Raw genomic sequence first — 230,686 nt, 5'->3', positions numbered from 1 at the left:
CGGTCTGAGCAGGAAGGGAAAAGGCCAAGAAAAACGCACGACAGGCACCTTTAGCCGACACTGATGAAAGGCCCTTAAAGCACCGACACCCTGTTTTGGCAGAGGCTGACTTTAGGTGAATGCAGAAAAAAGCGGCTGCCAGGTTGGTCAATCTGGCAGCCGCTTTAGGTTCAATCCAAGGCCCCTGGTCGGGGTGTAAAGAGCTTAGCGATAAAGCAGGTCCGGCAGGAACATGGAAATCTGAACCACGAACACGATCAGCGCCAGACGTACTATATCGGCACACCAGAAGGGCGTAACCCCTTTAAAGATCGTACCGGTCTTCACGTCGCGCAGTACCGCACTGAGTACGAAGACGTTCATGCCCACCGGCGGAGTGATCAAACTGATCTCCGTCACCACTACGACAACGATACCGAACCAGACCAGGTCGAAGCCCATGCTGGCCACCAGCGGATAGAACACCGGCACCGTCAGCAGCATCATCGACAGGCTCTCGAACACCATCCCCAGCACGATGTAGATCGCCAGGATCACCAGAATCACCACGATGGGCGCCACATCCAGACTGGTCACTATCCCCAGCAGCGCATCGGGCAGACCGGCACGGTTGATGAAGTCGGAGAAAATCAGTGCACCGATCACGACACCAAACAGCATCGCCGAAGTACGGGCGGTATCGCTCAGCGTTTCGAACAGGATCGCCAGCGACAGACGGCGTCGCGCCAGGGCGATCAGAAACGCACCGCCCGCGCCGATACCGGCCGCTTCTGTCGGTGTAAAGACACCCAGGTAGATGCCGCCCATGACGATCACGAACAGCAGCAATACACCCCAGATACCTTTCAGCGCCTCCAGACGCTCCGGCCAGGACATCCGCTCTCCTGCCGGTCCCTGTGACGGATCACGCCACACCACATACTTCACTGCAGCGAGGTAAAGCAGGATACCGAGCATGCCGGGAATAAAACCGGCGGCAAAGAGTTCACGGATACTGGATTCTGTCAGCAGGCCGTAGATCACCAGTATGACACTGGGCGGAATCAGGATGCCCAGGGTACCACCGGCCGCGATCGAGGCGGTCGCCAGCGCATCCGAGTAGCCATATTTACGCATCGGCGGCATCGCCACCCTCGCCATGGTGGCCGAGGTTGCCAGGCTTGAACCGCAGATCGCGGAGAAACCGCCACAGGCCACCACCGTGGCCATGGACAGACCACCCTTACGGTGCCCCAGAAAGGCGTTGGAAACATGGTAAAGCTCCTGCGACAGGCCGGAGCGGGTGACCAGGTTCCCCATCAGGATAAATAGAGGGATCACCGACAGGCTGTACTCCTGCACCGTATCGATCACCCGGTAGGAGGCCATGGACAGCACACCGTTCCAGCGGAAATCGAACAGGTTGTTGAATTCCAGCCCCATCAGCGCGGCGAAACCGAAAAAGCCAACCAGCCCCATGGCAAAGGCGATCGGCATTCTGACGACCAGGATCAGCAGTAGCAGGACAGCAAATCCGAGCAGTACAACAGACATAGACACTACCCTTCAGGCTTTATTTTGTTTGCGAGGTCAGAATGCGGTAGATACCGTAACTGATCATCCCGAATGCCGTGAACCAGCTCATCACCGCGATATATTCAACGATATAGCCGGTCGGTATACCGAGATATTCGGTCTCGACCCCACGCCGCAGAGAGCGCTCAGCCAACTCAAAGATGCGCACACCCAGGAAATACATCGACGTGGAGATCACCAGCGCAGCCAGAAGCCCCAGCGCCTTAACCAGCTTGCTACCCAGGACACGGTCAAGAATATCGACAACGATATGCCCCCCGCGCCAGGTAACCACCGGCATTTCGGCGAAAATCATGATCGCCAGACCGATTTCCGTCAGCTCGGTGGCACCATCCACGGAATTACTGAACAGGTAGCGCCCGGCCACATCCACGCAGGTCAGCGCCATCAGAAAAAAGAGTACTGCTGCAGCCACTACTTCCAAGGCGAAGGCCAGCCAGCGGACCGGCCCCCGCTCGTCGTAGTGGGCATTAACCCATGCGACAATAGACATTTGAAGTACCTGTTACTGCTGCTCGCTGGCGTAGGTGTGGGCGATGCTCTGCAGGTCATCGATCGCTGCCTGGGCATCCACCCCGCGATCCTCGACACTCTTGACCCAGGCGTCGTTCATACCTTCGATCAGGGTGTTGAACTCGACCGCCATCGGATCGCCTTCTTTCACGTTGATAACGTTAACGCCGGTCTCCTGAGCTACTTTCAGGCCCTCTTCATCAAACGCATCCCAGGCCTTGCCGGCCATCTGCGACAGCTTTTCGCCGGAGACGCTGAGAATCGCCTCGCGGTCTTTCGGGTCAAGGTCGTCAAGGAAATCAGGATTCATAAAGATGGAGAAGCTGCCCAGGTACATGCCGCCCGGTAATACGGTCACGTTGGGTGCGACCTCGTGCAGGCGCAGCGCCTTCTGTTCACCCATCGGCAGGAATACGCCGTCAATAACACCCTGCTGCAACATCTCGTACACCTTGGGTGCCGGAGCCGCTACCGGGGTAATGCCCATGCGCTCACCAAGGTCGGTCTGGACGCCGCCGCCGATGCGGATTTTCTGTCCCTTGATCTGATCCCAGGAGGTGATCGGCTGTTTCGAGTGGATATAGCCGGGGCCATGGGTGAACATACCGATTACTTCCAGGCCAACAAACTCGTCACTGTCCTTGAAGTACTGGTCGTACACGCGCCATAGCGCCACAGAACCCGCTTCGGCCGTTACACCGAGACCCGGCTGCTCTACCACCTGCGGCAGCTTGAACCGGCCAGGCACATAGCCGTGATAGCTGAAGCTGGCGTCAACGATGCCGTCCTCGACCATCTGGAACAGGGTTTTCGGATGTCCCAGACCATCCTGGATTTCGACACGAACCCGCCCTTCCGTTGCCTCTTCAACCCACTTGGACCAGGTCGGCCAGACTACGGCATTCATCGGATTGGTCGGCGGCAACCAGGTACCCACATGGAGTACTGTTTCCGCGAAGGCGCTGCCCGACAGGGTCAGTGCGCCTACTGCAACGGTGGCTTTTATTTTTGAAATCAATTTATAGCCAGTCATTTTTACCTTTCCTCAGCTTGGTTTTATAGTTATTAATATATTAAGTTATTATTTTCATTCTTATTACCGCGCCGACTAACAGCGGCACGTACAAGCGAACAACCTGCCTCGCCTCAGGACTTGGCGAATAACGGGTGTATGTTGTTTTTGTTGAATTTCAACACCGGATCAAGCTCTGTCATCTCGAATGAGATCTGGCAGTATCCGTTATCGGTGATCGGCTTCATCCAGTCACACAGAATCTCGAACACCCGGGCGGCGACCTCTTTCTTCAACTCCATGTCACGGCCATGACCAATCTTCAGATTGAGGTTCAGGAACGCGAAATCCTCCCGCCCGTCTGCCACACGAAAGTCATTGCAACGGATGGCGCGGCTGCGCACCCCACCGATCGGGAAAGCGCCGGTTGAGACGACATACTCATGCAACGCTTTGAACAGTGGCTGAAAGTCCAGCTTGTCATGCAGGTTGCCCGAATATTCAACTATAAAGTGGGGCATTACGTCGTTTCCTGTTGTTATCAGTAGTTATCGGTATCTCAGATGCGCCTTACAGCCCACAGGCGGCAGGGACGCCGTCAGGGTTAGAAGCTAATTAACATATTAACTTTTGTCAATCAGAAGAAGGTTGATACCACTGAAGATGAACATCGATGGTTGACTTACTTAAGATGTTAACTAAAATGAGCTCATACCATTTGCAAACGAAGCCGCTCGGCTCCAGGCATATAGTTAATACGTTAATAATAAAGCAATGATCGCTCACCCGCGGCTAGAGCCAAGCAGAGGCCCGGCATGCAACGCAGCAATCATCAAGTTATCCGACAGAGATAAAGGTTAGGTCACAACATGTTGAGTAACGAGCAGATCCAAGCAGCAGCCAACCGGCTCTACCAGGCCGAAGTCGATCGTAAGCAGATTCCTGCGCTTACGCTGGAACACCCCGATATGACCATGGCCGATGCCTATGCCGTACAGAAGGCCTGGGTCGATCAGAAGATCGAAGCTGGTCGCTCCGTTATCGGCTACAAGGTAGGCCTGACCTCACGCGCCATGCAGATGGCGGTCAATATCGATCAGCCTGATTACGGTGTCCTGCTTAACGACATGCTGTTTGAAGACGGCGCCACACTGAAAGCGTCCGACTTTCTCGACCCCCGCATTGAGGTTGAACTTGCATTCGTACTCAAGGAACCGCTGTTCGGCGAAAACGTCAGCATCTTCGACGTCTACAATGCAACTGACTATGTTATCCCCTCTCTGGAGCTGATCGCGGCACGCTGCATGCGTACCGATCCGGAAACCGGCTACACCCGCAAGGTGTATGACACCATCGCCGATAACGCCGCCAACGCCGGCATCATCCTCGGCGGTCGTCCGATCAAACCCACCGAGATGGATCTGCGCTGGGCCGGTGCCGCGCTCTACCTGAACGGTCAGATCGAAGAGACCGGACTGGCCTCCGGCGTGCTGGGTCATCCGGCCAAGGGCATCAGCTGGGTCTGCAAGCGATTCGCACCCCACGGGGTGGGCCTGGAACCGGGTCAGATTATCCTCGCCGGCTCCTTCACCCGTCCGGTACCGGTCAAAGCCGGCGATACCATCCACGCGGACTTCGGTCCCCTGGGCGGTATCGGGCTGCGCTTCGAATAACAGGTACAGGAGAGATCTCTGATGGAGATGCCGAAAAACCGTTTCAAGCAGGGTCAGGCAAGCGGCCAGCCGCAGTACGGCCTCTGGCTGGGCCTGCCGGATAACAGCGCGGCGGAAATTGCCGCCCTGGCCGGTTTCGACTGGCTGCTGATTGATGGCGAACACGCACCGTTTGATCTGCGCACCATCATGAGCCATCTGCAGGCCGTGGCCCCCTATGACGTGGCGCCGATCGTGCGCTGCGTCGAGGGCGACACCGCGCTGATCAAGCAGCTGCTCGATATCGGCGTAGAAACCTTGCTGGTCCCGATGGTCGAAGATGCCGAACAGGCCAAACAGCTGGTGCGCGCCGTGCGCTACCCGCCGGAAGGCATCCGTGGCTTGGGCACCTCACTGGCCCGCGCCGCGCGCTGGAACCAGATTCCGGGTTACCTGAAAAAAGCCAACGACGAGATCTGCCTGATTGTGCAGGTGGAAACCGCCAGCGCCATGGAGAACCTGGATGAGATTCTCGCCGTCAATGGCGTCGATGGCGTGTTTATCGGGCCGTCCGACCTGTCCGCCTCCATGGGGTATATCGGCGATGCCGGCAACCCGGTGGTGGTCGAAGCGATCAATACCGGCCTGAACAAGATACGTGAAGCCGGCAAATACGCCGGTCTGCTCTGCCTCGACCCGTCACTGGCCGAGCAATACATCAGCCAGGGTGCCAGTTTCGTCGGCGTTGGTGTCGACACCATGATCCTGGCCCAGGCAACGCGCAAACTGGCTCAGCAGTTCAAGAGCGGCAAGCCGGTCGAAGATGAGAAGCCCCAGGCGGGCTACTGATCCGAGCTGACAGTTAAGAGACATAGGTTGAATATGACAACAAATACACTGGTTAACAGCAAACTGGTCTGCGTCGCACTGAACGACAAGGCCCAGCTGGCTGCACTCGAGAGCAGCTTTAACGAAGCGCCCTACAAAAAGCCCCCTACCCAGCCGGTTCTGTACTACAAGCCGCGTAACACCTGGAGCACCGATGGTGCCGAAGTCGAGTGGGCAAAAGACTTTGACGGTGTCGACGTGCCGGCCATGGCAGTGGGCGCCAGCCTGGGTGTAGTTATCGGCAAGGAGACCTGCCGTGTATCCGCTGACGAAGCGCTGGACTATGTCGGTGGCTACACCATCGTCAGCGACTTTTCCCTGCCGGAAGAGAGCTACTACCGCCCCGACATCAAGGGCAAGTGCCTGGATGGTTCAGCCCCTGTCGGTCCGGAGATCATTCCCGCTGACAAGATCGCCAACCCGGATGCGCTGCGCGTAACCCTCAGCGTCAACGGCCACCTGAAAAGTAATTTCGAACTGGCTGATATGCAGCGCAGTGTTGCCGAGTTGATCAGCATTATTTCACGCATCATGACCCTGCAGCCGGGCGAAATCATTGCCGTAGGCTTCGCCGGTGACCGCGTTGCCGTTGCCAAGGGCGAAAAAGTAGATGCACAGATCGAGGGTGTAGGCACCCTGACAAACACACTGGGAGGTGCCTGAGCCATGAGACACGCACGTATTGTTTTTGACGGCCGCGAACTGGATATCGACATCTCTGCCGACGACCGCATCACCACCACCGAGGGTGAAGTGCTGGACGTGGCACTGGACTCCGACCAGATCACCTGGCTGCCGCCGGTGAAACAGCCGGGCACCATCTTCGCGCTGGGTATCAACTATGCCGATCACGCCAGCGAACTGGCATTTGAGCCGCCGAAAGAGCCGCTCATCTTCGTCAAGCACGCCAACACGCTGACCGGCCATAAACAGGTCAGCTACCGTCCCGACAACATCGACTATCAGCACTACGAGTGCGAGCTGGTCGCCGTGATCGGCAAGACAGGTAAGAACATCAAGCGTGAAGATGCACTGGATTACGTCGCCGGCTACACCGTCTGCAACGACTTTGCGATCCGCGATTACCTGGAAAACTACTACCGCCCCAACCTGCGCGTAAAAAGCCGCGATTCGCTGCTGCCGATGGGTCCCTGGATCGTTGATACCGCGGATATCCCTGATGCCAACGCGCTGAAGCTGACCACTACGGTCAACGGCAAGCTGACTCAGGACGGTACCACCAAAGATATGATCTTTGATGTGCCTTTCGTTATCGAATACCTCAGCAAGATCATGACCCTGAACCCGGGCGACATGATCTGCACCGGTACACCCCACGGTATCGTTGACTGCCAGCCGGGCGACACCGTCGTTTGCACCATCGAAGATATCTGCTCACTCGAGACCCGCATGGTCAGCGAGCAGGAATACTACGGCGACAAATACTAAGAATAAAACCCGTCCCGGGCGCCGAGCAAAGGTGCCGGCACCGGGATCAGACTGACCGGGAGACAAACAATGAGCGATACACTGGATACCAACCTGTCACGCGCCCAGCAATACCTGGAGCGTTTCAAGAACAACACCACCGGCCATTACATCAACGGTGAATTCACCCTGGGTAACGGCGGCAGCGAGTACGACAACTACACCCCGACCGACAACAGCTCTATCGGTAAGGTCATGGCCGGTTCTGTCGCTGACATGGATGCTGCCTGCGAAGCGGCCGAGAACGCCTTCGAAGAATGGTCTTCCATGCCGGGCGCAGAGCGCAAGCGCCTGCTGAACAAGTTCGCCGACCGTCTGGTTGAGCGCGCCGACGAGATCGCACTGGTTGAGTCCATGGACTGTGGTCAGGCGATCCGCTTCATGAAGCAGGCTGCCGTACGTGGCGCCGCCAACTTCCGCTTCTTCGCCGACAAGGCACCGGAAGCACAGAACGGCCTGGCGCTGCATCAGGACGAGCACACCAACTACACCGTGCGTAAAGCGATCGGTCCGGTCGGCATCATCACGCCGTGGAACACGCCGTTCATGCTCTCCACCTGGAAGATCGCTCCGGCACTGGCCGCTGGCTGTACCGTGGTACACAAGCCGGCCGAGCTGACCCCGCTGAGCGCCTACATCCTGGCGGAAATCGCTGACGAAGTACTGCCCAAGGGCGTATGGAACATGGTTAACGGCTTCGGCGAGACTGCCGGCAAGCGCATGACCGAGCACCCGGCGATCAAAGCCGTTGCCCTGGTCGGCGAATCCGCTACCGGTTCCCACATCATGCGTCAGGGTGCTGACACCCTGAAGCGCATGCACTTCGAACTGGGCGGCAAGAACCCGGTAATCGTATTCGACGATGCCGACTTCGAACGTGCTCTGGACGCTGTCGTGTTCATGATTTACAGCCTCAACGGCCAGCGTTGCACCTCCTCCAGCCGTCTGCTGATCCAAAGCGGTATCCGTGACAAGTTCATGGCAGCCCTGGAGCAGCGTGTACGCAACCTGAAGGTTGGTCACTCTCTGGACCCGAACACCGAAGTCGGCCCGCTGGTTGCTACCGAGCATTACAAGAAAGTACTGAGCTACTTCGATATCGCTAAAGAAGACGGTGCCAACATCGCTGTCGGCGGCAAGCGCATCGATGAAGCACGTGGCAACATCGACCCGGCCGGTAACTACCTGGAGCCGACCCTGTTCACCGGTGCCAACAACAAGATGCGCATCGCCCAGGAAGAGATCTTTGGCCCGGTACTGACCGCTATCTCCTTCGATACCGAAGAGGAAGCGATCGCCATCGCCAACGATACCGAGTACGGTCTGTCCGGTTACATCTGGACCGAGAACACCGGCCGCGCCATGCGTATGGCCAAGCATGTCGAAGCTGGCATGCTGTGGGTGAACTCCGAGAACAACCGTAACCTGCCGTCTCCGTTCGGTGGTATCAAGATGTCCGGTATCGGTCGCGACGGTGGTGACTGGAGCTTCGACTTCTACATGGAAACCAAGAACGTCTGCATCGCACACGGCACCCACCGCGTACCCCAGCTCGGTAAAGGCTGATCTGCTAGCAGAGTGTTAGACTGATTGCGTATCGGGCGGGCCTCACCCTGGCGCCCGATACGCCTTTTCGGCTGACGAGATAGCACGTGAACGACTCCCGCCACGATGAATGGATTCCCAACCTGATCCTGGGACAGGATTACGATCAACGCTACGTTGATGCGCCGATCCACTACGATGTGCTGGAAAACCTGGCTGACTTTTTTGGCCGCGATATGCCGGTGCACCGACACGCCCAGTATATGCAGATCCACTATATCGACCGTGGTGAAATCAGCTTTCATATCGACGACAAGATCTACCACGTAACAGGCCCCGCCTGTTTTCTGACGCCACCCTCCGTCCCCCACTCCTTTCTTTCAGAACCCGATGCCAAGGGGCATGTGCTGACCATTCACCAGTCCATTGTCTGGCAACTGATGAAAGACGGACTGGAGCAGGAGATCGAGAACAGCCTCAGTGAAGGGATCTGTCTGGAACGCGCCAGTCTGAAGGATGAGCAGCGCGGTCATTGGATAAGAGTGGCGCAGAACCTGCGCAACATAAGCGTCGAATGGACTCAGGATCTAGTTGCCAAGAATCTGGCCCTGGATTCCCTGGTACGCCTGTTGATCATTCGCATTGCACGACTGGCCCACAAGCGCGCCGAAAGCACCACCGTGAACAACGACGATCTGCGGCTGTTTCACGGCTTTTCCGACCTGATAGAGGAACACTACCGGGATCACTGGCAACTGCCCAGGTACACGGAAACCCTCGGCATCTCTGAAAGCAGGCTAAACCAACTGTGCCAGCGCATCTCCAACCGCTCGCCCAAAAAGCTGATCCACGATCGCATCATCCGGGAAGCGAAAAGGCTGTTAACCTTCAGCAACCTGACCAGCAACGAGATCTGCTATGAACTCGGCTTTGCCGATCCGGCCTACTTCTCGCGTTTTTTCAAAAAACACACCGGCGTCACATCCCAGGCGTACCGCAAGCAGCCTTGATCGCAGCCTGAAAAGCGGCTGCAACCGCTTTAGCCTTACGGCAAAATGCTGTCGTGGCATTACGTACACCACGACAGCCCCGCATTAACCGGCCGCTTAGAAAGGTACGACCAGACGCAGTGTGGCACCATCCACGGCAATACCGTTATCGACACTCAGGTCACGGGTATATTCAGCCTGAACCTGGAGCGATTTACCCAGCCAGCGCGTATAACCGATACTGGCGGTATCGGTATCCATTTCAGAATTCGCAAGGGTTATACCATTGAGCGACTCTTCACCGCCGATCTGTTTCGCATAACGCCCCCAGACATAGCTTGCCGGGCTCAAGTCATAAGAGAGCATCGCTGACAGACGATAGGCTTCATCTTTCGACAGCGTATTACTGCCGAGGAAATCGTCATTGTCACCGTACCACTGTACCTCGCCGACAATATCCAGATAGAGATTGTCGGTCAGTCCTTTCACATAGCCCGACTGCAGCACGAAACTGTAACGGTTCGCGCCCACATTGACCGCCTGGTTATCGTCATACTCACCGGTCGGCAGGTAAACAAACGGCGTCAGACCGAACCACTCCCGGTTCTGCTGGTCGGCTACCGGCCAAAACGTGGAACCGATAAAAATATCACCGAGACCGCTGCTGTCCTGCCCCTGGATACCCACATCCAGGTCGACCACGGGAATAATGATCTGCGGATCCGCCGGCATACCGAACAGTTCGGTGAAATGGATCAGACGTTCAATGACAGCGTTGGCTTCGAGATCGCCATTTTTCGCAACTTTATCGCCGTCTGCGTACACATCATCACCGGAGCGGTGGTCGAAATAGGTCACAGACAGATTGACCCCGGCCGGGGCCGGAATGTAGTCGCGCGGGTGGACCGTTTCAGCAATAGCGAAAGCCTGTTGGCTCAACAGTACTGAGCCTAGCGTTGCCACAGCAGGAAATAGCTTTTTAGCGAGAAATTTCATCTTATTATAAACCCGTTCTGATTATTATGGACCTTCGCACTTTTTTAAATCTGATAACACGCCATTTTATACTCTGTGTTTCAGCACTACGCCGAGTATCCACAGAGTTAAACTAGGGTGTATTCGCAGATTCTTTGCAAAGCAAACCGGCGATAGAAATAAAAATCAGAAAAATAGAAGTCTTTATAACCCCCGATGCCGCCCAGGGTTAAAGCGTTTCATTATTATCTCTAACCTGATATTCCTGTGCCGATAATGCTGAGCGCTACATATGCATGGCTAGCGTACGTTGACTGGGAATGACCCGCTTGACCGGCTTTGCCAACGAGTTGACTGAGAGCAGCAATTTGGCTTGAAATGACAACAGTTAGATAAGGGGATGTGTTGACCTGTCCATTGTATTTGAAGACATTTTCGGCATCGGAACAGGCAAACCGGTCGATCCGGCTCTAAAGACACCAGGAGTACCCTGGGGAAGGGATTCAAAGCCGCAGGCGGCGACTCAAGACTTGATATCTATGTGAAAAACCCGAGGTACCACACACCTTTTCGCAGCACCCCGATTATAATTTTAGTCTTATCAGCTTAGCTGCTGTAAAGACCTGCGCGTTTCAACAGGGCTCTCGCCATATTGTGACTTGTAACGCCTACTGAAGTGAGACGCGTCGTTAAAACCCCATTTAAACGCGATTTCACTGATACTGCGGTTCGACAGTGAGGGGGTGAGTATCTCCTTTCTACACCGCTCCAAACGCTGCTCCCATATATAGTTCTGAACGCTGAATCCGTTTTCCGCGAACGTACGCTGGAGTTTACGGGTCGAGCTGTTTAACTCTTTTGCCAGCTGCGCTGTCGTTAATAATTCATCCTGCAGATGCTGCTCGATATAGCGGCGACAAAGACGCCATAAATCCAGGTCGGGGTTAGCGGAACAGATGTTGGAGATCAGTGCGCCGACCTGCTCAAGCAGATCGCTGGCTCTTGAGGCCTGCTGGTTCGCATTGCCGCTCTGATCCATGATTGCGCCGAGCTGCTGAAAGAGCGCCTCGTTACTGGTATCGGAAAAGCGGGTATCCCGGTGCAGATGCAATAAATTTCCGCGTTTCCAGTCTCGCAGATACTGCTTGGCAACCGGCTCGGGCAGGTCCATGACCACCATTTCCATATCAGCCGGAAATCCCTGGCCATAGGGCATCAGCGTATCGTAGAGAATGATGTCGCCCGGTGCGTGTTGAGCGCAGCGCGTACCCTGATAAGAGAACCCCTCCCCCGCCAGCATGAAACAGAGAAAAACGGAATGGCGGTCATCACTCTGAATATCGGCCTGACTGCGTTGTACCGAGTGGGTGTTGGCGCGGATTTGATTGAGCCGCATCCTGTCCAGGTCGAGGTGACGCAGGGACGCTTCGATTCCCTCATTGACGGCCGCCGGGCAGTCGACCCTGATAACCCGCTTGCTGACATGGTTAAGCCAGAAACCGCGCCGTTCGCCAAGAGGAATGTCATTGGTTGATATCCAGCCTCCACCAGACCCCGCTAGCCCCAAGTTCTCCATGCTGACCTCTTGTTTCTTGTTATGTGAGGATCGGCGCAACAACTGATCAGATTGCGCACATTGTTTAGTGAATATATTAAATAGATTATTGCTTATGTAAACAGTCACGCCATCTCGTTCGTCCGGCGCGACCTGTCTGCACCTGTCATAAGGTTTCAGCGAGACAACTCCGAGGCACTGTCAGTCAAGCGATGAAATTCCCCCCTTTGTAGTCTCCCAGGTCAATCGGAGAGGCCCGATTACTGTCGATCCGTTATTAACAAGAACAAAGAGAAAAGGTTATGAATCAACCAGACTATGTTGTGGTCGGGGGAGGATCCTCCGGGTGCGTAATGGCTCACCGCCTCGCCATGGCGGGTAAGCAGGTGCTGCTGCTTGAAGATGGGCCTGCTGACAATTCACTCTACATCCACATGCCCGCTACCTTCGTGAAGGTGATCGGTACCAAGCGCACCGTAATCTACGAAAGCGACCCCCAGCCCGGGGTTAACGGGCGTATCTCCTACGTGCCACAGGGGCGCACCCTGGGGGGCGGCAGCTCTGTTAATGCGATGCTCTACATCCGCGGCCAGCGACAGGATTACGATGGATGGGAAGCACTGGGATGCGACGGATGGGGCTGGGACAAGGTCCTGCCCGCCTTCCGCAAGGCGGAAAATAACATGCGCCTCAGTGACGAATACCATGGCACCAATGGCCCGCTGCGCGTCAGCGATACCCGTTTCCGTCACCCGCTGAGCCTGGCCTTTGTAAAAGCAGCCCAGCAGTGCGGTTTGAAGTACAACGATGACTTCAACGGTGAAGACCAGGCCGGCGTCGGTTTTTACCATACCACTACCTTCAATGGTCAGCGCGGCAGTACCGCTGCAACCTACCTGGCAGCCGTGAAGGACAAGCCCAACCTGGAAATACAGACCGGCTGCTACGTACGCAAGCTGATCTTCAATGAAGACAAGCGGGTGACCGGCGTTGAATACAAGGATGGTAAAGGCGAAATCCGCAGCGTGAATGTGCGTGAAGAGGTGGTGCTCTGCGCCGGCGCGCTGTCAACGCCGAAGATTCTGATGCTGTCCGGCATAGGTCCGACCGCCGAGTTGAGCAAACACGGCATCAAGCCGCTGGTGACTCGTGAGCAGGTGGGCCAGAACTTTCAGGATCATCTCGAAGTCGGCGTCTACGGACGTACACGCAACCCGGTCAGCCTCTATGGCAACGACCAGGGAATCAAGGCGCTTAAGCACGGACTGCAGTGGACCCTGTTCCGCACCGGTATGCTGACCTCGAATGTGGTTGAGTCCGGACTGTTCGCGGATACCGGCGGCGAAGGACGCCCGGACATTCAGTTCCATGTGGTGCCCACCCTGATGGGGGATGTGGATCGTGAACCGATCGAGGGCCATGGTCTGACGCTCAGCCCCTGCTTCCTGCGACCAAAATCCCGCGGCTCGGTACGCCTGCGCAGCGCCAATCCGGAAGATTCAATGCAGTTCGACAGCGGCGCCCTGTCTGAACAGAGCGACGTGGATGCCCTGGTCAGAGGGGTACGCCTTGCCCGCAAGATCCTGCGTGCTCCGGAACTGGCCAAGGTCATCGAGCATGAGCTCAAGCCATCCGCAGAGGAGGAGATCTCCGATGCAGAGCTCGAGGCCCATGTTCGCAGCCACGCCAAAACGGTCTACCACCCGGCGGGTACCTGCCGTATGGGCTCTGACAGCGACGCTGTCGTGTCTCCCACCCTTGAGGTCAATGGCGTGAAAGGTGTTCGCATCGCCGATGCGTCGATCATGCCGACCCTGGTATCCGGCAATACCAACGCTCCGGTCATCATGATTGCCGAGCGCTGTGCCGATTTTATTCTGAATCAGACTGAGTCCCAGAGCGGCGGGAGAGCTGTAGCATGAAGATCAATACCTATGAAAACCGGCTGCTGCTGGTGATGTTTATCTGCTTTGGCTTCGTGTTCTTCGATCGCCTGGCACTGTCGTTCCTGTTTCCGTTTATTTCGGAAGAGTTGAACCTGAACAACTCTCATCTGGGCATGCTGTCTTCCACTCTCGCCTTGATGTGGGCCATTTCCGGGGCAACCCTGGGCCACTACGCCGACAGAAAAGAATCCAAGAAACTGATACTGATTATCTCGGTTATCGCCTTCACGCTCTTCTCTGCCCTGTCCGGCATGGTGACTTCGTTTATTACCCTGCTGATATTCCGCGCCTTCATGGGCGTCGCTGAAGGCCCGGTTCTGCCCATCTCCCAGAGCCTGCTCGCCTCAGCGTCTACCCCCAAACGCCGTGGCCTGAATATGGGCCTGGTCAACGCCTCGGCACCGGGTTTGATCGGCGCTGTTATCGCGCCTCCCGTCCTGATCTGGATAGCCACCGAATATGGCTGGCGCAGCGCGTTCTACGCCACCATTATTCCCGGCCTGGTTATCGCACTGCTGATCGCCCTGTTCGTACGCAACAAACATGCGCACGAGGATATGCCGCAAGCTCCTGAAGGTACGCCGCGTCCGAGTTACATGAGCCTTCTGAAAAACCGCAACATCGTGCTCTGCGTACTGATCTCCTGCTTCTATATTTCCTGGTTTATCACCCTGATCAGCTTTACCCCGACCTTCCTGATGCAGGTGAAAGGGTTCAGCCCCGAAACCATGGGCGGAATAATGGGCAGTCTGGGTGTTGCCTGGATGGTCTGGGGCTTCGTGATTTCAGCGCTGTCAGATCGGTTTGGCCGCAAGCCGATGCTGATCCTGTTTTCGTTGCTGGCAACCGCCTGCCCGATGGTCCTGCTCTACGTTGACTCCGCTGCCACGATGCTGCCCCTGGTCTTCCTGACCTACACGGGTCTTGGCTGTTTCACGCTGTTTATGGCGACCATCCCCGCCGAGACCGTATCGCCGACCCAGGTTGCCACGGCGCTGGGCCTGATCATGGGCGTGGGTGAACTGTTCGGAGGGTTTGTCACCCCGACCATCGCCGGCTTCGCCGCTGACTCTTACGGGCTCGGGATCGTCATGTGGATCGCCGCCGCTGGCTCCCTCATGGCGACACTGCTTGCGTTCTTCCTGACCGAAACAGCACCGGCGAAGCGACGCGAGGATAGTGAAGCCAGCCTGGCATTGATGAGCTGAACAGAGTCAGCGCCACGCAACGCCAATTAATTCAGGAGCACTCAATGGATTTTTCTGCCTGTAATCTCTTTATCGATGGTGCCAAGGTAGCCGGCCTAGGCGACGCCTTTGATGTCATCAACCCGGCCACGGAACAGCCCCTGGCCAGCGGTAATACGGCATCGGTCGAACAGCTGAACCAGGCCGTAGACGCAGCTCGCCGCGCCTTTCAAACCTGGCGTCAAACAACGGATGCAGACCGCACCACCCTGCTGCACAAAATCGCGGATGCGATCGAAGCGAACGCCGATGAACTGGCTCGCATTGTGGTCCAGGAACAGGGCAAGCCCCTGTTCCTGGCGCAGGGCGAAGTCGGCGGCGCCGTCGCCTGGACCCGTTACAATGCCGACCTGGCAATACCGGTCAAGGTGATCGAGGACAGCGAACACAAACGCATCGAAGCACAGCGTAAACCCCTGGGGGTCGTCGCCTCCATCACTCCCTGGAACTGGCCGTTGATGATCGCCATCTGGCATATCATTCCGGCCCTGCGTAGCGGTAATACCGTCGTCTGCAAACCCTCCGGCCTCACCCCGCTGAGCACTTTGCGTCTGATCGAGCTGATCAACGACGTACTGCCGGCCGGAGTGGTGAATATGGTCACCGGTGAGCGCGAAATCGGCGAAGCCATCAGCCTTCATCCCGGTATCGACAAGGTGATCTTCACCGGATCCACGCCGACCGGCCAAAATATCATGGCCAACGCGGCGAGCAACCTGAAACGCCTGACCCTGGAGCTGGGCGGCAACGATGCGGCCATCGTGCTGCCCGGTACCGACGTGGACGCCGTAGCGGAAGGTATATTCCAGACCTCGTTCCTGAACATGGGACAGACCTGTGCTGCCCTGAAACGCCTCTATGTGCATGAAAGCCTGCACGACGCACTCTGTGAAAGGCTGGCAAGCCTGGCCAAAGAGCAGGTACTGGACAACGGATTGAATGAAGGGGTCACCTTCGGCCCGGTGCAGAACGCCAGGCAGCTTCAGGTGGTCAGTGAACTGGTCGAAGACGCCAAAGCGCAGGGCGCCCGCATTCTCAGTGGCGGTGAGCCACTGCAGCGCGAAGGTTACTTCTACCCGCCCACCATCGTCACTGAAGTCAGCAACGGCGTGCGCCTGGTAGACGAAGAACAGTTCGGGCCTGCCCTGCCGGTGATCCGTTACCGTGATCTGGACGATGCGGTGCAGATGGCCAACGACTGCAGCTATGGACTCGGCGGTTCAGTCTGGGGGCCGGACCCGGCAGCAGCCGAGGCTGTCGCGCGCCGACTGGAGTGTGGCACGGTCTGGATCAATGGCCATGCCGAAGTACTGCCCCACGCCCCGTTTGGCGGTTGCAAGTTATCCGGTTTGGGTGTCGAGTTCGGCGTCGAAGGTCTACTGGAGTATACCCAGTTACAGATCATCAACTCTAACCGGTAGATAGCAGGTTCAACCTCAGCTTGCTTCATGGCGACCTACCCTGGTACGTCATTCTTATGCCCCCTCGGGGGCATTTTTTGTTGTCGCTCCCTGACAGCGAGTCCATGTGAAAGTTGTCCCTTAATCGCGACCCTGTCAGCGGCTGATCCCAGCCTAATACTGATCATGGTCAATAGATAAGCCGTTAACCGCTCGCCTGCAGAAAAGTACATTGACGCTAAAACCCGGAATTTATACTTTAGTTAATATATTAATTACCAACAAAATACTGTGCCCTTCAATCCAGTAGCCAATTATAAAAAAGAGGAAACCGATCATGGGTAAACTCGTCTTCGCTGCAAAAGTCACCCACGTCCCCACCATGCTGTTATCGGAAAAACCGGGGCCTCTCGAAGGCTGCCGACAGAGTGCTATCGACGGTCATCGCGAGATCGGCGACCGCATGCGTGAACTGGGCGTGGATACCGTTATCGTTCTCGACACGCACTGGTTGGTCAATGCTGGTTTTCATATCAACAGTAACGCTCATTTCAAGGGCGTCTATACCAGCCACGAGTTCCCCCATTTTATCCAGAACCTGGAATATGAATATCAGGGCAACCCGGCGCTGGGTGATGCGATTGCCGCGATCGCCAGTGAAAAAGGGGTCTTCACCCTGTCTCACCAGGTTGAAACTCTGGACCTGGAATATGGCACCCTGGTTCCCATGCATTACATGGATCCGGAGGCCCGCATGAAAGTGGTCTCGGTCGCCGCCTGGTGTACTGTCCATAGCCTGAATGATTCCCGCGTACTGGGCGAAGCGATCGCCGAGGCGGTCAAGCAGTGCGAAGGTAAGGTCGCACTGATCGCGTCGGGTTCACTGTCCCACAAAATCTGGGAAAATGAGCTGTACGAAGCGAACAACGGCTCCTTTACCATCTCCCGCGAGTTTAACCGCCAGGTCGATCTTCGTGTTCTGGAACTGTGGCAAAACGGTGAGATCGACACCTTCCTGAAAATGCTGCCGGAATACGCGCAGTTCTGCTGTGGCGAAGGTGGCATGCACGACACGGCGATGCTTTTCGGCGCACTGGGGTGGGATCAGTATCAGGGTAAAGGCGAGCTGCTTGGCGAGTACTTCCCAAGCTCAGGTACAGGCCAGGCCAATGTAGTTTTCCCGGTTTGACCTTAAGGATTCTATAGATCACTTCAGCCATTCCGGTTGGTTCTTTCCACCCGGAGTGGCATTTTATGGCTGTTTGTTTTTTATTATTTATATAGAAGCTCAGCGGTTTATTTTCTACTCCGATAAATGGCCGAACTGGTGATCCACAGCCTTTTCTGGTTAATCCCCTCTTAGGTTACAGAAACCCTTTAAAAACAATAACCAAGTAGATAAAAAGCCGGTGAATCATTAGAAGAAAAAACGCTCAAACCTTTCAACCCGCATTTTTACCAGGTATGCACCCCGCTAATGCCTGCAAATCCGGATGGTTGTAGGGTGCTGAGCAGCAATCTCCGTCAAGCGCAGTCTTTGCTGACCAGAAACCTTGCCGATTAAACGCCTGCCTAATTTGCCTACCGGTCATACTGAACAGGTTGTTACATTCAGAATGGCAGTCGCCCCTCAACGATCAGTGCGAACAGCTGGTTCTGAGTGCCTATACCCACTTTTTCATACAGGTTGCGCCGGTGTGTCAGCACCGTGTTGACGCTGATTCCCAGATCCAGTGCGATCGCCTCGGAGTTGTAACCGAGCACAATCCTCGCCCCCACATCCATCTCCCGTGCGGTAAGCAGTTCACCGCAGGCCCCCTGCAGACGTGACATCACCCAGGGCAGGTCGAACTGCACCTGCTGCTGGCCGGCGAAGGTAATATGCCGTTCCAGGATAGACGCCAGCACCGCACCACCCTGCTCTAGGGCTTGCGCATTCAGCGCGCGTCGTGACTGGTCGTGCAGTTTGTAAAGGTTGAGGCAGAACGGCTGGCCGTTACTCACCCCCATGAAGGCGATCTTCTCGCGTATACCGCAGCGTTCCATCAACTGCTGGCGGTATTCCGGGTCGTGCAGTTCTTCAACCTGCTGCTGGCGAATCTGCAGACCGATTTTACGCTCGCGCCCCTGCAGACAGGCCAGATTGGGATCACGCTCGTAATACACCTCGTCGTAGAGACGGCGGCATTCGTGTGCCAGTCCACTGCCGATGGAGCCGGTCGTAAACAGGGTATAGGGATTTTTCTTGAAGGATGGATAGGACACGAGAACGCAGTGATCCGCGCCTGTCAGGCGGTGCATGCTCTGGCTCAGCGTTTGATCGAAGCGGCGCTGACCGACGCTGGCGATCAGGTGTTCAAGTGGCCACTGGTCAAGTGTTGGGGTCATCTGACGGCCTATTCTGCTGTCGTTATTGTTATACGCGCCGCGTTTTTCGCGGCCGGGACCGATGGCTGCAGTATTGCATGCGGCGACTTGAATATCGAGCCTCACAAGATCTTGTGAGTGCCGCCAACAAGCTCCTCCGTTAGGTTGGTCACACAGGCTAGGCAATAACAAGAATCCAGGAGAGCCGCATGTCACTGACAAGAGCCCAACGCGCCGCACAGAAAGCCGGACGCACCATGGCCAACCGCCACACCCCCTTTATCTATAACGAATGGTACGTCGTCGCACTGAGCCGCGAAGTGAGCCGGGAGCTGACACCGCGTACAGTGCTCGGCCGCCAGTTGGTACTTTTCCGCAAGGAGGACGGCACCCCGGTCGCCCTCGATAATCGCTGCGGTCACCGCTCCTTTCCGCTGTCACGCAGCAGCCTTGAGGGTGATACCGTCGTCTGCGGCTATCACGGCCTGCGCTACAACGACGAGGGCGTCTGTGTCGAGGTACCCTCACAGTGCAACTGCCCCAGCATCTCGATCCGCAGCTACCCGCTGCACCAGCAGGGACCGGTAATCTGGATCTGGATGGGCGAAGCCGAAGAGGCGGATGTGAGCAAGATACCGGCGATGCCGATGCTCGAAGAGGGGTGGGTAACATCGGAAGATTACATGCCGCTCAAGGCGAGCTACGTTTACCTGCACGAAAACCTGCTCGATCTCACCCACCTGAGTTTTCTGCATGCAAAAACCTTTGGTACGCCCGACTATGCCCGTGCCGAGTTCGACACCGACATCGGCGAGGACCGCTTTATTCTCAAGCGCTATGTAGTACCCACCCGTCTTCCCCCGGTCTGGGCAAAACCGACCGGACTCGAAGGCAAGGATGCTGCACGTATCACCACGTCGGACTTCGTCTCCCCGGCTCTGCATATCGTTCATGGCGAGTTCTACGATATCGCCCTGAGTGAAGCCGAAAGACCCGACCAGCGCATCAAGACCGCGCATATCCCGACACCGGAAACGGCAACCTCAACCCATTATTTCGTTGTCCACGGCCGCAACTTCGCGCTGGAGGAAAACGATGTGACCGAGTTCATGCACGAACAGCTGATGGCGGCCTTTGACGAGGATGTGGTCGGCCTGGAAGCGATGGAAGAACTGCTTGCATCGCGCAGTGACGATGACGATTTTTTCGAAATTTCGCTGAAAGCCGATTCCGCCAGCGTCTCCATGCGCCGCTACTTGAAACGCCGGGCCGAAGCGGAGGCTGCGCAGCGAGAATCAGAACAGGAGCCCGCAGTCGCCCGCAAGGTACAGGTGGTTTCCGCCTGACGCTATCGAAAACAGGGTGGAGAGCCAGCCGTGATCGCAGCAAAACGCTCGCAGTAAAACAAGGCGCCCTCTCCGCTGAAAACCTCCGCAAGCTAACCAATAACAATAAGTAAGGTAATCGCTATGCTGAAAAGAAACGCCCTCGCAACCGCACTCGCCACACTCACACTGACAGGCAGCCTGAGCGCCTACGCCGATGAGCCGATTGTCATGCACGTGGCGACCGCCGGCCCTCCGGGACACGTACAGAACAGCGTCGTGTTTCCGACCTGGGGCAAATGGATCGAGGAAGCGACTGAAGGTCGCGTCAAAATGAAACTCGAATACGGTCTGGGAGACCAGAGCTCCTATTTCACCCTGGTTGAAGATGGCGTCGCCGATGCGGCCTGGAGCTTCCACGGCTATGTGCCTGGACGCTTTCGTCTGACCCAGATGGTGGAACTGCCGAACGCCGGCGTAAATGCCGAAGCCGCCTCCGCAGCCTACTGGGACGTTTATCAGCAATACTTCGCTGACGCGAACGAACATGCCGGCGTTGAGCTGATGGGCTTGTTCACCCACGGACCTGGCCAGATTTTCAGTAGCGAGCCGGTGGAATCCCTGGCTGACCTCAAGGGGCAGAAGATACGTCTGGGGGGCGGCATCCAGAAGGAGATTGGCGAACGTCTTGAGGTCACCGCGGTTGGAGCACCGGGACCGAAGGTCTACGAAATGATGCAGCAGGGCATCGTCGATGGTGTCTTTATGCCGACGGCAAGCGAGAAAGACTTCCGCCTGGCGGAAGTGGCACCGCACCTGACCCTGATGCCGGGTGGTCTTTACATGGGCAGCTTTGCGATCGTGGCCAGTGAAGATTTTCTTGACCAGCTGACACCAGAGGACCGCCAGGCGATCCTGGACGTTTCCGGCGCGCGTCTATCCACACTGGCGGGCCGCGCCTGGGACCAGTCAGACGAGAACGGTCTCGCCGAAGCCGAGAAATATAATGTCAGCATCAAGCGCGTCTCTGCAGATTCGCCCCTGGCCAGAGAGTTCACCGAACTGACAGCGGGTCTCGATCAGGAGTGGATCGACAGTGTCAGCGATCTCGATGTCAATGCGGAAGCCGCCCTCAAGGCGTTCCGCCAGGCCGCCCAGTCATACCCGGTCACAAACAGCGCTACCGCAGCGCGCTGATACCCTTGCCGTTAAAGCCTCCGCTCTGACGCGGAGGCCTCTCCACCCTGCCTGCCATCTACCTGTCGAAAGCCGTACGTACTTTCGTAGAACTAGACATTACTTAATATATTAATAACAATAGCATCGAAAATAACACTCTGAATTATCCAGGGTCCGCTGGCGGACCTGGCCACCGGCACGGTATGCATCTATGCGTAAATTCGACGATTCCATTCCTCTGAAACTGCTTAAAGCGCGTGAAGTAACCATGGGCTTCTTCCGCCCTATACTTCAGGAAATTCCGATGACCGAACAGCAATGGCGAGTCATCCGTGCCCTGAATGAACATGAGGAGATGGAGTCCAAGCAACTTGCGGATCTTTGCTGCATCCTGAGCCCCAGTCTTACCGGCATTATCAACCGTCTTGAGCAACAGGGTTACATCAACCGGCGCAAGTCACCGGAAGATCAGCGCCGCACGCTGATCAGCCTGACCGATAAAGCCAAGCGCATGTTTGCGGAGCTTAGCCCCCGGCTGGAACAGCGTTATCGTGACTTGGCTGATGAACTCACTCCCGAAGACCTGGCAATGCTGCATAAACTGCTGACCAAAGTCTGCAACATAAAACCCTAAACCCCTCACCCGCTAACCCTGCATCTTCATGTTGACATTAGTTAACATGTTATCTAAAGTCTTTAGTTAACATGTTAACTATAAAAGTCTTTAGGTGGCCTTTGGAAAACACCTGCTTACTCCCGATGAGCAAGACAGGTTCAGCGTTTTCCATTACACCTCCTGCGACAACTTGCGGAGACCCCAGATGCTGAAAGCGACGTACCCCTACTACCTGGCCAACGAAGCCCAGGCCCCCAATCAGGATCTTGCCATCTATGACAAATACTCCGGTGAGGTCGCAACCCGTGTTGCCCTCGCCGACGCGAATGCTATCGATGCGGCCATAGCCGCTGCCGATGCAGCCGCCGAGCCGATGAGCAAACTGCCCGCCTACAAGCGCCAGGATATTCTGAACCACTGCGTCAAGCGTTTCGAAGAGCGTTTCGAGGAACTGGCGGAAGCCTTGTGCATCGAAGCCGGCAAACCGATCAAGGATGCCCGCGGCGAAGTGACCCGCCTCATCGACACCTTCCGTATCGCCGCTGAAGAAGCGGTACGTATCGGCGGTGAGGTGATTCCGATGGATATCACCCCCCGCGCCGAGGGTTACACCGGCATGTGGAAGCGCGTCCCGATCGGCCCCTGCTCCTTTATTTCGCCGTTCAACTTCCCGCTTAACCTGGCCGCTCATAAAGTGGCACCGGCTATCGCGGCGGGCTGCCCGTTCGTTCTCAAACCAGCAAGTCTGACGCCGATCGGCGCACTGATCATCGGTGAAGTGCTGGCGGAAACGGACCTGCCGAAAGGAGCTTTCTCGATCCTCCCCTGCCGCCGTGACGGTGCTGACCTGTTCACCACTGACGACCGTCTGAAGCTGCTCAGCTTCACCGGTTCCCCGGAAGTGGGTTGGGACCTGAAAGCCCGTGCCGGCAAGAAGCCCGTGGTTCTGGAACTGGGCGGTAACGCAGCCTGCATCGTTGACGAGGGAACCGATATTGACGACGCGATCAGCCGCATCGTTTTCGGTGCCTACTACCAGTCCGGCCAGAGCTGCATCAGCGTGCAGCGCATCATGGTTCACGAGGCACACTATGATGAAGTCCGCGAGAAGCTGTCAGCGGCGGTTCAGGGCCTGGTCCACGGCGACCCGAAAGATGAAAACACCTTTATCGGCCCGATGATCTCCGAGAAGGAAGCCACCCGTCTGCACGATTGGGTAGTGGAAGCGAGAGAGTCCGGAGCGAGCGTACTGGCCGGCGGCGAGCGTGACGGCGCCATGCTGCAGGCGACACTGCTGGCTGACGTGGATCCTTCCCAGTCTGTCTGCACCCAGGAAGCCTTCGGCCCGGTGGCTATTCTGTCCAGCTTCAACGATTTTGATGCGGCACTTGAAGAGGTCAACAACTCCGACTTCGGCCTGCAGGCGGGCATTTTCACCCGCGATATCTACAAGATCCAGAAAGCCTGGAACGAACTGGAAGTCGGCGGCGTGGTTATCGGCGACGTGCCCTCATGGCGCGTGGATCACATGCCTTATGGCGGCGTAAAGGATAGCGGTCTCGGCCGTGAAGGTGTGCGCTATGCCATCGAGGATATGACCGAGCTGCGTCTGCTGGTGATCCGCGAACCCAAGTGATACCAGGATCGATATGACTACCCGCGCCACTCATACACCATCGGTCGCACTGCTGACACTGATCGCCATGGCCAGCCCCCTGGCGCTGAACCTGTTCGTGCCAGCGATGCCCGATGCGGCGCGGGAGTTCGGCACCGATGTTAGCGTGATCCAGCTGAGCTTTACCGCTTACCTGTTCACGCTGGCTTTCGGTCAGCTGCTTTCCGGGCCGCTGGCCGATCATTACGGTCGGCGCCCGATACTGCTGCTGGGTCTGGCCCTGCATACCGGCGGCAGTCTGCTGGCAGCCTTCGCCGGCGACGTCAGCCACCTGATAGCCGGACGTGTGCTTCAGGCCCTCGGCGGTGCCGCCGCGATGGTGCTGGCGCGCACCATCATTCTTGATATCCATGGACGTGAAGGCGCTGCGGCCCGCATGGGCTACATCGTTATGGCGATCGCCATTGCACAGTCGATCGCACCGGCACTGGGGGGCTATCTGAACCTCTGGGTTGGCTGGAACGCCATCTTCTATGTATCCATCGTCATGGGTGCATTCGCCTGGATCGCTATCCTGCTGCGGTTACCGGAAACCTGCCGCGAAAAAAGCGACAGTCTGCAACTCAAGCCGGTGGTGCAACGTTATCTGGGCGTTTTCAAATCGTCCGGCTATATTGGGTACGCACTTTCGACCACGTTTATCGCTGCGGCGTTTTACATGTTCGTCGGCACGGCACCCTATATTGTTGACAGCCTGGGCGGCAACTCGGCGCTGTTTGGCACCTGGTTTCTGGCCGTTTCGTTCGCATTTATGGCCGGTAGTTTCCTGTCCACCCGAATCGCAAAACGGGTGAGCGTCGACCAGGCGGTCCTGCTCGGCAACTCGGTATCGCTGGCCGGTGCAATCCTGCTGCTGGCATTCACTCTGCTGGGCCCGCTGAGTTTTGCCACCCTGTTTCTGCCAGTGGCGCTGGTCACCTTTGGCCGTGGGCTGAGCCAGCCCAATGCCCAGGCTGCCGCTATCGGCTGCTCCCCGACCTCGGCCGCAACCGCGTCCGGGCTGATGGGGTTTATTCAACTGCTGACCGGCGCAGTCATCGCACAGCTTATGCCCCTGCTGATTGGTGAGGGGGTGCTGCCGATCGCGCTTTGTATTCTGCTGGCTCCTGTGGCCGCTCTGCTGTCTCACCGATACGCCGTAACAAAAAATCGCACCGCCTCGCCATCATCCGAAGCCGTTTGATCGAGCCGGTATACTCGAAGATAGAATTATAAAGATAGAGGAAAGCATCATGGGTAAACTGGCCCTCGTCGCAAAAATCACCCACGTACCTTCCATGTACCTGTCCGAGCTGGACGGTCCGCAGAAAGGTTTCCGCCAGGCGGCCATCGATGGTCATATCGAGATCGGCAAACGCTGCCGCGAACTCGGCGTCGATACCATCGTTGTTTTCGATACCCATTGGCTGGTCAACGCGGGTTACCACATCAACTGCGCGCCGCACTGGGAAGGTAACTACACCAGTAACGAGCTGCCGCACTTCATCTCCAACATGGAGTTTGAAATGGACGGTAACCCGGAACTGGGCCGTATCCTCGGCGAAGAGTGTAACCGCCAGGGCGTGGAAACACTGGCGCACGACAGCACCACCCTGGCGCCGGAATATGGCACCCTGGTACCGATGCGGTACATGAACCAGGATCGCCACTTCAAGGTGATCTGTGTATCCGCCCTGTGTACCGTTCATTACCTGAATGATTCCGCCCGCCTGGGCTGGGCCATGCGCGAAGCGATCGAGAAGCACTACGACGGTACCGTAGCCATCTTCGCCAGTGGTTCTCTGTCACACCGCTTCGCCCAGAACGGTCTGGCACCGGAATTCGCCAACAAAATCTGGAGCCCCTTCCTCGAAACCCTGGATCACGAAGTGGTCGAGATGTGGAAACGGGGCGACTGGAAAACCTTCTGCGAGATGCTGCCCGAGTACGCCGCCAAAGGTCACGGCGAAGGCTTCATGCACGACACAGCCATGATGCTGGGCGCGCTCGGCTGGTCCGACTACGAAGGCCAGGCGGAGATCCTGACCCCCTACTTCGGCAGCTCCGGCACCGGTCAGATCAACTGCGTATTCCCGGTCACTCCGCAAACCGGCGATGCCGTACCCGGCCCCCAGGCATCGGTTGAAAGCGGATTCGCGCCGGGCGCCAGCCGACTGTAAAACAGCGGTTGAAGATTCACTCTGGTACACACCGGCTTTAACGGTGTTTAGGACCCGCTGCTGCGGGTCTCTTTATTTGAGGAAGAGTATGTCTACTCTTGAACGGCCACACCGGCTGATTGTCCTGCTGGCAGCGCTGCAGGCTTTTGGCCCACTATCGATCGATATGTATCTGCCGGGGCTGCCACAGATCGCCGAAGAGCTGGGCGGTGCCGAATCCAGCGTGCAGATGACCATCAGCTTTTTCCTGATCGGCCTGTTTATCGGCATGCTGCTCTACGGTCCATTGTCGGACAAGTATGGTCGACGTCGCCTCCTTCTCGGCGGCATGACTCTCTATGTTATTGCCAGCCTGGGTTGCGCCCTGAGTTCCGGCATCGAACAGCTGGTGGCGCTACGCTTTGTCCAGGCGCTTGGCGGCGCAGCCGCTTCAGTCCTTGGGCGCACCATTGTGCGTGACCTCTTTCCTCTCGACGAATCAGCCCGGGTGCTGTCACTGATGCACCTGGTCACCATGCTGGCGACCCTGGCAGCGCCACTGTTCGGCGGTTACATGTTGCTGTTGGCGGGGTGGCGCTCACTGTTTATCGTACTGATGCTATTTGCCACGATAACCCTGTTTTTTACCGCCTGGAAAATACCGGAGACCCACCGGGGCGCCTCGCGCAACGCCAGTATTCTGGCCGTGTTTACCGCCTACCTGCGGATCGCGCGACACCCGCATGCGATCGGTTACGCGCTCTGCATGGGACTGGGTTTTGCCGGCATGTTCGCCTTTATAACCGCCTCCCCCTTCGTCTATATCAATTATTTCGGCGTTGAACCCACCCACTACGCCTGGCTGTTCACGCTGAATATTCTGGGCGTCATTGTATGCGTGACGCTCAATGCACGCTTCGTTAAGCGCCTGGGCACCCAGGCCATGTTGCGGCTCGGCAGTGGCCTGGCAGCACTGTCCGGCGCCGCCTTGCTGTTTACCGGCTTGACCGGTTTCGGCGGATTAACCGCGATTGTGATCGCAATACTGGGGTTCATGTCGGTGACCGGCGTACTCGGTGCAAACTGCATGGCCAGCCTGCTTGCACGTTACCCGGAGCAGGCAGGCGCAGCGGCGGGACTTGCCGTGGCGGCACAGTTCGGTCTGGGTGCAATAGCGAGTTCGCTGGCCAGTGGCCTGCACGACGGTACACCACTGCCAATGACAATGATCGTAGGGCTCTGCGGTATCGGCTCACTGCTGGCGCTGCTGCTGACCCGGTCAAGGGCCAATAGTAAAGAAGGAGTTAAAGAAGCGCCTTGAAGAAGGGAGTCAAACAAGGGTACGGCCAGGAAAGCCGTACCCTGAAGGGAAGGTAGGACTACTCGGCAACCAGCTCCCTGAACCGCTGCAACGCCGCGCGGGCATCGACATCCATATCCGCTACCGATTCGATCCAGGTCTCATCGATGCCTTTGATCACCTCGTTAAACTCGGTCAGCATCGGATCGCCCTCTTTCAGCGTCACGATCTTCTTGCCGGCATCAACTGCCACCTGGTAACCGGCTTGATCCGCCTCTCCCCAGGCCTTGCCGGCCAGGCGCGACAGCTTCTCGCCGGACACACTCATGATCGCCTTCTGATCCTCTTCGCTGAGGCTGTCAAACACGTCCGGGTTCATGAAGATTGTGAATGCCGTGGTATACATCCCCTTCGGGAACAGCGTGATCTGGTTTGTCACTTCACTGAGGCGCAGGAACTTCTGCTCCTGTACCGGCAGAAACACACCTTCTACGATCCCCTGCTGCATCATCTCGTACACCTTGGTCGCCGGTGCCGCTACCGGGGTCACCTGCAGGCGCTCGGCAAGATCGGTAACGACCCCGCCGCCGATCCTGATCTTGCGATTTTTCAGGTCATCGAGGGAGTTCACGTCAAACTGCGTCTGCAGCTGCCCAGGGCCGTGTACAAACATCCCCAGTACCTGCAAACCGGCATACTCGTCTGCCGGTTCGAAGTACTCTTTATACACCTTCCAAAGCGCTACCGAGCCGCGCTCCGCGTCGCCGCTCTCACCGGGAATCTCTGCAACGCCCGGCAATTTGAAACGTCCGGGTAAATAAGCGTTAACGCTGAAACTGACGTCCGTCACACCATCCTCAACCAGGTTGAACAGGGTTTTCGGGTGTCCCGAGCCATACTCAAGCTCGACCTTGACACGTCCCTCGGTGGCCTCCTCCACCCATTTACTCCAGGTCGGCCAGACCACTTCGTTTTGTGGATTGGTCGGCGGCAGCCAGGTGGTCACGCGCAGGGTCGTTGCCGCCAGTGCCGAGGTGCACAGCAGGGTGCCAGCGAGAGTACAGGCGAGTGTCGATGCTATTTTTATTTTTTTCATACGTCCTCTATTTCTGCCTTGCTTGTTAGATGTGGGTTGTTACTGATGAGCTGTTAAACATAACCTCATACATAATTAGTTGTTTTTGCGTGCGTTGTCATCCAGCAGCCTAATCAGCCCATAAAGTGCGGCGATATCCGGCACATCCCGCCCCAGCTTCCCGGCTATCTCATAGACAGCCCCCACCAGCGCTTCATATTCCAGCGCACGGCCCGCCTCGACATCCTGCAGCATGGAGGTTTTGAAGGGGCCCAGCTTGCGGGTGGAGCGATTACGCTCTTCCACCGTCTGATCAACATCACAGCCGATCGCATCACCAATCGCTGCCGCCTCGGCCATGACCCGGCAGCAAAACAGGTTCACCAGCGGGTCATCGAGCATGGCGTCAGTGGTCGCGCGGGTCAATGCAGAGACCGGGTTCATGGTCATATTGCCCCAGAGCTTGAACCAGATATCACGCTGTATCCTGTTGGATAGTTCAACCGCAAAACCGCTGCCCTGGAGCAGCTCTGCAACGGTGCGGGTCGCTGCATCGAGACCGCCGTAGGGCTCACCGATAATCAAACGGTCACCACCATTTAACTGTGTCACCCCCGGTTCCGGCGTCGCCGCTGCCACATGGACCACACAACCGATCACCTGCCGGGTGGGCAGATAGTGTCGCAGCTCCCCGTCCGGATCCACGCAGCGCAGCGTTCGGTCTGCCGGTGCATCCGCCAGGCCATCGAGGAACCACCAGGGCACGCCATTCATCGCAAGCAGTACCCGGGTATCTTCATTCACCAGGGGACCGATCTGCTTCAGGACAGCGTTCAGCGACGGCTGCTTCACCGCGATCACGATCAGATCCTGTACCCCAAGCTGCTGCGCGAAGGGTGCCTCACTATCCACCGCCTGCACCGGGTAGAAACGGGTGTCACCCCCTTCTGCCAGACCGATACCTCTCTGCTGCAGCGCATTGAGAGTTTCACCCCGGGCAAGCACCGAAACCGGTTTGCCGGTCTGACTAAGCCGCGCCGCGATCAATCCACCGATTGCGCCAGCGCCATATACACATATTTTCATCGCGCTCCCTCTGATCAGTGCTTGAATGATGGATCCTGTTTCTCGACGATCCGTTTCATCGCCGCAAACACATCGGCGCCAGCGCCATATTTGGGATCAAAGTTCAGTGAATCAGCGACACAGCTGTGCAGAATTTTTTCCGGAATCTGGCGCACCGCGCCCATGGACTGGGAGGCGAGCTGTACCTCGCAGGCCCGGTTCACCAGCCACATCAGCGATAACGCCTGGGCCAGGTTGGAACCGATCACCACGGGACCGTGGTTGCGCAACATCAACACCGGTTTGTCGCCGGCGCTGGCCAGAATCCGCTCCCCCTCATCCATACGCAGGGTGATCCCCTCAAAATCATGGTAGGCGATCTTGCCGTACAACTGGGCGGAGTAGAAGTTGCTGTAGGAAAGCCCGTCCTCAAGGCAGCATACCGCCAGTGTCGGCGTGGTATGCACATGCATGACGCAATGGCCATCAGGTACCTGGGCGTGAATCGCACTGTGGAAGGTGAAACCGGCGGGATTAATCGGCCAGTCGGAGTGGCCGATTATATTGCCGTCATGGTCGATCTTGACCAGGTTGGAGGCGGTCACTTCGCTGTAGTGCAGGCCGAAAGGGTTGATCAGGAAATGCTCGGGCTCGCCCGGAACACGCAATGAGATGTGGTTGTAGATCGATTCATCCCATTTCAGGTGGGCAAAGATCCGATACATTGCGGCCAGATCGACCCTGGCTTTCCATTCTTCTTCACTGAAACGGGAGGGGCGTTCGAAATAGCGGTTTGTCGGTTCCATGGGGTCCTCATCGACGGCTCATATTATTTACTTAATAAATTAACAACACGAATGCTCCATAAAAACCAAAATGAATATTGTTCCGCTCAATATTTTTCCGATACCCTCTGCGGATGAACTCCAAACAGATCACCTACTTTCTTAAGGCCGCCGAACTGCAAAGCATTGCCGCCGCGGCCCGCGAACTGAAAGTGGCGCAACCGAGCATCAGCCTGCAGCTGGATAATCTGGAGCATGAGCTGGGCAGCCAACTGTTTCAGCGTGACTACCGCGGCGTGCAGCTCACTGAAAGCGGGCAACGTTTTCGTGCCCATGCCGAATCGATCCTGCGCCAGATGGAACAGGCCAGGCAGGATATCCGGCAGATTGAACAGGAGCCCAGTGGGCGTCTGGTGATCGGTATGACCCAGCCCATCGGCAATGTGATATCGGTGCCACTGCTGGCGCAGGTGGAGAAGCGCTACCCCAAAATTCAGCTGGACCTGTTCGCCGGCCTCTCTTACAACCTGTCACAACAGTTGCTGGCCGGTGAAATAGACCTGGCGATCTCCTCACCCGATGGCAGTGATATGACGCGCCTGAAGCGCCAGAAACTGTTTCGTGAAAGGCTCTATCTGGCGATGGGATCCTCGCCCCAGGTGGCCGCCCAACAGCCCCTGCGATCACGTGTCAGTCTTAGCTTCGCCGAAATGGCCGAGCACGAAGTGATAGTTACCGGCCGGCAGGATTCGCTGGGTTACCTGCTGCACCAGTATGAAACCCGGACCGGAGTACAGGTGCGCCAGAAATCCGCGTTCGGTCAGTTGATGACGACCCTGCGCTACGTGGCCGAAGGCCACGGCCTGCTGTTAAGCCCCTCCTCTGCGTTTTTCCACCTGGAGGAAGCCGGACAGATCCATGCCCTGGAGATTAACGATCCGCCTCTGTGGCGCGATGTCTATATCACCAGCGCCGCCGATCGCCCGGCGACAACACTGATGAAAGCGGTGATCCCGATGATCCAGCAGGTCGCCCGCGAGGAGCACCAGGCCGGGCACTGGCGCGGCGAGCTGGCCGTTAGCGACGATTAGGTAACCCTCTGTCAATTGCTACTCCAATCTCGGCCGTCTTGATTTAGTTAACATATTAAGTATATTATAGAACGACTTTATCCCTCTCCGCTCGGCTGGATCACTATCAAGCCTGAAATATCCAACGTAAGTAGGCCCGCTATGCTCGCGCGAACCCTAAATAACGCTGTCGACCTTTCTGCCAGACTCTCAGGTGTGCTGATCTTCAGCGCCATGCTGCTCGCCCTGGCCGACACCTTTCAGCTGATCGAAGCCACGCACATCGCCACCATCCTGGCCTGGACCTTTGTCGCGCTGGAACTGAAGAATCTGTCAGCCAAGCAGCGTCGCCTGATCCTGATTCTCAGTGGCGCCGGTTTGCTCTTTGCCGGCTGGGCCTGGCTTCAGGGTGGAGATCTCTCGTTGCTTGATATCCTCAGCGAGCATATCAAGCTGGCGATGCTTCTTGCCGCGGTCAACTTCATCCGCCTGGTCTCCAGGCTTGAACCGGCACCTGACCGTAAGGGCGTACGCAGTTTTCTGACCACCCTGGGAGGGATGCACTTTTTCTCCTCGGTGGCTAACTTTTCATCGGTGCTGATGGTCGGTGAACAGCTGTACCGCTCCGAACGGCTCACAGCACTGTCGCAGATCATCCTGGCCCGCGGCTTCAGCCTGGCGGTACTCTGGTCGCCCTTCCTCAGCATTCTGCCGATGACTCTCGACAAGGTGCCGGGCAGCAATATTTATGCGGTCTACCCGTTTACGATTACCCTGGCCTGCCTCGGCCTGCTGCTGACACTGGTGGAATCCAGACTGGTACGTAATGAAGAGCTGTCCTGCTACGCCGGCTACCCGATCAAGTCATCAACCCTGCTATTGCCTGCGGTGCTGATCTCCAGCGTGCTGTTGACCGCCTGGCTTTACCCCTCGCTGCCGACCCTGGGTGTCGTCGCTCTGTTAGCTCTGTTAGCCCCCTTCGCCCTGCTGAGTCTGCGCAATGGCGTAGGTGATGCCACCCGTCGCGCCGGGCGGCACATTATCGAGCGCCTGCCCGACGCACGCGGCGAAATTGCCCTGTTCCTGACCGCCGGTCTGCTCGCCGCCGGTGTAAAGGCCTGTATCGCCACCGGCCTGCTCGAGCTGCCATTTGCCGAAACCAGCGCCAACACCGCCGCCTTCGTGCTCCTTGCCGTGGTCATTCTCGGCTACGCCGGTATCCACCAGTTCGCCGTGGTGGCGATCTGCATGGGCTTTTTCGCCGATATCACCACCACCCCAACCCTGATGGCGATCGCTTACATCATGGGCACCTCGCTGGCCATGTCCGGCAGTATCTTCAGTGGACTCAATTTTATTCTGCAGGCCCGCTTCCGCTGCTCAACGCGGGAGATACTGGCACATAACAGCGTTTATACCCTGATAATGCTGATCAGTACCCTGGTGCTGCTCTACCTGCTGGAATATCTGGGCGTGCGCTAACAGCACGCCCGGCAAATAAGGGCTGACACCCAGGATAAAAACAGAAAAGTACAATAACGAGACAGGAAGTTACATTTTTCAATTCGGTCCGGGCTGTAATACTTCTCTCATCTTTCGAACTCAGGCTGCTCCCACCTGCCGGTGCCCCAGGAGCAGCCTTCTAATAACGACAACTAGAGAAGTCCGTAATGAAAGCAGCCAACCCTATGCTGGAAAAACTTCAAGCCATCCTGCCGGATATCCGCGCCAACGCCCACAAGGCCGAAGAGCAGCGCATGGTGCCCCAGGAAAACATCGACATGCTCCATGGCATTCAGATGAACCGTGCATTTCTTCCCAAAGCCTACGGCGGCCTGGAGATCTCTCTGCCGGAGTTCACCGAGTGCATCGCGGCGCTGGCCGGCGCCTGCTGTTCCACTGCCTGGGCCTACAGCCTTCTGTGCACCCACAATCACCAGATGGCGATGTTCAGCAAGCAAGCGCAGGACGAGTTCTGGGGCGAAAACCCGGACACCGTCGCTTCCAGCTCTATCGCGCCGTTCGGCAAGTATGAAGAAACCGAGGGTGGCATCATCTTCACCGGCGATATGAAATGGAGCTCCGGTGTCGATCACGCGGACTGGATTCTGGTCGGTCTGAACCGCATGGTGAACGACGAGAAGGTGTACAGCTTTGCCGCTATTCCGAAGCGTGATTTCCACATCATCGACGACTGGTACGCCGTTGGCATGCAGGGTTCAGGTACCAAGACCGCGCGTATCGAAGGCGTGTTCGTACCCGAGCATCGCATCCAGGCGGCCAAGGATATGATGGAAGGACGCCATGCCGGTCGTTCGCTGTACCCGGACAGCAAAATCTATCACACCCCGTACCGCCCCTACTTCGCCTGCGGCTTTGCGGCGATGAGCCTGGGTGTAGCCGAGCGCATGATCGAGGTGTACAAGGAGCTGACCAAAAACCGCGTCCGCGCTTACACCGGCGCCAAGGTGGGGGGTTCTGTACCGCCGATCCTGCGTGTCGCCGAGTCCTACCAGCAGGTCTGCGCCGCCCGTGCCTACCTGGAGAAAACCTGGCAGGAGCACAAGGAGTACGGTGAACGTCACGAATACCCGGATCGTTGCACCCTGGCTCACTGGCGCACCAACCAGGCCTACGCCATCAAGATGTGTGTCGAAGCGGTCAACCGTCTGTGGGCGGTGATGGGCGGCTCCAACTGGTACCAGGACCGTGAAGGCCAGCGCCTGTGGCGCGAGTGCAACATGACCGCGGCCCACGCCTACACCGACTACGATGTCTGCGCCCAGATTATCGGTCGTGAACTGCTCGGCCTGGAGCCGGATCCTACCCTGCTCTAATCACAGCACCCGCTGCGGGGGGGAGCCTCCCCCTGCCGGGGCTTCCCCGGCATACCATTCCTGGCTTCCCCGTCACCCGCCATTTTCAGAATAATATTTGGTATAAGCATCATGACTACTGCATTTGATCCCAAGGCTTTCCGTCGCGCGCTGGGTAACTTCGCCACCGGCGTAACCGTCATCACAGCAACCACCCCTGACGGTGAGCAAACCGGTGTCACGGCGAACAGCTTCAACTCCGTATCCCTGGACCCTGCGCTGGTGCTCTGGAGCATCATGAAAACATCCGGCAGTGTCGATATCTTCGACAAAGCCAGCCACTTTGCCGTCAACGTACTGGCTGCAGACCAGATTCCGCTGTCGAATCACTTCGCACGCCCCTCGGACGACAAGTTTTCCGGTATCGATTATGAAAAGGGCTTTGGCGATGCCCCCCTGTTGCCGGAATGCGCTGCCCGCTTCCAGTGCGAAACCTACCAGAAAGTCGACGGTGGCGATCACTGGATTCTGATCGGTAAAGTGGTTGCATTTGACGACTGCGGCCGCTCGCCCCTGCTGTACCACGGTGGCGCCTACTCCGCCGTGATTCCCCATGCCGGTATTAAGCCCAAGGAATCCGAAGTTTCCGATGGCGCCGAGCAGAAAAACGAAAAGCGCCTGGCCAACAACCTGTATTACCAGATGCTGGAAGCGGTTAAACGTTACCAGGCGGGCTATCAGCCGCTGCAGCTGGCCACCGGCCTGCGTACCATTGAAGCGCGTATGATCCTGACCCTGAATGATTTCGGCTCACTCAGTGCCGCCGAACTGGAACAGCGTATTTCTATGCCGGACCAGGATCTGACAGCTGCCGTGGAAATCCTCAAACGCAAGGAGTGGCTGGCCCTGTCCGACGACAAGCTGAGCCTGACCGCTGCCGGTGTAGAACAGGCAGAAACCCTGTGGAAGATCGCCAACGATCGCCAGCAGCAGGTATTCAGCCAGTTCAGCGACGACGAGATCGCCACCTTCCGCAAGGTCCTCAACGCGATCCACTAACATCGCATCCCGGTGAGGGCAGCTCTCTGTACGCTGCCCTCACCCTCGCTCCTTTTTGCTACATCCCTTACCTACGCCGACGCACTCGCCTCTTGGCCCACCCGCCTGACTGCCTCCTTTTCCCTACGTGTAATCACCTCAGGTTCAGCAACAGCTACGAAGTCCTGAGCGGGCAGATTAACAGCAGATCCGATTGAACGATTCAAAGATTGACCGGCGCCTGGCCTGACCGCTGTGCCCGGCGCTATTCCAGCCTGGGCCCTGTTGCCTGCGATGGCTGTGTTAGACCGCACTCGCCGGACTGTTCATCACAGGGTCCCGGTGACGACATCAAGGCATTACGATGCAATTGGGGAGAGCGCTATCGCAGCTCTCGTCGGCCGCACAAAACGAGTGTGTGAAACACAATTGCACTGGGACGGTATCTCAGGACTTTTATATCAGGGGGGCGTCTATTCGGAAAACGGTGTGGGTAAGCGAGAGAATGGCGCTCTGGTCGGCAGAGCTAATCAGTAAACCGGGGGTTAAAAAAAGTCGACCCAACCAAAAACTTGGATGTGAATGATCACTTGGGTCGACAAAGTGCTGAGGTCCAACTCAACTAACTACAGGTGCTGCGTAGTAAAGGGGATTACATCAACTCATAGAGCTGAAGCTCCACCGCATCGGGCTTACGGATTCCGGTACCCACGAACATGCGTTCGCAGATCCAGGCCAGTGCCGGGGAGGAGGTTTCAAAGGTCGGGCAGCAGCGAAAATAGATCTCTTTCGGATCCACCGGCTCGCCCTTGATCAGACGCTCGGTGGCCTCAGGCGAGGCCACTCGAATGGCGTGGTTTTGCACATAAATAGTGTCGCCAGCGTCGGTTTCGATCACATAACGCGCATCCAGCTCTGCCATTCGCGGCGTGAGGATCAGCTGAAAATCAGCGCCACCCGGCAGTATCCGGCCGGACCAGTCGCGGCCCACGGCCGTACCGCCGAGGATCGGGATCAAGCGACGCTGCCCGTGCTGGGCATGACCCACTTCCTGCGGAGCATCCACTTGAATCTTCAGTTCGGCAAAATGTTTCAATTCCGGTTGCATGCAATACTCCTTAACGCTGCGGCATATCGGCCGTTGTGTAGCATAGGCTTACGGTGGCATCTTCAGGGATCGGCGGCATCGTCTCATTCCAGTCCAGCCAACTCTGACGCATCTCCTCAAGCCGCTGCGGCTGCAACTTCGACTGGTTGGCGCGTTCACGGGCATCGTTGGTGATGTTGAACAGGTATTCGTGCTCATCGACCTTCAGGTATTTCCAGTCACCCATGCGCAGGGCACGCTGTCCGCGGTGCTTCATACGCCAGTAGAGCGGACGCTCGAAGCCGTCGCTGTCGCCGTTCAGGATCGACATCAGCGAGACACCATCCACCGGGTAATCCGGATCCACCTCACCGTTACCGGCTTCCAGCAGCGTCCGTGACCAGTCCATGGTCATACAGTGCTGCATGCTGACACTGCCCGGCTTGACCACTTTCGGCCAACGCACGATCCAGGGCACCCGGATCCCGCCTTCGGTCAGGTCCATCTTGCCTCCCACCAGCGGCCAGCTGTCGGAGAAGCGTTCGCCACCGTTGTCGCTGGTGAACACGATCAGCGTATCCTCGGTGAGGCCATGCTCCTCAAGCGCCGCCATGATGCGGCCGATGCCCTCATCCATGTGATGGATCATGCGACGATAGGTATGGATGTTACCGCCATCCAGGTGGTACAGATGGGTCAGCTTCTCCGCCTCTTCGGCATCGTCACGGGTTTCCCAGGGCCAGTGTGGCGCGGTGTAATGCAGGCTCAGGAAGAACGGCTTCTCGTCGGCACTGTCGGCACGACGGTGCACGAACTCAACCGCACGATCAGACAGCAGGTCGGTCAGGTAACCGATCTCCTGGTGCTCCTCTTCATTGATCCAGAGGTCGTTGTCGCCGCGGCCGCTCTTGTGGGTGAAGTAATCCACACCACCGGCCATGATGCCGTAAAACTCATCATAACCTGAGGCACGCGGACCGAAATGCGGCGGGTATCCCAGATGCCACTTGCCGATCAGTCCGGTGTGGTAACCGGCCTTTTGCAGCTGCGATGGCAGGGTCGGGATATGCGGCGGCAACCCCAGCGTAGTGCTGCCTTTGCTGCGCGTATTGATCGGCTCTTCCAGCGCGCCACGCAGGCGATACTGGTAAGCCATGGTCATCAGCGCAAAACGGGTTGGCGAGCAGACCGGCGAGTTGGCGTAGCCTTCCAGAAACAGCATCCCCTCTTCGGCGAGCTGGTCGATATTGGGCGATACCTGCCCGAACTGGGCCTCGCGGCCGCCATAACAACCCAGGTCTGCGTAACCCAGGTCATCGGCAACGATATAAATAATATTGGTCATTAGTCTGCTACCTTGAGACGAAACACTTTGCAGTCGGCGCGACGGTGCCAAACCAAAGCTACTACAGTCAGCGCCACACCTATCGGATCCATGAACATACCCGGTGCGAGCAGGAAGCATGCAGCGGCCAGACGTACCAGGATTTCAACCAGATTAAGCTTTCGCTTATCAAACCCGGTCAGCGCCGTAGCCACCAGCAGGATGCCAACCACCAGTTTGACCAGCAGCCAGAGCCAGGCGACCAGTGAAAACTCCACGCCGGCACTATCAACGGTCAACAACAGCGGGTTGAAGGCGAAAGCAAAAGGTATAGCGAAAATCATCACACCAACTTTCGATGCCTGCACCGACGTGCCTACCGGTCCGCCACCCGAGATACTTGCGGCAGCAAAAGCGGCAAGCGCTACCGGCGGCGTGATCGCCGAAGCCACGGCGATGAAGAACACAAACATGTGCGCAGTCAGCGGCTCCAGGCCCAGCTGCAGCATAGCCGGAATCGCAATAGTCGCCACAGTTACATAGGCAGGCAGCGTCGGCATACCCATGCCCAGAATGATGCAGCAGAAAGCAGCAATCACTAGAGACAACAGCAGCGAGTCGGAGACCAGGCTGCCCAGCAGGATACCGAACTTCAGCGGCACGCCGGTCACGGACAGCGCCGAGATCACAATGCTGACTGCAGCAATGGCCATCAGCAACTGGGAGAAGGTACGACCGCCACCGCATAGCGCCTGAATCAACTTGATCGGTTTCTCACGTACCGCCGGGTTGATAAAGCTCAGCGGGAACAGCAGCGCCAGCGCCGAGATGGAAGCCCCGGACGGAGACAGGCCCATGATCAGCAGCACCACAATCAGGCCCAGGGGCGCAAAAATAAGCAGCAGGTTCAGGTAATCCTGACGGGTCGGCTGTCCGACGCCGTTATCTTCATTCGCGTCGACTTTAATCCCCAGGCGGCGGGACTCAAAAACGATCATCGCAAACAGGCTGCCGTAGTAGGCGATAGCCGGTACCAATACCGCGATGATAATGGTGAGGTAGCTGACACCGACAAAATCGGCCATAACCAGCGCCGCAGCGCCCATGATCGGCGGCATAATCTGACCACCGGTGGATGCAGCCGCTTCCACTGCGCCGGCAAAATTGGGGGTGAAGCCGCGGCGTTTGATCATCGGAATCGTCACCACACCGGTGCCGACCACGTTACCGACGGCACTGCCCGATACGGTGCCAAACAGGCCTGATGACAGCACCGCCGCATGGGCGGGACCACCAGCGGTATGACGCATGCAGGAGAACGCGATGCGGATCATGGAATCACCGGCACCGACACCCTCGAGAACCGCGCCAAGAATAATGAACGGGAACACCGTGGTGATCACAATAGAAAAGGTACTGCCTAGGATCCCTGAATCGAGGCTGTACAGCAGGTTCTGCGCCAGCGTCTCGGCCATATCCATTTCTACGGTCTGCAGAATACCGGGCCAATGGTGTCCGGTTGCCATGTAGAGGATACCGAAGATACCCAGCAGCGCCACCGGCACACCCCAGATACGCCAGCAGAAGAACAGCGATCCGCCGGCAGCAATCAGTGCGAGCCACATCTCGGCGGGCCCGAACAGAAACATCGCCTCATCGAGCTTGCTGCTGATCTGGTAAAACGACCAGCTGGACCAGAGCAACCCGAGTGTACAGATCACGGCGACAAGTGAAATCAGGCGGTGCTGGAAGCTGCCGTCAGAGCGGCCCAGCACAGAGAGCATCACCACGACAGCGCAGAGAGCAAAGAAAGAGCCACGGAAAAACACCATATCGAAAGGCCCGATACGGAAGTCGCCGATAGCCGGCATCACGTTAGCAAGACCATACAGGGTCACGACCAGGCTCAGGAGCGCCAGCGGCCAGGCAATAATACGATTGGACATCAGGTTATCTCCCTCGTGCCGGGGGCGCTGAGCCCCCCGGACAATTCAGAGGCAATATGCCGTTATTCGGTCGGCGGCAGGAGATCGGCGGGAACAGTGATCCCCGCTTCCTGGTAATAGCGCACGGCGCCGGGGTGCAGCGGGGCATTCATCCCGGCAAAGGGAGAGGTCTTCGGTATCAGGGACAGCAGCGGACTGGTACTAGCCACTTCCTCACGCTTTTCCATGTATGTTTTGGTCAGCTGATAGGCCACATCATCAGACAGGTCCTTGTTGGCCGCTATCATCATCAGGGTGCCCCAGGTAGTAATCGCCTTTTCGTTGGTCTGACCGGCATAGGTACCCGGCTCAATCACCACCCTGGTCAAACCCCAGCCTTCGGGGGGAACGGTATCTTCCGGCAGCGAAAGCAGGTAGATATCACGTGACAGGCTCAGCTCGGTCAGTGACTGTGAGCCCAGGCCAAAGGCACCGAGAAAGACATCATACTGCCCATCCTGAAATCCCTGGCTGCCCGTGCCCCAGGGTGCCTTGATCGGCATAAACTCGCCCTCTTCAACGCCACCTTCCTTCAACAGCGCCGTCAACTGGCGGTTAGCCGCACCGGCAGGCGGACCGATGTAGACGCGCTTGGTCTTAACATCGTCCCAGGTCTTGATGCCGGAATCGGCCCAGACGATCGGGTGGAATGGGCTGCCGGGAATGGCAAACAGTGCACGAACATTTTTCGACGCTTCAACCGCCTTATCACCCAGGCCAGCGTAAGGGCCGGTGCCGGTCGAAAGCGCGCTGACTGCTAACGGAGGAACCACGGCTGTATCAAGTTTGCCCTGGCTGATTTTCAACAGAGATTTGGTCAGTGTCTGGTTCAGAATCAGCTGCAGCTCAACACCGTCCTCGGCCCAGTGGGGAGCCATCGCCTGGGTAATTACCGAGAGAACACTGGCTGAACCGGTGGTTTCCATCGCTACCTGTTCTGCCTGGGCTACATTGGCAGCAACAGCGGCGACGACAGCGCAAACACCATTGCGCATCCATTTGGAAGGGATCTTCATACTGTCTCCAGTCTATATTTGTTTTTATTGATGAAAATCACTCTAACCCAGGCGTCACACCCATGTATAATAAAGTTTTGGCGATCCAAACAAACAAATCCGAATACTAAAAAGACCCCTTACCGATGGAATCCAAGCACCTGGTTTACCTGGCCACCATTTTGGAAAAAGGCTCGATCAGTGCCGCTGCGGAACAGTTGCTGATAGCCCAGCCCACCCTGACGCGGGCCATGGCCACTCTGGAAATGCAGGTTGGTACCCAGCTATTCGGCCGCAGTCGATTCGGCGTCACGCCCACACCCATTGGCGAGGCACTGGCGCGGGAGGGGAAAGCGATCATTCGTACCATGGAGATCGCCAGAGAGCAGGTATCGCAATATCAGCTGGGGCTGCACAAGGAGCTACGTATAAGTGCCGGCCCGCTGATCGGTCTGGCATTGATCCCTGACATCATCGAACGCATCATCGACGAGGCTCCGAATACCGCGGTGATCCTGCGCAGTGAGCGCGGTACCGTGGTGCTGGATGAACTGCTGGATGACCAGCACGATGTGGTTATCAGTCCGGCCCCCCACGACCGCCCTATCAATGGCATACTCCGCGAGAAAATCGCCGAAGACATAATCGGCGTCTATTGCAGTCGTCACCATCCGCTCGCACACAAGGAAAACCTGAGTATCAAGGACTTTGAATCCGCCGATTGGCTTAGCCTTGGCCTGGCCAGCCCTTTCGAGGCGCAGGTACTGGAACTGCTGCGTTCAGGAGGGATTGAACAGGCGCGCACCAAGGTGGTGTTCAAGAACGATGCGGCGTTGCTGATCACGCTGCTCGCCCGCGGCCGCCATCTGGCAGTATTGCCAAGCCTGCCGATGGCGGCGATCGCGGCGGATTATGACCTGGTGCCACTGAAAGTGGACCTGGGCACCGTTGTTCGTCGCGACCTTTATCTATGGACCCGCGAAGAGGTGGCTGATCAGCCGGCCTATCAGATCTTTGTCAAGTTCCTCCATGCCGTGATCAGCGACCTGCGGGCAAACATGGCCTGATCCGTCTCACAGACGCTCAGGCCCCGTGCGTTAAAGTGAGTTAAAGCTTCATCCAGACGGTTTTCAAATCCATATACTTGTCAAACGCGTGCAGTGACTTATCGACCCCGTTACCGGACTGTTTCATCCCGCCCAGCGGGACCGAGCAATCAGCGCCACCATAGGTGTTCACATGCACCAGCCCGGAGCGAACCCCGTTGCTGACCCTATGCGCGGTGCTCAGGTTGGATGTCCAAACCGCACCGGACAGACCGTAGCGGGTGCCATTGGCAATCCGTAACGCATCGTCGACATCCTTGAAGCGGGTCACACCCAGCACCGGGCCAAACACCTCTTCCTGCGCCAGGCGATGTTCCGGCAGTACCTGATCGATCACGGTGGGCTCCATGTAGAAACCGCCGCTTTCTGTGAAGCGGCGCTGGCCGCCACAGCGCACAACACCGCCCTGCTCGCGGGCGTCCTGGACGAATTTCAGGTTGCTGTTGAGCTGCACCTCGGAGTGCACGGTGCCCATATCGGTGCCCAGGCTCAGCGGATCGCCGGCCTTGATGGTCTGGGTAATCTCGACCACGCGATTGACGAAGGCGTCATAGACCTCATCCTGCACCAGCAGGCGCGACGGTGCGACACACACCTGTCCCGAGTTGCGGAAGAACATCCGCGCCGATACCTGTGCGGCTTGTTCGAAGTCGGGCATGTCGGCAAAAACGATGTTGGCGGATTTGCCGCCCAGTTCCAGATAGCAGCGTTTCAGGTTGGAGCGCGATGCGTATTCAAGCAGCCGGCTGCCGGTTGCGCCGGAGCCGGTGAACGCCAGCACATCGATATCCTGTGACAGCCCCATGGGCTCGCCGACATTCAAGCCTGTTCCTGTGACGACGTTCAGCACACCGTCGGGCAGACCCGCTTCCAGCGCCAGCTCAGCCAGGCGCAGCAGGGACAGCGACGCGGTTTCCGCCGGTTTCAGCACCACGGAATTACCGGCGGCGATGGCCGGCGCAAGTTTCCAGGTGCCTATCATCAACGGGAAGTTCCAGGGCACGATGGCACCGACGACACCGATCGGCTCTTTGCGCACCAGCGCCAGGGTATCCTCGTCCGAGGGCACGATTTCACCACAGACCTTATCGATAGCCTCGGCGTAATAGCGCAGCGTCGCCGCCGCGGAACCGGGTTCGGCATTGATCGCCATACAGATCTCGGTACCGTTTTCGCGTACCCCCAGTACTGCCAGTTCGACTGCATGCTGCTCCACCAGGTCGGCAAAGCGATGCATGATCTTTTTGCGTGCCGCGGGCGCCATTTTGCGCCAGCGGCCATCCTCAAAAGCGTGCCGGGCTGATTGTACGGCCGCGTCAACATCCACCGCGGTGGCGCTGCTGATACTGGTAAAGGCCTTGCCATCGATAGGCGAGATCACCTCACGTCGCTGCCCTTCTGCCGCCTCACGCCATTGGCCATCGATCAACAGGGATTGTGCGGGAATCACCTGGTTTCTGTATTTATCGATTTCGCTCTGTGTCGTCATTTTTGTTCTGCCCTAGATATCGACTATAAATTCAGCGGCGTTACTGCGTGAACCCAAGATCCTGCTGGATCATATCCGCTGCTTTTTCAGCGATCATAATGATCGGCGCGTTGGTATTGCCGGAGACAATAATCGGCATGATCGAGCCATCAACCACCCGCAGTGACTCCACGCCGCGTACCCGTAAACGCTCATCGACAACGGCCTCCGGGTTGTCGTCAGTCCCCATGGCGCAGGTACCGACCGGGTGGAAAATGCTGGCGGCGCGGTTGCGGATCCACTCCAGAATTTCAGCATCGGATTGGGCTGCCTGGCCCGGCTCATATTCCGACTCCAGCAGCTCCGCCAACGGCCCGCTGGTGGCGATCTCACGCATTTTCCTGACCATGGCAATGGCCAGATCGATATCGCGCTGATCCTGCAGGTAACCGTGTTCGATCTTTGGCGGCATCTCGGGGTCAGTACTCTGAATCTCCAACGAGCCGCGACTGTAAGGCCGCAAAATACAGGCGGACAGCGTCACGCCCGGAAAGGGGTGCGGCGGCTGATGCGGGCGATCGAAACTCACCAGACCGAAATGAATCTGCACATCCGGCCAGGCCACGTCTGCGCTGGACTTGTAGAAAGCCCCTGCGCGGTAAACGCCGTTACGCAGGTCGCCCTGTCGCAGCAACAGGTACTTGAGGAACTCCCGCGCGCCCTTGACGGTACTGTTGGCCACATCGTTGAGTGTCTCCACCCCTGCCTTGCAGCGATAGGCGGGACGCACCTGCAGGTGATCGGCCAGATTTCTGCCGACACCGGGCAACTCGGAAACGACGGGAATGCCGAACCTGGTCAGCAGCGAAGCCGGGCCAACGCCGGACAGCTGCAGCAACTGCGGAGACTGCAGCGCACCTGCACACAGAATCACCTCTGTGGCGGCGTGAATGGTCTTCTCGCCCTCCTTGCTGGTAAACACGACGCCACTGGCGCGCTTACCTTCAAACAGAATGCGGGTCGCCTGCCAGCCGGTGATTACCGTCAGATTGGAACGCCCCATCACCGGTTTGATAAACGCCCGGCCAGTGCTCATGCGACGACCATCTTTGATGGTCATCTGCAGGTAGCCGGCACCCTCGTTATCACCGGTATTGAAATCATCGGTGCGCGGAATACCCGCCTGCTCGGCACTGGCGATAAAGGCATCGGATAGTTTGTCCCTGGGCAGTTCGGAGACGGTCAGCGGCCCCTCTTGCCCGATGGTGTCACCGGAAACCGCGGGGCGGTTCTGGGATTTTTTGAAATAGGGCAGCACGCTGTCCCAGTCCCAGCCCTTAAGGCCCAGGCTGGACCACTGATCGTAATCCTCTTTGTGACCACGCAGGTAGAGCATACCGTTTATCAGGCTGGAGCCACCCAGCCCCCTGCCGCGGGGCCAGGGCAGTTTACGGTTGCCCATGGACGCATCGGCTTCGGTTTCGAATCCCCAGTCAAAGCGCGGGTTGCCGACCGTCTTGAAATAACCGATCGGTATCTGCAGCCAGGGATACAAGCTCTGCTTTCCCGCTTCGACCAGGGTCACCTTTAATTGCGGATTTTCGCTTAAACGCCCTGCCAGGGTTGCACCAGCTGACCCACCGCCGACAATGAGGATGTCTGTTTTTTGCATAAAAGCTCCCCGGTCAACTGACAGCGCCAGCTGACTGAATCTTGAATAGTGTTATCGCCAGGAGTTAAATCAGAACCAGCTCAGGGGGTAGGTCACCACCTGCGGGAACAGCACGATCAGTGCAACTATGACCAGGTTCGCTATCAGGAAAGGAGTCACACCCATAAAGATCTTGTTAATGGGTATATCACGCACTACCGAGTTAACCGTCAGCACATTCATCCCCACCGGCGGAGTCAACTGACCCAGTTCTACCATCAGGATCAGGAAAATACCGAACCAGATCGGATCGACGCCAAAGCTGACAACGATAGGCAGGAAGATCGGCACGGTTAACAGCATCAGACCCAGGGTCTCGAGAACACAGCCCAGCACCACATAGATTGCGGCAATCACCAGCAGCAGTACGACAGTATCCAGCCCCAGGCTCCTCACCCACTCGCCCAGGTTATAGGCAAAGCCGCTGAGGTTGATGAAGTTGGTAAACATCATGGCACCAAAGATGATCATGAACAGCATGCAGGTGGTCTTGCCCGCATCCACCGTGCAGGCGATCAGGCCTTTCATGCCTAGACGGCCTCTGAACAGCGCGATGAAAAACGCGCCAGTACAGCCGATACCCGCCGCTTCAGTAGTCGTAAACACGCCGCCGTACATACCGCCAATAACGACGGCAAACAGCACCAGCGTGGAGATCACACCCTTCAACGACGCCAGCTTCTCCATCAGGGAGCGCTTGGTACCACCGGCCGGCATACTCTCCGGGCGGATCAGCGAGTAGCACAGGATGGTGGCGATAAATGACAGCGCCACCAGCACACCCGGGATGGTCACGGCGATAAACAGTTTGCGGATATCCTGATCAGCGATCAGGCCGTAGATCATCAGCGGCACACTGGGGGGGATCAGCATCCCCAGCACACCGGCGGCCGCAACACTGCCGCTCGCCAGGCTTTCAGAGTAACCGCGCTGACGCATCTGCGGGATAGCCACCTTGGACATGGTGGCAGCCGCCGCCAGGGAACTGCCCGAAATCATGCCGAAAAGGGCGCAGGCCGCCACCGTAGCGTAGGTCAGGCCGCCTTTATACTCACCAAGCCAGGTCTGTGCAGTATCGTACAGCTCCTCAGAGACACCGGCGCGATGGATAAATACCCCCATCAGGATAAACAGGGGGATCACCGACAAACCGAAGGTAAACGATGAATCCACCAGCGTCTGCGGCAGAATCGCCAGGGTCGGATCCAGGCCGCGAAGAAATGCAAAGCCGCCAACGCCCACGGCCAGCATGGCGAAGCCCAGCGGTACGCCCAGAAAGGCCAACGCCAGCACCACTACAAAGCCAATAATCGCCACAGTCATTTGGCAGCCTCCGATACTGTCACTGCACGCAGAAATCTGCTCAGATGGGTCAGTGCCATCAGCACACCCGTTACTGCACAGATATAAACAAAGGGTGCCTTCGGCAGCCCGATAATCAGCGACGCTTCGTTGTACGCCGCATATTCAGAGGCGATGGAATACAGACTCCAGGCGATCAACAGCGAGATTGCGCAACAGATCAGCTCAATCAACGCGCGCTGAATACGCGCCAGCACACCACCGCTGGCCCTGAATATGGTCACGCTGATGTGCTCTCCATCCCTGGAGAGCAGCGGCAGAAACCAGAAGGCACAGAGCGCCATCAGTGCCTCGATAATATCGAAGGCACCCTTGACCGGGCTGTTGAGAAAATAACGCCCGATCACATCAACAAACATCAGCCCCGAAATAGACAGGAGAAAAATCGCACCAAAGGTCTCATAGGTCTGTTCGATGGCACGAAACAGTTTGCTTGTTGAGGCATTCATTACTGATCCCTTTTCTGAATCTCGGCATCGATACGCTGAGCTTCAGCGACGTAGTAATCCAGCGCCGCCTGGCCATCTACACCAAGCTCGGCCGCGGTTGCCAGCCAGGCATCGATAGTGGGTTGTGCAGAGCGCTTGAGATCTTCCACCAGGGCCTCAGGTGCGTCATGGAACTCGACGCCCTCGGCCGCCAGACGGACACGGGACTCGCGCATGCCAACATCGTAGGCACCCATCAGCTTGGCCAGGGGTTCCCGCGCCAGTTTGGTGATGATTTCCTGATCTTCCGGCGAGATTTTGTTCCAGACACGTTTATTAATAAAAATGCTGAATACCGGTGCCTGGGTACCGCCGGGAATCTTGGTCACGTGCTTGGCATACTGGGCAGCCTTGAACATCTCGAAGTCAAAGGCATTCAGGCTGGCAAAGACATCCACCGTGCCGGATGAGATAAGTTCATAACTTCTGACAGCGGGAGCAGAAACTACTGTTGCCCCGGCGTCTTCCAGCATTTTTGCGGTCACACCTGGCAATGAGTAGGCTTTAGTCCCTTCAAGATCAGCAGATGAGAGAATAGGATCACCGGCACTCAGTATTTCACCGCCCATGCCGACAAAAAAGCCGAGCAGATGAACATCTTTGAATTCATCAGCCTGCGCAAAATATTTATCGTAGGTATTCCAGAGTGCCTGGGAGTTGGCCTCGACTGAAACCTGGGTAAACGGCAACAAACCAATGGAGGGCAGTTTAATGCGGTTTTCAACGAAAACATTAGCGACATAAGCCGCATCAAAAATCCCTTTAACGACCGAATCATACTGAGCCTGGGGCGGTGCAAGTGAAGTCGGCGGTACATCGAAGGTGACCCGACCATCTGTGGCTTCAGTTATTTCATCAAGCCAGGGGTGGAGTACGCTCTGATTCCAGAGGTGGCCCGAAGGAATAAAGGAGTTAAACAGGATTTTGGTTTCGGATTGTGCAGGGAGGCTGGCGGCACAAAGCAAAGATGCGGACAGAACTGCGCTGAGCATTTTTTTCATGATGTTCACCTTATTAGAGTTTTTATAGTCCGCAAATCATCGTCGAAGCCCGCGGCAAAGACAATTCAAAAAGTTAACATCATAATTAACCTTAATGTTAATAATCATGTTAGGATTCCGGTGTCTGGTAATCAGGAATAGAACCAGCGCCAGCGCTGCCAAACCACGCAAGCTCTGAACAGCGTCCCTGTAAAACGACGGCTGCCGAGGGCGCCCTTGCAGAGCAGGTATCAGTGCTTTCACCAGGAAACCAGGGCAAAACAGGTCAAACGATGCCTACCGATCTCGATCGCAAGCTGACGATCAAACAGCTAAAACTAATCAGTGTATTAGGACAGGCGCTCAGCATGAGTAGAGCCGCCGAGCTGCTTCATGTCAGCCCACCGGCCCTGTCGCGCTCGCTCACCCAGATGGAACAGGCACTGGGACTGGTGCTGTTTGAACGGACTACCCGTTCAATGAAACTCACGCCCGCCGGCCAGAGCCTGCTGCGCTATGCCAACCTGATATTGGGCCAGCTTGATCAGGCGCAGGAGGAACTGGAAGGTCTCCGATACGGTAGCAGCGGCAAAATTTCGATCGGGGTGATCCCTGCTTTTTCTCCCACCCTGGTGGGAAAAGCCGTGCGCAAGTTGCAGTCGTCCATGCCCGGCGTGAAGATCGATATCCAAACGGAAGAAGCGAACCCGCTGTCGCAGTGCCTGGCGGATGGAACCATCGATATTATGCTTTCGCACGCGGAGTTCAGTGCCGACATGGATGCGCTGGAGATTCATGAACTCTACCAGGAAGAGAGCAGCATCATTTGTGACCCGAACCACCCATTAACCAAAAAGGCAAAAGTCACCATCAACGATGTGGTATCCAGCCCCTGGATTCTGCCCCGAACCGAGACTCCGTTACGGAAAGTGCTGAACCGCACCATTTTTGTCGACCGCCCCCAGGTCACCGGCAGCCTGAGTGATATAGAGACCGACAGATACCTGCAGTCGCTGGCCCTTTTGCACGATAGTTCCATGCTGACAGTGATACCAAGAAGCCAAGCGATTACCTACGAAAAACTGGGTATCATCAAGCGCTTACACGCGCCTGTTAAACTACTGAAAGGTCCGATGTGCAGTATAACTTTAAAAAAACTACAGCTTTCCGAGCCCACTCATCGGCTGCTTGAATTATTGCAGACGTTCTCTAAAGAGATGGAATAAAGCGCGTTAAGGCCTGCGACAACCCCCGCACCCTTCGCTCATAATTTTTTATTTCCGCTTTTCGCCAATTGATCCAGGTTATCGCCAGCCCTTGATTACCGGGCACTTCCGGTCGTTTTACCAGGTGAAACGCACTGAAATTAATTGATAAATGCGGTGTTACCTTCTGCTCACCCGGTTAAACCTAATTAAAATAACGAGACCAACAATGCAGAAATATATTCAATCCTCCGCTCTGGCACTTGGTATTTTCATGGCAAGTGGCGCCTATGCATCTGATGCACTGGAACTTCCCAAGCCGGAGTTTCACGGCTTCTTCAGCATGGGGGCACTGAAGGCCGAAAATAAGGACTTCGACCCGGAAGCTTTCGAACTGGAAGCGGGTATTCATGGCCTGGTGGGCTACCAGGACTTCAAGATGAAGTATGAATTTACCGTCGACATGGCACAGGCGGCGAACCGCGACGACGCCAATGGTGACGACGACGAAATTCGCGTCAAGGAAGCCAAGGCCTTCTTCCCGACACCCTACGGTACTTTCCTGCTGGCACCGCGCACTACCAGCGGCACCTACCGCAACCTGTACGACAACATCAACATTTTCGAGTACAACGAAACCCACAACGGCAGAGAAACCTCAACCGGTAACCCGATTTTCAGCCAGGCCGATGAAGGTCAGGACGTCATTGCCTACATCACGCCTCGCTGGCACAACACCTTTATCGTCGCCGCCATGCTGGCTATCCAGGAAGACAATGATGTCGATTCCGACGTCAAGGCTATCCGTGTCGTCCATAAGGGTGAGCAGCTGTCGCTGGGTGCCAGTTACATCCTGATTGACGAGAACGTACCGCCCGCCGCAGCAGGTGCGACTGACGATGCCAAACGTATCGCCTTCACCGCCGGTTACGATTTCGACAACCTGCACCTGGGTGCGACCTACGAGATCAACAAGGACACCTTCAACGGCAACGACTTTGACTCCTACGGCGTAGCGGGCCGCTACTCCTTCGGCAACGGTCTGTCTGCTGCTCTGGGCTACTACGACAAGGATGCCGACATCGACGCCACCGACAACTACGGCGTTGTATTCCAGGTCAAAAAACAGCTGCACCCGCAGATCGCTCTCTGGGCCGAAACCGGGCAGTATGACACCACCGACAACAATGTCGCGGTGGGCGTGAACCTGAAGTTCTAAGGTTTATCGCTGGAGACGCCGCCTACCCCCCTTCAGGCGGCGTTTCTTTCTGCCAAATCCGGGCTTACAATTCCTCGCTTTCCTCCCCCGCACCAGCACCTCCCTCAACAGATAATTGCGCAGAAAATCACCTGAATTGATCCGCCATCCGGCTGATCTCGGTTCGCCACTCCCAGCGTCAACCAGGGTCTATAAATGACCGACATAACAACAAGAGTCAGCGGTCGATAAAGGCACCGCATGCGATTCATTCAATTCGCTTATTTGCTAGTATTGATAGAAAAAAGGAATCATCATGACTCTGCAGCAACTTGAATTGATTCTGGCGATCGCCGATTCAGGCTCGATCCATTCCGCCTGCAATGTGCTCGGCAAAACCCAGCCCACCCTCACCAAGGCGCTGAAATCATTGGAAGAGGAGCTTGGCGTACCGCTGTTTTCCCGCTCCTCCCGCGGCATGACACCCACCGAACTGGGCAAACGCACCATTGCCCGCGCCCGCATCATTTGTGCCGAAACCAACACGCTGAAAGCGGAAATGGCGCAATTGCTCGGTGCTTCCAAAGGCCAGGTCGCTGCCTGCGCCTCGCCACTGGTGGCCTATGCGATAATGCCCTCGGTAATCATGGATTTTCGCAAGCAATGGCCCGATATCGAGATCAATATCACTGAAGCGGTTTACCCCGAAGCACTCAACCGCCTGCGAGAGGGCTTCATCGATTTCAACGTTGGACCCAGCCCCGAAGAGAGCAGCGTTGAATTCAATGAGGAGATTCTCTTCCAAAGCCAACTTGTCGCCGTGGCCAAATCTGGCTCGGCGTTTCATAAGGCACGCCGGGTCGAGGAACTGGCGGATGCTCCGTGGGTGGTCATGAGCAGCCAGAAAGGCCCCGGTAAACTGTACAACGATATGTTCACTTTCAACGGTATTTCCGCGCCCAAACGGGTTATTTGGCTAAACTCACTGACCATGGTTTTGGAGGTTGTAAAGAAATCAGACTGCTGCTGCCTGTTCCCGGAGCAGTTGCTGCACGCTAGCCCACAGGAGATGGGGCTGAAGAAAATCGATCTGTTCCAGAAATCACCGAGCGTTCCGATCTCGCTGTTTACGCGGCATGACTCCCCTCTAACGCCCGCCGCCGAGGCGCTGGCACGCCTGGTCCGTTTGCACTGCACCAACTTTATTCGCTAGGGACAGACAGCATTCAGTGACTGCAAAGGGAAGTATTGGCATTCATCCCCTCTCTCACTCGATCGTGCCAGCGCCCCAACAATCGCTGCTCAGGAATCTGCTGCCGCACCAGTGCCAGCACCGGGCGGATAGCACTTACCCCCAGATGAACCCAGGGACGCCAGCGCTGGACGCGCTCCAGCTCGGCCTGGCGAAATTCTGTGCTTCATCGGCACACCAGTTCTGTTGATTGCTGTTCATGACGCAGCCTCAAGTAAATCGGTACAGCACCAGGTCGATGCAGACCACCTGCCGGTCGCTGTTTAGCAGCTGGCAGGCAGTCAACCCCAGTCGTTCTTGAATCGGTGGTTACACCAGTACACGCCCTTCCAGCTCCGGGCTATCAGCCTGATAGCGGAAGGCACGGAACACACAGTTGACCGGGCGCTTGGCTGTTGGGAAGTAACCTTCGAATACCGGGTTTACATAATCCCACACCACTTCACCGGCGCGGGTGATCTCAAACACCCGACCTGCAGCTGACTGGATCACCAGCAGATTGCCGCTGGGCAGTTCATTGGCACCTGACATCACGTGGCTGTAAAAATGCCAGGGAATCGGCGCCTGATAACGCCAGACCTCGTCCCCGGTTTGCCGATCCAATTCAACCAGATAGGAGAAGTGCGGCTGGGCTTCATCATGAGCGCCGTTACAGAACAGCAGGATATTACCGTTGCGAAGGATCTGCGGATCGTGAGGGTGACCCCAGTGGTGATCCTGCTTCTTCCAGACCATATTGCCGCTGGCCCGCTCGATAATACCGATGGTGTTGGTATTGCGGAAACACACCATCACATGCTCATCATCGATGGGGTTGATGGTGTTGCAGTGGGCAAACTCGCCACGGTCAGTACCGGACGCGATCGGGTAGCTTTCAATTTCCAGCTGGCTGGCACTCCAGTTCCAGACCACCTCTCCCGCCGGGGTGATTTCACGAATGTAATCCTCATGAATAACACCGTTAGGTTCGCTACCCGGTATACCGCCCTGCACCCGCACCTGCTGCTCCTTCTGCATCGGCTGCCAGCCGATATACAGGGTATTACCGTTGGGAAGACGACGGATATCGTGATGCTGCATCGGATCGGTAAATTCCCACACAACCTCGCCATCCCAGTTCAGCTCAATGATGCGACCACCGCGGGCACGGGCGCCGGGGAAACCGCCCTCGACCACGACCGATGCCAGCAGGTTACCGCCAGGCAACAGGCGCGCGTAGGAGCCCAAACGCCCCGGCAGACGCCAGCTGTGTACAACCGAACCAAAATTATCGATCAGGTTGACGGTAAAGCCACGAATACCTCCGACCAGGGTAAAACCAGGAGTGGCACGCTGTTGATCATGATGCAGGACACCGGTTTGCGACAGATACATAGAGACATCCTCTTGAATCACTAGTTTGTTCTTGTTGTTGAAATGAGAATCATAATTCTCTTTTTTCGAGAATATCCAAGTTACCTGTTGAAAACAAGAATGCGAATTCGTATTCTTTTTTCAGGGTCGCGATACGAATCCCGGTTTTAGCTAAGGAAGCGAGTATCCAGGTAGCTATTCCGTCAGGACTCTCAGGCCAGCCATCCGGTAAGCAGACGTTTGGGGTAATCTTGTGCCAGCAAAAAACAAATCGACACAAGGCAAAGTGCAGGAGTTTTTAATGGCCAGTAACGCCAAACCCGCTACCCAGGCGCGCAGTGCAGCCTTACAAGCCGCGTTTCTCGAAGCCGGCTTCAAGCTATTGAACGAAACCACGCTGGACAAGTTAAGCGTGAATGACATCGCGCAGGCAGCTGGCAGCTCTGTCGGCGGTTTTTATTCCCGCTTCAAGAACAAGGAGGCCTTTTATCTGTGTCTGCGCGATGAGCAGGTCAAGCGAGGGGCAGCCTTTGTAGACGACAACCTGCCAGAGGAGTTGTTGCAGCAGGGCGAGATGAGCGAGGTGATCGCGGCGGTGGTTGATACCTATCGGGCCATTTTCACCAGCTCCGGCCGAGGTGTGCTGCGCACCACCTTTATGAAATTGCATGAAGACCCGGATATGTGGGAGCCGATGCGCGCCAGTGGTCGTCATGCATCGGACTATCTGTCCAGCCATCTGGGTCCACGACTGGGACCGGACGGCCCCCAACGTGCCCGCTTTGCGGTGCAGGTATTGATGAGCGTGCTGGTCAACGACCTGGTGAACCCGAATCACCCTTTTAAGGTAGATCAGCCTGAATTTAGAAATTATCTAATTGATTTGCTTACGCCATTTCTGGCATCAGACAACCCGGGTTCCAATTGACGGAAGCATTCCCATTGCGGAACGGCAGTAACGCTGGACCTGGGTGAACTCAACAACGTTATAAAACAACAATAAAACAGGGGTTAGACATGACTTCGAAAATCCAGCCATCCCAGGCCTCAGCCAAAACTGCTGAATACAACCGTGCTTTCGGCGCACGCCTGCCGCTGACTGATCAGCACGACTTCGAAGCTGCCAAACGCGGCCTGATCGCCCAGATTGAAGGGGGTAAAATTCCAACCAACGACGGCACCCGTATGGCGTGGGACAGCTCGCTGTATGAATTCCTTGAAGGAGAGTGCCCGGATAGCGTAAACCCGTCGTTATGGCGTATTGCCCAGCTCAACGCCCAGCATGGCCTGTTCGAGGTGGTTGATGGCGTGTGGCAGATTCGTGGTTACGACTACGCCAACATGACCATCGTGCGCGGTGAAAAAGGCTGGATCATCATCGACCCGTTGATCTGTGAAGAGTCCTCTGCAGCTGGTTTGAAGCTGGTTAATGACACCCTTGGTTACCGCCCGGTTTCGGCGGTACTGGTCACTCACACCCATCCTGACCACTTCGCCGGCCTCAAGGGCGTGGCAACCGAGGAACAGGTTGCCAGTGGTGAGGTAGAGTTGATCGTACCGGACGGCTTTATGAAATATGCCGCCTCCGAAGGCATCATGGCCGGTGTTCATATGGGCCGCCGTGCCCTGTACCAGTTTGGCCTGATGCTGGATCGCAGTGAAACCGGCATCGTTGATGGCGGTATCGGCAAAGACACCGCCCGTGGTCAGCGCACCTTCCTCGAGCCGAACGTTTACATCACCGAAAACGGCGAGCGTCGCAGCGTTGATGGCGTGATGTTCGAGTTCCAGATCGCCTCCGGCAGCGAGGCACCATCAGAATTCACCTTCCTGATCGAAGATTACCGGGTTATGTGTATGGCGGAAGTCTGCAACATGACCATGCACAATATCCTTACCCTGCGTGGCGCCGAAGTCCGTGACCCGCTGCTGTGGGCTCAGGTGATCAACGAAGCCAACGAGATGTTTGGTGAGCGTACCGACGTACTGTGCAACAGTCACAATTGGCCGGTATGGGGCAAGCAGGAAGTCAGCGAATACCTGCTGGAACAACGCGATATCTACAAGTACATCCACGACCAGACTCTGCGTCTGGCCAACCTGGGTCACACCCCTATCGAAATTGCTGAACTGGTGAAAGAACCTGAATGGCTGTCGACCAAATTCCACGCCCGTGGCTACTATGGTTCGATGAACCACAACGTCAAAGCCACCTACCAGCGTTACTATGGCTATTTCGATGGCAACCCAACTAACCTGGATCTGCTGCAACCCACTGATGAAGGCCGCGAGTATGTTGAGGCTCTTGGCGGTGAAGCGCGGGTACTGGAACTGGCACAAAAAGCCATCAGCGATGACAAGCTGCGTTGGGCCGCGACACTGCTGAAACATCTGGTGTTCAGCAATGATAAGAGTGAGACGGGTAAAAACCTGCTGGCGGAAGTCTACGAGCAGCTGGGTTACCGCGCGGAATCCAGCATCTGGCGTAACATCTACCTGTCCGGTGCGCAGGAGCTGCGCAATGGCGTGAAGCCGATCCAGGGGGGGCCGAACCGTAATACTGACCTGGCCAAAACCCTGTCAGCTCAGGACTACTTCAACGCCATGGCAGTGCGTCTCAACCCCGAGCGCGCCATAGGGCTGGACTGCACACTCAATGTATCGATTCCGGATCGTGGCGAGACCCTGTGCACATCCGTTAACCGTCAGACCGAATATCCCATCGCAGGACGTAAGGATGACAATGCCGATGCCAGCATCCGCTTGAAGAAGGCGGATCTGGAAGCGCTGTTTGAAAAGCAGATCACCATCGACCAGCTGCTTGAGGCCGGCAAGCTGGAGATCAGCGGAGACCACGAGAAGGTGGAAGCCTACTTCGATGCCCACGATACCTTTAACCTCTGGTTCAATATCGTAACCCCCTGAGTCATCGCTTCTCACCTCACTCACAGCGCCCTTCCCCGACGGTTGGGCGCTGTTTGCGTTTCACCTGACGAACCCAATCGCAAGATTCCCTTCGCCAGACCATAAAATGAGACTAAAAATCTGGAGATCATCTATGAAATACTGCGATACCCTTGTGATCAACGGCACCACGGTTGCTGGCGAGCAAGGCAGCCAGCCCGTGATAAACCCGGCAACGGAAGAAGTGGTTGCCTCCAGCCCTCAGGCATCGGTCAGCCAGCTTGACCAGGCAGTCGCGGCAGCCCGGGACGCCTTTGCAGACTGGAGTCGCTGCGATGATCAGGTAAGAAAAGACGCCTTGCTGCGTATCGCAGACCGTATCGAAGAACACAGCGACGAACTCGCCCGCATTCTGGTCAGCGAACAGGGCAAGCCGCTGATGATCGCACAGCGCGAAGTTGCCGCGTCCGTGGCCTGGACCCGGTACACCGCCAATCTGGAACTGAAGGTCGACCTGGTGCTCGATTCACCGGAAAAGCGGATCGAAGTTCACCGCAAGCCCCTCGGCGTTGTTGCCTCCATCACGCCCTGGAACTGGCCGCTGATGATCCTGATCTGGCACATCATGCCGGCCATTCGCACCGGTAACACCGTGGTCTGCAAACCTTCGGAATACACCCCCTTCAACGCCCTGCGACTGATCGAGATCATCGCCGACGAACTGCCGGCTGGTGTCGTCAATATCGTCACCGGTGCTGGCGAAATCGGCCAGGCGATCAGCGAACATCCAGGTATTAACAAGGTCGTTTTTACCGGCTCCACCCGTACTGGCAAACAGATCATGCGCGCAGCCGCGGGCAACCTGAAGCGCCTGACACTTGAGCTGGGCGGTAATGACGCCGGTATCGTGCTGCCTGACGCGGATCTCGACAGCATTGCCCAACCGCTGTTTATTGCCGCATTTAAAAACATGGGACAAACCTGTGCAGCATTGAAGCGCCTGTACGTCCATGAGGATATGTACGATGCCCTGTGCGACAAACTGGTGGCAGTAGCCTCCAAACAAAAGGTCGGTAACGGTCTGGATGAGGGCGTGACCTTCGGCCCGGTACAGAACAAGGCTCAGTATGACTACCTGAACGCTTTGCTTGATGATATCCGGGCAACGGGCGGTCGAATTCTCTGCGGCGGTAACTCATCGCTTGAGCGCGGCTACTTTATCGATCCCACGATTGTTGCCGATGTGGATCAACGCTCCCGCATTGTTCAGGAAGAGCAGTTTGGCCCCATCCTGCCGGTGATCCGTTACTCCAACCTGGATGAAGCCTTGGCGATGGCAAACGATACCGATGAAGGCCTGGCTGGTTCAGTCTGGGGCAAGGATATGGAGCTCGCTTCCGATATCGCGCACCGGATGGAGTGTGGCTCAACCTGGATTAACGGCCATGGTGACCTGCATCCCGCCGCACCGTTCGGCGGCTGCAAGCAGTCCGGGATCGGAGTGGAGTTTGGCGAAGAGGGTCTGCATGAGTACACCCGGACCCACACGCACCATATCGTGAAGTAAACGCAAAAACGGGCAGTTTTCACTGCCCGTTTTTATTATCAGCCGGTAGTTAAAAAGATCGAGCTACTTTATATGATCGACCAGTACGGGGCAGTTGGCATGCACCATCACGTAATGTGCGACCGAGTGATGCACCAGGTTGCTTAACCGGTTGCGCGTATGCGTTCCCATCACAATCAGATCGGCGCCTATCTCATCGGCGACCTTCACGATCATCTCGTCCGGCCGGCCGTATACCACCTTGATATCTATATCTTCAATATCCAGCTTCGTTTCGTCACTAACCTCAGTCTCACAGAAAGACCTGATTCTTTGTTCGATATCCGCGTGGACATTGCCTTCATTATCTGAGCCAATTTTATCCAGCTCCTCAAGGGTCAGATAGTTTGACAGGTAAAGCTTGGTATTTTCATCAACCGGTTCGATAACGTTCAGGAAGGTTATCTTTGCGCCGTGCGCTATGCTCTGCTCGACGGCGGTACCAAACACCTTCTTGGCATCATAATTGATCAAGTCGGAAGCATATAGAATTGTTTTTATTTTGCTACTCATAAATCAACCCCATCTTTATGAATGAATACCCGCTACTCTTTTAGTAGTGTAACGGGCGGAATAAAACAACAATACTTTAATATAAATGCCTTTGTATTAACCTTTACAAAGAATTATTCATTTTCATTTAAAATAAATTCAGCCGCGCGTCCCGCGATCATCATCGTCGGCGCATTGGTGTTGCCGGATACCAGCGCAGGCATCACGGAACAGTCAGCGACACGCAACCCTTCGACACCTCGCACCTTCAGGCGCACATCGACAACCGACTCTGCATCGCCACCCATGCGGCAGGTACCTGCCGGATGGTAGATGGTACGCGCCTGCTGACGAATCGCATCATCAAATGCTTCGTTATCTGTATCCGTATCGATATCGGCACCCGGCCAGATCTCCTCGCCCATGAACTCCTTCAGCGGACTCTGCTGATAGATCTTGCGAGCCAGGCGAACGCCCCTGCGCAGCGTGTCCAGATCTTCCTCGGATTCAAGGGCTGAGGCCTCAAGCCGCGGTGGATCTAGCGGATCGGCGGATTTAAGAAACACGCGACCACGGGACGCAGGACGCATAGTCATCGGGTGAATATGGTACCCATGCAGCTCCAGTGGCGGCTCGCCCGGCCGGCCCGGCGCAAAGGGGGCGAAGTTGAACTGCACATCAGGACGCCCATCGCCGTTGGTATCGACACAGGCACCCGCTTCCAGCAGGTTGGAGGTCAGCAGTCCACGCCGGAAAATAAAGTAGTCGATGCCATGTTTCAGCGCCTTGAGACCTTTATTGGAACCGTGGAGCCCAATCGGCTTGGCCAGTTTTCGCGTGACCGGTACACCAACGTGGTCCTGGTAGTTTCCGCCCACAGAAGGGGCATCAACCAGCACATCAATACCGAAGGACTCCAGGTGATCTTTGGGGCCGATGCCGGAGAGCATCAGCAGTTTGGGGCTCTGGAAGCTGCCGGCGGTCAGGACGATCTCCTTGCGGCACTTCAGCTCACCGCTGCGTCCTGCCTTGTCGACCGTCTCGACAGCGACTGCACGCTTGCCGTCAAACCGGATGCGGGTGGCGATCGTTTCGCTCACCAGATGGAAATTTTTCTGCTTCTCGACCGGACGCAGGAAACAGACCGCGGCCGACTTGCGCTTGCCACCCTTGGCCGTTACCTGGTACCAGCCGGCGCCTTCCTGGGTGTCACCGTTAAAGTCATCAGACGGCTTGATCCCCGCCTCGATAGCCGCATCGATACAGGCTTTGTTCAGCGGGTGGCGGTACTCGGGATCGCCGATCACCAGGGGTCCGCGCAGACCATGGTAGCTGTTCTGCAGGCGCGCGTTATTTTCCTGCGCGATATAGGTCGGCAGCACGTCCTTGTAACTCCAGCCCTCGCAACCGTGGATGCTGGCCCATTCGTCATAGTCTTTGGCCTGGCCACGCATATAGAGCATACCGTTGACCGAGGAGCCGCCGCCCAGCACCCGCCCCTGGGGCACCACGAAGCGTTTCATGCCGAGCGAGGAGTCAGGTTCCGAAACGATGGTACTGGCGTCACGAGATTGCAGTGCCAGAAAGAAAGTGGCCGGTATATGGATCCAGGGGTTTACGTCAGAGCGCCCCTCTTCCACCAACGCCACTGAATGCTCGCCTGATTCGGCCAGACGTGCGGCCAATACACACCCGGCGGATCCGCCACCGACGATGATGTAGTCATACTCCTGAGAGTTCGATTTATTCGTTGCCATGCTTTTCCCGGTTTATCTTGTCGTTATGCGTCGAGATTACCTCATCGAGCAATAGCCAAATAGACAAGATTCACACCGGTATATAGATAAAATGAATCACCAGGCAGAAAAGGAAGTGGGGCCGGCAGGGGCGGCGCCCCCTATCCCTGCCGGGGCGCTGGACAGTCGTTGAAAATCCTTTTGCTACAGCTGGCACAACGATCCTGATCAACCTCGGGAATCAGGCTACCGATAGCCAGACGCGGTGTTTCATAAAAGCGTTCAACACCTAACTGCTGCAAGGCACCGGTACGCTTGAGCTCATCCATCACCGTTCCCTTCATGGAGCTGAACAACAGCTGCCCGCCCAGCCTTTCCAGCCGCACTATCTCCTGATGCAGCATCTCGACACCGGCGACATCGATAAAGTTGATTCCCTTGCCTATCAGCAGGATATGTTTGACCCCACTACCGGTCGCCGTCAGCCGGCGGATCTCCTGCTGCACATGGTCCACAGCACCAAAAAACAGCGAACCATCAACACGGATAATCTTGAGGTGAGGGCATTCATCCAGAGCGTAGCGCTGCACATTGCGGATATGACGCCGCTCCCCTTCCTGCAACGGCGCCACCTCTGTGACCCGCGGCTGAGAGGTACGGCGCAGGTAGAGCGCCAGGGACAGCAGCACGCCTATATAGATGGCAAACTCCAGCGCGACCAGCAGCGTCGAAAACAGGGTGACCAGCAGAATCGCCGCTTCTGAGCGGTTGCTGGACAGAATGTGACGGATCGCGCCGAGATCGATCAGGTTCCAGGCGATTAGCAGTATGGAGCCACCCATCACCGCCAGCGGCAGCCGCGCGGTCAGCTGCGGCAGGGTCACCACCACCAGCGCCAGCAGCACAGCTGCAAATACCGCCGCCAAAGGTGTACGGGCCCCGGCATCATAATTGGCACCGGAGCGGGTAAAGGAGGCACTGCTGGCATAGCAGGCAAAGAAGCTGCCGACCACATTGGACAGGCCCTGGCCAATAAACTCCTGGTTGCCATCGATCTGCTGGTGCGAGCGCACCGCGATTGCGCGGGCGATAGACACCGCCTCGATCAACCCCAGCAGGGCCACCGCCAAGGCTCCGGATGCCAGCGACTGCAGGGTTGCAAAGGAGAAATCGGGCAGCACGGGAGTTGGCAGCTGACCGGGCAGCGCGCCGACATAAGCGACCGCATTACCTGCAGGATCCATCAGGTAACAGGTAATACTGCCCGCCGCCATGCCGACCAGAAGATGGGGCAGCTTGCGATTGATCTTGCGTACCAGCACGGCAACCACCAGTGTCACCAGACCGGCCACCAGTGCGGTGGGACTCAGTTCACTGATCCGTTCTGCCAGGTACTCCAGGGTGGCGACAACGGAAAGCCCGCCAGGCAGTTCGATCCCGAGCACATGCTTGAGCTGGCTCACGGCAATCAGGATTGCCGCCCCGGCGGTAAAGCCGACCACCACCGTATGCGATATGAAGTTGACCAGGCTACCCATGCGGAACAGCCCCAGCGCCAACTGAATCAAGCCGGTCAACAGCGTTAGACTGATCATCAGACCGACATACTGTTCGGTTGAGAAATCCCCCAACCCGCTGATCACACTCATAACCACGATCGATAACGCAGCGGTGGGGCCTGATATCACATGCCAGGAGGAACCGAACAAAGACGCGATCACCGCCGATACCATGGCCGTATAGAGGCCATACACTGGGGGCAATCCGGCGATAAACGCATAGGCCACCGCCTGCGGAAGCACTAACACCATGCCGGTCAAACCGGCCATAAAGTCGGCTTTCAGGTTGTCTCGGGTAACCTGGTCGCGCCAGCGCAGAAAAGGAAGAAATCTGTTGTAGGATCGTGCTGCCATGTAACGCCCTTCTCCTCGAGTTTGGGGTTGCCGGGCGGGCAGCTTAGCGGAAAGGGCGTTAGCAACGACAAAATGTTTCGCTCTGCGAAACACATATGCGAAACCTAGCGCTCAAATGGCGGGCAACTGGGCCTGCAATTGTTCTGATAAACGGTCGGCGACACTTCGCAGCAAAGGATAGTAATCCCTGGAAAGTTCAGACTGAGCAATCGCCCCCTTGGGCCAGGACATGGTTACCGTCGCAGCCACCCGTTCGCCATGGAAAACAGGCACCGCCATCGCTTCAACCTGCTCCCCCTCGGTGGTTCCTACGCCGAAATAGGAAGACTCTCTGACCCCGTATCCCTGGCGGCGGGTTTGATCGAGCAGCTTCTGCAACCACAGGGTATCATTGGCCAAACGCCCCTCTTTACCCTTCATGGAGCGAAGCTCAGCAATAATACTGCGCCTCTCTTCATCGGGGCAGAACGCCAAGTAAGCACGACCTATGCCGGAAAACAGAAAAGGCAACCGTAATCCCATAACCTGGCGATTGAGAATAAACACCGACTGCACGCGGGTAGACTCTACGATTTTCATCGTAAGCCCATCACGCATAGCGATATCCACGGGCCAGCGTAAACGACCCTGAAACTCCTGGATAATGGGCGCCGCAAGCTCCGCCAACTGCCCTTCCGGACAGCTATCGGTCACCTTTCGATTCAGCGTAAAAGAGAGCCGGTAACAGGAGTCCCCCACGGCGCGAAACACCCAGCCCGCTTCCTGCAGCGTTTTCAGAATACGCAGCAGCGTCGCCTTATTGATACCGGTTTGCTTGTGCAGGACAGCCAGTGAGGCGGGTGAATGCTGACGAATGGCTTCAATAACCTGCAGACCACGGGCGAGAGATTCGATTGACTTGCCCATCAGGGAGCTCCGCTGGTTAATAAAATGCAGGCACTTCCATGGCGAGATTGTGTTCCTGAAACGTAATTAATTATAAGTATTGCCGCCAAGACTACATCAGCTTGGCAAAACTTTGAATACTGGAGGAGAGTCAACGGCTTAGGGGGATACGAAGCGGCCAGCAACACACGCCGCAATCAGCGCCCCTGAAATGAAAAAGCCGCCTCCCCTGAGAGAAGCGGCTTGTGGGCATTCCGGTATAGATAACTGTCAGCGCTGAACCAGCCCGTGGGTATCCATGATCTCTTCGATCTCGGACAGGCTTGCCGGGTCATCGATGGTGGAGGGTACCGAATACTCCTGACCATCGGCGATCTGGCGCAGCAGTTTGCGCAGGATCTTGCCGGAGCGGGTTTTCGGCAGGCGCTGGACCACAAGCGCACGACGGAAGCAGGCGATGGGGCCGATCTCCTTGCGCACCATGGCAACCAGTTCGGTCTGCAGCTGCTCTTCGTCCTCTTCGACACCATCTTTCAACAGTACCAGGCCGATCGGCTCCTGCCCTTTGAGCGGGTCGTTGATACCGATAACCGCGCATTCGGCCACCGCCGGGTGGGCGGCAACGATCTCTTCCATCTCACCGGTGGAGAGACGGTGACCTGCCACGTTGATCACGTCGTCGGTGCGTCCCATGATAAAGACATAACCGTCTTCATCCTTGTAGCCACCATCACCGGAGGTGTAGTAGCCGGGGAAGTCAGACAGGTAACCGGTGCGGAAACGTTCGAAGTCGCCCCAGATGGTGGGCAGACAGCTCGGCGGCAGCGGCAGCTTGAGAGCAATAGAGCCCTGCTCACCCGGCGGCAGTTCCTGACCATCCATACCAAGAATCTTCACGTTGAAGCCCGGCACCGGCAGCGTGGAGGAACCCGCTTTCGGCTGTTTTGGCTCGATACCCATCAGGTTACCGCAGATCGCCCAACCGGTTTCGGTCTGCCACCAGTGATCGACCACGGGCTTGCCGGTCTTGCCGACGGTCCAGTCGTAGGTCGGCGGGTCCAGACGCTCGCCCGCCATGAAGATGGTCTGCAGGCAGGACAGGTCGTACTTCTTGATCTGCTCCGCTTCCGGATCTTCCTTCTTGATGGCACGGAAGGCGGTTGGTGCGGCAAACAGCGCCTTGGCCTTGTACTCCTCAACCACACGCCAGAAGGCACCACTGTCCGGAGTACGTACCGGCTTGCCTTCGTAAACGATGGTGGTGCAGCCCGCCAGCAGCGGTCCGTACACGATATAGGAGTGACCAACGACCCAGCCCACATCGGATGCGGCCCAGAACACATCGCCCGGCTGCATGTTATAGATCGCTTTCATCGAGTACTTCAGCGCCACGGCGTGGCCGCCGTTATCACGCACCACCCCTTTCGGCTTGCCGGTGGTACCGGAGGTGTACAGGATATAGAGCGGATCCGTGCCTTTGACCGGTACGCAGTCGGCTGGCTCTGCCGTTTCCATCTCCGCGGCCCAGTCCAGGTCACGCCCTGGCGTGAGCTCAGCGGTCGCCTGCTCGCGCTGCAGGATGATGCAGCGGTCCGGCTTATGAGCGGATTGCTCAATCGCCTGATCCAGCATCGGCTTGTACTCGATCACCTTGGAGACTTCGACACCGCAGGAGGCGCTCACCACCACTTTCGGCTCGGCATCATCGATACGCACAGCCAGTTCATGGGGCGCAAAGCCGCCAAACACGACTGAGTGGATCGCACCGAGGCGCGCCACGGCCAGCATCGCTATCAACGCTTCCGGCACCATCGGCATGTAAAGCACGACCCGGTCGCCCTTGGTCACGCCCTGCGCCTTGAGCACACCGGCAAAACGAGCCACCTGATCGCGCATCTCGCTGTAGGTCAGCTTGCTCTTGGTTCCGGTAACGGGTGAATCGTAGATCAGAGCATCCTGGTCACCCCGACCGTTTTCCACATGATAATCCAGCGCCATATAGGCGGTGTTCATCTCACCATCCGCAAACCAGCGGTAGATGCCGTTTTCATCAGTGGAAAGAATCGTTTGGGGTTGGGTGTACCAGGGTAGGTCAGCTGCTTTTTCCGCCCAGAAACCTTCCGGATTGTCGACGGACTTGCTGTATTCGGCTTGGTAGGACATGGCTCAGGTCCCTTTATCTCTATTGTTAGACGCTGAAATTGTCAGGGGTATTATGGTTTATTGTTGACACATCCCCATCGTCGCAGTGCCACTGTATCTAATCGAATCGCCAAAAGAGATACGACAAAAGGCGTAATTTTCTCCCCCAAGCCCTATATTTATTGATGAAAGATAGGAAATCCGGGCGATACGGATGATCTGCCCGTTTTTATCACTCTCCCGAAATAAATTCACAAGTGTCGACAGTTAAGCACCCCGCCCGCGATGCTGTAGAGCTTGTGTCTCCAGCTGACACCACAAAAGATCAATGGTCACCCAGGTCTATCGATTAGCAGCGAAACGTACGTCATTAATAGCGGTCAAATCGCGGGTTGTATTCAACACCAGCTATGCCATTATGCTGGCGTTAATGTATTTGTTTGCAGTGAGCGACATTAAATGATTGTGGGTTGGATATTGGCGCTGGTGTTGCTTGCAGTTCTCGCAAGCCAGCTTGTCGGAAAACGAAACCGCGTCGCTCATCCCTCGATACCGCTGACGGACCACCTCTCCCAGGCCATTCTCAGTATTGAGCCAAATGGAAAGATCAGTTACGCCAACCCCGCCGCCGCCCGCCTGCTCGGTTACGAACCCGGCGCCCTTATCGGGTTGAGCGTCGAAGAGCTGGTGCCGGAGCAGCAACGCCATCACCACGAGCACTGGCGCACCACGTTCTCGAAATCCGGTCGATCACGGGCCATGGGACAGCTGGATACCCTGGCCGCCCGGCACCGCTCTGGCCGCTCCATTCCCGTTCGCATCGAGCTCACCAGCCTGCCCAGCAGTGACCCTGACGGCCACAGCGTTCTCGCCACCCTTTACCCGAGAGATGACAGCGCAGCGGTGATTGAAAAGCTGCAGCGCGATGCCGGCGTCGGCACCTGGGAGTGGGATCCAGAAGAGGACAAGCTGAGCTGGTCGCAAAGCGTATACAGGATGTTTGGCCTGGACCCACGCCAGTTTGAGGCGAGCTATGACGCCTATCTCAACGTAGTACATCCCGATGACCGGGTTCGCGTCGACCTGAGCGTCACCAGCTCGATCGAAAACCGTGAACCCTACGAAATTGAATACCGTATCCTGCGTGACGGCGAGGTCAGGCACCTTCTGGAGCGTAATTATCTGCACCAGGACAATGAGGGTGTGGTGCGCCATATGTGGGGCAGCATCATCGATATAACGGAAACCCGGCGCGCGCAGTTGCGCCTGCAACTGGCCGAGACAGTGTTTAACCACTGCGCCGAGGGCATCCTGGTGTTCGATGAGCATCAGCAGCTGGTCCGCACCAACGCCGCCCTTAAGGAGATGGTGGGTTACGGGGACGCGGACACCGACAGCCTTGATGTGTCGACGCTGCTGCGCATGCCCGACACCAACAAGCCACTCTCGATAGAGGCGCTGATTGGCGAACGCAGCAGCGACGAACTGGAGTGGCGCGGCGAGTTACTGCTGATCCCCCGCGAGGGGCAAGCTATCCCGGTGCTGGCATCGCTGGTGCAGGAACAGGTCAGCGAGGAGACCCCGCCACGACATATTCTGGTCTGCACCGATATACGCCAGCTTAAAGCCCAGCAGGCGCAGCTTCGTTTCCAGGCGATGCACGACGCGCTGACCGGCCTGCCCAACCGGCGCCTGTTTGCCGAGCACCTGGACAAAGCGATCGCGGCAAGCAAACGCAGCAGCGAACGTCTTGCGGTGGTCTATATCGACCTGGATGGTTTCAAGGCGGTCAACGATACCTATGGCCATGAGGCCGGCGATACCCTGTTAAGAGAGATCGTCCGCCGCATCAAGGGGCTGGTGCGCGAGAGCGATACCATCGCCCGCCTGGGCGGCGATGAGTTCGCGATTATTCTCCCTGCCTGCGGTACCGATGCCATGCTGGAGGAGATCCTTGGACGCCTGATCAAAGAAGGCGCCTATACCTACAAGGATCTGGACGTAACACTGAGCCTGGGTGCTGTCTGTTATCCGGATCACAGCGAAGACAGCAAGGAGCTGCTGATCCTCGCTGACCAGACCATGTACCGCGCCAAATACAGTGGCAAGAACCGTTACCTGATCGCCTCGGTACTATAGCCAGAGCTCATAGTGGATGAACTGCCGGTCTGCCTGGTAATTGTTGGCTTCATACAGACGCTGAGCCCCGGCGTTGGTTTTCGCCGTAAACAGCTCGACAACACAGCAGCCCGCGGTATCAGCGGCCCTGCGGGTCGCATCGAGCAATGCCTGCGCCACACCCCAGCGCCTGAAACCAGGGGCAACAAACAGATCACTCAGCAACCAGCTGGGACGGCACTCCAGCGAGGCAAAGCCCGGGTAGCACTGCACAAAACCCACCACGGCCTCCTCACAAAGTGCAACAAAAAGCCGGCTGTCGCCCCGGGTCAGCCGCTCACTGATAAAGTGCTCTGCCAGCTGCAGATCAGCGCCATACTCGTAAAACTGCCGATAGTGATCGAACAGTACGGCCAGCTCCCCGGCATCGGCGGGCACCGCGGGACGCACCTGGATATCGGCGGCACCATTATTCATCATTGCGAGTATTCATCATTGCGGGTTCCTGCAGGCATCAAATACCCGCAGACTTTAGCCCCGGCTCTCTGAGGCGTCCACACCACTTTTGCCTCAGTCCGGCGCAGCTGATAAAACCTAAGCATGTTCAGCAGCAAGATCCGGCCTGGCCCTGAACGCACCAGGGCACAAACGACCGTTAATCAGCAGGGAGAGTCCGATGAACAACCGCATTCTGGAACTGGACGGTATCGATCCGCGTATCAAGGCAACCTTCGGCGCACTGCCGCCCAACACCATGCGCGATTTCGAAAGCCGCGAAGCGCTGATCGGCGCCGCCAACAGCGACAAGGCCAAGGCCACCCGCGCCCTGTTCAACCAGTTTCTCGAAGCCAATGACAACCCGCTCACCTCTCCCGGCACCGGGCTGATAATCAAGGACTACCAGTTCACCTCCTGGCCCGATGGCAATAGCTGCAACCTGCGTTTTATCCGCCCGGACAATAACGCCAGGCTGCCCTGCGTCTATTACATCCATGGGGGTGGCATGCAGTTCATGTCCTGCTATGACGGCAACTACCGCGCCTGGGGCAAGCTGCTCGCCAGCCGTGGCGTTGCCGTCGCAATGGTGGACTTTCGCAACGCTGTGGTCCCTTCATCGGTCCCCGAGATCGCACCTTTCCCGGCCGGGCTGAATGACTGTGTCAGCGGGCTGGAATGGCTCTTGCGTGAACATGAAGCACTGAATATCGACCCGGATCAGGTGGTGGTTTCCGGTGAAAGCGGCGGTGGCAACCTGGCCATCGCCACGACGATGAAACTGAAACAGATGGGACAGGTCGAGCGGCTGAAAGGGCTGTTTGCACTCTGCCCCTATATCGCCGGCGAATGGCCCCAGGAGAAATACCCCTCCTCCTCGACACTCAACGGCGTAATGCTGCAATTAGACAACAACCAGGGGCGGATCGGTTACGGCATCGAGGCGTTCGATAGGAAAGACCCGCTGGCCTGGCCCGGTTTTGCCAGCGAGGAGGATGTGAGCGGCTTCCCGCCGACGATCATCAGCGTTAACGAATTTGATCCCCTGCGCGATGAGGGGATCGAATTTTACCGACTGCTGTTGCGGGCCGGCGTAGCGAACGTACGCTGCCGCGAGGTGATGGGCACCATTCATGGCACCGAGCTGTTCCCGCTGGTCTGTCCGGATATCTCGGCGGACACGGCGGCGAGCCTGGTGGACTTCTGCCGCCGCTAGGTCTTTAACCCATCAGTCAAACAGGTCGCGGCTGAGGGTGCCCGACACCACCAGACTATCCAGCTTCTGGCGGGCAGCGGTTGCATCCATGCCGTAGCGCTCGCCAAGCACCGAGATAAACGCATCATCCGCACTGCGCCCCAGGGTAGATGCCCGGCCGCAGATATACACCCGCGCGCCCCGTTCGATCCAGTCCATCACCTCGGCGCCCTGCTCTTTCAGTCGGTCGGTGATGTAGTGACGATCTTCAGGATCACGCGAGAAGGCGGTATCCAGACGTGTTATGACGCCCGCCTGCTGCCAGGCAGCCACCTCCTGGGCATAGAGGTAATCGCCATCACGGTGACGGTTACCAAACATCAGCCAGATCGGCCCTGCGTTTTCCAGCGCCGCGCGCTGCTCGATAAAACCGATGAACGGCGCGATACCACAACCGGCGGCAATCAGGATGATCGGCGTGGTCACATCCGTCGGCGGATTAAAGCGTTCGTTATGTGCCACCTGAACCTGGCGCTTATCGCCAGGCTGCATAGCCAGACAGAGATCGCTACTGGCACGGCCCAGCACTTCCTGGCCCTGCTCGTTGGTATAACGCAGCAGCGAAACACTGAGCCGGATCAGGCCCGGTGTTACCGAGGAATCGGAACCGATGGAATAACTGCGCGGCCGCTCGCCTTCAGCGGGCTGGTGCATCAGCAGATCGCCGGGCCTGAAGCTCACAGCCTCCGGCACTTTCAGCTCGATGCTGTAGTTTGCCGGGCAGTTCTCGTGCTGGGTCTGATCAAGCTGTCTGCGACCAACCAGTTGCGCCTCGTGGCCGGTCTCGATGCTGCCAATTTCCGCACTTTTCAGCGCCGTATCCAGATCCAGCCTCCAGTCAAACCGCTGTGACAGCTTATTCAGCCATTCGCGCCAGGGCTGCTGCGGTGCCTGGTCGACCTTTACCGGCGCTTCAAGCTCATCAGCCCCGGCTTCCAGCAAGGCGCGGCGCAGCTTCATGCCCCCACCACAGAAATCGCTGTAACGGCTGTCGCCCAGGGCCAGCAGGCTGAACTTAACACCGTCCATCGCTCTGGCGCCCAACCCCTGCGCCCAGGAGCGGACATTTTCAGGCAGCTCACCCTCGCCGGTGGTGGAGGCCAGCACCAGCACCTGGTCGTAGTTTTGCCATGTCGCCGGCGCAAAAGCGGCAAGACCACCGCTATCCACGGCGATATCACGACGGGCAAAACAGTTCGCGGTGGCTTCGGCCAGTTTCTGGGCCGTACCGGTCTGGGAGGCATAAACGATCAACGTTTTCGCACCGGCAGTCAGGCTCACCTTGCGCCCCGCCGCACGGCGACGATACCAGCTGATAAAGCCGGTCACGCTCAGTCCAAGCAGCAGTCCGCCGGCAACAAAGTTCAGCCAGCCGGACCAGGCGCCAGCCCAGGTGCCCTCATGCAGGGTTTTGGACGAGAGTGCCTGGGGTTCCAGCACATGCACGTCGGAGGCTGTCACCAGCAGCGTCTGATCAGTGGTCGAGAGCATCACAGAGCCGAACTTGAAACGGCGGGCACTCTCCAGCTGCGACAGATCAACCTCAGCATCGGCGAGACGCAGCGCCTGAGCCAGCTTTACCGTTTCGTGTTGTCCGGGGCTGATCGGCAACGGCGTCTGCCAGATATGCTGGGTCATCATGACGCCGGTTAACGGCAGCAGCAGCGCCAGCGGAAACAGCCAGGCGCCCAGCTGATGGTGCCAGCCGATCAGGGTTTTACGAAATTTAGGCCAACCGAGAAAGATGCCGACAACCACGATGCCCAGCATCGCCCAGGTGACGATTTCAACGATCAGCCCAAGACCCAGCAGAAGGTCCTTGTGAAAGGATTTGACCAGATCAAAAAACGCACCGGTCTGATCCCCTGTGCCAGCGCGCTGCTCTCCGCTCTGCAGGTCCACCACGCCCAGGGACCCCAGGCTCCACTCGGTTTCCCCGGCCCGGCTGATTGAGCGGACACTCTGATCCGGGTCCATCGACTCCAATGCAGAGGCAAGCACGGTCGCCTCCACCGGGGTTTGGTAAGCAATCTGGCTACCAGACTCCAGCACCGGCTTGAGAGCCAGGATCATGCCACTGAGTATGACCAGCAGAAACAGGGGAAATAACACCAGCCCCATCCAGCGGTGGAGCTGCAACAATAGTGCTTTCATCTTTACTGTCCTTAGTGAAACGCTCATGCCCCTATTTTAAAGTGCCATAAGCCCAAGGAGCGTTAAGCGAAAGTAAAGATGCGTAAAGCTAGCCAACAGGATGAGCGGATACCGGCAAGCCGTGATGATGCCTGCGACTCGGGTTAAGATGGTGCGGAATTCACATTTCGGGACAGGAATTATTGATGCCTTACGCTATTTCCCTGCACATGCTGGCTGCCGTTATCTGGGTCGGCGGCATGTTTTTGGCTTACGTCTGCCTGCGACCTGTTGCGGCAACTCTGCTGGAACCACCCCAGCGCCTGCAGCTCTGGACCGGCGTATTCAAACGTTTCTTTCCCTGGGTATGGGCGGCGGTGATCAGCCTCGTGGGTACCGGGCACCTGATGATCGCCATGATGGGTGGCTTCAAATATGTGGGCCTGCACGTTCACATTATGCTGGCGCTGGGCTACCTGATGGTACTGCTGTTTCTTCATCTCTACTTCGCTCCCTTCAAACGTCTTAAACGCGCAGTCGAGGCAGAGAACTGGCCCGAAGGTGGAAAGGCGCTCAAACAGATCCGCTTAATTGTCGGCATTAATCTGGTACTGGGGATCATTACCGTCGTTAACGCCGCCGGAGGTCGTTTTCTCTATGGCTGATGGCTAAGAGAAGATGGCGATATGACGTTCAGAACCAAGCAAAGGGGCGCACCGGAAGGTCGCCCTTTTGTTATTCAACTGCTCAACATTTACTGCGCGGCACGAAACGGATCAGCCGCTTCAACATACGTGGCCTGGTCAGACGGCAAACCTGTTACTGCGCATTTCCCACCCGGGTCCCAATCCTCACATCTGTTTAACGAGCATATGCGACCTGTGTGAGAGCTTCTCACGACAAAATGAGCCAGGCTCAGGGAGTTAATGACGGTTTTGCAGTACAATATGCACCCTGAGTTTTAACCGGACCTATGGATAGCGACACGTGAGCGACACCAATTTGCAGAACACCCTGCCCTTGCGCGCCTCTCTGGAGAGCACCCTGAAAAACCGCATCATGATTCTGGATGGCGGTATGGGTACACAGATTCAGTCACTGGGGCTTCAGGAAGCCGATTACCGCGGCGAACGCTTTGCCGACTGGCATCTGGATGTAAAGGGCAACAACGACCTGCTGGTGCTCACCCAGCCCAAGCTGATTCGCGATATTCACCGTGAATACCTCGATGCCGGCGCCGATATCATCGAGACCAACACCTTCAACGCCACGCAGATCGCCATGGCAGACTACGAGATGGAGTCGCTGTCCCGCGAGATCAACGTGGTGGCCGCGCGTCTGGCAAAAGAGGCCTGCGCCGAGGTCAGCGCCAAGACAGGTACGCCCCGTTATGTTGCCGGTGTACTGGGCCCGACCAACCGTACCGCTAGCATCTCGCCAGATGTGAACGACCCGGGCTACCGCAACGTTACCTTCGATGCGCTGGTAGAGGCGTACACCGAGTCCGTCGACGGCCTGGTCGAGGGTGGCGCCGATATCATCCTGATCGAAACCATTTTCGATACCCTGAACGCCAAGGCGGCGATCTTCGCGGTCGAGCAGTACTTCGACGATCACGGTATCCGCTTGCCGGTGATGATCTCCGGTACCATCACCGACGCTTCCGGCCGCACCCTGTCCGGCCAGACCACCGAAGCGTTCTGGAACTCCATCCGTCATGCCAACCCGATCAGCGTCGGCCTTAACTGCGCCCTGGGTCCGAAGCAGCTGCGCCAGTATGTCGAAGAGCTGTCACGCGTGGCCGATACCTTTGTTTCCGTGCACCCCAACGCAGGTCTCCCCAACGCCTTCGGTGAGTACGACGAATCACCGGAAGAGATGCGCGACGAGATCCGCGAATGGGCTCAGTCTGGCCTGGTCAACATCGTTGGCGGTTGCTGCGGTACCACCCCGGAGCATATCCGCGTAATCCGCGAAGGCCTGCTGGATCAGGACCCGCGTGAGCTGCCGGAGCTGGCCGTGGAGTGCCGTCTGTCCGGCCTGGAGCCGATGAACATCGGCGCCGACACCCTGTTCGTCAACGTCGGTGAGCGTACCAACGTCACCGGTTCAGCCCGTTTCCGCCGCCTGATCAAGGAAGGCGATTACGAGACTGCCCTGGAAGTCGCCCGCCAGCAGGTGGAGAACGGCGCCCAGGTGATCGACATCAATATGGATGAGGGGATGCTCGACGCCATCGCGGCGATGAACCGTTTCCTCAACCTGATCGCTTCCGAGCCCGATATCTCCCGCGTGCCGGTAATGCTCGATTCCTCCAAATGGGAGGTGATGGAAGAAGGCCTGAAGCGCATTCAGGGCAAGGGCGTGGTCAACTCCATCAGCCTGAAGGAAGGTGAAGAGAAATTTATCGCCCAGGCTCGCAAGATCCGTCTCTACGGCGCGGCGGTGGTGGTTATGGCGTTCGATGAGACCGGCCAGGCCGATACTTATCAGCGCAAGATCGAGATCTGCGAACGCTCCTACCGGGTGCTGGTCGACAAGGTCGGCTTCCCGCCGGAAGATATCATCTTCGACCCCAACATCTTCGCCATCGCCACCGGTATCGAAGAGCACGACAACTACGCCGTGGACTTCATCAACGCCACCGGCTGGATCAAGCAGAACCTGCCCTACGCCAAGGTGTCCGGCGGTGTCTCCAACGTGTCGTTCTCCTTCCGCGGTAACGACAAGGTGCGTGAGGCGATCCACTGCGTATTCCTCTACCACGCCATCCAGAAAGGGATGGACATGGGTATCGTCAACGCCGGCCAGCTGGCGATCTATGACGACCTCCCGCAAGACCTGCGCGAGCACGTTGAAGATATCGTGCTGAACCGTCGTGAAGACGGTACCGAGCGGATGCTGGAGCTGGCCGAGAAATACCGCGGCGGTGCCTCCGAGTCCTCTGTTCAGCAGGACCTGGCGTGGCGCGACTGGCCGGTCAACGAACGACTGTCACACGCGCTGGTCAAAGGCGTGGCCGACTATATCGACGAAGACGTCGAAGAGTGCCGCCACAACTACGAGCGTCCGCTGCAGGTGATCGAAGGCCCGCTGATGGATGGCATGGGCATCGTCGGCGACCTGTTCGGCTCCGGCAAGATGTTCCTGCCCCAGGTGGTCAAGTCCGCCCGCGTTATGAAAAAGGCCGTGGCCTACCTGATGCCTTATATCGAAGAGGAGAAAGCGGGCAACGCCAGCAGCTCCGCCGGTAAGGTGGTCATGGCGACCGTTAAGGGCGATGTGCACGATATAGGCAAAAACATCGTCGGCGTGGTGCTGCAGTGTAACAACTTCGAGATCATCGACCTGGGCGTTATGGTCCCGGCCGAGAAGATCCTGCAGACCGCCCGTGACGAGAACGCCGATATTATCGGTCTCTCCGGCTTGATCACACCGTCACTGGACGAGATGGTCCACGTGGCGAAAGAGATGCAGCGCCAGGGCTTTACCATTCCGCTGATGATCGGCGGTGCGACCACATCCAAGGCGCACACCGCCGTTAAGATCGAACCGAACTACAAGAACAACCAGGTGGTACATGTCACCAACGCCTCCCGTTCTGTGGGTGTTGCCTCTGCCCTGCTGTCGGAAACCCGCCGCGATGCGTTCGTCGCCGAGATCAAGACGGACTACGAGGCGGTGCGTGAGCGTCACGCCGCGCGTCAGAACGACCAGCGCCGTGTCACCATCGAGGCCGCCCGCGACAACTGCTTCAAGATCGACTGGGACAACTACACCCCGCCGAAGCCGATGCAGCCGGGCATCCAGGTGTTCGATGACTACGACCTGGAAGAGCTGAGCCACTACATCGACTGGACCCCGTTCTTCCAGTCCTGGGAGCTGGCCGGCCGCTTCCCGCGCATTCTCGATGACGAGATCGTCGGCGAAGAAGCGCGCAAGCTGTATGAAGACGCCAGACTGATGCTGCGCGATATCATCGACAACAAGAAGCTCAAGGCCCGAGCCGTTATCGGCCTGTTCCCGGCCAACTCTGTCGGCCACGACGATATCGAGCTGTACACCGATGACAGCCGCGAGACCGTGAAGATGCGCCTTCACCAGCTGCGCCAGCAGATGCAGAAGGTGGAAGGCAAGGCCAACATGTGTCTGACCGACTTTGTCGCACCGAAAGAGAGCGGCAAAGAGGATTACGTCGGTGCCTTCGCGGTCACCGCCGGCATCGGTATCGACGCGATCGTCGCCGCCTATGAAGCCGATCACGATGACTACAACTCGATCATGATCAAGGCGCTGGCCGACCGTCTGGCAGAAGCCTTTGCCGAGCGTATGCATGAACGGGTCCGTAAGGAGTTCTGGGGCTACGCCGCCGATGAGAGCTTCGAGAACGATGACCTGATCCGCGAGCGCTATACCGGCATCCGCCCGGCACCCGGTTACCCGGCCTGTCCGGACCACACCGAGAAGGCGCTGCTGTGGGAACTGCTCGATGTGGACCACAACGCCGGCATGACCCTGACCGACAGCTACGCCATGCTGCCTACCGCTGCCGTCAGCGGCTGGTACTTCAGCCATCCCGACTCCACCTACTTCGGTGTCGCCAAGATCAGCGAAGACCAGGTAGAAAGCTATGCCAAGCGTAAAGGCATGAGCATGGAAGAAGCCGAGCGCTGGCTGGCCCCGAACCTGGGCTACGAGCCGGAACAGGGCTGACGCCGAACGGCGTGGGGGCTTATGCCCTCACGCCGCTTTTACCAACACCCGCCTGTTCCGCGTTACGCACTGCCTTCCATTACCTCCCCGTTTTGCCTCCCCGTTTTGCCCCCCCATTTTGCTTCAGCATGGATCGCCGGACACTGCACTCGATGAGGCATGTCGCACTCGATCAGTGCATCCTGGTCGCACCGAGGACCGCGAGCGCTGCGCCAAAACATTCCTTCCCAGCCGTATACGTCTAGAACCAACGTTCTAATCTATTGTTTTAATTGACTTAAAATTATTTTGCCAATTTGCGATAACGCTTTGGTATCTACTTTGCAAATACACTACCGAGCACAAAAAATTCCCCTGAGTATATTTTTTAGGGGCCAGGCAGTCGGTAGAGGTTATCCATGGCAACGACACCCGGTTCACAAAATACCCAGAGCCAGGGCTACAGATACATGCTGGGCAGCCGCACCTATCAGTTCTCCGACCTCAGGGATCTGATGGCAAAAGCCACGCCTGCCCGTTCTGGTGACCGGCTTGCCGGCGTAGCGGCGGAAACGGCGGAACAGAGAGCCGTTGCCCAGCGCCTGCTTGCGGAAGTGCCGCTTAAACAGTTTTTGCAGGAAACGCTGGTCCCCTACGAACAGGATGAAGTCACCCGCCTGATCATCGACGAACACAGCGCCGACGCCTTTGCACCGATCTCTCACCTCACCGTGGGCGATTTCCGTAACTGGCTGCTCAGCGATGACGCGACCAGCGAGATGCTGACCAGCGTACGCGATGGTATTACGCCGGAAATGGCCGCAGCGGTCAGCAAGCTGATGCGCAATCAGGACCTGATCCTGGTGGCGAAAAAGTGCCAGGTCACCAGCGCTTTTCGCAACACTCTCGGCCTGCCCGACCACCTTTCCACCCGCCTGCAACCGAACCACCCCACCGACGACGCCACCGGCATCGCTGCCAGCATTCTGGATGGCCTGCTTTACGGTAACGGCGACGCGGTCATCGGCATCAACCCCGCCACCGATAACGTGGCCCAGGCGGTGAAGCTGATGCAGATGATGGACGCGGTGATTCAGGAATATGAGATTCCCACCCAGTCCTGCGTTCTGACCCATGTCACCAACACCCTTGAGGCGATCGAACAGGGTGCACCGGTGGACCTGGTGTTCCAGTCTATCGGTGGCACGGAAGCGACCAACTCCAGCTTTGGTTTCAATCTCGCCAACCTGGCGGAGACCCGCGAGGCCGCTCTCTCACTTAAGCGCGGCACTGTGGGTGACAACCTGATGTATTTCGAAACCGGCCAGGGCAGCGCCCTGTCGGCGGATGCCAACCACGGGCTGGACCAGCAAACCTGTGAAGCGCGCGCCTATGCCGTGGCCCGCAAGTTCAAACCGCTGCTGGTAAACACCGTGGTTGGTTTTATCGGCCCGGAATACCTGTTCGACGGCAAGGAGATCATCCGCGCCGGCCTGGAAGATCACTTCTGCGCCAAGCTGCTCGGCCTGCCGATGGGCTGTGATATCTGCTACACCAACCACGCCCAGGCGGATCAGAACGATATGGATAACCTGCTGACGCTGCTCGGCGTGGCCGGATGTACCTTCATCATGGGCATCCCCGGCTCCGATGACATCATGCTGAACTACCAGACCACCTCTTTCCACGACGCGCTCTACGCCCGTCGCGCTCTGGGGCTGCGCCCGTCACCGGAATTCGAACACTGGCTGACCCGCATGCAGATTTTCCAGGATGCCGGCCAGTTCACCCTCAATGACAGCTTGCCGGGCGCCTTTGCCAAGCCACTGCAACGCGCCATCGGGAGGGGCCTGTGATGACTCAGTCCAACAACAGCTACGTCACCAGCAACCCCTGGCAATCCCTGCGTGCTTTCACCGATGCCCGTATCGGCCTGGGTCGCGCCGGCGTCAGCCTGCCGACCTCGGAGCTGCTCGATTTTCAGCTCGCCCACGCCCAGGCACAGGATGCGGTGCACCAGCCGCTGGATGTGGCCGCTCTGCTGGAACAGCTGAATCCGCTGATTTACGACTGCGGGCTTGACCCCTGCCACAGCCTGCAGAGCCGGGTACCGGATCGCCCAACCTACCTGCAGCGGCCGGATCTGGGCCGTCGCCTGGATGAGGCCTCCGCCGTGGTATTGCGCCAGTACACCTTAAGCAATCATCGCGCCTATGACCTGGCGATCGCGGTGGTCGATGGTCTCTCCTCCCGCGCCATCGCCGAGAACACCCAGCCGTTTCTTGCCGAGCTCTGCGCAGCACTGAAGAACGACAAAGAGGAGTGGAGCCTCGCCCCGCTCAGCGTCGTGACTCAGGGCCGGGTGGCGATCGGCGATGAAATCGGCGATCTGATCAACGCCCGCGCAGTACTGGTGATGATCGGTGAACGTCCGGGGCTCAGCTCACCCGATAGTCTGGGGCTGTACCTGACCTGGGACCCGCGTGTGGGCCTTAACGATGCCCGCCGAAACTGTATTTCCAACGTCCGCAAGGCGGGCCTGGATTATCCCGATGCGGTACGCAAGCTGATGTACCTGCTGAAGGAATCACGCCGGATGCAGCTATCCGGTGTACAGCTGAAAGAGCGCTCCGAAGAACCGCTGATCGACGGCGCGCAAACAGAAAAAAACTTTTTGATTTCAGATGTAAAACCCTAAAACCGAGGACAGTACTATGGATGAGACTCCAACCCTGCAGTCGTTGCAGGCTGCTCTTGATGCCCAGCAGGCGGTATTCGAGATGCACCAGTCAATGAACGTCGAGGTGTTCTATTGGTGGTGCACCGCGATCATGATCATGATCCACGCGGGCTTCCTGGCTTATGAAATGGGTGCTTCGCGCAGCAAGAACGCGCTGGCCGCCGGTATCAAAAACATTCTCGCCCTTGCGGTGATTATTCCCACCTTCTACCTGTTTGGCTGGTGGATCTACAACGCTATGCCGAACGGCTTTATCCCGATTGACGCCTCTTTCGCCCTGCCCTGGTCGCAGAGCATGGGTCCGGATGTTCAGGACATGGGCAGCGGTATCTTCTGGGCGGCCTTTGCCCTGTTCGGCGCCACCACCGGCTCAATTCTGTCTGGTGCGGTCATCGAACGTATCCGCGTCAGCGCCTTCCTGATTCTCACCATCGTGCTCGGTAGCGGTGCCTGGATCCTGGCCGGTGCCTGGGGCTGGCATCCGGACGGCTGGCTGCTGACCAAGATGGGCTACCACGATCTCGGCGCTTCCGGTGTTGTCCACGCCGTTGCCGGCTTCTTCACTCTGGGTGTGCTGATGAACCTTGGCGCCCGTAAAGGCAAGTTCATCAACGGCGTAGCACAGACTATTGCACCGCACAGCCTGCCGATGACCCTGATCGGCCTGATGATGATCATCTTCGGCTTCTTCGGCTTCCTCGGTGGTTGCATCATCTTCAACGGTGGTGAAACCGGCTGGACTACCATCTACGGTAACCCGACCAACCTGTCCGCCTTCGCCTTCAACACCCTGATGGGCTTCGCCGGCGGTATCATCGGCTGCTACATCGCCACCCGCGATCCGTTCTGGACCATGTCTGGCGGTCTGGTAGGCATCATCTCCGTCGCAGCAGGTCTTGACCTGTACGATCCTGCGCTGGCCTTCATCATCGCTACCTGCATGGGTCTGCTGGCGGTATGGTTCGCCAAGTTCCTGGAAAACCGCGGTATCGATGACGCTGTAGGTGCTGTTGCGGTTCACGGCTTCACCGGTTTCGTAGCTGTTGTACTGGTTGGCGTATTCGCTGGCGGTACTCCGAACGTAGGTGATCTGCCTGCCATCAGCTTCGTCGGTCAGCTGACCGGCGCGGTTGTCATGGTACTGCTGGGCTTCATCCCGGGCTACGCGGTATCCGCTGCCCTGAAAGCCGCCAACATTCTGCGCGTACCGGAGAAATGCGAAGTGATCGGTATCGACGAAGTCGAACTGATCGCCAAGCCTTACCCGGAATCCACCACGCCGGCATCCGTGCCGAGCGAAGTTCCTAACAAACTGGCTAACACCGAGCCGCAAGGAGTCTAATCATGGGTACATCAATTACCAGCTGGGAAAATGTAAGCGCCTATTTCACCTTTGCTGACAACCCGATGGCACTGGCCCTGTTCGTAGTCGGCGTGGTTGGCATCGTTGGCGGCCTGATCGGCTCCATCGTCAAACACGAAAACGAGGCATTCGAAGCACACAAGTGATCGAATAACGCCAGCGTAAATAGTCACAAAGCCGCTGCCCTCGGGTAGCGGTTTTTTTGCGTCAAACCGGTGCCAGGCCGGATACCTGTCAGCCGAGCATCAACATCACACCGAGCACATAAATCGCCACAACACCGACGCTCTCAAAACCGATACCGCCCGGCCCCTGCTCCTGACGCCGGATCTGCCCCATCAGCAGCACACCGGACATCAGCAGCGTCAGCACCAGCCAGACAAGGGTCTCCTGGGGAATCTGGTGGTAGATCGAGCCCGACCGGTAAGCGATATCGGATGCGGCGGTAAACAGGGTATCAAAGGCATTGCCGCCAATGATGCCACCAACGGCCAGTGTCAGCGCCCCACGGCGCACCGCCGCCACGGAAGTGACCAGTTCCGGGATCGACGTACTGATCGCCGTCAGCAACACCCCCACCACCGTTTCACCTATGCCTGTTTTCGCAGCAATGTTCGCGGCCGCTGGCTCCAGCCACCAGCCGGCAAGTCCGAGCACCAGCATCAGGACAAAGAACTCACTCCAAAGCCTTGCCAGGCTCACATGGCGGTTGCGGGTGTCGGGTTTATCGGCACGGGTTTCGCGGGTTCTTGACGGCAGCCACATGGGGCGCTCAAACGCACTTTGAACCAGCCTGATGCCGTAGATGTAAAAAATGAAAAGTATCGGTGTGACCGGGTGGATAGAAAAAAGGGTCAGATCCGGCGTCTTCGGCGCCAGCAGGATCAGCGCCAGCAGCACAATCAGCAGCGCATTCTGCAGCATGTTGGGGGCCGAGGCGGCCGCATGTTCCAGATTGGCACGGCGATAGAAACAGTCCGCCACGGCAAGAAAAAAGGTCTGCACGGCGATACCGCCGATCGCATTGCTCACCGCCAGCGTCGGATGCCCGTTCCAGGCAGCCGTGACCGACAGCACCGACCCCGACAATGAGGTGGCAGCACCAAGAAACAGCGCACCGGCAACGGCTTCGCCCACGCCGGTTCGGTCCGCAAGCTGATCCACCACCCGGGTAATCCGGGTACCGAACAGCGTAATGGCCAGGGCACAGCTGGCGAAGACCAGAATACTGGCCGTGAGTGTTCCATCGTCTGCCACTCAACGCTCCTCGCTCTGGATACTCTCTGCTGCCTTCAGGCTAGCAGAGAGTTCCGCTGCGCTGCGCGCTCAGATAGCGGGATTAACCCTCAATTGAGGGTTTCGACATCCACCCGGTTACGGCCCGCGTGCTTGGCGCGGTACAAGGCCGCATCGGCGCGACCGAGCAGTTCGCGGGGGCTGTCACCCGGCCTGATAGCTGCAACGCCGAAGCTGCAGGTTTTCTCGCCAACCACCGGGAACGCGGCGGTAGCGATCCGGGCGCGCAGGTTTTCCGCCAGTTGCCTGGCACCTTCAAGGCTGGTGTTGGCACATACCACGAGAAACTCTTCACCACCCCAGCGTCCCGCATGATCGCTGCGTCGTGTTGATTGCCCGAGCAGACTGCCGACGCGACGTAACACCTCGTCACCGACCGCATGGCCGCAGGTATCGTTGACCGCCTTGAAATGGTCGACATCCATCATGATAACGGCACAGCAGCTACCGTAACGCTCGAATCGATGTACCTCTTTTTCAAGCAGGTGTTCAATGTTGGCGCGGTTATTCAGTCCGGTCAGCATATCGGTGGTGGAGAGACGGGCGAGCTCGATATTTTTACTTTCCAGCAATTTGCGACTGCGGGTTTCCTCGGTAATATCGCGCAGGGTGCCGATATAGCGCGCCGCAATCCGCTCACCGCCCTGGTAACGCCTTGCAGACAGGGCTACCCAGCGTTCCTCGCCCTGGGGCGTCAGCAAGCGCGCCTTGGCAGACCAGCGCGGCTGGGCAGTAGCAATACAGTTATCCCAGCTTTCCAGGATCCGCTGGCGATCCTCGCCACAAAACGAACTCACCCAGCTCCCATCCGCCAGCTCCCGCAGCTCGCGACCGAATATCTCGCCACAACGCCGGTTGGCGTAGAGAATCCTGCCATCACTGTCCGCCTCGAACAGTCCCTGCGGCAGGTTTTCTGAAAGGGTACGGAAACGGCTCTCACTGAGGCTCAAGGCTTCTTCCGACTCCCGTCGGGCGGTTAAATCGACCATGCTGACAGCGATGGTCTCGACACTGTCGCCGTTTTCGAGCACCGGTTTACCTGTCACCCGACAGAAGCGGCTACCGACACCCGCAAAATCGACCCATTTTTCCTCAACCACAGTGTCACCCCTGGCGACCCGGTCCACAAAGGGTTTGATCTCCTCTTCGAACACCTTGTCGCCATAGATATCTTGCAGCGCCCGGCCTTCGATCCGCCTGCGAGTGACGCCCAGATATTCCTCATGGCGCCGGTTCACCTGCTGATAGGTGTAGTCCACACCGACCATCGCAAGCAGCTCATCGGAGACATTGACGATCTCGCGGTACCTTTTCAAACGCCTTTCCGCATCACGTTTTTCGGTGACGTCGGTACTGATGGAGATATAGCTGGAAATCTGCCCGTCCACATTCTGGACCGGTGCAATCAGCTGTTGTTCGATCCGCTCGCGCCCATCCTTCATGCGGTTAATAAACTCACCTTCCCAGGACAGCCCCTGTGTCAGCGATTGCCAGAGCGATTGCCAGGTAGTGTCAGGGGTTTTTCCCGACGCCAGAATCGAGGGTTTCTGTCCCAGGACTTCGCTCATCCTGTAGCCGGTGCGCTCCAGGAATGAGGCGTTTACAAATATGATACGACTGTTCAGATCGGTCACCAGCACGGACGACGGCATCTGTTCGACGGCCTGGTAAAGACGAAACAGGTCGTTGCTGATCGCGTGCTCGCGCAGGGCACTTTTACGCCAGTAACGCAGAAATGCCAGCGATAGCAGCGCCAGGATCACGAATACAGCCGAGGCCACCGCAGCGCGCCGCGCCCAGGAGTCAAGCACATGGCGGGTATCCAGTGTCGCCACTGCTCTCAATGGTTGTTGGGTCATCTGCCGGATCGCAATTAGATAGCCGTCACGCTCCAGCATCTGGTTGCGCGTACCGAAGCTTTCCAGAGGCAGGCTGCTGACCAGAGCCTGGGGACTGAGCGCCGGTTCCTCCAGGGTTTCCGAAATCAGCTCGGCATGGTTGTCTGCATCAACAAGTAGCAGCCGCTGCTGGGTGTAGAGATCGCCACTTTCGAGCTGAAACAGCACGGCTTCACGGTCCAGACGGGTCACCAGCACACCCACAGGCCCCTCGCCACGGCGCTCGACCAGCACCGCGGCTGCCAGATCTCCGTCCCGGATACTGAGGCGGGACTGGATGCGCCGCTCCAGCATTTCGTTAAGCCAGGCAGTGGTCGCAGAGCTGTCGACTGTTCCTTCACCCACCGATACCAGGACGTCACCCCGGGTATCGTAAAACGAGGTGCTTGTCAGGTAAGAGGATTCAAGCATATGCCTGAACATCATCTGCCTCAGACCCGGCAATGATGCCGCCGGCGCGGTAGAGTTTTCGATTTCGTCGCGCAGCTCGCGCAGCGCGTGATCGGCGCCAACAAACGCCATGTCGAACGCATTGGTAAACGCCCTTACCTGCAGTTGCAGCCGGCTTTCCGCCCGGTCCAGGGTAAGGCGATAATCACGGTACAGACCCCAGCAGAGCGCCAGCGCCATAATCACCAGTAACAGCACCACCAGGCTCATGGCCGAAAGGCCCGGCGCCTTGTTGCGTCGAGGTTTTTGATAGAGATTCGGAAAGCGATTGGTCATTACTGGTCCAGTTCGTTCTCAGCCTCAGTGACGAGTTGCGGATCTATACCGAGCTGACGAACAATCGCGTCCTCTCCCTGCCGGGCAATCAGGCGCCAATGAGTTAGCTCTTCAATAGAGGGCGTGCTGATCTTGATGCCTTGTGCCGTCAAGGTTTCTCGCGCCTGATTCTGCGCCGCCATGGCGTCCTGGCGCTCCTGGTCCACAACCTCATCCCAGGCGCCGTCGATAACCGCTTTAAGGTCATCAGGCAATCCGTCCCAGAAACGTCCGCTGATCAGCGGCACGTATTGCGCGAAGTACTCCATATCCTCAAAGGCGTAGGCGACGCCGGTCTCCCAGAGCCGGGCACTGCGCACGGTTTCATGGGTAGTGAGCATTCCATCCACGCGACTGTCTCGCAGTGCCTGGGGCAGATCGGGCCAGGGAATCACCGTTGGCTGTGCTCCGAAGGCGCCAATCCGGGCCTCATTGGCAAAGCCGCCAGGCACCCTGATACGCAGGCCGTTGAGATCCTGATGTTCACTCACCTGATGCTCGGTGAAATAGAGATGAGCATGCCCCAGATCCAGCCAGCGACCGGGTACATGAACGCCCAGGTCTCGCTCGATACGGCGACCGATTTCGGCACCCAGCTCTCCATCACGTACACGGTGATGCTCCTCGACAGTGCGGCCGTAGAACAGCGGCAGCATGTAGACGCCCATATCCGGGACGAAACGGTCCAGCTGCCAGGTGCCGGGCACGGCCATTTCGATCTTTCCCGCGACCAGTGCGGAGACCACGTTGCGATCCCTGAAAAGTTTGGCACTGTGATAGAACTCAGCATCGATACGGCCATTGCTGGCGGCCTCGACACGTTCGGCAAATTGCGCCAGGGCACGGGTCTGCACATGCGAGGGAGTATTTTCGCTGGATATCCGGAGCAGGTAGGTCTGCTGCGCAGCCCCCTCGGTCGCACAGAATAATGCGAGCGCTAACGCACTGAGCGACGTGAGTTTTGTTTGCAGCATTCAAGCACTCCAGGAGCTATTCCGACCAACCATCTTGTCTATAGGGTCAGATTTTATGGCATCTGGATAGAAGGGTGAATGCTGTAGCCTGGGAGATACAGAAAAGATTGATTTGAGTTCTAACTTCAGTCCGCTCTTGGCAACCGCAGCACTTCCACGTGCTGCACCTGTGGGATCACCGGCGGGCCAAACTGGTTGTAAATCGCCACATCCGCCGCATCCCGACCGTAGCCGATGGCGACATAGCCGCCCCGCAATTCACTCTGGGTCGGATCGAAGGTGTACCAGCGCCCGCCCACATAGGCCTCGAACCAGGCGTGCAGATCCATGGGATAGAGCTCATGCAGGTAGCCCACCACCATGCGCGCCGGGATACTGAGACTGCGGCAAAGCGCAATGCCCAGGTGCGCGAGATCCCGGCAGACACCGGCGCCTCGCTGATTGATCTCAGTGGCTGATGCCGGCACCGCGCTGGTGGCCGGTTCGTAACGGATATGCTGTCTGACCCAGGCCTCGATCGCCGCGGCCTGATCATAGCCAAGGTAACAGCCCGCGGTGATCTCGGTGGCCATATCGCAGAAACGGTCAGACTCGCAGAAGCGACTCGGCAACAGATAGTGCAGTACCGGGTCGGGCAGATTCTGGATCTCGATAAACGGGGCGCCGTACCCGCGATCCATGACATCGGCGGTTTTTACCTTGGAATGAGTCTCGATACAGAACATACCCGGAGGCGCAACAAGGCGTTGGCAGAGATTGCCATAGGCATCGGAGAATTCGAACACGGGAATGCTGGGTTCGATATGATATTCCTCACGCTCAACCCATTGCTGGGCACCACTTCGCGCTCGAAGCATCAGGATAAAAGGGGTTGGAAAGTTGATATCGAATCTCAGCTCACAGCTTGTCTGCAGCCACATGGGTACTCCACTTTGCCGGTTTCAGGCAGGAACAGTGTGGACGATTCAGCCAGGGATTTAAACCGCTGACGATCAGGAAGCGGCGATGCAAGCACGGTCACGCCCGTCACGTTTCGCCTTGTAGAGCGCTTTATCCCCCCGCGCCAAACTTTCCTCCAGCGGCGTATCCAGTGCGATGTCGACCACTCCGACCGATACCGTCATGCGTATCACCGACTGTTCAACAATGAGACTGGCCTCACGCACGGCATCAACCAGCCGCTTTGCCACTACCTCTGCGCCCTTCACCCCGGTCCGCTGCAGCAGCATGTAAAACTCTTCACCGCCGACGCGAAACAGATGATCCTCCTCCCGCAGCAGGCTGGCGCACTGCTGCACCAGGAACTTCAGTGCACGATCACCCACAGCATGACCAAAGCGGTCATTGATAGACTTGAAGTAGTCCACGTCGAGCACCAGCAGGCTCAGTGGCTGCCCAGTGGCGCAATGCTGTTTGATCGCCTCCCGGGCAACCTGATTGAACTCCCGGCGATTGCCAACGCCGGTCAACGGGTCGGTGCGCGAAGAGCGCTCAAGTTGATCAATCAACTGCTTGCGCTCTGTGATATCGAGCATGGCGCCGACCTGCCCTGCCGGGCGTCCGTCACCGTGGTAATATACCGCCTTGTGAAACTCAACATTGTGAAGCTGCCCGTCGGCATAACGCACCGGTGATTCGTAGCGTTGATGTCCACCTGCGGCCAACAGCTCACGATCAGCACGATGGTAACGATCGGCCAGCTCGGCGGGCGCCATATCGTACACCGAGTGGCCAACAATCCGATTCAGCGGACGCCCCATCGCTTCGGAAAAAGCGATATTGCAACCGCGATAGATGTGATGCTCGTCCTTGAAGAAGATCGGTACCGGGATGGCATCGATCACCGTTTGCAACATGGTGTTACCGACACAGGCTGCGACGGAACGCTGCTGCTGGGATTCAAGGGCTATCAGCTCGAGCGCTATGCGCTCGGCATCCCGCTGCTGAATACAGCTCAATGCGCCCTGGGCCAGATAGCCTGTGCAGGTCTCGAAGGCTGCATCATCCGCCAGCACTATCGCCCGACGCGATGCCAATAAGCGCTGCTGAGGCTGATTCAGCTCTGTGTCGTTCAGCAGGACAAGAGCGCCAACAGGCACCTGCCCGATCGAATCACACGGTTCCCAGCGCGGAAATAATCCGGCCTGTTCAACCAGAGCCTGTACGGGCTTCGCGAACTCTTCGGCTCCGTGCGTGTAATAAATAACCAGTGGATCCATTTCTGGTACGATCGCCTGCTGCTTGCCAGTAACAAAATAGACACAGCCGGCCCATCCTGACCGGCTGTTCAGGATGGATACACTAGCTAGATTGCTCGGCTTAAATCAAGAAGATCGTTGATGAATCTTTAAACAGCTGTTTTAAAGGCTCAGCACTGCATCACCGCTTCTGCACCACTGCTCTTGTCGGTGTAGGTGATCCGTGCGGTCTTAAAGTTAAGATCCACGAACAGCCGGCAGAAATTTTCGCCGTGGCGCCAGGCCATGGCCACGCTGGTATCGCTGGAATAATGTAGTTCGAAACGCCCCTCAAAGGCGGGATGGGTATTCCTGAAGCGCATCAGCGCCAGCAGCCGCTTCACCACCGGTTTTGTCATCGCCTCGTCGATCTCTTCAAAGCTGTAGTAGTGCCGGTTGATATCACGCAGCTCACCGGTTTCTTCCATCAGGTCGTAATCGTTGCAACCGGCAAACAGCCCCACGTAGTAAACCTGCGGGATACCCGGTGCAAAGAACTGAATCGCCCGTGCCGCGATATAGGCATCATCATTTTTCATCAGCGCTTCGTAGAAGGTGCAGGTCAACTGGTAGATGGCGCCCACACTGTGGGCGTTTACCGCCGAACGCCTGAGGATCGGGTCGGCGCTGCGGGTATCGACGGTATCGATCAGTCCCTTGATCAGGTCATCGGGCAGCACCCCTTCCACATCGGGAATACAGATACCGTCATGGGTATCGAGCACCGTGACCATGTTACGGGGAGCCATGCGCAGCCAGTGCTTGAGGTAAACGCTGTTGTCGTCGAGAAGCGTATAGAGCATCAGCGGTGGCAGGGCAAAGCCGTAGGGATGCATATCACGCCGGCCGATAGCGTATTGGTAACTGGAGTGGTCATGTACCTCCGGCAGCAGTTCGGTGTTGTGCATGTGCGCAACCTCGTTGAACCAGTCCAGATTGCGGTAGACATCCGGCTCCACCAGGAAGCAGCTGGTGCCTATTGTCTTGGTGGTGTAGCCAAACGCGTCGAGGCGAAACAGTTTGACGCCCTTGTGCGCCAGAAACGCGATGTAGTGCCCCATCAGTTCATGGGTTTTCTCGGACTCGTAGTTCAGATCGATCTGGTGCTCGGTAAAGGTACACCAGACCCGCGTGGTCGAGCCGTCGGCAAATTTCACTTCGCGAAACGGCTCTTTCTCCTTGCGGATATGGATCTTGGCAAGATCGTCATGGGTGATCGGCCCCATCTCATCCACATTGATAAACAGCTCGGCATATTCCGATTCATACCCCTTTTCGACAAAGTCGCGGAACTCCACCGATTCATCCGAGATGTGGTTGAGAATCAGGTCGACACAGAGGTCGTAACGACTGGAGATATGCTCGATGTCGCGCCAGCTGCCAAAGCGGGGATCCACCTCGGTATGGGTCAGCGGTGAAAACCCGGCATCGGCGTTGGAGGGATAAAATGGCAGGATATGCACGCCGCCCACCGCATCGCCCAGATACTTTTCCAGCACCCGATCAAGGTCACCTAGATTTTTCCCCATCCGGTCCGGATAACAGATCAGCTGCACCTGGTTGCGAAGTATCGACATGCCTAGCCTCCTAAAAAACCTGTCCACTAACCATAGAAGCGGTTTTCAGGATGATGCAAATATCTGACCGGATTAATCGGATAAACGGCCTAAGTCAGCTACATATCGCTGCAGGCCGCGGCTTACCGGTTGCTCCTCTCCCCCTCGGGCCTGAGAAAAACGGATCCGGAAAAGCCTGATAAGCAGCGATATGCACGGCGGCCGTGCCTGCGGGCAGTATCGGTGCACATGCACTGATCGTCGCAGCCCCTCGCCCGCCGAATGACGGCGGTTAGCCGTCGAGCAGTGTTATCCAGACACCCACTTTCAGAGCCGAGCCTTCGGGGCCGACGAAAGCCCCTTCCACCGGCGGTACCGTCTCCGGGTTACGCGCCACCGCCACCGGGATATGGGTGGCCCCGGTAATCTCTCCACTGGTGGGATCAAACCCCTTCCAGCCCGCTCCGGGGATATACACCTCGGCCCAGGCGTGGGTAGTACCGAAAAATTCAGGCCCCGGCGGCACAAACAGGTAGCCACTGACAAAGCGTGCCGCAAAGCCCAGGTGGCGCACGGCAGCAATATACAGGTTGGCAAAGTCACGACAGGAACCGGAGCCCAGCGACAGCGTTTCCTCCGGCGCCTGCACCCCGACCTCCTCGCGCACCTTGTACTCAAAGCCGTTTTCGATCGCATCACAGAGCCTGCGCAGCAGGGTGTATGACTGGAGCGCCTCTCCGCCATCCCATATATTGGCGATCCACGCTCTCAGTGCATCCGAGGACTCTGTCATCGCGAAATAGGGCGCCAGAACAACGCGATCCTCATCGAGGTAGTTGAACGGGTAGTCAACGGCGTAATCCTCCACCATGAAATCCAGCGGCTGTTGATCGAAATGCTCCAGCTCCACTTCACTGAGGATTTCCAGCTCGGTGCAGGGCTGGTCGAAATCAACCACCGCCACCGAGTTGTTTTCCACATCCCGGTACCAGCGGACGTTACTGGCCGGAGGCGTCAGTGTCAGCGTTGCCGACAGAATGCGGATGTCGTGATCCACCCGGGGACGTATCCGCAACCAGTGAGGATCCAGCGTCACCTCACCATTGAATCCATACCAGGTGCTGTGCTTGATCCTGTAACGCTTCATTGCCTACTCCTGTTTACTGACTTGTGGCTGGTGCCCCGGGAGTTCTAACACGAACTTCACTATACTCCGCCTGTCCATTGTGGAATGGCTACCTCGACTCAAGGAGTATCGTTATGCAGTTTGGTTCCACCACCCCGGCACTGGTACTGTGCACCCTGTTGGCATTCAGTTCTACCACCGAGGCGGGCTTGAGCGACCTGCTCGATCAGGGCGCTGAACTGCTGCAACAGCAGACCGGCAGCGAACAGGCCTCAAGCGACAGTGTGCCAGAAAACCTGGATACCGATACGCTGACCTCCGGCTTGAAGGACGCACTGGAGGTCGGCACCCGCCGCGCCGTGGAAACCCTTGCTGCTACCGACGGTTACTATGGCAGCAATGATGTGAAAATTCCGTTGCCCTCCTATCTTTACACCACCCGCAGCATGTTTGTGCGTGCCGGGCTGGAATCCCAGGTCGAGGCATTTGAGCTGAGCATGAACCGCGCGGCGGAAGATGCCGTTACAGAAGCCACACCGATCTTCGTGGATGCCGTCGAAGCGATGACCATCGAAGATGCCCGCCAAATCTACAGCGGTGGAGATAGCGCCGCCACCGAATACTTCCGCGAGCACACCTACAGCCAGCTCAAAGAGCGTTTCCGCCCGCGTATCGAGAGCGCCATGGCCAGCAGTGGCGTCACGGCGGCATACCAGACTCTGTTGGATATGGCGGAATCCCAGGTTGCCCTGCTGGGTAACTTCAACCTGGACCTGGCGGACCATGTGACGGAGCAGGCACTGGATGGTCTTTTTCTGCGCCTGGCAGCAGAGGAGCAGCAGATCCGCAAGGAGCCCGTGGCACGCACCACAGACCTTCTTAAACAGGTTTTTGGCAACTGACCTGACACCAAAGTACAGTTGAAGCGGTGTTTCCTACAGGGGACACTGCAGCCAAAGCACACCGGCTTTGAGGAGTGTTATGAACACCATCCCATCAGCATTCAGTTCCGGCCTGGACGCATTGCGCACCGCAAGCGGCCAGGTCGAACAGAGCGCCCAGACTGTTGCGCAGCAGCCGGCCCGGGCCGATGACAGCACCGCCGCGTCGCTGGAACAGGCACTTGTTGATCAGACCCAGGCGGAAACCTATGCCCTGGCCGGCGTCAAGGTCGTGCAGACCGCCGACGCGGTAATAGGCACCCTGCTCGACCTTTCAGTCTGATGGCACATACCTGGAAAAATAATAAAAACAGGGAATTATAACGATGACTTCAGGCCGGATCCTAGCCCTGACCTGTCTGGCGATGCTGGCGTTTGCCGCCAACTCCATCTTCTGTCGCGTGGCGCTTCGCGATACTGACATCGATCCGGCCAGTTTTACCGCCATTCGGCTCTGCTCCGGAGCGCTAACCCTCTGGCTGATCCTGGCGTTGCGTAACCAGGGACAGAAACTGACCGGCAACTGGCCCTCTGCGCTGGCGCTTTTTTGCTACGCGGCACTCTTCTCCTACGCCTATACCAGCCTGGCCGCGGGCACCGGCGCGCTGCTGCTGTTCGGTGCCGTGCAGGTCACGATGATCGGCTATGCACTGGTCCAGGGCGAGCCGTTCACTCCACTGCGCTGGCTCGGACTCGCGGTCGCGCTGGCGGGGCTCATCGGTCTGATGCTGCCGGGCCTGAGCGCACCACCACTGCTGGCGTCGCTGCTGATGGCCGGTGCCGGTGTTGCCTGGGGTGTGTATTCGTTGCGCGGGCGCAGTGGCGGCAGCCCCTCGCTGGCCACCGCCGGTAACTTTATCCGCTCAGCACCGCTAGCCCTGCTGCTGGGGGCAGTCGCATGGCTCGCAGGCACGTTGGAAATCGATCCGGCCGGTGCCTTCTGGGCTATCGCCTCCGGCGCGCTGGCCTCTGCAATCGGCTATCTGATCTGGTACGCGGCCCTGCCGCACATAAGTGCCACCAACGCCGCCACCATTCAACTCAGTGTGCCGGTCATTGCTGCCGTGGCGGGGATCATTCTGCTGGGCGAGGCGTTGACCCTCAGACTGGTGCTGACCTCCATCGCGATCCTCGGTGGTATCGCCCTGGTTATTCGCCAGAAGCCGGCTTCAACCTGAGAATCCGCCCGCTGTCTGTCGACAGATAGATCGCGCCATCCGGTCCCTGCTCCAATGCCCGGATACGCTCATCCATCTCTTCGAGCAGACGCTCCTCTGCCACGGCGTTGCCGCTCTCATCCAGAGACACACGGTTCAGATGTCTCAGCGCCAGCGCGCCGGAAAAGAGGTTATCCCGCCATTGCGGAAAGGCATCACCGGTGTAGTGCAACAGACTGCCCGGTGCGATGGAGGGGATATAAACCTTCACCGGCGACACCATGCCCGGCGCCTCTTCGCCCTCACCCACATCGATCGGCCCCCAGTACTCCTTGCCGTAGGAAAGCTCAGCCCAGCCGTAGTTGGCGCCGCGCTGAATCAGGTTGATCTCGTCGCCACCACGCGGACCGTGCTCGTTCTCCCAAAGCCGGTCATGGCCCGCATCGTAGGCCAGCCCCTGGGGATTACGATGACCGTAACTCCAGATCTCCGGCAACGCGCCGGCCTTGCCGATAAACGGGTTGTCCGGCGGTACCTGGCCATCCAGCGTCAACCGCATGATGGTCCCCGCATGAGTCTGCAGGTTCTGGCCGTTGGGCCGCTCGCCCCGGTCGCCGGTGGAAAAATAGACGTGGCCGTCGCCATCAAAGGCGATGCGGCTGCCGAAATGACGCCCGCTGCCGGTGCCGGAGCGGGTGACCAGCAGGTCCTCCCATCCGGTCAGACGATCGCCCTGCAAACGTGCCCTGGAAAGGATAGTGACACCACGATTTTCCACCGAACCGACCCGGGTAAAGTAGTACCAGCCTGGGGCCTTCTCGGTGCTGGCCACATCGAGCAAACCACCCTGGCCACCCTGGCGGATCGATGGCAGCCCGGTCACCTCGCGCAACGCTCGGCTACCGAGATCCAGGACCTGCACCCGGCCTGCCCGCTCGGTAATCAGTAACTGCTCCTCATCAAGGAACTCCATGCCCCAGGGCACGCCGAGTCCGGTTGCCAGTTCCTCGACAACCACCGGGCCTACTTCGCTGGTTTCTCGATGAACGATATCCGCCTGAGTCACGGGCGTGGCCGCAAGGATCAGCAGCAAAGCCGGGGTAAAGGATCGACGCAGCATCTCGGTTCTCCCTGATTGACACTCTCCCTTTCGACCCCGGCCAGCGCTTCAGGTTCGGGTGGGAACGGAGTCGGTTCGAGTCGCGGGTTTATTCAAGGTTAGCAGTCCACCGGCGAAAACAAGCAGCATGCCAAATATCGTCAGCAGCGCGATACGTTCATCCCAGAGCAACCAGCCGACGCCGGCCGCGAGTACCACCGAGCTGTACGTGAAAGGTCCCAGCTGGGCCGCAGGCACCAGGGTATAGGCGCGGCTCATCGATAGCTGCGCCAGGGTCGAGGTTGCTCCCAGTCCAAGCAGCCAGACCAGCGCTTCGGGGCTCGGTGTCACCCAGTTGAGCGCCGCCGGGATGACGGAAAACAGCGAGCCAAAGAGCGCAAAGTAGAACACGATGCGTTTGGGCGGCTCGGTCAGGTGCATGCGCCGGACGGTGACTTTGGCCAGCGCGCTCAGCGCCGCCCCTGTCAGCGCGATCAACAGACCCAGATTGACCGCTCCCTCCTGCGGATTAAGAATCAGTGCCACCCCGGCAAAGCCGACCAGCAGTGCCACCTTTACCCGCGCGGGTACCCGCTCACCCAGCCACCAGAAAGCGATGACCGGTACGAAAAAAGGCGCCGTCTGCTTCAGCAGAGCGGCCTGCCCCAGCGGCAACGCAGACCAGGAATAGTACAGACAGGACATGGCGGAGATACCCACCACCGCACGCATCAGGTGCAGATGGATGTTTTTCGTCGCCATTGAACGAGACGCGCGGATCAGCAACGGCAGCATCAGTATCAGCCCCATCAGATTGCGCATGAACACGATCATCGGTGTGCTGAGCTCGTCGCTGACCACCCGGATGATGACACCGGCGCAGACCAGCATCGACTCCGAGAGCACGATGAGCAGGGCAGCCTTGAGTAACAGGGGATTCAACTAAAGCAGTCTCCAAAAAAATCGCCCCGAAACGATGTCGGGGCGATATCAGCAAAACAGGATGCAGTGCGGTTAGATTTCGATGCGCTCGAAGAACTCCGGCAGCTCCTCGGCACCCTTGGTGCTGGTCACCACCGCCACGGCCGCACGCTCCGGATTCAGGTATTCAAGCGCTACGCGTTTGAGGTCCTCGACACCCACCGCCAGGATCTGGCGGCGGAAGCGCTGACGCTGCTCCGGCGTGCGTCCAAACAGGCTGGAGTGGTAGGTCTGCTTGGCTTCACCGGCCGGTGAACCGGGCTTGTCGATAGAGCTGACCACACCGAGCACCGCTTCTTCGAGTTTCTGCGGCTCAATGCTGTTTTCGCTGATCCAGCGAGCTGCAGCATCAAAGTCATCCAGGGTACCGCTGATTCGCGGATCACGATAGGAGAAGAAGCGGAACACCGCGTCCCCGCTATCCTGAGACGCGCCGGCGCCGTATGCACCGCCCTTCTCGCGAATAGCACGGTGCAGATAGTTATTGCGCAGGAACTCACCGAGTACAGTCAGGGGCGCCGCATCGGGATGCTCCACGGTCACGGTCGGGAAAGCCTTGGCACAGAAGTTAACCTGGGTGCTGGTCATCCAGACCTGCTTTACCGCTTCGCGGGTTTGCGGCAGGTTGAAACCGCTGAACGCTTCTGCGACGGCCGCAGATGCCCAGCGCTGCTCGATCGACTGAGCCATCGCATCGCGGTGCTCCTCTTCCCCGACGCTGAGGAAACGGCGCGGTGCGCCGGCCACCAGGCGATGAATCTCCGCCAGGCGCTCTGACAACTGATTCAGCTCAGCCGGCTCGCCGAGGGCACGATCCAGCGCCTTGATGCGGCGCACGCCCTCAAGACCACGGGAGTTATGCGCCATCTGCGAGGCCGGAGCAAAACCGGAGCAGGCCGCCAGCATCGCCATGCCGTGCCCCTGGCCAGTGATCGACTGCTCACGGCGGCTGCGCATCTGGGCGACAATTTCGCGCAGGCGCTGGGTCTCGTCAAAGCGGGCTTTTTCCAGTGTCTCGACCATCAGGTCCGCCAGCGCCTCGCGATGAACCGCCAGGGCTTTCCCTGACAGCACCAGATAGGCCGAGATGTCCTGCTCGTCATCCGGCTTACCACGCACGGTGGTATAAGCCGAGAAACCGCCGGTGATCTGGCTCTGGTACGCCTGGTTTTCGCGATAGTCGCGGTCACCACAACCGAGCTCGGTTAAACAGTGGGTATAAAGCGGCAGCAGCGCCTGCTGCTCTTCGCTCATCGCAGGCAGATCCAGCACCACCTGTTCGTAGATCAGACCGTTGGTCCCCGCGGAGTACCAGGTGCTGTCCAGCTTGGCCGGGGAAAGAGGTTCACCCTGCGGCAGCTTCAGCTCGGTGGGTACATCCTCCAGCGTCACCTTCGGCAGAATCGACTCATCGTCCACCTGCATCTGGCGCGCTTCGAGTTTTTCAGCCAGGTAGATCACCTCGGCCTTTTCGGTTTCGCTCATGGCCGCTTTCATGGCCGCGAGATGATCCGCTTCCGCCTGATCGCGAAGTCTGGAGAGCTGGTTATCCGGGCGCAGTGTCAGACGTACCCGGTGCGGGTTATCGAGCAGCCAGCGGCGCACCAGCGACGGTATATAATCGGCATCCTTGATCGCCTCACGCAGTTTCTCCAGCGCCGGATCCACGTTCAGAGAACCCAGAGCATCGCCACGATGAATGCCGGCGGACAGGGCCCCGAGGATCAGCTGCAGGCCGAAGGGATAGCTGTCGCCGGTGATCTCGCGCTGGCTCAGTTCCAGCTGGTGCAGCTGGGCCTCGACCATCTCCTGGGAGACACCTTCGCGGGCCACCTGCTCCAGCGTATCCATAACCAGCTGTTCAAACGCCGCCGCCTTCTCCGGTTCGCTACCCTCGACACCGCACATAAAGCTCATTTCGCGGTTTGAATCCTCCAGACCGCAGAGCGGCGAAGGCGCGGTACCGATATCGCTGGATTCCAGTGCGGCGCGCAGTGGCGAGCTGGAGTTATCAAGCAGTACACGGGAAAGCAGATGCGCCTGCATCAGCTCATCCAGGTCGATCGAGCGCGGCAGCAGCCAACCCAGCACATGATGGGTGTGCGCCGCCAGATCCTCCTGGTCCAGTGCGTAGGCTTCCTCAATCCGAACCGGTGAGAAGTACCGCTTCTCATCCGGCACCGAGATCTCTTCCTCGTTACGCTTGAACTTGTGCAGCGCCAGGGTTTCGAACCGCTCCTGCAATTCCGCGGCATCGATATCACCGAAGGTCATGAACACCGCATTGCTCGGATGGTAGTGGCTGCGATAGAACTCAACCAGCTCCTCGTAGCTGAGGTCAGGGATGCAGCTCGGCTCACCACCGCTGTTGTGATGGTAGGTGGTGGTCGGGAACAGGTAGCGGGTCAATGTCTGCCAGAGCGTCGATACCGGCGAGCTCATCGCGCCTTTCATCTCGTTGAAAACTACGCCCTTGTAGACCAGATCCGATTGCGGATTGCCCGCTTCGGCAAACTCCACCCGATGCCCTTCCTGTGCAAAATCCAGCGGGTCGAGACGGGAGAAGAAGGCCGCATCGAGATAGACATCCAGCAGGTTGAAGTAGTCCTTGCGGTTCTGGCTGGCAAAGGGGTACGCGGTCCAGTCTGAACTGGTAAACGCGTTCATGAAGGTGTTGAGCGAGCGCCGGGTCATCATAAAGAACGGATCCCGCACCGGGTAACGCTCACTGCCGCACAGCGCCGTGTGCTCCAGAATATGTGCAACGCCGGAGGAGTCTTCGGGGACGGTACGGAAGGCTACCAGAAAAACATTTTCATCACGGTCAGCAGCGATGTGGTAGTGGCGGGCTCCGGTGGCGATATGTTCGAACTCCTGCACCTCTACATTGAGAGAATCGATAGTCTGATTACGCAGGAAGCGAAAGCTCTGATGACTTTTAACAGCTTGCATAGATTGGGCTTCACTCCAAAAAACTGGATTTGGGCGCAGTACCTGCGCCGCTGCTTGCCCCCATTGTATCGCTTAATGTCACTCGCGCCAGTACAGCCAGCCCGCTCACCCCCGGGTTTTGCTGTTGCAATGCAACATGAAGATCACAATCCTCGTGTTATAAAGGAAATGAAGCATCTAAAGCGGGTCGAGAATTTTTTTGTGCACTGCACAAAATAGTGTTGACAGCGACCTCATCTGATCATAGAGTGATCATCAATGCTGCAACGCAACATAAAGTTGTTTCCTGATATTCACTGCGAGGTGATAGCTATGTACGAAGATATGAAAGACAAAATGAAGCCGGTCATGGATATGGCTGAGATCAACAAGAAGACTACTGAAGCCCTGATCTCCCTGCAGTCTCAGTACGTTTCCGATTTCGTTAACTCCAGCCTGACTCAGATGAAAGCGCTGACCGAGACCAAGGAGCCGAAAGCGGCTTTCGAAGCTCAGGTCAAATACCTCAAGGACGTTGAGGCCAAGCTGACTGACGTGGCTGAGAAAGAGATGGCTGCTCTGACCACTGCTCGCGAAGAACTGACCAGCATCATCGAGCAGAGCGTCAGCGACATGAGCTCTTCTCCATACTTCGCTGAACTGCAGAAGTTCATGAAGCCGATGGATATGAAGGCCAAGTGATCGGCCTGAAGGTTCCCTGCTCTACCCAGCAGTAAACCCATTATGGCCGCTCCGCGGCCATCTTTTTTGCACCGCCGTTACAGCGGTACGTTAACCAGATGTTGTTGCTGCAGATATCATCCAACCCGATATTTTCAGCAATTGTGCATCTGCACAAAAATAAACTTGACGTAAGGAATAGCGGCGTTTAATGTGCGGTCTTAATGGTGCACCGCACAATGCCTTCCGAGCGTAATTTTATCTGAGGACGCAAACATGTACGACGATATGCTGAAAGAGATGAAAGAAAAGATGGCCCCGGTTGTAGAGATGGCCGAAATCAACAAGAAGACCGCTGAGACCCTGATCTCCCTGCAGTCTGACTACTTCTCTGATTTCGTCAACTCCAGCCTGGCCCAGGTCAAGGCACTGACCGAAGTTAAAGAACCGAAAGAAGCTTTCGACCTGCAGGTTAAGTTCTACAAGGAACTGGAAGGCAAGATCACCGGTACTGCCGAGAAAGAGATGGCAGCCCTGACCAAAGCCAACGAAGAAATCACTGCCATCGTCGAGAAGAGCATGTCCGAAATGGGTGATCTGCCCTACTTCGATATGGACAAGTTCAAGGAGATGGGCAATTTCGATTTCTCCGCTTTTGACATGACTAAATACATGCCGGAAGCTGCTAAACCGAAGGCTGCTCCTAAGACCACTGCTCGCAAGACTACCGCTACTACTGCTTCCTAAGCCGGTAGAGCGAATGCAAAAACGGCTGCCCTCGGGCAGCCGTTTTTTGTTTCAGGAGCGCTCAAGAGCCACCCCCGATGTAAAACCTCCAGCCTTCTAGCGCGCCACCTCCGGAAGATCTCCCTCCAGCCCCATCGCGAACTGCATCACCCGCTCCTTCGCCAGCGGCAGCCTGCCAGCCAGCCCCAACCCCAGGTTACGCACCAGCTTCAAGGGTCCAATGTCGTTGCTGAACACTCGGTAAAAGGCATCCATCGTCTGCATCATCACCAGGTTGTGCTTGCGGCGGCGCGCTTCGTAGCGCTTCAATACTTCTACCGACTCCCAGGCCTCACCGGCAGCCCGGGCTTGCAAAACCTCTTCCGCCAGCACGGCAGAATCAAGCAGCCCGATGTTCACCCCCTGTCCTGCCAGCGGATGAATCATGTGAGCGGCATCACCCGCCAGCGCAACACCCTCAGCGACATAGTGCTGGGCATGTTGACGCTTCAACGGGAAATAACCGCGATCGAGAAGCTCAGGTACAGGCCCCAGACGTTCGGGGAAGGTCTCACGTAACTCCGCCATGAACAGGTTGTCGGGCAACGCCATCAGCCGGCGCACTTCATTCGGCGTGTTGTACCACACCAGTGAGGCACGGGAGCCACTGAGCGGCAGAAACGCCAGCGGGCCGGTGGGTGTGAACTGCTGCCAGGTAATATCCTGCTGCTCGTACCCGGTAGTCACCGATGCCACCAGCGCATACTGGTTGTAGTCCCATTTATGGGTACCTATACCCACCGCCTCACGGACACGGGACTGGCCGCCATCGGCTGCCACCATCAGGCGACCAATAATTTCCCTGCCATCCTCAAGCTGAACGATGGAAGCGCCCGGCGAGTAATCGATGCCGGTAATCCGCGCCGGACAGATCAGATCGATATTTTCGAGCTGCTTAACCCGATCGAGTAGCGCCAGCTGAATGACCCGGTTCTCAACGATATTGCCGAGGTAGGGCTGATCGATTCGGCTGGCGTCAAATTCCGTTGCACCTCGCTTGTCACTGGCCTCCCAGATACGCATGCGGCGATAGGGGCAGAGCCTGCGCGATTCGATACCCTGCCAGGCACCCAGATGACGCAGGATACGCTCGGATGCCAGGCTCAATGCCGACACCCTCAGGTCATGCGGCTGGTCCGGTAAAAATGCCGGCGGATACTGCTGCTCGATCAGTGCGATCGACAGATCGCCTGCGGCAAGCGCGCAGGCAAGCGTGGCACCCACCATACCACCACCGACAATTACGACATCATAGCGCTGGTTCATCCTGGTATCCTTAGAGCTGAATCTGGCTTGCGCAGTATACGCAACAGGCGCCGAGATGCCTTGTGGCAAGTCAACGCTCATAAACAGCAAGGCCCCGTCAAAACGGGGCCTTGTCAGTCAAACGGCCGGAGGTCACCCGATCTGGGTGAGCCCTCCCATGTACGGAAGCAGCGCTTCCGGCACGGTCACGCTACCGTCTTCGTTCTGGTAATTTTCCATGATCGCCACCAGCGTACGACCCACCGCCAGGCCGGAGCCGTTAAGCGTATGCACCAGTTCCGGCTTGCCGGTTTCCGGGTTACGCCAGCGTGCCATCATGCGACGCGCCTGGAAGTCCAGCATATTGGAGCAGGAGGAGATCTCACGGTACTTCTGCTGCCCCGGCAACCAGACTTCAAGGTCGTAGGTCTTGGCAGCACTGAAACCCAGATCGCCACCGCAGAGTGTGATCACGCGGTACGGCAGATTCAGTTTCTGCAGGATCACTTCGGCATGGCCGGTCAGCGCTTCCAGTGCATCCCAGGACTTGGACGGCTCGACCACGTGGACCAGCTCCACCTTTTCAAACTGGTGCTGGCGAATCATGCCGCGGGTATCACGACCGGTAGAACCCGCCTCGGAACGGAAGCAGGGCGTGTGCGCGGTGAACTGCAGCGGCAGCTCGGCCGCATCAACGATTTCGTCACGGACGAAATTGGTCACCGGTACCTCGGCGGTCGGAATCAGGTAGTAGCTGCGATCGCCGAACGGGAGTTTGAACAGGTCTTCCTCGAACTTCGGCAGCTGGCCGGTACCCTCGAGCGATTCCGCATTGACCATGTACGGTACATAGACTTCGCTGTAGCCGTGCTCGCTGGTGTGGGTGTCGAGCATGAACTGAATCAGGGCGCGGTGCAGCCGTGCGATACCGCCCTTCATGACCGCAAAACGTGAACCGGTCAGCTTCGCCGCCATGGCGAAGTCCAGCTCCTTGTTACGCTCACCCAGGTCAACGTGGTCCTGGGGTTCGAAGGCGAACTCGGGAATACTGCCCCAGCGGCGCACTTCTACGTTGTCATCTTCGGTTTCCCCTGCCGGGACCGACTCGTGCGGCAGGTTCGGCACACCCATGAGGATCTTGTCGAGTTCTGCCTGAACCTCGTCCAGCTCAGCCTTGGCCGCGTCCAGGCGGTCACCCAGTGACTTCACCTCATCCAGCAGCGGCTGGATATCCTCACCGGCCGCCTTCGCCTTGCCGATTCCTTTCGAACGGGTGTTGCGCTCGTTCTGCAGCCTCTCGGTATCGATCTGGATCGATTTACGCTTGTTTTCCAGTTCGACAAAACGCGCTACAGGGAACTCAAAGCCCTTGGTTTTCAGCGACTCGGCCACCGCTTCCGGGTTGGCACGGACCAGTTTAGGATCAAGCATGAAGTAAACGTACCTTAATGTTCGCAGTCAGAGTAAAGGTAACAGCGGCCCGGTTTAAAACATCCGGGTCAACGCCAGTCCGGCGTACAGCGCCACCAGACATAAAATGAGGCTCAATAATATATAAATCAGGGCGGACATCATATGCCCCTCCTGCATCATCGCCACCGTCTCCAGTGAAAAGGTGGAAAAGGTGGTGAATGCACCCATGAAACCGGTCATAAGCAGCGGTCGCATCTCGGGCGACAGTTTTGCCCGCTCAAGGATCAGCACGAAACAGACCCCCATCAGAAAGGAGCCGACCACGTTGACCGTCATTGTTCCCAGCGGCAGGCGGTGCTCAGCGTTATTCAGTACACCGCTGACCCAGTAGCGCCCCAGTGCGCCCAGCGCGCCGCCCAGGGCGATCAGTATCCAGTGAATCATCCGCCTTTTCCTTTACGGTTTGGGTAGCGCTGCTTGCGGCTATGCTGATCCAGCACACGCAGCCGCTCCAGTTTTTCGCCGAGCTTGATCTCCAGGCCCCGGTTTTCCGGCTCATAATAGCGCCGTGCCGCGATCTCTTCGGGCAGGTAGACCTCGCCAGCGGCGTAAGCGTCGGGCTCGTCATGGGCATAGCGATATTCGGCGCCGTAACCAATATCTTTCATTAACGACGTGGGCGCGTTGCGCAGATGTTCTGGCACCGCATAGCTGGGGTCGGAGCGCACATCAGCCATGGCCTGGGCAAACGCCTTGTAGACCGCATTGCTTTTCGGGGCCAGCGCGCAGTAAACCGCCGCCTGGGCGATCGCCCTCTCCCCCTCGGCCGGTCCCACCCGCTCAAAGGCATCCCAGGCGGAGAGCGTGACCTGCATCGCACGGGGGTCGGCATTGCCTATATCCTCCGAAGCTATCGCCACCAGGCGCCGGGCTATATAAAGCGGATCACAGCCGCCATCGAGCATGCGGCAATACCAGTAGAGCGCGCCATCCGGCGATGAGCCGCGCACCGACTTGTGAAACGCGGAAATCTGATCATAAAACAGATCCCCGCCCTTGTCGTAGCGCCTACCACCGGCCTGCAACACCTCTTTCAGCACCTCTGCATCGACGCTTTCGCTGTCGCCATCGGGGCGGGACAGGTCGGCCGCTATCTCGAGCAGGTTCAGTGCCCGGCGCGCGTCTCCATCAGCGGCTTCCGCCAGCCGATCGATTACCCCTTCGCCAAAGACCAGTTTACGCCGACCCAGGCCGCGTTCCTGATCATGCAACGCGGTTTCGATGATCTGGCGCAGGGCCGGCGTTTCCAGAGAACGCAGCAGGTACACACGCGCCCGGGAAAGCAGCGCGTTATTCAGCTCGAAGGAGGGATTTTCTGTTGTCGCCCCGACGAAGATGACGGTGCCGTCTTCAACGTAGGGAAGAAACGCATCCTGCTGCGATTTGTTGAAGCGGTGCACCTCGTCGACAAACAGTATGGTCTTGCGGCCGCTCTGGGCCTTCAGCTGCGTCGCCTGCTCCACCGCCTGGCGGATATCCTTTACCCCGGACAGGACCGCCGAAATGGTGACGAAATGAGCATCCACCAGGTGAGCGATCAGCTTGGCCAGTGTGGTCTTGCCCACCCCCGGTGGCCCCCAGAGGACCATCGAATGCACCAACCCCTGCTCCAGCGCCTGACGCAGGGGTTTGCTGCGACCGAAGAGGTGCTCCTGACCGATATACTCATCCAGTGTCCGCGGCCGCATCCTGGCCGCGAGGGGTTCGTATCCAGAAGATTGATCGGAAAACAGGTCCTGCATCAGACCCCCGGATCCAGAATCACGTCGACACCCTCCGGTGGCGTAAAGTCGAACCGGGTTTCGTCCACCTCGGGATCCACCTTGATCTCTTCGAGCAGGATCGAGGTGCGCTGACCGAGGCTGTCTTCAAGCCACAGCTCGGTTAGCAGATCGTTGCTGAACAGCAGCCGGATGCGCACGAAGCCGCTCTCCGGCTGCAACGGAATCAGCTCAAACACCTCCCGGCCCGGCGTATCATCAACCTGGCGAACATCGAAACGCTCATCCAGCACATCGATGCGACCACTGAGGATCAGTGCCGGAGCACTGCCTGCCTGGTCGCCGGCCGGCTTGCGGGTGACCTGCTCGAGGTCCGGATCGTAGATCCAGATATATTCGCCGTCACTGACGATCCTCTGCTCAAAGGGGAGGCGCGTGTGCCAGTCGAAGCGGTCAGGCCGCTCGAGTACAAACTCCCCGCTGGAGTGCTCCTGGCGAGCCCCCTCTTCAGACAGGGTATATTGCTCAAAATCGGCCTGGATCCCCTCGTGGCGCGTCAACAGCTCACCAAGACGATCCACGGCGCTGGCATGCAGTGCCGTGCTGATACTGAACAGCGCGCTGAGCATCGCGCCCTTAAAATAGGTAGGCATGGTTTTAGTCTCTCGGTGGAGGCGGCGCCAGCACTTCACGCTGACCGTTGGAGCCCGCTTCGCTAATGACACCCGCAGCTTCCATTGATTCAATCATGCGCGCCGCCCGGTTATAGCCGATCTTGAGCTTGCGCTGCACCGACGAAATCGATGCTTTGCGCGTTTCGGTCACAAACGCCACGGCCTCATCGTAGAGTGGATCCGCTTCATCATCGAACAGGTTCCCACTGCCGCCACCGCCTTCTGCACCGACGTCGCTGAGGATTTCGTCGATGTAGACCGGCTGGCCCATCGCCTTCCAGGCTTCAACCGTGCGATGTACCTCGTCATCGCTGACAAAGGCGCCATGGACGCGGTTCGGCAGACTGGTACCCGCCGGCAGGTAGAGCATATCGCCGTAGCCAAGCAGGTTTTCCGCGCCGGACTGGTCCAGGATGGTGCGCGAATCGATCTTCGAGGATACCTGGAAGGCGATTCGGGTCGGCACGTTGGCCTTGATCAGGCCGGTGATGACATCCACCGAGGGACGCTGGGTTGCCAGGATCAGGTGGATACCCGCCGCCCTCGCCTTCTGGGCGATACGGGCGATCAGCTCTTCGACCTTCTTGCCCACCATCATCATCATGTCGGCAAATTCGTCGACCACGACAACGATATATGGCAGGGATTCCAGGAAAGGTGCCGGCTCGGACGGATCCAGTCCCTGCTCCTGAGGATTCCACAGCGGATCACGCAGCGGCTCGCCCCGCTCCTGCGCCTTGACCAGTTTTTCGTTGAAACCGGCGATGTTTCGCACACCCATCTTTGCCATCAGGCGGTAACGTCGTTCCATCTCAGCGACACACCAGCGCAGACCGCCGGCCGCCTCTTTCATATCGGTGATAACCGGCGTCAGCAAGTGCGGAATACCATCGTAGATCGACAGTTCCAGCATCTTCGGGTCCACCAGCATCAGCCGCACCTCATCCGGTGTGGCCTTGAACAGCAGACTAAGCAACATCGCATTAACGCCAACTGACTTACCGGAGCCGGTAGTACCGGCTACGAGTAAGTGCGGCATTTTCGCCAGATTCGCCACCACCGGGTTGCCGGCGATATCGTTACCCAGCGCCAGCGTCAGGCGAGAGCTGGCTTCCAGGTAAGGCTTGGCGTTGAGTACCTCGCTCAAACGAACGGTCTGGCGCGTTGAGTTGGGAATCTCGATACCGATCACCGACTTGCCAGGAATCACCTCGACCACACGCACGGCGGCCACGGCCATGGAGCGCGCCAGGTCCCGTGCCAGGTTGGATATCTTGCTGGCCTTCACGCCCGGCGCCGGCTGAATCTCGAAACGGGTAATCACCGGCCCCGGGTTGACCTCAACCACTTCCGCAACGACACCGAAATCTTTCAGCTTGGCCTCAAGCAGGCGGGAGAACTCTTCGAGCTCATCTTCGGTATAGCCGTGATCGCTCTGCAGTTCAGGCGGATCAAGAAGGTCCAGCGACGGCAGCACCGGCGGCGCCTTGCGGCTGGTGGTTCCCGAAGGCTGTTGTCCTGGCGGCTCATCATCAACCAGCGGCTTGTGGGATTCGGACAGAGGAACAATTTTAACCCCTTTGCGGCTGGCGCCCGCTTCCTCCTGTGCCGGTTCACTCCAGGGAGGATCCATCTCTGTCTCTGCAGCAGCTGCTTCCAGTTCAGGCTCAGAAACAGCGGCAGGCGGCACCGATGACTGAATAGCTTCGGGCCCAACCTGAGTCAATGCCGGCTCGTCGACAGGGATTAACTGTTCAGCCGGGGATTCTTCTTTCGCACTCAGCCCTTCCAGCGAGAATGAAGGCTCAACGCGCTGTTCTCGTTCCGGCTCAGACAGGTGCTCGGTGCGCTCGCGGATAGTCGCCTCGGCATCCAACCCCGCCAGGCTGGGTTCAGCGGTTTTTTGCTGCTCGCGCATGAACGGCATCTTCCGTTTTGGCCTGACAGGTGCTGGCTGTTCGGTCATCTCGTCGTCATCGGCTGCCACGTCCTTCGCGCCGCGCCGTTTGAACAGACCAGACAAAGCCTCCCAGGCCGCCAGCATTGCGCCGCCGCATGACTCCAGTGCCGCGCGCCAGGACACATCGGCATAGAGGGTCAAACCAAACAGCATTACAGTCCAGTGAAGGACTGACCCACCCACAATGCTTAGCCAGGCGACAGACAGGTCGGAGATCGACTGACCGATGAGTCCGCCAGCGGTAAATGGATACTCCAGCGTTTCGTTGGAAAGATGCATCGACGCCAGAGAGGAAAAGCCGAGCATCAGCAGAATTGCACCGGTCAGGCGCAGCATTACGAAAGGAATCGCATCCAGCAGCCCCGCCTTGCGACGACGCAGAAACCGCAACGCCGGCCAGGCAAACAGGAAAGGCACGAGATAAGCACCGATGCCCAGCAGCGAGACCGCCACATCGGCGATCCACGCACCGGTAACACCGGCCAGGTTGGCGATCTCTCCCTGATATCCCATGTGCGACCAGCCGGGGTCTTTGGGGTCATAACTCAGTATCGCCAGCAGTAGAAACAGATTACAGCCAATAACCAATACCAGCCCCGCTTCCTTGGCGACCCTGGCCAGCTGCAGCCCCAAAGCTGTCGAACTATCAATACGCTTTTCGTTCAAGCCCTTATCCTTACCGCGTTACCCTGCAATCGAGGGTGAAAAATACCATACTTAGGTGCTTAACGCCGAGTCCATCGCTCAGGTTGGTCGATGGACAACAGCCCTTGGGAACGGTAAATTCCCCGGCATCCGCTTTCCTTGTATTTGCCGGGATACGCCCCAAGATCCTGGCTTAATACACACTCACACTTTTACGGAACCTCTGAAGACCATGAGCGAAGTACAACATCACCGGCTGATCATTCTCGGCTCTGGCCCGGCTGGCTACACTGCCGCCGTCTACGCCGCACGCGCAAACCTCAACCCGGTTGTTATCACCGGTATGCAGGCAGGCGGCCAGCTCACCACTACCACCGACGTCGACAACTGGCCCGGTGACGCGGAAGGCGTGCAGGGCCCCGAGTTGATGCAGCGCATGCAGGCACACGCAGAGCGATTCAATACCGAAGTGATCTTCGATCACATCAACGAAACCGACCTGCAGAACCGCCCCTTCCGCCTCAAGGGCGACATGGGCGAATACACCTGTGACGCCCTGATCATCTCCACCGGCGCCTCCGCCCAGTACCTGGGTCTGGAGTCCGAGGAAGCGTTCAAGGGCAAGGGTGTCAGCGCCTGCGCCACCTGTGACGGATTCTTCTACCGAGGCCAGAAAGTTGCCGTCATCGGGGGTGGTAACACCGCCGTGGAAGAGGCGCTCTACCTGTCCAACCTGGCTGCCGAGGTTACCCTGATACACCGTCGTGACAGCCTGCGCAGCGAAAAGATCCTTCAGGACCAGCTGATGGAACGCGCCGAAAACGGCAACATCAAGCTGCTCTGGAACCATCAGCTGGATGAAGTTCTCGGTGACGAAACCGGCGTAACCGGCATCCGCGTCAAGAGCACCCAGGACGACTCCACGCAGGAACTCGACCTCCAGGGCGTCTTTGTCGCCATCGGCCACCGCCCGAACACCGAGCTGTTCGAAGGCCAGCTGGAGATGAACAACGGCTACCTGAAGATCCGTTCCGGCCTGGAGGGCAATGCCACCCAGACCAACATCGAAGGCGTGTTCGCCGCCGGTGATGTCTGCGATCACATCTATCGCCAGGCCATCACTTCCGCCGGTTTCGGCTGCATGGCAGCGCTCGACGCCGAGCGCTACCTGGATGCGTTGAACAAGTAAGTGCAGGGGGCGCTTCGATGATCCCCTGGCTTCATCCGAAGCGCCACGATTTTCCGCCTGTCGATCAGGCCCTGGAGTCCCCAGACGGACTCCTGGCCGCAGGCGGAGACCTCAGCCCCGGCCGCATCATTGCGGCGTACCGTCAGGGCATCTTTCCCTGGTACAACCCCGACGAGCCGATCCTCTGGTGGAGCCCCAATCCGCGCTGCGTACTCTTTCCGCAAGAGATCCACATCTCCCGCAGCCTGCGTAAAACATTACGTAAAACAGCCTTCAAAATCACCTTCGACCAGCAGTTCGACGCAGTCATCAACGCCTGCGCTGCACCACGCAGCTACGCCAAAGAGACCTGGATCAGCCAGGATATGAAAGCGGCCTACTCAGCTCTTCACCAGCTGGGCGTTGCCCATTCGGTGGAAGTCTGGGAAAACGATACGCTGATCGGCGGACTCTACGGCCTTGCCATGGGGCGGGTATTTTTTGGCGAATCGATGTTCAGCCGACGCACCGATGCCTCGAAAATTGCGTTTGCCAACCTGGTCGAACATTTGGTCGAGTGGGGCTATGATTTGATTGACTGCCAGGTATATAACGACCATCTTGCCAGTCTGGGGGCCCGGGAAATTCCTCGCTCGCTGTTCATAGATCTGCTAGGCAAGCTACTTGTGGATCGGCCCGCGCACGAATGGACCGCCACCCGTCGTTTTCAGAGTTAAGGCCGCGCTCATGAGTGATCTGCAAACATTGCGTTTTTACGCCACCCCGCCACACGATTGCAGCTACCTGCCCGGGCGCAAGGCAAAGACCCTGTTCGTCGATCCCCAGGCCGAGGTCAACGGCACGCTCTACAGCCAGCTCAGCGACCTGGGCTTTCGCCGTAGCGGCTCGCATATTTACCGCCCGCACTGCGACAGCTGTAACGCCTGTGTTTCGGTACGGATACCGGTACGCGAATTCAAACCGTCCAAAACGCAGCGCCGTATCTGGCGCCGTAACGCCGACCTGAAGGTGGTATCGGTCGCCCCCCAGCTGACCATCGAATATTACCGGCTTTACGACCGCTACATCACCGAACGACACACTGACGGCGACATGTTTCCACCCTCGCCCAGTCAGTTCATGAGTTTTCTCGTGGAGGGCGACCAGCCGAGCAGCTTCTACGAGTTCCGGGACCCCGACGATCGCCTCGTTGCTATCGCCGTGACCGATGAACTGGACCAGGGGCTATCGGCACTCTATACCTTCTACGACCCCGATGAGGACGCCCGCAGCCTTGGCACCTACGCCATCCTCTGGCAGATCGAAGCCACCCGTAACGCAGGGCTCGAGTATCTCTACCTGGGCTACTGGGTACGTGACTGCCGGAAAATGAGCTACAAGACCGCTTACAAACCACTGGATATGCTGATAGCGGACCAGTGGATGCGCCTCTGATCGGCCAATTCAACTTAGCTGAATCACCAAATCTCTTTGATATAACAGTGGGATTCGGGCAAAATAATGCGCTTTCCGACCGGCGCGTATCCAGCCGGGTACAAAAAACTGCCCAGAGGTAAAGACTGAATGGCCAAAGAAGACTCAATTGAAATGGAAGGGACTGTGATCGATACCCTGCCCAACACAATGTTCCGTGTTGAGCTGGAAAACGGTCATGTTGTCACCGCACACATTTCAGGCAAGATGCGTAAGAACTACATCCGAATCCTGACGGGTGACAAAGTCAAAGTAGAACTGACTCCTTACGATCTGACCAAAGGCCGCATCGTTTACCGCGCCCGCTAATTTCTCAGCAAGCGCTATAAACGAAACGGTGGACAGCGATTACGCTGCCACCGTGGCCACCTCCAGCTCAATCTCTCCATCCGCACCAACGCGGATATCCACCTCACCGCCACCTTCAGCCAGATCACCAAACAGGATCATTTCAGCCAACGGCTTCTTGATCTTCTCCTGGATCAGACGCTGCATCGGGCGTGCGCCCATCTGCTCATCATAGCCATGTTCGGCAAGCCAGGTCCGCGCCTCTTCATCCACATTGAGCACAACGCGCTTCTCATCAAGCTGAGCCTGCAGCTCGGTAAGGAACTTGTCGACAACGCCCTTGACGATATCGGTGCTCAGCGGCTTGAACTGGATAATGGAATCCAGACGGTTACGAAACTCCGGCGTAAACAGTCGCTTGATCGCTTCCATGCCGTCGGTGCTGTGATCCTGATGCGTGAAACCGATCGACGGCCGACTCATCTGCTCGGCGCCAGCGTTGGTGGTCATCACCAGAATAACGTTGCGGAAATCCGCCTTGCGGCCGTTATTGTCGGTCAGGGTACCGTTATCCATCACCTGCAGCAGCAGGTTAAAGACTTCCGGGTGCGCCTTCTCGATCTCGTCAAGCAGCAGCACACAGTGCGGCGACTTGGTGATCGCCTCGGTCAGCAGACCGCCCTGATCGAAGCCCACGTAACCCGGAGGTGCACCGATCAGGCGTGATACGGTGTGACGCTCCATGTACTCGGACATATCGAAACGAACCAGCTCGATCCCCAGCACCCGCGCCAGCTGCGAGGTAACTTCGGTCTTGCCGACACCGGTGGGACCGGCGAAGAGGAAGGAACCCACGGGCTTGTTGGGCGCCTTGAGGCCCGCACGGGACAGTTTGATCGCCGCAGACAAGGTGCCGATCGCCTCGTCCTGCCCCAGAACCACCATCTTGAGGTTCTGTTCCAGCTTGGCGAGCTGCTCCTTGTCGGAGACGGTGACGCTCTTCGGCGGAATCCGTGCGATCTTGGCGACCACGGTTTCCACCTCGGCCACGTCGACAACGCTCTTGCGCTTGTCTTCCGGCAGCAGGCGCTGATAAGCACCGGCTTCATCGATCACATCGATCGCCTTGTCCGGCATATGCTTGTCGTTGATATAGCGATCGGCAAGTTCCGCGGCCGCCTGCAACGCCTCATCGGTATACTCGAGCTCGTGGTGCTCCTCGAAACGGGATTTGAGACCACGCAGAATCTGGTAGGTGTCCTGCACACTGGGCTCAAGCACATCGACCTTCTGGAAGCGACGCGCCAGCGCACGATCCTTCTCGAAGATACCGCGAAACTCCTGGAAAGTGGTCGAGCCGATGCAACGGATCTCGCCGGAGCTCAGCAGCGGCTTGAGCAGGTTAGACGCATCCATGGAGCCACCGGAGGCGGCACCTGCACCGATAATGGTGTGAATCTCATCGATAAACAGAATCGCGTGCGGCTGCTTCTTGATCTCTGCCAGCAGCCCCTTCAGGCGCTTCTCGAAATCACCCCGGTACTTGGTACCAGCCAGCAGTGCACCGAGGTCCAGCGAGTAGACCACGCTTTTGGAGATAATCTCCGGCACCCGATCCTCGATAATCAGCTTGGCCAGGCCTTCAGCTATGGCCGTTTTACCGACCCCGGCTTCCCCTACCAGCAGCGGGTTGTTCTTGCGACGGCGTGACAGAATCTGCACGACACGCTCGACTTCGGCATCCCGCCCTACCAGCGGATCGATCTGACCCAGGGCAGCCTGCTGATTGAGGTTGACTGCGTACTGGCTGAGCTGACTCTTGCCTGACTCGCCACCCTCTTCACTCTCTGTAGCGGTATCCGCTTCCTGACTCTCCTGCTCACCGACCTTGGAGATGCCGTGGGAGATAAAGTTGACCACGTCGATACGCTCGATGCCCTGCTGCTGCAGTACATAGGCCGCATGGCTCTCCTGTTCGCTGTAGATCGCAACCAGGACATTGGCGCCACTGACTTCCGACTTGCCGGACGACTGGACGTGGAAAACCGCTCGCTGCAGCACGCGTTGAAAACCGAGCGTGGGCTGGGTTTCAAGATTCGGTACATTTTGCGGAAGCAACGGGGTTGTTTCATCGATAAATACAGAAAGTTGCTGACGCAGCCGGTCAAAATCGACCCCACACGCGAGCAGTACTTCTGCCGCTTGACGGTTATCCAGCAGCGCGAGCAGCAGGTGTTCGACCGTCATAAATTCATGATGCTTGTCCCGGGCGGATTTGAACGCCGCACTGAGGGTTTCTTCAAGCTCGCGATTCAACATGGCTGCAGCCTCCTGTCAGACCGACTCTACTTCACAAAGCAACGGATGCTTGTTCTCTCGAGAGTATTGATTCACCTGCGCCGCCTTAGTTTCAGCAACATCCTTGGTAAATACTCCACAAACCCCTTTTCCCTGAGTATGGACCGACAACATAACCTGTGTCGCCTTTTCCTGATTCATATTGAAAAAAATCATCAGAACTTCAACCACAAAATCCATGGGGGTGTAGTCGTCGTTCATCAATACCACCCGGTACATCGGTGGTCGTTTCAGCGCCGGTTTGGCCTGCTCGGTGGCCAGCGAACCGCCGTGATCCTGGTGATCCTCCTGGTCGGAGTCATCTCCCATTCCTTTGATACTGTTCCTGTAAAACGACATAAGCAACTGTTTTCTCTAACCTTCTAACGGGAGTTTGAATTCCTGATTACTGGGTCTAGTGTCGTACCAACCAGATGTTATACTGCCGCAAATGCAGGAGTGTTTCTCCAGTATCTGCAGTCCCTGCAATGATGTAAAGGAGTACCTTCTACACTACAGAGCGTGTAGAGGTTCGCGTTTAGACCCATTTCCAAACCGTGTAAATGGGCCTTAGTTAAGCGAAATCAACGGGAGTTAAACATGCATACAGGGAAAGTGAAGTGGTTCAACAATGCCAAAGGCTATGGTTTTATCCTCTCGGAAGCCTACGATGAGGAATTATTCGCCCACTTCTCTGCGATTCTCGCCGAGGGCTACAAAAGTCTGAAAGCGGGACAAACCGTCCAGTTCGACACTAAATCAGGCCCCAAGGGTATTCACGCGGTCAATATTCGCGCCCTGGATTAATTGCACTCCCGGAATCGGGTCTGGCGGAGATAGCGGGGATACCTCCTGGATGGTATCCCCTGTTTTCTGGCGCGCCGACGCCGGCCCATACGCTCGCCTGTTATAGTTGCAGCAACCGGGACACTTGATACCTGGCGCTTGGCAACTGGCTTTCGAAGCCTGACAAAGGTGCTGCGGCCAACGGCCAGCAAACCTCAGTTTATCGCCTGGCTCCCGCCCAATGACATTACTCCCCCCTTTCGCTGCCAGGTAGCGCTTGCATCGCGGCGTCTCGGCCTTAGACTAGCCGGCCAGAGCCAAGTCACCAGTCTCATCAGAGCGACCTCTTATGTCCCGGATTATTCTTTTCAACAAACCCTTTCAGGTTCTCAGCCAATTCACTGATTCTGAAGGACGCGGGACCCTGGCAGACTATATCGACGACAAAAACTTTTATGCCGCCGGACGGCTCGACTACGACTCAGAAGGACTGCTGCTACTAACGGATGACGGCACGCTGCAGCGCCGAATTGCCGACCCCAGGTTCAAGCTGGAAAAAACCTACTGGGCCCAGGTAGAAGGAGAGATAACTGATGCGGCGCTGCAACAGCTGAGACAGGGCGTCAAACTCAAGGACGGACTCACCCGCCCGGCAAAAGCGGAGCGACTCGAAGCGCCCGACATCTGGCCCAGAAACCCGCCGATACGCCAAAGAGCGAACCAGCCCACCAGCTGGATCGAGATGCGCATCAGCGAAGGCCGCAACCGCCAGGTCAGGCGCATGACCGCGGCCGTCGGTTTTCCGACCCTTCGCCTGATTCGCTACGCGATCGGCAACTGGACGCTGCAAGACCTGGCGCCGGGCCAGTACCGCATGGACGAGGTGCACCTGCCGGTCAGCCCTGCTCCGAATCCCAGGCGTCGGCGGCGCTGATATCGCTCTCTTTCTGCTCGACCCAGTGGCTTTTTCCGGCTACGACTTCTTTTTTCCAGAAAGGCGCGTCACGCTTCAGGTAATCCATCAGGAACTGGCACGCCTCGAACGCCGCCTGGCGATGCGCACTGGCCACACCCACAAACACAATTTCATCACCCGGCGTCATTCTGCCCACGCGATGCAGCAGTATCAGGTTACCCAGATCCCAACGCTGGCGCGCCTCCGCCAGAATTTTTTCAAGACTGCGCTCGGTCATCCCGGGGTAGTGTTCAAGCTCCAGGGCATCCAGGGACTGATCTGAAAAATCACGCACCAGCCCTGAAAATGTAACCACGGCACCATACTGGCTGGCACCTTCACGCAAACGGGTGTTCAGTGCAGCAAGATCAAACTCCTCTTCCTGCACACCTATCTCATTCAGTTGCACGATCATGCCCCCTGACTCTCTAGCGATTGATGAAGCACCTTGTGCCTTTAACTGTTATTATCTGCCATAAGTTGCGGAATCTAAAACGTTCCGACTCGATACATCCTCCATACGTCGACCCTTACCCCAACAACAGAGCTCCAACAATAGACAGGAACATGCGCTGGACACCGCACGCCACCGTTGCCACCATCGTCGAACGTGACGGCCGCTTTCTTCTGGTTGAGGAACTCTCCGCGGACGGGCACCTGGTTATCAATCAACCAGCCGGCCATCTGGAAGAAAATGAAGCGTTCACCGATGCCGCTCGCCGCGAAACACTCGAAGAGACCGGCTGGCAGGTAACCCCAACGCATTTTCTCGGTCTTTATGTGTATCGGGCACCGGCCAACGGCGTGACCTACCACCGCGCCTGCTTTATTGCCGAAGCGGTTTCCCACGATCCGGAACGGGACCTTGACGACGGCATACAGCGCGCCCTCTGGCTCACACGCGACGAGATCGCCGATCGCAGCGAGATGCTGCGCAGCAAACTGGTGCTTGAATGTATCGACGACTATCTTGCCGGAACCCGTTACCCGCTATCGCTGATCCATGAACCCTGAAATGAAAGATGTCCAACCCATGAGTGAACCCAGCGCCACCAAAGTGATCGTCGGCATGTCCGGCGGCGTGGACTCCTCCGTCTCCGCCCTTCTACTGCAGCAACAGGGCTACCAGGTCGAAGGCCTGTTCATGAAGAACTGGGAAGAAGACGACGGCACCGAGTACTGTACCGCCAAGGAGGACCTGGCGGATGCCCAGGCCGTTTGCGACAAACTCGGCATCAAGCTGCACACGGCAAACTTTGCCGCCGAATATTGGGACAACGTGTTCGAACACTTTCTCGAAGAGTACAAGGCCGGGCGCACCCCGAACCCGGATATCCTCTGTAACCGGGAAATTAAGTTCAAGGCCTTTCTCGAATACGCACAGATGCTGGGCGGCGACCTGATCGCCACCGGACATTATGTGCGCCGGGGTGAGCGTGACGGCCGTGCGGTGCTGCTCAAGGGACTGGATGGCAACAAGGATCAGAGCTATTTCCTGCACCAGGTCGGCGAAGCAGAGCTGGCACAGACGCTGTTCCCGGTCGGCGAACTGGAGAAACCCGCGGTACGTGCGCTGGCCGAAGAACACGGCCTGGTCACCCACAGTAAAAAAGACAGCACCGGCATCTGCTTTATAGGCGAGCGCCGCTTCAGCGACTTTCTAAAGCAGTACCTGCCGGCGCAACCGGGCAAGATTGAAACCCCCGATGGCGATGTCATTGGCGATCACCAGGGCCTGATGTACTACACCATCGGCCAGCGCCAGGGGCTGGGTATCGGCGGCCTTACCAACTACCCGGAAGAGCCCTGGTTTGTGGCCGACAAGGATCTCGAGCGTAATGTACTGATCGCGGTCCAGGGCACCAACCACCCGCTGCTGTTTGCAGACTGGCTGACCTGCACCGAGATTTTCTGGATCAGTGGCGAGGAACCCCGGATGCCGCTGCGCTGCAAAGCCAAGGTCCGTTATCGCCAGGCCGACCAGGACTGTGTCGTTCACCGCACCGAAACGGGTTACCGGGTAGAGTTCGACAACCCGCAGCGCGCGGTTACACCGGGCCAGTCGGCCGTGTTTTACCTGGATGAAGTCTGTCTTGGCGGTGGCGTTATCGAAACCACGTCACGCATTAATTCCGAGGAGGTTGCCTGATGGCACGCCAGCACGATGAACAAGCCATCGCGCTAGCCGGACTGTTTCAAGCAGTCAGTCTGGTAGAGCAGATTGCGCGCCGCGGCATGGTGGCACAGAACAGTTTCGAAACCTCCATCGCCAGCCTGTTTGCCTCGAACCCGAAGCTGACCGAGGACGTTTACGGCGGTGCACGTGATCTGCCCTACAACCTGAGCCTGGGTTTGAAGCAGATGCAGGAGCTGGTCGACAAACGCGCCGGCGGCATCAACCCGGATGTGATGCGTTACGCGCTCACACTGATCCAGCTGGAGCGCAAGCTCGCGGCACGTCCTGACATGATGGACGAGATCGGCAAGCGCCTTGATCAGCTTGAGCAGAAAGCCCGCTATTTTGGTGAACAACCCAGTGACGAGTCCACCGCGACCGACACCGCACCGGCCGATCCGTCGATCTATACCCACTCCAACGTCATCGCCGGCATCGCCTCCCTCTACCAGGATACCCTGAGCACCTTTACCATCCGGGTGCAGGTCGGCGGCGATCCACGACACCTTCAAAACAGCGAAAACGCCGCCCGTATCCGCGCCCTGCTGCTGGCCGGTATCCGTGCTGTGATTCTCTGGCGCCAGGTGGGTGGCAAGCGCTGGCACCTGTTTTTCTTCCGCTCCCGGGTGCGCCCATCCCTGCAAAAATTTCATACCGGAGAGCTTTAAGCCCGCCTGTAGCCGCCAGGCCCAGGCATCCGGTCCGGGGGCGCTATCGACTTGTTCGTGGCTTCCCTAACCTTTATCGCGCACATCCGCTATAATGTGCGCCTTTTCCAAGCAACCGCCAATTAGTGAGACTGTTCGACATGGAGCTTTCTGCCCTCACCGCTGTTTCCCCGGTCGATGGACGTTACGGCAGTAAAACTGCCGACCTGCGCAACATATTCAGCGAATACGGATTGATCCGCTTTCGCGTTGAAGTAGAGATCCGCTGGCTCCAGCAGCTTGCCGCACATCCGCAGATCAGCGAAGTCCCTGCCCTGAGCGACAACGCCAACGCACGCCTGAACAGCATTGTCAGCGATTTCGGTATCGAAGATGCCGAACGTATCAAAGAGATCGAGCGCACCACCAACCATGACGTCAAGGCGGTGGAGTACTTCATCAAGCAGGAGATCGCGGAAAACGACGAGCTGGTGGCAATCAGCGAATTCGTTCACTTCGCCTGCACCTCTGAAGACATCAACAACCTGTCTCACGCGCTGATGCTCAAGAACGGCCTGGCGGAACTCAACCAGCCGATGCAGAAAATCGCTGACGAGATCGCCGAACTGGCGCGCAAGCACGCCGATCAGCCGATGTTGTCCCGCACCCACGGCCAGACCGCCTCTCCGTCCACCCTGGGCAAAGAGATGGCCAACGTGGCTTGCCGCCTGCAGCGCCAGCTCAAGCAGCTGGACGCTATCGAGTTCTTCGGCAAGATCAACGGCGCCGTCGGCAACTACAACGCTCACCTGTCCGCTTATCCCGAAGTGGACTGGGAAGCCAACGCCAAGACGTTCGTTGAGTCTCTGGGCCTGGACTGGAACCCGTACACCACCCAGATCGAGCCGCACGACTACATCGCCGAGCTGTTCGACGCCGTCTGCCGCTTCAACACCATCCTGATCGATTTCGACCGCGATGTCTGGGGCTACATCTCCCTGGGTTACTTCAAGCAGAAGACCATAGCCGGCGAAGTGGGCTCCTCGACTATGCCGCACAAGGTCAACCCGATCGATTTCGAAAACTCCGAAGGCAACCTTGGCATCGCCAACGCGGTGATGCAGCACCTGGCTGCCAAACTGCCGATCTCCCGCTGGCAGCGTGACCTGACCGACTCCACCGTGCTGCGCAACATGGGCGTCGGCTTCGGTTACAGCATGATCGCCTACCAGGCCAGCCTCAAGGGTATCAGCAAGCTGGAGATGAACGCCGAGCGCCTGAACACCGACCTGGATAACGCCTGGGAAGTACTGGCCGAGCCGATTCAGACCGTGATGCGCCGCTACGGCATCGAAGCGCCGTACGAGAAGCTCAAGGAGCTGACCCGCGGCAAGGCGATGACCAAAGAGACCCTGATGGAGTTCATCGACAAGCTGGACATCCCGGCCGAACCGAAAGCGGCTCTGAAGGCGATGACGCCGGGCAGCTACACCGGTAACGCAGCGGATCAGGCGCGTCGCATCTGATCCCGCCTGCAACAGCGAAAGAGCCGGCACTGCCGGCTCTTTTACGTTCAGGACGATAAAACCCTCTACCCCGCGGCTTCCGCGCTGGACAGAGATCTCAATCCACCCCGACACATCCATCACCATGCTGAGCAATATTCGAATCGTACTGGTAGAAACCTTTCACCCCGGCAATATCGGCGCAGCGGCCAGGGCGCTGAAAAACATGGGGCTGAGCCAGCTTTACCTGGTAAAACCACGCCTATTTCCCCATGAAGAGGCCGAGTCTCGAGCCGCCGGTGCCAAAGATCTTCTCGACGTCGCGATTGTCGTCGACAGCGTCGAAGAGGCTATCGCCGACTGCCAGCTGGTCATCGGGACCAGTGCCCGGGAGCGCACCTACGACCTGCCCCTGCTCGACGTGGAAAGTGCCGCCGCTCAAGTCATACAGGAGTCAGCCAGCGGCGAGATCGCTATCCTGTTTGGCCGCGAGACCATGGGACTCAATAACGCCGAGATGCTGCTGTGTAACCGCCATCTCTATATTGATGCCAATGAAGAATACCCGGTACTGAATGTGGCCCAGGCGATCCAGCTGGTGTGCTACGAATTGCGTCGCGCCGAAAAACGCAGCGCCCTGACACCCTCTGAGCCAGCCCCCTATCCGCGCCAGCAGGAGATAGCCCTGTTTTATGAACACCTGGAGCGCGTACTGAGAGTGACCAACTTCATCATCCCCCAGCACGAAGGCCGGGTCATGGATAAGCTACGTCGCTACTTTAATCGCTCCCGTCCGGAAAAAGCCGAACTGGGCATGCTGCGCGGCATCCTCGCCTCGGTAGAGGAAACCGTTGCCCGGCTAAGTAAAGACTGACCAGGTAGATTACAACTCTTGTGCACCGCTGCTACAGTTAATCGCAAAAAGCAGAGGGAGAGCCCAATGAGTCAGAGCCTGCACCAGTTAGCCAACCAGGCCGGCGAGCTTCACAAAGCACTGGCCGATGCCGCGGAAAACATGGAACAGTACCAATACAATCTCAGCGGCATTCAGCGCTGCGCCGACCAGATATCCAAATGCCTGCGCATGGTAGGCAACAACCGCACCGCGGCGCTGTCATCGAAAGATACCCGCAAAGTGATGGAAGAGCTGGAGCAGGCGGCAAATGAACTTCAGGAGCTCCTAACCAAGTGATTGATCAATACCCGCTCGGCGAACTCTCTGCCGAGCAGTTTCTCACCGAATACTGGCAGAAAAAACCGCTGCTTATCCGCCAGGCGATCCCCGATTTCGAACCACCGGTGAGCGCTGATGAGCTGGCCGGCCTGGCCTGTGAGGCCGAGGTTGAATCCCGTCTGATCCGTTTCGATCCGGACAAAGACCACTGGTCACTTGAGCAGGGGCCCTTCAAGGAGGAGCATTTTGCAACCCTGCCGGAGTCCCACTGGACCCTGCTGGTACAGGCCGTGGACCACTGGGTACCTGAAGCCGCCGAGCTGATACAGCGCTTCAGTTTTATTCCCAACTGGCGCGTCGATGACCTGATGATCAGCTATGCCGCCAACCTGGGTGGTGTGGGGCCCCATTACGACAATTACGATGTATTCCTGCTCCAGGCAGAAGGCTGCCGACGCTGGGAGCTCGGCGGGTTGTGCGATGAGGATTCACCGCGCCGCGACGACGCACCAGTGATGATTCTGCCAGAGTGGGTCGTCGAGCAGTCCTTTGATCTTGAACCAGGCGACATGCTCTACCTGCCGCCGCAGGTGGCTCATAACGGCTACGCGATCGGTGATGGCTGCATGACCTACTCCATCGGCTTTCGTGCCCCGGCACACAATGAAATCCTGCGCAGCTTCAGCGATTTCATCGGCGAGCAACTGGGCCGTGAGACGCGCTACACAGACGCAGACCTGGAGCTGCAGCAGAATCCGGGAGAGATCAGCAGCGCCGCCATAGACCGTGTCACCGGGATACTGGCAGGCTACCTGCAGGACCGCGAGCAGCTGAGCCGCTGGTTTGGTGAATACATGACCGATCCCAAGTATCCGGAGTTAACCGAAGAAGGAGAGTCGATCACGACCGATGAACTGGTTGAATCGCTTGACGAGGGTTACCTGATCCGCCGCAACGAGGGCGCCCGCCTGGCCTATGTGCGCAGTAGCGACAACAAGACCCGGCTGTTCGCTGATGGTAAAAGCTATTCGGTGACTTCCGGTTCCACCGCGTTACTGGAACAGCTCTGCGGTGAACACAGAAGCATCCGTATTGCTGCCACTGAGCTGTCTGAACAGCAGCTTGACCTGTTATGTCAGCTGATTCACGCCGGCAGCCTCTACCTGAGCGACGAATAAATCACCCCCAGAGGCCGGTCGCAGGATAGCGCTCCGGCCTTTTTATCCTTCCGATGTTCTTAAAAACGCGATCTGATAGAACAAAACACCGGCAGCCCTTCGACTTTCGTCAAACAGCCATCCGACAAACTCTCAAAAATGCAACTGACTACAAATTTTGTAGTCAACTTTTTATAGACTTTAAAGCTATTTATAATATGTTTTTTATTCTATTTAGTTTATGTAAATTACCGCTTTTTACTCCTCGACCAAAGTATTTGCTACCAAAGAAATAGAACCTCAACCCCCTGTTAAATCTGGCGATTTTGCATCGCAGCACAAATTCGGCCGGGTAGTATTACTACACCTCACCCCAAAACCCGCTTGTAGTCCTTGTACATACTTTGCTGCTGTGCACAAAACCGCTTTGACACCCTCCTCGCCAGACCACATCATTCGCCCCATAGCATCGCACTACCCCAATAAATAGCGATGACAAACGTGAAGCTTTTTGATTCACCCAACAGGAAGACTGTCGAGGAAAAGCCATGTCAGATTACAAAAAAGCAATAGACGCAGTAGCCAGCCTCAAAGCGGTAAACGGAGCCCCCTGGGAAGGTATCAACCCGGAGTTCGCAGCTCGCATGAAAGTGCAGAACCGCTTTAAAACAGGCCTCGATATTGCGCGCTACACCGCAAAGATCATGCGTCAGGATATGGCTGAATACGACGCCGACTCTTCTCAGTACACCCAGTCCCTGGGTTGCTGGCACGGCTTCATCGGTCAGCAGAAGCTGATCTCTATCAAGAAGCATTTCGGTACCACCAAGAAGAGCTACCTGTACCTCTCCGGCTGGATGATCGCCGCACTGCGCTCTGAATTCGGTCCGCTGCCTGACCAGTCCATGCACGAGAAAACCTCTGTACCGGCACTGATCGAAGAGCTGTACACCTTCCTGCGCCAGGCTGACGCTCGCGAACTGGGCGGCCTGTTCCGCGCTCTGGACGCCGCTCGCGAAGCTGGCGATAGCGCCAAAGAAACAGAAGTTCAGGACAAGATCGACAACTTCCAGACCCACGTTGTGCCGATCATCGCCGACATCGACGCCGGTTTCGGTAATGAGGAAGCCACCTACCTGCTGGCCAAGAAAATGATCGAAGCCGGTGCCTGCGCGATCCAGATCGAAAACCAGGTGTCTGATGAGAAGCAGTGCGGCCACCAGGACGGTAAAGTCACCGTTCCGCATGCCGACTTCCTCGCCAAGATCCGCGCAGTACGCTACGCCTTCCTGGAACTGGGTGTTGACGACGGTGTCATCGTGGCACGTACCGACTCCCTGGGTGCTGGCCTGACCAAGCAGATCGCTGTCACCAACGAACCGGGCGACCTGGGCGACAAGTACAACGCCTTCCTGGACGGCGACTACGTTGAAAGCGCCGACGACATCGCCAACGGTGACGTGGTTGTCAAGGCCAACGGCAAGCTGCTCAAGCCCAAGCGTCTGGCTTCCGGCCTGTTCCAGTTCAAGAAAGGTTCTGGTGAAGACCGCTGCGTCCTGGACTGCATCACCTCTCTGCAGAACGGTGCCGACCTGCTCTGGATCGAAACCGAGAAGCCGCATGTTGGCCAGATCGGCGGTATGGTAAACCGGATCCGCGAAGTGGTTCCGAATGCCAAGCTGGTTTACAACAACAGCCCGTCCTTCAACTGGACCCTGAACTTCCGCCAGCAGGTATTCGATGCCATGGCTGAAGAGGGCAAGGACGTATCAGCATACGATCGCGCCAACCTGATGAGCGTTGAGTACGACGATACCGAACTCGCTGCCGCTGCCGATGAGAAGATCCGCACCTTCCAGGCCGATGCGTCTCGTGAAGCGGGTATCTTCCACCACCTGATCACGCTGCCGACCTACCACACTGCGGCCCTGTCTACCGACAACCTGGCCAAAGAGTACTTCGGCGAAGCAGGTATGCTGGGCTACGTCGCTAACGTACAGCGCAAGGAGATCCGTCAGAGCATCGCCTGCGTCAAGCACCAGAACATGGCCGGCTCCGACATGGGCGACGACCACAAGGAATACTTCTCCGGCGACGCAGCCCTGAAGGCTTCCGGTAAAGACAACACAATGAACCAGTTCTAAACCGGTTTTATCTCCGCGGTCTGCCGACCTTTCTCCCAGTGGGGTCGGCGCTGCCGGAGAGTCTGACCGGACTCTCCCGGCCCGCTGGTCAAGCCCCGCTATCCGCGGGGCTTTTTTGTTTTGTACAACGCCAGCATCCAAACACTGTTATGCCACCGGGCAACTCGCTAAACTCATGATATCCAATGATTAACGAGTTACCTGCATGCGTCCCTGGCTTGACCATTTTCCCGCGCTGAAAGATATCACCACACCTGGATGGCAGGCTGCCTGCGAGCAGGCCCGCGAAATACAGCTGCCACCCGGGCAGCCAGTCTTTCATACCGGTGACCGCTGTCAGCAGTTTATTCTGGTACTCGAAGGTTCGGTGCGTGTACAGAAGCTCTCCGAATCCGGGCGAGAGATCGTTCTCTACCGCGTGGAATCGGGCCAGTCCTGTATCCTTACAACCGCCTGCCTGCTGGGAAACAGCCCTTATCAGGCGGAGGCCTTCACCGAAACAGAGGTGCGGGCGGTGGCTATTCCTTCCCGGGCGTTTGAACAGGCGCTGGATGACAGCAAACAGCTGCGCGACTTTGTCTTTGCCGGCTACGGCCAGCGTTTGACCGAGCTGCTGATGCTGATCGATGCCATCTCTTTTGGCCGCCTCGACTGCCGCCTGGCTGCACGTCTGCTGAAATCAGATGACACGCCGATCCGTACCACTCACCAACAGCTGGCCAATGAACTCGGCAGCGCCAGAGAAGTGATCAGCCGAACACTGAAAGAGTTCGAGCGCCGAGGCTGGGTCAAACTCGGGCGCGGCAGTATTGAGGTGATCGACGCTGCCCAACTCAATAACCTGAGCCATATGTGATTTAGTCACTGAACAGACGTCCGGCACCACCTAAACTGAATACAGTTGAGCAAGTAAAGGAGAGTCTCAAATGAAAGCGAATGTAGGTGGCATCGACCGCATATTGCGGATCCTGATTGGTGTTGCGCTGATCGCCGCCACCCTGACCGGCGCCTTACCGGTATGGGGATGGATCGGTATTATCCCTCTGGCAACAGGCCTGTTCAGCTTCTGCCCGCTGTATAGCCTTATCGGTGTCTGCACCAAGAAAAACAGCTAAAACAACCGGTACAGGGGCTGCTTTAACCAAGCAGCTCCGGCAACTTTGCAATGGAAGCGATCTGGTAATCAGGCGTAATACCACTGCGCTTTACCAGCTCAGGGCGATATTTGCCCGTCTCCACCAGTACGCCGGTGCATCCCGCCTTTATCGCCCCGCCGATATCCGACTCCACGTCATCACCGACCACGGCGACCTCAGCTGGCTGCAGACCCAGACTTGCACAGGCCGCTTGAAAAAAGGCATTTGCCGGCTTTCCGATCACGACCGCCTCGACCTGCGCCGCATATTCCAGGCCGGCAACAAAGGCACCGATATCCAGCGCCAGGCTATCACCGGTTTTCCAGTAACGATTGCGGTGAATACAGACCAGCCTCGCCCCGTTAACCAGCCACTGAAAGGCGCGATTCAGGCGAGCATAATCCCAGGCTGTGCCTATATCACCGATTACGACCGCCTCCGGCGCCGTCTCGTCGATCTCGAAGGAAGCGGCCAGCGAGCCTCTGACGCTGTCGTTGACGATCACGGCAATGCGGCTGATACCCTGCTCGGCCAGCCAGGTCTGCGTCGCCTGCACGGCACTGAACACCGATTCAGGACCAACCGGCAAACCGAGATCGGCCAGATGGGCCGCCAGTTGTTCCCGGGTTTTGGTTGACGTATTGGTGATATAGCGAAATGGTAAGGATTGACCCTGCAGCCAATCGATAACATCGAGTGTCCCCTCGATAAGCACGTCATCGACGTAGAGCACGCCGTCCAGATCCAACAGCACACCGCGAATATCATCCCTGCGACCTCCTGCGCCCTTAGTCATTCAGTCATTCTGCTCCTTCTCGCAATGGCTACCGTCGCACACAGGCGGTGTCTGTGTGTGTTTGCAGGTACAGAGAAAGACAACATCGTCTTTCTCTGCCTCGAAGACCAGAGGATCCAGCCCGGTCCCCACATGGCTGCCATCGCAAAATGGCTGACTGGCGGATCTACCGCAAGCGCACCAGGCGTATACCTCACCCTGTTTTAACTCGACTTGCACCGGTGCGCTCCCTGCCCGATGAACTGGTGAATGGCTCATAACCCAACCCTCCTGCACTGTCGCTAAAATTAGGCGAAGGCCGGAGACTGGTCAAACTCAGGATTCTTCCTGCTCTTCCTTTGCCTTTTTCGCCTCGTTGATTCGACGGATCTTTTCCGCCAGCGGGCCACCGTGACGGGTACCCTTGCGACCCGCCTCTTCATCACGTTCTACGCGGCTTTGCGTGGCCTGCGCCTTTTCGTACACAGACAGATGCTTCTTGCGGTCACGGATCGCCTTTTTCTTGCGGCTTTCCTTGCTATCCGGATCCGCCAAGCGTTCCTGCTTTCTCGGCTTCTGCTCCAGCACAGGCATGAATTTACCCAGCCTGCGCTCCTTTTTTTTACGTGTCATAGATCTTTCTCCTCATCCGCGGCGACCGCTTCGGCCTGCTCGCGCTCAATGCGTTTTTGCTCCCATTCCTGGGGCGTTTCAAAGGTAACCCTGCCGATTTTCCCTGCGCGCAGCTCGGTCAGCAGGATATCGGACGCCTTGTAACTATCGACGACACCGCCCGGCTTCAGGCACCCGCGCTTGCGGCCAATCTGCTCAATCAGTTTTTCGGCACTATCCGGCGTTTCTTTGAGCTTAAAGCGCTCGGTTACCAGCTCGGGGTATTCGGCGAGAAGGAATCCGGCGGCATAACCTGCAACCAGGTCGTACTCGATGGCGGTGTCCTTGATGGCACCGCTTGCGGCCAGGCGGTATCCGGAATCGGGATCCTCTATCTTGGGCCAGAGAATCCCCGGCGTATCGGAAAGGGCCATGCCATTGTGCACGCTGTACCGCTTCTGCCCCTTGGTGACCGCCGGCTCATTACCAACCTTGGCGATTTTCCGCCCCAGCAGTACGTTGATCAGCGTCGATTTGCCGACATTGGGAATTCCCATGATCATCGCCCTGACAGGGCGCCCCGCGCTGGCCCGGGCCGACGCCGCCTGTTTGCACAGCTCAGGGATCTTCTGCACCAGCTTTTTGTTGGTTGTCGTCAATGCCAGCGCCGTGGTGCCCTCCTGCGCATTGAAGTAGACCAGCCAGTCACGCGTAACCAAAGGATCCGCCAGGTCTTCCTTGTTCAATAGCTTGATGACCGGCTTGCCCCGACGCAGTTGATCGACCAGGGGGTTTTCACTGGACTGAGGCAGGCGCGCATCAAGCACCTCGATGACCACGTCCACCTCGTCCATCACTTCGGCGATCTCTTTTCTCGCCTTGTGCATATGTCCTGGGAACCAGTTGATTCTCGTCATTATTCACTCAGTATATTAATCGACCGCACAGTATACTCTTCTTGCCCGGCTCCAGCAGCCAACCAAGGGTGGCGCGAGGCCTCCCAGCAGGTAAAATACCGCCCAGGACTTTAAGGAAAGGACTATATCTACATGTCACAGCAGGCCGATTCCAGCCAGGCACTGATCGCTCGCCACCCCATCTTCGATAGCCAGCAACGTGTTATCGCTTATGAGCTGAGCTACCACCAAGATACCAGCCTGAACGACATGCTCGCCGGCAGCCCGGAAAGCGATTCGGGCTCCGAAATGATCCTGTCTACTTATACAAGCATATCCGACCAGGGTGAAATCAAGCGCGTACCGGCCTTTCTGCCCATTTCCAGCTCCATGGTCGCCAACATGCCGAACCTGCCCACCAAACAGGTTGTGTTGCTGCTGAAACTGCCGGAAAAGCCGGATAGAGCCTTTGCCGAACTCCTCGTCGGGCTGGCCAAACAGGGCTACCGGGTGACGCTGTCAATTCCTGAATACAAGCCCCAGCTGGACCCGTTCCTGAAACTGGTAAAGATCGTCAAACTGGATATTCAGAACATCCCGGCCGCCGAACTCCAGCAGCAGGCAGCTAGCCTTGGCAAAGTGAAAGTCACCGCCCTGGCAGCCAATATCAAAACGATCGAACAGCTGGAAACCTGTATCGAAGCCGGGTTCAAACTCTTCGAAGGCTCGTTCCTGAGCCGCCCCAAAGTGGTCAAGGGCCGGCGCATAGGAGCCAACCAGGTAGCACTGATGCAGCTTATACAGGAGCTGCAAAAGCCCAACGCAAAGCCGGAAATCCTCGAAGAGATGATCATCCGCGACCCGGTACTGACCTACAAACTGCTCAGGATCGTCAACTCCGCAGCCTACTCACTGGTACGCAAGGTGGAGTCTATCTCTGAAGCCGTCGTCATGCTCGGCATCGATCAGGTACGCAAATGGGCCACCCTGATCTCCATGACCAGCAACCAGGACAAGCCGGAAGAACTTTCCCGCACCCTGCTGATCCGCGGCCGCATGTGCGAACTGATCGCGGACGGAGAAAATCTCCCAAGCCCCGGCTCTTACTTTATGGCCGGCATGATGTCCGGTCTTCACGTGATGCTCGACGTTGATCAGGCAACCATGCTTGAACAGGTCCCGCTCGGCGAAGATATCAAAGTGGCGATCGCCAGCTACGAAGGTGATATCGGCAATGTTCTCAAGCAGGCTATCGCCTACGAAAGCGGCGAATGGGAAAAACTCCCCGCCGACTTTAACATCGCCCTGTTCGAAGCCGCCTATCGCCACAGCCTTGACTGGGCCAAAGAAGCGATGCAGGCAATGTACGAATAATCGCTGCCAGAGAGTACAAAAAAAGCGACCCACGGGTCGCTTTTTTATCGTCTGAACAGCGTCAGTCCTGCGGCGCCGCCTTGGACTGCTCCTGATTCTCGTAAATCAGGATTGGATCCGACGTTCCCTCGATAACACCCTCGTCGATAACCACCTTGGTCACGCCATCCATGGATGGCAGCTCATACATGGTTTCGAGCAGGGTCGCCTCGAGAATCGAGCGCAGACCACGAGCACCGGTTCTGCGATCCAGGGCATGGCGGGCCACCGCCTGAAGCGCTTCCTTACGGAAGTCGACTTCCACCCCTTCCATATCGAACAGCGCCTGGTACTGCTTGACGAGACTGTGCTTCGGCTCGGTCAGGATCTGGATAAGTGCTTCTTCATCCAGTTCGGACAGCGTCGCAACCATCGGCAGACGACCGACGAATTCCGGAATCAGGCCAAACTTGACCAGGTCTTCCGCTTCGACATCGTGCAGAACTTCGGCAAGACGGCTCTCGTCCTTGCTCTTCACGGTGGCATTGAAGCCGATAGAGCTACGTTCGCTACGACCACGGATGATCTTCTCGAGACCCGCAAACGCACCACCGCAGATAAACAGGATATTGGACGTATCCACCTGCAGGAACTCCTGCTGGGGATGCTTGCGTCCACCCTGAGGCGGAACCGATGCAACCGTGCCTTCGATCAGCTTCAGCAGTGCCTGCTGAACACCTTCACCGGACACGTCACGGGTGATCGACGGGTTATCCGACTTGCGGGATACCTTATCGATCTCGTCGATATAGACGATACCGAGCTGCGCCTTTTCGACATCGTAGTCACATTTCTGCAGCAGCTTCTGGATAATATTTTCCACATCCTCGCCCACATAACCCGCTTCTGTCAGCGTGGTCGCGTCAGCGATGGTGAACGGCACGTTAAGCATGCGCGCCAGTGTCTGCGCCAGCAGCGTCTTACCACTACCGGTGGGACCGATCAGCAGGATGTTACTCTTACCGAGCTCTATATCCGCCTTGCCCTTATCCTGGAAACGAAGACGCTTGTAATGGTTGTATACCGCAACCGAAAGCACCTTTTTGGCACGCTCCTGTCCGATCACGTAATCGTCCAGGGTCACCTTTATCTCGGCCGGAGTCGGCAGTTTCTCGCTGGGAGCCTGCTCTTCGGTCTCCTGAATCTCTTCACTGATAATATCATTACAGAGATCGACACATTCATCACAGATAAAGACAGACGGGCCTGCGATCAGCTTTCGCACTTCGTCCTGGCTTTTGCCGCAGAAAGAGCAGAAAAGCTTGCTGCCACTTCCGCCTTTATCGCTGATCTCATCCGACATTCTGATACCTCAAAAAAGCCTTTTATCTCTTTATGCGGTCCCCCAACCCGGATTTCAACCCGGGCGGGAACCAGCAGAGCGATCCTTTACTCTGCCAACGTACGGCGCTCAAGCACCGAGTCGATCAGTCCATACTCCACAGCAGCACTCGGATCCATGAAATTGTCACGGTCGGTATCGCGCGAGATGGTTTCAACATCCTGACCGCAGTGAGACGCCAGTATGCTATTCAGTTTATTACGTATGGTGAGAATTTCACGCGTATGGATCTCGATATCGGTCGCCTGCCCCTGATATCCGCCTAACGGCTGATGGATCATCATGCGTGAATTCGGCAGAGCAAAGCGTTTGCCCGCTGCACCACCTGCCAGCAGCAGTGCGCCCATGGACGCTGCCTGACCGATACACATAGTGCTCACGTCTGGCTTGATGAACTGCATGGTGTCGTAGATAGCGAGGCCGGCTGTCACCGAACCGCCGGGTGAGTTGATGTAAAGATGAATATCTTTATCGGGGTTTTCCGCTTCGAGGAACAGCAACTGCGCCACGATCAGGTTCGCCATGTGGTCTTCGACCTGGCCTACCATGAAGATCACCCGCTCTTTAAGCAGTCGGGAGTAGATATCGTAAGCGCGTTCTCCACGAGAACTCTGTTCTACCACCATCGGCACCAAGCCGCTGTTGGTTATGCCACTGGAACGCCCATTCAAGATGTCCGTCATATTCACTTCTCCTTAAGAGCCTTTGAAAGCAAAAACGACAGCCAGCAAAATTGCCAACTGCCGTTTTCGAGATTTCGGCGCCCCACCGGGGTGGACGTTTGAGCGCTTCTTTCGCGTAAGGCGTTACTCCGCCGCTGCTTCGGCCTCAGCTTCCTGAGCAACCTGCTGCGCCGGCTTAATCGCCTCTTCGTAGCTGACTTCTGTCTCCACGACTTTAGCAGATGCGAGAAGGTGATCAACTACCTGATCTTCAAGAACCATGTTTTTGATCTGATTCAGGATCTGCTCGTTGCCGTTGTAGTATTCGATAACCTGCTGCGGCTCCTGGTAGGTTTCAGCCAGCTCGGCGATGGTTTCCTGAACACGTGCGTCGTCAACTTTCAGTTCGTTGGCCTTAACCACTTCCTGAACCAGCAGACCAACAACTACGCGGCGCTTGGCCTGCTCTTCGAACATTTCCTTGGGCAGGGTGTTCGGGTCGATCTGAGCGTTCGGGCCACCGAACTGCTGAACAGCCTGGCGACGCAGGGTATCGATCTCTTCGTCAACCAGAGCAGACGGCGCATCGATTTCATTCAGCTCAACCAGCTTGTTGAACACCTGCTCTTTCATCTTGGCTTTCAGGGAGTTCTTCAGTTCACGCTCCATGTTCTTGCGAACTTCGGTGCGGAAACCTTCAACTTCGGTCTCTTCGATACCGAACTTCGCGAAGAACTCAGCGTTCAGTTCCGGCAGTTCAGACGCGGAAACAGACTGCACCTTGACCTTGAACTTGGCGGGCTTGCCTTTCAGGTTTTCAGCGTGGTATTCCTCAGGGAAGGTAACGTCCAGTTCCAGCTCATCACCGGCTTTCGCGCCGACCAGACCCGCTTCGAAGCCCGGGATCATGGAGTTGGAGCCCAGCACCAGGTCGTGACCTTCGGCCTTGCCACCTTCGAACGCTTCACCGTCGATGAAACCTTCGAAATCGATCTTGACGCGATCGCCATCTTCGGCAGCACGCTCAACTTCAGCCCATTCAGCCTGCTGCTTGCGCAGGGTGTCGATCATCTGGTCCAGGTCAGCGTCCTGAATCTCAGCGGACTGCTTTTCAACTTCAGCAGCGGAGAAATCAGCCAGCTCAACTTCCGGGTACACTTCGAAAGTTGCAACGAACTGCAGGTCTTCACCTTCTTTGTCGTTTTTGAGATCGATGCTCGGGCCACCGGCCGGCTTCAGCTCTTCCTGCTGGACAGCCTGGTAGAAGCTTTCCTGAACAACGCGGTTCAGGACATCGTAACGGATCGCATCGCCGTACATACGCTTGATAACTTTCGGCGGCACTTTACCCGGGCGGAAACCATCCATGCGGCGAGTCCGGGCCTGCTGCATAACCTGTTTATCCACGTCCTGGTCAATTCGCTCGGCGGGAACCGTTACGGTCATCTGACGCTCAAGGCCGGAAGTCGTTTCGACAGAAACTTGCATGAAATTCCTCACAAATAGATTGCAGCGTTTATAGCGACCTGCGTTGGCGCCTTGAATCCCGCCCCTTTCAACGCATGAAAGCCAGTCGGGATACAGACATCCGATACACAGTGCCTGAAATTATAAAGCGCAAAATTGTCCGGCAATGGGCCTGATTAGTCAAGCAAATCGCCCGCAATTACGGCGCGCACACGAACGGCAAACAGGAAAATCGGCAGCGCCGATATGAAATGATTTACTGGGTAAGAAAGAAAGGAAATGGGGTGGATGATGGGGCTTGAACCCACGACCGCCGGAATCACAATCCGGAGCTCTGCCAACTGAGCTACATCCACCACAACTGTCAGGAAATGGTGCGGGAAGAGAGACTCGAACTCTCACGCCTTTCGGCACTGGTACCTAAAACCAGCGTGTATACCAATTTCACCATTCCCGCGACTGACGCGATGCTAGGTACATCTTGTAAAGAGGAATGGGGTGGATGATGGGGCTTGAACCCACGACCGCCGGAATCACAATCCGGAGCTCTGCCAACTGAGCTACATCCACCATAACCTCTTTTTACTCGCCGGACTGTCGCAAGAGCAATCACAAGTGGCGCGCCCGGCAGGGCTCGAACCTGCAACCTACGGCTTAGAAGGCCGTTGCTCTATCCGGTTGAGCTACGGGCGCCTCTTGCTGCCCGACTCCCGCTGCGTGACTGGTGGGTCCCGCTGCGAAGTGGTGCGTATCCTAAGGGAGCCGACCGGAAGCGTCAATAGCGAGTTGTAACTTTTTTCAGAAAAAACAAAGGGCTGTGTATTTTATACACAACCCCATGATTTTTTTACGCTTTCGGCCAGGCGTTTAACCTTCCCGGTACCAGGTTGTACCTTCCCGGCTGTCTTTCAGAATCACGCCCTGATCGGCCAGCGAATCACGGATTCGATCAGCCTCGGCGAAGTCCCGGTCCTTTTTCGCCTGCTTACGTGCCTCAATCGCAGATTCGATATCTTCAGCGCTCAGTTCACCTTCACGCGCCTCACCCTGCAGGAACGCCTCTGGAGCCTGTTGCAGCAGACCCAGCACACCACCGAGACGCTTAAGCAACGCAGCGAGAGCCCCGGCCTGGGGAGCCTTTTCGCGAGTCGCCTTGTTCAGCTCGGTAACAAGATCAAACAACACCGCCAGCGCCCTGGGGGTGCCGAAATCATCATCCATCGCCTGCTGGAAGCGCTCTTCGTAATCGCTCTCCAACCCCTCTTCGGTGCCGGCCGGCGCATCGCCGAGCGCCTGATAGAAGCGCTCCAGCGCCTGACGGGCCTCGCGCAGACTATCTTCGGAGTAGTCGATAAAACTGCGGTAGTGAACCGAAGAAAGGAAGTAACGCACCACTTCCGGGTTATAGCTTTTCAGCACTTCGCGAATGGTGAAGAAGTTACCCAGGGATTTGGACATCTTCTCCTGATTCACCCGCACAGGTCCGGCATGCATCCAGTAGTTTACGTAGGTGCAGCCGTTGGCAGCTTCAGACTGGGCTATTTCATTCTCATGATGCGGAAACGGCAGATCAGGACCTCCGCCGTGAATATCGAACGTCTCACCGAGGCAGCATTTGGACATGGCAGAGCACTCGATATGCCAACCGGGGCGACCCGGACCCCAGGGAGATTCCCAGCTCACTTCGCCGGGTTTGGCCGCTTTCCAGAGCACGAAATCCACCGGACTCTCTTTCGCATCACCAACCTCGATACGCGCACCGGCCTTGAGTTCATCGATCACCTTGTTGGTGAGTCGACCATAGGGCTCGAATTTTTCGACGCGGTAATACACATCACCGTTACTGGCGGCATAGGCGTATCCCTTGTCCACCAGGGTCTGCACCAGGTCGATGATATCAGCGATATGTGCCGTCGCACGCGGCTCCTGGTCGGGTCGCAGCACACCGAGACGTCCTTCATCTTCATGCATGGCGGCTATCATCCGCTCGGTGAGGGCATCAACCGATTCGCCGTTTTCCGCCGCCCGCTTGATAATCTTGTCATCCACGTCGGTGATGTTACGGACATAGGATACATCCCAACCGCGATAGCGCAGGTAACGCGTGATCAGGTCGAAACACACCATCACCCGGGCATGTCCGATATGACAGTAGTCGTATACCGTCACACCACAGACATACATGCGGATCTTGCCCTTCTCGAGAGGGACAAACGGACCTTTGGAGTTCGTGAGGGTGTTATAAACTTGCAACATGTAAAATTCGCCAATCCATTCCAAATTCAGTGTCGATGGGAGACCGGGTCCAGGCGGACACGCCCCAGACGGGCCTCACCGAGAATGCTTTTTTCCCGGGTCAGTAACAGTTCATTGCCCTGCCAGGCGATACCTTCCCACTGGCCCGAAGGCCAAAGCCGGTGCCGCTGAGCCCCGGACCAGTCCGCCCTGCCCGCTGCTACCGGGACAATCCATATAAAGGTGTCACTGGATAACTGCCCGAGGGTATAACCAAGCAGCACAAGCTCCTGCCTGTCGGAGCTGTAGTCAGCACCGGTCACCAGCCCCGATACAGGCCAGGTCGCAACCGCCGCCAACTGCTGCTCATCCGCGCCAGGGTCAAGCTGATAAAGGCGGGTATCACCGCTCTGCCAGCCCTTGGTGAACAGCCAAAACCGATCTTCCACCCAGGTAACAGCTTCACAGTCGTTATCATGAGCGTGGGTACCCTTACCGGCTTTGGCATCTGCCAGGCGGAACTCGATATAGTCCGACGCCACCGGCGCGTCATCCGCACCATCAAGCAGCTCGCTCCAGGCGATCCGGTAAAGCTGGAGCCACTCCCGCCGACCGGTATTGTTGCCGCAATCGGCGACAAAAAGGTCGCGATGATCGGAGGCCAGCGATTCCCAGTCAATATTGACGGCAGCGCTCACCCGAGTTCGTTCAAGCACCTGCCCCTGCCGATCAAACTCGAACAACCAGGGACCGTTGCCGCTGTCGTTGATCGTCCAGATACGGCCGTCATGGAGTGCCAGCCCGGACGATTCGTTCAGACGCGGATCCAGCGGCGCCAGGGTTTCGATCTCCAGATAGCCGCCAGCACCTGCTGGCGGCAGCAGAGAGCAGCCCGTGAGCGATACCAGCGCCGACAGTAGCAGCCCTCTGAGCAACATGGTTACTTATTCTGCATCTTCGCCCAGGAATCCCTCAGGCCCACAGTGCGGTTAAACACCATCAGGCTCTCACTGGAGTCCGGATCAACACAGAAATACCCCTGACGCTCGAACTGGAAACGGCTTTCGACAGCCGCCGTCTTCAGACCGATCTCCGCCCGCGCCTGCGGATAGACCACCAGCGACTCCGGGTTGATGAAATCGTGGAAGTCCCGCTCTTTATCACCATCGGGGTTGGGCTCGGTAAAGAGCCGGTCATAGGCGCGCACCTCACAGGGGATAGAGTTCTCCGCCGATACCCAGTGAATAACACCCTTGGGCTTGTAATCGGTCGGGTTCGCCCCTTTGGTATCAGGGTCGAAGCTCGCCTTGAGTTCTACGACCTCGCCGTTTTCATCCTTGATCACTTCTTCGCAGCGGATTACGTAAGCACCACGCAGGCGCACCGCTTCACCCGGTGACAGACGTTTCCATTTACGCGGCGGTACTTCGGCAAAATCTTCACGTTCAATCAGCAGGTTGCGCGTGAACGGCACCTTGCGCAGCCCCATGGACTCATCCTTCGGGTGAGCCGGCAGCTCGAACCACTCCTCTTCACCTTCCGGCATATTGGTGATCGTCAGCTTGATCGGCTCGAGCACACACATGGCACGAGGCGCATTCACATCCAGGTCATCACGCACAGCGGATTCCAGCATGCCCATGTCAACCACACCGTTGGAGCGGGTAACACCGATCATTTCGCAGAAGTTACGGATGGATGCCGGGGTATAACCGCGACGACGCAGACCGGAGATGGTCGGCATGCGCGGATCGTTCCAGCCGTTGACCTTGGCTTCGTCGACCAGCAGCTTGAGCTTGCGCTTGCTGGTCACCGTGTAGTTCAGGTTCAGACGGGCAAATTCGTACTGTCGCGGCTTAACCGGTACCGGCAGGTTTTCGACAAACCAGTCGTAGAGCGGGCGGTGATCTTCAAATTCAAGGGTACAGATGGAGTGCGTCACCCCTTCCAGCGCATCGGACTGGCCGTGCGTGAAATCGTACGACGGGTAGATGCACCACTTGTCACCGCTCTGGTGATGATGCGCCTTGCGGATTCGGTAGATGACCGGGTCGCGCAGGTTGATGTTCGGCGCCGACATATCGATCTTGGCACGCAGCACGCATTCGCCTTCCTCGAAGGCACCCTCACGCATCTTCTCGAACAGATCGAGGTTCTCGTCCACACTGCGGCTGCGGTAAGGACTATCCTTACCCGCTTCGGTCAACGTACCCCGGTACTCACGCATTTCGTGAGCGCTGAGACTGTCGACGTACGCCTTGCCTTCACGAATAAGGTGAACAGCCCACTGATACAGGGTATCGAAGTAGTCGGAGCTGTAACGGATATCACCAGACCAGTTGAATCCGAGCCAGCGCACATCCGCGACGATGGAGTCGATGTACTCCTGGCTCTCCTTTTCGGGATTGGTGTCATCAAAGCGGAGATTGCACTCGCCGCCATACTTTTGCGCGGTGCCAAAATTGAGACAAATCGACTTTGCATGCCCGATATGCAGGTAGCCATTAGGCTCCGGCGGGAAACGTGTAACGACTTTGCCTTCGTTAACACCGTTTTTCAGGTCTTCTTCGATAATCTGATGAATAAAATTGGTCGGCTTGGTGCTTTCGTTTTTGGTCATATCCGCGTCTTGTCGCTACTGAATTGACGCAGTCGCTCGATGAAATGAAGCGACTGGAAACTGAGGGCGACATTATAACCGGAGAACGCGGAGCAACGCACTGTCGTGCGAGCCAGAGTCCGTCAATTAGATGCACTCAACTGCGACTTGAGTATAATGTCCGGACACTAATAAGTATGAATTGGATACAGAGACCAGCATCATGATCACCCTGCACACTAATTTTGGCGACATCACGCTTGAACTGAACCACGAAAAGGCTCCGAAGACAGCAGCCAATTTTGAACAGTACGTGCGCGACGGTTTTTACGACGGCGTGATCTTCCACCGGGTCATCGACGGCTTCATGATCCAGGGTGGCGGTTTCGAGCCGGGTATGACCAGCAAGAAAACCCGCGAAGCGATCGACAACGAGGCCGATAACGGGCTTTCCAACCAGGCCGGCAGCATCGCCATGGCCCGCACCATGGACCCCCACTCGGCATCTGCCCAGTTTTTCATCAACATTTCTGACAACCTGTTCCTGGACCACACAGCCAAAACCACCGAAGGCTGGGGTTACGCCGTATTTGGCAAGGTCGTCGATGGCATGGACGTAGTTAACCGCATCAAGTCCGTCCGCACCACCATGCGCGCCGGCCACCAGGATGTACCCGCAGAAGACGTCATTATCGAGCGCGCGGTCATCGAGGAAAAAGCTGACGCCTGATCATGAAACGCTACTTCCTCGCAGATCTCCATCTGCAACCTGAACGCCCGGACATTACCCGGGCGTTTCTCTATTTCCTGGACAGAATCATCAAGCCCGGCGACAGCCTCTATCTGCTGGGGGACATTTTTGAGTATTGGATAGGCGATGATGCACCACTGGCCGGCATGGAGCCTATTTTCAACAGGCTCGATCAGCTCAGCTCCGGTGGATCCGAGATCTACTTCCAGCATGGTAACCGTGATTTTCTGGTAGGCGAGCAGTTTGCTGACCGGATCGGCGCCAAACTTCTGCCCGATGCTCAGGTGATAGAGCTAAACGCCGGCCCGGCCCTGCTGATGCACGGCGACCAGCTCTGCACTGACGACGAACCCTATCAGCAGTTCAGAAGCCAGGTACGCAATCCCCAGTGGCAACAGCAGTTTCTTTCACAATCAATCGATCATAGACGCAGCATTGCCGAGCAGATGCGCGCCCAGAGCAAGGCTCAGGGGGCGATGAAGGCGGAAACGATCATGGATGTTAATGCCGATAAAGTCTGCCGGCAGATGCGCCAGCATGGGGTCGAGCTGCTGATTCATGGCCACACCCACCGCCCGGCCATTCACGAAAACCAGATCACCGCGGGCCGCGGCAAGCGATTTGTGCTGGGGGACTGGGGCAGCAGCGGATGGTATCTGGTCGAGCACGAGGCCACTGCTGACCTCGAGCTGATCCAGTTCACGCCGCCGGACTAGGCGGGTGGGCAGCGCCGGATCACGCCGCCTCAGGCACTCCGCTATGGAAGCGAAACTCCGGATCCGGTGTTACAACGAGCTGCGCCTCCAGCTCCCGGAATTCTGCAATCCGGTCATCGATCGGCGCTCCCGCGTAGGCTTCAGCCAGTCCCAGGTAATCCTGGTAGTGACGCCCTTCAGACTTGAGTAGCGAACGGTAAAACTTGCTCAGCTCCGGGTCCAGGTAGGGCGCCAGCGCCGCAAAGCGCTCGCAGGAACGCGCTTCTATAAACGCGCCGATAATCAGCAGGTCCACCAAGCGCCCGGGCTCACTGGTTCTGACCCGCTCCCGCAGCCCGCCTGCATAGCGGGCTGGCGACATATGCCCGTACTCAATACCCCGCGCTTCCATCAGCGCCAGACACTGCTCGAAGTGAATCAACTCTTCTCGCGCCAGGCGCGACATCTTGTTCAGCAGATCACTGCGATCCACATAGCGAAACATAAGATTCATCGCCGTTGATGCGGCCTTTTTTTCGCAGTGGGCGTGATCGATCAATAGAACCGGCAATGACTCCGGCATAGCGGCAACATCTATCCAGGCCTGCGGTGTCGTGCACCCCAGAAACGCCTGAATCTCATCAAGTGCATCTGTCATGAAAGCTTAATTAATTGCGGTGGGTTAGGGGCGGCAGTATAACGTATCCAGACCACCCCTGACTGCAGGGAAAGGATTAAATCGTAAGCGTATCGATAAGATCGATCATGAACTCGGTCTGTTCCGTAGTCATCGGCTCAAAGCCACGGAGCCCCATACTTTCGAGCACACCAAGCCCTTTCTCATCCTTGTTCATTTCGACAAACAAGGGCTTTAGCTCGGCCATTCGATCCTGCATCCCGGGCCCGACCAGTAGCGCATGGTGCACGACGCTGATCTGACTGCTCACCAGAACCCGCATCTGTTTTTTGATCAGGTCAGACAGCTCGTCAAAACCCTGCTTCAAGAAAAAGCCGACGTCAGCCTCACCTCGCAACAGCGCCTTGGCGATAAGAATATAGGTATCGTATTCCTTCTGCGTGATATTACCCGAATCCAGGTCTGCCGGTTCGAGCATGATCATGCCGATGGTATGCACATCAGGATCATCGGTCGTTGCAAGCCGGGAGCCTTCCTTCAAATCCTCGACTGACTGCGCCGGGCTTTCTGCCGGCACCACCACCACTGCCTCATCTCTCTTGCCGATCGGGCGAGCAACAGCCTGAAACCCCAGCTCGCGCACCAGCATCGATGCGTCATACGGATTGGCGTAGATCAGATCCACCTTACCCGCCTTGATCGCTTCGCGCTGCTCGTCAAAGCTGTCATAGAGTTCCAGATGGATGTCGGTACCGAGCTTTCGCTGCATCCATGTATTGAAGTAAAACCAGCCGGACATATGGTCCGGCGCAAAATCCGGACTTACCGTAAAATTGAATGGCATTCCCTGCTCCTTACTGCAACGTGGCGTACAGTTCTTCGCTCTCACGAATTTTGCTGCGGGAGGGTTTGCGACGCACCGAGGTATACCCAACAAGCTTGCCCTGACGGATATTCGGAATAACGGTCGCCTTTACCCAGTAATACTTGCCGTCCTTACGCAGATTCTTGACGTAGCCCTGCCACTTCTCACCGCTCTCCACCGTATCCCAGAGCCCCTTGAAGGCAACGGCCGGCATATCGGGATGGCGCAGGATGTTATGGTTGGCGCCTACGAGTTCTTCACGCGTGTAAGCCGACATATCGATAAACGCCTGGTTCACATGGGTAATAATACCCTTGGGGTCAGTACGCGAGACGATCAGCTTACCCTCGGGATAAGGCACTTCCTCATCCACTATGTCAGTGAGCCTCTCACTGCCGTCGTAGTATTTGATCAGTACTTCGGCAACCGACCCGGTATCCTTTTCTGACATCTAGCGACTCCTTAAACAGCCAGCAACGGAGATCGCTCATCACCCGCTGCCGGCGACCTGCTATCGGATCAGAGCACCTTACCGATCGCCTCTGCTGCACGCTTGACGTCGAGGAAGATCAAACCAAGACGTGCATTTGGCTTGGCAACGACGGTCAGCACAGATTCGCTGTTTGCGTGGGTCATCAGAATGTAACCATCGACACCTTTTACCAGCACCTGCTCGAGCTCCCCTCGAGCCAGCTCCCGAGCCGTACGCTCGCCCAGCGAGAGAATCGCAGCACTCATGGCGCCAACGCGGTCCTCGTCCATTCCAGCCGGTAACAGAGAATCTATTACCAGGCCATCAGTTGAAATCACGGCACACGCTTCGATCTCGGTAGAGGTGCCATTCAGGTCACGTAAGATTGAACTCAATACTTCCGCGCGCATGAAAATCTCCTTATTCCACTGCAGGTCTTAGTGATCCAGATAGCGCCGGATCAGAACTGATGTTAGGTCGACGAAAGGCTGCCGGTTCAGATACGGCATGCCTTCAATAATTAATAGGAATTTTTCCCGGCCAATGGTCAAAACCCAGAAACCGAGATCACTCTGCCCTACAGCGTTAACCAACGCCCAGGAGCAACCCAGCAGCCCCAGCTGGTTCGCAATCAACGACTCATGACGCTCGTAAAGCATGATGACATCAGCGGCAAGACCGGCAACAGCGTCCTCCTCTTCACGCTCAAACCCCTTCTGGGCCAGCGAGAAACCCTGCTCATCGGCGAGCAAAACCTTCCCCTCACCCAGGGGAGCGATAAGGTCTGGAAGAATGTCCTGCAAAGCCCCGGATACAATTTCGAGTGGCTCAGTCACAAGCTCCAGGAAGTTGCGCCCGCACATATTGGTCAGCAACTTGTCGGCCTCTTCATTATTGAGGCCGGTAAGTTTGCCAAGCAGTGCCGGAATGTAAGGAACCGCCGTGTCAGAACTTAACAGCTGCAGCAGTAAAGCCCGCATATCATCAGGCTCTGCGCTGAAAGTAGCGTAGTAGGCCCCTGCCGGCAGAACTTGAAAGTAAAGCGTCTCATCGCCTTCTTCGAGAGGCCTATTGGATTGAGCGCTCATGCGTAATCTCCTTATTGACGCTCGAACAGACCGGCCGCATCAGCCGCGACCATGAATGAAAAAACATAACGCTGCGGTATTTTCAGCGAATAAGCTATCCCCGTGGCACTCTGTTTCTCGGAGTACCAGGACCGCGCGATCCGTTCTGCGTGAGGCGTTAACAGAAAACGAGAAAGATCCGGCATCTCCTTCAGGATACAGGGAGCCGCTGGATCGAGATAATCAGGAACACGCCCCGCTGCGGTAAACAGCGCAAGCACCCAAAGCAGTTCCTCCCGCGCCGCTGTCGGCCTGTCCGGCGTCTTTTCCGCCAGTTCGACACAGGACAGCTCACCGGGCCCAAAACGGCTGTTGGCCATCTGAACGAGGAGATCCGGGTCCAGGTCGTAACTGAAAAGATCGACTTGCGGGAAGTAGATAAATTCACCGGGAATTCCGGACACCTGAACCGGCACGCCTTTTTCTTTACCCAGGGATACCGCGTGATTCACCTGGTCAAAAAAGCGCCCCTGGGATGCCGTCGAGAAAGAGAGCCGCTTACGGTCTGCCGGGTTGGATAGATCAAGGTCGGGCAAGGTGCCGCAGGCGCTGCGAACGAGCCCCTGCCACTCAGCATCGCTCCAGCGCAAGATCTGGTGTTCCTTGTTGGCGTCGCGCCCCGCATCAAAGATCGCATCCCTTTTCTTGGCCGCTTTGGGTTTTACGCCGGAAGCCTCGATAAGCGCCTTGAACTCTTCAGGGGACATTTTCAGCAGGGACGAAGACTCGCCTGTGCCGGCCGTTGAATCCTTGCTGGAGACGGAGGCGCTGGCAGCAACCTCTTTCGCCACATCCCGCAGTGCTTTTTTCAATGCCGAGAGCGTCATCGGGCGCTGAACCCGGTGCGCTCCACTCAATACGGCCTGATCATCGACAACAGCCACGACCGGACAGTCCGGACGGCCCGCATACCAGCGCTGGAAACGTTCCTTGTCCTCAGACGAGCCGAGATTGACCAACAGGGCATCTGCCGCTGTCGGGTCACTTTCAACAAATCCAGGATTTTCGGAACTGTTAAGAAAAACTTCCAGCTGGTTCCTTTCTCGATCATCAAAACCGATCAGCCCAATAGAACCGGTTTTAGTCATTACATCTTAGCCGTTGATGGCATACCGCCGTTACTAAGCACCGATTCCCCTTGAGGAATCGCACGGAGCCTGTCGATTTGCCCTGTATCGCAGGCCTTTTTCATTATCTGGTGATGCTCAGGTTTCAGCAGGGGACGGGACTGATCGAGCATACGCTCCACCAGATAGCGCGCTTTGCCTTTGAGGATGATCATCAGGTCAATAAGCGCGCCGGTTAAATGCGCGACTTCCCTGCTCTGAATTGCAAGATAAGCCCGTCGAATATGGTTACGTAACTGACTCGGCCGCGCCGCAACTCGACGCTGCAGGTAACGCAGGACGATAACGTTCTCCTGACCCCGATAGATCAGGTGCGGATCTTCCTGAATGCGAAACAGCTCTAACTGCCGCACTATTTGATAATGGTGCGAGGCATCTACGAAAGATGACTCAACCGTTAGTGGCATGGTCACGGAATTACTCCAATAAACCGAACGGGCGTATGACTTCATTTATACCGGTCTTTCAAAGGCCTGCGCAACCCCGGGGACCAATAAGCTTGATACCGGTCAAGGGTATGTCAGCCACCCGAATAGGCCAAAGTCTAACGCCCAAGATTGTCGACAAACTTAACTTTGGCAGACCCTTAAGATAAAATTCGCGTCGCCAAACACTAATCGATACCTAATCGATAACCCACGCAGAAGTATAGACGCCGCGTAACGGGCGTACAGCTGTCTGTATGTGGTGACAACAGATGAGGGCCATGTCGTGCTTGAAGCTTACCGTAAACATGTAGAAGAACGCGCCGCTGAAGGCGTGCCGCCTAAGCCGCTGGAACCGGAACAGGCCGCTGCGCTTGTCGAGCTGCTGAAGAATCCGCCAGCGGGAGAGGAAGAGTTCCTGATGGAACTGCTGACCAACCGCGTACCTGCCGGTGTAGACCAGGCAGCTTACGTCAAGGCCGGTTTCCTGGCTGCAATCGCTAAAGGCGAAGCGTCTTCCCCGCTGATCGACAAGGTCAAAGCGGTTGAACTCCTGGGCACCATGCTCGGTGGTTACAACATCGCACCGCTGGTTGATGCACTGGAAGACGAGTCTCTGGCTCCGACCGCTGCCAAAGCTCTGTCTCACACCCTGCTGATGTTCGACGCCTTCCATGATGTGAAGGAAAAGATGGACGCTGGCAACGCCTATGCCAAGCAGGTGGTAGAGTCCTGGGCAAATGGCGAATGGTTCACCAGCAAGCCGAAGCTGGAAGAGAAAATCACCGTTACCGTCTTCAAAGTACCGGGCGAAACCAACACCGACGACCTGTCACCGGCTCCGGATGCCTGGTCACGCCCTGACATCCCGCTGCACGCCAACGCGATGCTGAAGATGGAACGCGAAGGCATCAACCCGGAAGAACCGGGCGTGAAAGGCCCGCTGGCCCAGATCGAAGAAGTTAAAGCCAAGGGCTTCCCGGTTGCCTACGTCGGCGACGTGGTTGGTACCGGCTCTTCCCGGAAGTCCGCTACCAACTCCGTGCTCTGGTTCTTCGGCGACGACATCCCGCACGTACCGAACAAGCGCGCTGGCGGCTACTGCTTCGGCGGCAAGATCGCTCCGATCTTCTACAACACCATGGAAGACGCCGGCGCTCTGCCGATCGAAATGCCGGTTGACGACCTGCACATGGGCGACGTCATCGACGTTTACCCCTATGCCGGCAAAGTCTGCAAGCACGGTACCGATGAAGTCATCTGCAGCTTCGGTCTGAAGACCAAGGTTCTGCTCGACGAAGTTCGCGCTGGCGGCCGTATCCCGCTGATCATCGGCCGTGGCCTGACCGAGAAAGCCCGCGAAGCACTGGGCCTTGGCGCATCCGACCTGTTCCTCAAGCCTGAGCAGCCGGCCGATACTGGCAAGGGCTACACCCTGGCACAGAAGATGGTCGGTAAAGCCTGCGGCATGGAAGGTGTACGTCCGGGCATGTACTGCGAACCGAAGATGACCACCGTCGGTTCCCAGGACACCACTGGTCCGATGACCCGTGACGAGCTGAAAGACCTGGCCTGCCTCGGCTTCTCCGCCGACCTGACCATGCAGTCATTCTGCCACACCGCGGCCTACCCGAAACCGGTTGACGTTAACACCCACCACACCCTGCCGGACTTCATCATGAACCGTGGCGGTGTATCCCTGCGTCCGGGCGATGGTGTTATCCACTCCTGGCTGAACCGTATGCTGCTGCCGGATACCGTGGGTACCGGTGGTGACTCCCACACCCGCTTCCCGCTGGGCATCTCCTTCCCGGCCGGCTCAGGTCTGGTAGCTTTTGCTGCAGCCACCGGCGTCATGCCGCTGGATATGCCGGAATCGGTTCTGGTTCGCTTCAAGGGCAAGCGCAACCCGGGCATCACCCTGCGTGATCTGGTACACGCCATCCCCTACTACGGTATCAAGCAGGGCCTGCTGACCGTAGAAAAGGCCGGCAAGAAGAACGCATTCTCCGGTCGCGTACTGGAGATCGAAGGTCTGGAAGACCTGACCGTCGAGCAGGCGTTCGAATTGTCTGATGCCTCTGCAGAACGCTCTGCTGCCGGTTGCACCATCACTCTGTCCGAAGAGTCCGTGGCTGAGTACCTGCGTTCCAACATCGTCATGCTGAAGTGGATGATCGCGGAAGGCTACGGCGACGTTCGCACCATCGAACGCCGCATCCAGGGCATGGAAGAGTGGCTGGCGAACCCGAGCCTGATGCGTGCTGACGTTGATGCGGAATACGCCGAAGTGATCGAGATCGACCTGTCTGAAATCGACCAGCCGATCCTGTGTGCACCGAACGACCCGGATGACGCCCGCCTGCTGTCTGACGTGGCTGGTGACAAGATCGACGAAGTGTTCATCGGTTCCTGCATGACCAACATCGGCCACTTCCGTGCAGCCGGTAAGTTGCTGGAGTCTTCCGGCAAGTCTATCCCGACCCGCATGTGGATCGCTCCGCCGACCAAGATGGACCAGGCCCAGCTGTCCGACGAAGGCTACTACAGCATCTTCGGCAAGGCCGGCGCACGCATGGAAATGCCGGGCTGCTCACTGTGCATGGGTAACCAGGCACGTGTGGCTGCCAAGTCCACCGTGGTTTCCACCTCCACCCGTAACTTCCCGAACCGTCTCGGCGACGGCGCCAACGTTTACCTGGCGTCTGCTGAGCTGGCAGCGGTTGCGGCACTGGAAGGCAAACTGCCAACTCCGGCGGAGTACATGGATTACGCCAACAAGATCGACAGCATGTCTGGCGAAATCTACCGCTACCTGAACTTCGATCAGATGGACAACTATGTCGAGAAGGCGTCCAGCGTCATCCCGACCGTCCAGGAAGCCTGATCGCTGAGTTGATCGCTTTCTAGCGTAAAAAACGAAAGCCCCGGCCCTGCGCCGGGGCTTTTTCGTTTAGGGCAATCCCTTCGATGCAGCCGCGATAACCGATACAATAACCACCCCGAAACAACCCGCCATGAGGAGTAACCTATGCGTCGCCCAGAAGTCGATCAAACCCTACCCGAAGACGCCGAAACCAATCAGACCAAAAACGGCTTTCTGGCGCTGGTTTCACGCCTGGTGTTTGACGAGACGCTGCCTGTGCGCTTCATGTACAAAACGGTCCCAGAACATCTGAACGACACCGGATGGCGCATGTTTACGGGCTACGAAACGGAAGAGTTTCTGGAAAACGAACAGGTCAACCTGGTGCCGATGCCGGTGGAAAAAATGGTTGAGATGGATGCCTCACTCAAAGAGCTGGTGAGCTACAACGCAGGTACTGTCTGGGAGCGCACCCCGGAAGCCGAAGGCTGGGAACGCGTGCATGATTTCCAGATCCCGGCGCCTAAAGTCGATGTTGAGATCACCAATGATATCGATATCTTTAAAAAGAACCGCGACGAATAAAGAAAATCTCTGACGCCGGTATTGAAAACCCACAACGCATCCTCATAAAAGTAATCAGGCGGAGGCGCTCAATGGAGGCCCCGCCACCGCCAGGCCTTAGGGCTGGCAGATTTAAACCATATTGCTTTATGAGGATATGCACATGCGCAACTTTGACCTGTCTCCACTTTACCGCTCCGCTATCGGCTTTGACCGCCTGGCGTCCATGCTCGATGCCGCCAACCGCAGCAATGAACAGCAGCCGGGATACCCGCCCTACAACATCGAATTACTGGGTGAGAACGAGTACCGTATCACCATGGCTGTCGCCGGCTTTAACAAAGCTGAAATCGATATCCAGACCGAAAACGGCAACCTGACGATCACCGGCCGTAAAGAACCCGACGAACAGGAACACCAGTACCTGTATCAGGGCATTGCTGCGAGAAATTTTGAACGCCGCTTCCAGCTTGCCGACCATGTCCGCGTGATCAAGGCTTCAATTGAAAACGGACTGCTTCACGTCGACCTGGTGCGGGAAATCCCGGAAGCGATGAAAACGCGCCGCATCGAGATCGAGAACTGATCACGCTCAGTTAGCGACACCTAATCAGATAGCGAAACGGCTGCCAACAGGGCAGCCGTTTCTGTTTGGTATTAAGTCTCTACTTGGCTACCAATGCCGCTTCAGCATGCTGGGTTTCATACCGGTACCAGCGCATCTGATCCGACCAGGCATCCGCCGACAGACCCGCTTTACGTCTCAGGGCCGAAATAAACTCAAGCGGTTCGCCAAGCTGCTCCCACACGCTCGGCAAAAACGTGGCCCGATGCACCCCATCCTCAACGATCAACCCATCCCTGCCCGGCCTAAGCTGTGCCAGCAGCGCCTCTTCCGAATCCGCTGCGATAGGACTGAACGGGGTTAATACAGAGATCTCCAGCTTGATATCCTGCAACTCATTCACGCCCAACGGAGCGAATCTGGGATCGGAAAACGCGGAGCGGCGGGCATTTTCAAACAGATCCCTACCCAGGGCGACACGCGGCTCCAGCGTACCTATACACCCCCTGAGCTGCCCCTTCGATGTCAGGGTCACAAAGCAGGCCCCGGGCTCTGACAGCCAGTCAGGAATATCAGGTTCGTCACAACGGCCAAAAGCGCTTAACAGCGAGTGACGGGCAAGATCGACCATCTCGACCAACTGCTGTTCAGTAAAGGACGTAACTGCCATAACCCACCACCTGATCGCGACTGCCCGCGGTATCTCCCGAATTTCTGAGATCAAGACGCTGGATCTTCAAGCCACGCCGCTGCGCGGCCAGCGTCAGACCGTTCAACGCATAAGCTCCGCAGGCCTGATCGGGACGCACGTCATGATCAAGCCTCAGGATATGGCTATCGGTTTCCGCATCAATTCGCTGAGCCTCTGAATAGCTGTGGTAGTGACTCAGGTCGGAGCTGATCACGACCAGCACATCACCCTGCCCCCAGGCCCAATCAATAATCCTGGCCACCGCTTCCGGTGCTACCTGGCCAACAACCAGCGGTATCAGCGCAACCGCAGGAAGCAGCGTTTTAATAAAAGGTAACTGCACCTCGAGACAGTGCTCAAGCTCGTGGACATCGGGACGCACCTGCACATCAAACTCGCGCTCAAGCTCGACCAACCCCTGCAGATCAACACCCAAGGACCCCAGCGGCGTTGCGAACCGATCGGCGTCAGGGGCTGCGATACCGCGCAGGGGCACACGATGATTAGGCCCCAGCAGCAACACCCGGTGCCAGCGGCGAGCCCCGCCTGCTGATACCAGCGCACTGTAGGCTCGCGCCGCAATCGGACCGGAGTAAACAAGCCCGGCGTGAGGCACGATTAATGCGGCGGGCGTGGGCGAGCTGGCGGGGTTATCGGCCAGAAACCCCTCGACCATCTGCTGTAACACCTGCGGATCACCGGGATAGAAAAGGCCAGCGACCGCGGCGGGACGAATATGACTCATACCAGCCACCTCCCTTTAATTACTGACCTAAAATTATAGACGCTAGTCACCCGATGGAGTCTGATCATGACGAATCAACAAACTGCCGACAGCGTCCCCACCCGCTGGTGGCACCGCATATCGGAGAACAAGATTCAGTGCGATCTGTGCCCACGCTTCTGCCACCTCAGTGACGGCCAGCGCGGCCTCTGTTTTGTACGTGGTGCCGAAGATGGTGAAGTCAGGCTCTACAGCTACGGCCGCTCCAGTGGTTTTTGCATTGATCCGATTGAGAAAAAGCCTCTCAACCACTTTTTGCCCGGCACCCCGGTACTCTCCTTCGGTACCGCAGGCTGCAATCTGGCGTGTAAATTCTGTCAGAACTGGGATATGAGTAAATCCAGGGAGATGGATACCCTGAGCCAGCGCGCAACACCGGAGATGATCGCCCACAGCGCCGCGAATCATCACTGCCGCAGTATCGCATTCACTTACAACGACCCGGTGATCTTTCACGAATATGCAATCGACTGCGCCATCGCTGCCAGAGAGCAGGGAATAAAAAGCGTCGCGGTTTCAGCAGGCTATGTCTGTCCGGAGCCAAGGGCCGAGTTTTACAAGCACATGGATGCCGCAAATATAGATCTGAAAGCGTTTACTGAACGGTTTTACCAGCGCATCTGCGGCGGTTCCCTGGCACCGATACTGGAGACGCTTGAGTACCTGCGAAACGACACCCAGGTCTGGTTCGAGCTCACCACCCTGCTGATCCCCGGTGAAAATGATTCAGACGCGGAGATCAAAGAGATGACCCGCTGGATCCATGACCACCTGGGAAAAGATACACCCCTGCATTTCAGTGCCTTTCACCCCGACTGGAAAATGCGGGACAAACCGCCAACACCACCCGCCACGCTGACGCGGGCACGGAAAATTGCCATGGAGGAAGGATTAGCGTTCGTTTACACCGGAAACGTGCACGACCCCGAGGGCGGCTCTACCTGGTGCCCTGGATGCGGTTCCCTGCTGATCGAACGAGACTGGTACCGCCTCGGACACTGGTCAATAGACTCCGACGGCTGCTGCAACCGGTGCGGTACCCGGATACCCGGCGTTTTCGAAGCGAAACCGGGGAACTGGGGATCGCGCCGCGAACCGATCAGGCTTGTACAACCTCAGTCAGGGGCTTAGCGGATTGCGCCTCAACAAGGAGGGCAAGCAACCGCTGCGGCTCTTTTTCCGTTCGCAGCTGAAGAAACAGCTCACGCGCCTCGGGGAAATGCCAACTCAGCATCTGCAACCACTGCTTGAGGCGGCCATGGATATGACGTACCGACAGGCTGGTCATTACCTCGCGATGAAAGCGCTCCAGCAAAGCCAGCACGGCCTGCCAGGGCTCATCACCCGGGTGTTCCCGCCCCTTTATCTGCAGCGCCAGAAACGGGTTTGCCACCAGACCGCGGCCGATCATCACATCGGCACAGCCGCTAACCTCGCGGCAACGGTGGTAATCCTCAACACTCCAGACCTCACCATTGGCGATCACCGGAAGACACACCGATTCGCGAATACGGGCGATCCATTCCCAATGAGCCGGCGGCTTGTAGCCTTCAACCTTGGTTCTCGCATGCACGACCAGAGAGGCCGCTCCGGCGCCATCGATCGCCTGTGCATTTTCGAGCGCCAGGGACTTATCCCTGAACCCCAGGCGCATCTTGGCACTGACAGGAATTCGATCGGGCACAGCGCGGCGAACCTCGGCCACGATCCGGTGGACCAGCTCGGGTTCATCAAGCAGTACCGCACCGCCCCGGCTCTTGTTCACCGTTTTTGCAGGACAGCCAAAGTTCAAATCGATACCCCGCGCCCCAAGCTCCACCGCACGACAGGCGTTATCAGCCAGGGCCAGGGGATCACTGCCCAGCAACTGCAGCAACACCGGCGTGTCGGAGGCGGTCTTTCCCTGCTGGCGCAACTCGGGAACCAGACGATGAAACACAACCGGTGGCAGCAGCCGGTCGCTGACACGCACAAACTCCGTCACGCATTGATCGATACCGCCCACCTCGGTCAGTAACTTGCGTAACGTATAGTCGACGACGCCCTCCATCGGGGCCAGAATAATCCGCATAGCTTTTAACGTTTAGAGATCCTGAACTAGGCTGTATAAATGACTGAGACCAGAATGAACAGCACACGCCTTTTCCTCGCCATCGACCTCCCGGAGACGCTGGAAGCGTGTATTGCGCGCAGGCAGCAGGAGGTACGCGGGTTACGCTGGAGCGCGCCGGAACAACTGCATCTGACCCTGGCCTTTATCGGCCGACTAGGGCCGGAGAAAATGGTAGCGCTGGACGAAGTGCTCAGCCGGATAACCCTTGATCCCTTCGAGCTCCAGTTCGACCGGGTAGACACCTTCGCGCATCGCACGCTTTGGATGGGATGCGGCCCCAGCGCCCCGATCCAGGCCCTGCATCAACTGCTGAGGGAGAGCCTCGAGTCTGTCGACATCGCCACGGAGAAACAGCCGTTTCGCCCTCACGTGACACTGGCTCGCGCGCAGGAGCCGTTGACCAACGCCCAGATTCGCCAGCTCGAGACAGCTCTGCTGCCGGAGCCACTGTCCATGACCGTCGACCAGTTTGCCCTGAAAAACAGCATACTGACCGGCAAAGCGCCGCTCCACCAGGTGATCAGACTCTATGGCGAGCGACGCGCAGAGGCAGGTTGATCAGATCGCCTGCAAGCCGCGGGAAAGGTCTTTTTTCAGATCCTCGATATCCTCAAGACCCACCGAGAAGCGAATCAGGTTGTCCTTGATGCCGGCACGGGCGCGGTCTTCCGGCGTCATCCGGCCATGAGTGGTCGTGGCCGGGTGAGTAATCGTCGTTTTTACATCGCCCAGGTTGCCGGTGATCGACACCATCTCAGTGGCATCGATAAAGCGCCAGGCGGCGTCTTTATCGCCTTTGACCTCGAAAGAGAGCACGCCGCCAAAACCTTTCTGCTGCCGGCAGGCCAGTTCATACTGCGGATGGCTTTCCAAGCCGGTATAGAAGACACGCTCGACCCCTGGCTGAGCTTCCAGCCACTTTGCAAGCTGCAGGGCCGCATCACTATGTGCGCGCATGCGCAACGGCAGGGTTTCAAGCCCTTTCAGGAACACCCAGGCGTTGAACGGACTCATGCAGGTGCCGCCAGTACGCAGGAAACCGAACACCTGCTCCATCTCCGCCTCGCGCCCCACAACCACGCCACCAAGACAGCGACCCTGACCATCGATATATTTGGTGGCCGAATGCATCACGATGTCGGCACCCAGCTCCAGCGGCTTCTGCAGCACCGGGGTCAGGAAGCAGTTATCGACCACCAGCAGGGCATCATGTTCGCGCGCCACCTTTGAGAGAGCCGCGATATCGCTCATCTCACCAAGCGGATTGGACGGCGTTTCCAGGAACAGCATGCGCGTTTCCGGACGAATTGCCGCTTCCCAGGCCGCCAGGTCGGTGGGATCCACATAAGTGGTTTCGATCCCCGCACGGCTGAGGTATTTATCAAACAGCGACACCGTGGAACCGAACACGCTCTGCGAGCAAACCACATGGTCGCCCTGCTTCATCAATGACAGGCCCAGCGCCAGAATTGCAGCCATACCCGATGAGGTGGCGACAGCACGCTCCCCACCTTCCATTGCGGCAATGCGCTTTTCAAACGCCCGCACCGTCGGGTTGGTAAAGCGGGAGTAGATATTACCCTCCTCTTCGCCACCAAAACGGGCCGCCGCTTCACGCGCTGACGAGAACACAAAGCTTGAGGTCGGGTAGATCGGATCAGAGTGCTCACCCTCTGGGGTACGCTCCTGACCGGCGCGCACCGCCAGGGTGTCGGTGGCGTAATCCTGTACCTCGAACTGTACCCGGTCAGGACGCTCAAAACGGTTTGTCATCGAACCCTTCCTATTACTCAATTTTGCTCAGCAGGTCTGCGGAGGCGTTATCACCCGCCTTGTCACCGTCCTCGCCTGTTTTCGCGCCATCATTGCGACGCTCTTCCAGGCGACGCAGATAACCGGGCGATACAGTGCCAGTCACATACAGACCGTCGAATACGCAGGTATCGAACTCGGTAATCTCCGGGTTGTACTGGCTGACCGAAGCCTTCAGGTCATCGAGATCCTGATACAGCATCCAGTCACAGCCGATGTACTTGCCGATCTCGTCCGCGGTACGACCATGCGCAACCAGCTCGCTGGCCGCAGGCATATCGATGCCGTAAACGTTCGGATAACGCACCTCAGGCGCGGCCGACGCAAAATACACCTTGCGGGCTCCGGCATCCCGTGCCATCTGCACGATCTGCTTGGACGTGGTGCCACGCACGATCGAGTCATCGACCAGCATCACGACCTTGTCCTTGAACTCACCCTGGATAGGGTTCAGCTTCTGGCGCACCGATTTTTTGCGCTGAGTCTGACCAGGCATGATGAAGGTACGGCCGATGTAACGGTTCTTGATGAAGCCTTCACGGAACATCACGCCGAGTTTGTTAGCCATTTCAAGCGCAGCGGTACGGCTGGTGTCCGGAATCGGGATGATCACGTCGATATCGTGTTCCGGCACTTCGCGCATCACCTTTTCCGCCAGTTTTACGCCCATCTCCATCCGCGCCTCATGGACAGAGATGCCATCGATGATCGAATCGGGGCGCGCCAGATAGACGTATTCGAACAGACAGGGAGCCAGCTTGGTTTTTCCCGCACACTCCTGGGTGAACACCTGGCCGTGGGTATCGATAAAGATCGCCTCGCCCGGCGCCAGGTCACGCTCGAGTTCAAAACCGGAACAATCAAGCGCCACACTCTCGGATGCGACCATGTACTCGACGCCATTCACGGTCTCGCGCTTGCCGTATACTAGCGGACGAATACCGCAGGGATCGCGGAATGCAACGATACCGTAGCCGGTGATGATCGCAACAACGGCATAACCGCCCTGACAGCGCTCGTGAACCTTTTTAACCGCCTTGAATATGTCATCCGGCGAAGGACGCAGCTTGCCCATCGCCTGCAGCTCGTGGGCGAAGATGTTCAGCAGCACTTCCGAGTCGGACGTGGTGTTGATGTGGCGAAGGTCGGAGCGGAAGATCTCGTCCGCCAGCTGTTCCGTATTGGTCAGGTTGCCGTTGTGCGCCAGCGCGATGCCGTACGGTGAGTTGACGTAAAACGGCTGCGCCTCGGCGGAACTGGAGCTACCGGCAGTCGGGTAACGTACATGGCCGATACCCATATTGCCTTCCAGGCGCTTCATATGGCGGGTGCGAAACACCTCATTGACCAGGCCATTATCCTTACGCAGAAAAAAGCGGTTCCCTTCGCAGGTGACCATGCCTGCCGCGTCCTGGCCGCGATGCTGCAGCACCGTCAACGCATCAAATATGGTCTGGTTAACATAGGATTTGGCAACGATGCCAACAATACCGCACATTCAGGTCACCTCAGAAGGAATGTCTAGTAGCAGTGGTTGCAAGAAGGCGTGTTACCGCCCGATGTTCCAGATCACCTGGCCCACATCGGATGCGACGGTACGCGTCCAGTCCTCTAGCAAAACGAAATGGGAAATCAGGTTGGACTCCAGCCACCAAGAGTCCTGCACCGCCGGAGTCATGCCCAGCAGCGCGACAATTACGACCACGACCAGCGCTCCGCGCACAGCCCCGAAGCCCATGCCCAGCACTCGATCTGTAGCGCTGAGCCCAGTCGCCGATACCAGCGCACTGATCAACATGCCGACCAGTACACCCACTATCAACGTAATAACAAAGAGAATAGCAAAGGCGGTTAGCAAACGAAGCGAAGGGGTATCGATATAGTCCTGCAGCACCACAGCCAATGATGTCGAGAAAAGACGCGCAACAACAAAAGCCGCCACCCAGGATGCCAGCGAAATAGCCTCACGTACAAAACCACGACGCAGGCTCATTAAACTCGAGATTACGATGATCGCAACGATCACCCAGTCAGCCCAGTTCATCCGATACTACCCTGAAAAACAGCGCGCATTCTAGCAGAGCATAGGGTCGAACCCAATGGTTCCATCACTGGGTTGTAAAACGCACAACAATGCCATCCAGCGCGTACTCCTGCTTCAGTTTCTGCTGTAAGGATTCCAGGCGGGAGCGTTGCATTTCTGGCCCCACAAACACCTTTACCAGCCCTGCCATATGACGGATATAGACTTTATGCCCCGCATCGAGCAGTTCGGAGCGCAACGCCCGGGCATTCGCCTCGTCACGGAAACTGGCCAGCTGCAGCGTCCAGGCGACCGGCACACCCTCCTGATCCAGGCGCGGTGTGTCCTCTGCCGGATCCAGCAGTGGTTCAGCACTGTCGATCTCCCGCTGGACACTCTCGACCGGGACCGCGACGTCGGCCGGCTCTGCAGGCGGTGCCAGATCACTGGTGTCCGGCAGCGCCTGCATTTCAGGCTCGATATCCACCCTGGCAACGGGCTCGGGCGCCACTGGAATCCGATTTTCCAGATGACGCTCACGGTATCCGGCACCATCGAGGAGCAACGGCAGCAGGGCGGCACCGACCACCCCGACAGCACAGGCTCCGATTATGCGTTTTTTGACCTCTGGCTTCATGCGTTAGCCTTCAAGTTTCAAAGCGGCGAGTGCATCACTGACGGTAAAGAACGAACCTGCCACGACCAGACGATCGCCGGCAACCATGGCGGCGCGGGCAGCCGAGAGCGCATCGGCCACGTTATCAAAGCAGTGAGCAGCCGTCCCGGTCTGCGGCGGCAGAAGCTCGCGCAGCTGTGACGACGTTGCCGCCCTGCCGCCCTCGAGCGTTGCCAGATACCACTGCCCCACCTGGGGCGCCAGGGCATTCAGCACGGACTTGATATCCTTATCCGCCAGCATACCGATGACAAAATGGGTCTGCCCCTTCGGCGCGTGATCAGCCAGCCAACCAGCCAGATAGTTCGCGGCCTCCGGATTATGCGCCACATCCATCACGCACTCACAACCGTCCAGTGACAAGCGCTGCATCCGCCCTGTCATGGTTGCCAGCTCAAGCCCTCTGTTGATCTGCTCGCGACCGATCTCAATATCAAGCAGATTGAGAACCTGTAGCACCGTTGCGGCATTGGTCAGCGGCAGCGTCGGCAGCACCAGATTGTCATAACTGACTTCGCTGCCCTGGGAGTCACTCCCCTGCCAGCGCCACTGATCAGCGGACGCCGCATAACTGAACGCTTCGCCTTTCACCAGTAGTTGGGCACCGCCCGCTTCCGCCAGCAACCGAACACTCTCGGGGGGATCCATATCGCCACAAACCAGCGGCTTGCCGGCACGGAGAATGCCTGCTTTCTCACGTCCGATCTGCTCCCGGTCATCGCCCAGCCAGTCTGCGTGATCGATAGCAATACTGGTCACCACCGCCACATCGCTATCGACGATGTTAACGGCATCAAGACGACCACCCAGACCCACTTCCAGCAGAATGAAATCCGGCTGCTCCCAGGCGAAACACTGCAAAGCGGCCAGAGTTCCGTATTCGAAGTAGGTCAGCGACACATCCTCGCGGGCCGCTTCGATCAATTCAAACGCCTGACAGATACGCGCATCCGACGCTTCTTCCCCCCGGATGCGTATACGCTCGTTGTAACGCAGAAAATGGGGCGAGGTATAAACCCCGGTGCTGTGACCCGCCTGGCGCAAGACCGCATCCAGCATAGTCACGGTGGAGCCTTTGCCGTTGGTGCCGGCAACAGTGACGACCTGAGAGCCGGAAAAATCGAGCTCCAGGCGATCGGCCACCTGTTTAATCCGGTCCAGACCCAAATCAATTTCAGAGGGATGGCAGGCCTCGATTCGCGCCAGCCAGGCATCCAGAGTGGATGGAAAATCCGCGTGCATTTTTGTTCCCATTAAAAATGGTCACCCTGGGGTGACCATATCTCGATCAGGCGGCCGGTAGCTGCAACAGCTTGCGCAAAATGGACGCCAGGCGCGGCCTCATCTCACGACGCTCGATAATCATATCGACTTGGCCGTGCTCCAGCAGGAATTCGCTGCGCTGGAACCCTTCCGGCAGTTTTTCACGCACAGTCTGCTCGATAACACGAGGACCGGCAAAACCGACCAGCGCGCGGGGCTCGGCAACGTTCAGATCACCCAGCATCGCCAGACTTGCCGAAACACCGCCATAGACCGGATCGGTGAGCACAGAAATAAACGGTACACCGGCCTTGCGCATACGCTCCAGTGCCGCACTGGTCTTCGCCATCTGCATCAGCGAAATCAGGGCCTCCTGCATGCGCGCACCGCCCGAAGCGGAGAAACAGATCAACGGCATACGCTCCTCAAGCGCCAGAGTGGCCGCCTGAACGAAACGCTCGCCGACAACCGCGCCCATGGAGCCGCCCATAAAGCGAAATTCAAAGGCAACCGCCGCCACGGGGATACCCTCAAGCTCACCGCGCATGGCGATCAGCGCGTCTTTCTCACCGGTATCACGCTGAGCCGCGGCCAGGCGATCCTTGTACTTTTTGGAATCCCGGAATTTCAGGCGATCTACCGGCTCAACATCAGCGGCAATCTCTACACCCGTTCCTTCATCGAGAAAGAGTTCCAGGCGACGGCGCGCCTTGAGGCGCATGTGATGATCGCACTTGGGGCAGACATTCAGATTCTTTTCGAGCTCAGGACGGTAGAGTACCGCCTCACACTTGGGGCATTTGTCCCAGAGCCCTTCGGGAATGTTGCTACGCTTCTTCTCGCTGCGTCCAAGTGAGGGCACGATTTTTTCAAGCCAGTTGCTCATAGTTACCTTTTCCCGGTCTTCTATAATCGGTCTACCGCCCTTGCCGGGCGGCATTAAAATTCTTTAGCTGCCTTGGCTGTCGTCACTGCACTGAACAGCCGCCATAAAACCTTTGATCCGCTCCGGATCCTTTATGCCTTTACCAGCCTCAACACCGCCGCTGACATCAACCGCGTAGGGATGCACGGCGGCGATGGCCCCGGCCACATTCTCCGGTAACAGCCCGCCGGCGAGTATGATCTTCGGAGCAATATCTGCCGGGATAAGTTCCCAATCGAAGGTTTCCCCGGTGCCGCCCGGCACGCCTGGCCGATACGCATCAAGCAAAATAGCACGAGAAGCGCTGAAGCGTCCGCATTCAGCCCGCAGATCCATTCCCGGCTTCATTCTCAGCGCTTTGATCCAGGGGCGTCCGAACGAGGCGCAAAACGCCGGCTCTTCATTGCCATGAAACTGCAGAAGATCGATACCGGTTGTTTCGATAACCCGTTTTACCAGGGCAACGTCAGGATCCACGAAAAGCGCGGTAGTCGTTACAAAGGGCGGCAGCTTTTCGATAATTGCTCTGGCGGCATCAACCTCGATCGCACGCGGGCTTCGCGGATAGAAAACAAAGCCCAGCGCCGACGCACCAGCATCAATAGCGTCACGCGCATCCTCAATTCGGGTGATTCCGCAGATTTTAACTCGCGTTGGCATGATCTCTCCCTTACAGGGCGCAAAATTTTAACAGAGCACGACCTTAGCGTCAGGCCGGTTTCAACTTAAAAAGAAAGGACCCGACTCAGCGCTGGGGAGATCGAACACCTCCGGATAGCCCACATCGACAAAATAAAGTCCCCAGGGAGGTGCAGTTACCCCACCCTGGCGTCTGTCGCGCGCCTCCAGCACCTCTTTTGCCCAGGCCGGTTCAGCCTCTCCCGCACCGATCTTCATCAATACGCCGGCGATATTCCTGACCATATGGTGCAAAAAGGCGTTGGCCCGGATATCGATCACTATGAGGTTACCCGAGTTGTACACGTTCAACTCTTTCACCTCGCGCACCGGGCTGTGGGCCTGGCAGGCCACCGCCCGATAGGAGGTAAAATCGTGCTCACCCACCAGATCTGCCGCAGCCGCGATCATAGGTGCAATATTCAGCCGTTTATGTGTCCAGGTAACACCACGTGCCAGCAGCGCCGGCTTTACCGATGCACTGTAAATCAGATAGCGGTAGCGTCTTTCCTGTGCGGAAAAACGCGCATGAAACTGATCACTGACCGGCTTGACCCAGCGAATCGCCACGTCATCAGGCAGATAGGTATTACTGCCCATGACCCATCCCCTTTCCGGCCGCTGTACGGGCGAGTCGAAATGGATCACCTGGTGCGACGCACTGACGCCGGCATCGGTACGCCCGGCACAGACAACACTCAGCGGATGATTGGCAACCCGCGAGAGCGCTTTTTCAACCTCCAGTTGCACGCAACGCACATTGTCGCCGCTCTGAGCCTGCCAGCCATTATATTTGGCGCCTGCATACTCTACCGCAGCCGCATAACGAAAAAGGGCGACTTCAGTCGCCCTCTGGTCCTGATCTACTTTGTTCATTTATCCGTTCAGGGAATCCAACAGGCGTTGCGCCTCTCGTCGCTGGTAATGGTTACCTTCACCGAGGATCTCGTTGAGAATGTCTTTGGCACCCTCCCGATCTTCCATCTCGATATAGGCACGTGCCAGATCCAGCTTGGTTTCATTTTCATCCGCACCCTCAAGCAGATTCAGAGAGTCAAGCGGATCATCCGCCTGGTCCGAAGACTCGGTCGCATTCTCCTCTTCCAGTGCGATGTCGTCATCGGTGGAGTCAAGCAGCGCATCAAGTTCGGAGTCCAGATCTGCTTCCAGATCATGAGCGATGTTGGCGGTCAGTTCTTCCTCGACCTTCTCGCCCGGCTTCTGTTCGCGCTGAGGCACCTCCTCCTCTTCGGGTTCGAAGTCGGCAAGCAGAGCGTCCAGATCATCCTCATCGACAGACGGTTCGGAATCACCTTCCTCTTCGTCTCCGTATGAGTTGAGCAGCATTTCGTCCAGACCGTCATCCAAAGCGGAGTCATCCGGCTCTTCCAGCGGCTCTACAGTGCCAAGGGTCAGTCTATCGTCGAGCGTTTCAACATCAAGAGGGGCGTCGGTTAACGGCTCAACATCCTCGTCACTGACTTCGCTCAGCGTATCGCCTTTTTCCGGCACGTCCTCATCAAAGAAGCCTTCGAGCAGGAAATCGTCATCGCCGCCAGCACCGCTATCAGCGCCTTCGTCGGCACCGGGTTCGACCGCAAAATCAAGGCCGGCGAGCCCATCATCAGCTTCTGAAGCGCTTTCGTCAGTAGAATCCAGCGGCTGGTTTACATCGAACTCGAGATCATCGGGGAGATCAAGCACATCGTCCTCAGCCTCGCCTTCATCTGCGCCAAACCCCGCGACCGCAAAATCCAGTTCGTCGGAACCGGTTTCAGACGACTCGTTTTCGGCTTCTACCTCAGCTTCCGGCTCTTCAAGCGTATCAAAATCAGCCAGAGCATCATCGGCATCAAAGCCATCCAGCGGCCCCGGCAGCTCGTCATCATCCGCACTGTCTTCAGAGAGCAGGTCGTCGAGACTGGAATCGATCTCGTCCTCAGTTTCAGGTGCGGGCTCTTCAGTCAGATCATCAACACCGAGATCGAACTCGTCATCGTTGATGGTCGCTGGTTGTTCCGCGGTTTCAGTTGATGCGGTCTCATCGAGATCAAGATCCATATCAAGATCCAGGTCACTCAGATCGTCGTCGGCGAGATCTGAAATCTCAGCCTGGCCCTCAGCAACCGGCTCTTCTTCAGCAGCAGTCTCTTTCTCTTCCTCGGCAGCGCTGGCGACAACAGCAGCACCGGCAGCACCGGCAGCACCGGCAGCAGCAGCGATTGCCATATCGGGAATCGCATCCGATTCTGCGTTTTTATCCGCAAAGCCGGTGCCAGTCTGTTCAGGCTTCGAAGCTTCCGCCTTGTCGTCGTTACTTCCCTTGCCACGGCGGGCCAGCATCAGCCCGAGCAGGAAGGCGAGCAAGGCAGCGCCACCCGCTCCGGCAAGGTAAGCAGGGTTGTTAAGCATCTGATCGACGATACCGGCCGCTTCGTCATCCTCGGCGGCCCTCTGATCCATCTGCTGCTGCATCAGGGCCAGCTCACGGTCTTTAAGCTCGATCAGTTTTTGCATTTTATCGAGCTGAGAGGCGACGGAATCGATTTTGTCGTTAAGCTCCGCGTTCTCCAATTCTACCCTGGCGACCGACTCCTGGGTCAGCAGCAGGCGGTTTTCCAGCTCTTCATTGCGCTCGGCTAGCGCCTGGGCAGCAGGCGTGTCTGCACCTTCAGCCGTCTCGCCACCAGCAACACCTTCGTCGCCACCAGCCTGCGACTGTTCGGCATCGCTCTGGGAAACCTGGGAAGCTGTCGCGACACTGGCAGCCTCGCCACCTTCTCCAGCCGCCTCCGGGGTTACCACCTTGAGTTGACTACCGGCTTCCTGCTCATCAGCACCGGCAGCCGCTGTTTCGACGGACTTCTCGCTGCTTTCTGTCGCTTTTTCAGTGGTCTTATCAACCGGTTCTGCGGCTGTATTGCGGGCACTCGCACGTCCTTCCCGCCAAACCTGAGTTTGCCGGCTTGCTTCCTGGCGCGCTTCTGCCGCCGAGAGCGCCTTGATCTCATCCAGGCTAGGCAGGCGCATCACTGTACCGGCCTTGAGGAAGTTAATATTGTTGCTCGGGAATGACTGCGGGTTCTTACGCTGCAACGCCAGCATCATCTGCTCGGGCGTAACGGACCTGTTGGGACGGTGTTCCAGTGCCAACTCCCAAAGCGTATCGCGCACATCCACGTAAACCTCCGTATTGGGGTTCACACGCGTCTGGATATTAGAGCTAGTGCCGGTCCCTGCAGTCGATGCTGAACCCGTCGCCGCAGAGGACGAGGACGAAACTCTCGATACAGGCTGGGAACTTTGAGTCGTGATAGGCGCCGAAGACTGGGCTGGAGTTAGGGTCTGAGAGCCCGGCGCAGGGGTAGGATCGAAAAGCGGCGGATCTAGCAGCAGGGTGTACTCTCGAACCAAGCGCCCACTTGGCCAGTTCACCTCGACAAGGAAGTTAAGGAACGGCTCCTTGATCGGCGTCGACGAGTTCAACCTGATGACACCCGTACCATTGGGGAGCACCTGGACGTCAAACTTAACGTCGCTCAGAAAGCGCGACTTACTGATGCCGGCCAACGAGAATTCGTCGATATCAGCCATCCGCGGCTGGATCTGAAGCGGCGACAGGTCCCGTACCTGCAGCAACTTGATTTCAGCATTAAGGGGTTCATTCAGCGCCGAATTTACCTGGATTGTTCCAAGTCCCAGAGCGTTCGCCTGAGTTGCGCTGAGAGCCCCGGCAACCGCGAGGCTTAAAGCGAGTTTGCGCAGCATCGATTACTTCCTTTATCAGGTGCGGCCTCTCCGACAAATATGCCGCCAAAATCAGAGAGTTGCGTTTCCAGCGTCAGAACCAAGTATTATTGATTAAGTCTCTATCGGTCAAGGCGCCTTTTAAACAGACGTTTGCCCGTGATCAGTTCCCTCTGCAGAACCAGCTGCCCGGGGAAGCTAAAGCGTGACCCTCAGCTTCCCGAGAAACTCATCAGCCATGCAGTTTGTGCCAGTGTTCAGCGATCTGAACCGCATTTAGCGCACTGCCTTTACGCAGATTATCAGTAACCGCACACAACCCGAAGCAGCTGTCACTGTCCGCTTCAAGACGCAAACGACTGACATGCACCTGGTCGCTGCCCACAGCACTGCCCACGGCTGTAACCGGCTTCCGATCTGAGCCGAGTATCACACTGTCTGCTTTAGACAGCAATCGACACCCCTGCTCCAAATCAACAGGGCGTGCAGTTTCCGCCTGCATCATCAGATTCACGCCGTAGAAAGATGGCACCTGAGCGACATGAACAACCACTTCCAGGTCTTCATCGTTGAACAACTCTTTCAACTCGGAAACAAAGCGGCGCTCCGGCTGTGACAGCCCATCCTCACCCAGCTCTCCGCTCTGCGGCAGCACATTGAACGCATACTGCACCGGGAAAAACTTTGCTTCCGCTTCGAGTCCATTCAGAAGACGTGCCGTTTCCGCGGCCAGGGCTTCCACGCCAGCGCGACCGAGCTCCGCCGCGGATTGCATCACGAATGCGTTCAGCTTCAGCAGCTGATATTCCGACTGCAGCGGCGCCAGCGCTAGGGCAGCAACGACCGCTGCCGGAGTCGGGCTGCCAACCACAGCACCAGGCGCAATATCAGCAAGACCGGCCCCGTTGATTTCGGGAACGAAAACGGGAACCGCAGCCTGTCGAGCCGGGTACAGGTCGATCACCAGCGCCGGACAATCCGCCGCCTGTTTGAGCTGAGTTTCGTCAAGTGCAGGATCGCAAAGAAAGATGATATCCAGGTCATCTTCCAGAACCTCCGGCTCAAACACCTTAACGCGCACGGAGCGGCCTTTGTACATCAGCGCACGCCCCGCCTCGTCCGGCTGATCGAACAGCTTCAGGCTGTCGATCTGAAACTCCCGGCCATCGAGAATCTCCAGCAGGTTTTCGCCGGTCAGGGTACTGACACCGATAATCGCTACATTCACAGTCATATAATCCGCAAGCTTTAGAAACGAAAACAGCCCGGCCAGTCAAAAACAGGCCGGGCTGTGATTTTAGCGCAATCGAGGCGTGATCAGCCTTCGATCAGGATACGCAGCATACGACGCAGCGGTTCGGCCGCGCCCCACAGCAGCTGGTCACCCACACTGAATGCGTTCAGGAAATCAGGCCCCATGCGCATCTTGCGCAGGCGGCCCACCGGAACGTTCAGGGTACCGGTGATCTTCGCCGGTGACAGATCAGTCATGGTCGCGTCACGCTCGTTCGGAACCACGCTGGCCCAGTCGTTGGCCTCAGCGATCATCGCTTCGATCTCATCCATCGGCACATCGCGCTTCAGCTTGACGGTGAACGCCTGGCTGTGACAGCGCATGGCACCGATACGTACGCAGGTACCATCGATCGGAACGGGGTTGTCGGAGAGGCCCAGGATTTTGTTAGTCTCAACAAAACCCTTCCACTCTTCCTTGCTCTGACCCATCTCGACCGCTTTGTCGATCCAGGGGATCAGGGAACCGGCCAGCGGCACACCGAAGTTGTCGGTGGCGAACTCGGCAGAGCGCATGGTTTCAGACACCTGACGATCGATATCGAGAATCGCCGATGACGGGTTGGCCAGCATCGCTTCGGAACCGGCGTGGATCTGCCCCATCTGCTTGATCAGCTCACGCATGTTCTGCGCACCAGCGCCAGACGCCGCCTGGTAGGTCATGGAGCTGACCCACTCGACCAGATCCTGCTTGAACAGACCACCCAGACCCATCAGCATCAGGGAGACGGTGCAGTTACCACCGACGTAGTTTTTAATACCCTTGCTCAAGCCATCCTTGATCACATCCAGGTTGACCGGATCCAGTACGATCAGGCTGTCATCGGCCATGCGCAGCGTGGACGCCGCATCGATCCAGTAGCCGTCCCAGCCCGACTCGCGCAGCTTGGCGAACACCTCGGTTGTGTAGTCACCACCCTGGCAGGAAACGATCGCGTCCATCTGCTTGAGCTCATCAATGTCGCGCGCGTCTTTCAGTGCCGGAATATCCTTGCCGATATTCGGACCGGCCGCGCCGACCTGAGAGGTGGTAAAAAACACCGGCTCGGCAATGTGATCGAAGTCCTTCTCTTCCAGCATACGCTGCATCAGGACCGAGCCGACCATGCCACGCCAGCCTACAAAACCTACACGTTTCATTCGTGCCCCCAATAGTATTGAGTTTCTTTTAATAACCTTGCTGTTTCACAACAGCCACCCGCGACCGAAGGCCAGATACAGGAACGGGACAGACCAACCTGTTAAGGTCGGGCCTGCCCCGTACCGGCCTGAGGCGGCGTGAAGGAGATCAGCCGCCCGGCTTTAAGCCAGGGCAGCGACTACCGCATCACCCATTTCGGATGTGCTGACCTCACGCATACCTTCGGACAGAATATCAGGAGTACGTAGCCCCTGATCCAGCACCTTGCTGACAGCCTGCTCAATGGCATCGGCCGCTTCGCCCTGATCCAGCGAGTAACGTAACATCATAGCGGCTGAGAGAATGGTTGCCAACGGGTTGGCCTTGCCCTGACCGGCAATATCCGGCGCGGAACCGTGGCACGGCTCGTACATACCCTTGCCATTTTTATCCAGTGATGCGGACGGCAGCATACCGATGGAACCGGTCAGCATGGCCGCTGCATCGGAGAGAATATCGCCAAACATGTTACCGGTAACGATAACGTCGAACTGCTTCGGCGCGCGCACCAGCTGCATAGCCGCGTTATCCACGTACATGTGGCTCAGCTCTACATCCGGGTATTCCGCTTTCAGCTCTTCCATGATCTCGCGCCAGAGTACGGTCACTTCCAGTACGTTGGCCTTGTCTACAGAGCAGAGTTTCTTGTTACGGGCACGAGCCGCTTCAAAGGCGACCCGGCCGATACGACGGATTTCGTTCTCGTCGTAAACGTAGGTGTTGTAACCCTCGCGGATGCCACCCTCTTTTTCACGCACGCCACGCGGTTTACCGAAGTAGATACCACCGGTCAGTTCACGCACGATGAGGATATCCAGGCCAGATACCACCTCTTCTTTCAGCGTGGAGGCATGCGCCAGTTGCGGGTAAAGAATGGCCGGGCGCAGGTTGCCGAACAGCTCCAGCTCGGAACGGATACCGAGCAGACCTTTCTCCGGACGAATGGCGAAGTCGGGGTTGGTGTCCCATTTCGGGCCACCGACGGCGCCCAGCAGGATCGCATCGGCAGCTTTACAGGCGGCCAGCGTCTCGTCCGGCAGCGGCTTGCCGGTCGCATCGATCGCCGCGCCGCCGAGGTGCGCCTCGCTCAGTTCCAGACCCAGGCTGAACTTGGCGTTGACGCTTTCCAGCACCTTGCGTGCTTCAGTAACAATCTCCGGGCCGATTCCGTCGCCCGGCAACAGCAGTACATTCTTGCTCATTATTCTATTCCTGAATCAGTTGTGAATGGCATCGAACAGCCAGGGCGCTTCCTGGCGGCGGCGCTCTTCGTAAGCCTTGATCGAATCAGCGTTCTGCAGGGTCAAACCGATATCGTCGAGCCCCTCCAGCAGACAGTGACGACGGAAGCCGTCAACCTCAAAGGCGAACTCTTCGCCCGAGGGAGACACGACTACCTGACGTTCCAGATCGACGGTCAGCTGATAGCCTTCGTTGGCTTCCACTTCCTTGAACAGCTGATCCACCTGGGAATCGTTCAGCACGATCGGCAGCAGGCCATTCTTGAAGCAGTTGTTGTAGAAAATATCGGCAAAGCTCGGCGCGATAACGGCGCGGAAGCCGTAGTCATCCAGCGCCCAGGGGGCGTGCTCACGGCTGGAGCCGCAACCGAAGTTCTCGCGTGCCAGCAGCACGCTGGAACCGGCGTAACGGGGCTGGTTGAGCACAAAATCCGGGTTCAGCGGACGGCCAGAGCAATCCTGATCGGGCTGACCTTCATCCATGTACCGCAGCTCATCGAACAGGTTCGGACCAAAGCCGGCGCGCTTGATCGACTTCAGAAACTGCTTCGGGATGATCATATCGGTATCGACATTGGCACGATCCAGAGGAGCGACAACACCGGTATGCTGGGTAAACTTTCTCATTTTTCCTGCTCCTCTTACTGGTTCATCAACTCGCGAACGTCAACGAAGTGGCCCGCCACTGCGGCAGCTGCGGCCATGGCCGGACTGACCAGGTGAGTACGACCACCGAAGCCCTGACGGCCCTCGAAGTTACGGTTCGAGGTGGACGCGCAGTGCTCGCCCTGGCCCAGCTTGTCCGGGTTCATTGCCAGACACATGGAGCAACCCGGCTCACGCCATTCAAGACCGGCTTCGATAAAGATCTTGTCCAGACCTTCCTTCTCGGCCTGCGCTTTAACCAGACCGGAACCCGGTACCACCAACGCCTGCTTAAGAGTCGCTGCGACCTTACGGCCCTTGACCACCTCAGCGGCAGCGCGCAGGTCTTCTATACGGGAGTTTGTGCAGGAGCCGATAAACACACGATCCAGCTGGATATCGGTAATCTTCTGATCGGCAGCGAGGCCCATGTACTTCAGCGCACGACGGATACCGTCGGCCTTAACCGCATCCGATTCCGCTTCCGGGTTGGGCACATTGGCGTCCACCGGCAGCACCATCTCCGGAGAAGTACCCCAGGTCACCTGCGGCTTGATATCTTCGGCACGGATCTCAACCACGTGATCGAACTCGGCATCCTCATCGGACACCAGGTCCTTCCAGGCTTCTACTGCGCGATCCCACTGTTCACCCTTCGGGGAGAACGGACGGCCACGGAAGTACTCGATGGTCTTTTCATCAACCGCAACCATACCGACGCGGGCACCCGCCTCGATCGACATGTTGCAGATGGTCATACGGCCTTCCACAGACAGGCTCTGAATAGCGCTGCCGCCAAATTCCATGGCACAACCGGTGCCTCCAGCGGTGCCGATCACACCGATAATGTGCAGTACCACGTCTTTAGCGGTGACGCCCGCACCCAGCTCGCCATCGACACGCACCAGCATGTTCTTCATTTTCTTGGCGATCAGGCACTGGGTGGCCAGCACATGCTCCACCTCAGAGGTGCCGATACCGTGCGCCAGCGCGCCGAAAGCACCGTGGGTGGAGGTGTGTGAGTCACCGCAGACCACGGTGGAACCGGGCAGGGTCATACCCTGCTCAGGCCCCACCACGTGGACGATACCCTGACGCAGGTCGTTCATCTTGAACTCAACAATGCCGAAATCATCGCAGTTGGAGTCCAGAGTTTTCACCTGAATACGGGACACCGGGTCGACGATCTGATCAACGCCGCCAGCGCGCTCGGTGGTTGGCACGTTATGGTCCGGCGTTGCCAGGTTGGCGTCGATGCGCCAGGGCTTGCGCCCGGCCAGACGCAGACCTTCAAAGGCCTGAGGTGAAGTCACTTCGTGCAGGATCTGGCGATCTATGTAGATCAGGGCACTGCCATCTTCGTTTTCACGTACCAGATGGGCATCCCAGAGTTTGTCGTAAAGGGTTTTACCGGCCATCAGCTTTAATCCCCGTATTCATTATGCTTTGACAGTGGCGCCATGCTAGTGCAGTTGCCCCTGGTAGACAAATTCATTATTTTCTCAAATTGAATTCCTTGTCGGAATAGCACGATGAACCCTCAACTCGATAACGCCACATTACAAGCCTTTGCCCAGGTAGCCGACAGCGGCTCTTTCTCGATCGCGGCGGAGAAACTGTTCCTGACCCAATCCGCGGTCAGCAAGAGGATAGCTCACTTGGAGGAGCAGGTTGATTGCCGCCTGTTCGACCGTATAGGTCGACGCATCACGCTAACCGAAGCCGGCAGAACCCTGCTGCCCCAGGCACATAAAATCCTCCACGCCCTAGAAGATGCTGCCCTGTCGCTGCAAAACCTCTCTGGCGAGGTCGCCGGCCCACTTTCACTGGCGGCCAGCCACCATATCAGCCTGCATCGCCTGCCGCCGGTACTGCGCGATTTCAGCAACCGCTATCCCGGCGTGGAACTGAAACTTAGTTTCGATGAGTCGGAAGCCGCCTACGATAACGTGCTCAACGGCGAGCTGGAGCTGGCACTGATCACCCTGGCTCCCAGCAGCGATCCGCGCATCCACGCCGAGACACTCTGGGTAGATCACCTGCAGTATGTTGTCTCCAGCGAGCACCCGCTGGCAAAGCTGGATCGCCCGAACCTCGAAGCGCTGACCCGCTACCCGGCTCTACTGCCGGCACCCACCACCTTTACCCACCAGCTGGTGAGGAACCAACTGTCAGAACAGGGACTCAAGCCCAACCTTGGGCTCAGTACCAATTACCTCGACACGATCCGAATGATGGTGCGCATCGGACTTGGCTGGAGCCTGCTACCGGAAACAATGATTGATGACGGCCTGACCCGCCTGCCGATCTCGAAGGAATCGATTCAGCGACCGCTGGGGCTTATCTACCACCGCGACCGTACGCTATCGAACGCCGCCCGCGAACTGGTCAACCTGCTGCGCCGCCACAAGGAGCCGTTGGCGTGAGCCGGGCTAGCCTTGCCCCCGGCCGGCACTGTAAGATCGCAGGTAAATTTTCCTTCGACGGAGAGCCCTGTGGCCGATGATCTGCTGAAGCTGATGCAGCAGTGGGCAAGCTATCTGGACAAACAGACTCGCGACGCCCCGGGTAGCGCGACGCCACCCTGGCAGACCCCTGACCCGCGTGAAGCCCCGTCGGCACCCCATGCCGAGCTGATCGCTTTACTGACCCGCCAGTCACTGGAATTCACCCGTTTTGCGGAGCAGGTGATCGAACTACTCGAACAGCAGGCCAGCCAGACCGAGCTGAGCGCGCTGATCAACCAGTTCCAGAACCACCTGCGTGAACTGACGCAGGAGTGGATACTGAGCCGCTGGCAATTGCCAGAGCAGCTTGGCGCCCTGTTCCGCACGCACAGCTTCCAGGATGACTTGCTGCTGGATAACCCATTTATTCACGGCCTTAAAAGTCTGCTGAACACACCGGATCAGCTGGGCCTGCAGCACAGCATGCAAAAACAGCTGCAAAGTGGCGTCGACCTCCTGCTCGAGTATGAACACGCCCTGCGTCAGTACAGCGCCCATTACGGCGAGATCAACTCCGCGGCTACCCGCAGCTTTCTTGACGCTATAGAGAACGCCACGCCGCCTGTGGAAAGCCTGGGCCAGCTGCACGACCTTTGGGTGGAAACCTACGAACAGCGTTATGCTGAAGCGATCGTCACCAACGACTATCGGCAGGCTCACGGGCGCATCAGCAATGCGGTGATGCAACTGCGCCTGTTTCTGCAACAGCTGCGCAATACCCAGCTACAGCAGCTCGGCATCCCTAACGAGGTTCAACTCGAAAGGATCCACCGCCAGATGAATGAGCATCGGCGCGCACTCAAGTCGCTGCGCCGGGAACTGACTGAATTGTCGTCATTGAAAAACGAAGTTGCAGAGCTGAAAAATCAGCTCAACTCCACCGCGTCCGCCCACAACGAAGACCGTAAAGACACGAGCGCCAGCTCAGTGAGCAAACAATAATGAAGGGACTGGACCTGTCAGCGGCCAAAATCCGCGAAGAGCTGCGCACGTTCAATCAGCGCCTGACACAAAGCTACGAGGTGCTGCAGCAGATCGAATCGATCGAGGTGGGCTCGACGCCGAGACGGGAGATTTTCACCAACGACAAAGTGCGGCTTTACCACTACGAAGCAGCCGAACAGGTCGACGAGACGCCGCGCCCGGCTGTGCTTATCTGTTATGCACTGGTCAACCGCCCCTACATCGCCGACCTGCAGCCGGACCGTTCCCTGATCGCCTCACTGCTTGAGCTGGGCATCAACGTCTACCTGATCGACTGGGGCTACCCTGAAGAAACCGACCGCTTTCTCGACCTGGATGACTACATCGAGGATTATCTCGACAGCTGCGTAAAAGCCTGTACTGCGGATGCTGGCACAGAAAAGGTCAACCTGCTGGGGATCTGCCAGGGCGGCACCTTCAGCCTCTGCTATGCCGCCCTTCACCCGGAACGTATCAACAGGCTGATCACCCTGGTAACACCGGTAGATTTTCAGACCCCGGATTTCACCCTCAGCCACCTGGCCAGGGAGGTGGACGCCGACCTGGCGGTCGAAACCTACGGCAACATCCCGGGCGAACTGCTGAATGACACCTACAACTCGCTGATGCCGATGCGCCTGGGTGTACAGAAAAACCTGGGCCTGCCAACCCAACTCAGCGACAGGGACAAGGCGCTGAATTTCCTGCGCATGGAGAAATGGATCAATGACGGGCCGGATCAGGCCGGGGAAGCGTTTCGAAGCTTTATCAAACAGTTTTTCCAACAGAACCTGCTGATCAAGGGAGAAGCGGAGATCGGTGAGCGGCGGGTGGATTTAACGGAGATTCACCACCCCATACTGAACATCATCGGCAGGCATGACCATCTCGTCCCGCCCTCGTCTTCACGAGCGCTTAAGGAGGCAACCTCCAGCACCGATTACCGGGAACTGACGGTCAACGCCGGCCATATCGGCGTCTTTGTCAGCTCCAAAGCGCTGAAACAGGTTCCCAACGCCATCGCCGACTGGCTTTCGGAGTAGCACCGAAAGCCCTGCCTGGCACACTAGGCTTTGTTTTTGCCTTCGTCCTTGGGCTTGTCAGCCGTTTTTGCCTGATCGGCACTTTCCGCGGAGCCCTCGGCGCCGCTCTCCTCACCGCGCGGGGAAAACATGTTCCACACCGCCATATTCTGATCCGCAAAACGGTTCATCATGGTCAGCGGGTTTGCCGCCCCCATCATGTTCTGCATCTGCTCACGGATGCGATCCTGATGCTCCAGAAACGCAGCAATGCTCTGCTCAAGATACTGGCTCATCATGCCCTGCATGCTGTCGCCATAAAAACGGATCAGCTGCTGCAGCACCTGGTTGGTCAGCAACGTGCCGTGACCTTCGGCCTCCTGTTCGGAGATGATCTGCAGCAGGATATTTCGAGTGAGGTCATTACCCGTCTTGGAATCCTGAACCTGAAACTGCTCGCCGTTAAGCACAAGCTGCTTCACGTCTTCCAGCGTCACGTAGCAGCTGCGGGAGGTGTCATACAGCCTGCGGTTGGTGTATTTCCTGAGAATGCGCACGTCAGTCTCCTTCATTGCCTCACTTTTACCTCAAGCCGTATCAGCTTTTCGGGTCATCTTTGCGCCCGTACTGACTCATCATGGTGAATAACATTTTCTGCAGCGCTTCCATCGATCCCAGCCCTGAGTTCATGTAGGGCTTGAACAGAGTCAACGGATCATAACCTTCGGCACCAGCATCCATCTGCTCTTTAATACGACTAACCATCTCATCCTGCAACGCACTTACATCGGGCAGGCCCAGCGCGCGACGAAGTTCTTCCGGGGTCATGTCTACATTGATGGTAAATTTCATTCCGAACTCCGCATTAGTCGTCTAACTGCTTGAACTATAGTATATGACCTGCAGTGCAAAACAACGTCACGCAGCATTTTGCTGCACTTTTTCCGGATGAATCCAGATTGTTGCCAGCACTATAGCAACCACGCACCCAACCGCCGCCATCAGGAACGCAGGCATACTGCCGCCCCAGGCCCAGATATAACCTGCAGCAACCGAGCCGAGAAAGCCTCCTGCCCCAAATCCCAGACTCGAGAAAAACGCCTGCCCCCGCCCCTGGGTTTCAGGTGGAAAGTAGTGTTGCACCAGGGCAATACCGACGATGTGCAGACTGCCGAAGCTGGCCGCATGTAACAGCTGGGCAAAGACAAGTACCACTGGCTGATCTGGAAAAACCGCTGTCAGCATCCAGCGCAACGCACTCAGCCAGAGACTGACCAGCATAATTACCCGATAGGACCAGCGCGCCAGCACCCGATGCATCCAGATAAACAGCACAACTTCGGCAATAACACCCAGCGCCCAGAGCAGCCCGATCACTCCGCGCTGGTACCCCATCTGCTCAAGCATCGGGCTAAAGAAGCTGTAATAGGGACCGTGTCCGAACTGCACAAGAAAACAGATAACGAAGAAGGCAATAACCTGAGGCTGACGAACGACAGCCCCGACTCGTGCAGGCTTCGTAGCACTAGAACTGACTGATACCGCCTTTTGCTGCACTACAAGGGTGTTAAGCCAGATCAGCAACAGCAGACCCAGCAGCACCAGGGGCAAGGCACGTATATTCAGCCACTCCATCAACCAGCCGGTCCCGAGCACGGCACCAATGAAGCCGACAGATCCCCAGACCCGGATGCGGCTGTAGCGGTGCTTGTCATCCCCCAGGTGTCGTAGCGTGACCACTTCAAACTGCGGAAGTATGGCATTCCAGAAAAAACTGAAGCCCAGTGTCACCAGGGCGATGTAAAGTGGCGTCTGCGCCCAGAACACCAGGACAAACACAACCCAGGCGCAGAACGAACCTATCCGCACAATCAGCATGCGCCGACCGGTCATGTCGGCCAGCCAGCCCCAGAGAGAGGGTGCCAGTATACGGGTCGCGTGCAGCATCCCCATCAGCACACCGATGGTCTGCTCGGTGAAGCCGAAGGAGCCCAGATAGAGGCTCCAGTACGGCACCAGCGCGCCCAGGAAAGCAAAGTAGAAAAGGTAGAAGCCCGAAAGGCGAACGCTAGGAATCAAGGCCGCCCCGTCACCCGGCTGCTAGGGCATCGAGAATATACTGCGGCAGCGCAAAGCTGGCCGCATGCACCTGAGGGTTGTAATAGCGGGTACGGATACCACTGACTTTGAAGCGGCGCTCCAGTTCGACAACATCAACCTGGCGCGGTGCGGCCGTATCGCTTGCCCAGGCGAACGTCATAATGCCACCGGCATAAGTCGGTACGGCCGCAGCGTAAAAACATTGATCGGCAAACAGCGGGCCCAGCCGTCTGGCGGTGGTTACCACCTCATCCAGCTGCAGGAAGGCCACACCGTTTTGCGCCACGAACACACCGCCGGGATTCAGACAGCGCTTGCAGCCCTCGTAGAAGGCACTGGTGAACAACACCTCACCGGGACCTACAGGGTCGGTACAGTCCGAAATGATGACATCAAAGGTTTTTGCTGACTCGCGAACATAATCAACGCCATCAGCAATAACCAGCTCCACACGCGGATCATCAAAGGCGCCAGCGGAATGGTTTGGCAGGTAACGCTTGCACATATCGATGACCGATGCGTCAATCTCCACCTGCGTCACGGCTTCGACCCTGGCGTGCTTCAACACCTCACGCAGCATGCCGCCATCACCGCCGCCGATAATCAGTACCGAGCGCGCAGAACCATGGGCAAACAGTGGCACATGGGTGAGCATTTCGTGATAAATGAACTCATCAGCCTCTGTGGTCTGGACAATGCCGTCCAGCGCCATCACCCGGCCAAAGCTTTCATTACGGAAGATGATTAGATCCTGGTGCTCGGTGCGGTATTCAAACAGCACTTCATCGATGTTCAGTGTCTGACCGTATCCGGCATGCAGGCGCTCTTCGAATTTAGCCATCACTCTCCACCCGCCCACGCTGTAGTTCGGTTACCTTGAGTTCCCGCGGCGCGAAGGCCGCTTCCAGTACGGCGATACTCTGCTCGGGGCGCGAATCGCCACACATGAACACATCAAAGGCGGCAAAATCCCGCTCCGGCCAGGTGTGAACGCTGATATGGGATTCGGCCAGCACGGCGACACCGGAGATACCGCCATTAGGCGTAAAATGATGCAGATGCAGGTGCAACAACGTCGCTTCAGACGCAACGACCGCGTCGCGCAGCGCATTTTCCATCCACTCCAGCTCGTCCAGACGGGAGGCACCGAAGAGGTCGATAATCAGGTGGGTGCCGGCGAACTGATAACCCTCGCGCTGGATAAAGTAATCCTTGCGCACCTCTTCTGATTCGGTATCCGGGCGCGAATCGCCGAGGCTGCCAGCGGCACGGTCGACAGGTTTCAGCATATTCATCCCTCCGAATCAGTCAGTCTGCAAACCCAAATACCGGCACTTCGCTTAGCGAAGCTCCGGTACCTGGCGCTCTACATCGCCATTCTGCGCACGGTCACGCAGCAGATGATCGAGCAGAGTGATCGCCACCATCGCCTCCGCGATCGGTGTCGCACGTATACCTACACAGGGATCGTGACGACCTTTTGTGACAACTTCGATAGGTTCGCCCTGGGCATTGATACTTTTACCCGGCAGACGCAGGCTGGAAGTCGGCTTCAGAGCGATACTGGCAAGGATATCCTGGCCTGTTGAAATGCCGCCGAGAATGCCGCCGGCATGATTGGAGAGAAAACCTTCCGGTGCCATCTCATCACGATGTTCGGTGCCCTTTTGCGCGACAACATCGAAGCCATCACCGATCTCGACCCCTTTGACGGCATTGATGCTCATCAGGCTGTGGGCCAGCTCTGCATCAAGACGGTCAAAGATCGGCTCTCCTAGACCCACCGGCACGCCAGAGGCAACCACGTTGATACGTGCACCCACGGAGTTACCCTCCTTGCGCAGCGCATCCATATACGTTTCCATCTCCGCCACCACCTCGGCATCCGGGGAGAAAAACGGATTGGTATTGACCACATTCCAGTCAAACCGAGCCATATCCACTTTCACAGGACCGAGCTGAGACAGGTAGCCCCGGACCTGGACGCCCATGCCAGCCAACACTTTTTTCGCAACGGCACCGGCCGCGACGCGCATGGCGGTCTCCCGCGCCGACGAACGTCCACCACCGCGATAATCACGAATCCCGTACTTCTGGCTGTAGGTGTAGTCAGCATGCGCCGGGCGGAACGTATCCTTGATGTTGCCGTAATCCTTGGAGCGTTGATCGGTGTTTTCGATCAGCAGCCCGATCGAGGTACCTGTGGTACGCCCCTCGAACACGCCGGAGAGTATCCGCACCTCATCCGCCTCGCGGCGCTGCGTGGTGTGGCGCGAGGTACCGGGTTTACGACGATCGAGCTCCACTTGCAGGTCGGCTTCGGAGATTTCGATCCCCGGCGGGCAACCGTCGATGATGCAGCCCAGTGCGGGACCGTGGCTCTCACCAAACGTGGTCAGGGTAAAAAGCTTGCCAATACTGTTTCCGGACATAGGTTCCTATTCCTGCCTGAGCACCAAAGGCCAGGTTCAATCAAATACTATCAGCGAACTGGCGCAATTCGGGCGCCGTAATGGTAAACACACCGTTTCCGCCAGCTTCGAGCTCCACCCAGAGCAGGGGCAGTTCTGGATACTGCTCCATCAGATGGATCTCGGAATTACCCACTTCGACCACCAGCAAGCCATCATCGCTGAGAAAGTCGCCGGCCTGACGCAGAATCTGGCGGGTAATATCCAGGCCATCTGGACCGGAGCCCAGCGCCAGCCCCGGCTCGTGCCGAAACTCCGACGGCATAGTGTTGAGATCCGCCTCATCCACATAGGGCGGATTACTGACGATCAGGTCATAACGTGTACCCGGTGCTATGCCGGCAAAGAGATCACTCTCGATGGCGAACACCCTGTCCTCGAGGTGGTGCCTAGCGATATTTCGCTGCGCCACCTGGAGGGCATCGGCGGAGATATCAACCAGATCCACCTCGGCTTCCTCAAAACAGCGCGCCATCGCGATCCCTATGCAGCCACTGCCGGTGCACAGGTCAAGCACACGATCCACGGGGCCGGGTCGCAGCCAGGGCTCGAAGCCGGTTTCAATCAGCTGCGCGATCGGCGAGCGCGGTATCAGCACACGTTCATCAACACTGAACGGCATCCCCATAAACCAGGCTTCTCCGGTAATATAAGGAAGCGGCTTGCGCTCCTGCACCCGCTGACGCAGGTATTCCAGCACACGGCGCTTTTCGCTGCGGCTTAATTTGGCATCCAGCACCTCAGGCCGGGTGTCCCAGGGCAGATGCACCGCATTGAGCACGAGTTGAACCGCTTCATCCCAGGGGTTATCGGTGCCATGACCGAAAAAAACGCCATGTTCATGAAACGCGCTGAGACTGAAGCGAATGTAATCGCGAATGCTATCCAGCTCGTCGAGCAGAGAAGCTTGATCCAGGTTCATGACAGGTCCGATAATGGAAGGCTTAACAGGCCGCACATGTTAATTAAATCGTACCCTAAACGCCATGTCTGATACCCCGCCAAACGACGCATCCGAATTTTTCCAGGCTGTAGCTGATGTTTCCCCGCTACAGAGTGACCGTGCCCGACTGCGCGGCAACCGCGTCCGCAAGCAGCGGAACGACGCCAGCGACTACCGTCGCCAGGCGGCGGAACAGGAGCCGGAAACTTTCGTTGACGGACTTTCCACAACTGCCGTCGAGATCATTGAATCGGAGCAGGATCTGCTGTTCGTTGGGCCTGGCATACAGATAAGAGAGATCAAAAAACTGCGCCGGGGCCATATCCCCTGGCAGGCGGGGCTCGACTTGCACGGCTATACTCTTGAAGCTGCGCGCGAAGAGTTGGCCCGTTTCATCAGAGACTGCAAAAACAATAGCCTGCGCTGCGTCCTGGTCGTCCATGGTAAAGCTTACTCCCAACCCGGCCAGCCCGCACTGATGAAGTCCCATATCAACGACTGGCTGCGACAACTGCATCCGGTGCTCGCGTTCTGCTCCGCGCAACCCAAGGATGGTGGAACAGGCGCGGTTTATGTTCTTCTGCGACAAAAAACCTAGCGCCAAAGTCTGTTATCTTTACCTTCGTGGCCCGATGTCGTAACTTAGCGCACTTTTTCACAGCTTAATCGAGAGAGACACTTCACCGATGGAATCAGAGATGCAAAACGCCTACGCCAAGATCATCGAGCGGCTCGGTGAGGATCTTGAACGGGATGGGCTGAAAGATACTCCGAAGCGTGCCGCAAAGGCGATGCAGTTCCTTACCCGCGGTTACCAGCAGTCGCTCGAGGAAGTGGTTAACGGCGCCCTGTTCCCGTCCGATAACAGCGAGATGGTTCTGGTAAAGAATATCGAGCTGTACTCGCTGTGCGAACACCACCTGCTGCCGTTCATCGGCAAGGCACACGTGGCTTACATCCCCAACGGGAAAGTAGTCGGCCTGTCCAAGATTGCGCGCATCGTCGACATGTTTGCCCGCCGCCTGCAGATTCAGGAAAACATGACCAAGGAGATCGCCGAAGCGATCCAGCAGGTTACCGGGGCCGCAGGGGTCGGCGTTGTGATTGAGGCTCAACACATGTGCATGATGATGCGCGGCGTCGAAAAACAGAATGGGGAAATGAAAACCTCCATGATGCTCGGCACCTTCCGCTCCAACCCGGCGACACGCAACGAATTCCTGTCACTGGTCAACTGAGACGAATTCAATCTCCCCCGGCTCTTCGCCCTGCTCAAACGCATCAAGCTGACGCCGCGCCATCTCCTGGCCGGCGTCTATGAGCTCCCCGGCACGATGAAACTCGTGAAAGCCGCCGATATCCTTGGGCACCCTGACCACCAGGTCCGGACTGTACCCGGCGATCTTGTACTTGGTCAGGGCGCTCTGCATCACTTCAACGGTACTCAGTAACACGCCGATCCTGCCGAGCCTCGTGGGCGACTGCTCATCCTGAACCTCCTGAAACTGAAGCTGCCGGGCAAGCGACAGACGCTGGGCATTCACATCAACCGCTATGATCAGATCGGCCTGCTGAGCTACGGCAGCGACGATCGGCAGCGGATTAAGAACACCGCCATCAACCAGAAGCCGTTGGTTCCAGCTTACCGGCGTAACGATTCCAGGGATCGCGATGGAGGCTCGCATGGCCGCGAGCAGACTGCCATGACGAAACCAGACCTCCTTGCTTGAGCGCAGGTCGGTGGCAATGGCCGTATACCCTATCGGCAGCGACTCAATGTCGGGGTCACCGATCAGATCACGAATGCGGGCGAAGACCTTGTCACCGCGCACCGATACGTTACGAAAGCTCAGATCGAGCAGGCGCACCACATCAACCCAGCTGAGCGTTTCTACCCAACGCCGGTATTCTGCCAATCCTCCCGCCGCATAGAGCCCGCCAACCACGGCCCCCATTGAACTTCCCGCTATACCGACAATCTCGTAGCCACGTGCCTCCAGCTCGGCGATAACACCTATATGTGCATACCCCCGCGCTCCTCCAGCCCCCAGAACCAACGAGACCCTTGCCATGCTCAGCCTCCTGACAGCCTGATCACAACAGCCAACTGCTTGCGCCCACCCAGAACCTCGGGCGACAGGGCACCAACACCATATGACTGAATCCTGTCGGCATCGACGCCTTCGGCGACCACCAGATCTTTCAGTCTGTCAGCAAACTCTTTGGACTGACGTAAGCCGAGTTCCATATCCCGACCCGCCTGATGCACCACCAGCGCAATGCGCAACGAAGACTCCTCACGCAACAGAGAGACCAGGCTTTCAACCGCCTGGTCGGGAGCCTCCGGCCAGCCGGGAAGCACCGTGTAGCCCTGCCGGGCGAGCACATCCACCCACTCATTTCCCGCGCTGGACTCGTCCACGACCCAATCAAGGTTCAAAAACATTCGTCCGTTACCCCGGCGCACCGCATAGACCACCAGGTAGTCATTTCCGCTACGTGCTGCCAGGTACCTCTGCGTCTCGTCGACACCGTAGAGACGCGCCGTTTCGAACAGATCGTTAGCCCAGATATTACTGGCCCCACACTGGCGCCCCTCACACTCAAACAGTATCTCTGCACCGTTTTTCAGCAATTGATCACGAAAATAGCGAAAGCCTGATTCAGGGGTTTCCGAGGAGGGCAGCTGCCAGGTTGTACGCTCCAGCACTCCGCTGAGACGCAACTCCCGGTCGGTGCGTATCAGACCGTTAATCTTCAGAACACGCCCCAGTATCAGCCGGTAATCGGGTGCATTCATCGAGCGTTCCTGAATCGCCTGGCTTCTGGGTACGGGCTCCAGCCAGTCCGGCAGGCCAGCCTGTGCAGACACACTGGCACAGAGAACTGAAAGAACCAGCAATAGTTTCAATCCAGCAGCGGATATTCGCATTGTCCCGTGCACTCCCTAGCGCTGTTGATAACGAATAGTACGATAGAAACGGTTAATCGAATCACTGACCGCATCCAGCTCTGATTCCTCCAGATGTGGATGATGCCCCCCCTTAAGCTCTACACGGTGAAGGTTATTGATAACACGCAGCCGCTCCCGCGACTCCTCGGTGGCAATCCCACCCTCGGTCAGACAGACCAGTACCGGCGGCCTGATTTGTGAGAGAAAGCCACGAACCTCGGGTTCTGTCAGGCGTGCCACTGAAGGCGCCAGAAGGCGCGGGTCATGAGACCAGACGAAGCCGGTCTCGACCTGTCGGGTTCCCCGCAACACAAGCGCTTTTGCCCCTTCATATCCCACCGGGAAGCGCCCTTTCATCCTGGCCTGGACCATTCGCTCCACATCCGAGTAAATGATAGACGCCCTCGACGGCGCTTTCCGCCACTCCAGCGCTTTTCCCATCTGAGCGGGCGCAGATTCCGGTGTCTGGCTCAGCGGCCCCAGACCTTCGAGCATCACAAGACTGACCACCGATTCAGGCGCCATTGCCGCCAACATGGACAGGATCCCGGCACCCAGCGAGTGACCCAGCAGATGCACCCGTTGCAGCTTAAGTTCGTGAAGCACCCCATACAGGTCAAGCACGTAATCCCAAATTGCATACCAGTCACCCTCCGCCCTCCAATCGGACAAGCCGTGCCCCGGCAGGTCCACGGAGATCACACGCTGCGCATTCAATCGCGGCGCCAACAGGGCAAAGCTGGCCGCATTATCCAGCCAACCATGGGCCGCCAGAACCACCTCCTCGGAACTGGAATCGCCATACTCCATGGCGGCAACAACTCGCCCATTTACCTGAATTTTCAGCTCTTTTACCTGCATCCCTTTTCCCCGCTGCACTTCCCCAAGCATACCCGATTCGTTAGGATCTCACACAGCAGCTTGCAAGGAGCCCCACATGCCTACCCTGGAACGCACCGCCGGCAATCGTGACCAGCGCGTTTTCTTTATCACCTTTACAGTACTGGTGCTGTTCGCACCGCTTTACTACCAACCGAATCTGGGAGGCGAAGGACTTTTCCTGCCCTACAACGCAAGTATCTGGACCGCTGCACTGCTGGTGCTTGCCCCCGGTCTGCTAAGCCTGTTTAGCAGAGACCGCGTTGTTATACCCCGCCATACCTGGCTGATCATGCTGTTCCCTGCAGGGCTGATACTCGGCGGATTTCTAACCGGCATCGATCGCCCATCGGAGTGGCTGATACGTCTCGGCGTCATTTCCGGAGGCATGCTGTTCTGGTTTTCACTCTTCCAGTACCGCCTTGATCGCCGACAGGTCGATGCGGCCATGTACCTGTTACTGGCAGGCATTATGGTGCAGGCGATGATTGGCCTGATCCAGGTGTTGCCCGACAACCCGCTACAGAAGTGGATTCCCTGGGTATCGGCCAAAACGGCGCCTGCGGGCATCTATCAGCAGCCCAACCTCCAGGCATCAATGATGGCAACGGGGCTGGCACTGGCACTGTATCAGGCTACCACCCCGGCGTTTTCGAAACTGAACTGGCCATTTCGCGCCCTGGTGTTCATGACCCTGTTTTTATGCAGCTGCAACACCCTGCTAAGCGGTTCGCGAGTCGGCCTGCTCGGTGGGGCGATAGCTGTTATTCTCATTTTGGCCGCACGCTACAGACAGCTTGGCCGGCGAAAGCTGGTCACACTGGGCATCCTTCTTGCCATTATTGGTGGTGCAGGTGCCGGCACTTCGATCAACTCGGGCGCCATTAAAGCGGTGTCGAAAATGGAACGACTTACAGAGGGGGAAGGAGTCAGCGCTGACGGGCGCCCGCATATCTATAGCATCGCCTGGCGCAACTTCCTGGCGGCTCCGCTGGAGGGCCACGGCATCGGCAGCTTCCAGAAGGTGTTCCAGGACGCGCGCCCCGACTATTACGTCTCGGTCCCAGACTACGTACTTCCCGACAAACGCTTTAGCCACCCACACAACGAACTGGCGTTTTGGGCCATCGAAGGCGGGCTACTTGCGCTGCTGTCAATTGCCGCAGCGGCAATAGCCGTTCTCTGGCAGCTCGTTCAGCAGGGCTGGCAGCGCGGCCTTGCCATGGCGGCTCTGCTCATCCCGATCACGCTACATACCCAGGTCGAACTACCCTTCTATATCTCCAACATTCACTGGATCGTCTTTTTACTGCTTCTATTTCTGGTATTCCAGGCTGGCCGACGCGAAAAAACACTCACTATGAGCGGTTCAGCACGCAGCATGGGTCAGGTTACAGCCCTGGTCGCACCACCACTGCTCATCCTGTTCCTGACACATTCACTGCTCGCCAATGCAGGACTGGTTCAGTTCATGCGCAGCAAAGGCACAGAGATCAAGCACCTCAACCCCGCCCTGAACGACTTTTATTTTCGCGAATCCGGGGAGTATTTCTTTCTGAGGACCCTGCTCTACGTCGAACTTCGTAACGGCGGGCACGAGAACACCCGGGCATTTATTGGCTGGGCCAACAACTTCCTGAGCCACATCCCCGACAAGCAGGCCTACCAGGATCTCGCTCGCGCCTATTTGCATGAAGGGAAAAAGGCCGAAGCCTTGGCTACCCTCGAAAAGGTGCATGCGATCTATCCTGATGATAAAAGACTGGCCCGTTTTACCGAGCAGGTAAGAAGTGGAGAAATCAAGGCTGCCAGCAGTGCCAACGGCGCAGCCAGCCAAGCCCGCCAGCCGGCCAGTCCAGCTCAATAACAGCCAATTCAGCCGGTGCAAACGTCCAGGGATGGGCGTTTGCACCTTCACACAGCAGGGCTGCAAGCCGGCCCACCAGCGGCTGGTGACCAACCGCCAATACGGTTAAACCTGCCTCGCCAGAGTCACCTCCACTGGAAGCACCCTGGCGGCTATAAGCAAACTCTTCAAGAATAGGTAACAGTGCTTTGGGTGCAGCGAAGGGCAACAGCTCTTCGACGCTACGCACAGTATCACTGCAGGTTTGCGGCAGCAGCAGCTCGGCTGTCTCCCTGGCACGACGCCAGGGGCTCGAAAGCACCAGGCTCACCTCGGAAAGCGCCTGTGCCAGGCTCTGATCAGGCTCTGCCAGCAACAAGCGGCCAGCCTCTGTCAGAGCCCTGTCCGGATCATCGTCACGCCCCGGCACAGCCTCGCTGTGGCGCATCAGGAGCAGGCGCAAGCTCACTCCCTGGGCAAGACAAACTCAACGTCGCTGGGCTGCTCGTTAAGCATCATACGACGCGCTACTTCATTGATGGGCGCATTTTCAAAGACAACCTGGTAGAGGCCATCCACCAAAGGCATGTAGACCTCTTTCTCTGCCGCCTTTTCCCGCACCAGTTTCAGCGTGTTGACCCCTTCCGCCACTTCACCGAGCGCTTCCACGGCCTGATCCAGCGTTTTGCCCTCGCCCAATGCATAACCCACCCGATAGTTTCGACTCAGCGGCGACATACAGGTCACAATCAGGTCCCCGACGCCGGCCAGACCAAGAAAGGTCATCGGGTTCGCCCCCATACTCACCGCAAAGCGACTCATTTCGGCAAGACTGCGCGTCAGCAGCATACTCCGGGTGTTTTCGCCCATGCCAAACGCGGCACTTAGACCCGCCGCGATTGCATAGATGTTCTTCAGCGTTCCGCCAAGCTCCACGCCGTAGGTATCGGTGCTTGCATAGACACGAAAATAAGGACTGTGCAGCAGCGCCTGGAGCCGGTCACGCACCTCCTCGCTCTCTGACGCAATAACCGTCCCTGTCAATTCACGACGCGCAACCTCTTTGGCCAGGTTGGGACCACTGAGTACGCCGATACGCGCCTGGGGCACCTCTTCAGCAAGAATTTCACTCATGAGACTGAAGGTACCTGCTTCGATACCTTTAGTCGTGCTGATCAGCATCTGCTGAGGCTTTACCATCGGCGCTATTCGGCGCATTACCGAGCGCACGGCACTGGACGGGATCGAGACAAAAATAATCTCAACTCCCTCAAGCGCCGCAGCCAGATCGCTGGTTGCAAGGAGGTTATCGGCCAGCATGTATCCGGGAACGTAGCGCGCATTCTCCCGCTCAGCGTTTATTTTCGCCGCCGCTTCAGCGTTGCGCATCCAGAGGCGGACTTCGACCCCTTTCTCCGCCACCATATTTGCAATAACTGTCCCGAAGCTACCGCCTCCCAGTACTGCAACCGGTGCTGTTTCCTTCATGAGCAACTCCCTCTTTACTCGATCTTGTCAAGCAGGCGATTAATTCCGAAAAAAGCCAGTTTAACGACCCCAAATGCCAAGATGGCAAGCCCGACAAACAGTAGCAGCTGCCGGATATCATCAGTGCGCTGATACCCGGCGAGCCCCACCGCTGCGAAAAAGGCGCTGGCAATGATCGCCAACAGATTGCTTATCCGTGCCGTGCGATGCCGATCCAACCCCATGCCTCCGATTTACCCCTGATGCCCTTTTTCCAGCGCCTGGTCTGAGTCTTCCGCCTTGATCTCTGCAGCCTTGGTATCTGAATCGACAGCCGGCTCACCCTGATCCGCGACTTTTTCGTCAGACGCTGCCGAATCGGTGCCATCGTCGGTCTCCGGCCCCTTCTCAGCAGCCTTGTCACCCTCCAAAGCCTCAGTGGGCTGCTCCGCTGCCGCTTTGTCATCAGTCTGGTCTGTATCAGGCTCTGCCGGCTTATCTTCCAACTTTGCTTCGGACGTTTCTTCAGGCTGCTCCTGGGAATGCTCTTCAGGCTTCTCTTCAGAGGTCTCTGCAGGCTTTTCCTCAGATCCGGCTTCAGACTTTTCGTCCTCTGTCTTCTGATCAATCTTGAGGTCTTTCACCGGCTGAAGCAGTTCCGGCTCCGGATGCACACACTCCAGTTTTACGCCGGTCTCCTCTTCTATCTGCGGAATCATGAACGAGTCATCCTCGCAGGCAAAACAGATGGACGCACCGGTGGCGCCAGCACGACCGGTACGACCGATACGGTGAACGTAGTCATCTGCATCATCCGGCAGCTGGTAGTTGATCACATGGGTGACGCCGTCGATATGGATACCGCGACCCGCCACGTCAGTGGCAACCAGAATCTGGATTTTGCCGCTACGGAAATCCTCAAGCGTCTTCAGACGTTTATTCTGGGGAATCTCACCAGACATCAGCGCCGCCCTGAGGCCGTCGCGACGCAGCTTCTCCGCCAGAGAACGGGTTTCGTGGCGCCGATTACAGAACACGATCGCTTTTTCTATGCCATGGGCGCGAAGGTAGTTGATCAACAGACGGTATTTCTCGTGACTGGAAACGAGGAAGACGGTCTGCGACACGTTATCCGTGGTCTTATGTTCGGCTTCGATCTCAATCTGGACCGGGTCCATGGTCCACTGTTGAGCCAGGCGCATGATGTCGTCGGTAAAGGTGGCACTGTACAGCAGAGTCTGACGCTCCGGCCCCTTGCGTGGGGTGTGGCGGATAATCGTGCGCACATCCGGAATGAAGCCCATGCTGAGCATCCGGTCGGCTTCATCAAGCACCAGGACCTCAACGTTATACAGGTCAACCTCCTTGCCGCGAACGAAGTCGATAAGACGCCCGGGTGTCGCCACCAGGATATCGACCGGCCCTTTAGCAAGATCCTTGCGCTGGCGGTCGTAATCCATGCCACCGACCAGGGAAACGGTGTTCAGACCGGCATATCGGCACAGTCCCTCGGCATCCGATGCAATTTGCAGCGCCAGTTCGCGCGTCGGCGCAATAATCAGCGCCCGTGGCTCAGCCAGTTTGCGTTCCCCTTCGAGCGGGAAATCAAGCAGGTCGGTGATAATGCCGATCAGGAAGGCCGCGGTTTTGCCGGTACCTGTCTGCGCCTTGCCGATAATATCCTTGCCTTCCAGTGCCGGCTTGATCGTTTCAGCCTGGATCGGTGTGCAATACTCGAACCCCTGATCTGCGATTGCATGCATCAATACGTCGGGCAGCGCAAAATCATGGAAGCGTTTCTTGCCTTCCACCGGTGCCACCTTGAAGCTGACCGGGCTCCAGCTCTGCTGAACCTGCTGACGCTTGTCTCCGCTCGGTTTACGGGAGCGGCGACGGCGACGCGGCTTGCGGCTCTTTTCACCCTCGGTCGGCGCGGAGTTTTGCTGGGTATGCTCGTCTGTACTCAAAGGTATACCTATGTAATTTATTCAATCAGTATGCGATGTCACGGCGGAACGGAGGCAATGAATTCAGTAGCAACTGCCCATAACGTCTCGTCACGATACGTCGATCCAACAAGACGATGGTCCCGCTGTCTTCCTCGGTGCGCAACAAACGACCCACCGCCTGAGTCAGGCGCATAGAAGCGGTCGGCACCGACCAGTCGGAAAATGCATTTCCGCCCTGCTGTTCAATCCACTCCGCCAGCGTGGCGTCCACCGGGTCATCGGGGACACCGAACGGAAGCTTGGTGATAATAACGTCGGTGAGGTATCCGCCGGGAAGATCCACACCTTCGGCGAAAGAGGCAAGACCGAAGATCACACTGGGGCTCCCCGCATCGATACGTTCGCGGTGAAGCCTCAGGATCTCCTGACGACTCTGCTCTCCCTGCGCTAACACCCTATTCTTAATGGATTCCGGCTGTCGTTCAAGGGCTGTCCGCATCTGGCGCCAACTGCTGAAAAGCACCAGGGCGGCTTTCGCATCGACCAGACGCCGGGTCAGAATCTCGGCAACTTCTTCGGTATGCGCCTGGGGATCACCCGGATCAGTTTTCATGGCCGGCACCTGCAGCACGCCCTTGGCATAGTGATCAAACGGGCTCTCCAGCTTTTCACAGGGGGTATCGTCAGGAAGCCCCAACTGGTCCAGCAACCTATCAAAACGCCCCAACGCAGTCAGTGTCGCTGAAGTGACGACCGCGCCAAAACAGACCTCCCAGAGGTGCTCCTTCAAGGTATCAGCCGACGAAACCGGAGCACTGCGCATCTCGAGATCCACCAGACCGTTATTGTCCAGTCGCGAAACCCAGCGAGCCGTCGGCGAGCGACCTTCCAGGTCTGGTGTGGCGAAACTTCGCGCCAGCCAACTGACCTGCTGCACCCGCCCCCAGACGCGCCCTATCTGCGGATACCAGCGTTCGGCAACGGAACGATCCACATCGGCGATCTCCCCCTCCATCGCCTCCCGCAGTACCGACACGACCTGCTCCAGCTGCTGCGAGACTCTCTCCGAAGCACTGGTCAGATCCCGACACAACAGACTCAGCGCTTCCGGCACTTTTCCTTTATGAAACCGGACCCGGTTCGAGCCCTCGGACTTATCGAACAGCGCGACCAGCATCGGCTCGACCTGCTCGATACTGAGCAAAGCGTCACTCACCGGGCGCTGCAGCCGCTCGGATGGATCCCGCAACGCCAGCGCACCTTCGGCCTCATCAATCAGGGCACCGAGCTTTTTCGGAAGACCCTGAAGCAACTTCTGACTCGCACCCACACGCATCGAAAACGCAAAATGACCACTGGCTTTATCCGCCAGATGGTGGCCCTCGTCGAAAACGTAGATGGTATCCCCGGGGTCGGGAAGAATCGCGCCACCGCCGAGCGCCAGATCGGAAAGCACCAGGTCGTGATTGGCAACTACGAGTTGAACCGTATCAAGCCGCTCCCGGGCCCTGTAGAAAGGACAGGCGGAGAAGTTCAGGCAGCGGCGGTTACTGCACTGCATATGATCGCTGGTCAACGGACGCCAGATCTGATCATCCAGCGTATCCGCGAGATTATCCCGGTCGCCATCCCACTGACCGGACGCGAAACGATCGACGAGATCCCGGTACAACGCCTTTATCGCAGGATCAAGCACCTCCGCTTCTTCATCCTCGTAAAGCGCCATCTGTCCGAGCTCACCCTGACGTTCCAGGTGCTGCTCAATCTTATTGATGCACAGGTAGCGGCCCCGCCCCTTTGCCAGCTGGAAATCGACCTTGAGGCCAGCATGCTCGATAACTTCCGGCAGATCCTTGTTGACCAGCTGCTCCTGAAGCGAAACCGTTGCGGTCGATAAGACGACCTTTTTCTTGCGCGCACTGGCCACCGGCAGGGTAGCCAGCAGATAGGCGATGGTCTTCCCGGTTCCGGTGCCGGCCTCCACTACAGTGACATGTTTTTCACCGAGGCGCTCACCCTTATCACCCATGCCAATGCCTGCCAGCCCCCGCGCAATCGTAGCAATCATCTGCTTCTGGGCGACACGTGCCTTCAGACCTTTGCTCGACAGAAACTGGCTGTACGCGGACTGAATACTCTTTTTTATTGCTGCATCCAGCAAACCTGGCACCTCCGGAACGAAACGGCGACGCATCATAGCAAGAGACTGGATATTTAGACAGATGCTTGCTTGACGGACAAAAAATACTGTATAAAACTACATGTACTGTATAAATAGACATACGACGATGAAACTGACCAAACGCCAAAGCGAAGTACTCGACTGCATCCGCCGCCATATCGACGAGACCGGTTACCCGCCTACGCGTGCAGACATAGCACGGGATCTGGGCTTCCGCTCTGCCAATGCTGCCGAGGAGCACCTCAAGGCGCTGGCCCGCAAAGGCGCTATCGAAATCATCCCCGGTACGTCGCGCGGTATTCGCCTGCCGGAACTGGAGCAGGAAGCCGCCAATGACGGCCTGCCGATAATCGGTCAGGTTGCAGCGGGTGAGCCGATCCTGGCGCAGGAACATATCGATAACTATTGCGCGATCGGCGCCGAGTTTTTCAAACCCAGCGCGGATTACCTGCTCCGGGTGCGCGGCATGAGCATGAAGAACATCGGCATCCTTGATGGTGACCTGCTTGCCGTGCACCAAACGCCGGAAGCACACGAGGGTCAAATTGTCGTCGCCCGGATTGGCGATGAAGTCACAGTTAAACGCTTTCACCGTGAAGGACGCATGGTGTACCTGATAGCAGAAAACGAAGAGTTTGAACCCATAGAGGTCGACCTTTCTGAACAGGAACTTCAGATAGAAGGCTTGGGCGTCGGTGTCATCCGACAGAGAGCTGACCTTTGAAGACCAGATGAGGTGCCAGCATGTACGCATCCGCGGTAGATTACGATTGCAATTCGCACAGCTCCACGCAACCCATCAACACGGGGCGCGTAACCGAAATCATTCAGCACAACAGCGAAGTCTCGCTCTCGCCTCTACTACTGCCAATGCTGGCTCAGTTGAGCCAGCAGGAACGCTGGCTGGCGATCGTGAACGCACCCTCCGAGCTGACACGGGAATCGCTGGCACAAGCCGGAGTCGACATTCAACGACTGTGGCTGCTCAAGGCCAATGACAAGCACTCGACGCTGGACCTGGCGCGCCGCGCACTGGAGGCACGCACCTGCCACGCAGTGGTATCCTGGCACGAACAGTTAGACGAAAGTGGCTTGACCCAACTGCAGGAATCCGCAGCGAGGAGCGACACACAGGGGATAGTAGTGAGAGGCTGCTAAGCTCTCACCCAGATAAAACTCAACATTCCCTCAGGCTGAACCGGATACAGCTCAATAGAAACGGCCCTCTCATAGACACCCGCCAGGAGCTGGTACGAGGGCCATACTTACCTCACCACTCCAGCATGGAGCTGCGCAACCTTTCCACAAGCCCGTCCAGCTCATTGAACCACTGACGATACTCAACCAGCAGCTGCGGGTCTTCCGAGTGATCAGGATTGACTTGCACCACATGAATCTCAGAAAGACTTTGAGAAGAGTCGGAGCGCTTCAGATGCTTGTCTGTCGCTGACCAACAACCGGCGTATGCCCTGTTGAGGCTGTTAATCCAGCCTGCGGGGCTTTCCGCCAGCTGCGCCAGCTCATTCACCTCTGGCGACTCCTGACCGGTCGTCTCCAGCAGTTTCTGCAGATCAGCGATAGTATGAACCGCCTCAACATCCAGCCGGTAACGCTCACCAATCTCGCGAAGGAAGGAGCGCACCGCACCGATCAGATGAAACAGCACCGACTCGTTGTAGGATTCAACCAGCCCATGCTTGTTCCAGCTATTGGAGTGCTGGGCATGCTCCAGCGCTTCCAGGTGAAGTCGGACAAAACTGAGCTTTTGATTCGTCCGCGATAAATAGATGTCGCTCATCCAGCCACTCCTTGAAGCTTATTTCTTTTTACGTGCGTGTTCGGTGCGCCACTGGCCATCAACGTAATACGCACGCCAGCCGGTAGCTTTACCATCCTTTTCCGACATCACGTATTGCTCTTTGGTCTTGCGGCTGTAACGAACCACTGCAGGATTGCCGTCCTCGTCCTTTTCCGGCGCTTCAAGCAGGTAATGATACTTGGCATCGATCTCGCTACGGTGCGGCTTCAGCTCGGACACCAGCGGTGCACGGGTTTCACGATTCTTCGGGAACTGGCTGGCGGCCAGGAACAGACCACTCGCACCGTCACGCAGCACATAGGTATCATCCACCTTCTGGCATTGGAGCTCGGGCATCGGCACCGGATCGATCTTTGGTGGTGCCACCTCGCCGTTCTTCAGCAGCTTGCGGGTGTTCTTGCAGTCAGAGTTGGTGCAGCCAAAGAACTTGCCGAAACGGCCGGTTTTCAGCTGCATCTCCGATCCACACTTGTCACATTCGATCACCGGGCCATCGTAACCCTTGATCTTGAAGCTGCCTTTCTCAACTTCGTAGCCCGCGCAATCCGGGTTGTTACCGCAGACGTGCAGTTTGCGCTCGGTATCCACCAGATAAGAATCCATGGCGGCACCACAGAGGTCACAGCGATGTTTGTTGCGCAGGATGCGGGATTCCTCTTCGTCATCACCATCGACACTGACAACTTCATCGCCGGGAATCAGATTGATTGTCGCCTTGCAGCGCTCTTTCGGCGGCAGGTTGTAGCCGGAGCAGCCGAGGAATACGCCCGTACTTCCGGTACGGATCATCATCTTGCGGCCACACTCCGGACAGTCGATATCGGTCGGCGTCGGCGTATTGGGACGCATACCCTCTTCCGGGTCCTGGGCGTGCTCAAGCTTATCGACAAAATCGGTATAGAAGCGGTTTAACAGCTGCTTCCAGTCCATATCTCCCTGCGCAACTTCATCGAGATACTCCTCCATCCGGGCGGTAAAACCGTAGTCCATCAGGTCGGAGAAGTTCTCACCAAGGCGCTCCGTGACGATATCACCCATTTTCTGGGCGTAGAAACGCCGTCCCTGGACATCGACATAGCCACGGTCCTGGATGGTGGAGATGATCGACGCATAGGTGGATGGGCGGCCGATACCGCGCTTTTCCAGCTCTTTGACGAGACTGGCTTCGGTGTAGCGTGGCGCAGGTTTGGTAAAGTGCTGCTTGGGATCAAGCGCTTTTAGCGCAAGTTTGTCGCCAGGCTTCACGTCCGGCAGGATCAGATCCTCATCATTCTTGCCCTTGCTGGACATCACGCGGGTATAACCGTCGAATTTGAGGATACGTCCCTTGGTGGACAGCTCGAAATCACCGGCCCGGACCTGCAATCGTGTGCTCAGGTAACGCGCCGGCAGCATCTGACAGGCGATAAACTGGCGGCGAATCAGGTCGTAAAGACGTACCGCGTCATGGTCCATGCCCGCCAGTGATTCAGGCTTCATATTTACGTCGGATGGTCTAATCGCCTCGTGCGCTTCCTGGGCACCCTCCTTCGAGCTATATCGAACGGGGTCCTGCGGCAGGTAATCATCACCAAAGGACTGTTTGACGTACTCTCGGCAGGCTTCCACGGCCTCATTGCTCAGGTTGGTGGAGTCGGTACGCATGTAGGTGATGTAACCGGCCTCATAGAGGCGCTGGGCGAGCGTCATGGTTTTCTTTACGCCGAAGCCAAGACGGGTGCTCGCCGCCTGCTGCAGGGTCGAGGTGATAAACGGCGCCGACGGTTTGCTGCTGGTCGGGCGGTCTTCACGATTGAGCACCTCGAAGGAGGCATCCTGCAGCAGCTTGAGCGCCGCCTGCGTCTGCTCTTCGCTGGTGGGGCGGAAATTGGCGCCCGACTGTTTCAGGACCTGCAGACGCAGCGCCTCCTCGTCGGGGGTCAATGCATCGGCGTGAACTTCCCAGTACTCTTCAGGCACGAATGCGCGAATTTCCCGCTCACGCTCCACCACCAGCTTGACGGCAACAGACTGTACACGGCCGGCAGAGAGCCCACGCGCCACTTTTTCCCACAGCAGCGGTGACACCATATAACCCACCACCCGATCGAGAAAACGACGCGCCTGCTGAGCATTGACACGGTTCAGATCGAGCTGGCCCGGCTCTTCGAACGCCTCTTTAATCGCTTTCTTGGTAATCTCGTTGAACACCACACGGCGGAAACGGCTATCGTCACCACCGATCGCTTCACGCAGATGCCAGGCGATCGCCTCCCCTTCGCGGTCCAAATCCGTTGCGAGATAGATTTCATCAGCGGAGCGCGCCAGCTTTTTCAGCTCATCGACTACCTTCTCCTTGCCAGGGAGGATTTCATAGCGCGCATCCCAATCTTTTTCCGGGTCCACGCCCATGCGTGCAACCAGCTGCTCGCGGGCCTTGCGCTTTTTGTACTCGGCCTTGTCTTCCGGCGACATCTTACGCGTCAACGCCGCCTGCTTCGCGCGTTCCTTGGGATCGCTCTTGGCGGCACTGCCGCTGGTCGGCAGGTCGCGAATATGGCCAACGCTCGACTTAACCACGTACTGACTACCGAGGTATTTGTTAATCGTTTTCGCCTTGGCTGGCGACTCCACAATAACGAGCGTTTTACCCATCAAAAAATATCCTTAAACAAACTGGTCGGGCCCCGGAATATGCGTGCATATATAAGTGTTGCCTGAACGGGGGTCAAGCAAAGGCTAACTATCCGCTAGCACAACGATAAGCTGGTAAAGGGCTCCAGCGTCGCAAAGTAAGCGCGCGCACTTTATACTTCATAGCGCTAACTGTCTCTTTTTTCAGAGTGCCAAAGTTGATGCTGTCAGACAATCTGTTGTATGTCGTACTGATCGGCCTGGTCGGAATCGCTGCGCTCGCGGCAAACTATGTCATCACCTCGCGAGAAGCACAAAACAAGTTTCGCGCTGACCGGTTGAAGTGGTTGAAAGAGCAGTCCGAGCATACGCTCCATGCCCTGGGCGTGCTGAAGGAGATCGGCTGCCGGCCGGATATCGTCGACAAATTGAATCAGCACGCCATGTCCCTGATCGAGGAGATCAGCGCTCTCGCGCCGGATTCAGACCTCATGGAGGAGATCGCCCGCAACAAGGAATCCACCGACCGGATCAAGAAGCGTCCACAGGGGTTTGAAAGCGACCGCGCCGTTCGACGCGCCCAGATCTATCTCAACTTCGCCGAGAAGCTGCTGCTCGAAATGGGTAAAAAGGGACGCCTGACGCCCCAGCTTGCCCAGGCGTACCAGCAGGAGCTTTACTGGCTGAACGTTTCCATGGTTACCGAGGCACACATCACCCAGGCCGAGAGGCTGCTGAAGAACGGCGAGAAACACGGCGCCCTGGCCCACTACAAACACGGCAAGGCGGTTCTGGTTCGGGCAACGATTCCTCAGCAACAGAAACAGCCGTTACAGCAGCGGCTGCAAGCGGAGATCGACAAGCTGCAACCGAAACGCGATTTCGGCGCCGGCGCCCTCGCCGACTCCCTCGACGATTACCTCAACCAGTAAGTCATTACCCTGCTCCAGTCGCAGCGATTCTTATACGCGCGAGAACCTATACCCGCTCAAAACGGGCCACCTGCTCACCACTTGCCAGTGTCACCTTCTCGGTAAACATATCGAACGGCCGCACCCAGAGGCCATAATCGCCGTAAAGCGTACGATAGACCACCATCCACTCTTCGGTTTCAGAGTGCCGGGCAACGCCAATAACTTCGTAATCCTTGCCCTTGTAATGACGATATATGCCAGGGCTAAGCTGCTGCGGATCCATCTCCACCTCTCCTTTCACACTTTTGCCTCAATCAGTGGATCGATGGCTTGTTTGATCTGCTCGAGTGAGCGCTCGTCTTTCTCTTTCCAGAACACGCTCAGGTGAATCGGCGTCGACTCCAGGGCCAGGACGTCCTCCGGCAAGGCGGTAAGCGTCTGGCAGAGCCGCTCAAGAGCAGCCGGTGACAGGCTTCCCTCCCCATTGATCCAGCTCCAGCCATCGATCAGTCCCTCGGTTGCCAGCGTCTCGGCGCGACACACCTGCCAGCTCCGCCAATCACTTTTCTCTTTCCCGCTCAGGTTGGTACGCAATTGGCGGTAAACGGGAACACTGAGTGTCTCAGCCTCCATTTCGCCTCGCTGACGCGGCAGGTTAAGCTGTGCAATCTGTACCTGAAACCCCAGCCCACGCGCCTTCAAACGCAGCTGAGCCTGAAAACGTTCTCTGGGAGAGGGCATGACCCACATCACGGATCCGATCAGAGAACTCACCACCAAAGTGATGATTAACCATTTCATGGTGTTATCCTGTAAGTGAAACTAATAAAAACCAGGCGCAGTCCGCACCTGGAGTCTTGGCAACAAGGAGCCCTGACTATGGCCCGATACACCCGCATTTTGCTCGCCGTTGACCTGTCCGAAGAGTGTCCCCAGCTTTCAGACCGCGCTGTGGAACTTGCCCGCCAGAATCAGGCTCAACTCAGTCTGATTCATGTGGTAGAGCCGCTGAGTTTTGCCTATGGCGGCGACGTTCCGATGGACCTGTCCACCATCCAGGAACAGCTGGATGAACACGCCCGCAGCAAACTCAACGCCTATGCAGAGCAACTTAGCTACCCGGTCGACAAAAAGTTTGTCGTCACCGGCAACACAGAAACCGAGATTCATCAGGTCGCCAGCAACGAGGAAACCGACCTGATCATCGTAGGCAGTCACGGCCGTCACGGCCTCGCACTGCTGCTCGGCTCCACCGCAAACGGTGTTCTCCACGGCGCACCCTGCGATGTGCTCGCCGTGCGCGTTCACCAGGAAAAAAACAAGTCCTGATGCTTGCCAGGCCGGGTCAAGACCCGGCCTGCATCTCCTCCAGCTCTACCCAGCGCTCCATCAGCGCCTCGAGCTTCTGCTCCTGCGCGTGCAGCACCTCAAGCCTGGCCGTCACATGGGTGTGGTCCTGGGCGTAGAAATCCGGCGCACCGGTCTCCTCCTGCAACGCCTCCAGCAAGGCTTCCGCCTCTTCCATCTGTGCCGGCAGGGCATCCAGCTCGCGCTGCAGCTTGTAGCTGAGCTTCTTGGCCCCCTTCGGCTTTTCAGCTTTCGCCTGGACCGGCTTGGCGCTATCCGCCTCTTTAGCCACAGGTTTCACCGAATGAGTGGCTGCCACCGCTCGCTGGCGCAGCCAGTCCTGGTAACCACCCACATATTCGGCCACCCTGCCATCACCTTCGAACGCCAGGGTGCTGGTGACCACGTTATCAAGGAAACGTCGGTCATGGCTGACCAGCAGCAGGGTTCCCTCGTAGCTGAGCAGGATCTCTTCGAGCAGCTCCAGTGTTTCCATGTCCAGGTCATTGGTGGGCTCATCGAGCACCAGCAGGTTCGCCGGCTGACTGAACAGTCGCGCCAGCATGACCCGGTTACACTCGCCACCTGAAAGCGCTTTGACCGGCGTGCGCGCACGCTCGGGGCTGAACAGGAAATCCTGAAGATAGCTGATGATATGCCGGTCACGACCATTGATCGTGATGCTTTCACGGCCACCGGAGACGTTGTCGATGATCGACTTCTCCGGGTCAAGCTGCCCGCGAAGCTGGTCAAAATAGGCCACCTCGAGCTTGGTGCCCATCCGCACCTTACCCTCATCCGGCTTCAGGTCGCCGAGCAGAATTTTCAGCAGCGTACTCTTACCGGCACCATTGGGGCCGATCAGACCGACGCGGTCACCGCGCTGAATCGCCAGGGTCAGATCACGAACGATAGACTGGCCTTCGTAACTGTGGGAGACATGCTCAAGCTCAACCACCAGCTTGCCGGATTTGTTGGCATCCTCCAGGTTGAACTGGGCACCGCCCTGACGTTCTCTGCGTTCAGAACGCTCCTGGCGCAGTTTCTTCAGCGCCCGGACACGGCCTTCGTTACGGGTTCGCCGCGCCTTGATCCCCTGTCGGATCCACTTCTCCTCCTGCGCCAGTTTCTTGTCGAACTCGGCGTTATGGCGTTCCTCCTCCTGAAGCAGCGCCTCCTTCTGTTCCAGATAGCGGCTGTAGTTACCGGGGAAGGAGGTCAGATGGCCACGATCAAGTTCGATAATCCGTGTCGCCAGACGGTCTACCAGGGCACGGTCATGGGATATGAACAGCACGCCGCCGCGGAAGGCCAGCATCTGCTCCTCAAGCCATTCGATCGTTTCGATATCGAGGTGGTTGGTCGGCTCGTCCAGCAGCAGGAGATCCGGCGCCTGCACCAGTGCAGCACCCAGCGCTGCCCGGCGACGCCAGCCACCCGACAACTCGGCCATTTTTTTACTGCCCGGCAGCGACAGCCGGTTCAGTACCGTTTCGACACGCTGCTCCAGATGCCAGCCGTCCCGTGCTTCCAGTTCGTGCTGCAGCTGCTCCAGCTGCGCCAACGAGCCCTGATCCTGGTTATGCACAAGCGCTTCATATTCATTGCGCAGACGCACCACCTCGGAAAGCCCCGACATGACAACGTCCTCGACCAGGCGGTCATCGGCCGCGGGGAGCATCTGCGGCAGCTCGGCGATGCGAACGGCAGGATCTTTCCAGTACAGGCCGGAATCGGCCTGCTGATGTCCAGCAACCACTTTCAGCAGCGTAGACTTGCCCGCCCCGTTCAACCCCACCAGAGCGACACGCTCACCGGGCTCGATCTGCAGATCAACGTGATCGAGCAGCGCGCGTGTACCAAAACTCACACACAATTCATCAAATTTAATCAGTGGCATAAAACGTCATGCACTCTTTTCAGGTTCAAGCGGGCTAGTCTACCTGAAACCGCCCATCGAAATGAAAAAGCCTCATTTCTCGAAAATTTGCTGCAAGTCACGTTAGACTGGCCTTAACAGCAACCGACTTACCGCCAGAGGAAGGTCCGTATATGACACGCCAGAAGCTGCTTCCCGTGTTCTCCACTCTTCTGCTTCTAACCTCATTGTCCACCCAGGCCGCCCTGACACCCCAGCAGGAAATCTATCTCGATACGCTGAAAGCCGCCCAGAACGGCAAAGATGAAGAGGTCAGCAGCGGTCTCAAGCAACTTGGCGACTATCCTCTGAGACCCTACATATTATATTCGCAGCTAAGATCTCGGCTCGACAAGCTCAGCGCCGAAGACGCCCTCGATTTCAGTGCGCGTTATCCGGATATTCCGATCGAAGGCCGGCTGCGCTGGGCGCTGACCACCTCCCTGGGCGAGCGTGGCGACTGGAGCGGATTCCGGGAGCTTTACAGCACGCTGAACAACCCCAGCACCGAGCAGCAATGCTATGCCGGTCGCGCAGACCTTGCCGAGGGCAAGCGTAAAAGCGCTTACTCGCTGGCTGCCCGGTTGTGGGTTGAAGGTCACTCCCAGCCCAATGCCTGCGACCCGTTATTTGACAGCTGGATGAAAGCTGGCGGCCTGCAGGATCAGCACGCGCTCACCAGAGTACTGGAAGCGCTCGAATCCGGTAACACCTCGCTGGCAAAGTACGCCGGACGCAAAGCCCAGGGGGCAGCGACACAACAGCAGATCGCCTTTGCCCAGGCACTGTTCGAAAATCCTCGTCAGCTGCTTGAAAGCCCGGCGATTCTAACCACCGGCAACCCGGAACACCGGCGCCTGCTGATGCTTGCCGTCAACCGTTTGCGCCGCAGTGATCTGGACGCAGCCATCGACCTCTGGGTACGTGACCGCGAGCGGCTGAACGTTCCCGCTGAAGAACAGTTTGACCTGACCAACCGCCTCGGCATCTACAAGGCGAAACGCTTCAGCCCTGACGCCGACTCGGCACTGGCCCGTCTCGATCCGGACTTCAGGGTCGAGGAGCTGACCGAATGGCGAGCACGCCTGGCCATGACCCGTCTCGACTGGCCCGAAGTTGAGAGACTGATCAGCAAACTGCCGCAGGAGCAGCGTCTGCACGAACGCTGGCAGTACTGGCTCAGCGTTGCCCAGCGCCAGCAGGGTAAGCCGGTTGACGCGCTACTGAAACAGCTCAGTCAAGACAGAACGTTTTACGGATTTCTGGCGGCAGAGGTAAGCGACGCCCCGTTTTCGCTTAATCATGAAGCAGCGGATCTGGATCAGGCCACGTTACACCGCCTGGCCGCACTACCCGCCTTCCAGCGTATTCGCGAACTGTATGCCGTTGGCAGGCTGTATGATGCCCGCTCTGAATGGAACGCAGCCACCCGGAATCTGCCCCTGTCCGAGCAGCACCTGGCCGCACACCTGGTTAACCGCTGGGGCTGGCATACCCAGGGGATCCGCGGCGCCATCCAGAGCGAGCAGTGGAACGATCTGGATATTCGCTTCCCCGACCCGTACCGCACCCTGTTTGATACCGCTGCCGAACGCAACGGCATCACCAAAACCTGGGCGACCGCCATTGCCCGTCAGGAAAGCGCTTTCTGGGTGCAGGCACGCTCACATGCCGGCGCACGCGGGCTGATGCAGCTGATGCCTGCGACGGCCCGACAGACCGCCAAGAAACACAGCCTGCCCCTGAACGGAATCGGTTCACTGTATGACCCGGAAACCAACATCAACCTGGGCAGCGCCTATCTCGGCGAAATGTACCGCCGCTTCAACAGTAACCGCGTGTTTGCCACCGCCGCCTACAATGCCGGCCCGCACCGGGTAAATCGCTGGCTGGAAGCGCGCGGGGATCTGCCGCTCGATATCTGGATAGAAACCATCCCCTTCGATGAAACGCGCAACTACGTGCAGAATGTCCTCTCGTTCGCCGTCATTTACGACCGTCGCGCGGGACGCAAGGCGAGTCTGCTGAGTGATACCGAGAAAAAACTGCTGGCATTCAACCAGCTGCCCTGAACAGGGTTCTAGCAAGGGAAGCTATGAACAAGTTCATGGCATCTCAGGCTTACAGGCTGGTTCACTATCAAGGCGGCCTTTTGCAGGCGTAGTGGCGCTACGGCAAAAAAGTCCAACGCAGAGAGTGGACCAGCCTGCAAGCCCCGAAGGGCGCGGCATGAAGCACTCATCTACGGCGTTGAGCTTTTTGCCAAGGGCTACGGCCAAAGTCCCCGGTATTTTGGGATTGGCTACAAAACTCGCCTTGTAACTGGACACTTCATGCCACGCTGAGACGCTATAGGCTTAATCATAGCTTCCCTGGGCATCAGCGTCGGCCAGACCTTGCAGAAAAGCGCGAAACTGAACCTCATCGAACGGCCAATTGAGCTCCTGCCCTGAGGCAGGGGCTCTGATGACCGGTATCCGCGTGGCATAACGCTCCATCAGCGCATCATCAAAGGCGATATCCACCAGATCAACCTCAGCATCACCGGGTTTCAATACGGCCAGCAACACGCTGACGGCCTGTTCGCAAAGGTGGCATCCATCGGTGGTCATTAATTCCAGGTCGGGCATCGCACTCGCTCTTTCGGGCCTGCAAAAGCGCTCAGGGTAACGCGCTTTAACCCGTCGGGCGACTCCTTGAAGCTTTCTCATACAGAGAAACAACGAATTTTTTTGCCCCAGGCCGCCAGAATAAAACTTTCTGCAACAAGTAGATGCGACCCTAACGCATAGTGCACTGCACAATTATCGGATCAACCATCGCCCTTTGGTGGTTGCTCTCGATGTTGGCTGAGTCTATGCTCAAAAATCGGTCGCCGGTTCGGGGGGACAGCCCGCGGTGCCGGAGACAGCTTATCTATACCCGTATTGGAGTCGGCATACCTATGGATAAAAAAACAGAGAGCGGAAACTATTCCATCGATCCACAGGAATTCATGAACTACGTTGCACACGAGACCAACAAAGTACTGGAGATGTTTTCCGCCTCGGGCGGTGATGACATCTTCCGTCAGTTCACTCAATCCTGGACCGAGCTGGCAACCCGCTCACTGGAAGACCCTACCGTCTGGATCAAAGCCATCACCGACTACCAGCAGGCGCAGTTCAGCCTGTGGCGCAACCTGTTGAACGGAAACACCAGCGACACGCCTGTCGCCCAGCCCGAAAAAGGCGACCGCCGATTCCAGGGCGAAGAGTGGTCAAAAAACCCGATTTACGATTACATCAAGCAGTCCTACCTGCTGACGTCTCGCATGCTGGTGGATATGGCCTCCAACGCCAAACTGGCTCCATCCGAACAGACCAAGCTTGAGTTCTATACCAAGCAGTATGTCGATGCACTGTCACCGACCAACTTCGCGTTTACGAACCCCGAAGTGATGCAGCAGGCGATGGAAACCAAAGGCCAGAGCCTCGTTGACGGCCTGCGCAATCTGCTGGCGGATATCGAGAAAGGTCGCATCTCGATGACCGACGAAACCGCCTTTGAACTTGGCAAAAACCTGGCAACCACTGAAGGCTCGGTAGTTTACCAGAACGAGATGTTCCAGCTGATCCAGTACAAGCCGGAAGGCGAGCAGGTCTATGAGCGCCCAACGTTGATTGTTCCGCCGAGCATCAACAAGTTCTTTATCCTCGACCTCCAGCCGCACAACTCTTACGTACGTTACTGCGTCGAGCAGGGCCAGAATGTTTTCCTGGTCTCCTGGGTCAACCCCACGGCCGACCAGCGCGATCTGAGCTGGGACGATTATGTCCGTGATGGCGTACTGCGTGCGATTGAGGTCACCAAGGAGATCAGCGGTTCAGAAAAGCTTAACGCCGTCGCCTGGTGTGTTGGTGGCACGCTGCTGGCCACCGCCCTGGGACTACTGGCAAACCGCAAGGACACCAGCGTTGGTTCCGCGACTTTCCTGACCACGCTCACCGACTTTAAAGATCCGGGCGATCTTTGCGTATTCATCGACGAATACCAGGTCAAACAGCTGGAAAGCAAGGTTAACTCTCAGGGCGTGCTGAACGGCCGCGAGCTGGCCACCTCCTTCAACATGCTGCGCTCAAACGACCTGATCTGGTCCTACGTGGTCAACAACTACCTCAAGGGCCAGACACCACCGCCGTTCGATATCCTCTACTGGAACAGCGACTCCACCAACCTGCCGGCCAACATGTACACCTTCTACATCAACAAGATGTACCTGGAGAACAAGCTGTCCGAGCCGAATGGCCTGGAAGTGTGTGGCGAACCGATAGACCTGGGCAAGATCAAAATCCCCTGCTATTTCCTGTCCACCCTGGAAGATCATATCGCACCGTGGAAAGGCACGTTTAAGGCAACGGAGACCTTCGGTACCGATATCGAGTTCGTGCTTGGCGCCAGCGGCCACGTGGCGGGCGTTATCAACCCCGCATCCAAGAACCGTCGCAACTACTGGATCAAGGGCGAACAGGGCAAGGGTCCTGATCACTGGCTGGAAACCGCCGAGCGCCAGGAAGGTTCCTGGTGGCCGAACTGGGCGGAGTGGGTTCGCCGTCGCGCCGGTAAAAAGATCGACGCGCCGAAAGAGTATGGCAACGCGACCTACAAACCGATCGAAGCAGCGCCGGGCTCCTACGTGCGCCGCCGCATCGATTAACCGAAGCGATCCGTCACTTCCTTTTAAACGGGGCGCCAATGGCGCCCCGTTTGCTATCATGCGATGCTCTTAAGCCGTATTTAGCAAACCGATGAATCAGGTTTTGGCACACACACCTCGCCTCTCCCGCGCTGCGGCCGAAGTGCGGATCCTTTTCGCCCTGGCCTGGCCCATCATGATCACTCAGCTCGCCCAGGAGGCGATGGGCTTTGTTGATACCCTGATGACGGCACGTGCCGGAGCCACTGAGCTGGCCGCTATCGCGCTGGGCACCAGTCTCTGGTTACCGCTGATGCTGACACTGATCGGTATTTTGATGGCGACCACGCCACTGGTCGCTCAACGGGTGGGATCCGGCTGCGAAACATCCACCCGCACCCACCTGATCGAGTCGCTGAGCATCGCCCTTTTGCTCGCTGCTATCTCTGTATTTGTGTTAAACAACACCCACCCGGTACTCGCACTGTTCGACCTGCCCCCCGAGCTTGCCAACAAAGCCGCCAATTACCTCCAGGCGATCAGCTGGGGCTTTCCTGCGCTGATGCTATTTCAGGCTCTGCGCAGTTTCATGGAAGGCTTCGGCTCCACGCGAGCAGTGATGCTCATAGCAATCGCCGGTGTGCTGGTAAACATTCCACTGAATTACATTTTCATCTTTGGCAAATTGGGAATGCCCGCCCTCGGTGGCGTCGGCTGCGGATATGCCACCAGCATTATCCTCTGGCTCAACCTCATTCTGGCCACCTGCTTTCTGCTGCGCTCGCGACGTTTTCGGTCGGTGCGCAGCCACTGGCAATGGCAACCGCCCAAGATCCGCGCTCTAATGCAGTTTCTCCGCCTTGGCGTGCCCATAGGCTTCGCCCTGCTGATCGAGGCAAGCATGTTCTCGGTCATTTCCCTGCTGGTAGCCAATGACGGTGCCGAGGTGATCGGCGCCCATCAGATCACCTTCAGTATCACCGGCCTGATCTTCATGATCCCGTTAAGCCTTGCCCTTGCTCTGACGATTCGCATAGGGCAACAGGCCGGTCGTGATGACTACAAAGCTGCCCGCTTCAGCGTTCTTGTGGGTTTCGGCCTGACACTGATGATCGCCCTGCTTAACTCTTCAGTACTGCTGTTTGGCGGGTCCATGCTCGCAGGACTCTATACTGATTCTGCAACCCTGATCAGCCTGACGGTGACACTGATTCAGATTGCAGCCCTGTTCCAGTTAGCAGATGCGGTCCAGGTTTGCACCGGTGGCATGCTGCGCGGCTACAAGGACACCTCGGTCACCCTGGGCGTTGTGCTGCTTGCCTACTGGGCCATCGGACTGCCAACCGGCCACCTGCTGGCACGCGGCGCCGATCTTGGCGTGGCCGGTTACTGGTGGGGATTGTTGATCGGTTTGACCACAGGCGCCGTACTCCTGTCACGTCGGCTATACAGGATCAGCCATGTTAACGAAACTTCTTGCCGCACTGCTGTTGCTACTGCTGGCCAGCGGCTGCCGTGAAAACGCTGCCCGGCAGATGCTTGAGACCTATACCAGCCGTGTCGGCAACGCTATCGAACAGGAGGTTGTAACCCATTTCGACCAGGCACTGGCTGCACGTATTCCCTTTCCACCCAAGCGTCAGCGACTGATCGAGATTCCCGAGATCCGCGAGGGCCTGATCGATGTACTCGATTTCCGCCACTGCGACCTGCTGCACGCGATCGCCGAGCGCAACACCTCCCTTGGCCGCCTCGCCCCCGGCTCGCAGAGACTGATCTACGAGCTGGAGATGTTGCCAGCACTCAGGAACTGCCGAATCACCCTCACCCGCATCAACGACGAGGATCTCGAACCCCTTGCCGAACGTCTGGAGGTGATAATCGCGCTCAAGCAGCGCACCTTTCCCAGCCTGCTCTGGAACGCGCTGTATACCAGCGAGGAGATGGAGCAGCAGTTTTCGCTCGGCGAACCGCCGCTGCCCCTGAACAGCGAGACAGACATCACCCCTGCGAAACAGGCGCTGGAGCACTTTGCCGAGCTGGCCACGCTGAGCAATACGGACGACTGGGAGACGCCCCTGTTTGCTGCCGAGCTCGAGTCTGATTTCGAGCAGCTCTACCGCACCCGGTTTGGTGCACAGTGGATGACCAGTCTCGTGCTGCTGACCCACGCACTGGAGAGCACCGCCGATGCAATTGACCAACGCCTGGCAAGGCGGCCAGTCTGCTTCAAGCAAAGACCCAATAACCAGGCACGCATTATCCGCAACGTTTTCCAAACCTTTTACGCCGGCGAATTCCAGCCCTACCTGTCCCGGGTGGAACGTACCGGGCGCCTCTGGCGCGAGGCTCAGCTGCGCATCATTGATCAACTGCCGGCAACGGACGCTGCCAGGCACTACTTTTCAGTCACGTTATCCGAACACAATCCTGACAGCCTCTGGAGCCACTACCTGCTGGCGCGCGACCGCCATACCCAGAACTGGCAACGTCTGCTGCGTCAGTGCGGAATGATGCCCGGCCAGTAAACCGCGCTTGAGACAAGACTGGTTTTCACCGAAGATGTGCGCGGCTGGCAAGGGACGATCAGAGTGCAGATTCATACCGCGAAAATCAGACAAAACGGCTTCGCGGCTGGGCGCTCCTCACTGCTGCTCGGCGCTTGCGGCCTGATCGCCCTGCTGCTGACCCTGCTGAGCCAGGCAAGCGATGGCGTCCGCCTGTCCAGCAGCGACATCGAGCACCTGAGCCAGCTTTATGGTGATCAGGCCGGCAAACGTCTTACCGCCTGGCAGACCCTGATAACCGAGCTTGCGCACGCGACCGAGCAGGAAAAACTGCAACAGGTAAACGCATTCTTTAACCGGGTCCGGTTTCTTGATGATAGTGTTCACTGGAAACAGGAGGATTACTGGGCCACCCCGGTCGAGTTTCTGATCAGCAACGGTGGTGACTGCGAAGACTTCTCCATCGCCAAGTACTACACCCTGAAAGAGCTCGGTGTACCGGTCGACAAGATGAGCCTAGCCTACGTTAAAGCATTAGCGCTCAACCAGGCGCATATGGTACTGACCTATTACCCCACTCCCGACGCCGTCCCGCTGGTGCTGGACAACCTGATCGGCGAGATCAAAACCGCCGACCAGCGTCCAGACCTGCTACATGTGTATACTTTTAACGGCGACAATCTTTGGCTCAGCAAACGCGGGCGCCGGGCTCAACTGGTGGGGACCTCCGACCGACTCGAACCCTGGGTCAAACTCCAGTCCCGGGTAGACACCAACAACGTTAACCTAGAGTAAGAGGCCGCAAAGGACATGTCTCTGGTCAATCAACTCATCGCCGCTGTCATGGCCGTACTGATAGGACTGGCATCGGGTACGCTGTATGTGATGTCTGAAAGCGGCAAGTCGATGCTGCTGCGCCAACTGGAATCCCACGCACAGGATAGCGCAACGCACCTCGGACTTTATATCGCCCCCTACATGGCTTCCCGCGACAGCGCCGCGATCGAAACGGCGGTGAATGCAATTTTCGACAGCGGCTTCTACCAGCGCATCTCGGTACTCGATCCTGAGGGTGAACCTCTCTTCATCAAGGAGACGCCGCCGAGAATTTCGGACGAGGTACCTAACTGGTTTGTCAGCCTCATCGATATCGAGCCCCCCTCCATGCAGCGCAGCATCACCCACCAGTGGCGTCACGTTGGCGTTATTCATGTGCAGAGCAGCGCCGGCTATGCCTACGAGCGCTTCTGGGAAGCCGCCCAACGCGCGCTGATCCTGTTCGTTGTATTGGCAATCCTGGCGGCGCTGATTATCAACCTGCTGCTGCGTTACCTGCTAAAGCCGCTGAAAACGGTCGAGCGCCAGGCCCAGGCACTGGCGCAGAAAACCTATATTGAGCAGCCTCAGCTACCGAAAACCCGTGAGCTGCGCAGCGTTGTCCTGGCGATGAACACCATGGTTCGTCAGGTAAGGCAGATGTTCGATGAACAGACCCGCACCATCGAAGAACTCAGATCGATCGCTTACCGCGACCCCTTAACGGGACTTTTGAATCAACGCGCCGCCACCGCTCAGCTGCAGGAGCGGATCGATTACGATCGTGACTTCGGCCCGGCGACTCTGGTTCTGGTCAGGCTGCGCGCCCTATCCGAAATCAATCACCAGACCGGGGAGGAGAACACCAACCATCTGCTCAAGTTGATCGCGGAAAGCCTCAGGGAAGTCGCTGATCATGGCGGTCGTGCACTGGTTGGGCGGCTCAGTGGCGCAGAGTTTGTGCTGCTGACCGAACAGCAGCCGCTTCAGCATCTGAAGCCTCGGCTGGAGAAATTGCTGGAGCGTGTCGATAGCCAGCTTATGGCACTTTATGACGACAACCCCGTGCCTGCACAGGCAATGCTCTTGGGAGTCAGCCATACCGCAGACCCGGGAGACTCGTCGCAACTGATCTCAGAGGCGCGGCTGGCAACGAAAGAGGCCGAGCAAAGGCAGGTTGCGATCCAGGAATACGCCAGCAGCGCCACCATGGAAAACCGCTCTCACAGCTGGCACCAGCATGTTGCCTCGGCAATCAGCAACTGCCAGGTATTCTTACAGTATCAGCGTCTGATCGACGCGCAAGGCGCGCCTGTACACGGTGAGCTGCTGGCCCGGATACTCGACGAGGAGAACGCCCCCTGTCCCGCGGGCCGCTTTATCGGCGTGGCCCGCGATCTTGGCCTACTGGACGCCATGGACCGGGCAGTCATCCTCAGAGCACTGGCGCACATCAGGCGGCAACCCGACGCTATCGCCGTGGCGATCAACCTGGGCAGGGATAGCTTATTGGCCTCTGGCTTCGCCCGCTGGCTGGGCGAGCAGCTGGCCGGGCTCTCGCAACCCGAGAAGATCAACTTTGAGATCAATGAAACGGTGATTCTCAACAACACCGAAAGCGTACTGGCGCTGAAAGAGCAGCTTCACACATTCAGGGTGAAGCTGGGCGTGGACAACTTCGGCGTACATCCTCAGGGGTTCAGCTACCTGTACCGGTTGCAGCCAGACTACGTGAAAATCGATGGCTCACTGATCCGGGATATCGACCGCAATGATGAAGACCGCTTCTTCGTACGCAGCCTTATCGGCGTTGCGCACAACATTCAGGTGAGCGTCTATGCCGAACACGTGGAGCGGGACTCCCAGCTTGAACAGCTAAGAGTCCTTGGCATCGACGGCACCCAGGGATACCTGCATGGTCGTCCCCGGGCACTGGACTGAATTCAGAGCGACTGCCTGACCCAGCGCTCCAGTGAGGACTGGTCCAGCGCACCCGACTGACGGCCAACCTCCCGTCCGCCGTTGAACAGAATAAGCGTGGGTATACTGCGTATGGCGTAACGTTGCGCCAGCGCCTGGGCAGACTCGGTATCCACCTTGACGAAGCGGGCCTGGGGCTCCAGTTCCGCCGCGACACGCGCAAAAACCGGCGCCATCATTTTGCAGGGTCCACACCACTCGGCCCAGAAATCCACGACCACCGGCAGATCCGTATTGGCAATCAGACGATCAAATCCCGCGGCATCCAGGGCGACCGGCTTGCCTTGAAACAGATATTCACCGCACTTGCCGCATTTCGGACGCGACGCCAGGCGCGCCTGCGGCACACGGTTAGTGGCCAGGCAGGAGGGGCAACTCAGGGTAAGGTTTGTGGACATCAGATCCCCCATCTAAAAAGTTGTTGGCGCATCGGCGCTGAACCGCCGACGGCTCCAAGCTGATTAGTGGGGGCTTGGCGGGTAAAGATCAAGCGCTGCTGGATCAGCGCTTGTTCAACTGCAACAGCATGTCCAGCTTCTTGTTCATGCGCTGCTCTTTCACTTCAGCAGCCTGTTTCTTCTGCTTCACGCGCTCTTCTTTCTGCTTTTCACGCTCTTCTTTCTGCTTCTCGCGACGCTGATCACGCATCTGATTGAGCTTTTCCTGGGCGTGAGCCGCTTCGTCTTCGGTGACGGTTCCCGCCGCGGCGCCATCCAGCCCGATACGGTCGGCACCGGCCTTGAGACTGCGCAGATAATGCGGATTGCGCACGTAGCTGGCCAGGGCGCGCTTGATGCGGTTACGGGCGAGCTTTTCATCAGCAATCAGATCTTCCTGAATCCCGATTTTCAAGGGCCGAACATTTTCGCGACTGAACACCTCCGGGTAGGTATCAAACAGCATCTGCAGCGCTGCCTGGTTCGCCGCCCTGTTCTTGGCGCGGTTGCGGTTAGTGGTTTCCGGTGACTTTTCGGTCTGATTCACTGACACACTCTCATGTTTTTCACTCTGATCACTGGCGTCTGCCGACTCCAGCGCCTTAAGACGACGCTCACATTCACTCAGTAGCGTCTCGGTTTCCTGGCGCAGCCGCTCCAACTCTCCCACGCTCAGGCTTCCCCTTTGCGGATGAAATAGACAAATACTTCATCCTCGACCATCTGGTCGAGCAGTTCATGCCCCAGGAACTGACAGAACTTGGGAATATCCCGCTGCGTCGACGGGTCCGTTGCCCGGATACAGAGTACCTGCCCTACCGCCAGTTCTCGCACATGATTGTGCAACATCATCACCGGCTCGGGGCAGAACAACCCGCAAGCATCCAGAACCTGATTGGCTTCAATTTCTGCCATTATCCAATCCGCAATAAACAAAGTCGGCTATTGTCGCAAATTCATCGGACGGGAGAAACCTGAGTTGCAGGCTCAAGCCACTGAATTATGCTTAAACTAATGATAAAAGCAGGGAGTTAAACGGCAATGATTAGAGTACTGATCGAAAGACAGATTGCTGAAGACCTTGGCAGCCATTACGACCAACTCTCCCGCGAGCTTCTGCAGAAAGCCATGCACTCACATGGCTTTATCTCCGGCGAGGTGCTGCACGATATCGATGACCCCAACCACCGCCTGGTTATGGCCACCTACCGTAACGTGAGTGACTGGCAACGCTGGTACGGCAGCGCAGAGCGGCGGGAAATGCTGGAAACCCTCGAACCCCTAATGGAACACGAGGAGAAAATCACCATTTATGAACACTGAGCAGCCACTCAGTCAACAACACGCAGCCAGCAGGTGATCTCCTCCCGGTCATGGTAGAGGTGCTTCGCCTGCAGGCGCGCATCAACCCCTGACTCTTCGAGGGCGGTGCGGATGCGCTCAAGGCAGTTTCTGACCTCGGCATAACGTTGTTTCATCGGCAGTTTGAGGTTGAATACCATATTACGGCTCCAGCCGTTCAGCGCCCAGTCGATCACCATCGCCGTGGTGCGCGCAGGCTTTTCAACCACATCACAGACCATCCAGTCGACAGGCTTGCCGGGCTGATAGGTAAACGCATCCTCCATCAGGTGTTCGACCTGCCCCGTTTCCATCAGGTCCTCATTCATCGGGCCGTTGTCGATGGCAGTGACAAACATGCCGCGCTTTACCATCTGCCATGTCCAGCCGCCGGGGGCCGCACCCAGGTCTACACCGGTCATACCTGCAGCGAGTTCAGCATCCCACCTATGCCGGGGAACAAACCAGTGCCAGGCCTCTTCGAGCTTTAACGTGGAGCGACTCGGGGCCGATGCCGGAAATTTCAGGCGCAGGATACCGCCAGGCCAGGGCGAACTGTTGCGCACCGGCGCCACACCGACAAACATATCCCGGCCGTTAAGAATAAATAGGTGCAAGCGCCATTCGGCGCGGCTTTTGCGCGGCATCAGCAACCCCTGCTGACGCAACTTCGGCGCTAGAGCCGAAGCCAGCTTGCGTCCAAATCCCTGCAGCTCCCGCCCCTCGGTCGTATCCGGGGTTTCAACCACAATCTCTGCACACATCGGCAGTTCGGCAATCTGCTCAGTCAGGGGCGTGATTCGGTCTTTGGGGGAGAGATCCTGCAAACCGGGCATGCAGGCGAACCACTGCCGGGTAAAAATCAGCTCTCTGAACCTGATCTCCGATACCAACTGCTTGGCATCAGCCGGCGACTGCAGATGAAAACTGACATAGCCACTGCCACGTTCCAGTGTCGGATAGCCGTAATAGCCCGCGGCGGCCGCCAGTTCCGATATTTCAGCTGCACACTCGCCCTCAAAGCCTGAGCGACAAAGAAGTATCAACGTATCCGCGGTTTGCATCGGCACACTCCTGCCTCGCTGCTAATGGACGGCGCACTATAGACAGCTCAACCGGCATCCTCAACCGGTGAAAAACAACAGTCTACGACTTAAGGCGTAGAAAACACCCCAAAAGCCCCGTTGATCCATATCAACCAATGGAAGTTTTGCGACAGCGCAAAAATAACTTCAACCCCGGATCCAGCCCCGAAATTATCATCAAGCTCGCCGGGACCGCTCATCCGTCAAAAAAATTACTCTTTACCATTCAAACAATTAGAGCATCCAGACAGGAATACAGCCGTTTAAATCCCCACCGCGAACTTTTCATTTTCCGGTGCGACAAAGAGCCACACTAAAACACCACATCGCGTTGAAAAGGTGGGGGTATTACCAGATAATTGCCCGCGGAACTCTTCTTACTTTTCTAGCTTGTTGATGAGAGCCTGACATGAGCACTGCAACTGAACAACCGACTTACAATTACAAAGTCGTGCGCCAGTTCGCCATCATGACGGTGGTATGGGGTATTGTCGGTATGGGCGTTGGCGTCCTTATCGCAGCCCAGCTGGTATGGCCGGCACTGAACTTCGACCTTCCCTGGTTGAGCTACGGACGTATCCGTCCGTTACACACCAACGCGGTAATCTTCGCGTTTGGTGGTTGTGCACTTTTCTCGACGTCTTATTACGTCGTGCAGCGCACCTGTCAGACCCGTCTTTTCTCTGACGGTTTGGCCGCGTTCACTTTCTGGGGTTGGCAGCTGGTAATTCTGCTTGCAGCCATCAGCCTGCCGCTAGGCTTCACCTCCGCCAAGGAGTACGCCGAGCTGGAATGGCCGATCGATATCCTGATCGCTCTGGTCTGGGTCTCCTACGCCATAGTGTTCCTCGGCACAGTAAAAATGCGTAAAACCTCCCACATCTACGTGGGTAACTGGTTCTACATGGCATTTATCCTGACTGTCGCCGTCCTGCATATCGTCAACAGCATGGCAATGCCGGTCACCCTGACCAAGTCCTACTCCATGTACCCGGGTGCGGTCGATGCCATGGTTCAGTGGTGGTACGGTCACAACGCGGTCGGCTTCTTCCTGACTGCAGGCTTCCTCGGCATGATGTACTACTTCGTACCGAAGCAGGCTGAGCGCCCGATCTACTCTTACCGCCTCTCCATCGTCCACTTCTGGGCGCTGATCGCCACCTACATGTGGGCCGGCGGCCACCACCTGCACTACTCTGCACTGCCTGACTGGACCCAGTCAGTAGCTATGGTTATGTCCCTGATTCTGCTGGCTCCGTCCTGGGGCGGCATGATCAACGGCATGATGACCCTGTCCGGCGCGTGGCACAAACTGCGCACCGACCCGGTTCTGCGCTTCCTGGTTGTATCTCTGTCCTTCTACGGTATGTCCACCTTCGAAGGCCCGATGATGTCAATCAAGACCGTCAACGCCCTGTCTCACAACACCGACTGGACCGTCGGTCACGTACACGCCGGTGCTCTGGGTTGGGTTGCGATGATCTCCATCGGTGCTGTCTACCACATGATTCCGAAACTGTTCGGCAAGGCTCAGATGTACTCTGTTGGCCTGGTTAACGCCCACTTCTGGCTGGCCACCATCGGTACCGTTCTCTACATCTGCGCGATGTGGGTCAACGGCATCCTGCAGGGTCTGATGTGGCGCGCCGTTAACGAAGACGGCACGCTGACCTACAGCTTTGTGGAAGCACTGGAAGCCAGCCACCCGGGTTATCTGGTTCGCTGGATCGGCGGCATGTTCTTCCTCACCGGTATGCTGCTGATGGCATTCAACGTGTGGCAGACCGTTCGTGCCGGTAGCTCTGTTAAAGCAGCTGAGCCTTCAGCACAGACTGCTTGATCGAGACTAGGAGCAGATAGCAATGATCAAACACGATACGATTGAAAAGAACATTGGCCTGATGGTCCTGCTGATCATCATCGTCATCAGCGGCGGTGGTCTGGCAGAGATCGTCCCCCTGTTCTTCCAAAGCTCTACCACCAAGCCAATCGAGGGCCTGCGCACTTACAGCGCCCTTGAACTGGAAGGTCGCGACATCTACATCAAGGAAGGCTGCCACGTCTGCCATACCCAGATGATCCGCCCCTTCCGTGCTGAAACCGAGCGTTACGGCCACTACTCAACCGCTAACGAAGACGTATGGGAACACCCGTTCCTGTGGGGCTCCAAGCGGACCGGTCCGGACCTCGCCCGTGTAGGCGGTCGTTACTCTGACGACTGGCAGCGTGCACACCTTTACAACCCGCGCGACGTGGTACCTGAATCCAAGATGCCGTCTTATCCGTGGCTGTTTGAAAACAAACTGACCGGATCGGATACTGCAGCGAAGATGCAGACCATGCGCAAACTTGGTGTGCCTTACACCGACGAACAGATCGACGGTGCACAGGAAGAAGTTGCAGGCAAGTATGAGATCGATGCTCTCGTAGCCTACCTGCAGTCTCTCGGAAAGCTGCACAGCGAATACACCAACAAGCGGTAACTATCTGTGAGTTACGAAGTTTATGGCCCTTATCTGCCGGTAATCATGCTGATCACGTTTGTCGCCCTGTTCATTTGGGTGGCAAACCCCAAGAACAGCAAACGATTCGACGATGCCGCCCAAGCTCCTTTCGCTGATGAAGAGGAGCATGAGCGCGCAGCGGAACAGCAGGCCAAGGACGCCAATAACGGGAGAAACGACAAATGAGTGCTTTCTGGAGCGCATGGGTAACAGTGATTACCCTGGCCGTGATTTTGGGCTGCACCTGGTTGCTGTTGGCAACCCGGAAAAGCGAAAAGTTCAAGGATCAGACCGAAGAAACCCTCGGCCATGAGTTTGATGGCATCGCCGAGTTCGACAACCCGCTGCCGAGATGGTGGTTCATGATGTTCATGGGCACCGTCATCTTTGGCCTGGGCTACCTGGCTCTCTACCCGGGCCTGGGCAGCTTCCAGGGCCTGCTGGGCTGGAGCTCCCATGGTCAGTGGGAAGAAGAGATGCAGCACGCGGAAGAGGTCTACCAGCCGGTTTTCGCCAAGTATGCAGCTCTGTCCATTGAAGAACTGCAGGCACCGGAAAATGAGACCGGTCTGAAAATGGGTCAGCGCATGTTCGCCAACAACTGCTCAGTCTGTCACGGCTCTGCAGGTACCGGCGCATACGGCTTCCCGAACCTGACCGACAACGACTGGCTGTATGGCGGCCAGCCGGACACCCTGATCACCACCATCGCCAATGGTCGTAACGGCGGCATGCCGGCCTGGGGCCAGGTGCTGGGTGAGGACGGTGTGCGCGACGTAACCTCCTACGTGCTCTCTCTGAGCGGCCAGGAAGTCGACGCCGCGGCGGCTGCACGCGGCGAGAGCCAGTTCCAAGCACTCTGCGCGGCCTGCCATACGCCTGAAGGCACCGGCATGCAGGCACTGGGGGCTCCGAACCTGACCGACGACATCTGGCTTTACGGCGGCAGCTTCGAACAGGTTGCTCACACTATCCGCAACGGCCGTGCAGGCGTTATGCCGGCACACAAGGATCTTCTCTCCGATGACAAGATCCATCTGATCGCGGCATACGTGTACAGCCTGTCTAACAAGTAAGAAGCAGGCAACTTAAACAAAGGCGATATGATTCAGGTCATATCGCCTTTTTTGTTGTTTCTCTATTATTCACGGTACAGTTGCAACGGGAGACCAAAAGTTTCTCGAGCGGATAGCAGACTGCACTGAGAATTCCAACAACAAGCAGACCTTCCCTCAGCGGGACTGGCACTGCGCAGCGCATGCACTGTAGTATTCGCGAAACCTAATACAAGACCTCACCAAGGGTCGCCTTCTCTCTGTGTGGTGATTCGGCATGAACCAGATTCCGGTAAAAGATCTCACGCCCAAAAAAGGCGCCGGCGACGGAAAAGATTCGTATGATCTTTACGCCAAGCGCGAACATATCTACGTCAAATACTACAAGGGCTTTTTCAAGAACTTCCGCGTCATATCCGGCGCCATAATGCTTATCATGTTCTACGGCTTTTCCTGGCTTCAGTGGGATGGCCGACAGGCGGTGCTGTTCGACCTGCCCAACCGCCAGTTTCACGTATTTGGACTGACTTTCTGGCCTCAGGATTTCATGCTGCTTTCCTGGCTGCTGATTATTCTCGCCTTTACCCTGTTCTTTGTGACCGTCTTTGCCGGTCGCCTCTGGTGCGGTTATGCCTGCCCCCAGTTCGTCTGGACCTGGCTGTTTATCTGGGCCGAGCGCATTACCGAAGGTGATCGCAATAAGCGGATGAAGCTTGATAAGACCAAGATGAGCAAAGAGAAGGCGTTCCGTAAAGCCGCCAAGCACGGTCTCTGGCTATTCATCGCGGCCGCAAGCGCCATCGCCTTCGTCGGCTACTTCTCCCCTATCCGCGAACTTGTACCCAGCATCTTTGTCTGGGATCTGGGCCCCTGGGAAACCTGGTGGCTGGCCTTCTTCACCGTCGCCACCTATGGCAACGCCGGCTGGCTGCGCGAACAGGTCTGTATCTACATGTGCCCTTACGCCCGCTTCCAGAGTGTCATGTTCGACCAGGACACGCTGATCATTTCCTACGATGAAAAGCGCGGCGAAAAACGCGGCAGCCGCAGAAAAGGCGTCGACTACAAGGAACAGGGGCTCGGTGACTGCATAGACTGCGGCAACTGCGTCCACGTTTGCCCGGTCGGCATCGATATCCGTGACGGACTGCAGTATGAATGCGTCGCCTGCGGCGCCTGCGTCGACGCCTGCGACGACATCATGGACCGGATGAACTACCCCCGCGGCCTGGTGCGCTACACCACGGAGCACCAGCTCGAAGGCAAGAAAACCCACATTTTCCGCCCCCGGTTGATCGGTTACTTTGCCGCGCTGGTCGCGATGTTCATCGCCTTCGGTTACACCCTGTACAGCCGGGTACCACTGGAGATCGATATCATTCGCGACCGGGGACAGCTCTATACAACCACTCCGTCCGGAAAGATCGAGAACGTCTACACGCTCAAAATCGCTAACAAGGAACAGGCGGATCATCAGTACCGCATCAGCGTATCCGGCGTAGAAGGTCTTGAGTTGCATACAGAGGATGTTGTCGACATTGCCGCTGGTGAGCTGCTGGACTATCCGGTGCGCGTACAGATGGATCCCGCGGATATCGAGCGCCCCAATTACGATATCAAGTTTACTGTCGAAGCGACGGATAACCCTGCGATCACGATGACAGAAGACAACCGTTTTATCGGCCCTTCGCCGTCGAGATAAAGCTATCCAAGTTGATCGGCAATTAGTTTAGAATACCGGCCGGGATCACTCCCGGCCGCACTGTTTTGAGGTAGTTCATGCGCGAAGAAACCCACGCCCCCTGGTACAAACAGACCTGGCTCTGGTTCGTACTTGCACCACTGATCGCAACCGTTATCTACGGATTTCTGTTCCTTTACCTGTCGATCGTCACCAACGATGGCGTCGTGAAGGATGACTTCTACAAGGTGGCCCGAGGCATCAGCGCGGACCCCTCCCGGGAAGAGCAAGCCCTGAAAATGGGTATCCAGGGCAGACTGACTCTGGACAGCCTCACCGGTGACGTTCAGCTGCAACTGGCCAGCCGGGAACAGCTGCCACCGCAGCTTCAGCTCAATCTGGTGCACCCTACCCACCAGAAATATGATCAGGCACTGCAGTTGCGCTCAGTCGACAACCGGGGGTTATACAGCTCCAACCTTCAGGGCAAGATCGAAGGCAAACGCTACGTGATTATTGAGCCGTTTGATAAAAGCTGGCAGATACGCACGGAAACCACCCCGCCCTACGATCACAAGACCTTCGACCTGGGCGCCGCGAAGTAACGGAATCCGAGCTGCATGAACTCCCGTGTCGAGACCGGCTCACTGACCCACTGCTATCACTGCGGCCTTCCGGTGCCGCCGGGCAGTGACTTCACCCTTCGCATTGACGGCGCAGAGAGAGCGATGTGCTGTCCTGGCTGTCTGGCCGTGGCAGAGACCATAGTGGCAGGGGGTCTCGACACCTTTTATCGGCACCGGGACAAACAGAACGCCACCAATGAACAGGTGCGCAACAGCAACGCGGAACAGCGCCAGCAGGAGCTGCGCCTCTTCGACAGCGCCGAGGTACAGGAAAGCTTCGTCCACAGCAACGACAGGGGTGAGCGAGAAGCGCTGTTGGTGATTGAAGGTATTACCTGCGCTGCCTGTACCTGGTTGCTGGAACACCACCTGGCGAAACAGCCCGGCGTTAGCAGTATCAGCGTCAACCTGACCACACACCGGGCACGGCTGTGCTGGGATCCTGAAAAGACAGCCCTCAGCACACTGATGGGTGAGGTTGACCGTATCGGCTATCAAGCCCACCCCTATCAGCCCAACCGTGAAGAGGCCCTGCTCGAACAGGAACGCAAGCGCGCTATCCGCCGCCTCGGCGTAGCCGGCGTATTCACCATGCAGGTGATGATGCTGACCGCCGCACTGTACGCCGGCGATATCAGTTCCTCCATGGAGGGGCGTTTTGTCGACTTTATCCGCTGGGCCGCATTTATTCTTGCCACGCCGGTTGCGCTCTACTCCGCCCAACCCTTCTATAAGGCCGCCTTAAGAGACCTGCGCACACGCCAGCTCAGCATGGACGTGCCGGTATCCATCGCTATTCTTTGCGCTTATATCGCCAGCGTCTGGGCGACCGCCACGGGAACCGGCGACGTCTACTACGACTCCGTGACCATGTTCACCTTCTTTCTGCTGGTTGGCCGCTTCATGGAGATGCAGGCGCGCCACCGCACCGGGCGCGCTGGTAACGCACTGCTTAACCTGTTACCAACCAGCGCGCTGAAACTTAGTGATGGCAAGGAAGAACTGGTCCCGGCCACCCAGCTTAAGCGTGATGACCGGGTACTGGTAAAACCAGGGCACACCATTCCCTGCGATGGCATTATCGTGCGCGGTTCCACGTCGGTGGATGAATCCGCACTGACCGGCGAGTATATCCCCCTGGCCCGCGGCATTGACGATGCCGTGGTGGGCGGCACCCAGAATGTGGAGCACGCCGTCGAAGTACGGGTCACCGAGACCGGCAGCGAATCGCGCCTTTCAACCATCGTGCGCATGCTCGACCGGGCTCAGGCGGAAAAACCGGCGGTCGCGCGGATCGCCGACAAGGTAGCGCGCTATTTCGTTACCGCCACACTCCTTGCAGCCATTGCGGTAGCGACCAGCTGGTGGTTTATCCGTCCGGAAGATGCCTTCTGGATCACGCTGTCTGTGCTTGTGGTGACCTGCCCCTGCGCTCTTTCCCTGGCAACCCCCACTGCGCTGACAACGGCCACGGGCACACTGCGCGCCAGCGGGCTTCTGATCAGCCGGGGACACGTGCTGGAAAGCTTTGCAACGGCGACCCACGTAGTCTTCGATAAGACCGGCACCCTGACCGAGGGAAATCTGCAGATCCAGGCCGTTCACCCTCTCGGGAGCGCGGGGGAAAAAGAGCTGCGCCAGCTCGCTGCCGCACTCGAATCTGCATCAGAACACCCCATCGCCCGCGCTTTTGCCCCTTTCGCCGCCGAACAGGCGGACGAGGTCAAAAACCACCTCGGCCAGGGGCTTGAAGGACAGATTGCCGGTAACCGCTACCGTATAGGTAAACCCGAGTTTGCAGCACAGATAACGGGCGTTCCCGCGCCGTCCCAGCCTGACCAACAGGGTCTGTGGCTGCTGCTTTGCGATGAAACCGGGCCATTGGGCTGGTTCCTGCTCGATGACCAGATTCGTCCCGAGGCTCGGCAGATCGTCGATGAGTTGAAACAGCTTGGACTCGAGAGCGTCATGCTGACCGGTGACAGCTCCAGCGCCGCCGACGCAGTGGCCCAGAGACTCGGTATTGGCCGTCTTGAAAAGGGCGTCAAACCGGAGGACAAACTGGCGTTTCTGAACCAGTTGAACGCCCAGGGCGCCGAGGTGATCATGGTCGGTGATGGCATCAACGATATCCCGGCACTGGCCGGCGCCCGCGCCTCCGTTGCCATGGCTGGCGCTACAGATCTGGCCAAAACCAACGCCGACGCGGTACTGATCGCCAACGACCTGCTGAGACTGGGCGACGCCGTGCGCCTGGCCAGAAAAACCCGCGCCATCATTCGTGAAAATCTGGCCTGGGCGGCCTGTTACAACCTGCTGGCCCTGCCGCTGGCCGCCACCGGTTATATTCCTCCTTATATGGCCGCAATCGGCATGTCGGCCAGCTCACTGGTGGTGGTTGGCAATGCGCTGAGACTCAGCCGCGCCCCCAGAAAGCCAAAACGCTAATCCGGAGCCCTATATGAGCATCATCTATCTGCTGATACCCATAGCGATCATTCTTGCGTCAATCGCGATCTGGGCATTTTTCTGGAGTGTCAATACAGGTCAGTTTGACGACCTGGAATCACCGGCCCACAGCATCCTCTACGACGATGACGAGGAGTTGATTCCCGGTGATGTAAAGCGTGAAGAGAAAAACCAGGGCGACACAGGCAGCGTCAAAGATAAAAATGGCGCCTGAACCTCTACAGTTTTCCATCGCACTGATGATCGGCCTGCTTGGCGCAACCCACTGCGTCGGTATGTGCGGCGGCATCGCGGCCAGTGTCAGCCTGAGCCAGGGAGATTCACGCCGCGGCATCCCCCTGATCATCGCCTACAACATCGGCCGCATCACCAGCTACGCGGTTGCCGGGGCGCTGATCGGTCTGCTCGGCTACCAGATCAGCGGTGGCAGTACGGGTATTATTCTGCGCACGCTGGCCGCTGTGTTGCTGATACTGATGGGACTGTACGTGGCACAGTGGTGGCAGCTACTGACACGGCTGGAGCGCGCCGGCGGCCTGCTTTGGCGCTATCTTCGTCCTCTCGCCGCCAAACTGCTCCCGGCTGACACCCTGCCGCGCGCCCTGCTTCTGGGGACTCTCTGGGGCTGGCTGCCCTGCGGCCTGGTGTATTCGACACTGATCTGGTCGTCAGCGGCGGGGCACTGGTATGACAGCGCCCTGCTGATGATCGGTTTCGGTCTCGGCACGCTGCCGGCAATGCTGACCACCGGCCTGCTGGCCCAGCAGGTCCGATCGCTGATGCAACGCCAGGGCGTGCGCAGAGGCGCAGGGGTGCTGATTATACTCTTCGGCGTTTACACACTTCCCATTTCCGCTCTGACCGGCCATTGACGTCGGTCAAGCGATACACAGATCGGACTGTTATACTTGCGCCCCGCGACAAGGTTTAACGAGGATTGACCAGAAGTGAGCACCAATAACCGCATCCAGTGGGATCTCGATCTCATTCGCCGCTACGACCTGTCCGGGCCCCGGTATACCTCCTACCCGACAGCGCTTCAGTTCGATCCCGAGCTATCCGCCGATGATCTGATAGAGTGCGCACGCACCAGTACCGATACGAACAGTCCGCTGTCCCTCTACGTGCACATCCCTTTCTGCGAGCATGTCTGTTATTACTGCGCCTGCAACAAGGTGATCACCCGACGTCGTGACAAGGCCCAGCCCTATCTCGACACCGTCTACAAAGAGATGGAACAGCTTGCCAGCTGGTACAGCGGCGAGCGTCAGGTAAACCAGCTGCACTGGGGCGGCGGCACACCGACGTTTATCTCGGATCAGCAGATGCGCGACCTGATGGCTGCGTTGCGCCACAACTTCAATCTGCGTGATGACGACCAGGGTGACTACTCGATCGAGGTCGACCCGCGCGAAGCGCAGGACACCAGCCTCGAAGTGCTGCGCGAGATCGGTTTCAACCGCATCAGCCTGGGCGTACAGGATCTGGATCCAAAAGTGCAGGCAGCGGTCAACCGCATCCAGCCCACCGAACAGACACAGCGGGTGCTCGACACCTCCCGAGCACTGGGATTCAAGTCGATCAACATGGACCTGATCTACGGCCTTCCCCACCAGACGCTGGATGGTTTCAATGCCACCCTCGATGCGGTCATCGAGATGTCACCGGACCGGCTGTCGGTATTCAACTATGCGCATCTGCCGGATCGTTTCCGCCCCCAGCGCCATATTAAAGCCGAAGATCTGCCGAGCCCCGAAACCAAGCTGCATATTCTGCAAAGTACCATCGAGCGATTGCTGGCGGCCGGGTATGTTTATATTGGCATGGACCATTTCGCCAAGCCGGACGATGAGCTCGCGCTGGCACAGGCCAACGGCCAACTGCACCGCAACTTTCAGGGCTACACCACTCATTCCGACTGTGACCTGGTCGCCATGGGCGTATCCGCCATCAGTCAGATCGGCGATGTGTACTACCAGAACGAGCACGAGATCAGCGCCTATGGTCAGGCCGTGGCAGACCGGGGCCACGCCGTGCGCCGGGGCGTCAAGCTCAGCGCGGACGACCATATCCGTCGCGCCGTGATCACCCGGTTGATCTGCCATTTCGAGCTTGATATGCAGCGCATCGAGGCAGAATTCGCTATCGATTTCCGCCACTATTTTCATAAAGAGCTGGACAGCCTGGCGCAGTTTGCCGACGACGGTCTGGTATCACTCGACAGCCATCAAATCCGCGTGACCGATGCCGGCCGGCTGCTGATTCGTCGCATCTGTATGGCGTTTGACGCCTACATCCCGCCTGAAACAGCCACACGCCGCTATTCCAGGATCATTTAAGTGGTTACTTCAAGGCGCGCGCCAAATGTTACATAATGCCTGGGTAGCCGCTTGATAGTGATCAAACCCACCTAGAGAAAGGGACAGCCCCATGGGTGACCATAAATGTGAAGGTAAACTGCGCAGTCTCCAGCAGGTTCACTGCAACACCTGCAGTCTGAGCTCGCTGTGCCTGCCAGTTTCGCTGAACATGACCGAGATCGAACGACTCGATAACATCATCGAGAAAAGCCGACCGATCAAGAAAGGTGAGCACCTGTTTCATCAGGGCGACGCCTTTACAACCGTTTATGCCGTACGCGCCGGAACCATCAAAAGTTACACCCTGACCAATGAAGGCGAAGAGCAGATCACCGGCTTTTACTTCCCCGGTGAGCTGGTCGGTATGAGCGGCGTTGACGGTGTCACCTATCCGGTTTCCGCCAAGGTGCTGGAAACCACCACGGTCTGCGAAATTCCGTTCGAGCGGCTCGATGACCTGGCCGGGCAGATGCCGGAACTGCGTCGCCAGATGCTGCGTACCATGAGCAAGGAGCTGCGCGACGACCAGCAGATGATGATGCTGCTGTCGAAGAAAAACGCCGAGCAGCGTGTCGCTACCTTCCTGATCAAGCTGTCCACCCGCTTCCGCGCCCGCGGCTACTCCGCGACCCAGTTCCGCCTGTCGATGTCCCGTAATGAGATCGGCAACTATCTGGGCCTGGCGGTGGAAACGGTCAGCCGTATCTTTACCCGGTTCCAGGCGATGTCGCTGATCCAGGTAGACGGCAAGGAGATCGAGCTGAACAACCTGTCCGAACTCTACGACCTGGCGGGCGAATGCAACCCGTTTGCAGAGTCCGACAGCAGCACCCAAAGGGGTTAGACATAAAAAAGGCGCTTATCCGCGGGGATAAGCGCCAGTACAGTTGCACAATGAAGTAGCCATCTCAATGTGTAACCCAACGCCGACCATTAAACACCCTCACCCGCTTCTGCACATTGAGTTAGATCAACAGCAAGCCTTGGAGCCAAGGAGCCCTTCCCGATGTCCTACGACGAGTTTTACGTCAAATCCGTTATTCGCTCGCTGCCGGACTGGCCTGAGCCCGGTGTCCTGTTCAGGGATATCACACCGATTTTCAAGGACCCACTGGCACTGAGAATGGTGACCGATGCGTTCATTCATCGTTACCTGAACTCAGACCTGACTCATATCGCCTGTATCGACGCCCGCGGATTTCTGTTTGGCTCGATTCTCGCCCACCAGCTGAACCTGCCGCTGGTTCTGGTACGCAAGAAAGGCAAACTGCCCGGCGACACCATCCATCAGGAATATGAACTGGAATATGGCACCTCCGCCGTGGAGATGCAGTCTGACTCCGTCACCGCCGGCGACAGAGTACTGCTGTTTGATGACCTGATCGCCACCGGGGGCACCATCCTTGCCGCCTGCACACTGATCAAGAACCTGGGGGCCGAGGTGATTGAAGCCGCCGCGCTGATCGACCTGCCGGACCTGCAGGGGTCTTCACGCATTCAGGAAACCGGAGTGCCGGTGTATTCGCTGATCGCGTACGAGGGCGCCTGATACAGGCTCTCCCCTTGCATCTGAGCCAGTGCCACTCAATAATGCGCGCCTTCGCTTAATCCGCTGCAATCCAACTGGACCCTGACAGGAGGCGCAATGCTCTGGTTCAAAAATGCCGTCTGGTACCGTTTCACCCCCGATACCGACTTTGATGCCGATAAACTGGAGCAGGCCCTTCTCGCCAAGCCCTTCACCCCCTGCAACCGCCACGAGCAGAAACGCACCGGCTGGACTTCGCCCACCTCGGGACTGACCGAAGGCCCGGTCTTCGCCAGCAACGGTTATCTGCTGATCTGCCTGCAGCAGGAGGAGCGTATCCTCCCGGGTACCGTGGTGCGCGACGCGCTGAACGAAAAGGTGGAGCAGATCGAGCAGGAGGAGGATCGCAAGGTCTATCGCAAGGAGCGCGCGAGCCTCAAGGATGAAGTCACCTTCGAGCTTCTGCCCCGCGCATTCACCCGGCGTCGCCCCACCCACGCCCTGGTTTCCGCCGAGCACGGCTGGATTGTCGTCGACGCCTCGTCGATCAATAAAGCCGAACAACTGCTCAGCGAACTGCGGGAAGCGCTTGGCTCCCTGCGCGTGCGCCTTCCCGAGGTACAGCAGTCCCCCGGCGCCACCCTGTCCGGCTGGGTGATGGGCGAACCAGCCCTGCCGAACGGCTTCGAACTCGAGCAGGAGTGCGAGCTGAAAGATACCCTCGCGGACGAATCCGGGGTGATCAAAATCAAGGGGCAGGAACTGACCAGTAACGAGATCCGCGCCCATATCGAGGGCGGCATGGAGGTCAGCAAGCTGGCACTCTGCTGGGAGCAGCAGCTACGCACGGTACTGCACTCGGACCTGACCCTGCACCGGCTGCGACTGACCGATGAGTACCGCGACCAGCTTGAAGAACAGGCCCCGGAAGAGGAGCTTGCCTCCCTGGACGCCGATGTCACCCAGCTTGGCCTCGAATTCACCCGGCTGTTCCCGCAGGTCCTCGCGGCTTTTGGCGGCGAGCTGGAGCGCTAGGACGATGTACACAGTCTACGAGATGTTCTACACCCTGCAGGGTGAAGGCGCCCAGGCGGGCCGGCCGGCGGTATTCTGCCGTTTTGCCGGCTGCAACCTGTGGAGTGGGCGGGAGAAGGATCGCGCCGATGCGATCTGTGATTTCTGCGATACCGATTTTGTCGGCACCGGCGGCCAGGGAGGCGGAAAGTTCAGCGATGCCGCCTCGCTGGCGGCAACCATTGCCAGTCTTTGGCCAGACCTTGGACAGGGCAAGCCCTATGTGGTCTGTACCGGCGGAGAACCGGCCTTACAGCTCGATACTCCGCTGCTCGACGAACTGCACCGGCTCGGCTTCGAAATCGCCATAGAGACCAACGGTACCCGCCCTCTTCCGGGCGGGATCGACTGGATCTGCGTCAGTCCGAAAGCCGGCACGGACATTGTGGTCACCGCGGGCGACGAACTGAAACTGGTTTATCCTCAGTCTCTGGCACCGCCGGAGCGCTTCGAGGAGTTCGATTTCACGCACTTTTTCCTGCAGCCGATGGACGGTCCGTTACAGAGCGCCAACACCGGCCGCTGCGTCGATTATTGCCTCGCCCATCCACAATGGCGCCTGAGCCTGCAAACCCACAAGTACCTGGGTATCGACTAGGGCGGTTTTAGCCTCGGCCATACCGGAATACCACCGCCTGGTGCCTAGCTTTGCTGACCTTCTGCCAAACGGGCACTGCTGCCCGGCAGATTGCGGGCAAGCATGATCAGGGCCGCTGGCAGCTGCATTACCAGCCCGTAGATCAACACCACCGCCGACATCTCGGGGCTCGATAACAGAGCGCCCGTCACCATCAGGGCGGTGCCCGCATTCTGAATCCCCACCTCCACCGCCAACGTCAGCTGTACCGCAGGGCCAAGCGAGAAGAGTTTCGCCAACAGGGCGCCTGAAAGCATCGCCGCCAGAGCAAGCACGAGCATCACGCCGGCATACGCCTGAAGAAGGCCCGGCAGGCGCTGATGATTGGCAAGTACAACCACCGCCACCATCGCCAGAAAACCGAACACGGCGACCGCTTTAACCCAGGGGTAAAGTCTCTCGCAGCGGCGAGGAAAACGGCTTCTGAGCCAGATTCCGAGCATCACCGGCAGCAGGGTAACTATTGCCAGCTTGATGATGGCGGGGAGTAGCGGAAAATCGGCGAGGCGCACACCAGCACCGGTGTAAACCAGCACGGCTCCAGTCAACAAAGGCAACGTAAAGGGGGCAATCAAACTGCCGACAGCGGTCAAACCGACCGAGAGCGCCGTATCACCCCGGGCTACCAGCGTAATCATATTGGAGGTGACACCACCTGGCGCCAGCGTGACGATCATCAGCGCGGCGGCAACCAGGGGCGGCAGCCCGAACAGCAGGCAGACACCCACTCCCACCGCCGGCAGCAGCAACAGCTGTCCGGCCAATCCAACCAGCAGCGCCTTCCGGTCCTGACTTACCAGGCGTTCAAGATCGCTGCGCTGCAAGGTGATACCGATACCGAGCATCATCAAGAAAAGAGCCGAGGGCAGCAGCAGTTTACTTAGAAAAGCGACATCCATGAACTGACTTCCGATTGGCAGGTGAAAAAACCAAGAAAAGGATAACGGCAAAGGGTATCGCGTCCAACGTCTATGCGTCTCCTTTCGGAATCAACTCTGTCCCGGAGGTGTTACCTGGCTGTAAACAGCTGTTAACAAAAAACGCACAATTCAGTAACCATGGGGGCTAGCCGGCACTACTCACATCTGTTGTGGATAAGACTGTGAAAACTGCCACAAAATCGTCTCCGACCACCCGGGATTCCTTCGCTTCATACAAATTGATCATTTTTTAACCAGCTGTTTAATTTAATTAAAAATCAAATAGTTAGATAAAGTCAAACCCCTGCAATGAAGATTTTAACCGGTTTGACCGGGGATTTTATCCTCACTGCCTTTTTGTAACATTTACGACATCAGATCTTGCCGCAAATCAAGACTTCGCCTGTTAATTTTTCCTGGCACAGCAGGAGCGCCCGACAACTGGTCCCGCTCACCAAACCGGGGTAGTATTGCGGGCTAACCATTTACAGGGAACTTGTTGATGCAGGAACAGTTGGACCAACGCCGAAAAGCCGCCGAAAAAGTCACTCTGATCGGCTCCGTACTCGATCTGGCACTTGGCATCATCAAGATAGTAATCGGCATTTTCAGCAACTCGGCGGCACTCGTGGCCGACGGCCTGCACTCCCTCTCCGACCTGTTTACCGATGTGATGGTGATTATCGTACTGCGGCTGTCTCACCAGGCCCCCGACCGCAACCACCCCTGGGGTCACGGACGCTTCGAAACCATCGGTACCGTGGTGCTTGGCGTCATTCTCGCCCTGGTCGGCGTTTTGATCGCCTACGACAGCATTATGAGACTGTTCGCCGATACCCAGCCACCTACACCCGCCTGGCCGGCCCTGATAGCCGCGGCCATTTCAATCGCCGGCAAGGAGTGGATCTTCCGCTATACGCTCAAGGTGGGCAAAGCACTCAAGTCGGATCTCATCATTGCCAACGCCTGGCACAGCCGCAGCGATGCCCTATCGTCGATCGTGGTCCTGGTTGCGGTGGCCGGCTCCATGCTCGGCATCTGGTGGCTGGACGGTCTCGCCGCCGTGCTGGTCGCCCTGATGATCGGCAAGATCGGCTGGGAACTGATCGCCCGCAGCGTATCTGAACTGGTCGACACGGCGCTTCCGGAAGAGCGCGTCAAAGAGCTCAGAGAAACGATTTTATCCGTCGAGGGTGTGGAGAGCGTCCACAGTTTCAAAAGCCGCCAGATGGGCAGTCAGAGCCAGCTGGAGATGCATCTCCAGGTACAGCCTCACCTGAGCGCCGCCGAAGGCCACTATATCGGTGATGTGGCGGTCCTTAAACTGAAGGAACGCTTCGACCATATCGGCCATGTGATCTTTCACATCGACACCTATGACGACCAGGTCTATCCCGAAGACAGTCTGCCGGTGATGCCGCCCCGGGCCGAAATTGAACATCACCTGGATGCCGCGATCAGCCGCATCACCGGCGACAACCCGGATTACGAACTGATTCTCTATTACCATCCGGAGTATATCGATCTCGACCTGCGCGCCTCACCGGAGCTGCAGACCCTGTTAAGCAAGTGCGAAATCAGGGCCACCGATCTGGAGAAACAGCTGGACGAGCAACTTGCGTCGCTGCATTGGTTCCGCAATCTGAAGGTCTGGCTACCCGCCTGATCCTGCCGGGCAAGGCGCTACCGGACCGACGTTTCCGCATGACAGGTTGTTGAGTGGGAGGACATAACTCGCAATGAAATATAACGAAACACCGAGCCAGGCAACCGGTTACCTGCGTCAAGCACTGCCGTTGATGGTGCGCAACAATGTCCCCCCCAATCCTCTGAACTACGCCCTCTGGTACACCTATGTATCCAACCGGATCCCGGCACTGAATGCCGCCCTGGATTCGGCCCTGACTACCTACGGCACCTGCCCCAACCTGCTCAGCGAAAAGCTGTTCGCCGATCACCTGCTCGACGGCGAAGGCTCCGCTAACAACGAAGCGCTGGCCGGGTTGTTGCGGCTAACCGGCAACCTGCACAGCCAGGCCCATGAGGCGGCGGAACATACCGACAACTACGCCAATGTGCTGCGCGAAAGTCTCGATGCGCTGCAGGAGTCAAGAAAGGCACCCGGGTCTTCCCTGCCGCTGGAATCGATCATCGACAACCTGGCGAGCAACACCGCAGCGATCAACCAGTCCACAGCGCGGTTCCAGCAGCAGATAGATGCCGCTCAGCAGGAAATTGAAAAGCTCAGGGAGGAACTGACCAAAACACGTCAGGATGCACGTGTGGACGTATTGACCGGCCTGTATAACCGGCGCGTATTCGATACCGAGCTGAATCAGTTGATCGAACTCCAGCTGCCCGCTGGCTTCGCCCTGATTCTTATCGACGTGGACCATTTCAAGCAGTTCAACGACACCTACGGCCACCTCATGGGTGACAAGGTACTTCAGTACGTCGGCCGCCTGTTGAACGATGAGTGCGCGGAACCCCTTATCCCGGTGCGCTACGGCGGCGAGGAGTTTGCCATCCTGGCCCCGGGCAGCGCTCTGGACAGTGCCCGGCAGGTTGCAGAAAAACTGCGCCAGCGGGTCGAGGCGATCCGCATCCGCCAGAAAAGCTCCGGCACGGTGATCAGCTCGATCACCGCCTCGTTCGGGGTCGCCGCCTTCACTGACGGCGACAGCGCCACATCACTGATTGAAAAAGCCGACAAGGCGCTCTATCAGGCCAAGGAAGATGGCCGCAACCGGGTTGCCGTGCAAACGCAAGCAACGGACTAAACATAAAAAAGCGCCGGCCGGAGCGGCGGGCGCTTTGCTGTTCAGCGTCTCCGGGGAGTTGTTCAGTTTCGCGTGGGTTCGCGCATGGTGACAAACTCTTCCGCCGCGGTCGGGTGGATACCGATGGTGCTGTCGAACACCGCCTTGGTCGCTCCCGCTTTCAACGCGACGGCGATCCCCTGAATAATCTCGCCGGCATCATCTCCTACCATGTGCACACCGACCACTTTATCCGTGGCCTTATCGACGATCAGTTTCATCAATGTGCGCTCGTCACTGCCACTGAGCGTGTGTTTCATGGCGCGAAACTCTGAGCGGTATACCTCGATCTCGTCGTAACGCTCACGGGCCTGCTCTTCGGTAATCCCCACGGTGCCGATGTTAGGCTGGCAGAATACCGCTGTCGGAATCAGCTCGTAATCGACCCTCGGGCTACCTTCAGCGTAGAGGTGGCGTACCAGCGCCATCCCCTCGGCCAGGGCTACCGGTGTCAGCTGTACTCGGTCGATAACATCACCGATGGCATAGATAGACGGCACGGAGCTCTGGAAGCTGTCGTTGACCTTGATGGCACCGTTATCAGCGAGCTCTACACCCACCTCGTTAAGACCCAGCCCCTGGGTCTTCGGCGTACGCCCGGTGGCGTAAAGAATCTGATCCGCCTCCAGCCTGCGACCATCGGTCAGCTCGGCCAGCAAGGTCCCGTCAGACTGCTTGTCGATGCGCACGATGTTGGCATTCAGCGAAAGATTGACGTTCTTCTTGCCGATCTCCTTCGCGGTGAACTGACGAATCTCCTCGTCGAATCCACGCAGGATCATATCGCCACGGTAGATCAGGTCGGTGTGTGCACCGAGACCTGCAAAGATACCGGCGAACTCCACGGCGATATAACCACCACCGACGACGATCACGCGCTTCGGGAAGGTCTCCAGGTCGAACACTTCGTTGGAGCTGATCACATGCTCGCTGCCCGGAAACTCCGGCACGAACGGCCAGCCACCGGTGGCAACCAGGATGCGCTCTGCAGTGTAGGTCTTGCCCTTCACCTCGACGCTATTGGGCCCGGTGATCACCGCGCGGCCATCGATCAGGTCACAGCCTGAGTTGCGCAGCATATTGCCGTAGATACCGTTGAGACGGGAGATCTCCGCTTTCTTGTTGTCACGCAGCGTGGGCCAGTCAAAACTGACATCGCCCGCCGTCAGGCCGAAGCCCTTGGCCTCGTGGAAGCTGTCGGCGTAGTGGGAGGCGTAAACATAGAGCTTCTTCGGTACGCAACCCACATTGACGCAGGTGCCACCCAGGTAGAGATCTTCCGCGATGGCGACCCTGACACCGCGGCCTGCGGCCATACGCCCGGCACGCACCCCGCCAGAGCCGGCACCGATAACAAAGAGATCGTAATCAAACTCAGACACGCTCATTACTCCCGATTCGCTGAGACATTCCATTCAAGTGAGGCCAACCTTAACCGCTTCCCGGGCTCCAGGCCAATTGATCAGGTAAAGTCTGCAGATAAACAGAATCTATCGCGCCTTTAGCCGCCTCCAAGCCGCATTTTTGTTAGTATCCCGCTCCTAAAGTCAGCCTTCACGCACGGGAGATCGCTCTGTGACCAAGTTAGTTTCATTCAACGTCAACGGAATACGGGCGCGCCAGCACCAGCTCGAAGCGCTGATTGAGCGCCACTCACCTGACGTTATCGGTATTCAGGAGAGTAAGGTTGCTGACGATCAGTTCCCGGTCGAAATGATCCAGTCGCTGGGTTACCACGTGGAATTCTTTGGCCAGAAAACCCATTACGGCGTCTGCCTGCTGTCAAAAAACGCGCCACTGTCGGTGCAGAAAGGCTTTTTTGGCGATGAAGAAGACGCCCAACGCCGCCTGATCATCGGCGAGTATGAAACCGCCGCGGGCAAACGCTTTACGCTGATCAACGGCTATTTCCCCCAGGGGGAGAACATTGCTCACGAAACCAAGTTTCCCGCCAAGCGCCGTTTTTATGCCGACCTGCTCAGTCATCTCCAGGAGCATTGCGACCCCGGGCAACCGCTGGTGGTGATGGGCGATTTGAACATATCCCCGGCAGATATCGACATCGGCATCGGCGAGGCGAACCGCAAGCGCTGGCTGAAAACCGGCAAAACCAGCTTCCAGCCGGAAGAGCGCGAATGGCTTCAGCGCATCTACGACTGGGGCCTGGCAGATACCTATCGCCACTGCCACCCGGAAAAGGATGACCTGTTCAGCTGGTTTGATTACCGCAGCCGCGGTTTCGATGACGACCCCAAGCGGGGACTGAGGATCGACGCGATCATGGCGACCGCGCCGCTGTTGCAAAGCTGCACCGATGCGGGGATCGATTATGAGATCAGAGGCATGGAAAAACCTTCCGACCATGCACCGGTCTGGGCCAGCTTCGAGTTCTAAAACGAGTTCGCTTCCGCTCCGCTCAGTCCGGTTTGACGACCATCAGATCGCAGCTGACCTTATCCAGAATACGCTCGGCACTGCTACCCAGTAGCAGGCGCTCGAGCGCGCCACGGGAGACATTCCCTATTATCAGCAGATCCACCGCCTGCTCCTTGCAGAATTTCGGCACCAACTGGTGGAGCTCGCCCTCGAGCAGGTGAACCTCGGGCGCTCCCGGCTGATCCGACCAGGGCGCCATCAGATCCTTCATGCGCCGGTTGTGTTCCGCAGCGACCTTGTCCTGCAAGGATGCATAATCGGTGATTTCATGCTCATCGAAAATGGCGCTTTCCGGCAGCGTGGCGTAGGTGTGTAACACGTGCAGCTCCGCTTCCAGCGCCTGCGCCAGGCCGAGCGCCAGATTCAGTAACTTGGTATCAAGGGACGCCGGTTCATTACGGGCGTGGAACGGATCTATAGCCACCGCAATTCTCGGATGTTCAGGCCAGCGTTTGTTACGGCTGAGCAGCAGAGGCACCGCGCACTGGCGCAGAACCTGCCAGTCTTCGGGCGCCAGCAGATGATGCAGCAGGACCGGCTGGGTGGACACCGGATAGACCAGCAGATCGGCGCCGAAACGTTCGCACTTCTGCAGTACCGCATGGGCCCGTTTCTCGTCCCAGGCGATATCCGTGCCGACACGCGCCTGGTCAATACGGATGCGCTCGGCCAGATGGTCAAGCTGCCCCTCGCACTGAACCATATAGGCGTGACGGGAGCGCTTTCCGGCCTCCTCGTTGAACACCTCCGCGCCGCTTAATATCGGCTGATAGACACAGCAGAACAGTTCTAACCGGCCGTCACTGCCCGCCAGGCGAATCGCTTTCTCAAGCATTTCTACCTGGTCCTTATCCTCATCGACATTGACCAGCAGCTTCTGAAACATTCACCTTCTCCTCTTCAACCCTGCTGACAAGCATAGCGCTATCCCGCCAAATCCTCGCCCTTTACCCCTGGCCCGGGTCAATTTACATGCTATTTTAGAGATATCTAATAATCAATTGAGCGTACCGCGATGAACCTACATTCAGCACTGCGCCTGATGGCAGGCTCAGTCATTCTTGTCAGCCTGGCGATAGGCTACTGGGTACACCCCTGGGGCTATTACCTGACCGCCTTTGTTGGTCTGAATCTGCTGCAATCGGCATTTACCAACTGGTGTCCGGCCATGTCCATTTTCCGCGCTATCGGCCTGAAAGAGGAACGCTGTCGCAGCGGGATGAGCATTCATCAGGGCGTCCATATGATCGCAGGGTCCCTGGTGCTGATTAGCCTGGCACTGGTGTTTCTTGCCAAGCTGCCCGCTAGCCTGCTTATGATCACCGCGGTGATCGGCGCCAGTCTTTTCCAGTCTGCGTTTTCCGGCTGGTGTCCCTCGATGCTGATCGCCCGTCTGCTCGGTTTTCACCGCACCCGGCCCAGCCCCTGACGCATTCGCATAAACCTGTGTAGCTGTCGCAATCATGCTACTATCCCTGAACGATATTTTGGGGATGTACTTAGGTGTTGCGCTTCATCCGCCTGTTTTTTCCGCTTTTGCTCGTCGCGCTTCCTTGGGGCCTGTGGCCGTTCGTCCGAGAAACCGATCCCGTACTCGAACAGCTCCTGAAAGGCCTTCCAATCCTGCTGGCGTTGACCGCCCTGCTGCTGGCAGCAGGCTTCAAACGCGGCCGCATCGGCCTTGCGTCCCTGGCACTTGCCTGTACGGCCCAACTGCTTGGCCTTGCGGGTTCAAGAGGCCTGGATGCGCCCGACGCCTATATGCTGTTCACGGCGACCAGCCTGCTGCTGCCGCTGTTTTACCTGTGGCTTATGCTGCAGCGTGATACCTCCCTGCTTTGCCGGCTTGGGATAATAAAGCTGCTCGGTTCCCTTGCCCCTTTCGCACTGTTACTGCTGGCCTGGCAACAACCCGAGCAACTGGCGCTTGGCCTGCCGTCGCTGCCCACCTATTTCATCGAGGTCATCGCTGAACACTCGCTGCTCACGCGCGGAATTTTCTGGCTCTCGCTGCCGTTATTGCTGCTGTATTTCGTCCTGACACTGACCCGACGTTCGGTGGATGAAGTGGCACTTCTTGGCGCGCTACTGGCGCAGTTACTGGCATTGCACAGCCTGCAAACGCCACTGCTAAGCGCTCTGTTCCTGGCCAGTGCAGCACTGCTGCTCTGCACCGCGATCATCCTGCACATCTATGCCATGGCCTTTGTCGATACGCTAACCGGCGTGCCCGCCCGCCGTGCCCTGGAGCACCATCTGGCCGGTCTTGGACGCCAGTACGCCATCGCCATGCTGGATATTGACCACTTCAAGAAGTTTAACGACACCTACGGCCATGACGTGGGTGATCAGGTGTTAAGGATGGTGGCATCGCAGCTGAACCGGGTAACCGCCGGCGGCGCTCTGTTCCGCTATGGCGGCGAGGAGTTCACCATCGTGTTCAGGGGGCAGCGGGAGGAGGAAGTCATCTCGGCGCTGGATGCAGTGCGCGAACGGGTTGCAAACTACCCGATGAAAGTCAGGGCGCCACAGCGTCCAAAGAATCATCGCACCGGACGAAAGAGCCGCACAGATGCTGCTTCCGACAACACCGAACAGGTCAAGGTCACCATCAGTATCGGCGCAGCCTGGCGCAAAGCCGATGAAAAGCCGGCCATGGTGATCAAGCGGGCCGACAAGGCGCTGTACAAAGCCAAGGGCGCGGGACGTAACCGGGTGATGGCCGACGGCGTCGCCACACCTCGCCGGCCACGACGCGCAACCGCCTGAGTCAGAAGCCGTAGCGCAACCGCGCCCAAAGATTCGAGCCATCCTCAAACTGGCCAAAAAAGGTATGCGGCGCATCTCCCCCAAAGAGATTGGCACCGCTGCTCAGCGTCCAGTGATCATCGATCCGGTAGCTCAGCGACGGCCGCAGGTAGTAGTCCTGGTCGGTCGGTGAATAGTAGTTAAACCAGGACAGGGTCAGGTTATCCCGCATCAGCTTCCAGGTCAGCCTCAAGGTGACCACCTGGCGAAGCTCGTCGGGGCGATAGGCGTCCGGTGAGCTAAGCTTGAGCTGATCGTAGTCCTGGGTCCATTCCAGGTAGTACTGCACCGCGCCATTGAGATTGGGCACCAGCTCATGATCAAAGCCCACAAGCCAGCGCAGCTGGTCGTTGGGGGTACGCGGGTTGTCGCCGGCATCATCCTTACCCTCATACCAGGCGATTTCGGTATTGGCGATGCCGCCCGCTAGGGGTCCCCTGAGACTGGCGCCATAAACATCCAGCCGTGGAAAAGTAGGTTCGCCATGCTTATCCAGACCCAACGGCTGTTTCCAGAAACCGCGGTAGCCATAGAGCGCCCACTCAAGACTCTGCTGCCGCCCGGATAATCGCGCCGCGAATTCCCCGTCTTGCGGAAAAGCGTTTGGCTCATCGGCATGCAGCTTGCCATCAGGCACGGCTAGCTGAGTGCCCGAGAGCGGTGAAAAGTAGCTGAAGCGTTCGCCGTCGATGTAGCGGTCGGGCTCGAACACCGGCGTCCAGACCAGATCGAGGCTGAAGCGCTCGGCATAAAGACTGATCCGGATACTCGGCGCCGGCGCTTTCAGGTAAGTCTCGTCACGCCCGGCAAAGAAGGATTTCCAGTCCTTGGGGAACAGGTCGTTGAGAAACAGCATATCGCCGGTGCCCCAGGTGGACACCTGCTGACCCACCTGAAGATCAAGCCAGTCCAGGGGTGTCAGTTGTACCATGGCCTCGCGCAGATCCAGCTTCACGCCGTTCTCGACAGCGTCTGCATAAAGATCGCCCTTCAGACTGTAGTGCGCTGCCCCCTTATCTGCCGCCCACTCCAGGTGCGCGCGCACTTCGGCCAGGGTTTTATCCTCGGCCAGTGCCGGGTCATCCTGTAGACGACCGCCCAGCGCCGCCTCATAGAAGCCGTGTATGGCAGGCCCGGCAGCGTCCTGGGCCCAGCTGTCGCCGCCCCAGGCATCATCGCCCCAGGTCTGTTCATCCTGTGCCTGAACCGGGGCAGCGATCACCAGCAACAGGCCGAGGCAACCCTCTGCCGGTCTCATTCCGGCCTCCGCAGCCACTCCCGCGGCAGCGTTCTCAGCGAGCGCTCGCGGAACAGATCCTCGGGGATACCGATGTTGTACTTCATGAAGGCGAACTGCATGCTGGTATCGCCACCGTTGCGCAGGTCCGATACCCTGCTTTCGGTCACTGTAGGGAAGCCCTGCACGTCGGTCACTTTCAGCGCCTCGACGCGCCGATAGGGCTGCTCATCGTGATCAAAGTAGTCGATCCGCATCGGTAGCATCGTCTGTTTATCAATCCAGACCCGGTAGTGG

General features: G+C 57.6%; 210 protein-coding genes, 4 tRNA genes and 1 pseudogene (1 of these 215 running past the window's edge). 101 read left to right on the top strand and 114 right to left on the bottom strand.

Annotation, left to right across the window (positions count from 1 at the left end; translation table 11 throughout):
- Positions 1 to 204: 204 nt before the first annotated feature.
- From ACQUQP_RS10855 to ACQUQP_RS10840, 4 genes are all read right to left on the bottom strand, one after another.
- Complete coding sequence (locus tag ACQUQP_RS10855) at positions 205 to 1,533, bottom strand: TRAP transporter large permease (RefSeq protein ID WP_432695048.1); 1,329 nt, start codon at positions 1,531 to 1,533, stop codon at positions 205 to 207.
- Positions 1,534 to 1,552: 19 nt separating this feature from the next.
- Complete coding sequence (locus tag ACQUQP_RS10850) at positions 1,553 to 2,068, bottom strand: TRAP transporter small permease (protein ID WP_432695047.1); 516 nt, start codon at positions 2,066 to 2,068, stop codon at positions 1,553 to 1,555.
- A gap of 12 nt (positions 2,069 to 2,080) precedes the next feature.
- Positions 2,081 to 3,121, bottom strand: coding sequence for a TRAP transporter substrate-binding protein (locus ACQUQP_RS10845; RefSeq protein ID WP_432695046.1), 1,041 nt, complete (start codon positions 3,119 to 3,121; stop codon positions 2,081 to 2,083).
- Between the two features lie 113 nt (positions 3,122 to 3,234).
- Positions 3,235 to 3,621, bottom strand: coding sequence for a 5-carboxymethyl-2-hydroxymuconate Delta-isomerase (locus ACQUQP_RS10840; protein WP_432695045.1), 387 nt, complete (start codon positions 3,619 to 3,621; stop codon positions 3,235 to 3,237).
- A gap of 348 nt (positions 3,622 to 3,969) precedes the next feature.
- Here ACQUQP_RS10840 and hpaH point away from each other — a divergent pair, with 348 nt between their 5' ends.
- The 6 genes from hpaH (at position 3,970) to hpaA (ending at position 9,683) form a co-directional block, all read left to right on the top strand.
- Positions 3,970 to 4,773 (top strand): 2-oxo-hept-4-ene-1,7-dioate hydratase, encoded by an 804-nt coding sequence (gene hpaH / locus ACQUQP_RS10835; RefSeq protein WP_432695044.1) that lies wholly within the window; start codon positions 3,970 to 3,972, stop codon positions 4,771 to 4,773.
- Between the two features lie 21 nt (positions 4,774 to 4,794).
- Entirely contained in the window at positions 4,795 to 5,601 is an 807-nt protein-coding gene (hpaI, locus tag ACQUQP_RS10830) for a 4-hydroxy-2-oxoheptanedioate aldolase (protein WP_432695043.1), read from the top strand.
- 33 nt (positions 5,602 to 5,634) lie between these two features.
- Positions 5,635 to 6,303: a fumarylacetoacetate hydrolase family protein gene (locus ACQUQP_RS10825; RefSeq protein ID WP_432698694.1), complete on the top strand. Its 669-nt coding sequence runs from the start codon at positions 5,635 to 5,637 to the stop codon at positions 6,301 to 6,303.
- 3 nt (positions 6,304 to 6,306) lie between these two features.
- Positions 6,307 to 7,089 (top strand): fumarylacetoacetate hydrolase family protein, encoded by a 783-nt coding sequence (locus tag ACQUQP_RS10820; protein WP_432695042.1) that lies wholly within the window; start codon positions 6,307 to 6,309, stop codon positions 7,087 to 7,089.
- A 69-nt stretch (positions 7,090 to 7,158) separates the two neighbouring features.
- The gene (hpaE, locus tag ACQUQP_RS10815) at positions 7,159 to 8,694 is read left to right on the top strand and encodes a 5-carboxymethyl-2-hydroxymuconate semialdehyde dehydrogenase (RefSeq protein ID WP_432695041.1); all 1,536 of its coding nucleotides are present in this window, start codon (positions 7,159 to 7,161) and stop codon (positions 8,692 to 8,694) included.
- Between the two features lie 86 nt (positions 8,695 to 8,780).
- Entirely contained in the window at positions 8,781 to 9,683 is a 903-nt protein-coding gene (gene hpaA, locus ACQUQP_RS10810) for a 4-hydroxyphenylacetate catabolism regulatory protein HpaA (RefSeq protein WP_432695040.1), read from the top strand.
- Positions 9,684 to 9,779: 96 nt separating this feature from the next.
- Here hpaA and ACQUQP_RS10805 read toward each other — a convergent pair whose 3' ends face one another.
- On the bottom strand, positions 9,780 to 10,601 hold the full coding sequence (locus tag ACQUQP_RS10805; RefSeq protein WP_432695039.1) for a transporter: 822 nt from the start codon (positions 10,599 to 10,601) through the stop codon (positions 9,780 to 9,782).
- A 637-nt stretch (positions 10,602 to 11,238) separates the two neighbouring features.
- Positions 11,239 to 12,321 carry a helix-turn-helix domain-containing protein gene (locus ACQUQP_RS10800; protein ID WP_432695038.1) on the bottom strand — a complete coding sequence of 361 codons (1,083 nt, stop codon included), beginning with the start codon at positions 12,319 to 12,321 and terminating at the stop codon, positions 11,239 to 11,241.
- Between the two features lie 173 nt (positions 12,322 to 12,494).
- Here ACQUQP_RS10800 and ACQUQP_RS10795 point away from each other — a divergent pair, with 173 nt between their 5' ends.
- The 4 genes from ACQUQP_RS10795 (at position 12,495) to hpaD (ACQUQP_RS10780) (ending at position 17,974) form a co-directional block, all read left to right on the top strand.
- Entirely contained in the window at positions 12,495 to 14,114 is a 1,620-nt protein-coding gene (locus tag ACQUQP_RS10795) for a GMC family oxidoreductase (protein WP_432695037.1), read from the top strand.
- A complete protein-coding gene (locus ACQUQP_RS10790) occupies positions 14,111 to 15,346 on the top strand; it encodes an MFS transporter (RefSeq protein ID WP_432695036.1) in 1,236 nt (411 codons plus the stop codon). The genes ACQUQP_RS10795 and ACQUQP_RS10790 overlap by 4 nt, the downstream gene beginning before the upstream one ends.
- Positions 15,347 to 15,390: 44 nt before the next feature.
- Positions 15,391 to 16,806 (top strand): aldehyde dehydrogenase family protein, encoded by a 1,416-nt coding sequence (locus ACQUQP_RS10785; protein WP_432695035.1) that lies wholly within the window; start codon positions 15,391 to 15,393, stop codon positions 16,804 to 16,806.
- A gap of 316 nt (positions 16,807 to 17,122) precedes the next feature.
- On the top strand, positions 17,123 to 17,974 hold the full coding sequence (gene hpaD / locus ACQUQP_RS10780) for a 3,4-dihydroxyphenylacetate 2,3-dioxygenase (RefSeq protein ID WP_432695034.1): 852 nt from the start codon (positions 17,123 to 17,125) through the stop codon (positions 17,972 to 17,974).
- A 422-nt stretch (positions 17,975 to 18,396) separates the two neighbouring features.
- Here hpaD (ACQUQP_RS10780) and ACQUQP_RS10775 read toward each other — a convergent pair whose 3' ends face one another.
- Positions 18,397 to 19,173 carry a response regulator transcription factor gene (locus ACQUQP_RS10775; RefSeq protein WP_432695033.1) on the bottom strand — a complete coding sequence of 259 codons (777 nt, stop codon included), beginning with the start codon at positions 19,171 to 19,173 and terminating at the stop codon, positions 18,397 to 18,399.
- A 188-nt stretch (positions 19,174 to 19,361) separates the two neighbouring features.
- Between ACQUQP_RS10775 and ACQUQP_RS10770 the strand changes: the two genes are divergently transcribed.
- From ACQUQP_RS10770 to ACQUQP_RS10740, 7 genes are all read left to right on the top strand, one after another.
- Positions 19,362 to 20,498, top strand: coding sequence for a Rieske 2Fe-2S domain-containing protein (locus ACQUQP_RS10770; protein ID WP_432695032.1), 1,137 nt, complete (start codon positions 19,362 to 19,364; stop codon positions 20,496 to 20,498).
- Positions 20,499 to 20,621: 123 nt separating this feature from the next.
- Positions 20,622 to 21,674 (top strand): TRAP transporter substrate-binding protein, encoded by a 1,053-nt coding sequence (locus ACQUQP_RS10765; protein ID WP_432695031.1) that lies wholly within the window; start codon positions 20,622 to 20,624, stop codon positions 21,672 to 21,674.
- A 193-nt stretch (positions 21,675 to 21,867) separates the two neighbouring features.
- The gene (gene hpaR, locus ACQUQP_RS10760; protein ID WP_432695030.1) at positions 21,868 to 22,290 is read left to right on the top strand and encodes a homoprotocatechuate degradation operon regulator HpaR; all 423 of its coding nucleotides are present in this window, start codon (positions 21,868 to 21,870) and stop codon (positions 22,288 to 22,290) included.
- A gap of 187 nt (positions 22,291 to 22,477) precedes the next feature.
- Positions 22,478 to 23,908: an aldehyde dehydrogenase family protein gene (locus ACQUQP_RS10755; RefSeq protein ID WP_432695029.1), complete on the top strand. Its 1,431-nt coding sequence runs from the start codon at positions 22,478 to 22,480 to the stop codon at positions 23,906 to 23,908.
- A 13-nt stretch (positions 23,909 to 23,921) separates the two neighbouring features.
- The gene (locus tag ACQUQP_RS10750) at positions 23,922 to 25,130 is read left to right on the top strand and encodes a multidrug effflux MFS transporter (protein ID WP_432695028.1); all 1,209 of its coding nucleotides are present in this window, start codon (positions 23,922 to 23,924) and stop codon (positions 25,128 to 25,130) included.
- A gap of 49 nt (positions 25,131 to 25,179) precedes the next feature.
- Entirely contained in the window at positions 25,180 to 26,106 is a 927-nt protein-coding gene (hpaD, locus tag ACQUQP_RS10745; RefSeq protein WP_432695027.1) for a 3,4-dihydroxyphenylacetate 2,3-dioxygenase, read from the top strand.
- Positions 26,107 to 26,194: 88 nt separating this feature from the next.
- Positions 26,195 to 27,406, top strand: coding sequence for a Bcr/CflA family multidrug efflux MFS transporter (locus ACQUQP_RS10740; RefSeq protein WP_432695026.1), 1,212 nt, complete (start codon positions 26,195 to 26,197; stop codon positions 27,404 to 27,406).
- Between the two features lie 58 nt (positions 27,407 to 27,464).
- On the opposite strand, the gene ACQUQP_RS10735 is transcribed toward ACQUQP_RS10740, so the two are convergent.
- From ACQUQP_RS10735 to ACQUQP_RS10725, 3 genes are all read right to left on the bottom strand, one after another.
- Positions 27,465 to 28,481, bottom strand: a complete 1,017-nt coding sequence (locus ACQUQP_RS10735) for a TRAP transporter substrate-binding protein (protein ID WP_432695025.1) — start codon at positions 28,479 to 28,481, stop codon at positions 27,465 to 27,467.
- 75 nt (positions 28,482 to 28,556) lie between these two features.
- Positions 28,557 to 29,546, bottom strand: a complete 990-nt coding sequence (locus ACQUQP_RS10730; protein ID WP_432695024.1) for a 2-dehydropantoate 2-reductase — start codon at positions 29,544 to 29,546, stop codon at positions 28,557 to 28,559.
- Positions 29,547 to 29,560: 14 nt separating this feature from the next.
- On the bottom strand, positions 29,561 to 30,331 hold the full coding sequence (locus ACQUQP_RS10725; protein ID WP_432695023.1) for a class II aldolase/adducin family protein: 771 nt from the start codon (positions 30,329 to 30,331) through the stop codon (positions 29,561 to 29,563).
- A 113-nt stretch (positions 30,332 to 30,444) separates the two neighbouring features.
- Here ACQUQP_RS10725 and ACQUQP_RS10720 point away from each other — a divergent pair, with 113 nt between their 5' ends.
- The 4 genes from ACQUQP_RS10720 to ACQUQP_RS10705 all read left to right on the top strand — a co-directional run bounded on the left by ACQUQP_RS10720 (position 30,445) and on the right by ACQUQP_RS10705 (position 35,255).
- Positions 30,445 to 31,401 (top strand): LysR family transcriptional regulator, encoded by a 957-nt coding sequence (locus ACQUQP_RS10720; protein ID WP_432695022.1) that lies wholly within the window; start codon positions 30,445 to 30,447, stop codon positions 31,399 to 31,401.
- 141 nt (positions 31,402 to 31,542) lie between these two features.
- The gene (locus ACQUQP_RS10715; RefSeq protein WP_432695021.1) at positions 31,543 to 32,862 is read left to right on the top strand and encodes a hypothetical protein; all 1,320 of its coding nucleotides are present in this window, start codon (positions 31,543 to 31,545) and stop codon (positions 32,860 to 32,862) included.
- Positions 32,863 to 33,050: 188 nt separating this feature from the next.
- Positions 33,051 to 34,217 (top strand): p-hydroxyphenylacetate 3-hydroxylase oxygenase component, encoded by a 1,167-nt coding sequence (locus tag ACQUQP_RS10710; protein WP_432695020.1) that lies wholly within the window; start codon positions 33,051 to 33,053, stop codon positions 34,215 to 34,217.
- A 111-nt stretch (positions 34,218 to 34,328) separates the two neighbouring features.
- The gene (locus ACQUQP_RS10705; RefSeq protein ID WP_432695019.1) at positions 34,329 to 35,255 is read left to right on the top strand and encodes a p-hydroxyphenylacetate 3-hydroxylase reductase component; all 927 of its coding nucleotides are present in this window, start codon (positions 34,329 to 34,331) and stop codon (positions 35,253 to 35,255) included.
- Positions 35,256 to 35,886: 631 nt separating this feature from the next.
- On the opposite strand, the gene ACQUQP_RS10700 is transcribed toward ACQUQP_RS10705, so the two are convergent.
- From ACQUQP_RS10700 to ACQUQP_RS10685, 4 genes are all read right to left on the bottom strand, one after another.
- Positions 35,887 to 36,342, bottom strand: a complete 456-nt coding sequence (locus ACQUQP_RS10700) for a DUF3237 domain-containing protein (RefSeq protein WP_432695018.1) — start codon at positions 36,340 to 36,342, stop codon at positions 35,887 to 35,889.
- 10 nt (positions 36,343 to 36,352) lie between these two features.
- Complete coding sequence (locus tag ACQUQP_RS10695; RefSeq protein WP_432695017.1) at positions 36,353 to 37,666, bottom strand: sulfatase family protein; 1,314 nt, start codon at positions 37,664 to 37,666, stop codon at positions 36,353 to 36,355.
- The gene (locus tag ACQUQP_RS10690) at positions 37,666 to 39,591 is read right to left on the bottom strand and encodes a TRAP transporter permease (RefSeq protein WP_432695016.1); all 1,926 of its coding nucleotides are present in this window, start codon (positions 39,589 to 39,591) and stop codon (positions 37,666 to 37,668) included. Before ACQUQP_RS10690 ends, ACQUQP_RS10695 begins: the two co-directional genes overlap by 1 nt.
- A gap of 62 nt (positions 39,592 to 39,653) precedes the next feature.
- A complete protein-coding gene (locus ACQUQP_RS10685) occupies positions 39,654 to 40,646 on the bottom strand; it encodes a TAXI family TRAP transporter solute-binding subunit (protein ID WP_432695015.1) in 993 nt (330 codons plus the stop codon).
- A gap of 125 nt (positions 40,647 to 40,771) precedes the next feature.
- On the opposite strand from ACQUQP_RS10685, the gene ACQUQP_RS10680 reads away from it, so the two are divergent.
- Positions 40,772 to 41,692, top strand: coding sequence for a LysR family transcriptional regulator (locus ACQUQP_RS10680; RefSeq protein ID WP_432695014.1), 921 nt, complete (start codon positions 40,772 to 40,774; stop codon positions 41,690 to 41,692).
- Positions 41,693 to 41,732: 40 nt separating this feature from the next.
- Here the strand turns inward: ACQUQP_RS10680 and ACQUQP_RS10675 are convergent, their stop codons facing one another.
- The 5 genes from ACQUQP_RS10675 to dctP (ACQUQP_RS10655) all read right to left on the bottom strand — a co-directional run bounded on the left by ACQUQP_RS10675 (position 41,733) and on the right by dctP (ACQUQP_RS10655) (position 47,761).
- Positions 41,733 to 43,220, bottom strand: coding sequence for an aldehyde dehydrogenase family protein (locus ACQUQP_RS10675; RefSeq protein WP_432695013.1), 1,488 nt, complete (start codon positions 43,218 to 43,220; stop codon positions 41,733 to 41,735).
- A gap of 40 nt (positions 43,221 to 43,260) precedes the next feature.
- Positions 43,261 to 44,871, bottom strand: coding sequence for a GMC family oxidoreductase (locus ACQUQP_RS10670; protein WP_432695012.1), 1,611 nt, complete (start codon positions 44,869 to 44,871; stop codon positions 43,261 to 43,263).
- Between the two features lie 69 nt (positions 44,872 to 44,940).
- Complete coding sequence (locus tag ACQUQP_RS10665) at positions 44,941 to 46,233, bottom strand: TRAP transporter large permease (RefSeq protein WP_432695011.1); 1,293 nt, start codon at positions 46,231 to 46,233, stop codon at positions 44,941 to 44,943.
- Complete coding sequence (locus tag ACQUQP_RS10660) at positions 46,230 to 46,721, bottom strand: TRAP transporter small permease (protein WP_432695010.1); 492 nt, start codon at positions 46,719 to 46,721, stop codon at positions 46,230 to 46,232. The genes ACQUQP_RS10665 and ACQUQP_RS10660 overlap by 4 nt, the downstream gene beginning before the upstream one ends.
- Positions 46,721 to 47,761, bottom strand: a complete 1,041-nt coding sequence (gene dctP, locus ACQUQP_RS10655) for a TRAP transporter substrate-binding protein DctP (protein ID WP_432695009.1) — start codon at positions 47,759 to 47,761, stop codon at positions 46,721 to 46,723. The genes ACQUQP_RS10660 and dctP (ACQUQP_RS10655) overlap by 1 nt, the downstream gene beginning before the upstream one ends.
- Positions 47,762 to 48,033: 272 nt before the next feature.
- On the opposite strand from dctP (ACQUQP_RS10655), the gene ACQUQP_RS10650 reads away from it, so the two are divergent.
- From ACQUQP_RS10650 to ACQUQP_RS10640, 3 genes are all read left to right on the top strand, one after another.
- Positions 48,034 to 48,966 (top strand): LysR family transcriptional regulator, encoded by a 933-nt coding sequence (locus tag ACQUQP_RS10650; protein ID WP_432695008.1) that lies wholly within the window; start codon positions 48,034 to 48,036, stop codon positions 48,964 to 48,966.
- A 208-nt stretch (positions 48,967 to 49,174) separates the two neighbouring features.
- The gene (locus ACQUQP_RS10645) at positions 49,175 to 50,164 is read left to right on the top strand and encodes a porin (RefSeq protein WP_432695007.1); all 990 of its coding nucleotides are present in this window, start codon (positions 49,175 to 49,177) and stop codon (positions 50,162 to 50,164) included.
- A 295-nt stretch (positions 50,165 to 50,459) separates the two neighbouring features.
- A complete protein-coding gene (locus tag ACQUQP_RS10640) occupies positions 50,460 to 51,356 on the top strand; it encodes a LysR family transcriptional regulator (RefSeq protein ID WP_432695006.1) in 897 nt (298 codons plus the stop codon).
- A gap of 348 nt (positions 51,357 to 51,704) precedes the next feature.
- Here the strand turns inward: ACQUQP_RS10640 and ACQUQP_RS10635 are convergent, their stop codons facing one another.
- Positions 51,705 to 52,769 (bottom strand): arylsulfotransferase family protein, encoded by a 1,065-nt coding sequence (locus ACQUQP_RS10635; protein WP_432695005.1) that lies wholly within the window; start codon positions 52,767 to 52,769, stop codon positions 51,705 to 51,707.
- 280 nt (positions 52,770 to 53,049) lie between these two features.
- On the opposite strand from ACQUQP_RS10635, the gene ACQUQP_RS10630 reads away from it, so the two are divergent.
- The 3 genes from ACQUQP_RS10630 (at position 53,050) to ACQUQP_RS10620 (ending at position 57,219) form a co-directional block, all read left to right on the top strand.
- Positions 53,050 to 53,676, top strand: a complete 627-nt coding sequence (locus tag ACQUQP_RS10630; protein WP_432695004.1) for a TetR/AcrR family transcriptional regulator — start codon at positions 53,050 to 53,052, stop codon at positions 53,674 to 53,676.
- An 89-nt stretch (positions 53,677 to 53,765) separates the two neighbouring features.
- Positions 53,766 to 55,673, top strand: coding sequence for an alkyl/aryl-sulfatase (locus ACQUQP_RS10625; protein ID WP_432695003.1), 1,908 nt, complete (start codon positions 53,766 to 53,768; stop codon positions 55,671 to 55,673).
- A 133-nt stretch (positions 55,674 to 55,806) separates the two neighbouring features.
- Positions 55,807 to 57,219: an aldehyde dehydrogenase family protein gene (locus tag ACQUQP_RS10620; RefSeq protein WP_432695002.1), complete on the top strand. Its 1,413-nt coding sequence runs from the start codon at positions 55,807 to 55,809 to the stop codon at positions 57,217 to 57,219.
- A 63-nt stretch (positions 57,220 to 57,282) separates the two neighbouring features.
- Here the strand turns inward: ACQUQP_RS10620 and ACQUQP_RS10615 are convergent, their stop codons facing one another.
- The 5 genes from ACQUQP_RS10615 to ACQUQP_RS10595 form a co-directional block, all read right to left on the bottom strand.
- Positions 57,283 to 57,771 (bottom strand): universal stress protein, encoded by a 489-nt coding sequence (locus ACQUQP_RS10615; protein ID WP_432695001.1) that lies wholly within the window; start codon positions 57,769 to 57,771, stop codon positions 57,283 to 57,285.
- Between the two features lie 113 nt (positions 57,772 to 57,884).
- The gene (locus ACQUQP_RS10610; protein WP_432695000.1) at positions 57,885 to 59,507 is read right to left on the bottom strand and encodes a GMC family oxidoreductase; all 1,623 of its coding nucleotides are present in this window, start codon (positions 59,505 to 59,507) and stop codon (positions 57,885 to 57,887) included.
- Positions 59,508 to 59,647: 140 nt separating this feature from the next.
- Positions 59,648 to 61,399 (bottom strand): SulP family inorganic anion transporter, encoded by a 1,752-nt coding sequence (locus ACQUQP_RS10605; protein ID WP_432694999.1) that lies wholly within the window; start codon positions 61,397 to 61,399, stop codon positions 59,648 to 59,650.
- A 111-nt stretch (positions 61,400 to 61,510) separates the two neighbouring features.
- Positions 61,511 to 62,305, bottom strand: a complete 795-nt coding sequence (locus tag ACQUQP_RS10600; protein WP_432694998.1) for an IclR family transcriptional regulator domain-containing protein — start codon at positions 62,303 to 62,305, stop codon at positions 61,511 to 61,513.
- 249 nt (positions 62,306 to 62,554) lie between these two features.
- Positions 62,555 to 64,447, bottom strand: coding sequence for a propionyl-CoA synthetase (locus tag ACQUQP_RS10595; RefSeq protein ID WP_432694997.1), 1,893 nt, complete (start codon positions 64,445 to 64,447; stop codon positions 62,555 to 62,557).
- A gap of 438 nt (positions 64,448 to 64,885) precedes the next feature.
- Between ACQUQP_RS10595 and ACQUQP_RS10590 the strand changes: the two genes are divergently transcribed.
- Positions 64,886 to 66,565 carry a diguanylate cyclase domain-containing protein gene (locus ACQUQP_RS10590; RefSeq protein ID WP_432694996.1) on the top strand — a complete coding sequence of 560 codons (1,680 nt, stop codon included), beginning with the start codon at positions 64,886 to 64,888 and terminating at the stop codon, positions 66,563 to 66,565.
- On the opposite strand, the gene ACQUQP_RS10585 is transcribed toward ACQUQP_RS10590, so the two are convergent.
- Entirely contained in the window at positions 66,560 to 67,024 is a 465-nt protein-coding gene (locus ACQUQP_RS10585; RefSeq protein ID WP_432694995.1) for a GNAT family N-acetyltransferase, read from the bottom strand. The two genes, ACQUQP_RS10590 and ACQUQP_RS10585, sit on opposite strands and share 6 nt — an antisense overlap.
- 196 nt (positions 67,025 to 67,220) lie before the next feature.
- Between ACQUQP_RS10585 and ACQUQP_RS10580 the strand changes: the two genes are divergently transcribed.
- Positions 67,221 to 68,255: an alpha/beta hydrolase gene (locus tag ACQUQP_RS10580; RefSeq protein ID WP_432694994.1), complete on the top strand. Its 1,035-nt coding sequence runs from the start codon at positions 67,221 to 67,223 to the stop codon at positions 68,253 to 68,255.
- Positions 68,256 to 68,267: 12 nt separating this feature from the next.
- Here the strand turns inward: ACQUQP_RS10580 and ACQUQP_RS10575 are convergent, their stop codons facing one another.
- The gene (locus tag ACQUQP_RS10575; protein WP_432694993.1) at positions 68,268 to 70,448 is read right to left on the bottom strand and encodes a PepSY domain-containing protein; all 2,181 of its coding nucleotides are present in this window, start codon (positions 70,446 to 70,448) and stop codon (positions 68,268 to 68,270) included.
- Positions 70,449 to 70,633: 185 nt separating this feature from the next.
- Here ACQUQP_RS10575 and ACQUQP_RS10570 point away from each other — a divergent pair, with 185 nt between their 5' ends.
- The 6 genes from ACQUQP_RS10570 to ACQUQP_RS10545 all read left to right on the top strand — a co-directional run bounded on the left by ACQUQP_RS10570 (position 70,634) and on the right by ACQUQP_RS10545 (position 79,368).
- Entirely contained in the window at positions 70,634 to 71,092 is a 459-nt protein-coding gene (locus tag ACQUQP_RS10570) for a CopD family protein (protein WP_432694992.1), read from the top strand.
- Between the two features lie 394 nt (positions 71,093 to 71,486).
- Positions 71,487 to 75,140, top strand: coding sequence for a methionine synthase (metH, locus tag ACQUQP_RS10565; RefSeq protein WP_432698693.1), 3,654 nt, complete (start codon positions 71,487 to 71,489; stop codon positions 75,138 to 75,140).
- Positions 75,141 to 75,538: 398 nt separating this feature from the next.
- On the top strand, positions 75,539 to 76,975 hold the full coding sequence (locus ACQUQP_RS10560) for an ethanolamine ammonia-lyase subunit EutB (protein WP_432694991.1): 1,437 nt from the start codon (positions 75,539 to 75,541) through the stop codon (positions 76,973 to 76,975).
- Positions 76,975 to 77,817: an ethanolamine ammonia-lyase subunit EutC gene (gene eutC / locus ACQUQP_RS10555; RefSeq protein ID WP_432694990.1), complete on the top strand. Its 843-nt coding sequence runs from the start codon at positions 76,975 to 76,977 to the stop codon at positions 77,815 to 77,817. The genes ACQUQP_RS10560 and eutC overlap by 1 nt, the downstream gene beginning before the upstream one ends.
- A 16-nt stretch (positions 77,818 to 77,833) precedes the next feature.
- Positions 77,834 to 79,201: an ammonium transporter gene (locus ACQUQP_RS10550; RefSeq protein ID WP_432694989.1), complete on the top strand. Its 1,368-nt coding sequence runs from the start codon at positions 77,834 to 77,836 to the stop codon at positions 79,199 to 79,201.
- Positions 79,202 to 79,203: 2 nt separating this feature from the next.
- The gene (locus ACQUQP_RS10545; RefSeq protein ID WP_432694988.1) at positions 79,204 to 79,368 is read left to right on the top strand and encodes a hypothetical protein; all 165 of its coding nucleotides are present in this window, start codon (positions 79,204 to 79,206) and stop codon (positions 79,366 to 79,368) included.
- Between the two features lie 88 nt (positions 79,369 to 79,456).
- Here the strand turns inward: ACQUQP_RS10545 and ACQUQP_RS10540 are convergent, their stop codons facing one another.
- The 7 genes from ACQUQP_RS10540 to ACQUQP_RS10510 form a co-directional block, all read right to left on the bottom strand.
- The gene (locus tag ACQUQP_RS10540) at positions 79,457 to 80,479 is read right to left on the bottom strand and encodes a sodium:calcium antiporter (RefSeq protein ID WP_432694987.1); all 1,023 of its coding nucleotides are present in this window, start codon (positions 80,477 to 80,479) and stop codon (positions 79,457 to 79,459) included.
- Between the two features lie 89 nt (positions 80,480 to 80,568).
- The gene (locus tag ACQUQP_RS10535; protein WP_432694986.1) at positions 80,569 to 83,142 is read right to left on the bottom strand and encodes a diguanylate cyclase; all 2,574 of its coding nucleotides are present in this window, start codon (positions 83,140 to 83,142) and stop codon (positions 80,569 to 80,571) included.
- Positions 83,142 to 84,155, bottom strand: a complete 1,014-nt coding sequence (dctP, locus tag ACQUQP_RS10530) for a TRAP transporter substrate-binding protein DctP (protein WP_432694985.1) — start codon at positions 84,153 to 84,155, stop codon at positions 83,142 to 83,144. Before dctP (ACQUQP_RS10530) ends, ACQUQP_RS10535 begins: the two co-directional genes overlap by 1 nt.
- 125 nt (positions 84,156 to 84,280) lie before the next feature.
- A complete protein-coding gene (locus tag ACQUQP_RS10525; RefSeq protein ID WP_432694984.1) occupies positions 84,281 to 85,075 on the bottom strand; it encodes a transglutaminase domain-containing protein in 795 nt (264 codons plus the stop codon).
- A 72-nt stretch (positions 85,076 to 85,147) separates the two neighbouring features.
- Positions 85,148 to 86,374, bottom strand: coding sequence for a GGDEF domain-containing protein (locus ACQUQP_RS10520; RefSeq protein WP_432694983.1), 1,227 nt, complete (start codon positions 86,372 to 86,374; stop codon positions 85,148 to 85,150).
- A gap of 149 nt (positions 86,375 to 86,523) precedes the next feature.
- A complete protein-coding gene (gene gtfA, locus ACQUQP_RS10515; RefSeq protein WP_432694982.1) occupies positions 86,524 to 87,969 on the bottom strand; it encodes a sucrose phosphorylase in 1,446 nt (481 codons plus the stop codon).
- 271 nt (positions 87,970 to 88,240) lie between these two features.
- The gene (locus ACQUQP_RS10510) at positions 88,241 to 89,095 is read right to left on the bottom strand and encodes a transglutaminase family protein (RefSeq protein ID WP_432694981.1); all 855 of its coding nucleotides are present in this window, start codon (positions 89,093 to 89,095) and stop codon (positions 88,241 to 88,243) included.
- A gap of 113 nt (positions 89,096 to 89,208) precedes the next feature.
- Between ACQUQP_RS10510 and ACQUQP_RS10505 the strand changes: the two genes are divergently transcribed.
- The 3 genes from ACQUQP_RS10505 (at position 89,209) to ACQUQP_RS10495 (ending at position 91,193) form a co-directional block, all read left to right on the top strand.
- Positions 89,209 to 89,976, top strand: a complete 768-nt coding sequence (locus tag ACQUQP_RS10505; RefSeq protein ID WP_432694980.1) for a DUF4197 domain-containing protein — start codon at positions 89,209 to 89,211, stop codon at positions 89,974 to 89,976.
- Positions 89,977 to 90,055: 79 nt separating this feature from the next.
- Positions 90,056 to 90,298, top strand: a complete 243-nt coding sequence (locus tag ACQUQP_RS10500) for a hypothetical protein (RefSeq protein WP_432694979.1) — start codon at positions 90,056 to 90,058, stop codon at positions 90,296 to 90,298.
- Positions 90,299 to 90,341: 43 nt separating this feature from the next.
- Positions 90,342 to 91,193 (top strand): DMT family transporter, encoded by an 852-nt coding sequence (locus ACQUQP_RS10495; RefSeq protein WP_432694978.1) that lies wholly within the window; start codon positions 90,342 to 90,344, stop codon positions 91,191 to 91,193.
- Here ACQUQP_RS10495 and ACQUQP_RS10490 read toward each other — a convergent pair.
- The 3 genes from ACQUQP_RS10490 to ACQUQP_RS10480 form a co-directional block, all read right to left on the bottom strand.
- Positions 91,165 to 92,292 (bottom strand): PQQ-dependent sugar dehydrogenase, encoded by a 1,128-nt coding sequence (locus ACQUQP_RS10490; RefSeq protein WP_432694977.1) that lies wholly within the window; start codon positions 92,290 to 92,292, stop codon positions 91,165 to 91,167. The genes ACQUQP_RS10495 and ACQUQP_RS10490 overlap by 29 nt on opposite strands.
- Positions 92,293 to 92,340: 48 nt before the next feature.
- Entirely contained in the window at positions 92,341 to 93,213 is an 873-nt protein-coding gene (locus ACQUQP_RS10485; RefSeq protein WP_432694976.1) for a DMT family transporter, read from the bottom strand.
- 72 nt (positions 93,214 to 93,285) lie between these two features.
- On the bottom strand, positions 93,286 to 96,204 hold the full coding sequence (locus ACQUQP_RS10480) for an insulinase family protein (protein ID WP_432694975.1): 2,919 nt from the start codon (positions 96,202 to 96,204) through the stop codon (positions 93,286 to 93,288).
- Positions 96,205 to 96,516: 312 nt separating this feature from the next.
- Between ACQUQP_RS10480 and ACQUQP_RS10475 the strand changes: the two genes are divergently transcribed.
- Both ACQUQP_RS10475 and ACQUQP_RS10470 read left to right on the top strand, forming a co-directional pair.
- Positions 96,517 to 96,885 (top strand): phasin family protein, encoded by a 369-nt coding sequence (locus ACQUQP_RS10475; protein ID WP_432694974.1) that lies wholly within the window; start codon positions 96,517 to 96,519, stop codon positions 96,883 to 96,885.
- A 255-nt stretch (positions 96,886 to 97,140) separates the two neighbouring features.
- Complete coding sequence (locus ACQUQP_RS10470; RefSeq protein WP_432694973.1) at positions 97,141 to 97,611, top strand: phasin family protein; 471 nt, start codon at positions 97,141 to 97,143, stop codon at positions 97,609 to 97,611.
- A 96-nt stretch (positions 97,612 to 97,707) separates the two neighbouring features.
- On the opposite strand, the gene ACQUQP_RS10465 is transcribed toward ACQUQP_RS10470, so the two are convergent.
- The 6 genes from ACQUQP_RS10465 to ACQUQP_RS10440 all read right to left on the bottom strand — a co-directional run bounded on the left by ACQUQP_RS10465 (position 97,708) and on the right by ACQUQP_RS10440 (position 105,389).
- Positions 97,708 to 98,916 (bottom strand): UbiH/UbiF/VisC/COQ6 family ubiquinone biosynthesis hydroxylase, encoded by a 1,209-nt coding sequence (locus ACQUQP_RS10465; RefSeq protein WP_432694972.1) that lies wholly within the window; start codon positions 98,914 to 98,916, stop codon positions 97,708 to 97,710.
- Positions 98,917 to 99,048: 132 nt separating this feature from the next.
- Positions 99,049 to 100,326: a serine--tRNA ligase gene (gene serS, locus ACQUQP_RS10460; protein ID WP_432694971.1), complete on the bottom strand. Its 1,278-nt coding sequence runs from the start codon at positions 100,324 to 100,326 to the stop codon at positions 99,049 to 99,051.
- A 54-nt stretch (positions 100,327 to 100,380) separates the two neighbouring features.
- Positions 100,381 to 100,752: a fluoride efflux transporter CrcB gene (gene crcB / locus ACQUQP_RS10455; protein WP_432694970.1), complete on the bottom strand. Its 372-nt coding sequence runs from the start codon at positions 100,750 to 100,752 to the stop codon at positions 100,381 to 100,383.
- Positions 100,749 to 102,110, bottom strand: coding sequence for a replication-associated recombination protein A (locus ACQUQP_RS10450; protein WP_432694969.1), 1,362 nt, complete (start codon positions 102,108 to 102,110; stop codon positions 100,749 to 100,751). The genes crcB and ACQUQP_RS10450 overlap by 4 nt, the downstream gene beginning before the upstream one ends.
- A complete protein-coding gene (lolA, locus tag ACQUQP_RS10445; RefSeq protein ID WP_432694968.1) occupies positions 102,110 to 102,742 on the bottom strand; it encodes an outer membrane lipoprotein chaperone LolA in 633 nt (210 codons plus the stop codon). Before lolA ends, ACQUQP_RS10450 begins: the two co-directional genes overlap by 1 nt.
- A gap of 4 nt (positions 102,743 to 102,746) precedes the next feature.
- A complete protein-coding gene (locus ACQUQP_RS10440; RefSeq protein ID WP_432694967.1) occupies positions 102,747 to 105,389 on the bottom strand; it encodes a DNA translocase FtsK 4TM domain-containing protein in 2,643 nt (880 codons plus the stop codon).
- A 211-nt stretch (positions 105,390 to 105,600) separates the two neighbouring features.
- Here ACQUQP_RS10440 and trxB point away from each other — a divergent pair, with 211 nt between their 5' ends.
- From trxB to infA, 4 genes are all read left to right on the top strand, one after another.
- Entirely contained in the window at positions 105,601 to 106,557 is a 957-nt protein-coding gene (trxB, locus tag ACQUQP_RS10435) for a thioredoxin-disulfide reductase (RefSeq protein WP_432694966.1), read from the top strand.
- A gap of 17 nt (positions 106,558 to 106,574) precedes the next feature.
- Positions 106,575 to 107,273 carry a leucyl/phenylalanyl-tRNA--protein transferase gene (aat, locus tag ACQUQP_RS10430; RefSeq protein ID WP_432694965.1) on the top strand — a complete coding sequence of 233 codons (699 nt, stop codon included), beginning with the start codon at positions 106,575 to 106,577 and terminating at the stop codon, positions 107,271 to 107,273.
- A 10-nt stretch (positions 107,274 to 107,283) separates the two neighbouring features.
- A complete protein-coding gene (locus tag ACQUQP_RS10425) occupies positions 107,284 to 107,991 on the top strand; it encodes an arginyltransferase (RefSeq protein ID WP_432694964.1) in 708 nt (235 codons plus the stop codon).
- 129 nt (positions 107,992 to 108,120) lie between these two features.
- Positions 108,121 to 108,339, top strand: coding sequence for a translation initiation factor IF-1 (gene infA / locus ACQUQP_RS10420; RefSeq protein ID WP_075172183.1), 219 nt, complete (start codon positions 108,121 to 108,123; stop codon positions 108,337 to 108,339).
- A 39-nt stretch (positions 108,340 to 108,378) separates the two neighbouring features.
- Here infA and clpA read toward each other — a convergent pair whose 3' ends face one another.
- The gene (gene clpA / locus ACQUQP_RS10415) at positions 108,379 to 110,637 is read right to left on the bottom strand and encodes an ATP-dependent Clp protease ATP-binding subunit ClpA (RefSeq protein ID WP_432694963.1); all 2,259 of its coding nucleotides are present in this window, start codon (positions 110,635 to 110,637) and stop codon (positions 108,379 to 108,381) included.
- Positions 110,638 to 110,652: 15 nt separating this feature from the next.
- The gene (gene clpS / locus ACQUQP_RS10410) at positions 110,653 to 110,985 is read right to left on the bottom strand and encodes an ATP-dependent Clp protease adapter ClpS (protein ID WP_432694962.1); all 333 of its coding nucleotides are present in this window, start codon (positions 110,983 to 110,985) and stop codon (positions 110,653 to 110,655) included.
- Between the two features lie 270 nt (positions 110,986 to 111,255).
- Here clpS and ACQUQP_RS10405 point away from each other — a divergent pair, with 270 nt between their 5' ends.
- Together ACQUQP_RS10405 and ACQUQP_RS10400 are read left to right on the top strand one after the other, a co-directional pair.
- The gene (locus ACQUQP_RS10405) at positions 111,256 to 111,462 is read left to right on the top strand and encodes a cold shock domain-containing protein (protein ID WP_432694961.1); all 207 of its coding nucleotides are present in this window, start codon (positions 111,256 to 111,258) and stop codon (positions 111,460 to 111,462) included.
- A 328-nt stretch (positions 111,463 to 111,790) separates the two neighbouring features.
- Positions 111,791 to 112,375, top strand: coding sequence for a pseudouridine synthase (locus ACQUQP_RS10400; RefSeq protein ID WP_432694960.1), 585 nt, complete (start codon positions 111,791 to 111,793; stop codon positions 112,373 to 112,375).
- Here the strand turns inward: ACQUQP_RS10400 and moaE are convergent.
- On the bottom strand, positions 112,338 to 112,811 hold the full coding sequence (gene moaE, locus ACQUQP_RS10395; protein ID WP_432694959.1) for a molybdopterin synthase catalytic subunit MoaE: 474 nt from the start codon (positions 112,809 to 112,811) through the stop codon (positions 112,338 to 112,340). The genes ACQUQP_RS10400 and moaE overlap by 38 nt on opposite strands.
- Before the next feature lie 152 nt (positions 112,812 to 112,963).
- Here moaE and ACQUQP_RS10390 point away from each other — a divergent pair, with 152 nt between their 5' ends.
- The 10 genes from ACQUQP_RS10390 (at position 112,964) to ACQUQP_RS10345 (ending at position 122,314) form a co-directional block, all read left to right on the top strand.
- Positions 112,964 to 113,410 (top strand): NUDIX hydrolase, encoded by a 447-nt coding sequence (locus tag ACQUQP_RS10390; protein WP_432694958.1) that lies wholly within the window; start codon positions 112,964 to 112,966, stop codon positions 113,408 to 113,410.
- A 19-nt stretch (positions 113,411 to 113,429) separates the two neighbouring features.
- Positions 113,430 to 114,545 (top strand): tRNA 2-thiouridine(34) synthase MnmA, encoded by a 1,116-nt coding sequence (mnmA, locus tag ACQUQP_RS10385; protein WP_432694957.1) that lies wholly within the window; start codon positions 113,430 to 113,432, stop codon positions 114,543 to 114,545.
- Complete coding sequence (locus ACQUQP_RS10380) at positions 114,545 to 115,240, top strand: lysogenization protein HflD (protein ID WP_432694956.1); 696 nt, start codon at positions 114,545 to 114,547, stop codon at positions 115,238 to 115,240. The genes mnmA and ACQUQP_RS10380 overlap by 1 nt, the downstream gene beginning before the upstream one ends.
- A gap of 140 nt (positions 115,241 to 115,380) precedes the next feature.
- On the top strand, positions 115,381 to 116,745 hold the full coding sequence (gene purB / locus ACQUQP_RS10375) for an adenylosuccinate lyase (protein WP_432698692.1): 1,365 nt from the start codon (positions 115,381 to 115,383) through the stop codon (positions 116,743 to 116,745).
- 124 nt (positions 116,746 to 116,869) lie between these two features.
- Positions 116,870 to 117,598, top strand: coding sequence for an RNA methyltransferase (locus ACQUQP_RS10370; RefSeq protein WP_432694955.1), 729 nt, complete (start codon positions 116,870 to 116,872; stop codon positions 117,596 to 117,598).
- A 66-nt stretch (positions 117,599 to 117,664) separates the two neighbouring features.
- On the top strand, positions 117,665 to 117,916 hold the full coding sequence (locus tag ACQUQP_RS10365; RefSeq protein ID WP_432694954.1) for a hypothetical protein: 252 nt from the start codon (positions 117,665 to 117,667) through the stop codon (positions 117,914 to 117,916).
- The gene (locus ACQUQP_RS10360) at positions 117,913 to 119,076 is read left to right on the top strand and encodes a JmjC domain-containing protein (protein ID WP_432694953.1); all 1,164 of its coding nucleotides are present in this window, start codon (positions 117,913 to 117,915) and stop codon (positions 119,074 to 119,076) included. Before ACQUQP_RS10365 ends, ACQUQP_RS10360 begins: the two co-directional genes overlap by 4 nt.
- A gap of 527 nt (positions 119,077 to 119,603) precedes the next feature.
- Positions 119,604 to 121,199, top strand: a complete 1,596-nt coding sequence (locus tag ACQUQP_RS10355; RefSeq protein WP_432694952.1) for an isocitrate lyase — start codon at positions 119,604 to 119,606, stop codon at positions 121,197 to 121,199.
- 205 nt (positions 121,200 to 121,404) lie between these two features.
- Complete coding sequence (locus ACQUQP_RS10350) at positions 121,405 to 122,055, top strand: Crp/Fnr family transcriptional regulator (RefSeq protein WP_432694951.1); 651 nt, start codon at positions 121,405 to 121,407, stop codon at positions 122,053 to 122,055.
- 70 nt (positions 122,056 to 122,125) lie between these two features.
- Positions 122,126 to 122,314, top strand: coding sequence for a YgaP family membrane protein (locus tag ACQUQP_RS10345; RefSeq protein ID WP_432694950.1), 189 nt, complete (start codon positions 122,126 to 122,128; stop codon positions 122,312 to 122,314).
- 22 nt (positions 122,315 to 122,336) lie between these two features.
- On the opposite strand, the gene ACQUQP_RS10340 is transcribed toward ACQUQP_RS10345, so the two are convergent.
- Genes ACQUQP_RS10340 through ylqF form a run of 4 tightly spaced genes read right to left on the bottom strand, consistent with a single transcriptional unit; the run spans position 122,337 to position 124,639 of the window.
- Positions 122,337 to 123,131 carry a TIGR01458 family HAD-type hydrolase gene (locus ACQUQP_RS10340; RefSeq protein ID WP_432694949.1) on the bottom strand — a complete coding sequence of 265 codons (795 nt, stop codon included), beginning with the start codon at positions 123,129 to 123,131 and terminating at the stop codon, positions 122,337 to 122,339.
- Entirely contained in the window at positions 123,132 to 123,389 is a 258-nt protein-coding gene (locus ACQUQP_RS10335) for a CDGSH iron-sulfur domain-containing protein (protein ID WP_432694948.1), read from the bottom strand.
- 57 nt (positions 123,390 to 123,446) lie between these two features.
- Complete coding sequence (locus ACQUQP_RS10330) at positions 123,447 to 123,743, bottom strand: hypothetical protein (protein WP_432694947.1); 297 nt, start codon at positions 123,741 to 123,743, stop codon at positions 123,447 to 123,449.
- On the bottom strand, positions 123,740 to 124,639 hold the full coding sequence (gene ylqF, locus ACQUQP_RS10325) for a ribosome biogenesis GTPase YlqF (RefSeq protein ID WP_432694946.1): 900 nt from the start codon (positions 124,637 to 124,639) through the stop codon (positions 123,740 to 123,742). The genes ACQUQP_RS10330 and ylqF overlap by 4 nt, the downstream gene beginning before the upstream one ends.
- 132 nt (positions 124,640 to 124,771) lie before the next feature.
- Here ylqF and ACQUQP_RS10320 point away from each other — a divergent pair, with 132 nt between their 5' ends.
- Complete coding sequence (locus ACQUQP_RS10320; protein WP_432694945.1) at positions 124,772 to 125,992, top strand: EAL and HDOD domain-containing protein; 1,221 nt, start codon at positions 124,772 to 124,774, stop codon at positions 125,990 to 125,992.
- Positions 125,993 to 126,053: 61 nt separating this feature from the next.
- Here the strand turns inward: ACQUQP_RS10320 and clpX are convergent, their stop codons facing one another.
- The 10 genes from clpX to ACQUQP_RS10270 all read right to left on the bottom strand — a co-directional run bounded on the left by clpX (position 126,054) and on the right by ACQUQP_RS10270 (position 134,357).
- Entirely contained in the window at positions 126,054 to 127,334 is a 1,281-nt protein-coding gene (clpX, locus tag ACQUQP_RS10315; RefSeq protein WP_432694944.1) for an ATP-dependent Clp protease ATP-binding subunit ClpX, read from the bottom strand.
- A gap of 86 nt (positions 127,335 to 127,420) precedes the next feature.
- Positions 127,421 to 128,056, bottom strand: a complete 636-nt coding sequence (clpP, locus tag ACQUQP_RS10310) for an ATP-dependent Clp endopeptidase proteolytic subunit ClpP (protein ID WP_432694943.1) — start codon at positions 128,054 to 128,056, stop codon at positions 127,421 to 127,423.
- A gap of 123 nt (positions 128,057 to 128,179) precedes the next feature.
- Entirely contained in the window at positions 128,180 to 129,523 is a 1,344-nt protein-coding gene (tig, locus tag ACQUQP_RS10305) for a trigger factor (RefSeq protein ID WP_432694942.1), read from the bottom strand.
- A gap of 259 nt (positions 129,524 to 129,782) precedes the next feature.
- Positions 129,783 to 129,858, bottom strand: a tRNA-His gene (locus tag ACQUQP_RS10300).
- Between the two features lie 16 nt (positions 129,859 to 129,874).
- Positions 129,875 to 129,959: transfer RNA gene (locus ACQUQP_RS10295), tRNA-Leu, on the bottom strand.
- Positions 129,960 to 129,996: 37 nt separating this feature from the next.
- Positions 129,997 to 130,072: transfer RNA gene (locus ACQUQP_RS10290), tRNA-His, on the bottom strand.
- 46 nt (positions 130,073 to 130,118) lie between these two features.
- Positions 130,119 to 130,195 (bottom strand) — tRNA-Arg (locus tag ACQUQP_RS10285).
- A 174-nt stretch (positions 130,196 to 130,369) separates the two neighbouring features.
- Positions 130,370 to 131,758 (bottom strand): cysteine--tRNA ligase, encoded by a 1,389-nt coding sequence (gene cysS / locus ACQUQP_RS10280; protein WP_432694941.1) that lies wholly within the window; start codon positions 131,756 to 131,758, stop codon positions 130,370 to 130,372.
- 26 nt (positions 131,759 to 131,784) lie between these two features.
- Positions 131,785 to 132,675, bottom strand: coding sequence for a hypothetical protein (locus ACQUQP_RS10275; protein ID WP_432694940.1), 891 nt, complete (start codon positions 132,673 to 132,675; stop codon positions 131,785 to 131,787).
- Positions 132,676 to 132,677: 2 nt separating this feature from the next.
- Positions 132,678 to 134,357, bottom strand: coding sequence for a glutamine--tRNA ligase/YqeY domain fusion protein (locus ACQUQP_RS10270; RefSeq protein ID WP_432694939.1), 1,680 nt, complete (start codon positions 134,355 to 134,357; stop codon positions 132,678 to 132,680).
- A gap of 202 nt (positions 134,358 to 134,559) precedes the next feature.
- On the opposite strand from ACQUQP_RS10270, the gene ACQUQP_RS10265 reads away from it, so the two are divergent.
- A complete protein-coding gene (locus ACQUQP_RS10265; protein ID WP_432694938.1) occupies positions 134,560 to 135,066 on the top strand; it encodes a peptidylprolyl isomerase in 507 nt (168 codons plus the stop codon).
- A gap of 2 nt (positions 135,067 to 135,068) precedes the next feature.
- Positions 135,069 to 135,803: a UDP-2,3-diacylglucosamine diphosphatase gene (locus ACQUQP_RS10260; protein WP_432694937.1), complete on the top strand. Its 735-nt coding sequence runs from the start codon at positions 135,069 to 135,071 to the stop codon at positions 135,801 to 135,803.
- A 19-nt stretch (positions 135,804 to 135,822) separates the two neighbouring features.
- On the opposite strand, the gene ACQUQP_RS10255 is transcribed toward ACQUQP_RS10260, so the two are convergent.
- The 7 genes from ACQUQP_RS10255 to ACQUQP_RS10225 form a co-directional block, all read right to left on the bottom strand.
- The gene (locus ACQUQP_RS10255; protein ID WP_432694936.1) at positions 135,823 to 136,440 is read right to left on the bottom strand and encodes a tRNA-(ms[2]io[6]A)-hydroxylase; all 618 of its coding nucleotides are present in this window, start codon (positions 136,438 to 136,440) and stop codon (positions 135,823 to 135,825) included.
- A 76-nt stretch (positions 136,441 to 136,516) separates the two neighbouring features.
- Positions 136,517 to 137,263, bottom strand: a complete 747-nt coding sequence (locus ACQUQP_RS10250; RefSeq protein WP_432694935.1) for a phosphate/phosphite/phosphonate ABC transporter substrate-binding protein — start codon at positions 137,261 to 137,263, stop codon at positions 136,517 to 136,519.
- A gap of 10 nt (positions 137,264 to 137,273) precedes the next feature.
- Positions 137,274 to 137,735, bottom strand: a complete 462-nt coding sequence (locus ACQUQP_RS10245) for a PAS domain-containing protein (protein ID WP_432694934.1) — start codon at positions 137,733 to 137,735, stop codon at positions 137,274 to 137,276.
- Between the two features lie 68 nt (positions 137,736 to 137,803).
- Positions 137,804 to 138,166 carry a roadblock/LC7 domain-containing protein gene (locus ACQUQP_RS10240; protein WP_432694933.1) on the bottom strand — a complete coding sequence of 121 codons (363 nt, stop codon included), beginning with the start codon at positions 138,164 to 138,166 and terminating at the stop codon, positions 137,804 to 137,806.
- A 27-nt stretch (positions 138,167 to 138,193) separates the two neighbouring features.
- Complete coding sequence (locus ACQUQP_RS10235) at positions 138,194 to 138,844, bottom strand: hypothetical protein (protein ID WP_432694932.1); 651 nt, start codon at positions 138,842 to 138,844, stop codon at positions 138,194 to 138,196.
- Between the two features lie 11 nt (positions 138,845 to 138,855).
- A complete protein-coding gene (locus ACQUQP_RS10230) occupies positions 138,856 to 139,971 on the bottom strand; it encodes a hypothetical protein (protein ID WP_432694931.1) in 1,116 nt (371 codons plus the stop codon).
- Positions 139,971 to 140,423, bottom strand: coding sequence for a hypothetical protein (locus ACQUQP_RS10225; protein ID WP_432694930.1), 453 nt, complete (start codon positions 140,421 to 140,423; stop codon positions 139,971 to 139,973). Before ACQUQP_RS10225 ends, ACQUQP_RS10230 begins: the two co-directional genes overlap by 1 nt.
- Positions 140,424 to 140,721: 298 nt before the next feature.
- Between ACQUQP_RS10225 and acnB the strand changes: the two genes are divergently transcribed.
- From acnB to ACQUQP_RS10210, 3 genes are all read left to right on the top strand, one after another.
- Positions 140,722 to 143,322: a bifunctional aconitate hydratase 2/2-methylisocitrate dehydratase gene (acnB, locus tag ACQUQP_RS10220; RefSeq protein ID WP_432698691.1), complete on the top strand. Its 2,601-nt coding sequence runs from the start codon at positions 140,722 to 140,724 to the stop codon at positions 143,320 to 143,322.
- A 144-nt stretch (positions 143,323 to 143,466) separates the two neighbouring features.
- Positions 143,467 to 143,886: an immunity protein Imm33 domain-containing protein gene (locus ACQUQP_RS10215; RefSeq protein WP_432694929.1), complete on the top strand. Its 420-nt coding sequence runs from the start codon at positions 143,467 to 143,469 to the stop codon at positions 143,884 to 143,886.
- Between the two features lie 142 nt (positions 143,887 to 144,028).
- The gene (locus ACQUQP_RS10210; protein ID WP_432694928.1) at positions 144,029 to 144,451 is read left to right on the top strand and encodes an Hsp20 family protein; all 423 of its coding nucleotides are present in this window, start codon (positions 144,029 to 144,031) and stop codon (positions 144,449 to 144,451) included.
- 79 nt (positions 144,452 to 144,530) lie between these two features.
- Here the strand turns inward: ACQUQP_RS10210 and amrA are convergent, their stop codons facing one another.
- The gene (gene amrA, locus ACQUQP_RS10205; protein WP_432694927.1) at positions 144,531 to 145,100 is read right to left on the bottom strand and encodes an AmmeMemoRadiSam system protein A; all 570 of its coding nucleotides are present in this window, start codon (positions 145,098 to 145,100) and stop codon (positions 144,531 to 144,533) included.
- Complete coding sequence (gene amrB, locus ACQUQP_RS10200; protein WP_432694926.1) at positions 145,078 to 145,866, bottom strand: AmmeMemoRadiSam system protein B; 789 nt, start codon at positions 145,864 to 145,866, stop codon at positions 145,078 to 145,080. Before amrB ends, amrA begins: the two co-directional genes overlap by 23 nt.
- Positions 145,867 to 145,932: 66 nt before the next feature.
- Between amrB and amrS the strand changes: the two genes are divergently transcribed.
- The gene (gene amrS / locus ACQUQP_RS10195) at positions 145,933 to 147,036 is read left to right on the top strand and encodes an AmmeMemoRadiSam system radical SAM enzyme (RefSeq protein ID WP_432694925.1); all 1,104 of its coding nucleotides are present in this window, start codon (positions 145,933 to 145,935) and stop codon (positions 147,034 to 147,036) included.
- On the opposite strand, the gene ACQUQP_RS10190 is transcribed toward amrS, so the two are convergent.
- Positions 147,005 to 147,976 carry a tRNA dihydrouridine synthase gene (locus tag ACQUQP_RS10190; RefSeq protein ID WP_432694924.1) on the bottom strand — a complete coding sequence of 324 codons (972 nt, stop codon included), beginning with the start codon at positions 147,974 to 147,976 and terminating at the stop codon, positions 147,005 to 147,007. The two genes, amrS and ACQUQP_RS10190, sit on opposite strands and share 32 nt — an antisense overlap.
- A gap of 54 nt (positions 147,977 to 148,030) precedes the next feature.
- Here ACQUQP_RS10190 and thpR point away from each other — a divergent pair, with 54 nt between their 5' ends.
- A complete protein-coding gene (gene thpR, locus ACQUQP_RS10185) occupies positions 148,031 to 148,576 on the top strand; it encodes an RNA 2',3'-cyclic phosphodiesterase (RefSeq protein WP_432694923.1) in 546 nt (181 codons plus the stop codon).
- Here thpR and ACQUQP_RS10180 read toward each other — a convergent pair whose 3' ends face one another.
- The 14 genes from ACQUQP_RS10180 to leuC form a co-directional block, all read right to left on the bottom strand.
- Complete coding sequence (locus tag ACQUQP_RS10180; protein WP_432694922.1) at positions 148,577 to 149,791, bottom strand: O-succinylhomoserine sulfhydrylase; 1,215 nt, start codon at positions 149,789 to 149,791, stop codon at positions 148,577 to 148,579.
- A gap of 13 nt (positions 149,792 to 149,804) precedes the next feature.
- On the bottom strand, positions 149,805 to 151,328 hold the full coding sequence (gene purF, locus ACQUQP_RS10175) for an amidophosphoribosyltransferase (protein ID WP_432694921.1): 1,524 nt from the start codon (positions 151,326 to 151,328) through the stop codon (positions 149,805 to 149,807).
- 51 nt (positions 151,329 to 151,379) lie between these two features.
- Positions 151,380 to 151,874, bottom strand: coding sequence for a CvpA family protein (locus ACQUQP_RS10170; protein WP_432694920.1), 495 nt, complete (start codon positions 151,872 to 151,874; stop codon positions 151,380 to 151,382).
- A 64-nt stretch (positions 151,875 to 151,938) separates the two neighbouring features.
- The gene (locus ACQUQP_RS10165; RefSeq protein ID WP_432694919.1) at positions 151,939 to 152,490 is read right to left on the bottom strand and encodes an SPOR domain-containing protein; all 552 of its coding nucleotides are present in this window, start codon (positions 152,488 to 152,490) and stop codon (positions 151,939 to 151,941) included.
- A 3-nt stretch (positions 152,491 to 152,493) separates the two neighbouring features.
- Entirely contained in the window at positions 152,494 to 153,771 is a 1,278-nt protein-coding gene (gene folC, locus ACQUQP_RS10160) for a bifunctional tetrahydrofolate synthase/dihydrofolate synthase (RefSeq protein ID WP_432694918.1), read from the bottom strand.
- Positions 153,772 to 153,817: 46 nt separating this feature from the next.
- Positions 153,818 to 154,678, bottom strand: a complete 861-nt coding sequence (gene accD, locus ACQUQP_RS10155; RefSeq protein ID WP_432694917.1) for an acetyl-CoA carboxylase, carboxyltransferase subunit beta — start codon at positions 154,676 to 154,678, stop codon at positions 153,818 to 153,820.
- Positions 154,679 to 154,741: 63 nt separating this feature from the next.
- On the bottom strand, positions 154,742 to 155,377 hold the full coding sequence (locus ACQUQP_RS10150) for a phosphoribosylanthranilate isomerase (protein ID WP_432694916.1): 636 nt from the start codon (positions 155,375 to 155,377) through the stop codon (positions 154,742 to 154,744).
- 60 nt (positions 155,378 to 155,437) lie between these two features.
- The gene (truA, locus tag ACQUQP_RS10145; protein WP_432694915.1) at positions 155,438 to 156,271 is read right to left on the bottom strand and encodes a tRNA pseudouridine(38-40) synthase TruA; all 834 of its coding nucleotides are present in this window, start codon (positions 156,269 to 156,271) and stop codon (positions 155,438 to 155,440) included.
- Positions 156,272 to 159,163 carry a FimV/HubP family polar landmark protein gene (locus tag ACQUQP_RS10140; protein WP_432694914.1) on the bottom strand — a complete coding sequence of 964 codons (2,892 nt, stop codon included), beginning with the start codon at positions 159,161 to 159,163 and terminating at the stop codon, positions 156,272 to 156,274.
- Positions 159,164 to 159,374: 211 nt separating this feature from the next.
- Entirely contained in the window at positions 159,375 to 160,370 is a 996-nt protein-coding gene (locus tag ACQUQP_RS10135) for an Asd/ArgC dimerization domain-containing protein (protein ID WP_432694913.1), read from the bottom strand.
- A gap of 89 nt (positions 160,371 to 160,459) precedes the next feature.
- The gene (gene asd, locus ACQUQP_RS10130; RefSeq protein WP_432694912.1) at positions 160,460 to 161,575 is read right to left on the bottom strand and encodes an aspartate-semialdehyde dehydrogenase; all 1,116 of its coding nucleotides are present in this window, start codon (positions 161,573 to 161,575) and stop codon (positions 160,460 to 160,462) included.
- 162 nt (positions 161,576 to 161,737) lie between these two features.
- A complete protein-coding gene (leuB, locus tag ACQUQP_RS10125; RefSeq protein ID WP_432694911.1) occupies positions 161,738 to 162,817 on the bottom strand; it encodes a 3-isopropylmalate dehydrogenase in 1,080 nt (359 codons plus the stop codon).
- A gap of 15 nt (positions 162,818 to 162,832) precedes the next feature.
- Positions 162,833 to 163,483 (bottom strand): 3-isopropylmalate dehydratase small subunit, encoded by a 651-nt coding sequence (gene leuD, locus ACQUQP_RS10120; protein WP_432694910.1) that lies wholly within the window; start codon positions 163,481 to 163,483, stop codon positions 162,833 to 162,835.
- Positions 163,484 to 163,497: 14 nt separating this feature from the next.
- A complete protein-coding gene (leuC, locus tag ACQUQP_RS10115; RefSeq protein WP_432694909.1) occupies positions 163,498 to 164,919 on the bottom strand; it encodes a 3-isopropylmalate dehydratase large subunit in 1,422 nt (473 codons plus the stop codon).
- A 114-nt stretch (positions 164,920 to 165,033) separates the two neighbouring features.
- Between leuC and ACQUQP_RS10110 the strand changes: the two genes are divergently transcribed.
- The 3 genes from ACQUQP_RS10110 to phaC all read left to right on the top strand — a co-directional run bounded on the left by ACQUQP_RS10110 (position 165,034) and on the right by phaC (position 168,014).
- Positions 165,034 to 165,927, top strand: a complete 894-nt coding sequence (locus tag ACQUQP_RS10110) for a LysR family transcriptional regulator (protein WP_432694908.1) — start codon at positions 165,034 to 165,036, stop codon at positions 165,925 to 165,927.
- A gap of 69 nt (positions 165,928 to 165,996) precedes the next feature.
- The gene (locus tag ACQUQP_RS10105) at positions 165,997 to 166,950 is read left to right on the top strand and encodes a poly(R)-hydroxyalkanoic acid synthase subunit PhaE (RefSeq protein WP_432694907.1); all 954 of its coding nucleotides are present in this window, start codon (positions 165,997 to 165,999) and stop codon (positions 166,948 to 166,950) included.
- Positions 166,950 to 168,014, top strand: coding sequence for a class III poly(R)-hydroxyalkanoic acid synthase subunit PhaC (gene phaC, locus ACQUQP_RS10100; RefSeq protein WP_432694906.1), 1,065 nt, complete (start codon positions 166,950 to 166,952; stop codon positions 168,012 to 168,014). Before ACQUQP_RS10105 ends, phaC begins: the two co-directional genes overlap by 1 nt.
- 23 nt (positions 168,015 to 168,037) lie before the next feature.
- Here phaC and phaR read toward each other — a convergent pair whose 3' ends face one another.
- The 7 genes from phaR to prmB form a co-directional block, all read right to left on the bottom strand.
- On the bottom strand, positions 168,038 to 168,565 hold the full coding sequence (phaR, locus tag ACQUQP_RS10095; RefSeq protein ID WP_432694905.1) for a polyhydroxyalkanoate synthesis repressor PhaR: 528 nt from the start codon (positions 168,563 to 168,565) through the stop codon (positions 168,038 to 168,040).
- A 25-nt stretch (positions 168,566 to 168,590) separates the two neighbouring features.
- Positions 168,591 to 168,845, bottom strand: a complete 255-nt coding sequence (locus tag ACQUQP_RS10090) for a DUF6489 family protein (protein WP_432694904.1) — start codon at positions 168,843 to 168,845, stop codon at positions 168,591 to 168,593.
- Positions 168,846 to 168,911: 66 nt separating this feature from the next.
- A complete protein-coding gene (locus ACQUQP_RS10085) occupies positions 168,912 to 170,072 on the bottom strand; it encodes an MFS transporter (protein WP_432694903.1) in 1,161 nt (386 codons plus the stop codon).
- A 10-nt stretch (positions 170,073 to 170,082) separates the two neighbouring features.
- A complete protein-coding gene (gene speE / locus ACQUQP_RS10080) occupies positions 170,083 to 170,934 on the bottom strand; it encodes a polyamine aminopropyltransferase (RefSeq protein WP_432694902.1) in 852 nt (283 codons plus the stop codon).
- A complete protein-coding gene (gene speD / locus ACQUQP_RS10075; RefSeq protein WP_432694901.1) occupies positions 170,927 to 171,382 on the bottom strand; it encodes an adenosylmethionine decarboxylase in 456 nt (151 codons plus the stop codon). Before speD ends, speE begins: the two co-directional genes overlap by 8 nt.
- Positions 171,383 to 171,433: 51 nt before the next feature.
- On the bottom strand, positions 171,434 to 172,525 hold the full coding sequence (gene aroC / locus ACQUQP_RS10070; protein WP_432694900.1) for a chorismate synthase: 1,092 nt from the start codon (positions 172,523 to 172,525) through the stop codon (positions 171,434 to 171,436).
- A 40-nt stretch (positions 172,526 to 172,565) separates the two neighbouring features.
- Positions 172,566 to 173,486, bottom strand: a complete 921-nt coding sequence (prmB, locus tag ACQUQP_RS10065) for a 50S ribosomal protein L3 N(5)-glutamine methyltransferase (RefSeq protein ID WP_432694899.1) — start codon at positions 173,484 to 173,486, stop codon at positions 172,566 to 172,568.
- Positions 173,487 to 173,550: 64 nt separating this feature from the next.
- Between prmB and ACQUQP_RS10060 the strand changes: the two genes are divergently transcribed.
- Entirely contained in the window at positions 173,551 to 174,105 is a 555-nt protein-coding gene (locus tag ACQUQP_RS10060; RefSeq protein ID WP_432694898.1) for a Smr/MutS family protein, read from the top strand.
- 100 nt (positions 174,106 to 174,205) lie between these two features.
- Positions 174,206 to 174,745: a GTP cyclohydrolase I FolE gene (gene folE / locus ACQUQP_RS10055; protein WP_432694897.1), complete on the top strand. Its 540-nt coding sequence runs from the start codon at positions 174,206 to 174,208 to the stop codon at positions 174,743 to 174,745.
- Here the strand turns inward: folE and ACQUQP_RS10050 are convergent.
- From ACQUQP_RS10050 to ACQUQP_RS10040, 3 genes are read right to left on the bottom strand one after another with little or no spacing between them, the layout of a single operon-like run.
- Complete coding sequence (locus tag ACQUQP_RS10050; RefSeq protein WP_432694896.1) at positions 174,731 to 175,579, bottom strand: patatin-like phospholipase family protein; 849 nt, start codon at positions 175,577 to 175,579, stop codon at positions 174,731 to 174,733. The genes folE and ACQUQP_RS10050 overlap by 15 nt on opposite strands.
- Positions 175,580 to 175,581: 2 nt before the next feature.
- Positions 175,582 to 176,439: a DUF4892 domain-containing protein gene (locus tag ACQUQP_RS10045; RefSeq protein ID WP_432694895.1), complete on the bottom strand. Its 858-nt coding sequence runs from the start codon at positions 176,437 to 176,439 to the stop codon at positions 175,582 to 175,584.
- A 15-nt stretch (positions 176,440 to 176,454) separates the two neighbouring features.
- A complete protein-coding gene (locus ACQUQP_RS10040; protein ID WP_432694894.1) occupies positions 176,455 to 177,321 on the bottom strand; it encodes an alpha/beta fold hydrolase in 867 nt (288 codons plus the stop codon).
- Between the two features lie 145 nt (positions 177,322 to 177,466).
- Between ACQUQP_RS10040 and ACQUQP_RS10035 the strand changes: the two genes are divergently transcribed.
- Positions 177,467 to 179,206, top strand: a complete 1,740-nt coding sequence (locus ACQUQP_RS10035) for a Wzy polymerase domain-containing protein (RefSeq protein WP_432694893.1) — start codon at positions 177,467 to 177,469, stop codon at positions 179,204 to 179,206.
- On the opposite strand, the gene ACQUQP_RS10030 is transcribed toward ACQUQP_RS10035, so the two are convergent.
- From ACQUQP_RS10030 to dinG, 5 genes and pseudogenes are all read right to left on the bottom strand, one after another.
- A complete protein-coding gene (locus ACQUQP_RS10030; RefSeq protein WP_432694892.1) occupies positions 179,139 to 179,648 on the bottom strand; it encodes a SixA phosphatase family protein in 510 nt (169 codons plus the stop codon). The two genes, ACQUQP_RS10035 and ACQUQP_RS10030, sit on opposite strands and share 68 nt — an antisense overlap.
- A 2-nt stretch (positions 179,649 to 179,650) precedes the next feature.
- The gene (locus tag ACQUQP_RS10025; RefSeq protein ID WP_432694891.1) at positions 179,651 to 180,673 is read right to left on the bottom strand and encodes an NAD(P)H-dependent glycerol-3-phosphate dehydrogenase; all 1,023 of its coding nucleotides are present in this window, start codon (positions 180,671 to 180,673) and stop codon (positions 179,651 to 179,653) included.
- Positions 180,674 to 180,687: 14 nt separating this feature from the next.
- Complete coding sequence (locus tag ACQUQP_RS10020; protein WP_432694890.1) at positions 180,688 to 180,855, bottom strand: hypothetical protein; 168 nt, start codon at positions 180,853 to 180,855, stop codon at positions 180,688 to 180,690.
- Between the two features lie 447 nt (positions 180,856 to 181,302).
- Positions 181,303 to 182,619 (bottom strand): annotated as a pseudogene (gene rhlB, locus ACQUQP_RS10015) (ATP-dependent RNA helicase RhlB); the annotation flags it as partial.
- 25 nt (positions 182,620 to 182,644) lie between these two features.
- Complete coding sequence (gene dinG, locus ACQUQP_RS10010) at positions 182,645 to 184,771, bottom strand: ATP-dependent DNA helicase DinG (RefSeq protein WP_432698690.1); 2,127 nt, start codon at positions 184,769 to 184,771, stop codon at positions 182,645 to 182,647.
- 118 nt (positions 184,772 to 184,889) lie between these two features.
- Between dinG and lexA the strand changes: the two genes are divergently transcribed.
- Together lexA and ACQUQP_RS10000 are read left to right on the top strand one after the other, a co-directional pair.
- A complete protein-coding gene (gene lexA / locus ACQUQP_RS10005) occupies positions 184,890 to 185,507 on the top strand; it encodes a transcriptional repressor LexA (RefSeq protein WP_432694889.1) in 618 nt (205 codons plus the stop codon).
- Between the two features lie 20 nt (positions 185,508 to 185,527).
- Positions 185,528 to 185,941 carry a SulA-like leucine-rich domain-containing protein gene (locus tag ACQUQP_RS10000; RefSeq protein ID WP_432694888.1) on the top strand — a complete coding sequence of 138 codons (414 nt, stop codon included), beginning with the start codon at positions 185,528 to 185,530 and terminating at the stop codon, positions 185,939 to 185,941.
- A gap of 112 nt (positions 185,942 to 186,053) precedes the next feature.
- Here the strand turns inward: ACQUQP_RS10000 and ACQUQP_RS09995 are convergent, their stop codons facing one another.
- Both ACQUQP_RS09995 and topA read right to left on the bottom strand, forming a co-directional pair.
- Positions 186,054 to 186,581, bottom strand: a complete 528-nt coding sequence (locus ACQUQP_RS09995) for a DUF6586 family protein (protein ID WP_432694887.1) — start codon at positions 186,579 to 186,581, stop codon at positions 186,054 to 186,056.
- 18 nt (positions 186,582 to 186,599) lie between these two features.
- The gene (gene topA, locus ACQUQP_RS09990) at positions 186,600 to 189,236 is read right to left on the bottom strand and encodes a type I DNA topoisomerase (protein ID WP_432698652.1); all 2,637 of its coding nucleotides are present in this window, start codon (positions 189,234 to 189,236) and stop codon (positions 186,600 to 186,602) included.
- Between the two features lie 200 nt (positions 189,237 to 189,436).
- On the opposite strand from topA, the gene ACQUQP_RS09985 reads away from it, so the two are divergent.
- A complete protein-coding gene (locus ACQUQP_RS09985) occupies positions 189,437 to 190,147 on the top strand; it encodes a DNA topoisomerase I (protein WP_432698651.1) in 711 nt (236 codons plus the stop codon).
- Positions 190,148 to 190,193: 46 nt separating this feature from the next.
- Here ACQUQP_RS09985 and ACQUQP_RS09980 read toward each other — a convergent pair whose 3' ends face one another.
- Positions 190,194 to 190,412, bottom strand: coding sequence for a DUF1653 domain-containing protein (locus tag ACQUQP_RS09980; protein ID WP_432698650.1), 219 nt, complete (start codon positions 190,410 to 190,412; stop codon positions 190,194 to 190,196).
- A gap of 14 nt (positions 190,413 to 190,426) precedes the next feature.
- Entirely contained in the window at positions 190,427 to 190,930 is a 504-nt protein-coding gene (locus ACQUQP_RS09975) for a hypothetical protein (RefSeq protein WP_432698649.1), read from the bottom strand.
- 78 nt (positions 190,931 to 191,008) lie between these two features.
- Here ACQUQP_RS09975 and ACQUQP_RS09970 point away from each other — a divergent pair, with 78 nt between their 5' ends.
- The gene (locus ACQUQP_RS09970; protein WP_432698648.1) at positions 191,009 to 191,458 is read left to right on the top strand and encodes a universal stress protein; all 450 of its coding nucleotides are present in this window, start codon (positions 191,009 to 191,011) and stop codon (positions 191,456 to 191,458) included.
- A 16-nt stretch (positions 191,459 to 191,474) separates the two neighbouring features.
- Here ACQUQP_RS09970 and ACQUQP_RS09965 read toward each other — a convergent pair whose 3' ends face one another.
- The gene (locus ACQUQP_RS09965) at positions 191,475 to 193,376 is read right to left on the bottom strand and encodes an ATP-binding cassette domain-containing protein (protein WP_432698647.1); all 1,902 of its coding nucleotides are present in this window, start codon (positions 193,374 to 193,376) and stop codon (positions 191,475 to 191,477) included.
- A 152-nt stretch (positions 193,377 to 193,528) separates the two neighbouring features.
- Between ACQUQP_RS09965 and ACQUQP_RS09960 the strand changes: the two genes are divergently transcribed.
- Positions 193,529 to 195,466 carry a transglycosylase SLT domain-containing protein gene (locus tag ACQUQP_RS09960; protein ID WP_432698646.1) on the top strand — a complete coding sequence of 646 codons (1,938 nt, stop codon included), beginning with the start codon at positions 193,529 to 193,531 and terminating at the stop codon, positions 195,464 to 195,466.
- 285 nt (positions 195,467 to 195,751) lie between these two features.
- Here the strand turns inward: ACQUQP_RS09960 and ACQUQP_RS09955 are convergent, their stop codons facing one another.
- Positions 195,752 to 196,024 (bottom strand): glutaredoxin family protein, encoded by a 273-nt coding sequence (locus tag ACQUQP_RS09955; RefSeq protein WP_432698645.1) that lies wholly within the window; start codon positions 196,022 to 196,024, stop codon positions 195,752 to 195,754.
- Positions 196,025 to 196,338: 314 nt separating this feature from the next.
- Between ACQUQP_RS09955 and ACQUQP_RS09950 the strand changes: the two genes are divergently transcribed.
- From ACQUQP_RS09950 to ACQUQP_RS09930, 5 genes are all read left to right on the top strand, one after another.
- Positions 196,339 to 198,090: a PHA/PHB synthase family protein gene (locus ACQUQP_RS09950; protein ID WP_432698644.1), complete on the top strand. Its 1,752-nt coding sequence runs from the start codon at positions 196,339 to 196,341 to the stop codon at positions 198,088 to 198,090.
- A 91-nt stretch (positions 198,091 to 198,181) separates the two neighbouring features.
- Complete coding sequence (locus ACQUQP_RS09945; RefSeq protein ID WP_432698643.1) at positions 198,182 to 199,588, top strand: MATE family efflux transporter; 1,407 nt, start codon at positions 198,182 to 198,184, stop codon at positions 199,586 to 199,588.
- On the top strand, positions 199,530 to 200,597 hold the full coding sequence (locus ACQUQP_RS09940; protein ID WP_432698642.1) for a DUF3080 family protein: 1,068 nt from the start codon (positions 199,530 to 199,532) through the stop codon (positions 200,595 to 200,597). The genes ACQUQP_RS09945 and ACQUQP_RS09940 overlap by 59 nt, the downstream gene beginning before the upstream one ends.
- A gap of 63 nt (positions 200,598 to 200,660) precedes the next feature.
- The gene (locus tag ACQUQP_RS09935) at positions 200,661 to 201,371 is read left to right on the top strand and encodes a transglutaminase-like cysteine peptidase (protein ID WP_432698641.1); all 711 of its coding nucleotides are present in this window, start codon (positions 200,661 to 200,663) and stop codon (positions 201,369 to 201,371) included.
- A 15-nt stretch (positions 201,372 to 201,386) separates the two neighbouring features.
- Positions 201,387 to 203,333: a bifunctional diguanylate cyclase/phosphodiesterase gene (locus ACQUQP_RS09930; protein ID WP_432698640.1), complete on the top strand. Its 1,947-nt coding sequence runs from the start codon at positions 201,387 to 201,389 to the stop codon at positions 203,331 to 203,333.
- Between the two features lie 2 nt (positions 203,334 to 203,335).
- Here ACQUQP_RS09930 and trxC read toward each other — a convergent pair whose 3' ends face one another.
- From trxC to tusA, 3 genes are all read right to left on the bottom strand, one after another.
- Complete coding sequence (gene trxC, locus ACQUQP_RS09925) at positions 203,336 to 203,770, bottom strand: thioredoxin TrxC (protein ID WP_432698639.1); 435 nt, start codon at positions 203,768 to 203,770, stop codon at positions 203,336 to 203,338.
- A gap of 103 nt (positions 203,771 to 203,873) precedes the next feature.
- On the bottom strand, positions 203,874 to 204,479 hold the full coding sequence (locus ACQUQP_RS09920; protein WP_432698638.1) for a ProQ/FINO family protein: 606 nt from the start codon (positions 204,477 to 204,479) through the stop codon (positions 203,874 to 203,876).
- A gap of 2 nt (positions 204,480 to 204,481) precedes the next feature.
- Positions 204,482 to 204,724: a sulfurtransferase TusA gene (gene tusA, locus ACQUQP_RS09915; RefSeq protein ID WP_432698637.1), complete on the bottom strand. Its 243-nt coding sequence runs from the start codon at positions 204,722 to 204,724 to the stop codon at positions 204,482 to 204,484.
- Positions 204,725 to 204,850: 126 nt separating this feature from the next.
- On the opposite strand from tusA, the gene ACQUQP_RS09910 reads away from it, so the two are divergent.
- Complete coding sequence (locus ACQUQP_RS09910) at positions 204,851 to 205,132, top strand: antibiotic biosynthesis monooxygenase family protein (protein WP_432698636.1); 282 nt, start codon at positions 204,851 to 204,853, stop codon at positions 205,130 to 205,132.
- Between the two features lie 8 nt (positions 205,133 to 205,140).
- On the opposite strand, the gene rlmM is transcribed toward ACQUQP_RS09910, so the two are convergent.
- Complete coding sequence (rlmM, locus tag ACQUQP_RS09905) at positions 205,141 to 206,214, bottom strand: 23S rRNA (cytidine(2498)-2'-O)-methyltransferase RlmM (RefSeq protein ID WP_432698635.1); 1,074 nt, start codon at positions 206,212 to 206,214, stop codon at positions 205,141 to 205,143.
- 430 nt (positions 206,215 to 206,644) lie between these two features.
- Between rlmM and ccoN the strand changes: the two genes are divergently transcribed.
- The 14 genes from ccoN (at position 206,645) to queE (ending at position 220,130) form a co-directional block, all read left to right on the top strand.
- Positions 206,645 to 208,075, top strand: a complete 1,431-nt coding sequence (gene ccoN / locus ACQUQP_RS09900) for a cytochrome-c oxidase, cbb3-type subunit I (RefSeq protein ID WP_432698634.1) — start codon at positions 206,645 to 206,647, stop codon at positions 208,073 to 208,075.
- Between the two features lie 22 nt (positions 208,076 to 208,097).
- On the top strand, positions 208,098 to 208,718 hold the full coding sequence (gene ccoO, locus ACQUQP_RS09895) for a cytochrome-c oxidase, cbb3-type subunit II (RefSeq protein ID WP_432698633.1): 621 nt from the start codon (positions 208,098 to 208,100) through the stop codon (positions 208,716 to 208,718).
- 6 nt (positions 208,719 to 208,724) lie between these two features.
- Positions 208,725 to 208,925, top strand: coding sequence for a cbb3-type cytochrome oxidase subunit 3 (locus tag ACQUQP_RS09890; protein ID WP_432698632.1), 201 nt, complete (start codon positions 208,725 to 208,727; stop codon positions 208,923 to 208,925).
- The gene (ccoP, locus tag ACQUQP_RS09885; RefSeq protein WP_432698631.1) at positions 208,922 to 209,815 is read left to right on the top strand and encodes a cytochrome-c oxidase, cbb3-type subunit III; all 894 of its coding nucleotides are present in this window, start codon (positions 208,922 to 208,924) and stop codon (positions 209,813 to 209,815) included. The genes ACQUQP_RS09890 and ccoP overlap by 4 nt, the downstream gene beginning before the upstream one ends.
- Positions 209,816 to 210,071: 256 nt before the next feature.
- The gene (gene ccoG, locus ACQUQP_RS09880; RefSeq protein WP_432698630.1) at positions 210,072 to 211,496 is read left to right on the top strand and encodes a cytochrome c oxidase accessory protein CcoG; all 1,425 of its coding nucleotides are present in this window, start codon (positions 210,072 to 210,074) and stop codon (positions 211,494 to 211,496) included.
- A 77-nt stretch (positions 211,497 to 211,573) separates the two neighbouring features.
- Positions 211,574 to 212,080 (top strand): FixH family protein, encoded by a 507-nt coding sequence (locus ACQUQP_RS09875; RefSeq protein WP_432698629.1) that lies wholly within the window; start codon positions 211,574 to 211,576, stop codon positions 212,078 to 212,080.
- Between the two features lie 15 nt (positions 212,081 to 212,095).
- Positions 212,096 to 214,549 carry a heavy metal translocating P-type ATPase gene (locus ACQUQP_RS09870; protein WP_432698628.1) on the top strand — a complete coding sequence of 818 codons (2,454 nt, stop codon included), beginning with the start codon at positions 212,096 to 212,098 and terminating at the stop codon, positions 214,547 to 214,549.
- 13 nt (positions 214,550 to 214,562) lie between these two features.
- The gene (gene ccoS / locus ACQUQP_RS09865; protein ID WP_432698627.1) at positions 214,563 to 214,784 is read left to right on the top strand and encodes a cbb3-type cytochrome oxidase assembly protein CcoS; all 222 of its coding nucleotides are present in this window, start codon (positions 214,563 to 214,565) and stop codon (positions 214,782 to 214,784) included.
- Positions 214,774 to 215,442 carry a sulfite exporter TauE/SafE family protein gene (locus ACQUQP_RS09860; RefSeq protein WP_432698626.1) on the top strand — a complete coding sequence of 223 codons (669 nt, stop codon included), beginning with the start codon at positions 214,774 to 214,776 and terminating at the stop codon, positions 215,440 to 215,442. Before ccoS ends, ACQUQP_RS09860 begins: the two co-directional genes overlap by 11 nt.
- Positions 215,443 to 215,517: 75 nt before the next feature.
- Positions 215,518 to 216,909, top strand: a complete 1,392-nt coding sequence (gene hemN / locus ACQUQP_RS09855; protein WP_432698625.1) for an oxygen-independent coproporphyrinogen III oxidase — start codon at positions 215,518 to 215,520, stop codon at positions 216,907 to 216,909.
- Between the two features lie 91 nt (positions 216,910 to 217,000).
- A complete protein-coding gene (gene fnr / locus ACQUQP_RS09850) occupies positions 217,001 to 217,774 on the top strand; it encodes a fumarate/nitrate reduction transcriptional regulator Fnr (protein ID WP_432698624.1) in 774 nt (257 codons plus the stop codon).
- A 162-nt stretch (positions 217,775 to 217,936) separates the two neighbouring features.
- Positions 217,937 to 218,479, top strand: coding sequence for an adenine phosphoribosyltransferase (locus ACQUQP_RS09845; RefSeq protein WP_432698623.1), 543 nt, complete (start codon positions 217,937 to 217,939; stop codon positions 218,477 to 218,479).
- Between the two features lie 96 nt (positions 218,480 to 218,575).
- A complete protein-coding gene (locus tag ACQUQP_RS09840; protein WP_432698622.1) occupies positions 218,576 to 219,493 on the top strand; it encodes a recombination-associated protein RdgC in 918 nt (305 codons plus the stop codon).
- 4 nt (positions 219,494 to 219,497) lie between these two features.
- Positions 219,498 to 220,130, top strand: coding sequence for a 7-carboxy-7-deazaguanine synthase (gene queE, locus ACQUQP_RS09835; RefSeq protein ID WP_432698621.1), 633 nt, complete (start codon positions 219,498 to 219,500; stop codon positions 220,128 to 220,130).
- 44 nt (positions 220,131 to 220,174) lie between these two features.
- Here queE and ACQUQP_RS09830 read toward each other — a convergent pair whose 3' ends face one another.
- Positions 220,175 to 221,068 (bottom strand): bile acid:sodium symporter family protein, encoded by an 894-nt coding sequence (locus ACQUQP_RS09830; protein ID WP_432698620.1) that lies wholly within the window; start codon positions 221,066 to 221,068, stop codon positions 220,175 to 220,177.
- A gap of 523 nt (positions 221,069 to 221,591) precedes the next feature.
- On the opposite strand from ACQUQP_RS09830, the gene ACQUQP_RS09825 reads away from it, so the two are divergent.
- Complete coding sequence (locus ACQUQP_RS09825; protein WP_432698619.1) at positions 221,592 to 222,755, top strand: cation diffusion facilitator family transporter; 1,164 nt, start codon at positions 221,592 to 221,594, stop codon at positions 222,753 to 222,755.
- A 73-nt stretch (positions 222,756 to 222,828) separates the two neighbouring features.
- Positions 222,829 to 223,869 carry a GGDEF domain-containing protein gene (locus ACQUQP_RS09820; protein WP_432698618.1) on the top strand — a complete coding sequence of 347 codons (1,041 nt, stop codon included), beginning with the start codon at positions 222,829 to 222,831 and terminating at the stop codon, positions 223,867 to 223,869.
- Positions 223,870 to 223,931: 62 nt separating this feature from the next.
- On the opposite strand, the gene gor is transcribed toward ACQUQP_RS09820, so the two are convergent.
- Positions 223,932 to 225,290, bottom strand: coding sequence for a glutathione-disulfide reductase (gor, locus tag ACQUQP_RS09815; protein ID WP_432698617.1), 1,359 nt, complete (start codon positions 225,288 to 225,290; stop codon positions 223,932 to 223,934).
- Positions 225,291 to 225,483: 193 nt separating this feature from the next.
- Here gor and xthA point away from each other — a divergent pair, with 193 nt between their 5' ends.
- Positions 225,484 to 226,302, top strand: a complete 819-nt coding sequence (gene xthA, locus ACQUQP_RS09810; RefSeq protein ID WP_432698616.1) for an exodeoxyribonuclease III — start codon at positions 225,484 to 225,486, stop codon at positions 226,300 to 226,302.
- A gap of 22 nt (positions 226,303 to 226,324) precedes the next feature.
- Here the strand turns inward: xthA and ACQUQP_RS09805 are convergent, their stop codons facing one another.
- A complete protein-coding gene (locus tag ACQUQP_RS09805; RefSeq protein WP_432698615.1) occupies positions 226,325 to 227,230 on the bottom strand; it encodes a universal stress protein in 906 nt (301 codons plus the stop codon).
- A 129-nt stretch (positions 227,231 to 227,359) separates the two neighbouring features.
- On the opposite strand from ACQUQP_RS09805, the gene ACQUQP_RS09800 reads away from it, so the two are divergent.
- Both ACQUQP_RS09800 and ACQUQP_RS09795 read left to right on the top strand, forming a co-directional pair.
- On the top strand, positions 227,360 to 227,773 hold the full coding sequence (locus ACQUQP_RS09800) for a YgaP family membrane protein (protein ID WP_432698614.1): 414 nt from the start codon (positions 227,360 to 227,362) through the stop codon (positions 227,771 to 227,773).
- Positions 227,774 to 227,847: 74 nt separating this feature from the next.
- A complete protein-coding gene (locus ACQUQP_RS09795) occupies positions 227,848 to 229,113 on the top strand; it encodes a diguanylate cyclase (protein WP_432698613.1) in 1,266 nt (421 codons plus the stop codon).
- Position 229,114: 1 nt separating this feature from the next.
- Here the strand turns inward: ACQUQP_RS09795 and ACQUQP_RS09790 are convergent, their stop codons facing one another.
- Positions 229,115 to 230,410 carry a hypothetical protein gene (locus ACQUQP_RS09790; protein ID WP_432698612.1) on the bottom strand — a complete coding sequence of 432 codons (1,296 nt, stop codon included), beginning with the start codon at positions 230,408 to 230,410 and terminating at the stop codon, positions 229,115 to 229,117.
- A protein-coding gene (locus ACQUQP_RS09785; RefSeq protein ID WP_432698611.1) for an outer membrane lipoprotein-sorting protein crosses the window boundary here: on the bottom strand, positions 230,407 to 230,686 show its 3' portion. It continues 527 nt past the right edge of the window; the window shows 280 of its 807 coding nt (coding positions 528-807); the start codon falls outside the window, past its right edge; its stop codon occupies positions 230,407 to 230,409. Before ACQUQP_RS09785 ends, ACQUQP_RS09790 begins: the two co-directional genes overlap by 4 nt.

It is taken from the genome of Marinobacterium sp. YM272, assembly GCF_050908845.1.
In the GTDB taxonomy this organism is placed as follows: Bacteria; Pseudomonadota; Gammaproteobacteria; order Pseudomonadales; family Balneatricaceae; genus Marinobacterium_D.
This window is presented reverse-complemented; position numbering and strand designations above follow the sequence as displayed.

Coding starts and splice junctions, on each gene's coding strand:
- ACQUQP_RS10855 (WP_432695048.1), bottom strand. CDS start 1,533: ATGTCTGTTGTACTGCTCGGATTTGCTGTCCTGCTACTGCTGATCCTG.
- ACQUQP_RS10850 (WP_432695047.1), bottom strand. CDS start 2,068: ATGTCTATTGTCGCATGGGTTAATGCCCACTACGACGAGCGGGGGCCG.
- ACQUQP_RS10845 (WP_432695046.1), bottom strand. CDS start 3,121: ATGACTGGCTATAAATTGATTTCAAAAATAAAAGCCACCGTTGCAGTA.
- ACQUQP_RS10840 (WP_432695045.1), bottom strand. CDS start 3,621: ATGCCCCACTTTATAGTTGAATATTCGGGCAACCTGCATGACAAGCTG.
- hpaH (WP_432695044.1), top strand. CDS start 3,970: ATGTTGAGTAACGAGCAGATCCAAGCAGCAGCCAACCGGCTCTACCAG.
- hpaI (WP_432695043.1), top strand. CDS start 4,795: ATGGAGATGCCGAAAAACCGTTTCAAGCAGGGTCAGGCAAGCGGCCAG.
- ACQUQP_RS10825 (WP_432698694.1), top strand. CDS start 5,635: ATGACAACAAATACACTGGTTAACAGCAAACTGGTCTGCGTCGCACTG.
- ACQUQP_RS10820 (WP_432695042.1), top strand. CDS start 6,307: ATGAGACACGCACGTATTGTTTTTGACGGCCGCGAACTGGATATCGAC.
- hpaE (WP_432695041.1), top strand. CDS start 7,159: ATGAGCGATACACTGGATACCAACCTGTCACGCGCCCAGCAATACCTG.
- ACQUQP_RS10795 (WP_432695037.1), top strand. CDS start 12,495: ATGAATCAACCAGACTATGTTGTGGTCGGGGGAGGATCCTCCGGGTGC.
- ACQUQP_RS10790 (WP_432695036.1), top strand. CDS start 14,111: ATGAAGATCAATACCTATGAAAACCGGCTGCTGCTGGTGATGTTTATC.
- ACQUQP_RS10785 (WP_432695035.1), top strand. CDS start 15,391: ATGGATTTTTCTGCCTGTAATCTCTTTATCGATGGTGCCAAGGTAGCC.
- hpaD (WP_432695034.1), top strand. CDS start 17,123: ATGGGTAAACTCGTCTTCGCTGCAAAAGTCACCCACGTCCCCACCATG.
- ACQUQP_RS10775 (WP_432695033.1), bottom strand. CDS start 19,173: ATGACCCCAACACTTGACCAGTGGCCACTTGAACACCTGATCGCCAGC.
- ACQUQP_RS10770 (WP_432695032.1), top strand. CDS start 19,362: ATGTCACTGACAAGAGCCCAACGCGCCGCACAGAAAGCCGGACGCACC.
- ACQUQP_RS10765 (WP_432695031.1), top strand. CDS start 20,622: ATGCTGAAAAGAAACGCCCTCGCAACCGCACTCGCCACACTCACACTG.
- hpaR (WP_432695030.1), top strand. CDS start 21,868: ATGCGTAAATTCGACGATTCCATTCCTCTGAAACTGCTTAAAGCGCGT.
- ACQUQP_RS10755 (WP_432695029.1), top strand. CDS start 22,478: ATGCTGAAAGCGACGTACCCCTACTACCTGGCCAACGAAGCCCAGGCC.
- ACQUQP_RS10750 (WP_432695028.1), top strand. CDS start 23,922: ATGACTACCCGCGCCACTCATACACCATCGGTCGCACTGCTGACACTG.
- hpaD (WP_432695027.1), top strand. CDS start 25,180: ATGGGTAAACTGGCCCTCGTCGCAAAAATCACCCACGTACCTTCCATG.
- ACQUQP_RS10740 (WP_432695026.1), top strand. CDS start 26,195: ATGTCTACTCTTGAACGGCCACACCGGCTGATTGTCCTGCTGGCAGCG.
- ACQUQP_RS10735 (WP_432695025.1), bottom strand. CDS start 28,481: ATGAAAAAAATAAAAATAGCATCGACACTCGCCTGTACTCTCGCTGGC.
- ACQUQP_RS10730 (WP_432695024.1), bottom strand. CDS start 29,546: ATGAAAATATGTGTATATGGCGCTGGCGCAATCGGTGGATTGATCGCG.
- ACQUQP_RS10725 (WP_432695023.1), bottom strand. CDS start 30,331: ATGGAACCGACAAACCGCTATTTCGAACGCCCCTCCCGTTTCAGTGAA.
- ACQUQP_RS10720 (WP_432695022.1), top strand. CDS start 30,445: ATGAACTCCAAACAGATCACCTACTTTCTTAAGGCCGCCGAACTGCAA.
- ACQUQP_RS10715 (WP_432695021.1), top strand. CDS start 31,543: ATGCTCGCGCGAACCCTAAATAACGCTGTCGACCTTTCTGCCAGACTC.
- ACQUQP_RS10710 (WP_432695020.1), top strand. CDS start 33,051: ATGAAAGCAGCCAACCCTATGCTGGAAAAACTTCAAGCCATCCTGCCG.
- ACQUQP_RS10705 (WP_432695019.1), top strand. CDS start 34,329: ATGACTACTGCATTTGATCCCAAGGCTTTCCGTCGCGCGCTGGGTAAC.
- ACQUQP_RS10700 (WP_432695018.1), bottom strand. CDS start 36,342: ATGCAACCGGAATTGAAACATTTTGCCGAACTGAAGATTCAAGTGGAT.
- ACQUQP_RS10695 (WP_432695017.1), bottom strand. CDS start 37,666: ATGACCAATATTATTTATATCGTTGCCGATGACCTGGGTTACGCAGAC.
- ACQUQP_RS10690 (WP_432695016.1), bottom strand. CDS start 39,591: ATGTCCAATCGTATTATTGCCTGGCCGCTGGCGCTCCTGAGCCTGGTC.
- ACQUQP_RS10685 (WP_432695015.1), bottom strand. CDS start 40,646: ATGAAGATCCCTTCCAAATGGATGCGCAATGGTGTTTGCGCTGTCGTC.
- ACQUQP_RS10680 (WP_432695014.1), top strand. CDS start 40,772: ATGGAATCCAAGCACCTGGTTTACCTGGCCACCATTTTGGAAAAAGGC.
- ACQUQP_RS10675 (WP_432695013.1), bottom strand. CDS start 43,220: ATGACGACACAGAGCGAAATCGATAAATACAGAAACCAGGTGATTCCC.
- ACQUQP_RS10670 (WP_432695012.1), bottom strand. CDS start 44,871: ATGCAAAAAACAGACATCCTCATTGTCGGCGGTGGGTCAGCTGGTGCA.
- ACQUQP_RS10665 (WP_432695011.1), bottom strand. CDS start 46,233: ATGACTGTGGCGATTATTGGCTTTGTAGTGGTGCTGGCGTTGGCCTTT.
- ACQUQP_RS10660 (WP_432695010.1), bottom strand. CDS start 46,721: ATGAATGCCTCAACAAGCAAACTGTTTCGTGCCATCGAACAGACCTAT.
- dctP (WP_432695009.1), bottom strand. CDS start 47,761: ATGAAAAAAATGCTCAGCGCAGTTCTGTCCGCATCTTTGCTTTGTGCC.
- ACQUQP_RS10650 (WP_432695008.1), top strand. CDS start 48,034: ATGCCTACCGATCTCGATCGCAAGCTGACGATCAAACAGCTAAAACTA.
- ACQUQP_RS10645 (WP_432695007.1), top strand. CDS start 49,175: ATGCAGAAATATATTCAATCCTCCGCTCTGGCACTTGGTATTTTCATG.
- ACQUQP_RS10640 (WP_432695006.1), top strand. CDS start 50,460: ATGACTCTGCAGCAACTTGAATTGATTCTGGCGATCGCCGATTCAGGC.
- ACQUQP_RS10635 (WP_432695005.1), bottom strand. CDS start 52,769: ATGTATCTGTCGCAAACCGGTGTCCTGCATCATGATCAACAGCGTGCC.
- ACQUQP_RS10630 (WP_432695004.1), top strand. CDS start 53,050: ATGGCCAGTAACGCCAAACCCGCTACCCAGGCGCGCAGTGCAGCCTTA.
- ACQUQP_RS10625 (WP_432695003.1), top strand. CDS start 53,766: ATGACTTCGAAAATCCAGCCATCCCAGGCCTCAGCCAAAACTGCTGAA.
- ACQUQP_RS10620 (WP_432695002.1), top strand. CDS start 55,807: ATGAAATACTGCGATACCCTTGTGATCAACGGCACCACGGTTGCTGGC.
- ACQUQP_RS10615 (WP_432695001.1), bottom strand. CDS start 57,771: ATGAGTAGCAAAATAAAAACAATTCTATATGCTTCCGACTTGATCAAT.
- ACQUQP_RS10610 (WP_432695000.1), bottom strand. CDS start 59,507: ATGGCAACGAATAAATCGAACTCTCAGGAGTATGACTACATCATCGTC.
- ACQUQP_RS10605 (WP_432694999.1), bottom strand. CDS start 61,399: ATGGCAGCACGATCCTACAACAGATTTCTTCCTTTTCTGCGCTGGCGC.
- ACQUQP_RS10600 (WP_432694998.1), bottom strand. CDS start 62,305: ATGGGCAAGTCAATCGAATCTCTCGCCCGTGGTCTGCAGGTTATTGAA.
- ACQUQP_RS10595 (WP_432694997.1), bottom strand. CDS start 64,447: ATGTCCTACCAAGCCGAATACAGCAAGTCCGTCGACAATCCGGAAGGT.
- ACQUQP_RS10590 (WP_432694996.1), top strand. CDS start 64,886: ATGATTGTGGGTTGGATATTGGCGCTGGTGTTGCTTGCAGTTCTCGCA.
- ACQUQP_RS10585 (WP_432694995.1), bottom strand. CDS start 67,024: ATGATGAATAATGGTGCCGCCGATATCCAGGTGCGTCCCGCGGTGCCC.
- ACQUQP_RS10580 (WP_432694994.1), top strand. CDS start 67,221: ATGAACAACCGCATTCTGGAACTGGACGGTATCGATCCGCGTATCAAG.
- ACQUQP_RS10575 (WP_432694993.1), bottom strand. CDS start 70,448: ATGAAAGCACTATTGTTGCAGCTCCACCGCTGGATGGGGCTGGTGTTA.
- ACQUQP_RS10570 (WP_432694992.1), top strand. CDS start 70,634: ATGCCTTACGCTATTTCCCTGCACATGCTGGCTGCCGTTATCTGGGTC.
- metH (WP_432698693.1), top strand. CDS start 71,487: ATGATTCTGGATGGCGGTATGGGTACACAGATTCAGTCACTGGGGCTT.
- ACQUQP_RS10560 (WP_432694991.1), top strand. CDS start 75,539: ATGGCAACGACACCCGGTTCACAAAATACCCAGAGCCAGGGCTACAGA.
- eutC (WP_432694990.1), top strand. CDS start 76,975: ATGACTCAGTCCAACAACAGCTACGTCACCAGCAACCCCTGGCAATCC.
- ACQUQP_RS10550 (WP_432694989.1), top strand. CDS start 77,834: ATGGATGAGACTCCAACCCTGCAGTCGTTGCAGGCTGCTCTTGATGCC.
- ACQUQP_RS10545 (WP_432694988.1), top strand. CDS start 79,204: ATGGGTACATCAATTACCAGCTGGGAAAATGTAAGCGCCTATTTCACC.
- ACQUQP_RS10535 (WP_432694986.1), bottom strand. CDS start 83,142: ATGACCAATCGCTTTCCGAATCTCTATCAAAAACCTCGACGCAACAAG.
- dctP (WP_432694985.1), bottom strand. CDS start 84,155: ATGCTGCAAACAAAACTCACGTCGCTCAGTGCGTTAGCGCTCGCATTA.
- ACQUQP_RS10525 (WP_432694984.1), bottom strand. CDS start 85,075: ATGTGGCTGCAGACAAGCTGTGAGCTGAGATTCGATATCAACTTTCCA.
- ACQUQP_RS10520 (WP_432694983.1), bottom strand. CDS start 86,374: ATGGATCCACTGGTTATTTATTACACGCACGGAGCCGAAGAGTTCGCG.
- gtfA (WP_432694982.1), bottom strand. CDS start 87,969: ATGTCGATACTTCGCAACCAGGTGCAGCTGATCTGTTATCCGGACCGG.
- ACQUQP_RS10510 (WP_432694981.1), bottom strand. CDS start 89,095: ATGAAGCGTTACAGGATCAAGCACAGCACCTGGTATGGATTCAATGGT.
- ACQUQP_RS10505 (WP_432694980.1), top strand. CDS start 89,209: ATGCAGTTTGGTTCCACCACCCCGGCACTGGTACTGTGCACCCTGTTG.
- ACQUQP_RS10500 (WP_432694979.1), top strand. CDS start 90,056: ATGAACACCATCCCATCAGCATTCAGTTCCGGCCTGGACGCATTGCGC.
- ACQUQP_RS10495 (WP_432694978.1), top strand. CDS start 90,342: ATGACTTCAGGCCGGATCCTAGCCCTGACCTGTCTGGCGATGCTGGCG.
- ACQUQP_RS10490 (WP_432694977.1), bottom strand. CDS start 92,292: ATGCTGCGTCGATCCTTTACCCCGGCTTTGCTGCTGATCCTTGCGGCC.
- ACQUQP_RS10480 (WP_432694975.1), bottom strand. CDS start 96,204: ATGCAAGCTGTTAAAAGTCATCAGAGCTTTCGCTTCCTGCGTAATCAG.
- ACQUQP_RS10475 (WP_432694974.1), top strand. CDS start 96,517: ATGTACGAAGATATGAAAGACAAAATGAAGCCGGTCATGGATATGGCT.
- ACQUQP_RS10470 (WP_432694973.1), top strand. CDS start 97,141: ATGTACGACGATATGCTGAAAGAGATGAAAGAAAAGATGGCCCCGGTT.
- ACQUQP_RS10465 (WP_432694972.1), bottom strand. CDS start 98,916: ATGAACCAGCGCTATGATGTCGTAATTGTCGGTGGTGGTATGGTGGGT.
- serS (WP_432694971.1), bottom strand. CDS start 100,326: ATGCTTGATCCTAAACTGGTCCGTGCCAACCCGGAAGCGGTGGCCGAG.
- crcB (WP_432694970.1), bottom strand. CDS start 100,752: ATGATTCACTGGATACTGATCGCCCTGGGCGGCGCGCTGGGCGCACTG.
- ACQUQP_RS10450 (WP_432694969.1), bottom strand. CDS start 102,110: ATGCAGGACCTGTTTTCCGATCAATCTTCTGGATACGAACCCCTCGCG.
- lolA (WP_432694968.1), bottom strand. CDS start 102,742: ATGCCTACCTATTTTAAGGGCGCGATGCTCAGCGCGCTGTTCAGTATC.
- trxB (WP_432694966.1), top strand. CDS start 105,601: ATGAGCGAAGTACAACATCACCGGCTGATCATTCTCGGCTCTGGCCCG.
- aat (WP_432694965.1), top strand. CDS start 106,575: ATGATCCCCTGGCTTCATCCGAAGCGCCACGATTTTCCGCCTGTCGAT.
- ACQUQP_RS10425 (WP_432694964.1), top strand. CDS start 107,284: ATGAGTGATCTGCAAACATTGCGTTTTTACGCCACCCCGCCACACGAT.
- infA (WP_075172183.1), top strand. CDS start 108,121: ATGGCCAAAGAAGACTCAATTGAAATGGAAGGGACTGTGATCGATACC.
- clpA (WP_432694963.1), bottom strand. CDS start 110,637: ATGTTGAATCGCGAGCTTGAAGAAACCCTCAGTGCGGCGTTCAAATCC.
- clpS (WP_432694962.1), bottom strand. CDS start 110,985: ATGGGAGATGACTCCGACCAGGAGGATCACCAGGATCACGGCGGTTCG.
- ACQUQP_RS10405 (WP_432694961.1), top strand. CDS start 111,256: ATGCATACAGGGAAAGTGAAGTGGTTCAACAATGCCAAAGGCTATGGT.
- ACQUQP_RS10400 (WP_432694960.1), top strand. CDS start 111,791: ATGTCCCGGATTATTCTTTTCAACAAACCCTTTCAGGTTCTCAGCCAA.
- moaE (WP_432694959.1), bottom strand. CDS start 112,811: ATGATCGTGCAACTGAATGAGATAGGTGTGCAGGAAGAGGAGTTTGAT.
- ACQUQP_RS10390 (WP_432694958.1), top strand. CDS start 112,964: ATGCGCTGGACACCGCACGCCACCGTTGCCACCATCGTCGAACGTGAC.
- mnmA (WP_432694957.1), top strand. CDS start 113,430: ATGAGTGAACCCAGCGCCACCAAAGTGATCGTCGGCATGTCCGGCGGC.
- ACQUQP_RS10380 (WP_432694956.1), top strand. CDS start 114,545: ATGGCACGCCAGCACGATGAACAAGCCATCGCGCTAGCCGGACTGTTT.
- purB (WP_432698692.1), top strand. CDS start 115,381: ATGGAGCTTTCTGCCCTCACCGCTGTTTCCCCGGTCGATGGACGTTAC.
- ACQUQP_RS10370 (WP_432694955.1), top strand. CDS start 116,870: ATGCTGAGCAATATTCGAATCGTACTGGTAGAAACCTTTCACCCCGGC.
- ACQUQP_RS10365 (WP_432694954.1), top strand. CDS start 117,665: ATGAGTCAGAGCCTGCACCAGTTAGCCAACCAGGCCGGCGAGCTTCAC.
- ACQUQP_RS10355 (WP_432694952.1), top strand. CDS start 119,604: ATGTCAGATTACAAAAAAGCAATAGACGCAGTAGCCAGCCTCAAAGCG.
- ACQUQP_RS10350 (WP_432694951.1), top strand. CDS start 121,405: ATGCGTCCCTGGCTTGACCATTTTCCCGCGCTGAAAGATATCACCACA.
- ACQUQP_RS10345 (WP_432694950.1), top strand. CDS start 122,126: ATGAAAGCGAATGTAGGTGGCATCGACCGCATATTGCGGATCCTGATT.
- ACQUQP_RS10340 (WP_432694949.1), bottom strand. CDS start 123,131: ATGACTAAGGGCGCAGGAGGTCGCAGGGATGATATTCGCGGTGTGCTG.
- ACQUQP_RS10335 (WP_432694948.1), bottom strand. CDS start 123,389: ATGAGCCATTCACCAGTTCATCGGGCAGGGAGCGCACCGGTGCAAGTC.
- ACQUQP_RS10330 (WP_432694947.1), bottom strand. CDS start 123,743: ATGACACGTAAAAAAAAGGAGCGCAGGCTGGGTAAATTCATGCCTGTG.
- ylqF (WP_432694946.1), bottom strand. CDS start 124,639: ATGACGAGAATCAACTGGTTCCCAGGACATATGCACAAGGCGAGAAAA.
- ACQUQP_RS10320 (WP_432694945.1), top strand. CDS start 124,772: ATGTCACAGCAGGCCGATTCCAGCCAGGCACTGATCGCTCGCCACCCC.
- clpX (WP_432694944.1), bottom strand. CDS start 127,334: ATGTCGGATGAGATCAGCGATAAAGGCGGAAGTGGCAGCAAGCTTTTC.
- clpP (WP_432694943.1), bottom strand. CDS start 128,056: ATGACGGACATCTTGAATGGGCGTTCCAGTGGCATAACCAACAGCGGC.
- tig (WP_432694942.1), bottom strand. CDS start 129,523: ATGCAAGTTTCTGTCGAAACGACTTCCGGCCTTGAGCGTCAGATGACC.
- cysS (WP_432694941.1), bottom strand. CDS start 131,758: ATGTTGCAAGTTTATAACACCCTCACGAACTCCAAAGGTCCGTTTGTC.
- ACQUQP_RS10275 (WP_432694940.1), bottom strand. CDS start 132,675: ATGTTGCTCAGAGGGCTGCTACTGTCGGCGCTGGTATCGCTCACGGGC.
- ACQUQP_RS10270 (WP_432694939.1), bottom strand. CDS start 134,357: ATGACCAAAAACGAAAGCACCAAGCCGACCAATTTTATTCATCAGATT.
- ACQUQP_RS10265 (WP_432694938.1), top strand. CDS start 134,560: ATGATCACCCTGCACACTAATTTTGGCGACATCACGCTTGAACTGAAC.
- ACQUQP_RS10260 (WP_432694937.1), top strand. CDS start 135,069: ATGAAACGCTACTTCCTCGCAGATCTCCATCTGCAACCTGAACGCCCG.
- ACQUQP_RS10255 (WP_432694936.1), bottom strand. CDS start 136,440: ATGACAGATGCACTTGATGAGATTCAGGCGTTTCTGGGGTGCACGACA.
- ACQUQP_RS10250 (WP_432694935.1), bottom strand. CDS start 137,263: ATGCCATTCAATTTTACGGTAAGTCCGGATTTTGCGCCGGACCATATG.
- ACQUQP_RS10245 (WP_432694934.1), bottom strand. CDS start 137,735: ATGTCAGAAAAGGATACCGGGTCGGTTGCCGAAGTACTGATCAAATAC.
- ACQUQP_RS10240 (WP_432694933.1), bottom strand. CDS start 138,166: ATGCGCGCGGAAGTATTGAGTTCAATCTTACGTGACCTGAATGGCACC.
- ACQUQP_RS10235 (WP_432694932.1), bottom strand. CDS start 138,844: ATGAGCGCTCAATCCAATAGGCCTCTCGAAGAAGGCGATGAGACGCTT.
- ACQUQP_RS10230 (WP_432694931.1), bottom strand. CDS start 139,971: ATGACTAAAACCGGTTCTATTGGGCTGATCGGTTTTGATGATCGAGAA.
- ACQUQP_RS10215 (WP_432694929.1), top strand. CDS start 143,467: ATGCGTCGCCCAGAAGTCGATCAAACCCTACCCGAAGACGCCGAAACC.
- ACQUQP_RS10210 (WP_432694928.1), top strand. CDS start 144,029: ATGCGCAACTTTGACCTGTCTCCACTTTACCGCTCCGCTATCGGCTTT.
- amrA (WP_432694927.1), bottom strand. CDS start 145,100: ATGGCAGTTACGTCCTTTACTGAACAGCAGTTGGTCGAGATGGTCGAT.
- amrB (WP_432694926.1), bottom strand. CDS start 145,866: ATGAGTCATATTCGTCCCGCCGCGGTCGCTGGCCTTTTCTATCCCGGT.
- amrS (WP_432694925.1), top strand. CDS start 145,933: ATGACGAATCAACAAACTGCCGACAGCGTCCCCACCCGCTGGTGGCAC.
- ACQUQP_RS10190 (WP_432694924.1), bottom strand. CDS start 147,976: ATGCGGATTATTCTGGCCCCGATGGAGGGCGTCGTCGACTATACGTTA.
- thpR (WP_432694923.1), top strand. CDS start 148,031: ATGAACAGCACACGCCTTTTCCTCGCCATCGACCTCCCGGAGACGCTG.
- ACQUQP_RS10180 (WP_432694922.1), bottom strand. CDS start 149,791: ATGACAAACCGTTTTGAGCGTCCTGACCGGGTACAGTTCGAGGTACAG.
- purF (WP_432694921.1), bottom strand. CDS start 151,328: ATGTGCGGTATTGTTGGCATCGTTGCCAAATCCTATGTTAACCAGACC.
- ACQUQP_RS10170 (WP_432694920.1), bottom strand. CDS start 151,874: ATGAACTGGGCTGACTGGGTGATCGTTGCGATCATCGTAATCTCGAGT.
- ACQUQP_RS10165 (WP_432694919.1), bottom strand. CDS start 152,490: ATGAAGCCAGAGGTCAAAAAACGCATAATCGGAGCCTGTGCTGTCGGG.
- folC (WP_432694918.1), bottom strand. CDS start 153,771: ATGCACGCGGATTTTCCATCCACTCTGGATGCCTGGCTGGCGCGAATC.
- accD (WP_432694917.1), bottom strand. CDS start 154,678: ATGAGCAACTGGCTTGAAAAAATCGTGCCCTCACTTGGACGCAGCGAG.
- ACQUQP_RS10150 (WP_432694916.1), bottom strand. CDS start 155,377: ATGCCAACGCGAGTTAAAATCTGCGGAATCACCCGAATTGAGGATGCG.
- truA (WP_432694915.1), bottom strand. CDS start 156,271: ATGAACAAAGTAGATCAGGACCAGAGGGCGACTGAAGTCGCCCTTTTT.
- ACQUQP_RS10140 (WP_432694914.1), bottom strand. CDS start 159,163: ATGCTGCGCAAACTCGCTTTAAGCCTCGCGGTTGCCGGGGCTCTCAGC.
- asd (WP_432694912.1), bottom strand. CDS start 161,575: ATGAAACGTGTAGGTTTTGTAGGCTGGCGTGGCATGGTCGGCTCGGTC.
- leuB (WP_432694911.1), bottom strand. CDS start 162,817: ATGAGCAAGAATGTACTGCTGTTGCCGGGCGACGGAATCGGCCCGGAG.
- leuD (WP_432694910.1), bottom strand. CDS start 163,483: ATGAGAAAGTTTACCCAGCATACCGGTGTTGTCGCTCCTCTGGATCGT.
- leuC (WP_432694909.1), bottom strand. CDS start 164,919: ATGGCCGGTAAAACCCTTTACGACAAACTCTGGGATGCCCATCTGGTA.
- ACQUQP_RS10110 (WP_432694908.1), top strand. CDS start 165,034: ATGAACCCTCAACTCGATAACGCCACATTACAAGCCTTTGCCCAGGTA.
- phaC (WP_432694906.1), top strand. CDS start 166,950: ATGAAGGGACTGGACCTGTCAGCGGCCAAAATCCGCGAAGAGCTGCGC.
- phaR (WP_432694905.1), bottom strand. CDS start 168,565: ATGAAGGAGACTGACGTGCGCATTCTCAGGAAATACACCAACCGCAGG.
- ACQUQP_RS10090 (WP_432694904.1), bottom strand. CDS start 168,845: ATGAAATTTACCATCAATGTAGACATGACCCCGGAAGAACTTCGTCGC.
- speE (WP_432694902.1), bottom strand. CDS start 170,934: ATGGCTAAATTCGAAGAGCGCCTGCATGCCGGATACGGTCAGACACTG.
- speD (WP_432694901.1), bottom strand. CDS start 171,382: ATGCTGAAACCTGTCGACCGTGCCGCTGGCAGCCTCGGCGATTCGCGC.
- aroC (WP_432694900.1), bottom strand. CDS start 172,525: ATGTCCGGAAACAGTATTGGCAAGCTTTTTACCCTGACCACGTTTGGT.
- prmB (WP_432694899.1), bottom strand. CDS start 173,486: ATGAACCTGGATCAAGCTTCTCTGCTCGACGAGCTGGATAGCATTCGC.
- ACQUQP_RS10060 (WP_432694898.1), top strand. CDS start 173,551: ATGTCTGATACCCCGCCAAACGACGCATCCGAATTTTTCCAGGCTGTA.
- folE (WP_432694897.1), top strand. CDS start 174,206: ATGCAAAACGCCTACGCCAAGATCATCGAGCGGCTCGGTGAGGATCTT.
- ACQUQP_RS10050 (WP_432694896.1), bottom strand. CDS start 175,579: ATGGCAAGGGTCTCGTTGGTTCTGGGGGCTGGAGGAGCGCGGGGGTAT.
- ACQUQP_RS10045 (WP_432694895.1), bottom strand. CDS start 176,439: ATGCGAATATCCGCTGCTGGATTGAAACTATTGCTGGTTCTTTCAGTT.
- ACQUQP_RS10040 (WP_432694894.1), bottom strand. CDS start 177,321: ATGCAGGTAAAAGAGCTGAAAATTCAGGTAAATGGGCGAGTTGTTGCC.
- ACQUQP_RS10025 (WP_432694891.1), bottom strand. CDS start 180,673: ATGAAGGAAACAGCACCGGTTGCAGTACTGGGAGGCGGTAGCTTCGGG.
- lexA (WP_432694889.1), top strand. CDS start 184,890: ATGAAACTGACCAAACGCCAAAGCGAAGTACTCGACTGCATCCGCCGC.
- ACQUQP_RS10000 (WP_432694888.1), top strand. CDS start 185,528: ATGTACGCATCCGCGGTAGATTACGATTGCAATTCGCACAGCTCCACG.
- ACQUQP_RS09995 (WP_432694887.1), bottom strand. CDS start 186,581: ATGAGCGACATCTATTTATCGCGGACGAATCAAAAGCTCAGTTTTGTC.
- topA (WP_432698652.1), bottom strand. CDS start 189,236: ATGGGTAAAACGCTCGTTATTGTGGAGTCGCCAGCCAAGGCGAAAACG.
- ACQUQP_RS09985 (WP_432698651.1), top strand. CDS start 189,437: ATGCTGTCAGACAATCTGTTGTATGTCGTACTGATCGGCCTGGTCGGA.
- ACQUQP_RS09980 (WP_432698650.1), bottom strand. CDS start 190,412: ATGGATCCGCAGCAGCTTAGCCCTGGCATATATCGTCATTACAAGGGC.
- ACQUQP_RS09975 (WP_432698649.1), bottom strand. CDS start 190,930: ATGAAATGGTTAATCATCACTTTGGTGGTGAGTTCTCTGATCGGATCC.
- ACQUQP_RS09970 (WP_432698648.1), top strand. CDS start 191,009: ATGGCCCGATACACCCGCATTTTGCTCGCCGTTGACCTGTCCGAAGAG.
- ACQUQP_RS09965 (WP_432698647.1), bottom strand. CDS start 193,376: ATGCCACTGATTAAATTTGATGAATTGTGTGTGAGTTTTGGTACACGC.
- ACQUQP_RS09960 (WP_432698646.1), top strand. CDS start 193,529: ATGACACGCCAGAAGCTGCTTCCCGTGTTCTCCACTCTTCTGCTTCTA.
- ACQUQP_RS09955 (WP_432698645.1), bottom strand. CDS start 196,024: ATGCCCGACCTGGAATTAATGACCACCGATGGATGCCACCTTTGCGAA.
- ACQUQP_RS09950 (WP_432698644.1), top strand. CDS start 196,339: ATGGATAAAAAAACAGAGAGCGGAAACTATTCCATCGATCCACAGGAA.
- ACQUQP_RS09945 (WP_432698643.1), top strand. CDS start 198,182: ATGAATCAGGTTTTGGCACACACACCTCGCCTCTCCCGCGCTGCGGCC.
- ACQUQP_RS09940 (WP_432698642.1), top strand. CDS start 199,530: ATGTTAACGAAACTTCTTGCCGCACTGCTGTTGCTACTGCTGGCCAGC.
- ACQUQP_RS09930 (WP_432698640.1), top strand. CDS start 201,387: ATGTCTCTGGTCAATCAACTCATCGCCGCTGTCATGGCCGTACTGATA.
- trxC (WP_432698639.1), bottom strand. CDS start 203,770: ATGTCCACAAACCTTACCCTGAGTTGCCCCTCCTGCCTGGCCACTAAC.
- tusA (WP_432698637.1), bottom strand. CDS start 204,724: ATGGCAGAAATTGAAGCCAATCAGGTTCTGGATGCTTGCGGGTTGTTC.
- ACQUQP_RS09910 (WP_432698636.1), top strand. CDS start 204,851: ATGATTAGAGTACTGATCGAAAGACAGATTGCTGAAGACCTTGGCAGC.
- rlmM (WP_432698635.1), bottom strand. CDS start 206,214: ATGCAAACCGCGGATACGTTGATACTTCTTTGTCGCTCAGGCTTTGAG.
- ccoN (WP_432698634.1), top strand. CDS start 206,645: ATGAGCACTGCAACTGAACAACCGACTTACAATTACAAAGTCGTGCGC.
- ccoO (WP_432698633.1), top strand. CDS start 208,098: ATGATCAAACACGATACGATTGAAAAGAACATTGGCCTGATGGTCCTG.
- ccoP (WP_432698631.1), top strand. CDS start 208,922: ATGAGTGCTTTCTGGAGCGCATGGGTAACAGTGATTACCCTGGCCGTG.
- ccoG (WP_432698630.1), top strand. CDS start 210,072: ATGAACCAGATTCCGGTAAAAGATCTCACGCCCAAAAAAGGCGCCGGC.
- ACQUQP_RS09875 (WP_432698629.1), top strand. CDS start 211,574: ATGCGCGAAGAAACCCACGCCCCCTGGTACAAACAGACCTGGCTCTGG.
- ACQUQP_RS09870 (WP_432698628.1), top strand. CDS start 212,096: ATGAACTCCCGTGTCGAGACCGGCTCACTGACCCACTGCTATCACTGC.
- ccoS (WP_432698627.1), top strand. CDS start 214,563: ATGAGCATCATCTATCTGCTGATACCCATAGCGATCATTCTTGCGTCA.
- ACQUQP_RS09860 (WP_432698626.1), top strand. CDS start 214,774: ATGGCGCCTGAACCTCTACAGTTTTCCATCGCACTGATGATCGGCCTG.
- fnr (WP_432698624.1), top strand. CDS start 217,001: ATGGGTGACCATAAATGTGAAGGTAAACTGCGCAGTCTCCAGCAGGTT.
- ACQUQP_RS09845 (WP_432698623.1), top strand. CDS start 217,937: ATGTCCTACGACGAGTTTTACGTCAAATCCGTTATTCGCTCGCTGCCG.
- ACQUQP_RS09840 (WP_432698622.1), top strand. CDS start 218,576: ATGCTCTGGTTCAAAAATGCCGTCTGGTACCGTTTCACCCCCGATACC.
- queE (WP_432698621.1), top strand. CDS start 219,498: ATGTACACAGTCTACGAGATGTTCTACACCCTGCAGGGTGAAGGCGCC.
- ACQUQP_RS09830 (WP_432698620.1), bottom strand. CDS start 221,068: ATGGATGTCGCTTTTCTAAGTAAACTGCTGCTGCCCTCGGCTCTTTTC.
- ACQUQP_RS09825 (WP_432698619.1), top strand. CDS start 221,592: ATGCAGGAACAGTTGGACCAACGCCGAAAAGCCGCCGAAAAAGTCACT.
- ACQUQP_RS09820 (WP_432698618.1), top strand. CDS start 222,829: ATGAAATATAACGAAACACCGAGCCAGGCAACCGGTTACCTGCGTCAA.
- ACQUQP_RS09805 (WP_432698615.1), bottom strand. CDS start 227,230: ATGTTTCAGAAGCTGCTGGTCAATGTCGATGAGGATAAGGACCAGGTA.
- ACQUQP_RS09800 (WP_432698614.1), top strand. CDS start 227,360: ATGAACCTACATTCAGCACTGCGCCTGATGGCAGGCTCAGTCATTCTT.
- ACQUQP_RS09790 (WP_432698612.1), bottom strand. CDS start 230,410: ATGAGACCGGCAGAGGGTTGCCTCGGCCTGTTGCTGGTGATCGCTGCC.